This window comes from Micromonospora sp. CA-263727, from assembly GCF_050942455.1.
GTDB lineage: Bacteria > Actinomycetota > Actinomycetes > Mycobacteriales > Micromonosporaceae > Micromonospora.
In genome coordinates, this window is sequence record NZ_CP192031.1 from 3,213,586 (window position 1) to 3,444,271 (window position 230,686).

Here is a 230,686-nt window from a genome sequence, read left to right on the forward strand (position 1 = left end):
CCCGTTGAGAGTGAACGAGGCCGGGCGTCCGCTGTTGCCGGTGTGGTTGGCCTGGAAGCCGATGCTGACCGAGCCGTTGGCGGCGATGGCGCCGTTGTAGGAGACGTTGCGCGCGGTCACCGCGCCGGAGGTCGGGGAGTACGTGGCGTTCCAGCCGTTGGTGATGGTCTGTCCACCGGGCAGGATGAAGGCCAGGCTCCAGCCGTTGACGGCCGTGGCGCTGGTGTTGGTGATGGTCACCTCGGCGGTCAGCCCGGTGTTCCAGGCGTTGACCGCGTACCAGACCCGGCAGCCCGCGCCCGGCGGCACGGTCGGCGTCGGCGTTGGCGTCGGCGGGGGAGTGGTGGGGGTGGCCGTCGGGGTGGGGGTCGGCGGCGGGCTGGTCGGCGAGGTGCTGTCGAGACCGAAGAAGCGCAGCGCCTGGGCGGCGTCGACCGGCAGGTTGTGCGATACGCCCTGCATGCTGATCGCCTCGATCGGCGCCTGGCCGCCGGAGCCACCGTACCGGGTGCGGGTGTAGCCGGACTGCGGGCTGTCGGTGAAGGTCGGCGTCTGGCTCAGGCCGTGCACGTTGGTCCACTGCTTGATCTGCTCGCCGAAGTTCGGGTAGCGCAGGATCTCGTCGTTGGTGCCGTGCCAGGTCTGCATCCGCGGGCGCGGGCCGCTGTAGCCCGGGTACGCGTTGCGCACGAGGTCACCCCACTGCTGAGGGGTCCGGCTGACCTGCCCGTTGGCGCACTCGCTGTTCCACTCCGAACCATTGGTGGTGGCGAAGCAGCCGAACGGCACGCCCGCGAAGGCGGCGCCGGCCGCGAAGACGTCCGGGTAGAGCCCGAGCAGGACGTTGGTCATCATCGCCCCCGAGGAGATGCCGGTGACGAAGATCCGGGCCGGGTCTACGGGGTAGCGCTGCCGGACGTGGTCGACCATGGACATGATGCCCACCGGATCGCTGCCGCCGCCCCGCCGCAGGGCCTGCGGGGAGGAGACGTCGAAACACTGGCTGCTGCGGGTCACCGACGGGTAGACCACGATGTAGCCGTACCGGTCGGCCAGGGCCGCGAACTGGGTGCCGGAGTGCATCGCCGGCCCGGTGCCGGTGCAGTAGTGCACCGCGACCAGCAGGCCCGGCCGGGCCGCGACCCGATCCGGTACGTAGAGGTACATGCGCAGGTTGCTGGGGTTGGTGCCGAAGTTGGTCACCTCGGTCAGCGCCGCCGCCGACGCCGGGGTGGCTACGGAGAGCGCGGCCAGCGCCGTCAGGGCGACGGCCGCCAGGGCGGCGCACCACAGTCTGATCGTTTTTTTCATGGAGACAGGTCCTCCGGACGGAAGTGGACAGGGCGGTGCTCCGATCGAGGGCTGCCCGGTGCCCGATCTCGTCCGGCTCAGGAACATCGATGATTATCAGTTCTGGCGGGTGGGTGTGGCAAGCGTCGGCGGGCCCGCGCCGCGCGGACCCGCCGACGCCGCCGATCATCGTGGACGTACCGCGATCACGGTGTACGGCGTGGTCTCCGTCGGTGGCGTGGTGAACCGGGCGTTGGGCAGGTAGAGCCGGCCGAGCGCCGCGGCGACCGTGGTCGGCACGTCGAAGTTCGGATCGGTGATCAGGCCGGCCAGCCGGCCGGCGGTGCCGGCCCGGTTCAGCTCGACCACGGCGATCTGGTTGAGCCGGTTCTGCACCACGTAGAGCGTGCGCCCGACGAGCAGCAGTCCGTCGCCGTTGGTGAAGGTGTGGCCCGGCACGTCGACCGTGGTGGTGCCACCGGTCGCCGGGTCCACCCGGAACAGGGTGCCGGTGTTGGAACGCACCACGATCAGACCCGCCCGGTCCGGCGTACGGGCGATGCCGTTGAGGTTGATCTCGGTGCCGACCTGCGCGAAGTCGCCGGTCAGCGGGATCGTGGTGAAGCCGGCGGCGGACGGCAGCGCCCCGTGGCGGCCCAGCGGCAGCCGGTAGAGCACCGGCCGGTACGAGTCGGTGAAGTACGCGGCCCGCTCGGTGAGCACGACGTCGTTGACGAAGGTCGGCGCGGCGGCGAACCGGTAGCTCGCCAGCACGGCGCCGGTGCGGGTGTCCACCACCCGGGCGTCCCCGCCGGTGCCGCCAGCGACGAAGAGCCGGCCCCGATGGTCCACCTCAAGGCCCAGCGAGGGCGTCCCGGTGGCCGGGCTGAGCAGCCGCCCGCTGCCGTTGACGAGGTCGGCCCGGTAGATGGCGCCGGTGGCGCGCGAGCCGAAGTAGGCGTACCGGCCGGCGGTGGCGATGCCCTCGGGCTGGAAGCCGTCCGGCAGGGAGATGACGCTCGGCCGGGCGGCGCCGGCCCGCGCCACCGCCGGCACGCCGCCGAGGGCCGGCACGCCGTCGGGGGACGCTGGCGGGCCTGCGGCGTGTGCCACCGGCGCGGCGGCTACGGTCATCGCCAGCGTGACGGCGAGGGTGGTGGTGAGCACGGTTCTGGTGGTCCGGTTCACGATCCTCCTTCGGGTCGGACGCCCGGCCGTCGCCGGGTCCGACCGCGTGGTCGCGCCGCCGGAGCCCGGCACGGCCGGGGTCGGTCCTCATCAATCTACGGCCCTCGCCCCCCGGCCGTTCAATTCGATCCCGGTGCAGAGCAACCTGCGGTTCGGCCAGGCGAGCATCTTCATCGTGCTGATGGCGCTGCTCGACGCCGTGGGCCCGCCGTCACGGGTACGCGGAGTGCTGGTCGGGGTGGCCGCGGCGTGGTCTCCGCCGAGGTGGCTCGCCTGGACTACCACTCCGCTCCCGGCGGACCGCCCCGCACCATCCCGCTGCTGGCCGCCTATCCGGGCGTGCGGACGTTCTCCTTCCGGTCGGCGAGCATGGCCCACGGGCGACTGGCCGCCTATGCCGCCGACGGACGGGAACTCGCCACCTACGACGACGAACTGGCCGCCGCCCTGCGTGCCGGGCAGCGCTTCTGAGGCGCGCCGCTGCGCGAGCCACCCGAGCCCGTCACTGCTCGCCGTCGATCGCGTCGGTCTCACCGTCATGGGAGAACTGCGGTGCCAGGTGCTCGTCCGGTTGCGGCGCCTGCGCCAGGGTGTGGTGCGGGTCGCCGTCGGGGGAGAACAGCACCGGATCGGTCTTCGAGGTCTTCTCGTGCTCTTCCTCCGGCTCGGTCACCGCCCGCTCCTCACGCTCGTGGCCGTTGCTTCTCGACGCTACGCGGGGTGGCCGCCGGGACAACCGGCACGGCGGCGGGCACCACCCGATCGGGGCGCCCGCCGGCCAGTCAGCGCCGGAGCAGGACCGGTCCCGCGTCGATCCGGGTCCGGAACAGCGCGTACGGCCTGCGCCGCAGGTCGCGTCCGCGCTGGAACGGCGGTTGCCGGTGCACCTGGTTGGCGATCACATAGAGATGCCGGTCGGCGGCGACGCAGAGGGTGTCCGGCCAGAGCAGTCGCGGGTCGTGCACGACCGTCTCGTACTCACCGTCCGGGCGTCGGCGCAGCACCGCGTTGTGCTCGTAGTTGGTGAGGTAGAGCCGGCCGGCGTCGTCGGACTCCAGGCCGTCGGCGGCACCGCCCTTGTCCCCCTCGTCGACCACGGTCGCGGCCACCTGGTCCTCGCCGAGCGTGCGGTCGGCCAGGGCGTCGGTGGCGACGCTGTACCAGCGGCGGGTGGCCAGGGCGCAGTAGTACAGCCGGGCACCGTCTGCGGAGATCGCGATGCCGTCGGCGCCGACGCCCACCGGCTGCGGCGGCCCGTCGGGGGGACGGACCAGGAAGGGCCGGCCCTCGACCACCGGGCGGAAGTTCGACAGCGGTTCGGCCTTGGTGGACGGATGGTCGTTCAGGCGACGCCAGGATGCGCCGGTCGCCAGATCGACCACGATGATCGCGTTCGGCGCGCCGTCGGCGGAGTCGGTGATGTACGCCAGCCCGGCCTCACCCCGCCGCAGGTCGAACCGCACGTCGTTGAGGTACGTCGTGGGCAGCGCCACGTCGGGCGGGAAGGTGATCACCTGGGCGACCGTGCCGGTCCGCAGGTCGATCCGGACGAGTTTCGGGCCCCCGGGGGAGGTCGGCCGGAACATCGGGCTGCCCGTGTCGAGCGCCCAGAGCCGGTCGGCCGGATCGACCACGACGCTCTGCACCGACACGAACGCCGACGGGTCGTCGTCGCCGGACGGGGTGTTCCAGCGCAGGTCGGGGTAGGGCACCTCGCGACCGCGGCGCAACTCGACCACGGTCGCGGGGACCTCGTCGCCCCAGCGCGGAAAGTTGACGAAGATCCGGCCGTGGTGCGACACGGTCACCCCGGTCGGCATCGGCCCCCGGAACCGGTGCACCACTTCCAGTGTGCCGACCGGCTCGTCTTCGGGCAGTCTGTTCCGCATCCCTCGACCTCCCGTCGCACGCCGTCATCAATTGATCTCTCTATGTACATTCTCCCAGGTCGAGCGGCGTATGTCACACCCGTGGGTCGGCCATCCGACCCGGCCAGCAGCCGGAAGTCGATTCGTCACCCAACCGTCACGTGTCCGCGCGGTACCCGCCACCTGCTGCCGGCAGGGTGGGGGACCGACCCCTCTGGCGTGGGAAGACGTGGGAAGGAGCACGGTATGGCCGTCGTCCTGGACGACCACCTGGTCACCCTGACCTGTGACAACTGCGGCGACACCGTCGCCGGTCCCCGCGCGCCGTCGGACGGCGAGGTGGTGTGGACCCTGGTGTCCGAGCACGGCTGGAGCGGGTCCCCGCTGGCCGCCGGCCCGCACCGGTGCGCCCACTGCACCCGGCTCGGCCCGGCCGCCGGCGGCGTACCCGGTGGCATCCTCGGCATCGAGCACCTCGGCGGCGTGACCGTGGTGACCGTCGCCGGTGACGTGGACCTCGACACCGGTGACACGCTGCGGATGGCGTTGCGGCACGCGGCCGACATGGGGGGCCACGTGGTGGTGGACCTCGGCCGGACCGACCTGATCGACTCGACCGCGCTCGGGCTGCTCGTCCGGGCCCACCGTGGCGCTGCCGACCGTGGCGCGCTCCTCTGCGTCGCCGCGACCTCGCCGCTGATCCGCCGCGTCCTCCAGGTCACCCGCCTCGACGAGGTGTTCCGCGTCGCCGAGGGCCGTGCCGAGGCGCTCGCGCAGCTCGCCGCCGCCGGCCCCGCCGGTGCGACCACGGCCGGCTCCGGCGCCTGAGCCGGCACCCCGGCCGCCACTCCGCCGGCAGCCTCGATCCGAGCCGGCAGCCTCGATCCGAGCGACCCGCCCGGCGGCATCGACGCGTCCGACCCGCCCGCGCCGCCGGTGCCGGGCTGCGCGGGCGGGCCGGAGATCAGCGGCGGCTGCGCCGGTGGCCGGCGAGCCGCAGGGCGTTGCAGACGTCCGCCACGCCCTCGACATCCCAGGCCAGCTCGCCGGCGGCCCGGCGGTGCTCCGCCCCGGCGACCAGGCCGGTGAGGATCACGACGCGGTTCTGCACCATCACCGTGATCTGCTGGCGGCGGGTCGTCCAGTCGGCGCTCAGCCGCTGGGCGACCAGCGCGGCGAGCCGGACGTCCTCGTCGTGATCCTGCGGCTCGTCCCACAGGGCGCGGAAGGAATGGTCGTCGGGCATGGGCCAGGGCCACGGCATCACCACAGCGGTCTCCTTTGTCGTCGATGCCGGCGACCCGACGCGCCGTCACGATCGACCACAACCTTGCGCAACGACCTTGGAGTCGACCGCACGGTTGGATGACAGTTGCATGACAGATCACACCGGTGAAGCGGCTGGCGGCGCGATGTCGTCGGCGAGGACGAGGTTGGCCATCACCGGCCCCAGCTCGACGTCGAAGCTGCCCTTCGAGGCCCGGTCGATCCGGGTGCCGAGGATGTCCGAGGGCACCAGGTCGGGGGTGAACTGGGATCCGGGCGAAGCTGCCGCCCACCGCCGCGGCCAGGGTCTCCGCAGCGAGGGTCTTGGCGACACCGGGCAGCCTCGCGTGCACCCGGTGATGTACCAGAAGGTGGACGGCGGCTACGCCGTGTTCGGGTCCAAGGGTGGTGCGCCCACCAATCCCGACTGGTACCACAACCTGCTCGCTCATCCGCAGGTCCAGGCGGAGATCGGCACGGACACGGTCGAGTTGGTCGCCAGGGTCGCCGCCGGGGACGAGCGGGAACGGATCTGGAGTGCGCAGAAGGCCGCGTATCCCGGCTTCGCCGACTACGAGCGGAAGACCAGCCGCCAGATCCCAGTCGTCGTGCTGGAACCCGCGCCGTAGGCGGAGACGTCCCAACCCCGGTGTCCGCCGGTGCGGCGTGGCCCTCGTCGCCGCTCCGGCCAGCGGGTCGTGTCCATGGCTGGCTAGCCGATCCCGTCCACCGCGTCGCGGATCGCGGCGGCGACCCGATCCGGCATCCCGGCCACGTCGAGCGGAGCCCGCCCGCCGACCTGACGGGGGATGAAGCGCTGCCATCCGAGGTCGAAGCAGAGCAGCGCGCGCAGGTCGGCTCGCCGGTCCACCCGGACTCCCGCAGCACGCTCGTACCTCACCAGATAGTCACCGGCCGTCCTGCTGTCGAACAACACCGCAAGGTTGAGCCGGCAGTGGCCGACGTCGCTGCCCCGGTTGCCAGCGGCCGCGTTCGGCCAGTCCACGACGCCGCTGAGGCGACCGTCGCACCACAGCACGTTGAAGTGCTGGTAGTCGCCGTGGACCAGGACCTTCTCCGCAGCGAGCGGCCCTGAGGCCGCCTCACGGGCGGCATCACGCAGGCCGCGGTCGCGCAGCCAGTCCAGGGGCGCGCTGTCGTCATACCACCCGTCCCACCGGGTGTGCGGATGCTCGGGTACGGCGTGGATCGCGGCCTGCGTGGTCGCGAGCTGACCCAGCCAGGACCGCATATCGGCCGGGGTCAGCTCCGGCTGCCCGGCGAGCGCGGTCGTGAGGGTGCACCGCACCCCGGTCTCGGTCCCGTCCTCGTCCATCGCGAGGAGTCGGGGCGCGGGTACCGCGCCGCCGTGGACGGCCGCGAGCGCGGCGGCTTCGCGGGTCACCAAGCCCTCCGTCCAGTCCTCGCCCGGCCAGCGGCGCAGCACCACCTCGGTGGGCCCGGCCGGGGAATCGACGGTGACCCGGTCCATGTCGGCGGTGATTCCGCCCGGCAGGGGCGCGACCGACCTCACCCGGCCGCGTCGATGAACGTGGTGTGCCACCCACCGCAGGATCTCCGGCGTCGGAGGCTCGTACTCGCGGGGCATCCGGTCAGTCTGGCAGCCGTCACCCGGACCTCAGAGACGACGCGGCCAAGGCGAGGTGCCGTGGCAGGGCCGGGTGGCCGCAGGCCAGGGATGCCGGCCATCCGTCTTGATGCTGCTGGCGAACGCGTCCCGGGCCGCAGCGTCGAAGCCCGGCGTCCCGGCGGTGGGGGCCCTGGTCAACCTCTCAACTCCGTCCGCGCTGGGTGCGGTAGCGGCGGATCAGGGCGGCGGTGGAGGAGTCGACGCCCGCCAGGTCGGCCTCGCCGCCGGTGAGCAGGGGGGCGAGCTGGTTGGCCATCACCTTGCCGAGTTCGACGCCCCACTGGTCGAACGGGTTGATGTCCCAGATCGCGCCCTCGGTGAGGACGATGTGCTCGTAGAGGGCGACCAGCTGACCGAGGGTGGCCGGGGTGAGCCGGTCGGCCACGATCGACGTGGTCGGGTGGTTGCCGGCCATCACCCGGTGCGGCACGAGTTCGGGCGCGGTCCCCTCCGCGGCGACCTGTTCGGCGGTCCGGCCGAAGGCCAGCGCCGCGGTCTGGGCGAAGAAGTTCGACATGAACAGGTCGTGCATGTCGCCGATCTCGTGGTTGGGCTCGCTGAACCCGATGAAGTCCGCCGGCACCAGCCGGGTGCCCTGGTGCAGCAGCTGGTAGAAGGCGTGTTGACCGTTGGTGCCGGGCTCGCCCCAGAAAATCTCCCCGGTGTCGTACGACACCGGTCGGCCGTCGGTGCGTACCGACTTGCCGTTGCTCTCCATGGTCAGCTGCTGGAGGTACGCCGGGAACCGGTGCAGGTACTGCGAGTAGGGCAGCACCGCGTGGGTCTGCGCGCCGAGGAAGTTGGTGTACCAGACGTTGAGCAGCCCGAGCAGCACCGGCGCGTTGCCGGCCAGCGGCGCGCTGCGGAAGTGCTCGTCGACGGCGTGGTAGCCGGCGAGCAACTCGTCGAAGCGCGCCGGTCCGATGGCGAGCAGCACCGACAGGCCGACCGCCGAGGGCAGCGAGTACCGGCCGCCCACCCAGTCCCAGAAGCCGAACATGTTGGCCGGGTCGATGCCGAAGTCCGCCACCCGCTGGGCGTTGGTGCTGACCGCGACGAAGTGCCGGGCCACCGCCTCCTCGCCGGCGTCGAGCCCGGCCAGCAGCCAGCGGCGGGCCTGGTGGGCGTTGGCCAGGGTCTCCTGGGTGGAGAAGGTCTTCGACACGATCACGAACAGGGTGGTGGCCGGGTCCAGGTCGGCGGTGGTGTCGTGGATGTCGGTGGGGTCGATGTTCGACACGAAGCGGCAGGAGATGCCGGCGTCGCGGTACGCCTTGAGCGCCTCGTACGCCATCACCGGCCCGAGGTCGGAACCGCCGATGCCGATGTTGACCACGGTGCGAATCCGCTCGCCGGTGTGCCCACGCCACTGCCCGGCGCGCACCTTGTCGGCGAACTGGGCCATCCGCTCCCGCACGGCGTGCACGTCGGCGACCACGTCCTGCCCGTCGACGGTGAGCGTGGCGTCGCGGGGCAGCCGCAGCGCGGTGTGCAGCACGGCCCGGTCCTCGGTGCCGTTGATGTGGCTGCCGGCGAACATGGCGGCGATCCGGTCGGCGAGCCCGACCCGCTCGGCCAGCCCGGTCAGCAGGGCGAGGGTCTCGTCGGTGACCAGGTTCTTGCTGTAGTCGACGTAGAGGCCGGCCACCTCGACGGTCAACCGCTCGCCGCGGTCGGGATCGGTGGCGAACAGGTCCCGCAGATGCGTCCCGCGGATCTCGTCGGCGTGCTTGCGCAGGGCCTGCCACTCGTCGGTGGTGGTGACGTCCGCAGCCATCGGATCGATCGTCTCCTCGCAGGTTCGGCACACCGCCGGCCTGGTACGGCCGGCGGGATGAGACCAGACTGCCACACGAAGATCGCCGCGCGAGTCGGACGCGGGGGAATGATCACGATCAGCGTTCGGCCGTTCACGCGGCGACCCGGGGGCCGTGCGCTGCCGGGTCCGGTGCTTGCCGGCTGCGGCGACAGGGCATGGTGGAGCAATGACGACGCCGGTACCGAGCGCCACCGCAGCCGCCCCCGGAAGTTCCGCCACCACCGCTCCCGTACGGCAGACGCTGCTGGTGCTCGGCGCCAGCGGCGACCTGACCGGGCGGTTGCTGCTGCCCGGGCTGGGCCGGCTGGTGGCCAGCGGGGCGGTTCCCGGCCTGACGCTGATCGGCAGCGGCATGGACGCCTGGGACGACGAGCGGTGGCGCCGGCGGGTGGCCGACTCCTTCGCCACCGTCGGCGCCGATGGCCCCCGCGAGTCCGAGGTGCTCCGGGGGACCCGCTACCTGCCCGCGGACGTGACCAGCGAGGAGGACCTGCGGCGGCTGCTGCGGGACTGCCAGGGACCGCTGGTGATCTTCTTCGCGCTGCCGCCGCTGGTGACCGCCCGCTCGGCCGCCGCGTTGGCCCGCGTCGGCCTGCCGCCCGGCACCCGGCTGATGCTGGAGAAGCCGTTCGGCGTCGACCGCCTCTCGGCCCGCTCCCTCAACAACCTGCTGGCCACCCTCGTGCCGGAGGAGCAGGTCCACCGCATCGACCACTTCCTCGGCAAGTCGACGGTGCTGAACCTGCTCGGCCTGCGGTTCGCCAACCGGATCTTCGAGCCGGTGCTCAACTCCGCGCACGTGGCCTGCGTGGACATCGTCTTCGACGAGACCCTGGGCCTGGAGGGCCGGGCCGGTTACTACGACGGTGCCGGCGCGCTGGTGGACATGGTGCAGAGCCACCTGCTCCAGGTGCTCGCCCTGCTCGCCATGGACCCCCCGCCCACCCTGCACGCCCAGGAGCTGCGGGGCCGCAAGGCGCAGGTGCTGCGGGCCGCCCGGCTGTGGCACGACGACCCGGTGGCGGCCAGCCGGCGGGCCCGGTACACGGCGGGCGAGATCGGCGGGCGTCGGCTGCCGAACTACGCCGACGAACCCGGTGTCGACCCGGCCCGCCGTACCGAGACGCTCGCCGAGGTTGTGTTGACGGTGGACACCTGGCGGTGGGCCGGGGTGCCGTTCCGGCTGCGTTCGGGCAAGGCGACGGCCGCCGCCCGCAAGGAGGCGATCATCACCTTCAAGCAGCCGTCCCGGGTGCCCGACGGGCTCACCGGCTACGAGCATCCGGATCGGTTGCGGATCGGATTCGGCCCGGACCGGCTCGGCCTGGATCTCAACATCAACGGCCCCGGCGACCCCTTCGAACTCGAACAGGTACGCCTGTCGGCGGACTTCGGCCCCGGCGACCTGCCTCCGTACGGCGAGGTGCTGCGCGGCGCGTTCGAGGGGGATCCGACCCTGTCGGTACGCGGCGACGTCGCCGAGGAGTGCTGGCGCATCGTCGAGCCGGTGTTGGCCGCCTGGAAGGCCGACACGGTGCCCCTACAGGAATATCCGGCGGGCTCCGCCGGCCCGGGTGACTCGCTGATCGGCGAGGTGACCGGCTGACGGGCACCCGAACCAATTTCACTTACGGTGATTGACTGATCTCTCTCAGCTACTTTACAGCTTGCGTTGCTAGCTTCCGGTCGCGCCGGGATCCACCATGGACGGCGCTGCCCGCTTACCCGCAGCCAAGGGAGAAGCTCGTGGTGTTCAAGAAGATGCTGGGAGCCTTCGGGATCGGCGCACCCAGCGTCGACACGGTCCTGTCCAATCCGAACACCCGGCCCGGGCTGCTCCTCGCCGGCCAGGTGAACCTGACCGGCGGCAGCCACGACGTGGAGATCGACCACGTCGTGGTGGGCCTCGTGACCCGGGTGGAGGTCGACGGTACGCAGGGGGACCGCGACGTCGCCTTCGAGTTCCACCGCGCCCCGGTCGCGAGTGGGCTGCGCCTGGCGCAGGGGCAGCAGCTGGCCCTGCCGTTTCAGCTCCCGATGCCGTTCCAGACCCCGGTGACCACGATCTACGGGCAGGAGCTGCCCGGCATCACCGTGGGCCTGCGCACGGAGGTAGCCGTCCGGGGCGCGGTCGACAAGGGCGACCTCGACGCGGTGCAGGTGCACCCGCTGCCGGTGCAGGAGCGGGTCCTCGAAGCGTTCGGTCAGCTCGGTTTCCGGTTCAAGGGCGCCGACCTGGAGCGTGGGCAGATCGCCGGGGCGCACCAGAGCCTCCCGTTCCACCAGGGGATCGCGTACTTCGCCGCGCCGCAGTACGCCCACGGGGTCCACGAGGTCGAGTTGACCTTCCTGACCGATGAGCAGGGCGTGGACGTGCTCCTGAGGCTCGACCGGCGGGCCGGCCTGAACCCCTTCGGGCACGGCTCCGCCGGCTGTTACCGGGCCGCGCACGCCGACACCAACCGGCTCGACTGGGCCGTCGAAGTCGACCGCTGGCTCCGCGAGGCCCTGGAGCGGCACGCCGCCCAGCACCCTGCGCCGGGATACGGCCAGCCCATCCCCGGTCAGCCCGCCTACGGCGGGCACCAGGAGCAGCACGAGCGGCGCGGGCCCGGAATGGGGGCCGTCGCCGCCGGCGTGGTCGGCGGCGAGGCGCTCGGCCTCGCCGGTGGCATGATCGCCGACGAGGTCTTCGACTCCTTCGGCGGCGACGAGGACGACGACGGCGGCGCCGACGACGAGTGACCCGTCGGTCCGGCTGAACGGTGTGGCGGCGGGGGCCGTCGTGGAACCGTCAGCCGCGTTCCGCTGGCCGGTGGGCCGTGACGAGGGGACGACCTGCGGTGGGGAGCTGGGCGTGCCGGGATTTCCGACCCGGGCCGGCGGCCGGTGAACCAGCAGCCGTCCCGCGCCGTCATGCGGGCGTGCGTCTGCCGCATTCGTCCGTGGACCTTCTGCGTCCGCCCGTCAGGCCAGCTGGAGGGCCATATGACTGTGAGTACTGATTCGTTCCCGACCCGTAGGCCATGGCTGAGTCAGAAGGTCGTCTACCTCGCCATCGTGGTGCTCGCGCTCGGCCTGATCGTGGTCATGTCGAGCAGTTCCGCGGCCGTTGCCGGCGAACGGGTGACGTTCGTCAACGCGACCGGTGAGACGCTCTGGGTCGGTGCGGGCGAGAGCGGGGACGGCTCGCGGAGGATCAGTGGCCTGCCCGTGCTGCGGCCGGGAGAGTCGAAGAGCATTGTCATTCCGGATGCCGAGGCGCCGGGCCACTGGCGGGGCAGGTTCTTCGCCCGGCAGCGGTGCAGCGGAGACCCCGGCAGCACGTTCAAGTGCCTCGTGGGTGACTGTGGCGCCTATGTGGACTACTGCGAGCGGGGCGCGGAGCCGGTGAGTCTGGCCGAGTTCAACTTCGACCAGAACAACCCCGGCGCCCCGTGGTACAACGTCAGCTATGTCGATGCGTTGTCGTTGACCATCACGATCGAGACGCCCGGCGGTTCGCAGACTGCGGTGGCGGGAAGCTGCGTCCGGTGGGACTGCTCCGGTGGCCAGTTGCTCGCCGCCTGCCCGGAGGCGCATGCCGTGATCGATCCGCAGCGGGGCGACCGGATCAACTGCGTCAACCCGGAGCGGGACGCGGAGAGCGCCTACACCGCCGCGCTCCGACCCTTCGGGGCGCGGGCCTATCTCTGGTCCACCCACGACCGGGTCGAGGGCAACGAGACCGTCTTCAGCTGTCCCGGCTGCGCGGACTACGTGGTCACCTTCCGCAACGGGGGAGCCTCGGCGGCTCCGCCCGTGAACCAGCCCGTCACCGCGGAATTGTCCGTCTTCGCGCTGCGCGGCTACGAGGACAAGTGCATCGACGTGCCGGGTGCCGTCTCGGCCGACGGCGCGCAGTTGCAGCTCTGGAAGTGCAACGACACCGCTGCCCAGCAGTTCTCGCGTGGCCCCAACGGGTCTCTGGTGGCGCTCGACAAGTGCATGGATGTGGCGTGGGCGTCGCGTGACGACGGCGCCAAGGTGCAGTTGGCCTACTGCAACGGCGGGCCGGCGCAGGTCTGGGTCGCCGAGGCGGAGATGCTGCGCAATCCGCACTCGGACAAGTGCGTCGACGTGCGCGACTGGAACAGCAGCGACGGCGCCCCGTTGCAGATCTGGACGTGCAACCCCGGGCAGGGCAACCAGACCTGGCGCACGGTCGGCCGTTGAGGAGCCACGACGGAGCGGAACCGGCCGCGCGGACCACCGCGCGGCCGGCCGTGGCGGATCGCCCCGCGCTCCCGAGCTGCGTGGCCCGGTCGTACCTGCGGCACGATGCTTCGCGGACACACCGGGACGGAAGGATGCGAATGGAAACGGATGGCCGGGGTCGGGCGTCGAGGGCGGGCACTCGGCCGGCCCGGTCGCGGCCCCCGGGCGCTCGACGACGGCGAGCGCTCTGGTGGCTGCTGCCGCTGCTGGCGGTGTTCTTCGTGCCGCTCGCCCCGACCGCTCGGGCCACCGCCGCCGCGCCCGCCGAGACCGGCAAATACTACGTCGTCGGGCCGCCGGTCAACGGCCAGCGGGAATACCTCTACAGCATCGCCCTGCTCACCCTCGGCAACGGCAACCGGTTCCGCGAGATCATCGACCTCAACCGGGGCCGGAAACAGCCCGACGGGGCCACCTTCACCGACGGCGTCGAACTCGCGCCCGGCTGGATCCTCGTGTTGCCACGCGACGCCGATGGTCCGGGGGTGCGGACCGGCGCGCTCCCGGCGATCGGGCCGCCGACCCCCCGGCCGTCGCCGAGCACGGCGGCACCCTCGCCGAGCAAGACGGCGGCGTCGCCGAGCACGCCGCCCGCACCGAGCGCCACCACATCCCAGCCGCCGCCGAGCGCAGCCCCGGCGGAGTCGCCGGCCGTGGCCGGCCCCCCGTCGAGGTCCGAGCCGTCCGTACTGGGTCGCCTCAGCGCCGACCAGGTCCGGGTCGGTGCGGCCGTGCTCGCGGTGGCACTCGCGGTCGTCGCGATCCTGGTGCTGCCCCGGCGGGTACGCCAGATGCGCTCGGTGACCCTCGACGACGGGCCGTGGCCGCCGGAACGGCACCACACGCCGACGCCGGCCGAACTCGACGCCGTCGCGGTGGCCACCCGGCCGGACGCTCGGCCCGGCCCGGGGACGTCGGCGGCGGCACCCGGCCTGGCCGAGTCCGAGGCGGAGCAGACGGCGGAGCGGGGGTTGCCGGACCTGCGGACGGCGGAGCATGCGCAGCTGCGATTGGCGAAGCCGGCCCCGGTCTCCGTGCCGTCCGCACCTCCGCCCGAGTGGCCTCCCCTCGTCGGCGTGGTGCCGACGCACGCCTCCACCGGGCGATCGGCCGGGCCGGAGCCGGCCGGTGCGGCGGACGGTGTCGGGCGGGCGGGCGTCGCGGTCCTGCCCCGGCCGGCGTTGCCGGACGACGGCGACGTGCCGTACGTCCGGGCGGACGTCCTCACCGAGGTCGGCCCGATCCTGGTACGCCTGGCCGGCGTCACCACCGGGCCGACGACGCCCGCCTACGCCTGGCTCGCCGACGACGAGCCGGCGCCCGCGGCGGCCGTGCCGCTGGTGCTGGGACGCAAGGGGCCGTGGCGGCTCCAGGTCGACCTCGGCCGGGCACCCGACGTGTTCACCCTGGTCGGCGCGATGGAGGAGTGCCGTCGGCTGGCTGCGGCGTACGCCCGGGAGTTGCACGCGGGCGGGATCGGGGTGGCCGTCGTCGGTGACGCGCTCGGCGCCGAGACCTTCGACGGCTGCCACAGCCTGACCGGTCTCCTGGAGGGGGGCGGTTCGGGTTCGGGCCTGTACGTGGTCATCACCGCCGGCATGCCGGCGGACGCGGCGGCCGGGATACGCGGGCTCGCCAAGGCCACCGGCGCCCGCTGCATACCGGTGGTGATCGGTCCGGTGCCGGATGGCCGCTGGTCGGCTCAGCTCGGCGTCGGGGACTGAAGCCGAGGTAGGACGGTCGGCAGTGCCGCCTTCGGCACCCGCGGTACGCGCTGCCAGACACCGTCGTCGGCGCGGTACGCGCGGCGTACCCGAACCCGCTGGTAGGAGCGGCTGCCGAGGACCAGCTCCACCTGCGCGGCGCGTAGCCGTTCCGCCTGGGTTCGGACCCCGGTGAGCGGGGTGAGCAGGTCGGCCGTTGACGTCACGTCGATCGCGCGGCCCCTCGGCACCCGCAGCTCCAGCATCAGCCGTCCCGCCCGGACCGGCGGCCGGCGCAGGTAGAGCCGCAGCCAGTGGCGCGGCAGCCGGACCCGGTCCGCCGGCAGGAGGGCGTACGCGCGGCGGGTGCCGAAGGTCGGCCAGCGCCGTACGTCGTTGGGCAGCCCGGCGGTCGACCGGGCCGGGGAGGCGCAGCGGATCCGCAGCGACTCGCTTTCGCACTCGCCGGCCGGCGTCAGGTGACCGGCGCGGTCGACGTCGAAGGTGTCCACCGCGATGACCCGGTCCAGGCGCGCCGCCGGCAGGAGGTACGCCTCGCGGAGGCCCCGCAGGTGTTGCAGGCGTGCGGGCAGGTGCGCCCGGATCACCCCCATCGGGATCGCGCCACCCGGTCCCACCCGGACCCGGAGCAGCCGACCGCCCTCCGGCACCGACCGGGGATCCAGGAACGCGAGCAGGAAAAGCTCGGCACTGGGCAGGCCGTCGGCGACCGGCCGGGCGTCGGCCGGCGCGACCACGAAACCCTCGAACTGTTCGGCGTTGACCTGCTGTCCCGGCGACAGCCACGCCGGTCCGTACGCCGCCGCCCGGCGGTTCTCGGCGGTCAGCGCCGGGCGGGGAAGCGGGGTCTCGGGTACGAGCGCCGGTCCACCCGGCGTCCCCGCGACGGCCGGCTTCGGCTCGGCCGGCTGCTCCGCCCCGGCTGGCTGTTCGACCTCGACGGGCTGTGCCTTCGCCGCTGGCGGTGCTGCCCCGGGCCGCGTCGGTAGGGCTGGCTGTGCCGCCTCGACCGGCTGTGCCGCCTCGACCGGCTGTGCCGCCTCGACCGGCTGTGCCGCCTCGACCGGCTGTGCCGCCTCGACCGGCTGTGCCGCCTCGACCGGCTGCGCGGTCTCGGGCGGCGCTGCCTCCGGGGGCGGGGTCGATTCGGCTCGATCGGTGTCGGGCGGGGTCGTGCTGCTCACCGTGATGCTGAGGCGGGCCGACGCCGGCACGAGCAGCCCGGTCGGGGTGGTGCGCAAGGCCGCCGGAGCGGCGGCGAACCGGGGTCGGTGGGCCTGCCACTCGGCGGCCTGCCCGGCGTGGTCGAGTGCGCGCAGGTCCTGCCGGGCGTCGACCAGCTCCGCGCTGCCACCCGCCGGCGGAGTCCAGACGGTGGCGCCGGTCGTCTCGGCCAACTCCTGTGCCTGCGTGCCGAGGCTCTGCTGCTCGTCCGGATCGGACGGCCAGGTCAGCCAGAGCCGCAGGTCCCGGCCGTAGAGCGGAAGGTCGCCCAGGAGGGCGGCGAGCTGGCCGCCGCTGTACACCCGCTGCGTGCCACCGTAGTCGCCGACCAGGAAGCCACCGGCCCGGGCCGTGACCGCCACGGTCACCAGCCCCTCCGAAGCCGTGCCGAGCCGGTGCGCGGTGGCGCGCCGGGTGACGAAGTCGGCCCGGGTGGCGAGGACGAGCCCGCCGTGCAGCGGCAGGCCCACCACGCCCCGGCGCGGGCGGACCAGGCCGTGGTCCACGGTGAACCAGCCGGGCAGCGGAGTGGCCAGCTCGGGCGGCTGGATCACGATCCAGTCCCGGCTCCGGCGGGTCACCCGGTCGAGCGGTACCGCGTGCAGCGGCCCGTTCCCGCCCTGCCGGTCGTGGTGCCGGATCTCCGCGCCCTCGGGACTGACCAGGACGTCGTGGGCGAGCAGGCCGGCGACCTCACTGAACAGCTCGATGTGCCGGGCGCCGTCGTCGGCCAGGATCCGTACGTCGTCCGCGGTCTCGCCGGAGCGCCGGACCAGGTCGGTGATGGCCCGTGCGGTGAGCGGCCGGTCGGGCTTCATCGGCAGGACCAGCCCACCGCGCGCCCCGGGTGCCAGCCAGAGATCGAACAGTCCGCTGATCCGCCGGTGCCGGCGGTGATCGAAGCGAAGCGTGGCCGGTGGCTTGTCGACGTCCGCCTCCGTCGTCGCGGATGTTGCCTGCATGCGCTCTCACCACCGTCCGTTTCCGGCGTGGCGGCCAGCACCCCACCACATCACCTGGTCTCGTGGCCCTTACGTCATCATGACGGAGACCGCCGGACTCTGGTTCAGCTCAGTCCGCACGTTTCTGCCGATCGGATTGAACGTATCCGGCTCTGATCCGCTGTAGAGGGTGTCGGCCCGGCCGATCGGCCGTGGGTTACTGGAGGAGGAACATCAGTGCTGGCAAAGCGCCCGAACCTTGCACGTCTGCTCGCGGGCGTGGCGGTTGCCTGCTGCCTGGTCGTGGCGATGGCCGGGCCGGCGGCGGCCCAGAAGGCCCCACCGGATCCGCAGGCCTACGTCAAGTACTACGTCGTCGCCGCGGCCCACCAGGGGCAGCCGGAGAATCTCTCCGAGATCGCGATCCGGTTCCTCGGCAGCGGCGAGCGATCCGCGGAGATCTACAACCTGAACGCCGGACGGGTACAGCCGGACGGAGCGAGCCTGACCGATCCGGCCCGGCTCAACCCCGGGTGGTACCTGGTGCTGCCGTGGGACGCGGTCGGCGAGGGGGTGAAGTACGGTCAGGTCCCGTCCGGGTCGAAGCCCCCCACCAAGGCTCCCACGCCCACCGGCAGCCCCAAGCCGTCCGGTAGCCCCAGCCCCAGCGCCAGCGCGAGCCCCAGCCCGTCGCCAACCGGCACGAAGGGCACCGCCGGCTGCACCGCCGTCGCCGCGTCGAGCAGCCGTTCGGACTGGGCCCAGCTACGGTTGGCGGCCGACGGCGCGTGGGACCTGAGCCGGGGCAACGGCGTCATGGTGGCCGTGGTCGACTCCGGGGTGGACGGCCGGCTCGAACAGCTCAACGGCCGCATCGCGGTCGGCGCGGACGTCACCGTCGGGAACGGCCGTGGCGACACCGACTGCCTGGGCACCGGCACCGCGATGGCGAGCATCATCGCCGCGAACGCCAGCACCGAGAAGTCCCCGGCCGGTCTCGCGCCCGACGCCACGGTCCTGCCGGTCCGGATGGTCGGCGCCTCGGGAAAGGGACGAGCCACGGACGCGGCGAACGCGATCGAGGTGGCGGTGAGCGCGGGCGCGTCGGTGGTGGCCCTCGGCTCCCACGTGGACCTCTCCGCCCCGGCGGTCGCCGCCTCGCTCACCACCGCGCTCAACCACGACGTGATCGTGGTGGCGGGCGCGCCGACCAAGCCCGTCACGCTGCCCTCGCCCAGCGCCGACGCCACCGGCGCCCTGCTGCTGGCCGGCGGGGTCGGCGCCGACAACAAGCTCGTCGAGGAATACCAGCCGAACACGGTGGAGGTGGTCGCTCCCGGTGCGGACGTGACCAGCATCGGGCCGGGGGACGCCGGCCCGCTGAGCTACACGGGCACCCGCTTCGCCGTCGCCTTCGCGGCCGGACAGGCGGCGCTCGTCCGGGCCGCCTATCCGGAGCTGAGCGCCGTCCAGGTCAAGCAGCGGATCCAGGGCACCGCCGACGCGCTGGGCGACGAGACCCCCGACGGGCGGTACGGCTCCGGCATGATCAATCCAGCCGCCTCGGTCGCCCGGACCATCGAGGGCGAGCAACCGGTCGGGGCGGGAACGGAGAGCGGCGGTGGCGGTGGTGGCATGGGCGCCCTCGTCCTCCTCGGCTTTGCGCTGATCGGCGGTGGCGCGTTCCTGACGCTCCAGCTCCGCCGCCGTCGCGCCTTCGGTTAGTCACCGCCAGAGAAGCGTGGGGGGTACGGGCGGCGCGCGCCGCCCGTACCCCCCACTTGTGCTCGCCGTGGTGGCCGAGCCGCCGCTTACCGCAGTCGCCAGGTCTGCTCGGCGTTGGCCACGTAGATCCAGAGCTCAAGCGGCTTGCCCTTGGCGTTCATGTCGACGTCGACGGACTTGCCGTTGAGTTGGCTGATGATGCCGCCCTTGTCGTTGATCTGCCAACTCTGGGCCGGGTTGCCGCTACAGATGGCCGCCTGGATCGGGGTGGTGTCCTCGGAGGCGCCCCAGGCGATGTCCATACACAGATTCTGGGACCGGATGGTCCCGTCGTCGCGGACAGCCCACCACTGCGCCGGCTCCTCGGCGCAGGTCTTCAGGGTGAGCCGCGTACCGTCGCCGGTGCTGCCGGAGCTGACGCAGAGCCCGGTACGCGGGTGGAAGAGCTGCTTGGCGCCGCTGGGCCGGGTCGGCTTCGGGGCCGCCGGCTTCGGTGCGGCGGTCGTCGGCTTCGCCGCGGCGGAGCGGGTGGGCTTGCTGGCCGGCGGCGACCCGTCGGAGGAGGGCGTGGTCGGGTCCGGCGCCGGAGCATCAGGCGACGGCGTCGAGGGGTCGGGCTCGGCCGGCTTGGGCCGGACGAGCCGGGTGTCGAGCGTGTAGAGGTCGGTGAGGGCCTTCACGGCCCGCAGGAACCTCTCGGTCGACTGGTCGAAGGCGCCGCCGGTCTGCCGCAGGGCCGTCGGCCCGCCGCGGTAGGCGGCGAGCGCCAGCAGGTACGGGTCACCGTCGAGGCTGGACAGCTCCTCGACCAGGCCGCACATCGCACCGCCCACGGCCGGGATCGCCACCGTCGGGTCCCAGGCCGAGCCACCGTCCGGGCCGTACGCCTGCCAGACCTCCGGGACGAACTGCGCGATGCCCCGCTGGCCGGTGGGGCCGAGCAGGTTGGCGTCGAACCCGGAGAGCGCCATCAGCTGGGCGGCGACCATCGGCGGCGTGACCTGGTCGCAGACGGACCCGGCCTCGACCACGAGCGGGACGTACTGGGCGGGTACGCCCTTCGCGTCGGCGGCCGGCGGCGCGGTCGGCTCCGGCGTGCCGGCCCCACCGAACTGCTTCAACTTGCCGTAGTACCCGGCGTAGCCGCTGACCAGGTCGACGTACTCGACGGCGTCGGCGGGCACCCCCTCCGCCTCGGTGACCGCGGGCAGCCCGACGTGGAAGGCGGCCACCGCGAGACGCCACCGGTCACCGGAGTTGCCGGCGATCCGGAGCTGACCGCTGAAGTCGCACAGCTGGTGGGCGAGCGCCAGGATGCTCGCCGAAAGATCCGAGCGCCGGGCGTCCGGCCACGGCTTCCACGCCTTCCAGTCGTCGTCGTCGAGGCCGGCGATGCCCTGACCACCCGAGCGGGTCTTCCGCGCCCGGTTGTCCAGGCCCGATTCGGCCATCAGCTGCCCGGCGATCCGTGCCGGGGTGAGCGCCGGACAGGAGCGGGCGGCGGCGGCGATGGCTGTCATCTGCTTCTCGGTGACGGCGTCACCGACAACCGTGTCGTCGCGGGCCGAGGCGACTCCCCAGTTGATGGTGGCGGTGACGGCGGAGAGGATCGCCAGTCCGGCCAGGACGGCCGCCACGACTCTGCGCGGCGTACGGCCGAATCTGAACTTGTTGGGCACCAGGTCGGTTGTCACGGGGCCATCCCTTTCGGCGTGGCGACACCTGTCGTGACGGATCTCCGCCGTCCGGCGTTCAAGGCCGCTGCGGATTTTTTCGATCCGTGCCGCCTGAGACTGAACCGGCCGGGGTGCGCAGCCGTCAATCGGGCGGCGCTGTTTCCGTCAGGTCGGCGGTTTCGGCCGCCGGCCCGCACCGTCGACAGTAGAGGAGACCAGATTGCTCAGGCACGATCGGCCCGATGTGGCGGCCGTGGGCACGGTGACGGGCGGACGAGCGACCTGCGAAGGGCGGTCCGCCACGAATGCGGCTATGCTCACGGTCAGGGCCGGGAGGACGCCGCTGCGTCACGTCCACCCGGCCGGCAGGGTGCGTTCCGTCCGTCAGGGAGGCGGTCTGTGTCGGCGGTCCCCAACGAGTCGATCGGACCGTGCCTTTCGGAGCGTGCCGCCATCGAGCCGTCCGCCGCCGAGGCACTGCTGAGGCAGATCGTCGACGAGTACCGCCAGCCCCTGCACCGCTTCCTCACCCGCCTGCTGCTCGGGCAGCAGGATCTTGCCGAGGATCTGGTCCAGGAGACGCTTCTGCGCGCCTGGCGTAACGCGGAGCGGCTGGCCGCCGATCCGTCGAAGATCGCGCCATGGCTCTACACGGTCGCCCGGCACGTGGCGATCGACGCGATGCGGGCCCGGCAGGCCCGGCCGCCCGAGGTCAGCCTGCCGGACCTCAACCGGGTCCCCGACAGCGACGACGAGATGGATCGCGTGGTGAGCGTCCACGCGGTGCGCCCCGCGCTGGGGAAGATCAGCCCGGAGCACCGTGAGGTGCTCCTAGAGATGTACTACCGGGGCGCCTCCGTAGCCGAAGCAGCGGTGCGGCTGGGGATACCCGAGGGTACGGTAAAATCCAGAGCCTATTACGCGGTACGCGCACTGCATGCCGCGATCGGCTCGACCGAGTCGTCCTGATCCCAAGGTCGCCCGGACCCAGACAGACACACCGCGTGGTGCCGACCCGTTGAGGAGAGGGCTGGATGCGCGCAGGCGGGGATCACGCCATGGCCGAGCAGGAGAGGCTGGCCCTCTACCTGATGGGTGCCTTGGACGACGCGGAGCGCGAGTCGTTCGAGCAGCACCTCGCCGGCTGCTGGCACTGCCTGGACGAGGCGGCAGAGATCGGCCCCTCGATCAGCGGCCTGGCCGGGCTGGGCGACGTGGACTGGTCGCCACCCGCCGCTGACCCGCCGTCCACGCCGGCACCCGGCACGAATGCCGAGGCGTCCGAATCCGGCGCGTCAGCCACCACGGCTGTCCGCGCGGCGGCAGCCGATACGAGCGGCGGAACGCTACCGGCCAGCGACAGCGACGCGGGGTCCGCGGAGGCGGGCGCGGGACAGACCGCCACCGGCGGCGTACGGTCCGGCACCGACGACGGCGCAGCCCGTTCCCCGGCCGACAACCGCCCGACGGGCAGGCGTCCGTCCAGTACGCGTCCGGGCTCGACGGCCGGCTTCCGGCGGCGGCGCCGGGCCCTCTGGGCGGGTGCGGCGGCGCTGGTTCTGGCGCTGGCCGGCGGGGTGGTGGCGGTCAACGAGTGGACTGCCCGCCCCGACCCGGTGCTGACCGCCTCGGGAGAGGCGCCCGGCTACGGGGCCAGCCTCTCCGTCGTCATCACCGTCGGCCACCAGGGCAGCGCCACGATCCGGATCACCGCGACCGGCCTGCGGCAGGGCCTCCGTTACCGGCTGTTCGCGGTGACCCGCGACGGCGCCACGCATGTCATCCGCGACTGGACCGCCTCGTCCGGGCCACAGGAGGTGGCCGGTGAGACGTCGCTGCCGGTCGACGAGCTGTCGTTCATCACGGTCGGCCTGGTCGACGGCTCCGCGATCGTGACCGCCCCGATCGCCAGGAATCCCGCCTCACCCCGCTGACCGCGATCCGGTCCACCTCGGGCTGGCGATCCCTGCCGCTGCCGAGCATTCTCCCCAAAAAGTTGGCCAGTCTGATGAACCAGGCGGGCCCGGCATACGTCATCGCGGCAGGAGCCGGCACCGGCGGGAGGAATTGCATCGGCCGACCACCGGATTTGTCAAAGAGTGCCGGACCGAGGGTTCCCGGCAGTCCCACTGCGGCCACCCGCATCCGTCAACTGGGCGAGGAATCGTCCTGATCGAGAGGGAAATCAATGACTGACGTCGACGTTGAGCGACAGCAGGCGCCACCGGCCCGGAACCTGTCAAAGTGGCTGAAGGACCAGCTCTCGTCACTCGGAAAGTCCCACCCGGATGCGAACAGCCTGACGTCGGAGCTTGGTGCCATCGTCACCACGACCACCTCCTTCGGCTCGCTGATCAACAACTATGCGTTCCAGGAAGAAAAGGTGCAGCTTGGTCTCGAAATCACCAACGCTGTCACCAGCTTGGGGACCACGGCGGCCGAAGGCATTGACGCCTACGTAAAAGGCGAGGTGAAGAATCCGTATTACATCGCGGCCAACGTCGCAAGTTTCGCGCTCTCGGTCGGCCGCACGGCCGTCGACCTGGCGATGGAGGATGGCAACAACAAGGAGACCGCCAAGTTCGCCATCGACGTGGCTCAGATGGCGACCCAGGTCGCCAAGTGGGGAACCAAGCCTTCGGCCAAGAAGGCCAAGGGCGAGGGGTACGACGAGTTGAAACAAGAGGTCAGGTCGCTTCAACAGGAGGTGGAATCCGCCAGGTCGGCCCTTGCGTCCTCCTCTGGTTCGGTGCACAGTTGGCGGTCCGCCCCCGCCGGAGGAGCGCCGAACACGCCGCCTGCACCGGAGACGAGGCAGCGGCGGCGTGCGAGCCGTTGACCATTCTTCGTGTTCCTCGGACGGTGCGGTGGGACGAAGGTGTCGACGGTTGGCCCGTGACGGCGAGCCATGACATCTGAGTCGGCAGCCGGGTGACGGGCCAGGGATACCCGCCGTGTCTGCGGCCCGGCGTACTCAAAGGTACCCGTGGCGACGTGCCCGGCACCGCAGGTGCCGGGCACGTCCTTGACATCGTCGTGATCGGTGCGGGGTGCCGGGATGGCGGACACACCGCCGCCCGGCACCGACATACCCGCTACCGGTATCCCGGGTGCCGGTGCACCGGCACCCGGGGGCTTCGCTACGCCGGTGGTGCGTGGACCACGAGCCTCAGCGGGACCGCGCCTGCGGTCGGCGACGGGACCCGACGGGCGACGGCAGCGCAGCCGGCTGACTTTTCGCCCCGGTGCCGCGCACGCTGGTGAGGCGTGCTGCCGCGGCCAACGGCGGGCCGTCCTGGGCGGCCAGGGCCAGCCGTCGCCAGCGGGAGTGATCGGCGGTGGTCCAGTTCCGTTCGCGCGACTCCTTCTCGGCCGCCGGGTGACCGGTCGGGGTGGCCCGGTCGTCGAGGTACTCCTTGGCAGCCAGACCACGGGCCTGGTTGGCGCGGCCCCAGGCACGGTTCCGCTCGGCGTTGAGCGCGTCGACGTCCTGGAGTCGCGGCTGGGCTACCGACGGCCTCTCGTCGGCAGGTGCGCGACCGACGCTGGCCAGCGCCGCGGCCTGCGCGACCGCCGCAGGCGGCGAGAGGGAGGTCGGCGACGCACGGCGGTGCGCCAGCCGGCTGCGCGTGGCGGTGTCCTGCTGGGAGCGCGGCGGAAGCATCGGTTTCCTCCCGAGGTCGAGGCTATGCCCGCCTACTACGGCTCCGACGCCGCCGGGTTCGTCCTGCGGTCGAACTAATTCCGTCGCTCGTTGCCGAGGTGGCGTGCCTGGTCGCAGCGGCAGCGGCGGAACCCGTCCGACGCTGCTGCTGGCGGGTGACGGAAAAACTCCGAACTCGCCCTGAACCGAGCGCCCGGTAGCGCCGTTAAGCGGCCGTCACCGGTGCCGGTGGTGCGGCCGGTGACCGCAGAGGCGAGCAGGGAAGGGAGGCGAGGTAGATGAGCAACGGATCCGTGGCGTTACGGCGTCCGGGTTTCCCGGCCGGGGAACCGGTGCTGGACGATCCACTCGCCGTGCGGGCGTACGACGATGGCCCGATCTGGTTGCGCGACAGCCTCTCCGAGGACGGCATCGGGTGGATCGGCGCCCACGGTGGGGCTGGCGCGACCACGCTGACCCGGCTGTTGGGCGGCACCGACATCGGCTGCCGCTGGCCGGACCCGGCCCTCGCCGAACCCGCCCGGGTCATGGTGGCCGGGCGGACGAACCTGGACGGCCTGCGGGCGGTCTCCCGCGCGCTGCACGCGCTACAGGAGGGGCGGCACCCGGCTGGCATGCGGTTGCTGGGCGTCGTGCTGATCGCGGATGCCGCCGGTCGGCTGCCGGCGCCCCTGCTCGGCCGGATCCGGCTACTGCGTTCGATCGCCCCGGTGCACCGGCTGCCGTGGATTCCGTCATACCGGGTGGGCGCGGAGCCGAAGCGGCCACCACGGCAGCTGTCCCGGCTGGCCGCGCTGGTGGACGCGGGGCCCCGGCAGTCCTGGGGGAGACCGTGACCAGGCTGGCCCGGATCGGGACGCTTGCCGCCCTGCTCGTCGTGGGGCTGTCCGGGCTGGGGGCGCTGCCGCCGGCCACCGCGGTCACGGCCGCGGACAGCTACACCGTGAAGATCGACGGCGGCAGCGCCGCGTTCCTCTACACGCTGTGCCTGAAGACCAGCACGACGGTGAACAATTATCCGCCCGGGGGCGGGGACCGGTCCTGTTCGGGGAAGAAGGGCTCGACCGACGGCACCATCAGCCTGACCGCCGAGTACAACCCCGGCGACACCGTGTGGATGGACCTCGAAATGCACACCGGTCTCACCGGTGAGTCGGTGACCAAGGACAACGTCGAGATCACCGGCGCGAGGAACTGCACGTTCAAGGGTGCCGTCCACGCCGGGAAGTTCCAGTGCGACAGCGCGATCAACCCGATCAACTTCGAACCGCCGGAGATCGAGGAGTACACGATCGACGGGACCAACCCCAACGAACCGATCGTGCAGTTGCTGAGCCTGATGGCGTGGTGTGTCAGCGCCGCGGCCGTGTGCGGCCTGCTGATCACCGGCGCGACGCTGGCGTCGCAGCTGCGGCGTGGCGCCCTGGAGGAACGGACCGAGTACACGAAACACATCGCGTTCGTCCTCGCGGCGTGCCTGCTGGCGACCACCGCCGGCCCGATCGTCGAGTGGCTCAACCTCACCGAATGACCGTCCGACGGGCCGGCGCGCGGTCCGTCGGGGAGAACCAGTATCCGATCTCGAAGGAGACGACATGTCCCTCTCCGTCATCCTCTACAGCCTGCGGCGGATTCCGATGGCGGTTCCGCAGCCCAGCACCGACGGGGACCTCCCGTCGAACCTGGCCGAGAAGGTCGAGCAGGCGCTCGGGCTGGTGGCCTGGGCCGGCACCGCAGCCGGTGTCCTCGGGGTCCTGGTGACCGGCGCGGTCATGGCCATCTCCCACAAGCGCGGCGAGAGCTCGGAGCACATGAGCCGACTCGGCATGGTGCTGGGCGGCTGCATCCTGGTCGCCACCGCCGGGCCGATCGTCACCTGGGTATTCGGCACCGGCGGGGGCGAGGGCAACTGACCTTTCACCGAGCGTAGGCCGAAGCGATCGTCCGACCGGACAGGTGGGGTGCCATGAGACTGAGACTTGCCTCCGACGACGGGGCCGAGGAGGAGAAGCCGTACTGGCAGCAACGCCGGTGGCAGATGTCGGCCGCCTTTCTCGCCCTCGCCCTCTGTGTCGGCACGGTCGCGGCCCTCGGCGGCGGACGCGACGCCAACTCCAGCGTCGCGGCCGAGTCCGGCCCGACGATCGGTGGCCTCGCTCCGGACGGCTCCCGGCCGCAGGGCTGCCGCACCGACGATGCCGACCAGCGGATTCCGAGCGTGGCGCCGCGGGACATCAGCTGGCAGCCACTCAACGGCGCCCAGGCCCCCCGCTCCGCCTCGGCGGGGCCGCTGAAGACCACCGGCCCGCTGCTCTGGTGCTTTGCGAACACCCCGATGGGCGCGGTCATGGCGGTGCACACCATCTCCCGCCAGATGAGTGGTCCCGACTGGCGGCTGGTCAGCCAGCAGCAGCTCGTGCCCGGGCTGGCGCGGGACTACTTCGACGCGATGCGGGCGTCGATCGAGGAGACCGGGCCGACGCAGACCACCAATGCACTGGCCGGATTCCTGGTGCTGAAGTACTCGCCCAGGACGGCCACGATCCGGGTGCTCGTCCGGCAGGCCGAGGTGCTGTACGTGTCTCTCGACTACATCGTGGACTGGAACGGCGTGGACTGGCAGCTTCGGCCGCTGAGCTCCGGCGGCCTCTACGCGCGGGTCAACCCCGTCGTCTCCCTCGTCGGCTTCGTGCTGTGGAACGAGGTGTGACACGTGGGCGAGTGCGCCACCGGTGATGCGGTGTACATCGGCACGATCGGGCAGGTCGTCGGCTTCTTCGAGCAGGGGATCGACGGCATTCTCAGCGACATCGCCAGCGCCATCATGGGCGCGGCGGTCGAACTCTTCGCCAACCTCGGCGACGTGCCGGCCCTCGGTGACGAGGAGCTCAACGACAAGATCCACCTCCAGACCGACTGGCTGGTCGTCACGATCGCGGTGGCGTCGCTGCTGGCCGCGGCGTTCCGGATGGCACTGGAACGCAAGGGCCAGTCCCTTGTGGTGGCCCTCATGGGCCTGGTCCGCATGATCCTCGTGGTGGGCGCGGCCTGGACGGTGCTCAACTGGTTGGCCACCGAGGCGGACAACTACAGCAGCCATCTCTACGACCAGGGCATCAAGGCGCAGCTCAAGCTGATCGCCAACTGCGGCACGGATGGGCTCACCGCGTTCCTGCTGATCATCATCGGCCTGTTGCTGCTGATCGCCGGCTGCATCCACGTCATCCTGATGTACATCCGGCTCGGCGTGATGGTGCTGCTCACCGGCACGCTGCCGCTGGCCGCGGCGGCCTCGATGTCCGAGTCGGGCGGGGGGTGGTGGCGCAAGCACATCGCCTGGATGATCGCCTGGCTGGCCTTCAAACCGGTGGTCGGGCTGATCATGTATTCGGGGGCCGCCATGATCGGTGCCACCGGCGGCGATGCCAAACACTACAAACTCGCCGGCGCTGCGGTCCTGTTGATGGCCGCGGTCGCCCTGCCCGCGCTGATGCGGCTGGTCGTGCCGGCGATGGCCAGCCTCGGCTCGGGTGGTGGCGTCGGCGCGGGCGTCGCTGCCGGTGCCGCCGCGGCGGGTGCGGTGGCGAGCGGGGCGAAGAAGATCGCTGGCGCCGGTGGCGGCGGGGCTGCCTCCGCCGGCCGGCCCCGGGGCCGAGCGGAGGTAGCTCGTCGGCGGGCGGTGCCTCGGGCGGCGGCCGCGCTGCCGGCGGTTCCGGTGGCGGGTCTGGTGGCGGGTCTGGCCGTGGTTCCGGTGGTGGGTCCGGTGCTGGATCCGGCGGTGGGTCGGGCGGCGGCGGGTCGAGAGCGGGGCGGGCCGCGCGGGGCGCGGCCGGCGTGGCGGCCGCGACGATCGGTGCGGCGGCCACGGTGGTGCAGGCCGCGGCCACCACCCACACGCACGCCAGCAACATCGCCAGCGGAGCGCTCCCTGATCGTGACCGTGAGTAGCTGATGTCGGGACGAGGAGAAGGACCAGCATGAGTACGACCGCGGAATCCATGAAGACACCGACCTACGGCAACTGGCGTCGCCCTCGCCGGGCCGGGCTGGGCTCGCTGGGCCTGGTCGGGACCGTCGGCCTCTTCGGTGCGCTCGTGATGATCCTGATCTCCTCGATGGTCTCCCTGAGCGCGGCCCTGGTGGTGGGGCTCCCGCTCGGGGTGATGCTGGCGCCGCTGGCGATCCGTACCCAGGACGGCCGCAACGTCTACAACATGGCCGCCGTCCGGATCGGGTGGCTGCGGCGCAAGTCCAAGGGGCAGCACCTGTACGCCTCCGGGCCGCTGTCGACGCGGCCGGGCGGCCGGTTCCGTCCACCCGGGCTGCTCAGCCGGGTGACCATGCTGGAGGGACGCGACCCCTACGACCGTCCCTTCGGCGTGCTCCACCACCGCAACCGCAACCAGTACACCATCGTGCTCAGTTGCGAGCCGGACGGCGGCTCCCTCGTCGACCCCGACCAGGTCGACACCTGGGTGGCGCTCTGGGGCGAGTGGCTGTCCCGGCTGGCGCACGAGCCGGGCCTGCGGGGCGCCGCCGTGGTCATCGAGACCGCCCCCGACCCGGGCACCCGCCTCGCCACCGAGGTGCTGGGTCGCATCTCCCCGGACGCCCCGCCGGCCGCGCGTGCCGTGATGGAGGAGGTGGTGCAGACGTACCCGGACGCGTCGTCGGAGATGAACACCTTCCTCACCCTCACCTACTCGGCACCCGGGGGTGCCCGGCGCGACCACGACACCATGCTCACCGACCTGGCGCTGCGGCTGCCGGGCGTGCTCAGCGGGTTGGTCGCGGCCGGCGGCGGGTCGGCGGAGCCGCTGTCGGCCGAGCGGATCGCCGAGGTGGTCCGGGTCGCGTACGATCCGGCCGTCGCCGCGGAGGTGCTCGACGTCCGGGCCCAGCACGGCAGCACCGGGCTGGAGTGGGCCGACGCCGGGCCGGCCGCCGCCGTCGAGACGGTCACCCACTACCAGCACGACTCCGGGATCTCCCGCAGTTGGTTGTTGACCCTGGCGCCGCGCGGCACGGTGCGCTCCGGTGTGCTGCGCAGCCTGCTCGACCCGGCGATGGGCATCCGCCGCAAACGGGTGGCCCTGGTCTACCGCCCGATCGACCCGGCGACCTCTGCCAAGATCGTGGAGTCGGATCGCCGGTCCGCCCAGTTCATGGCCAACTCGACCCGCGGCCTGGTCCGGGCCCGCGCGATCTCCGAGATCGAGGCCGCCGAGCAGACCGCGACGGAGGAGGCTTCCGGCGCGGGACTGGTCGAGTTCTCGATGCTGGTGACGCTGACCGTCGACTCGGCCGCCGAGGTCCGCGACGCCGACGTGACGATGCGCAACCTGCTCGGTGCCACCCGCATCGCGATGCGTCCGGCCGACCGGATGCAGGCCGCCGCGTTCTCCTGCGCGCTTCCGGTCGGCATCCTGCCGTGGGAGCAGACGATGATCCCGCACGAGCTGAAGGAGGCGCTGTGACGCAGACCCTTGGCGGCCTCGGGACCCGGCTGCTGGATCTCGGCCGGGGCTGGCCACGGCACGCCTCCGGACCGATCACGGCAATGTCCGATCTGGTGGTGCCGGCGGCCGAGGCGCAGGACCGGGAGCCTGACGAGACCGGCAAGCAGACGCCACGCGCGCTGCGCCGCGAACGTCGACGCAGGGCGCAGGAGGAGGCGGCCGAGCAGCGGTACCTGCGACGGCTGGCCCGGGCCAACGCGGACGACAACGTGCCGCACCGCGGCTCGTACACCCTGGGTGGTGGCCGGGTGGCCGCGGTGGATCCGCCGACCATGTGGCGGGCGACCACCGTGCAGGCCTGCGGCCTCTGGCCCTTCGCCTCCGGCTCCGGCGCACCGATGACCGGCATCCCGCTCGGCCAGCACATCCACACCGGGGCCACCGTCTGCGGTGACCCGCTCAACTGGTTCACCCGGGCCCGGTACATCTCCAACCCGTCGCTGTTCATGCTCGGCATGCCCGGCCTCGGCAAGTCGACGCTGATCAACCGGATGCTGATCGGGCTGACCGCGCAGGGCGTGGTGCCGCTGGTGCTCGGTGACCTCAAACCCGACTACGCCGACACCGTCCGCGCCCTCGGCGGGCAGGTCATCTCCATCGGCCGGGGCGTCGGCGGGCTGAACATCCTCGATCCCGGCGCGATGGGCAGGGCCGCCGCGAAGATCGGTGGACAGGCGGGCCAGGCCCTGGCCGCCGAGACCCACGGCCGGGTCCTCAACATGGTCGCGGCGCTGCTCACCATCGTCCGTGGCGTGCCGATCAGCGACCACGAGCAGTCGGTGCTCTCCGCCTGCCTGCGGCACCTGCGCGAACACACCCCGCCGGGGCAGACGTTCCGGCTGCCGCAGCTGCTCAGCGTGCTGGAGGAGGGGCCGCCCCGGGTCCGGCAGATCACCCTCGACCGGGGCCAGGAGTCCCGCTACCGTGATGCCGTCGACCCGCTGCACCGGTCGCTGCTCGGCATCCTCGACGGCCCGCTCGGCGACACCTTCGCCTCGGAGACCTCGACCCGGATCGACCCGGACGCCACCGCCGTCTGCATCGACATCTCCCGCATCGGTGAGGCCGACGGGCAGCTGACCGCCGCGGCGATGCTCGCCGCCTGGTCGGACGGGCTCGGTACGGTGGCCGCCTCGCACGCCCTGGCCGACGCGGGACTGGCACCCCGCCGCTGGTTCTTCACCGTCCTCGACGAGCTGTGGCGTCCGCTGCGGGCCGCCTCCGGCATCGTCGACCGGATCGACGCCCTCACCCGGCTGAACCGCTCCCTCGGCCTCGCCGACGCGAAGATCACCCACACCCTGAAGGACGCCGAGGCGCTGGGTTCGGAGGCCGATAAGGCCAAGGCCCGGGGCTTCGTCGAACGCGCCGGCATGGTGGCCTGCGCCGGCCTGCCCAAAGCGGAGATGGAGGATCTGGGGCGGGTGGTGGGGCTGTCCCGGCGCGAGATCGAGCTGGTGTCGTCCTGGTCGTCGCCGCCGGGCTGGGCCCAGGAAGGCGGCAACGAGGAGCCGCCCGGCCGGGGCCGCTTCCTGATCAAGGTCGGTGGCCGGCCGGGCATCCCGATCCGGGTCGCGATCACCGACGCCGAACGCCACCTGCACGACACGAACACCCGCTGGGTCGCCAACGGCGACGCCGAGCGGCTGAGGGCCGAACGGGCCGCCGTGGTACGGGCCGTGACCGGCGGCGACCTGCCGAGCACCGCCGGGCCGGCGCCGCGCGGGGACCACCAACAGCACCACGAACGGGGCACCGATGAGTAGCCGCCCGGCAGGGATCGGAAGCGAGTACCTGCCCTGGCTCATTCCCGGCTTCGCCCTGCTCAACCTCGTGGTCTTCGTCCTGCTGTGGCTGGGCGGCGCGCTCGCCGCCGCGCTCACCGGGCACGGCTGGCAACCCGCGCCGTTCACCCTGGACACCCACCTCAGCCTGGTCAGCGGGGCCACCGGGAAGGTCTGGCCGGGGGTTCCGCCGTACCTGGTCTACGGCGGGGCGGTCACGCTGGTCCTGCTCGGCAGCACCCCGGCGGTCCTGCTCGCCCGGGGGATCGTCCGCCGGCTCCGGGAGCCCCGCAGTCTCGCCCGACCCGGCGAGCTCAGCGGCATGATGGGCAAGGGAAGCGAGTCCCGCGCCCGCGAACTGCGCCCGTCGCTCAAGGAGGCCGCCCGGCTGCGCCCCGACGAGACCGGCAACCTGCTCGGCGACCTCATGCCCGCCGGGCCCGAGTTGCGCTCCTCCTTCGAGGACGTCGAACTCGACCTGATGGCGCCACGCGCCGGCAAGTCCACCGGGATCGCCATCCCACGGGTGTTGCGGGCACCCGGCGCGGTCCTGCTGACGTCCAACAAGTCCGACGTGTTCACCGTCACCCGGCAGGAGCGTACGAAGGTCGGCCGGGTGTGGACCTTCGACCCGCAGGGCATCGCGTACACCGAGCGCGAGATGTGGTGGGACATGCTCAGCGGCTGCGACACCATCGAGGGCGCACGGCGGTTGGCCGGCCACTTCGTCAGCTCGGTCAACGACGACTCGTCGAAGAAGGACTTCTGGATCGCCGCCGCCCAGAACACGCTGACCGCGCTCTTCCTCGCCGCCTCGCGCAGCGGTTCGTCCGTCGAGGAACTGCTCTCCTGGCTCGCGGACCCGGCCGACCGCACGCCGGTCGACCTGCTCCGCGACGTCGGCATGTCGGCGATGGCCGACCAGTTGCAGGGCACGGTACGCGGCGCCGTGGAGACCCGCGACGGCATCTACGAGACCGCCCGGCAGTGCGTCGCCTGCCTGCTCGACCCGCAGATCCTGGCCTGGGTCAGCCCCGACCCGAACCTTCCGGAGTTCATCCCGGAGGAACACGTCCTCGGCCGGGACACCCTCTACCTGCTCTCCAAGGACGGCGGCGGCTCCGCCGCCGGGGTGATCGCCGGGCTGGCCGACGCCATCATCCGCGCCGGGGTGGTCGCCGCCGAGCGGATGGGCGGCCGGCTGGACCCGCCGATGACCGCCATCCTGGACGAGGCGGCCAACGTGTGCCGCATCTCCGACCTGCCCGACCTCTACAGCCACCTCGGCTCGCGGGGCATCAGCGTGGTGACCCTGTTGCAGAGCTACCGGCAGGGGGTGCGGGTCTGGGGCGAGCCGGGGATGGACGCGCTCTGGAGCGCCGCCACCATCAAGCTGCTCGGCGCCGGGCTGGACGACGCGGACTTCGTCGACAAGGTGGCCCGCCTGGTCGGTCAGCACGACGTGCGTACCCCCTCATACTCCCGCTCCAAGGACGGCTCGTCCCGCTCGGTGTCGTACCGGCAGGAGCAGGTGCTGCCGGCGGACAAGATCCGGGCCCTGCCCAAGGGCACCGCCCTGCTGCTGGCCACCGGTGTGCGGCCCGCGCTGATCCGACTACGCCCGTGGTACAAGGAGCCCGATGCCGCGATGATCTCCGCGGCGGCCAAGGCCGAGGTGCAGGCCATCACCGAACGCGCCGCAGCGAGCTGGCAGCGACGGCAACTCGGCCGGGTGAGCTGAGGGCATGGCGCTGAAGAAGCTCCAGGCGGCCCGGCAGGCCCAGAAGCAGGCCCAGCGGCCGGTCATCGGCTTCGACGCCTCGCAACTGGCCTGGCTGGTGATCTCTATGATCGGGATGCTGCCACTGGCGGCCCTCGCGGTGCTGGCCCTGATCATCCTGGTCGTCATCTTCGCCATGGCCGGCGGCTCGCAGATGACCTCCGCCGCCGCCGACCCGTCCAGCAGCGGCGGCCCGGGCAGCGCCAACGCGCTGATCGAGCTTGCCGGCGGCGACGGTCGGGGCACCTTCTCCGGGGCGAAGGTGCCGGACCAGGAGCTGGTCGCGCCGATAAAGACCGCCGCCAAGGAGTGCGCGCTGCTCACCCCGGTGATCCTTGCGGCGCAGATCGAGTACGCGTCCGGGTTCGACGCGGACAAGGAGGGCCCGCAGGGGCGCAAGGGGCTCTCCCAGCTGACCCCCGAGGTGTTCGACGAGTTCGGTGAGGACGACGACGACAGCGGCGAAGCCTCCGCGCTCGACGCCAAGGACTCGATCCACGCCCACGCGCGGTACTTCTGCCACCTGGCCGCCGAGACCAAGCGGTTGCTGGCGGCGAAGGAGGTGGTCGGCGACCACCTCACGCTGACCCTGATGGCCTGGGACATCGGCCTGGAGGGAGTCAAGGCCCAGGGCGGCATGCCAGTGCTCGCCATGGGCAGCTACCCGTTCCAGGTGCGTGGGCTCTTCGCGACGTACACCAGCGACGGCTCGGAACCGGAGCCCGACCCCGACCCCGACTCCGCCACCGCCCTGCCCGTCCAGGCGGATCCGGACGACGAGTCGGACACCGACGGCACGACGTTGCTCAGCGGGTCGGACTTCGCCGCGATGTTCCCCAGCCGGAACTCCTTCTACAGCTACGCCGGGCTGACCGACGCGATGGCGAAGTTCCCCGCCTTCGCCGGCACCGGCGACCAGCAGACCCGCAAGCGGGAACTGGCCGCCTTCCTGGCCAACATCGACCACGAGTCCGGCGGCCTGGTACACGTCGAGGAGATCAACCAGGCCGCCTGGGGCAACTACTGCGACACCGGCCAGCCCTACGGATGCCCGGCCGGACAGACCGCCTACCACGGGCGCGGTCCGATCCAGCTCAGCTGGAACACCAACTACAAGGCCGCCGGCGACGCGCTCGGCCTGGACCTGCTCAACGACCCCGACCTGGTGAAGAACGACGCCTCGGTGGCCTGGCAGACCGCGCTCTGGTTCTGGATGACCCAGTCCGGCGCGGGCACGATGACCGCGCACGCGGCGATCACCGGCGGCGGGGGCTTCGGCGAGACCATCCGGACCATCAACGGCGCCCTGGAGTGCGGCGGCCGGAACAGCGCCCAGGTGCAGGCCCGGGTCGACGCGTACCAGCGGTTCGCCAGCACCCTGGGCGTCGACCCCGGCGACGAGAGCACCCTGAGGTGTTAGGGCGAAGTGGAGTGACCCCGCGATGACGCAGGCGACACCGCCGGGCTCAGCCGAAGAACCAGAGGACGCCGAGGAAGCCAGGCCCTTCTTCATCCTCTACCTCTACGGCGAGGAGTACGTCGAGGAACTCCGCCGGCTCTCGTCCTGGGTGGAGGACCTGCTGCTGCCGGTGTACGGCGGCGAGGTCAGCTCCTCGTCGCCGTGGTGTCCCCGTTGGCGGGAACACCCGGAGGCGATCGCCTACCTGCACGGGCTCTGGCTGGCCTGGCAGGAGCGGACCGGCCCGAAGGCGCAGGCGTCCGACCCGGCGACATGGCACCAGAGCTACCTCTGGCCAACCATGGAGGCGCTGCGTAGCGCCAACGGTCCCTTCGCCGGCTGCAAACCCGGGTTGCACCGCCCGAAGGACCGTCCCGAGGTCGAGGCGGACGACGTGTACGACTGAGGCGGCACGGGACGACGTACGAACGCGGCCGGGATCTGATCCGGGCGAGCCGTGAACACAGTGCCGGCCGGCTGCGTTGGTGGTGGCATGACGAGTGGGGATCGAGACCGGGCCGGCTGGCTCACCGACACCGGCCGGTTCCGCCGGATCGGCTCCGCCCTGAACTGGGTGGGGGAGCGGGTGGTCGTCGTCGGCGGCGACCCCGCCGGGAGGGTCCCCGCCATGGCGGCCGGCCTCTCGGCAGAACCCGACGTCGTCACCGTCATCGGTCCGCTCGACGCCGACGACGACCGGTCGGTCATCGAGACGGTGCTACCGATCGCGGTACCGCCCGGCAGCCGGGCCCGCGTCGTGGTGCCCGGCGCGGGCGCGACGCTGGCCGGTCGGCTCGCCCGCGAGCTGACCGCCGTCCTCGACGCGCCCCGCACGCAGGTGCTGTTGGTGCCCGGCGGGTCGCTGTTCGCAGTGGACGGCTGGCTGCGGCACACCCCGGACGGCACCGTCACGCCGGCCGGACGCCGCAGCCCCGAACCCCGCTGGGAGCGTGACGTCGACGAGTTCTGCGCGGCCGAGGCCACGGCGGCCGGCGAGTTGACGCTGCTGCCCATTCCGGCGGGGATGTGGCTGTTCCGGCACTCGCCCGACCGGTCCGGGCCGGACCTGGACGACATCGTCTACGGCGTACCGGCGGATCCCACCCGGCCGCTCCTGGTGGTCGGCCGGCCCGGCCAGCCGGACCCGAGCGACGACGAACTCGGCGCACTGCTGCACCGACTCGCGCCCCGGCTGCGCCGGCGCCTGGTCCTGGCACCGTACGGATCGGCCACCCCGGCCGTCGCCGTGGCCGCGAAGCTGGCCCGCGCCGACGCCCACCCGGTCACGGTTCGCACCGGCCTGCCGGTGCTCGCGTCCGACGGCCGGCCGGTCAGCCTGGCGGTCGACGATCGGGGCGCCGGCTGGCAACCGCTCGCCACCACCCTCAGCTGTGCCCCCACCGGCGCGATCCGCCTCAGCGGGCCAGTGCGCGGAGTCGACGGGTACCAGCCTCTCGACGGAAACCCGTTCCGGCTCAACGAAGAGTGGGTCGCCGAGGTGACCCAGTCCGGGCTCTGGGTGCGGCCGGCAGGGCAGGAAACCGGGGCCCAGGCCGTGCGGACACACCCGTGGGACTTCGGGAAGCTGCGGATCTTCGTCGGACTTCCCGGCCAGCCGCCGAGCTTCCAGGTGCTGCCACTGCTCGGGGCGCTGCTGGCCCGGCTGCCCGCCGACGCCCGCCGCCGGGTGGAACTGGCGCCGGCCCGGTTCGTCGACGCCGCCGGTGTCGACATCGCACCGACTCCCACCGAAGACCTCACCACCGGGCCGGTGCCGGCGGTCCAGCGGGCGCTGGTGCTGCGCGAACCGCTGCCCGGTGCCGGCGGGCCAGCCGCGGCCCAACGCTCGGTCTCCTGCCCGGTGCCGCCGGCGACCCGGCCCGTCCGGTCCGCACCGCGCGCCGACGCGCCGGACGGGCCGGGGAAGGCTCCCGCCCCGACAGAACCGCATGGTGCGCCAGAACCAACTCCGGGCGACAGCTCCGGGCAGCCGGCAACTCCCGTCCGGCCGGGCGACCTGACCCTGGCGCTGCCCGCTCTGCCGATGCCGCCGGCCGCGGGGCGGCGGCCACGGTCCGCTCGGCGGGCGATCCCGGTCCTGGCTGCCGTCGCGGCCCTGGCGGGCGCGACGGCCACCGGATACGTGTCGCAGCCGACCTCGGCCCGGTCGGGCCCGGACGAGCAGCGCGCCCAGAGCAGCGAGCCGCCCCCGTCGCCGGGTGATCCCGCGCTGGCGCTGCCGGAGCCGTCGGTCATCTCGACGGCACCCACACCCACCCCGCCGATCGCTGCTCCCTCGGCCGCCGCGGCCTCCCGCGCCGTACCCGGTGTGGCGGCCTCGACGCGGGCACCGGCGGCGCGGGCCAGCCGACCGTCCGCACCCACCCCGTCCCGGTCATCGGCGTCACCGTCCGCCTCGGCCCTTCCCGGCCGGGTCAACAGCTCCGGACGAAACCTGGCGCTCGCCGGCTCCGCCACCGCCTCCAGCGTGGAAGCCGAAGGCCGGCTCGGGGCCGGCCAGGCCGTCGACGGCGATCCGGACACCCGATGGGCCAGCGCCTTCGCCCCGGATCCACAGTGGCTGGCCGTCGACCTCGGGGAGATCTGGCAGGTCGGCCAGGTCAGGCTGCGGTGGGAACGGGCGTACGCGACCGCGTACCGCGTCGAACTGTCCGCCGACGGGCGGACGTGGCGGACCGTTCACCAGACCGGCAGCGGCGCCGGTGGCGTCGTCGACATCGCGTTCGTCCGGACGCCGGCCCGCTACCTGCGGATGGTCGGCACGGCCCGCGACATGCCGGGGTACGGGTACTCGATCTACGAGTTCGAGGTGCGCTGACACCGGCGGCCCGGCCGAGCCGGGTGCCGCCGATGACCGCCGGCGCCCGGGACCACGTCTGGGTCGCCCTGGGCCCTTCGCCTCAGGCGTCCCGGCCCTGCCGGTCGCTAGCCTGCGATGCGCCACATAGATCATCCGGCATGAGGGAGGCGACCGCCGTGGACACCGACGTCTGCCCGACGGGATCGGTCGGGACCGACACCGACGGGGTACGCCGGATGCGGGCCATCTTCGCCGCGAACGCCCAACCGCTGTACTACTTCCTGCTGCGGTTGACCCGTGGGCAGCGCGAACTCGCCGAGGACCTGTTGCAGGAGACCATGTTGCGGGCGTGGCGCCGGCTGGGGGAGCTGCCGGCGGAGGCGGACACGATCCGCCGGTGGCTCTTCATCGTCGCCCGGCATCTGGCGATCGACGCGGCCCGGGCGCGCGCCGCCCGGCCGGCCGAGATCTACGGCGTGGACGTGGGGTGGATGCCGTCACCGGAGAACGTGTTCGAGGAGATCGTGGACCGCTTCACCCTGGCCGACACGCTCTGCCGGCTCACCCCCGAGCACCGTGCCGTGCTGGTCGAGCTCTACTACGGCGGCGCCTCGGTCGCCGAAGCGGCCAGCCGGATCGGGATCCCGGAGGGGACGGTACGGTCGCGATCGTTCTACGCGCTGCGGGCCGCCCGGGGCATCCTGGACAGCGTCGACGAACTGGTGTCATGACCGGTACGCGGGCCCGGGTTGGCCGTTGCGGCCCGCCGCCCGGTTCCGCAGTTCCCAGCTCGCGGCCGCCACCGCCACCGGTGAGAGCCAGCCCAGCCCGGCGGCGACCGCGCGGACCGCGCCGAGCAGGTCGGGGGCCTCGAAGTGGCCGTACACCAGACAGCCGCGCACCGGCGCGCGGAGCAGCGAGGTGATCGTCCGGCGGTCGGTCGCGCCGGTCAGGATGATCACCCGCGACCGGCGGGCCAGGGCGGCGACCAGCTCCTGCTTGTCCGGCCCGGTGACCTGCTCGTCGAGCAGGGTCACGGCGGGGTGCAGCCGGTCGGCCAGGGCCACCGCCTCACCGCGGTCACCGGTGGCGGCGACGACCCGGATCCGCTCGCCGGAGTCGAGCACGGCGTGCAGGGCGGCCCGCTCGACCGCGCAGGGATGGGCGATCAGCGCGGTGACCACCATGGACCGGCCGTCCGTCGCTCCGCCGGGGACGTTGCTCGGCTCTTCGCGGGCGTCGCTCATCGGCCGGCCGCCGATCCGTCGCTCATAGATACCCCATCCGGGCGGTGGTGCCGGGCGGAAGGGCCCGTCGTCAGTACGACGGCGGCTCGGGCCGTGGTGTTCAGCCGATGGCCCGCCGGATGGGAGACGGCCGGCGGCCTACTGCCGTCCGGTCCACCGCACCACCGCTTCGGTGCGGTTACGGGCCTGCAACTTGGTGAAGATGTTCGCGAGGTGGTTCTTGACCGTCTTCTCGGTCAGCAGCAACTGGCGGGCGATCGCCGCGTTGGCATGCCCGGCACAGAGCAGCGCCATCACCTCCTGCTCGCGTGGGGTCAGGCCGAACCCCTCGCGCATCGTCCGGATGGTCTCCGCCCGATCCGTCCCCTCCTGCTCGCGGGCCGCCTGCTCACGCAGCACCGAGATGGTGACCGAGGCGCTGCGCGGCGACAGCCAGCCCTGACCGGCGGCCACGGCCCGGACCGCGCGCAGCAGCTCCGCCGGGTCGAACTCACCGTGGACCAGGTAGCCGCGGGCGCCGCCGCGCAGCATCCCGGCGATCAGCTCGTCGGCGTCGTCACTGGTCAGGACGAGCACGCGAGAGTGCTCCGTGAGCTGGCTGACCACGCTGAGCCCGTCGGCGATCGGCATCCGATGGTCCAGCAGGGTCACGTCCGGGCGCAGCCGCTGTGCCGTGGTCACCGCGGTCCGCCCGTCGGGCGCCTCACCGACCACGGTCACGTCCTCGGCGCTGGCGAGGTAGCCGCGTAACGCCATCCGTACGATCGGATTGTCGTCGACGATCATGACCTTGATCACGGCGACCACCCGCCGCTCCGGATCGTGGCGACGCCGGCCGCAGCCGAGAGCGGTACGTGGGCCACCACCGTGGTGCCGCCCCCCGGGCTGGAGTCGACCCGCAGCGTGCCGCCGATCGCCTGGGAGCGTTCGGTCATCCCGATGATGCCGAAGTTGCCCGCGGTGGAGAGCGTGGTCAGCTCGTCGGGAAGGGCGAAGCCGACGCCGTTGTCGTGGATGGTCATCATCACGTCTCCCGCCCGTTCGTGCAGGCCGACCTCGACCAGCGTCGCGTCCGCGTGCCGGGCCACGTTCTCCAACGCCTCGTTGAGGATCTGGGCCAGTTCGTACCGGGCCGCTGGGGTCGGCTCGACGGCGGTGGCGTCGAGGCGCACCGGTACGCCGGTCCGTTCCGACCAGGCCCGGCAGGCCTGCCGCAGGTACTCGGCCAGCGGCCGGTCCAGCGCGTCCCGGCGTAGCCCGGAAAGCAGCTCGCGAGCCTCCCGGATCGCGGTGTCGGCCCCGGCGGAGACGGTGCTGGCAAGCTCCTCGGCCAGGTCGGGTTGGCGGCGCAGCAGGCTGGGGAGCGCGACGGCGGCGAACGACACCCCGCGCAGCGTTTTCGCGACCGAGTCGTGCAGCTCGCGTGCCAGCCGGGCCCGCTCCGAGGCCGCCGCCGACTGGTGGGCGCTGGTCACCGCCGCCACCGAGGCGTCGATGTACCGGGCCAGGGCCGCGGTCACGACGGCGGCGCCGTACCCGCAGACGATATCGATCATCGGGAACGCGAGCACGAACGGAGCGGCGACGGAGTCTGCCGTCTGCGCTCCCTCGGCCCGCAGCAGTTGCGTCGCCACGGTCAGCCCGAGCCCGGCGTTGACGATCCAGAGTGGTAGCGCGCGGGTGCCCAGCAGGGCCCCGGTGAGCGCGGCGAAGCCGGCGGCGTAGCAGAAGAAGGCGATGCCGCCGCGGCTGAGCACCAGAACGGCGATCATCAGCGCGGTGTCGACGGCCAGGAAGCACAGCCGCCACCGGATGACGGCCGGCCATCGGCTCAGCACGCTGATCTGGAGGATCGTCGCGGCGGTGATGACGACAAGGGTGCCGACGGTCTGCCAGGTGTCGTCCACGAGGCGGATGCCGACACCGACCGCCGCCAACGTCAGCGCCAACCTGCCCAGCAGGATGGCTCGGCACAGGGCGACGTACGCGACGAATCGGCTCATCCGGTCGCGGTCAACCTACGGTGATCTTGTCAATGTCCGGGGGCGGACCGGTGTCGTTGTAGAAGGTGAGGCTGACCCGCCCGGCCGGGACGAGGGCGGTGTACTGGAAGGTGTGGGGGGTGTCCCAGTCGGTCCCGGTGAGACGGTGGGTGGTCGGCGCCTCCCCGTTGACGGAGATCTTGAGAGTGCGCTCGCCCTTGACCTGGTAGGTGACCGTGATGGTGCGAAGACCGGCCGTCGGCGTGGTGAGGTAGGCGGTGAGCCGGCCGAGGTAGCGGACGCGGGCGCCGCCCTCGCAGGTGGCGCAGCTGACGACGCCGGCGCCTTCGCTGAGCAGGTTGCCGGGATCCTCCGCCTGCACACTGATCGGCACGAACGGCGGCGGAGTGGAGCGGCCTGTGGTGACAGACGGCGCTGGCGTCGGGGCCGGCGCTACCGTACCGGCCGGGTTCGGCGCGGGGCCCGAGGTCGGCGTGGCGTTCCGCACGGTCGGGCTCGACGTCGGCTCGGCGTTCGGCGCGGCGGGACCCGCTGCCTCGGTGGCGACGGGGGAGGGCGATGCCGGGTCGGTCGGGGCGGTCGTCGCCGCGGGGGCGACGACCCCGTCCTGGGACCCGTCCGGGCGGCGCTCGTCCGGCGCGAGTAGCGGTGGCACCGCGACCGCGGCCAGCGCGATCGCGCCGGCCAGTGTGCTGATGCCCACCCAGTGCCCGGTGCGGGTCGGGCGATCCGGATCTGGTGCGCTGCCGATGCGTGCGACCGGATCGGCGACATTGGACACTACTTCGTTGGGCACCGTTCAATTCCCCCACGGAGAGCCATGAACCATGCACGTGACGGGCCCACGGTACACACCGGGTATGCAGACAGACAACGCCGGGCCGACCCAATCCGGGACGGAATGGGCGGCTCCACGGGCGGTGGTCCTGTTGATGTGCGGTATCCACCGGAGTCGCTGTAGCAGGTCCGGCCGACGTGTCCGGCAGAAGTCTAACTGGCGGTGATCCATGGGATCGAGGACCGGGGACGAGCGCGAAGGTGCCGAGCATCACAGCGGGTGGGCCGGGGCTGGCGCGCTAACGGCTGAGGAATGCGTCGATGCGTTGGCTTGCCTCCGGGCCGGTGGCGAGGGTGGCGATGGTCTGCGCCTCGTCGTGCGCCACCTCCTCCGGCGAACGCTGCCACGAATCGCGCAACAGGCGTTTCGCCTCGCCGAGAGCCCGCACCGGTCCGGCGCCCAACTCGGCGGCCAGCGCCTCGGCGCGCGCGTTCAGGTCGCCGTCGTCGACCACCTCGGCGACGAGACCCCACTCCAGGGCCTCGGCCGCGGTGAGGGTTCGGCCGGTGAGGGTCAGGTGCAGGGCACGGGGCTGCCCGACCGCCCTCGGCAGCAGCCGGGAGAAGCCACAGTCCGGCGTCAGGCCGACCGCGGTGTACGCGGCGGCGAACCTGGCCGACCGGGCCGCCACCACGACATCCGCCGACAGCACGGCGGCCAGCCCGGCGCCCGCCGCAGCGCCCTGCACCGCCGCCACGACCGGCTTCGGCAGATCGGCGAGTGCCCGCAGTCCACGGTCGAGCGTGCCGGCGAGGCGGTGCACGTAGGCTCCCCGGTCGGCTGCGGCAGCCATGGCCGCGAGATCGCCACCGGCGCAGAACCGTCGGCCCGCGCCGGTGAGCAGCACGGCCCGTGCCGTGGTGTCGGCTCCGGCTCGCCCCACACACGCGGCGAGCGCCTCGGCGGTGGGCAGGTCGATCGCGTTGGATGCGGCCGGCCGGTCCAGGGTGATCCGGGCGAGCGCGCCGTCGAGTTCGTAGCGCACCGGTCCGCTCATCGGGGTGCCATCCGCAGCGCGCCGTCCATCCGGAACACCTCGCCGTTGAGGTAGTCGTGGTCGATGACGCTCAACGCCAGCTGGGCGAACTCGTCGGGCCGGCCGAGGCGTCGGGGAAACGGGATCCCGTCGGCCAGCGCGGCCCGGAACTCCGCGGAGACGGTGGCGAGCAGCGGCGTGTCGATGATGCCCGGCGCGATGGTGCAGACCCGGATGCCGTACTGGGCGAGGTCCCGGGCGGCCGGCAGGGTCAGCCCGACGATCCCGCCCTTGGAGGAGGAGTAGGCGGCCTGGCCCACCTGGCCGTCGAAGGCGGCCACCGAGGCGGTGTTGATCACGACGCCGCGCTGGCCGTGCTCGTCTCCCTCGGTCCGGGCGATCTGCTCGGCGGCCAACGCCAGCACGGTGAAGGTGCCGATCAGGTTGACCTGCACGATCTTCGCGTAAAGGGCAAGGTCGTGTACGCCCCCGCGGCCGAGGATCCGGGCCGAGGGGCCGATCCCGGCGCAGTTGACCACGATCCGCAGCGGGACCCCGGAGCCGGCCGCGGTCTCCACGGCGGAACGCACGCTCTCGGCGTCGGTGACGTCGGCGGCGAGGTAGGTGACCCCCTCGACCTGCGGCGCGTTGGCGATAGCCGGTTCGAGGTCGAGGGCGAAGACGGACGATCCCCGGGCGGCCAGGGCGGCGGCGGTGGCCGCGCCGAGTCCGGAGGCGCCGCCGGTCACGACGGCGGCGGTGTCGGTGATTCGCATGCTGATTACTCCCTTGGTCGGTGCTGCTACACGTTGCGGCGGTACTGTCCGCCGACGGCGAAGAAGGCGTCGGTGATCTGCTGGAGCGAGCAGACCCGGGCGGCGTCCATCAGCACGGCGAAGGCGTTCTCGCCGGCGATGGTCGCCTGCTTGAGCCGGGTCAGCGCGGCGTCGGCCTCGTCGCGGTGCGCCTGGTGGAACCCGTGCAGCCGGCGCAGCTGCGATTCCTTCTCGGCCTCGGTGGCGCGAGCCAGCTGCGGTACCGTGGCGGGCGCTTCCGGGTCGTCGCGCAGGTAGGTGTTGACCCCGATCAGCGGCAGCGTGCCGTCATGTTTGCGCTGTTCGTAGCGCATCGACTCGTCCTGGATGCGACCGCGTTGGTAACCGGTCTCCATCGCGCCGAGCACGCCACCGCGCTCGTTGATCCGGTCGAACTCGGCCAGCACGGCCGCCTCCACCAGGTCGGTGAGTTCGTCGACGATGAACGACCCCTGTAGCGGGTTCTCGTTCATTGCCAGGCCCCACTCCCGGTTGATGATGAGCTGGATGGCCAGGGCCCGGCGTACCGACTCCTCGCTCGGCGTGGTGACCGCCTCGTCGTACGCGTTGGTGTGCAGGGAGTTCGCGTTGTCGTAGATGGCGATCAGCGCCTGCAACGTGGTCCGGATGTCGTTGAAGTCCATCTCCTGCGCGTGCAGCGACCGGCCACTGGTCTGGATGTGGTACTTCAGCTTCTGGGAGCGTTCGTTCGCGCCGTAACGGTCGCGCATGGCGATCGCCCAGATCCGCCGGGCCACCCGGCCGAGCACCGAGTACTCCGGGTCCATCCCGTTGGAGAAGAAGAACGACAGGTTCGGCGCGAAGTCGTCGACGTGCATGCCGCGGGCCAGGTACGTCTCCACATAGGTGAAGCCGTTGGCCAGCGTGAAGGCGAGCTGGCTGATCGGGTTCGCCCCGGCTTCGGCGATGTGGTAGCCCGAGATGGAGACCGAGTAGAAGTTGCGCACCTCGTTGGCGATGAACCACTCCTGGATGTCGGCCATCATCCGCAGCGAGAACTCGGTGGAGAACAGGCAGGTGTTCTGGCCCTGGTCCTCCTTGAGGATGTCGGCCTGCACGGTGCCCCGGACCTGGCGCAGCGCCCCGGCCCTCAGCGCGGCGTGCTCGTCGGCGTCGGGCGCCCGCCCGTGCTCGGCCTCGAACCGATCCACCTGCTGGTCGATGACCGTGTTGAGGAAGAAGGCCAGCACCGTCGGCGCCGGGCCGTTGATGGTCATCGAGACCGAGGTGGTGGGGGAGACCAGGTCGAAGCCGTCGTAGAGGGCCCGCATGTCGTCGAGGGTGGCGACCGAGACGCCGGAGGTGCCGACCTTGCCGTAGATGTCGGGACGGAGGTCCGGGTCCCGGCCGTAGAGCGTCACCGAGTCGAACGCGGTCGACAGCCGGGTGGCGGGGGAGCCGGCCGAGACCAGCTTGAACCGCCGGTTGGTACGGAACGGGTCGCCCTCGCCGGCGAACATCCGGGCCGGGTCCTCGCCGTCGCGTTTGAACGGGAAAACCCCGGCGGTGTACGGGAAGTGGCCGGGCAGGTTCTCCCGCCGGAAGAAGCGCACCAGCTCGCCGTGGTCGGTGAAGCGGGGCAGCGCGACCCGGGGGATGGCGTTGCCGGAGAGCGACTCCCGGGTCAGCGGGGTGCGGACCTCCCGGTCCCGCACCCGGAAGACGTGTTCGGTGCCGCGGTACGCCGACACCACCTCGGGCCATTCGGCGAGTTGCCGGCCGACCTCGGCCGGCAGCTGCGCTCGGGCGGCCGCCAGCAGGTCGTGCACCGGCGCCGCGTCCACCTCGGCGGCGACCAGCTCCAGTCGCTGCACCCGCCGTGCCTGCTCGGCCAGGTCTTCGGTGTCGGCGTGGTACGCGCGCACCCGCTCGGCGATCTCGGCGAGGTACCGGATCCGCGCGCTCGGCAGCAGCTGCCGGATCATCGTCGAGGCCCGGACGTCCACGCGCGGCAGCACCCCGTCGCCGGCCGGCAGCCCCGCGCCGACCAACAGGGTCCGGAGATGCTGGTAGAGCGCGCTCACCCCGTCGTCGTTGAAGGTGGCCGCCGAGGTGCCGAAGACCGGCATGTCCCGGGGGCGCGCACCGAACGCCTCCCGGTTGCGCACCAGCTGGCGGCGTACCTCGCGCAGCGCGTCCTCGGCTCCGCGCCGCTCGAACTTGTTGACCGCCACCGCGTCGGCGTAGCCGAGCATGTCGATCTTTTCGAGCTGGCTGGCGGCGCCGTACTCCGGTGTCATCACGTACAGCGACGCGTCGGCGTACGGCACGATCGCCGCGTCTCCCTGCCCGATGCCGGGTGTCTCCACCACGACCAGGTCGAACCCGGCGGCCTTCAGCAGGTCGATGATGGTGCCGAGCGCCTCGGGCAGCTGGTGGCCGCCCCGGGTGGCCAGCGAGCGGAAGTAGATGCGCCGCCCGTCCAGCGCGTTCATCCGGATGCGGTCGCCGAGCAGGGCACCGCCGGTGGCCCGCCGGGTCGGGTCGACCGCGACGACGGCCACCCGCAGCGCGTCCCGCTGGTCCAACCGCAGGCGGCGGATCAGTTCGTCGGTGAGGCTGGACTTGCCCGAGCCGCCGGTGCCGGTGATGCCGAGCACCGGTGCGCCGCGGCGCTCGGCGGCGGCCCGCAGCTCGTCGCGCATCGGGCCGGGCAGCGCGCCGAGTTCCGCGCCGGTGATCGCCCGGGCCAGCGCACGCCGGTCACCGGAGAGCACCGCGGCGGCGTCGACCGGGTCACGCTGCCACGGATCCACGTCGCACTCGCGGATCATCAGGTTCACCATCCCCGGCAGGCCCATCCGCTGGCCGTCCTCCGGGGCGAAAATGGTGACGCCGTGGCCGCGTAGCCGGGCGATCTCGGCCGGCACGATCACGCCGCCGCCACCGCCGTAGACCCGCACCTGGCCGGCGCCGGCCGCGCGTAGCGAGTCCACCAGGTACTCGAAGTACTCGATGTGTCCACCCTGGTACGAGGAGACGGCGACGCCCTGCGCGTCCTCCTCGACGACGGCGTCGGCGACCTCCTGGACGGAGCGGTTGTGGCCCAGGTGGACCACCTCCGCGCCCTGCTTCTGGAGGATGCGGCGGATGATGTTGATCGAGGCGTCGTGTCCGTCGAAGAGGCTCGACGCGGTGACGAACCGGATCGGGTTGCTGGCGACGTGGAGGGGCATCTCGGCACTCGAACCTTCGGATCGGCGGGGGCGGGCGGGGCGGGCAGGGACTCAGTCGGCCGTGGCCCAGCGGGCGGAGACGTCCTCGACGGTGGCCACCGCCTCGGCGCCGGCCGGCGGGGGCACGGACCGGGACAGCCGCGGCGCGGTGCCCGCGGCGACGTGCCCGTGTACCGACCGCAGGCAGCCCCGCGCCGCGACGTGCGGCTCGGCGACCGCCTCGTCGAAGCTGAGGACCGGGGTCACGCACGCGTCGGTGCCGTCGAAGACCCGGCTCCAGTCGCCACGGGTGCGGCTGCGGAATACCCGCGCGAACTCCGTCGCCAGCGTCGGCCACCCGGTGCGGTCGTACTGGTCGGGCAGGGCGGCCGAGTCGAGTTCCAGGCCCTTGAGCAGCAGCGCGTAGAACCTCCGCTCCAGCGCGCCGACGGCGACGAAGCGGTCGTCGGCGCAGCGGTACGTCCGGTAGAACGGCGCGCCGCCGTCGAGCAGGTTCTGCGCCCGTCCGTAGGCCCAGGCGCCCTGCGCCTTCATCTCCAGCACGTGCTGGGCCAGCACGCTGACCCCGTCGACCATCGCGCCGTCGACCACCTGACCGAGGCCGGAGCGGGCGCGCTCGACCAGGGCGGCGAGGATCCCGACCACGAGGAACAGGGAGCCGCCGCCGAAGTCGCCGGCGAGGTTCAGCGGCGGCACCGGCATCTCGGTCGGCCCGATGGCGTGCAGGACCCCGGTGATCGAGATGTAGTTGAGGTCGTGGCCGGCGGTGTGCGCCCGGGGGCCGGTCTGTCCCCAGCCGGTCATCCGGGCGTAGACCAGCCGGGGGTTGCGGGCGGTGAGCACGTCCGGGCCGAGCCCGAGACGTTCGGCGACGCCGGGGCGGAAGCCCTCGATCAGCACGTCGGCCCGGTCGGCGAGGTCCCGGACGCGGTCCCGCTGGGCCGGGTCCTTGAGGTCGGCCTCGACGGTGCTGCGCCGGCGCAGCACGTGGCTGGGCAGCTGGTCGGGCAGGGCGTGTGGTCGCTGCACCCGTACCACGTCGGCGCCGAGGTCGGCGAGGAGCATCGCCGCGTGCGGGCCGGGGCCGATCCCGGCGAGTTCGAGGACGCGGATCTGGTCGAGGGCCCGGGTCACAGTGGGTTCTCCTTCCGGCGCGATCTAGTTATCGTTCGCTAAGTAGCGGTCGAGGAAAGGACGGCAGTCATGTCGGTGCAGGTGGACCGGGGCGAGGACGGCATCACGACGCTGACGCTGGACCGGCCGCAGTCGCTCAACGCGCTCAACCACCGCCTGGTCGGCGACCTGGCCGCCGCGCTGGAGGCGATCCGCCGTGACCGCGACTGCCGGGTGGTCGTGCTCACCGGCGCGGGACGCGCGTTCTGCGCCGGCCTCGACCTGTCCGGGTACGGCGACGACGACCAGGTGGCCGCCGGTGGCGAGATGCTGCGCACCTTCGACCGGCAGCGCGAGATCGCCGATCTCGCCCACCGCCTGCACGAGCTGCCCCAACCGGTGATCGCCGCGGTGAACGGTGCGGCGGCCGGGGGCGGGCTCGCCCTGGTCTGCGCGAGCGACGTGCGGATCGCGGCGCCGGAGGCGGTCTTCGCCGTCTCCTTCATCCGGGCGGGCTACTCGGCCTGCGACATCGGGGTGTCCTGGCTGCTGCCCCGGATCATGGGGGCCGGGCGGGCCCACGAGCTGATGCTGACCGGCCGACGCTTCGACGCCGCCGAGGCGCTCCACGGGGGACTGCTGGCCCGGGTGGTGCCCGCCGACGAACTGCTGGCCGAGGCGCGCCGCACCGCGACCGAGATCATGGGCAACCCGCCCGCCTCGGTCGAACTGACCAAGGTGGGCATGTGGATCGCGCTGGAGACGCCGAGCTTCCGGGCCGCGGTCGAGTTCGAGAACCGGCAGCAGATGGTGGCGAACATGACCGAGGACCGGGTCGAGGCGACCCGGGCGTTCCTGGAGAAGCGGTCGCCGACGTACCACCGCCGTTGACCTGCGGGGCGCGGCGGGCGGGCGGGTAACCTGGCCGGTCACCGGCGACCGACCAGGTCACGCCCGATGATCTCCTTCATGATCTCGTTCGTGCCGCCGAAGATGCGCTGCACCCGGGCGTCCTGGAAGGCCCGGGCCACCGGGTACTCCAGCATGAAGCCGTACCCGCCGTGCAGTTGCAGGCAGCGGTCGATGACCCGGTTCTGCATCTCCGAGGCGGCGAGCTTCGCCTTCGCCGCGTCGACCACGGTGAGGTCGCCGTCGCCGTGGGCCAGGATCGCCCGGTCCACGAAGGCCCGGGTCACGTCGATCTCGGTGGCCATCGCGGCCAGCTCGAACCGGGTGTTCTGGAAGTCGGCGATCGGTTTGCCGAAGGCCCGCCGCTCGTTGACGTAGTCGAGGGTGCCGGCGAGCACCACGTCGGCCACCGCCACGGCGTGGGCGGCGATGGAGAGCCGCTCCAGGGGCAGCAGGCCGACCAGTTGCCGCAGCCCGCCGCCCAGCTCGCCGAGGACGTTGGCGTCGGGTACGAAGACATCGGCGAAGAAGAGTTCGGCGGTGTCCTGCGCGTGCAGGCCGACCTTGTCGAGCTTGCGGCCCCGGCTGAAGCCGGCCATGTCCCGCTCCACCACGAGCAGGCTGAGGCCGGGGGTGTCCCCGTCGGTATCGGTGCGGGTGACCACGATGACCAGGTCGGCGTTGATGCCGCTGGTGATGAAGGTCTTGGTGCCGTTGACCAGCCAGCCGCCGTCGACCCGCCGCCCCGAGGTGCGTACCCCGCGCAGGTCGCTGCCGGTGCCCGGCTCGGTCATCGCGATCGCCCCGATCAGCTCACCGGCGGCCATCGCCGGCAGCCAGCGGGCCTGCTGCTCGGGCGAGCCGAGCTTGGCGAGGTACGGGATGGCGATGTCGTCCTGGAGCGAGAAGCTGGAGGCCAGCGAGGTGGCGTGCACCCGGGCCAACTCCTCCAGCACGATGTTGCGGTAGCGGTAGTCGTGATGCTGCCCGGCGCCGCCGTACTCGGCCGGCGCGGAGAGCCCGATGACGCCCTGCTTGCCGGCGGCGATCCACACCTCGCGGTCGATCAGCCGGTCGGCCTCCCAGCGGTCGAGGTTGTCCACCACGGAACGGGCGACGAAGGTCCGCACCACGTCGCGGAACTGCTCGTGGTCGTCGGTGTAGAGGTTGCGTCTCATCGCCGTCCTTCCAGGTCGTTCGGGGTCACCGGGTCGTCAGGTCTGCCGTGGCGCAGTCGTCGAGCAACTCGTCGACCATCCGGCCGATCCCGTCGAAGCCGTCGCCGAGGGTCTGCCCCGCGGCGTGCCGGACGTGGATCTGTTCGAGGATCACCGCCAGCTTGAACTTTGCGAAGGCCAGATACCAGGGCAGCGTCGCGGAGACCCGACCGTCGAGGCCACGGCGGGCGCGGTAGCGGGCGACCACCTCGTCCACGTCGAGGAAGCCCTCGAACGCGGTGAGCCCGCCGGTGATCGGGTTGAACGGCCGGCCGATCTCGTCCCAGAACATCACCAGCATGCCGAGGTCGGCGAGCGGGTCACCGAGGGTGGCCATCTCCCAGTCGAGCACCGCCGCGATCCGGCCCGGATCGTCCGGCGCCACGATGAGGTTGTCGATGCGGTAGTCGCCGTGCACGACCGAGGCGTCACCCGGCGGCGGTAGACCTGCCCCGAGCCGGCCGGCCAACTCGTCGACCAGCGCCGTGTGCCGCTGCGAGACGGCGTGGTACTGGCGGTGCCACCGGGCCAGCTGGCGGGCGAGGAAGCCGTCCGGACGACCGAAGTCCGCCAGGCCCACCGCGTCGATCGGTACGTCGTGCAGGTCGGCCAGCGTGTCGACCATCGCGGCGGACAACCGTCGCCGGTCGGCCGGGGCGAGGGCCGCCACCAGCTGCCGGGTCCGCAGGACGGTGCCCGGCACCTCGGCCATCAGGTAGTACGGCACGTCCGCGTCGGTGGCGAGCGCGACCACCGGCGGCACCGGGACCGGGGTGGGCGCGAGGGCGGCCATCACCCGGTACTCCCGCGCCACGTCGTGGGCCCCGCGATGGTACGAGCCGTACGGTGGGCGGCGCAGGATCCAGCGGCCGACCCCGTCGGTGACCCGGAAGGTCAGGTTCGACCTGCCGCCGGCGACCAGTGTCGCGGTGAGCGGCTCCGCGAGGGTGACGCCCTGCTCGGTGAGCACCCGGGCCAGCGCGGTGAGGTCGACCGGCGGCGCGGTCACGAGCCGCTCCACCGCGGCGCCCGCTTCTCGGCGAACGCGGCCGCGCCCTCCCGGACGTCGTCGCTGACCAGCAGGTCCTGGATCGCCCGGTCCTGCTGGTCGTGCAGCTGGGCGTCCCAGGGCGAGCCCGCCCCGGCGGCCCCGCGCACCAGCTCCCGGCTCACCCGCACCGCGAGCGGGGCGTTGGCCGAGATCTCCCCGGCGAGCGCGAGGGCGGCGGCGAGCACCTCGCCGGCCGGCGCCACCCGGTTGGCCAGACCCCAGCGCAGGGCGGTGGCGGCATCCATCGTGGACCCGGTCAGCGCGAGTTCCATCGCCAGCTTCACCGGCAGGTGACGGGGCAGCTCGATCAACCCGCCGGCCGCGGCGAACAGGCCGCGTCGCACCTCCGGCAGGCCCACGGTGGCGTCCTCGCCGAGCACGACCAGGTCGCAGGCGAGCATCAGCTCCGTGCCGCCGCCCCGGGCCAGGCCGTTCACCGCCGCGATCGCCGGCTTCTGCCGGGGCCGGTCGACGAAGCCGGCGAAACCCCACTCCGGATGCCCCGGGTGGTGCAGTGACAGGCCGGCGCCGATCGCCTTGAGGTCGGCGCCGGCGCAGAACGCCCGGCCCGCGCCGGTGAGCACGATGACCTGGACCTGCGGGTCGGCCTCGGCCGCGGTGACGGCGTCGCCGACCGCGCGGGAGAGGTCGGCGTTGACCGCGTTGAGCGCTGCGGGCCGGTTCAGCGTCACCACGGCGACGCCGTCCCGGACCTCGACCTGCGCCGGCTCGGAAGAATCCATCTCCACTCCTGCTTACTTATCGCTCGCTCAGTACCGTGCTCGCCGAGGGGCTGAAGCCCACGGCCGGGGAGGGTCAGGCCGACCGCAGGCCGGCCATCCGGGACAGGATCGCCAGGTATCGCTTCACCAGGTCGTCCAGCGAGAGTTCGCCGTCGGGCCGGTACCAGGTCGCCACCGCCTGGATGGTGCCGAGCATCGCCCGCACCGTGTCCCGGGGGTACGTCAGGTCGAAGGAGCCGTCGGCGATGCCCTCCTCGACCGCGCGCAGCAGCCGGCCCTCGATCGCCGACCGCTTGGCGATGTAGCTGCGCCGGTGCTCCGGGGCGAGCGACCGCAGCTCGCCATCGAGGTAGGCGAGCTTGCCGCTGACCGCCATGTGCCGTACCAGGCACTCGACCAGGTCGTTGAAGCGCTGCACCGGACCGCCACCGCCGGCGTCGACCAGCCGGCAGACGGTGTCCAACCGGCTGATCGAGGTGTCCAGCAGGGCGTAGAGCAGCGCCTCCTTGTTCTCGTGGTGGTAGTAGAGCGCCGGCACCGTCACCCCCACCCGGGCGGCGATGTCCCGCACCGTGGCGCCGTGGTAGCCGTTCTCGTAGAACGCCTCCAGCGCCGCGGTCAGGATCGGGCTGAGCGTGACCGGGCGCGACGCCCGCGTACGCGGGTCGTCCTGCGGGGCGCCGGCCGTCGACCGTCTCATGCCCGCGACCGCCTCATGACGGGCACTCTAGCGACAGGTCGACCAGGGGGCGGCGACGGATCTCCGCGCGGGCCACCGAGCGCAGGTGCACCTCGTCGGGCCCGTCGAAGATCCGCATCGCCCGGTGCCAGCCCCACATCGCGGCCAGCGGCACGTCGTCGCTCACCCCCGCGCCGCCGTGCACCTGGATCGCCCGGTCGATGACCTCGGTGGCGACCCGGGGCACGATCGCCTTGACCATCGCGACCTGCGCCGCCGCGGCGCGGTTGCCGGCCTCGTCGATGGTGCGCGCGGCGGCCTGGCAGAGCAGCCGGGCCTGGTCGATGGCGATCCGGGACTCGGCGATCTCCCGCTGGATCGTCTCGCGTTCCAGCAGTGGCTGGCCGAACGCGACCCGGGCCCGGGCCCGGGCGATCAGCATGGCCAGCGCCCGTTCGGCGGCACCGAGCGCCCGCATGCAGTGGTGGATGCGGCCGGGCCCGAGCCGGGCCTGGGCCATCGCGAAACCATCGCCCGGCGCGCCGAGCAGGTCAGCCGCCGGCACCCGCACGTCGGCGAAGCTCACCTCGCAGTGGCCGTGCTGGTCGTACCGGCCGAAGACCGGCACGTCCCGGTGCACGGTGACGCCCGGGGCGTCCCGTGGCACCAGCACCATCGAGTGCTGCCGGTGCGCCGGCGCGTCGGACCCGGTCCGGCCCAGCACGACGAGGAGGGTGCAGCGGGGATCGGCCAACCCGCTGGTCCACCACTTGCGGCCGGTCACCACGTACCCGTCCCCGTCGGGGCGGATCGTGGTGGCGATGTTGGTCGCGTCGCTGGAGGCGACGTCCGGCTCGGTCATCGCGAACGCCGACCGGATCCGCCCGTCCAGCAGGGGTTCCAGCCACCGCTCGCGCTGCTCCGGCGTGCCGAACAGGTGCAGCAGTTCCATGTTGCCGGTGTCCGGCGCCTGCCCGTTGATCGCCTCGGGAGCGAGTTCCAGGCTCCAGCCGGAGACCTCGGCGATGTTCGCGTAGTCCACCTGGCTCAGCCCGGACTCGGCCGGCAGGAAGAGGTTCCACAGCCCGCGCCGTTTCGCCGACCGCTTGAGTTCCTCGATCACCGGCGGCACGCTGTGGTCGTCCGGTCCACCGGCCGCCCGGTGGCGGTGGTAGGCGGGCTCGGCGGGCAGCACCTCGTCGCGCAGGAACGCGACCATCTCCGCGTACCGCTGCTCGCCCTGCGACGACAGCCGCAGGTCAGGCCCGGACATGACGATCTCCCGCCGGAGGTAGGCCCGGACCGGGCGGTAACGGCGGCAGGTCCCGCGAGACCCGGTCGGTGAAGCGCGCCGCCCGTTTGGCGAGAAACGCGGCGATGCCCTCGGCCGCGTCGGCGCTCATGCCGCGCGTGTTCAGCAACTGCGTCTCCGCCTCGTGCGCCGCCGCCGGGTGCTCGGCGGTCAGCATCCGCCACACCAACTGCCGGGTGAGCGCGGCGGAGACCGGGGCGGCCCGCTCGGCGATCTCGGTGGCCAGCCCGAGCGCGACCGGGAGCACCTCGCCCGCCGGGTGGGTGCTGCGTACCAGCCCGCTGGCGAGCGCCTCGGCGGCGTCGAAGACCCGTCCGGTGAGCAGCCACTCCAACGCCCGTTGCGGTCCGACCACCCGGGCCAGGAACCACGACGAGCACGACTCGGGCACCAGGCCCAGCCGGGCGAAGGGAAAGCCCACCCGGGCGCCGTCGGCGAGGATCCGGATGTCGCAGGGCAGGGTCATGGTGATGCCGACGCCGACCGCGGGGCCGTTGATCGCCGCGATCACCGGCTTGAGTGCGGTGAAGATCCGCAACACCACCCGACCGCCGCCGTCGCGGCGCATCGGCAACTCCTCGCCCGGCACGTCGAACCGGGTCCCGGGCGGCGCCTGCGGGCTGGTCCGCCAGGCCCGGAACGTGTCGGCGCCGTCGGTCAGGTCCATCCCGGCACAGAAGGCCCGGCCGGCGCCGGTGAGCACCACCGCGCGTACCGTGTCGTCGGCGTCGGCCGCGTCCAGGCACTCGATCAGGCCCGACTCCATCTGGTCGGTGAAGGCGTTGAGCGCCTCGGCACGGTCGAGCGTGACGACGGCGACGTGGTCGCGCACCTCGTAGCGGACGTGGTCGTTCATCGGTCGATCCGTTCGATGACGGTGGCGTTGGCCATGCCGCCGCCCTCGCACATCGTCTGTAGGCCGAACCGCCCGCCGGTGTCCTCCAGGTGGTGCAGCAAGGTGGCCAGCAGCCGGGTGCCGGAGCCGCCGAGCGGATGACCGAGCGCGATCGCCCCGCCCCGCGGGTTGAGCCGCGCGGCGTCGACGCCGAACTCCTGCGCCCAGACCAGCGGGACCGGCGCGAACGCCTCGTTGACCTCGAAGGCGTCGATGTCGTCCACGGAGAGGCCGGCCCGGCGCAGCACCCGTTCGGTGGCCGGGATGACCCCGGTGAGCATGAGCAGCGGGTCGCTGCCGGTGACCGCGAAGCCGCGGAAGCGGGCCCGCGGGGTGAGCCCGAGCGCGCGGGCCCGCTCCCCACTCATGATCAGCGCGGCCGAGGCGCCGTCGGTCAGCGGCGACGAGTTGCCCGGGGTGATCTGCCAGGCGAGTTCGGGATGCCGGGCGGCGAGCGCGTCGGTACGGAAGGAGGAGCGCAGCCCGGACAGGGTCTGCGCGGTGGTGCCGGCGCGGACGGTCTCGTCGGCGGAGTGGGAACGCACCGTGCCGGCGGCGTCGGTCACGTCGATCGGGACGATCTCGCGGGCGAAGCCGCCGGTGGCGGTGGCGTGGGCGGCCCGCTCGTGCGACCGGGCCGAGTACTCGTCGAGCTGGTCGCGGCCCAGCTTCCACCGCGCCGCGATCAGCTCGGCCGAGACGCCCTGGCCGACCAGCCCGTCGGGGTATCGGGCGGCGAGCGGTGCCAGTGGCTCCCCGCCGGTGTTGGCTGAACCCATCGGCACCCGGCTCATGCTCTCCACCCCGCAGGCGATGGCGACGTCGTAGGCGCCGGCCATCACCGCCTGCGCCGCGAAGTGGACCGCCTGTTGACTGGAGCCGCACTGGCGGTCGACCGTCGTGGCGGGCACCTGCTCGGGCAACCCGGCGACGAGGGTGGCGGTGCGGGCCACGTTCATGGCCTGGTCGCCGCACTGGCTCACGCAGCCGGCGATCACGTCGTCGATCTCGCTGCCGTCGAGCCCGTTGCGCTCGACCACCGCCCGGATCACCGTGCCCAGCAGCTCCGCGGGGTGCACCCCGGACAGGGCGCCGCCGGCCTTGCCTCGCCCGGACGCGGTCCGCGCCACGTCCACCAGCACTGCGTCGACCACTTCTGGACCTCCCGTCCATGCCCCGTCCGAGCGGCGCGGCTGTCGAACCTCGATGGCGGAGGCCGGTTGTCGCCGTACCGCGGCGGATGGCGCTTACTTAGCGCTCGCTAAGTAAGCGTAGGGCGTGCATCCACTCGAGGTCAACCGCCGGACTGGCGGCCGGGGTGTGTGTGGAGGGTTACGCCTCGCGGTGCGGGTGGGAGTCCGCGTCCGGGACGAGCCGCCGCAGTTCCCGGTCGAGGGTGGCCTCGTCGCTGACCCGGACGCGGAACGGCAGCCGGATGTCGCGGTGCCGGTGCGTGGTCTCGGCCCGCAGGGTCAACCCGTCGGCGTCGACGGCGACCGGTACCAGCCGGACGCCGGCGGCGGTCAGCTCCGGGTCCATCAGCGCGGCGAAGCGGCGCACGATGTGGGGGTGTTGCCGGGACAGGCGGGCCAGGTGCGCCGCCTCGACGGTGGCGACCGGGTCGGGACCGGCCGCACGGTAGGCGGCGATAGGCACCTCGACGACGGCGCCCTGCCGTTGGACCTGCACGCCGTCGGGCTCGACCGTCCAGAGCGCCACCGGCGGCAGGTTGAGCAACGCGGTGACGGCGTCGTCGTCGCACGAGTCGAGGGCGGCCGGATCGAACCGGCGGACCCGGCCGGTCACGGTGACCCGCGCCCGCACCCGGGCGCGCACCGGCACCGGCACCAGGTGCGTGAGATCGAGCCGGACGGCGCCACCCGCTCCACGGGCGGCGACGAGCAGCCCGCCGAGCGGGGTCATCGCGTCGACGGCGACGACGACCGTGCCGTCGGCGAGGGCGGTGTGCGCATCGATCAGGTCCGCGGCGGTGCCGCCGACCTCCAGCCGCAGCGAGGTGCAGGCGGCGAGGGCGGACCGGACCGCGACCGCGTCGGACGGCGACCACTCGCCGACAAGTGCCGACGGCCGTTCGCTCTGGGCTGTCACGCCGGCCTCCTTCCACCGCAGTCGCCTCGGTCAGCCTAATAGGCAAGGCTTACCTTATTCAAGCGGACTGCGCTGGAGGGGGGCCGGTGACCTGCCCCTGCGGCCGGATCAGGCGGGCTGGTAGGTGAGGCAGTCGCTGGCCGTGCTGCCTGCGCCGACCTGGACGGACGGTGCCTTGCAGGCCAGGTTGGTGTTGTAGGTGCAGTCGGTGCGGGCGCACGCGCCGACGCTGCCGGTGATCTCCGCGATGCCGCCACGCACCGAGGACTCGACGTACGTCGCGCAGGAGGCGGCCTCGCCGGCCGCCGCGACGGTTACCGCCGGGGCGTGACAGCCGCCGTCGTTGAAGCTGCACGTGACGGCGGCGCATTCGCGTACTGCGGGCATCTGCAAGAGGGTCTTCATGGTTCCTCCGTTAACTGTTCGCCATCTTGATCGGCCGAGGCTCGATCGCCTCTCAAGAATAGCCAAAAAACCGTCCGTCGGCGCGATTCCGCAAGCAGAGTTCGCCCGCACTCTGCGGTATATCGCCTGTTCAGGTGCGTTGGAGAGCCGCCAAGAAACTATCGAGGATTTCGTCACATCGTGTCGAAGTGAAGGTAAGCCTAACCTTTATTCCGGCTTTGAGAAAAGGTAAGGCTGCCCTTTGTTCGGGGGTATTCGTGGCCGACTGTCGTCGGGTGAATCCGGAGCGGATACGGGTGTGGTGACCGGGTCGCCGCGTGGTCAGAAGATGCGGTAGCCGCCGTCGACCACCAGTTCCGTGCCGGTGGTGTACCGGGAGGCGTCGCCGGCCAGGTAGACGGCGGCTCCGGCGAGGTCGTCCGGGTGGCCCCAGCGGCGTAGCGGCACCCGGCTGATCACGCGCTCGGTGAAGGCGGTCGACTCCTGCATCTGCTGGCTCATGTCGGTGGCGATCCAGCCGGGCAGGATCGTGTTGACCCGTACGCCGTGCCGGGCGAGTTCGACCGCAGCGCCGTTGGCGAGCGCGAGCAGCCCGGCCTTGGCCGCGCCGTAGGGCTGGTTGTGTGCGGCTCCCTCGACCGCGGCGAGGCTTGAGATCGCGATGATCGACCCGCCCCGGCCGGCCGCCACCATCACCCGGGCCGCCTCCCGTACGGTCCAGTAGGCGCCGTCGAGGTTCACCGCCATCACCCGGCGGTAGTCCTCGGTCGTCGACTCGACGAGCCGGCTGCTCGTGCCGCCGATCCCGGCGTTGACCACGACGATCTCCAGGCCGCCGAGGCGGTCGGCCGCGTCGTCCATGCCGGCTGCGACGGCCGCCTCGTCGGCGACGTCCACCACCTGCCCGCTCGGCCGGCCGGGGCGGCCACCGAGGAGCTCCACCGCCGCCCGGACGCGACCCTCGTCGCGGCCCCAGATGCGGACATCGGCCCCGAAATCGGCGAGCGCCCCCGCGATGGCCAGGCCGATGCCGGCGGTGCCGCCGGTCACCACGGCCCGCCGGCCGGTCAGGTCGAACAGCGCAGTACTCATCGATGTCCCTTCGCAGTGCCGAGGTCGACCCGGCCGACGTCTATTGACACGAGTGTCAACTTGGCCCTACGTTCGGGCAAGTGACGCCGTTCACATTCCTGTAATGCCGGAAGGGCGAACGCATGAAGATCACCGAGCTGCGGACCCGGGTCGTCGCGCCACCCGAGTTCGTCTTCCAGTGGCGCGAGGACATCCCTCCGGTGCAGCTCACCATGACGGTCTTCGAGATCGAGACCGACGAGGGCATCACCGGGGTCTCCACCTCGTGGCTGCCGGCCGCCCCGCACGAGATCGCCGAGTCGGCGAACCACTTCTTCAAGCCGATGCTGATCGGCGCCGACCCGTTCCAGCGCGAGAAGATCTGGCACGAGCTGATGGCGTTCAGCCGCTACATGATCTCGCCGAAGGCGGCCAGCAACATCGACATCGCACTCTGGGACATCGCCGGCAAGGCCGCCGGCCGCCCGATCTACGAGCTGCTCGGGGCGTACCGGGACCGGGCGCCGGTCTACGTCACCACGGAGACCCAGCAGCACGCGCAGGACTACGCGGAGATCGCGGTCAAGTGCAAGGAGCAGGGGTTGCACGGCGTCAAGCTGCACGCCGCGGCGACCCCGGACAAGGACATCGAGGCGTGCCGGGCCACCCGGGCGGCGGTCGGCGACGACTTCACCCTGATGCTCGACGCCACCAGCGCGTACGACTGGCACGACGCGGTGCGGGTCGGCCGCGAGATCGAGAAGCTCGGCTTCCACTGGTACGAGGATCCGATGCGCGACGACGACGTCGCCGGTTTCGTGCAGCTCTGCCAGGTGCTCGACGTGCCGGTGCTGATGGGCGAGTCGACGGCGCGCGGGCCGTGGACCTTCGCGCACTACCTCACCCAGGGGGCGTGCGACGGGCTGCGCGCGGTCGGCGACATCATCGGCGGCATCACCGGCCTACGCAAGATCGGCGCGCTGGCCGAGCTGCACAACCGGCGGATGGAGCCGCACTCGTACGGCTCGACGCTGATCCAGGCCGCGCACCTGCACTACATCCTCTCGGTGCGCAACTGCGAGTTCTTCGAGCTGCCCTACCCGCGCGGGCCGCTGGACTTCGGCATGAAGGACGTGATCGAGGTCGGCGACGACGGGTACGTCCGGGCGCCCACCGCCCCCGGGCTGGGCTACGAGCTGGACTGGGATGTCATCGACGATGCCACCACCAGACAGTTCACCTGAGCCCCCGGTCGGAGTCGGGGTGGCCCGGCGGGTGCTGGTCCTCGGCGCGGGCGCGATCGGCGGGCTGCTCGCCGCCCGGCTCGCCGAGTCGCCCGCGCTCGACGTCCTGGTCGCCGCCCGCCGGCCGCTCTCCGAACTCACGCTCAGCCGGCGCGGGCCCACCGGCGACTCGCCGCCGGTCGGCGCGGCGGTGACGCCCGTCGTCGGCCCGGAGCTGCTGCCGCCGGTGGACTGGGTGGTCGTGGCGACCAAGACCTACGACACCGCCCGGCTCGCCGCCTGGCTCGGCACGCCCGCCACCACGACGGCGACGATCCTGGTCGCGCAGAACGGGGTGGAGCACCGGGAACGGATGGCCGCCTTCGCCGACCGCGACCGGGTCGTGCCGGCGATCGTCACCTACGGCGCCGAGCGCCGCGGCCCCGGACGGGTGGTGCAGACGCTGGACGGCCTGGTGCGGGTGCCGGCCGACGACGGCGGCCGGGCCTTCGCCGGCCTCGCCGGGCCGACCTCGCTTCGCGTGGAGGTGGTCGAGGACTTCGCCACCGCACTGTGGACGAAGCTCGCCTACAACGTCGTGGGCAACTCCCTCACCACCATCACCGACCTGCCGGTACGTGAAGTCGGGCGGCGGCCGGAACTGCGCCGGGTGGCCGCCGCGCTGGTCGCGGAGGTACGCGCCGTCGCGGCGACCCAGCGCGCGACCCTGCCGCCGGATCTGGCCGAAGCCATGCTGGACGAGTTCGCGGCGTTTCCCACGAGCGTGCGTTCCTCGATGTGGCAGGATCTGCACGCCGGCCGGCGGTTTGAACACGACGCCATCAGCGGCGCGCTGGTGCGAGTTGCGCGGATCAATGACGTTGACGCACCCTTTTCACAGATGGCGACCGATCTGCTGGAGACGCTGTCTCCGGCCCGAACCCCGGTCCCGTCCTGATGTCGCCCACCTCAGCCCCACCCAGGAGAGCACATGCCCGGCCCGACCGAGGTGCAGCAGGCGCGCCGCGACAACGGCCCCCTCACCGATCGCGGCGCGGCGCGCAAGCGGGAGTTGTTGGACGCGGCACGCCGGGTCTTCGAGCGCAAGGGTTTCATCGAGACCCGGGTACGCGACGTGGTCAAGGAGGCACAGGTCTCCCACGGCACCTTCTATACGTACTTCGACACGAAGGAAGCCATCTTCTCGGCGGTGGCGCACGACGTGGTCGACTCGATGCTTGCCTCGATGGCCACCCCGATCCCGACCAGTGGCTTCGACGAACGGATCCGCGACCTGGTGCGCCGCTTCGTGCACGCCTACCGTCCACACGCGCAGATGATCGGCCTGATCGAGCAGGTGGGCACGTTCTCGCCGGAGATGCGCGAGCTGCGCCTGGACATCCGGGACACCTTCGTGCGGCGTACCCGGCGGGGCATCACCCGGATGGCGTCCAGCGGCATGCTGGCCGACCCCGACCTCGACATCGAGTACACCGCCGAGGTGCTCGGCGCGATGCTGGAGTACAGCTGCTACCTCTGGTTCTGTCTGGACAAGAACTTCGACGAGGACCGGCTGGTGGAGGCGCTGGCCACGGTCTGGCGCAAGACGCTGCGTTCCGGCCAGCGCTGATCTCCGGGCCCGCCCGTGGGCCCGTCCCAGCCCGCTCGCGGGCTCGTTCCGGCCCGCCCGTGGGCCCGTCCCGGCCGGCTCTCGGGCCGGTCCCACCTGCCTGGCGGCCGGAGGTCGCCGACCGGCCGCCGTCCACAGCGGTGACCCGTGACGGCGCGTCATCCGCCCACCTGGCAGATCGGGACTTGACAACCGACCCCTTGACAGCCTCGGTGGCTCTGGTCACACTTGACATGCATGTCAACAACTGACTTCGGCGATGTTTCGGGGAGCCGCTCCGCCGGCTTCCGCTCTACGGATCACCCCGGCCCGCGCTACTGATCTCCCACCGCGCCGGCCACCTCAAGACGCTGCTTTCACCGCGCCGGGCCCGGCCCCGCGCACACCTCTTAGGGAGTAGTGGATGTCGAACCCCACGAGGTCCATGGCCACCGGCCGTGGCACCCGTCCCCGACGTGGGCGACACGCTGGACGCGTTGCCCTGATCGCTGGCGTGCTGACCGCAACCCTCGTCGCCGCGGGTTGCCGCGGCGCCGACACGCCCAACCAGGGCAACGGCGAGATCCCGGCCGTCGCGCAGAACCAGACGCTCACCGTGGGCGTCGCCACCCTGCAACAGCAGTACGCCGACCCGGTGCTCGCCAACGAGGGCGGCAACACCTACCCGATCAAGTGGTCGGTCGGTGAGCCGCTGATCCGGCAGGACCTGGACATGGTGCAGGTGCCGGCGCTGGCCACCGAGTGGTCGGTCAGCGACGACAACCTGACCTGGGACATCAAGCTGCGCGAGGGCGTCAAGATGCACGACGGCTCGGCGTTCACCGCCAAGGACGTCGAGACGTCGATCAACCGGGTGAAGAACCCGGACTTCACCTCGTACCAGGCCTACTTCAACAAGATCGACACGGTCGAGGTGGTCAACGACCACGAGATCAGGATCAAGACCAAGGTCCCGTACGCGAACCTCGTCTTCGACACCCCGGCGCCGGTGGCCACCGACTACTACAACCGGGTCGGCGAGGAGGAGTTCCGCAAGAAGCCGGTCGCGGCCGGCCCGTTCAAGTTCGACTCGCAGGTCTTCAACGAGTCGATGACGCTGACCCGGTTCGACGACTTCTGGGACACCGAGCGCATCCCCAACTTCGCGAACCTGATCCTGAAGATCATCCCGGACGAGAGCAGCCGGCTCTCCGGCATCCAGACCGGTCAGCTGGACATCGCCCAGGGCCTCACCCCCAACAGCGCGGCCCAGTTGCAGGGCAACCCGAGCCTCAAGCTGATCACCTCCAAGCAGGCCAGCGTGGCGAACGTCTTCTTCGTGGACAATTGGTTCCCGGAGGACTCGCCGCTCAAGAACGCCGACGTGCGCAAGGCGCTGATGCTCGCCATCGACCGGCAGAGCATCGCCGACTCGCTCTACCGTGGCTTCGGTTCGGTGACCGTCAACGCGACCCTGCCGGTGACGTTGGGCAACGACACCTCGCTCACCGCCTGGCCGTACGACGCGGCCGAGGCCAAGCGGCTGCTCGCGGCGGCCGGCGCCAGCGACCTGAAGTTCACCCTGCACCTCTACAACCAGACCACCGCCATCGCCGACGTGCAGAAGTTCGCCGAGGCCGTGATCGGTTACTGGAAGGAGGTCGGGGTCGACGTGACCATGGACGCGATGGATCCGGCCACCTATCTTGACAAGGCTGTCAAGCACCAGTTGACCGGTGCCGTCGTCCTCGGCACGCCGGGCCTGCTCATCTCCGACCCGGAGAAGCTCTCCATCTTCTACACCTCCACGGGCGGCTACTCGGCGGTCAAGGACGCCGAACTCGACGAACTCTTCGCCAAGCTCAGCTCCACCGTGAAGCGGGACGACCAGGCCGTCATCGCCGGTGAGATCAGCCGCAAGCTGCACGCCACGCTCTTCGGCCTGCCGGTGGTCTCACTCGACGCGGTGTACGCGGTCGGCCCGAAGGTCGCCGAGTGGAAGGTCATGGACGGCAACCCGTACCCAGGCCCGTTCTGGTACCTGCGGGCGAACTGATGACGCGGGTGCCCGGCGCTGTCCCTGCGCCGGGCGCCCGCACCCCGGCCGGACGCTCCATGGAGGGGCCATGACCAGATACATCCTCAACCGACTGCTCCAGGGCCTGATCGCGATGTGGGTCATCGTGACCATCGTGTTCTTCCTGGCGCGGCTCGGTGGCGACGCGGCCGCGCTGCTCGCGCCGGCCGACGCGACCCCCGAACAGGTCGAGGCGATCCGGATCAGCTACGGCCTGGACCAGCCGATCTACCTGCAGTACCTCGACTACCTGCGGGGCATCGTCACCCTCGACCTCGGGCAGAGCGTCAGCTATCGCCAGCCGGTGACCGACCTGGTGGTGCCGGCGATGCTGAACACCGCCCGGCTCGCCCTGAGCGGTTTCGTCATCGCCCTGGTCGTCGGCGTCGCGCTCGGCGCGGTCGCCGGGATGCGCGCCGGCTCGCGCTACGACCAGGCGGTACGCGCGTTGTCGGTGCTGGGGCAGTCGGTGCCGCCGTTCTGGCTGGGCATGCTGCTGGTCCTGCTCTTCTCCATCACGCTGGGCTGGCTGCCCGCCTTCGGGTCGGAGGGGTTCACCAGCCTCATCCTGCCGGCCTGTGCGCTGGCCGCCTTCCCGCTCGCCTCGATCGCCCGGCTCACCCGCTCCTCGGTGCTGGAGATCGTGGGACGGGACCAGACGCTGTTCGAGCGCGCCAAGGGGGTGGCGCCGGCGGTGCTGGTCACCCACATCCTGCGCAACGCCTCGCTGCCGGTGGTGACCCTGGCGGGCATCCAACTCGGGGCGATGTTCTCCGGGACCATCGTGGTGGAGAACCTCTTCGCCTGGCCGGGGGTGGGGCAACTGGCCATCCAGGCCATCCAGGCCCGCGACTACGCGTTGATCCAGGGCATCGTCGTGATCAACACCCTGGTCTTCGTGGCCCTGCTCTTCCTGGTCGATCTTTCCTACGGCTGGCTCGACCCGCGGGTGCGTACGCACTCGTCCGCCGAGCCGCAGAAGGCGGGTGCTCCGGCATGACCACCGACCTCGCCTCGCCGACCCCGCGCAGCGCCGCGCCCGGCACCCGGTCACGGCGCAGACCGGGCCGCCGCGCCGGCCGCTGGCCCTGGTTCTCCGGCACCGTGATGGCGGTCTTCGCGTTCTGCGGCGCGTTCGGCGGGCTCATCTCACCGCACGACCCCGACAAGGTCGACCTGAGCCAGTCGCTCAAGCCACCGGTCTTCGCCGGCGGCAGCGCCACCTATTTGCTCGGCACCGACCAACTCGGCCGCGACGTGCTCAGCCGGCTGCTCGCCGGGGCGCAGGTGTCGTTCCTCGTCGCGGCGGGCGCGGTGCTCATCGCCGGCGCGCTCGGCCTGGTCGTCGCGCTGGTCGCCGGGTACCTCGGCGGCCGGCTGGACACGGTGCTGACCCGCGTGGCCGACGCCTCGATGGCCTTCCCGGTGGTGCTGCTCGCCATCGTCATCGTGGCCATCTACGGCAAGGGCATCACCGTGGTGATCCTGGTGCTGGTGGTGGCCGGCTGGCCACAGTACGCCCGGGTGCTGCGCAGCGAGGTGATCCAGATCCGCCACCAGGACTTCGTCACCATGGCGAAGATCATGGGCGGCAGCCGGCTCTGGGCGATCACCCGGCACGTGGTGCCGAACCTGATCCCGACCCTGCTGGTGCTGGCGACGCTACAGGTCGGTCTGGCCATCATCGCCGAGGGTTCGCTGAGCTTCCTCGGCATCGGCGTGCCGCCGCCGGCCGCCTCCTGGGGCAACATGCTCGCCGACGGGCGCACCTTCCTCGCCACCGCCTGGTGGCTGCCGGTGGTGCCCGGTGTCGCGTTGAGCATCACCGTGCTGGCGGCGAACCTGCTGGGCGACTGGCTGCGCCACGCCCTCGACCCCGCGACGAGGCGGTAGGAGATGCTGGAGATCACCAACCTCACCACCCACTACTTCTTCGGCGGTCGGGTCGCCCCCGCCGCGCGCGGCGTCACCCTGACCCTGCCGAAGGGCTCGGCCATGGCGATCGTCGGGGAGTCGGGCAGCGGCAAGAGCACGGTGGCGATGAGCGTCATGCGGATGATCCGCCCGCCCGTCGGCGACATCGCCGAGGGCGAGATCCGGGTCGACGGCACGGACGTCACCCGGGCCACGTCCCGGCAGATGCGGGAGATCCTGCGTACCCTGATCGGCTTCGTGCCGCAGGATCCGACCACCGCGCTGGACCCGCTCTACACGATCCGCTCGCAGATCGTCGAGGCGATGCCGCACGTCCCGCGGGCCCGCCGCGACGAGGTGATCGTCGAGTTGCTCACCTCGCTCGGCATCGTCGACGCGGCGGCCCGGCTCAAGGAGCACCCGCACCAGTTCAGCGGTGGCATGCGCCAGCGGGTCGCGATCGCGATCGCGCTGGCCAAGGAGCCCCAGCTGCTCATCGCCGACGAGCCGACCACCGCCCTCGACGTGACCACCCAGATCGGCATCCTGCGGCTGCTGGACCGGCTGCGCCGGGAGCGGCACCTCACCACGATGTTCATCACCCACAACATCCGGGTGGCCCGGCTGGTCTGCCAGGACGTCGCGGTGATGTACGGCGGCGTGGTGGTGGAGTCGGGCCCGCTCGCCGCGGTCACCGACAACCCGTCGCACCCGTACACCCGGGCGCTGCTCGACGCCAGCTCGTTGGAGGTCGGGCCCCGGCAGCGCCTGCGCGCGATCTCCGGCAGCCCACCGTCGCTGACCGCGATGCCGCCCGGTTGTCCCTTCGCCCCCCGCTGCCCCGTCGCGACCGACCTCTGCCACCAGCAGATGCCGGTCACCGCGATGCGGCCGGACGGCGCGTCGTACGCCTGCTGGAACCCGGTGAACTCATGAGCGAGCGTCAGCGAGCGAATCATCAGCCCGGTGTGGTGGTGCCTCATGGCGGCACGGAGCGAAGCGGAGTGCCGACATGAGCGAGCGAATTTTGGAAGCGGTCAATGTTTCCAAGACGTACCGCAGCCGCACCGCCGGCACCACCCACGCCCTGACCGACGTCACCTTCGGGGTGGCCCGGGGGGAGATGGTCGGCCTGGTGGGGGAGTCGGGCAGCGGCAAGACCACGCTGATGCGGATCCTGCTCGGCATCGAGCAGCCGACCAGCGGCACGGTGAGCTTCCGGGGTACGCCCCGCTCGCGGTTCACCACCGAGCACCGGCGCGACTTCTTCAACTCGGTCTCGGCGGTCTTCCAGAACCCGTACAGCTCGCTCAACCCGCGGCGACGGCTCTGGGACATCATCACCGAGCGGCGCTCCATCGAACGCCGGGCCGGCCGGGCCGAACGCCGCGCCCGCGCGGCCGAGCTGCTGTCGGTGGTGTCGCTGCCGCCGGAGTTCGCCGACCGTTTCCCGCACCAGCTCTCCGGCGGGCAGCGGCAGCGGGTGGCCATCGCCCGGAGCCTCTCCGAGGAGCCGGACGTCATCGTGCTCGACGAGCCGATGTCGGCCCTCGACGTCTCGGTGAGCGCCCAGATCGCGAACCTCCTGCTCGACCTTCAGGAGAAGTTCGAGATGAGTTACGTCTTCGTCGCCCACGACATGCACATGGTGCGTCACCTGTGCCACCGGGTCGCCGTGCTGCTGAAGGGCCAGATCGTGGAGCAGGGCACGGTGGCCGAGGTGCTCGGCAACCCCCGACACGAGTACACCCGCAGCCTCATCGCCGCCTCCGAGCTGCGTTCGCTGGAATCCGAGGAAGAGAGGATCCGACCGTGAAGATCACTGAGGTCTCCGCCCAACTGCTCAAGCCGACCGAGTTCGAGTTCCAGTGGAAGGACCAGCTCCCGCCGCGCCGGGTCGGCATGATCCTGCTGCGGATCCGCGACGACGAGGGGCACGAGGGGCAGTGCATCACCTGGCTCGCCGGGCCGGGCCAGTTCGAGGACATGCTGCCCCGGGTGCGCGACACCCTGGTCGGCCGGGACCCGCACGACATCGAGCGGTTCTCCTACGAGCTGACCGACAACCTCACCGCCCCCAACGCGGTCTCCTCGGGCGTGGACATCGCCCTCTGGGATCTGGTCGGCAAGATCCACGAGCAGCCCGTCTACAAGCTGCTCGGCGCGGCCCGCGACCGGGTACGCGCCTACGCCAGCACGGTGCGTTACGACACCGTGCCGGAGTACGTCGACCTGGCGCTGGAGTGCCGCGACGAGGGCTTCACCGCGTACAAGCTGCACGCCTTCGGGGTGCCGGAGAAGGACATCGAGGTCTGCCGGGCGGTACGCGAGGCGGTCGGCGACACCATGGACCTGATGCTCGACCCGGTCAACGCCTACGACCGGCAGGGCGCGTTCAAGGTCGGCAAGGTGCTGGAGGAGCTGGACTTCTACTGGTACGAGGCGCCCATCGAGGATGCCGACATCCAGGGTCTGGCCGACCTGACCCGGTACTTCTCGATCCCGATCACGGCGGTGGAGAGCGTCGGTGGTGGCCTCAAGTTCGTGCCGCCGTACCTGGTGAACCACGCGGTGGACTCGGTGCGCTCGGTCGGGGACTGGACCGGCGGCATCACCGCGATGAAGAAGACCGCCGCGCTCTGCGAGGCGTTCGGCGTGAAGTTCGAGCCGCACAGCTACGGCTCGACCCTGATCCAGGCCGCGCACTTCCACGTCATGCTGGCCATCCACAACTGCGACCTGGTCGAGCTGCCGGTCCCCACCGGCGTGCTGGACCAGGGGATGAAGGACACCCTGCGGGTCAACGCCGACGGATACGTGGACGCGCCGACCAAGCCCGGCCTGGGGTACGAGATCGACGAAGACGAGATCGACAACCTGACCGTACGCCGGCTCACCGTCGGCGACTCCAGTTCGGTCGTCGGGCACTGACCCTTCTCGGACGGGATTGACACCCATGACGATCACCAACGAGCCCGGTTCGGACTTCACCCTCGCCGACCGGTTCACCCGGAGGGAGGGCCGGGTGTACCTGACCGCGATCCAGGCGCTCGTCCGGGTGCTGCTCGACCAGCGCCGCCGGGACACCGCCGCCGGTTTGGACACCGCCGGCCTGGTGTCGGGCTACCCCGGCTCGCCGCTCGGCGGGGTCGACCTTGAGATGAACCGTCAGCAGGCGCTGCTGGCGGAGCATCGGATCCGGCACCAGCCGGGGCTCAACGAGGATCTCGCCGCGACCGCGTTGTGGGGCAGTCAGACCGTCAACGAACTGCCCGGCGCCACCGTCGACGGCGTCTTCGGCATGTGGTTCGGCAAGGCGCCCGGGGTGGACCGGGCCGGCGACGCGCTGCGGACGGCGAACATCAGGGGCACCGCGCCGCACGGCGGTGTGCTCGTCATCGCCGGGGACGACCCGGACGCCGCCTCGACCAACTTCCCGACCGACAGCAACGGCGCGTTCATCGACTGGGGCATGCCGCTGCTCTACCCCGGCACCGTGCAGGAGATCCTCGACCTGGCCGCGCACGGCATCGCCCTGTCCCGGGCGAGTGGGCTCTGGGTCGGATTCAAGATGGTCACCGACCTCGCCGACGCCTCCGGCTCGGCCGACGTCACCCCCGACCGCCTGCGGTTCGTGCGGCCCGAGGCGGGCTACACACCGAAGCTGCGGGTGAACACCCCCGGCCCGCCGATGCGCGAGGCCGAGCGGGACCTGGTCACCCACCGCCGGGCCATCGCGGCCAGCTACATCGAGGCCAACCAGCTCAACCCGGTCACCGTGGCGCCACCGGCGGCCCGCCTCGGCATCGTCGCGCCCGGCACCACCTACTACGACGTACGGCGGGCACTGGACCGGCTCGGTCTGGACGACGACGCCCTGCGCCGCGCCGGCGTACGGGTGAAGAAGGTCCTCGCGCTCTGGCCGGTGTCGACGGGGGAGTGGCGGGCCTTCGCCGAGGGGCTGGAGCAGGTCTTCGTGGTGGAGGAGAAGGGGCCGCTGATCGAGCGGATGCTCAAGGAGGCCCTCTACGGTCGCCCGCAGGCACCGGCGATCCACGGCAAGACCGACGCCGACGGCGAACCCTTCCTGCCCGGGTACGGCGTCTTCGGCATCGACCAGCTCGCCGCCGCGCTCGGCCCACGGCTGCGGGACCTGCTCGGCGACGTCGTCCGGCTGCCGGAGCGGCCCCGCCCCCGGACGCTGCTGCCGCTGGTCACCTCCCGCAAGCCCTTCTTCTGCTCGGGCTGCCCGCACAACAGCTCCCTCCTCGTGCCGGAGGGCGCGGTGGTGGGCGCCGGGATCGGCTGCCACATCCTGGAACTCGTGGTGCCCCGCGAGGAGTACGGCACCATGGCCGGCTACACGCAGATGGGCGGCGAGGGCGCGCAGTGGGTCGGCATGGCCCCCTTCACCAGCACGCCGCACATCTTCCAGAACGTCGGCGACGGCACCTTCCACCACTCCGGCAGCCTCGCCCTGCGCCAGGCCGTCGCGGCCGGCGTGAACATCACCTACAAGTTGCTCTACAACAGCGCGGTCGGGATGACCGGCGGCCAGCACGTCGAGGGCGTGCTGGACGTGCCGCGGCTGGTGCGCATGCTGGCCGCCGAGGGGGTCACCCGTACCATCATCACCACCGACGACACCCGCCGGTACCGGCGGATCCGGCTGCCCCGCGGCGTCCAGGTGTGGAAGCGCGAGCGGCTGGTGGAGGCGCAGGAGGTGCTCGCCGCCACCGCTGGGGTCACCGTGTTGCTGCACGACCAGCACTGCGCGGCCGAGAAGCGCCGGCTGCGCAAGCGCCGGCAGATGACCCAGCCGACCCGGCGGGTCGTCATCAACGACCGGGTCTGCGAGGGCTGCGGGGACTGTAGCGCGAAGTCTCAGTGCCTGAGCGTGCAGCCGGTGGAGACCGAGTTCGGCCGCAAGACCACCATCCACCAGTCCTCCTGCAACTTCGACTACTCCTGCGTACGCGGCGACTGCCCCTCGTTCATGACGGTCGAGACCTCGACGGGCGGCCGTGCCGGCGCCTCCGCCGACGGCACAGGCCCGGCGCTGCCGGAGCTGCCGTCGCCGACGGCGGCCGTGCCGACCGAGGCGTTCAACGTCCACCTGACCGGCATCGGCGGCACCGGTGTGGTGACGGTCAGCCAGGTGCTGGCCACCGCGGCGGTGCTCGACGGCAAACTGGTCCGCAACCTCGACCTGACCGGTTCCAGCCAGAAGGCCGGGACCGTGGTGTCGCAGTTGCAGGTCTACACCGATCCCGCGGCAGAACCGGCCGCCCAGATCGCCGACGGCGAGACCGACCTGATGCTCGCCTTCGACCTGCTCGCCGCGATGAACGCCAAGGCCCTGGCCAAGGCGTCCCCGGTCCGGACGGTGGCGGTCGGGTCGCTGAGTCCGACCCCGACGGCGGACATGGCGGTCGACCCGAGCATCGCCTACCCGTCGATCGAGGCCCAGGCCGCCCAACTCGGCGAGGTGACCCGCCGCGACGCCAACGTCTTCGTCGATCCGGAGGCGATCGCCGACGCGGTCTTCGGCAACCACCTGATGGCCAACACCGTGCTGGTCGGCGCGGCCTACCAGAGCGGGGCGCTGCCGATCTCGGCGGAGTCCATCGAGGAGGCGTACCGGCTCAACGGGACCGCCGTCGCGGCGAACGTGCAGGCGTTCCGGTGGGGTCGCGCCGCGGTGGCGGCCCCGGCCGCCGTGGCGGCGCTGGTGGCCGCCCGGGGGCGGCGGGTCGCCCCGCCCGCGCTGGCGTCCGCGCTGGCCGGGCGGGTCGCCGCCGTCACGGCCGACCCGGCGCTGCGGGACCTGCTGCGCACCCGGGTGGCGGACCTGGTCGACTACCAGAACATCGGGTACGCCGGGCGGTACCTCGACACCGTGCAGCGGGTGGCGGCGGCGGAAACGTCGGTGAGCGGCTCGGCCGGTCCGTTGACCCGGGCGGCGGCGACGCAGCTGCACCGGTTGATGGCGTACAAGGACGAGTACGAGGTGGCCCGGCTGCACCTGCTCGATTCGGCCCGGGACGCGGTGCGCGAGCAGTTCGGTGCCGGGGCGAAGGTCTCCTGGTACCTGCACCCGCCGATCCTGCGGGCGATGGGGATGACCTCCAAGATCCGGCTCGGGCCGTGGTTCCGGCCCGGGTTCCGGGCGCTCGCCGTGCTCAAGCGGGTCCGCCACACGCCGTTCGACCTCTTCGGCTATGCGCACCTGCGTCGGGTCGAGCGGGACCTGGTCGCCCACTACACCGCGCTCGCCGAGCGGGTCGCTGCCGGGGTCTCCGCCGGCAACCTCGACCGATGCGTCGACCTACTGGGCCTGGCCGACACGATCCGCGGCTACGAGCAGGTCAAGCTCCGCAACGTCGCCCGCTATCTGGCGGACTTGACGGCACAGGCCAGCGCCCTGGGCCTCGACCCGGCCATCCCGACGATGCTGCGGTCGTTGCCGACGGGCTGACCGGCCCCGACGCCCGGGCTTCCCGAGCCGGCGGGCCGACGGCCCGGTCCGGGTCCCGCCGGCCGGCAGCGCAGCCGAGGACGAGCCGGCCGCCCCCGATGCCGTCGGGGCGGCCGGTGGGCGCGGAGGGTGAGGTGTCGGGGACCTGCGCGAGGCGGTGCTGTCGCGATGCGACCGGGGTCAGCCGGCGCGGCGGACGGCCTGGTTGAAGGCGGCGGAGCCGACCGTCGCCATGCCCCCGTCGACCACGACCTGTGCCCCGTTGACGTAGGCGGCGAGCGGCGAGAGCAGGACCACGGCCATCTGCGCGATCTCCTCGGGCTCGGCGAACCGGCCCAGCGGCACCATGTCGGCCCACACCTGTTCGGTGACCGACTCGGCCAGCCGCCGCATGCCCTCGGTCCCGTTGACCGGGCCGGGAACGATCGAGTTCGAGCGGATGCCGTGCGGTGCCCACTCCAGCGCCAGCGAGCGCATGAGCTGGTCCACGCCGGCCTTTGCCGCCGCCACGTGCGCCTGCTGGGCGAAGGGCATCTGCGACTGCCCGCCGGAGACGAACAGGAGATTGCCCTGGGTGCGGCGCAACTGCTCGAAGGCGGCGTGGGCACAGTGGAAACTGCCGAGCAGGTCGATGTCCACGACCGCGCGGAAGCCGTTGGAGCTGATCCGCTCGGCGGGTGCGAGGAAGTTGCCGGCGGCACCGCAGACCACCGCGTCGACCGCGCCGAAGTGCTCCGCCGCCACCTCGAAGGCGGCCTGTACGGCGGCGGCGTCGCGTACGTCGGCGACGGCATAGGCCGCTTCGGCGCCGATCGCGGTGAGCTCGGCCGCCGCCTCCTTGAGCTTCGCCTCGGTACGTCCGCAGAGCACGAGGTTGGCGCCGACCCGGGCACAGGCTCTGGCGATCGCCAGGTTGACCCCGCTGCCGCCACCACTCACGAACACGGTTCGCTGACGCAGCAGGTCTTTGGGCAGTAGCGCGCGCATGTGCCAGCTCCCAACCGGGCCGGGGTCGCCGTCGCCGGCGTCTACGCCGAGTCTTCAGGAACTTGACAACAGTGTCAAGTATCGACGAGATTGGTTCGGGCCTGGCGATACCTCTCCTCACGACGGCGCTCCGTGACCCGGTCCGGCCGGCGACCACCGCGCCCTGAGGGCGGGATCAGTCGGCGGCGGGTTGCGGGGTGCCGCAGAGTTTGGTCCCCGGCGGAATGACCTCCTCCGCCTTGTGGATGCGGTACGGCGGCGGCCCCAGCTTGCCGGACGGGTTGATCGGAGTGATGTTCACCAGGCTGAGGAATTTGTTGATCACATTCACCACCGGGGCCAGGATCGTATAGCCGACGCCGTACGACGCCCAGACGCCGATCCCCACCCCGCGACAGACCGCCAGCGGCGACCCCAGCGCCGACCCCATGGTCGTCCCGTAGGCCGTCGACACCTCGAAGAAGAGACCGGCCTTGAGCACGAAGGCGCTGAACCCGAGGTCGAACCGGACCCGGTGCTCGATGAGCAGGCCCATCACGCCGACCGGCACCCCACGCAGGGAGTTGATCAGGCTCTCCTTGCGCTGGAAGTTCTTGCTGACCTGTGGGCCGAACCTGCCGTTGGCGTACCCGTAGCCCAGCGATCCGGCCAGGGAGAACTCACCCTTGCCCTTGATGGTCCCGACCTTCGCCCCGAACGCCGTGGTGACCTTGACGGTCTGGCTGATGGTGAGCGCCAGCGGCACGCCGAGCACGGTCCCCATCGGGATGCTGAACTCCACCGGGATGGGGAGCACCGCCTTGACGTTCTGCCCGTCGGAGATCCCGGCCTCGAACGAGTACCGGACCCCGAAGCCGCCGCTGACCGACAGTTCGGCCCGGGCCACCGAGCCGCCCTTGATGCTCAGGTGGAAGTCCGCCGCCGGCCGCTGGAAGGTGAGCGCGGCCCGCCCGAACAGCTTCGTACCGTTGCGGTCGTAGTTGAAGCTGACCTCGGCCCCGCTGACGAGGCTGACGCCGGTGGAAAAGTTGGCGACGACCGACTTGACCTCGCCGCCGCCGCGGATCGGCGCCGGCTGGGCGGGCCGGGGCGGCAGCGGGGCGAGCCGCAGCGGCACGCTCCGTCCGGCCCGGCCGGACGGGGTGGGCAGCGCGGCGTCGGCCTCCTCCTCGGACATCGCCCAGATCGGCTCCCCGGCCTGGTAGGCGACCGGGTCCTCGATCGCGATGCCCTTCTTCTCCAGGACGCCGTCGCGGATCACGTCGGTGATGGTGACCGGCCCGATCGTGACGAGCAGGTCGTCCCCCTCGCGCTGGATGTCGAGCACCCGGCCGACGCCCCGCCCGGTGACGAACATGACCTTGCCGGGGGCCAGGTCGCCGGCGCGCGGGGCGTTGCCGTCGATCCGCCAGGTGAGCCCGTCGGCGGTGACCGACCGGACCGCGCGGCCACCGCCGCCGACGAGGACCACGTCGGGCTGGTACGTCAGGTCGGGGTGGGGCACGGGCGCCATCCCGTACCGCAGCGCGGCCTCGCTGTACGGGTCCTCGTCGGCCGCGTTGGCGGTGCCGACGGGCGACCGGCCGGTGCAGGCCGTCGCGGTGAGCAGCAGCGTCGCCGTGAGGATGGCCGAGACAACCTTGCGGAGACGGTCGGTGCCCATGCGGCCGACCCTAGGGGGTGGCCGCGGCGAAGGAATCGGGGATTTCCCTACCTGCCGGCCGTCCGGGTCACGTGATCCGGGACGAGCGGCCTCGCCGACCTAATCGGGTGTTTTCGTCCGATATAGCAGGAAAGCGTGCTTGACTGCGGGAGAAGTGGTGCCCGCTGCCCGGGAAGGATCGGCATGCACGGACGTGAACTGCGTGGTCTGCTGCATCCGCTCCTCCTGCTCCTGATCCTCGAACGGCCCGGCCACGGATACGACCTGATCGACCGGCTCCGGGAGATGGGAATGCCCGATGTGGAAGCCGGCCACGTCTACCGGGTGCTGCGCGGCCTGGAACGCGACCAATCGCTGATCTCCGGGTGGGAGACCGCCGGGGCGGGGCCGGCCCGCCGGCGCTACCAGCTCACCGGCAAGGGCCGCGACGACCTTCGAGCCTGGACCGTCCGACTGGCGCAGCTCGACCGGGTCATCGACGCCTGCCTGCGGCGTTCGGCGGGGGCCTTCTCGCAAGCGCGCCCCGGTGGCGTCGACCGCTGCGCCGCGGCCCGACGATGAACGGAGGAGCATGGAGTCGCCCGTGATACCGGCGGTGGACCGCGCCTTCGCCCGCCGGGTCGCCCCGGCGCAGGCGCTCGCCGCCGACGCGACGCGCATCGCGCGGGCCTGCTACGCGATGGCCGTACGGTTCCACCGCGGCGGCAAGCTGATCGTCTTCGGCAACGGCGGGCCGGCGACCGACGCCCAGCACGTCGTGGTGGAGTTCGTCCACCCGGTCATCGTGGGCAAACCGGCCCTGCCGGCGATCTCGCTGACCAACGACGCCGCCACCCTCACCGGCATCGCCCGGGCGGACGGCTTCGACGAGGTCTTCGCGGCCCAACTGCGCCTGCTCGCCGCCCCGACGGACATCGCCCTCGGACTCTCCGTCGACGGCCGGTGCGCCAACGTACGGCGCGGCCTGGTGACGGCCCGCGACCTCGGTCTGCTCACCGTCGGGCTGCTCGGCGGCGACGGCGGCGACATCGCCTCGGAGGCCATCGCCGACCACGTCGTGGTGGCCCGCTCCACGGACCCGTGCATCGTCAAGGAGGTACACGTGACGACCTACCACATCCTGTGGGAGCTGGTGCACGTGCTGTTCGAGCAGCCCGGACTGCTGGAGCCGGAGGCGGTCCGGTGACCGGTCGGCCGCCGCGCCGCGGCCCGCTGGCCACCCCGAGCGTGCCCGCGTGCCACGACGAGGTCTGCATCACCTGCGCCGACGTGGCGGTCGCCGTCCGGGTCCGCGAGGTGCTGGCCGGCGGCCTTGCCGTGGTCGACACCGACGCCGGGCCCGAGGAGATCAGCGTGGCCCTGGTCGAGGCCGGACCGGGCGACGTGGTGCTGGTGCACGCCAAGGAGGCCATCGCCGTGGTCGAGCGGTCCGTGAGCGAGCGTCAGCGAGGGAACCAGCAGCGCAGTGTGGAGCCTCACGACGACGCCGAGCGGAGCGAGGTGGCGGTGTGAGCGCCCGGGTCGAGGGCGCGATCGGGGCGCTCTACCCGTTCCTGGACACCCGGCCGACCGACGTGGAGGCGGTGCTCGCCGAGGTGGCGCGCTCCACCGCGGCGAAGGCGGCGGAGATCGTCGCCCTCCGCGGATCGCTGGTCGCCCAGCACGGGCGACAGTTGGTCGACTGCGCCCGCCGATGCGCCGCGGCCTTCCAGGCCGGCGGCACGCTGTACGCGTTCGGCAACGGCGGCAGCAGCACCGACGCGCAGGACGTCGCGCAGCTGTTCCTGCACCCACCGGCGGCGGCCCGCCCGCTGCCGGCCATCTCGTTGACCCACGACGTCGCGCTGATCACCGCGCTCTCCAACGACGTCGGGTTCGAGGTGGTCTTCGCCCGGCAGGTGGCGGCGTTCGGCCGGGCCGGGGACATCGCGGTGGGCCTCTCCACCAGCGGCGGATCGCCGAACGTCCTGCGGGGGTTCGAGGAGGCGGCCCGGCGCGGCATGCTCACCGTCGGCATCGCCGGCTACGACGGCGGCCGGATGGCCGGATCCGAGTTCGTCGACCACCTCTTCGTGGTGCCGTCGACCTCGGTGCACCGGGTCCAGGAGGCACAGACCACGGTCTACCACGTGCTCTGGGAACTCACCCAGCAGGCGTTGACCGGCGACCTCTGACGGCGGTGGTGGAGCTGGCCGGCGTGCGGCGGGTGCAGGTGCGCGTCGAGGGCATCGTGCAGGGGGTCGGCTTCCGGCCGTTCGTGCACGCGCTCGCCACCGAGTACGACCTGGCCGGCTTCGTCGGCAACGACACCTCGGGCGTCTTCGTCGAGGTCGAAGGGGACGGTGGCCGGCTGGCCGCCTTCGTGGCCGACCTCAGCCGACGGGCGCCGACCCTCGCCCAGGTCGACCGGCTCACCACCGAGCCGGTGCCGCCGACCGGCCAGCCCGGCTTCGCCATCGTCACCAGCGTCACCGGCGTCGGTCGGGACGCCCTGATCTCCCCGGACACCGCCACCTGCCCGGACTGTCTGGCGGAACTCGGCGACCCGGCGGACCGGCGGCACGGCTACCCGTTCACCAACTGCACCAACTGCGGTCCGCGCTTCACCATCGTCGAGGACGTGCCGTACGACCGGCGCAGCACCACCATGGCCGACTTCCCGCTCTGCGCCGCCTGCGCCGCCGAGTACGCGGACCCGGGCGACCGCCGCTTCCACGCCGAACCGGTCTGCTGCCCCGCCTGCGGTCCGGCCCTGCGCTTCGTCACCGCCGACGGCAGCCCGCTGCCCGGCGAGCCGCTGGACACCGCCGTCCGGTGGCTGCGGGCCGGGCGGATCGTCGCGGTCAAGGGGCTCGGCGGCTTCCACCTGGCCGCGAGGGCCGACGACGACCGGGCGGTCGCGGCGCTGCGGGCCCGCAAGCACCGCGAGGAGAAGCCGTTCGCCGTGATGGTCGCCGACCTGCCGGCGGCGCGTACCCTCGTCGACGTGGCGCCGGCGGCCGAGCCGGTGCTCACCGGCGCCCGCCGTCCCGTGGTGCTGCTGCCGCGCCGCGCCGACGCCCCGGTCGCCGGGTCGGTGGCGCCGGGCAACCGTGACCTGGGTGTGCTGCTGCCGTACACGCCACTGCACCGGCTGCTGCTCCGGCGGCTGGCCACCCCGATCGTGCTGACCAGCGGCAACCTCTCCGACGAACCCATCGCGTACCGCGACGACGAGGCCCGTCGGCGGCTCGCGCCGATCGCCGACGGCTTCCTCCTGCACGACCGGCGGATCCACGTCCGCACCGACGACTCGGTGGTACGCGTGTTCCGGGGCCGCGAACTGCCGCTGCGGCGCTCCCGTGGCTACGTGCCCGCGCCGGTCACCGTGCCCTGGCGGTTCGACCGGCCGGTGCTGGCCTGCGGAGCGGAGCTGAAGAACACCTTCTGCGTGGCGAAGGGAGGGCGCGCGTTCGTCTCGCACCACATCGGCGACCTGGAGAACTACGAGACGCTGCGGGCCTTCACCGACGGCATCGCGCACTTCACCCGGCTCTTCGACGTCCGGCCGGAGATCGTCGCCCACGACCTGCATCCGGAGTACCTCTCCACCAAGTACGCCCGGGGGCGCGAGGACGTCGAGCTGATCGGTGTCCAGCACCACCACGCCCACATCGCGTCCTGCCTGGCCGACAACGGTGACCCCGGCCCGGTGATCGGCGTCGCCTTCGACGGTCTCGGGTACGGCCTGGACGGCACCCTCTGGGGCGGGGAGCTGCTCGTCGCCGACCTGGCCGGGTTCGAGCGGGTCGGTCACCTGGGCGCGGTGCCGATGCCGGGCGGGGCCGCGGCGGTACGCGAGCCGTGGCGGATGGCGGCGGCCTACCTCGACGAGATATACGGCGACGCCGTACCGGAGCTGCCGCTGCGGCGGCGGCACGAGCGGCAGTGGCCCGCGGTGGTGGCGCTGGCGCGGACCGGAACGAACTCCCCGCGTACCTCCAGCGCCGGTCGCCTCTTCGACGCCGTCTCGGCGCTCCTCGGCCGGCACGACCGCGTCAGCTTCGAGGGGCAGGCCGCCATCGCCCTGGAGCAGCGGGCCGACCGGGACGAGCGCGGCGGTTACCCGGTCGCGGCGGGCGGCCCCGTGCCACTGCGGGACGCCGGGTGCGCGCTGGTCCGGTGCGTGGTCGAGGACCTGCTCGCCGGCGTGGACCCGGGCCGGATCGCCGCGCGTTTCCACCACGGCCTGGCCGACGCCGTGCTCCGGGCGGCGGAGACCGTCCGGCAGCGCACGGGACTGGCCACCGTCGCGCTCTCCGGCGGGGTCTTCCAGAACATGCTGCTGCTCGAAGCGGTGGTGAGCGGCCTGGAGCGGGACGGCTTCCGGGTGCTGGTGCACTCGCGGGTGCCGCCCAACGACGGCGGCATCTCCCTCGGCCAAGCCGTGATAGCCGCCGCCCGCCCCCGCCCCTGAAATGTTAGGAGGGGGCCCCTCCTATACAAAAAGCGATAAGAAGGGTCCCTTCCTTACAGCTCAGCAGATGCGGGGGAGGGGGTCGCCGACGAGCATGTCGACCACCCGGGTGCCGCCGAACGCGGTCCGGAGCAGCACCATCCCGGGTGGGTCGGCGGCGACGTGGCCGATGACGGCCGCGCCGTCGCCGAGCGGGTGCCCGCGCAGCGCGGCCACCGCGGCCTCCGCCTGCGCGCCGTCCACCACCGCCACCAGGCGTCCCTCGCAGGCCACGTAGAGCGGGTCGATGCCGAGCAGTTCGCAGGCGCCGGTCACGGCCGGACGCACCGGCACCCGGGACTCGTCGACGACGACGGCGACCTGGGCCGCCTGCGCCAGTTCGTTGAGGACGGTCGCCACGCCGCCCCGGGTGGCGTCGCGCAGCAGGCGTACCCCGGGCGCCGCGTCCAGCAGGGCGGCCACCAGGCCGGGTAGCGGCGCGGTGTCCGAGGCGAGGTCGGCGGCGATGTCCAGTTCGCCGCGGGCGAGCATGATGGTGACCCCGTGGTCGCCGATCGGGCCGGAGACGACGACCGCGTCACCGGGCCGGACCTGCGCCGCGCCCAGGCGCACCGGGCGTTCCAGCACGCCGACGCCGGCCGTGTTGAGGTAGCAGCCGTCCGCCTTGCCCCGCTGCACCACCTTCGTGTCGCCGGTGACCACCTGGACCCCGGCCCGCTGTGCCGCGGCGGCCATGGAGGCGGTGATCCGTCGCAGGTCGGCGACGGGGAAGCCCTCCTCCAGGATGAACCCGGCCGACAGGTAGAGCGGCCGGGCGCCGCTGACCGCGAGGTCGTTGACGGTGCCGTTGACCGCGAGGTCGCCGATGTCCCCACCCGGGAAGAACAGCGGTGACACCACGTACGAGTCGGTGGTGAAGGCCAGCCGGCCGGTGCCCACGCTGAGCGTCGCGGCGTCGCCGAGCGCCGCCAGCGTCGGGTTGCGGAACGCCTCGACGAAGAGCCCCTCGACCAGGCTCTGCGTCGCCTTGCCGCCCGCGCCGTGGGCCAGGGTGATCCGGCTCTCCCGGATCCTCGGCGCGCGTCGGCGGGCCCGTTCGATGCGCTTGAGCACCTGCTCCTCCGGCGACAGCCGCCCGGCATCGCGGTCGGTCACCGTCTCCGCCTCGGCCACCGCGCGCTCGACCCATCCGGCGGTACGCTCGGTCGTCATACCCGCGCCGCCTCGGTCAGCCGCTGCCGGGTGAAGCGGCCGAAGTTGTAGTAGGCCGCGCAGGCGCCCTCCGAGGAGACCATGCAGGTGCCGATGGGCGTCTCCGGCGTACAGGCGGTGCCGAACACCTTGCACTCCCAGGGCCTGAGCACCCCTTTGAGCACCTCGCCGCACTGGCATGCCTTCGGGTCCGCCACGCGTACCCCGGGCACCTCGAAGATCTGCTCGGCGTCGTGGGCCGCGTACTCGTCGCGCATCCGCAGCGCGGAGTGCGAGATGAAGCCGAGGCCGCGCCACTCGAAGTACGGCCGCAGCTGCATGACCTGGCCGATCGCCTCCAGCGCCCGCAGGTTGCCGTCCCAGGGCACCACCCGGGTGTACTGGTTCTCCACCTCACAGCGCCCCTCGGCGAGCTGCTGGAGCAGCATGAAGACCGACTGCAACAGGTCCAGCGGCTCGAACCCGGCACACACCAGCGGCCTGCCGTAGTCGCGGGCGATGAACTCGTACGGTCGGCAGCCGATGACGGTGGAGACGTGCCCGGGCCCGAGGAAGCCGTCGAGCCGCAGGTCGGGTGAGTCGAGGATGGCCTTGATCGCCGGCAGGATGGTGACGTGGTTGCAGAACACCGAGAAGTTGTCGATGCCGTCGGCGGCGGCCCGCAGCACGGTCATCGCGGTCGACGGTGAGGTGGTCTCGAACCCGATCGCCATGAAGACCACCCGGCGGTCCGGGTTGGTACGGGCGATCTTCAGTGCGTCCAGCGGCGAGTACACCATCCGGATGTCCGCGCCGGCCGCCTTGGCGTCCAGGAACGAGCCGGTGCCGCCGGGGACCCGCATCATGTCGCCGAAGGCGGTCATGATGACGCCCGGCTCGTGGGCGATGGCGATGGCGTCGTCCACCCGGCCCATCGGGATGACGCAGACCGGGCACCCCGGGCCGTGCACCAGCGAGACGCTCTCCGGCAGGTAGTCCTCGATGCCGTGCTTGTAGATGGTGTGCGTGTGCCCGCCGCAGACCTCCATGAACTTGTACTGCCGTCCCGGCTCGCACAACGCGGCGATCTGGGTGGCCAGCACCTGGGCCCGCTCCGCGTCGCGGTACTCGTCGACGAAACGCATCTGGTGATCCCCTAGCTGATGTCGGATTCGGCGAGCGCCTGCAACTCGTCGGTGTACGCCTGCCCGAGGCCGGTCAGCAGCGCCAACGTGGCGGCCGCCTCGGCCTCGTCGATCTTGGACATGGCGAACCCGACGTGGACCAGCACCCAGTCGCCGACGCCGACCTGGTCCGCCTCCAGCAGGCCGATGTTGACCGCCCGCCGGACGCCCACCACGTCGACGACGGCGAGATCGTCGTGACCGGCCTTGATCTCGACGATCTCGCCCGGGATACCTAGACACATCGGCTCGTCCGGCCTTTCCCGTTCACATTCTTTCGATCTTGATGTAGCGCCGGAGTGCGGGCAGTTCCTTCCAGAACAGCCCCACCACGGCGACGCCGGCCAGCAGCACCACGAGCTTCCGCATAGCTCACCTCCTCCTTCGGACCCGCTCAGCCCGGCGGCAGGTTCGGCATGATCGGCAGGATCGGGCCGTGCGCCTCCGGCCGGATGCCGGTGGAGCGTTCGGGGTCCACCGTCCCGTCGTCGTTGTGGCCGCGCTGCTTGCGCCGCCGCGAGTTGCCCTCCTCGACGCCCTTGGTGTGCGCCGGCGTGTCGAGTTCGACATCGGGATCGCCCACTCGGATCTCGCCCATCTCCGCCCCCTCCATCAGTCGTTGCCGGACGGCTGGGCATGCCGTCGGCCCAGGTCGTCGAAGAAGCCGGCGATCTCCCGCCACACCGCGCTTCCCCCCGACATGCCCGTCCAGTGCCGCCGGACGAGCGTCACCAGCCGGAAGCAGTCGTCGACCGGCACCACCCACTGCTGGCCACCGCCGCGCGGCATGCCGGTCCAGACCAGGAACGCCTCGACCCGCGGCTCCAGCTCGGCCAGCTCGGACGATCGCGCCGCGACGGCCCGCCAGGCAGCGGCATCGATCTCCGACTCGGTGGTGCCGAGCGGGCTCGGGTAGTGCCCGAGCATCCGGCCGTCCTCCTGCTTGACGAAGAAGACCAGGCCGACCGGCACGTTGAGCTCCTCGGCGGGCAGGCCGGTCAACCGCCGGCCCCGGGCCGGGACGAGCTGGTACCGGCCGGCGCCGGCCGCCTCGCGCTCGAAGAGCAGCGAGCAGGGCGTGCAGGTGCAGAGCAGCTCCCCGTCCTGCCGGTCCCACACGTGCCGGTGCTCGGGGCGGACCGGCCCGGCGCACATGCCACAGCGCTCGGCCGTGGCCGTGCGCTGCCCCGCCCGGCGGATGGCCCGCCGCAACGCGCCGGCCGTCATGCCGGGCCGCCCGACGCCAGCGGCCCCGCCGCTCGCGCCACCGCGCCCGTGGCCGGCACCCCGCCGGTAACCGCCACCTTGCTCGTGGCCGTCACGCCGGGTTCAACGGCCACCGTGGCCGGCGCGTCGGGTGTGACCGCCGCCGTGGCCGGCGCGTCGGGTGGCTCCGGTCGCTGCCAGAGGGTGGTGACCGGGATCAGCGCCGGCACCGGGGCGGGCGCCACCACGTCGACGGCGGATAGCTCCGGCGCGAAGGTCAGCACCTGTTGCCGTACCAGGTCCCGCAGGGCCGCGCCGCCACCGCCGCACGACCTCGCGGCGAGGCTGATCCGCGCCACCTCGTTCTCGACGCCGAGCAGCGCGATCTCGGCGCCCTGCGCGCGCAGCTGCGGCCGGAGGTCGTCGACCGCCCGGGCCACCCGCCGGTCCAGCGGATCCGGGTGGATGCGGTGCAACAGCAGCAGGTGCCGCAGCAACTCGTCGCCGGTGAGCGGGTCGAGCGCGCCGGGGTTGCCGGCGGCGAGGTCGGTGACCCGGGCCAGCGCCTCGCCGTACACCTCGGTCAGCAGCTCGACGGCTTCCAGCGCCAGCTCGGCGGTGCGGCCGGGGGTCTGTTCGAGCTGGCTGAGCAGGGCGTCGAGGCGGGCCAGCCGCGGTTCGACGGCCGGGTCGTCGAGCCGGGAGACGACCGGTGGTGGCTCAGCCATGCGACGCGCCGAACATCGGCGAGTGGATCTTCTTGAGGGTCTGGCCGCCGCCGACGTACATGTGCACCCCGCAGGGCAGGCAGGGATCGAAGCTGCGTACCGCCCGCATGATGTCGACGCCCTTGAAGTTGTCCGGGCCGTTCTCCTCGAAGATCGGGGTGTTCTGGATCGCGTCCTCGTAGGGCCCGGGGGTGCCGTAGCTGTCCCGGGGACTGCCGTTCCAGGGGGTCGGCGGGTACGGGTGGTAGTTGGCGATCTTGCGGTCCCGGATCACGATGTGGTGCGACAGGATGCCCCGGACGGCCTCGTGGAAGCCGCAGCCGATGGCCTCGTCCGGCACCTCGAAGTCGGCGAAGACCCGCATGTCGCCGCCGCGCACCCGCTCCATCGCCCGATCCAGGAAGTAGAGCGCCATCGCCGCGGCGTACGCGATGAAGTAGGCCCGCGAGCGGTCCCGTTCCAGCGCGTTCGACCAGCGGGGGATCTTCCACTCCAGGGTCATCTCGGGCAGCGTCGCGCTCTTCGGCAGCAGGATCTGCACGCTGTGCCCGGTCGACTTGACGTACGGCGTGTCGACCATCTTGGCCAGCGCGGTGGTGTAGAGCCGGGCGAAGCAGCCGCCGCCGGTGTCCAGCGCGAGATGTTGCCCGCTGCTCTTGTCGAACCAGCGGGGGCTCATCACCCAGCTGTACTTGTCGTTGAAGTCGCGCTTGCCGGGATCCGGAAGGGTGGTCTGGTTCCAGGGGTGGCGGATGTCGACCGGGTTGCCGAGCGGGTCGTACTTGACGAACGGCTCCTCCTGGCCGGCCCAGTCCTTGTAGTAGGAGCTGCCGAGCAGGATCCGGATGCCGAGGTTGATGTCGACCAGGTCGGTGGTGAGCAGCTTGCCGTCGACCACGATGCCGGGCGTGACGTGCATCGCCCGTCCCCACTGCGTCATGGTCTCGTACCGGTAGTCGACCACGTCGGGGTTCTGGAAGGAGCCCCAGCAGCCGAGCAGCACCCGGCGGCGGCCGACCTCCTCGTAGCCGGGCAGCGCCTCGTACCAGAAGTCGAAGATGTCGTCGTTCATGGCGACGGCCTTCTTGACGAAGTCCAGGATGCTGACCAGCCGGCTCAGGTAGTCGGTGAACAGCGACGGCTGCGGCATGGTGCCGACGCCGCCGGGATAGACCGTCGACGGGTGTACGTGCCGCCCCTCCATCAGGCAGAACATCTCCCGGGTGGTCCGGCTGACCTTCAGCGCCTCCTTGTAGACCTCGCCCTCGAAGGGGTTGTAGGCCCGCATGATGTCGGCGATCGTCCGGTAGCCGTGGATGTCCCGACCCGGGGCCAGGGTGGACTCCGCACGGGCCAGGACGCTCGGGTTGGTCTGCTTGACCATCGCCTCGCAGAAGTCGACGAAGACGAGATTGTCCTGGAACAGGGTGTGGTCGAACATGTACTCGGCGGCCTCGCCGAGGTTGATGATCCACTCGGCCAGCGGCGGGGTCTTGATCCCGTACGCCATGTTCTGCGCGTAGACCGAGCAGGTGGTGTGGTTGTCGCCGCAGATGCCGCAGATCCGGCTGGTGATGAAGCCGGCGTCCCGCGGGTCCTTGCCCTTCATGAACACCGAGTAGCCGCGGAACAGCGACGACGTGGTGTGGCACTCGGCGACGATGCGGTTCGCAAAATCGATCTTCGTGTAGACGCCGAGGTTGCCGATGATCCGGGTGATCGGATCCCACGCCATCTCCACCAGCTCGCCGGGCTTCTGGCCGGCGGCCGGCTTCGGTTTCGTCGCGGTCAAGGCTCGTTCCTCTCCATCGCTGCCGGTGGTCGGGGATCCGTCGGCGCGGAGGGACGCCATCGGGGGTTGTAGCCGCTGGTGAGTTCGGGACCGTTGTGGTGCCACTTCGGTTCCCGGTTGGCGGTGACGTTGGTGATGCCGCGCAGGCGGCGGATCAACGCGCCGTACGGCTTGATGAGCAACGTGGAGAGGCTGCCACCGGGTGGCATGTCCATGAACGGCATGAACTTGTCGGGGAAGCCCGGCATGGTGCAGCCGATGCAGATGCCGCCGACGTTGGGGCAGCCACCCACCCCGCCCATCCAGCCGCGTTTCGGGACGTTGCAGTTGATCACCGGCCCCCAGCAGCCGATCTTCACCTGGCACTTGGGCGAGTTGTAGTCCTTGGCGAAGTCGGCCTGCTCGTAGTAGGCGGCCCGGTCGCAGCCCTCGTGCACGGTCTTGCCGAAGAGCCACTGCGGCCGCAGCATCTGGTCCAGCGGTGGCGGCGGGGCCGAGCCGGCGGCGTGGTAGAGCACCCAGGTCAGGGTCTCCATGAAGTTCTCCGGCTGGATCGGGCAGCCGGGCACGTTGACGATGGGCAGGCCGGCCCGGGAGCGGAAGTCCCACCCGAGGTAGTCGGCCAGGCCCATGCAGCCGGTCGGGTTGCCGGCCATGGCGTGGATCCCGCCGTACGTCGCGCAGGTGCCGGCCGCGACCACCGCCCACGCCTTCGGCGCCAGCTGGTCGATCCACCAGTTCACGGTCAGCGGCTCGCCGGTCCGCTCGTCGTTGCCGAAGGACGTCCAGTACCCGTCGCCGTTGATGTTCTCGTTCGGGATCGAGCCCTCGATGACCAGGATGAACGGCTCGGTCATCTCCCCGCGGGCCGCTCTGCGGTACGGCGCGAGGAACTCTTCGCCGCCGGCCGTCGGCGACAGCACCTTGTTGTGCAGGTTGACCTTGGGCAGGCCGGGAATGAGCCCCAGCACGATGTCCTCGATGGCCGGCTGGTCCGAGGCCGTCATCGACACGGAGTCGCCGTCGCAACTCATCCCCTCGGAGATCCAGAGGATGGTGACCTCGTCGACCCCGTTCCCCGCCGGCCGCACCGCGGCGGGCTCCCGCGTGCCCTGGCTCATGCCGCCACCTCGCTCCGCTCGGCGTCGACCTGAGCCTTTGCCGCGCCGGACTGTGGATTCACTCGCTGCCGCTCGCTCATGCCGCCTCGCTCCCCGGGTCGTGGCCGGCCGTCGCCGGCGCCAGCGCGGGGGAGGCCAGCACGTCCACGGTGATCGACTCCAGCACGACGTCGTCGGTGCCGGTGACGTCGATGTCGACGCCACCGCACTGCGGGCAGGCCACCATCGCCAGGTGGTCGTCGATCGGCCCGCCGCGACCGCAGTCGTGGCAGGCCACCGTCATCGGTTCGAGCACCAGGTCGACGGCGGTGTCCGCGGCCACCGTGCCGGCCGCGGCCAGCTGGATGCCCTGCGTGACGACGTCCGGGTCGACCGGGTGGCCACCGATGCGCACCCGCAGCGCGGTGACCCGACGCCCGGCCGCCCGGCGTACCGCCGCCTCCACGATCGCCTCGGACAGACCAGTCTCATGCATGCGTGCTCACCCCCCGTTCGCTGCCCTCTACGGGCGTACCTCGTGTCGTCCCCGCACCGCGGGCCAACCGCGCGGCTTCCTCCCGGACGATCCCGGCCACCGTGCGGACCGCCTCGTCGACCGCGGCGGCCACCGGAGCCGACAGCTCCATCCGCTCGTCGAGGGCGGCGGGCTGGCAACCCACGACGAGGACCCGGTCGACGCTCCCGCCGAGGCCGCGCAGCAGGCGCAGCACCGATTCGGGATCCATGCCGTGCGCGTCGGCGGCCGGCGCGTCCAGCACGTCGGCCGGCCGCAGCGTCCAGCCCGGGTCGTCGAGATCCACCCGGAGTACGGCCAACGTCCCGGGCGGCTCGTCCAGCGGCAACGCGTCCACCAGGACCAACACGTCATGCCGGCCGTCCAGCAGATCGTAAGCCAGATGCATCCCCCGGATGCCGTAATCGGACACGTCCACCCCCGGTGGGAGGAGGACGTCCCGGAGCCGCCGGACGACCTCGACGCCGAACGCGTCGTCACCGAGGAAGATGTTGCCGATGCCCGCGACCAGGATCCGGCCGCTGCCGGGACAGTTCGCCGGGCCGGGGCCGTCCACACCACCGTTCGCGGTGCCGGAGCCGGCCACGCTGCCGTTCGTGGCGCCGGTGCCGTTCGCGGTGCCGGGCGGGTTCACCGGGCCGTCCTCATCTCGCCGGGCAACGGTTCGACCTCCTCGGGCCGGAAGTGACGCAGCCGCCCGTACCACTGGTGCAGCTCCGCGCCCGGGTCGTCGTCCACCGTCACGGCCAGGAACCGGGTGCCGTCCACGTCGAGGAGCACCTGCTCCACCCGGGCGGTGCGGCCGTCCAGGAACATGTCGTGGGCGTCCGTGCCGCGCCGCCGGGGCCGTAGCCGCACCCGGCTGCCGCGTGCCAGCCGGGCGCCGGCGACCAGCACGGTCTCGGCCTCCGGCGGGATCTGAGCATCGGCACCCGGCTCCCACCAGGGCCGTTGCGGGCCGGTGCCGGTGTCGGTCTCGCCGCTCCGGCGTACCGGGGCCAGCGACCGGATCGCGCCGTGCAGCCGTTCGAGCATCTCGGGCGGCATGGTGTCGACCCGGTCCACGATCGCGGCCGCACGGGGATCGGTGGCCCGCGCCTCCCGCTTCTCCGCGTCGGAGAGGGTCAGCGTACGCAGCGAGAGAATCTCGTCGATCTCGGTCGCGTCGTGCAGGTCGCCGGGGCTCTCCGGGGCGATCTGCGGATGGTCGTAGAGAATGATGGGTGACGAGAGCAGCACGTCGACGGTGCCGGGCTCGCCGGCCAGCACCGGGAAGGTGTGCACGTTGCGACACCCCCGTGCCGCGCCCGCCGCCCACTGCGGCGGGTCGAGCAGGGACAGGAACCGTCCCCGGCTGACGCCGGCCAGCGTGTGGGCCGCCAGCAGGCAGCACCGCAGCGCCTCGTCCCGCGGGCTGTCCGGCGGGACGGTCTCGTCCGTGTTCTCCACCCGGATCCGGAGCCGCAGCAGGCGGAACGGCGCCTCGGCCGGGGCGGCCGAGACGGTGACCGACGCGGACAACGGCCACCGGCGGCGCACCACCCGCCCGACCGGCACGCCCCGGTCGTCGACGAGCGGCTCGACGTCCTCCCCGCCGGGCACCCGGATCTCCAGGTGGCGGCCCGTCCGCAGGTCGCCGATCGGGGCCTCGACGTCGTACTCCCGCGGCACCGCCTCGTCGAAGCTGAACTCGGTGCGGTCACTGACCTCGATCCGGTCCACCGGCCGGTACCCGCCGCCGGCCGTCCGGGCCTCGGCCACCTTGCGTTGCAGGTGCAGGAACCGCAACCGGACGTGGACCGTCGCGCTGTCCGCTGCCTCCAGCAGGCATTCGGTCTGCTGCCACGGGGACTCCGCCGAGCCGGCCACGCCGGTGTCGACCAGCCCCTGCGCCTGCGCCCAGGCCGGCGGTACCAGGACACCGAACTGCCAGCGGACCCGGTTCTTGCCCGAGGAGCGCCGATAGGGATAGAGCAGGTAACCCTCGTACAGGATGGCGTCCGCGACCGCCTCGGCGCTCTCGATCCGAGAACCGGGTCGATCGGTCGGCATGATGTTCGACCCCCTTCCGGGCCGGCGCGCGACCCCACTCGGGTGAGCGGTCACCCTGGTCTAACGCGTGGCGCCGGACGGCGGTAAGTGCGCGCCGCCGGTACGTGCCGGCCGCACTCACCCGACCCGGCGACCCGGGGACCGGACTGCGCCGGTCAGGTATGCCCGGCGTCGCGGTGGGGCGAACTTCTCGATCGCGTACCGCAGCATCACCCGTGGCATGACCCGGTAGTGCCGGGCCAGGAACTCCTCCTCGGCCGCACGGTCACGGTTGCCCACCTCGCGCAGCATCCAGCCCACCGCCTTGTGCACGAGGTCGTGCGGGTCGTGCAGCAGCCGCTCGCCGAGGCGGAAGGTCCACTCGAAGTCGCCGACCTTGATGAAGGCGAGCGTTGCCATGACGGCGATCCGCCGGTCCCAGAGCAGGCTCGACCCGGCCAACCGATCCAGTACGCTCCGGTCCCGGTCCATCAGCCAGGGGCCGACGATGTACGGCGCGGACGAGTCCACCAGGTCCCAGTTGTTGATGCTTGCGGTGTTGGCCAGGACGATGTCGAAGATCCGGCCCCGCTCGGCCTCGTCGCCCTTGGTGAACTTCCGCACCAGGATGAACAGTGCCGTCAGTCGCTCCTCGTGCACGTCGCCGGTCAGCAGCGTCGCCGTCTCGGCCAGGGAGAGGTCGCGCCAGTGCCGGCCGGCCACCCGGCGCTGGTCCGGCACGGAGACGCCGATGGCCCGGTCGCCCTCGCCGTACCCGCCCGGCACCATCTGTAGAAACCGGCTCATATCCGCCGCCCGGCGCGGGTCGGCGAGGCCGGCGAGTTCCTGACGTACGTCTGCGGTCGCGGCCATGGTGTCAGCCCGCCGCGCCCCATCGCAGGGACAGCCCGGTGACCGCCCGTTCCGTGCGGATCTCCATCATGCTGCCGAGGATGGTGGCCCGGTCGGCGACGATGGCGGTGGCGTCCAGCGTGTAGGTGATCCGGTCGCTGACGAAGACCGCGTTCCCGGCGGGCTCCTTCAGGTGCTGCGCCTCGGGCGGAGCGAGCCGGCCGGGGCGGATCGTCTCGGCCGCGCGGGCGACCGCGACGCCGGTGTCGGCGAGCGCGGCGTAGAGCGAGACGCCGGTGAAGTCCCGATCCTGGATGTCTTCGGCGTGTGGTCTGCGGACCCAGGACACCTGGTGGATCGCCGGGCGTCCGGCGAACTCGCGCAGCCGCTCCAGCCGCAGGGCGGTCTCCCCGGGCGGGATGCGGAGCTGGGCGGCGATGCGCGCCGACGCGCGGCGGATCGAGCGGGCCAGGACGATGGTGCGTACCTCGTGGCCCTGCTTCGCCAGGTCGTCGGCGAAGCTCTGGAGTGAGCCGAGCTGGTACGCCAGGTGGGGTGGGGCGACGAAGGTGCCCCGGCCCGGCCGCTGGACGATGAGGCCGTCGTCGCTGAGTTGCCGGAGCGCCTGGCGGAGGGTCATCAGGGTGACCCCGTACGCGGCGCTCAGCTCACGTTGGGCCGGTAGCGCCTCGCCCGGGGCGTAGTGCCCGGCCCGGATCTTCGCCGCGAGGTCCAGGGCGATGGCCCGGTATCTCGCTCCGTGTCCGGAGCTGCTGGTCAAGGTTGGTCACGCTCCTGGTCGAGTGCTCGGCGCATTTTAGCGAGGTCGGCACCGACATCGTGCGGGGTGACGCCGTCCAGTACCCGGCGCATGATGGCCGCGCCGACGATGACCCCGTCGGCACTTCGGGCGGCTTCGACCGCGTGCTCCGGTGTGGAGATGCCGAACCCGACCAGGACCGGGCGGTCCGTGTTGCGCTTGATCCTGGTGGCGAGGGTCGCGGCGGACGCGGCGACGGTGGCCCGCTCGCCGGTCGTACCCATCAGGGAGACGGCATAGACGAAGCCCCGGCTGCGACGGGCGATCTCGTCCAGCCGGGGTTGGGGTGTTGCCGGCGAGGCGAGCAGGACCAGTTCGACGCCGGCGGCGGAGGCGGCGTCCGCCAGCTCGCCCGCCTCGTCCAGCGGGAGGTCCGGCACGATCAGGCCGCTGACCCCGGCGTCGTGCAGGGCCGCGCAGAACCGCTCCGGGCCGTCGCGCACCACCAGGTTGAAGTACGTGCTGGCGACCAGCGGGACATCGTCGGTGAGACCGGTGAGGTCGCCGAGTATGCCGCGTACCGTCGTGCCCCGGGCCAACGCCACCTCGGTCGCCTGCTGGATGGTGACGCCGTCCAGGGTGGGATCGGAGAACGGCAGGCCGACCTCGATCGCGTCGGCACCCGCGTCGGCCAACGCGCGCAGGTGGTCCACCCAGGCCGCGGTGACGCCGCCGGTGAGGTACGGCATCAGCAGCTTGTGGCCGGCGTCCCGACGGCTCCGCAGGCGCGTTTCGAGCGTCACACCAGCTCCTTGAGGGTCGAGACGTCCTTGTCGCCCCGCCCGGAGAGGGTGAGCAGGACGCTCGCGCCGGGTGCCAGCTCGCCCGCGCCCGCCGCACGGATCACCCAGGCGACGGCGTGTGCCGATTCGAGGGCCGCGACGATCCCCTCGGTACGGGCCAGCCGTACCACGGCGGAGATCGCCTCGTCGTCGGTCACCGTCACGTAGCGCGCCCGGCCCAGGTCGCGCAGGTGCGCGTGCTCGGGCCCGACGCCCGGGTAGTCCAGTCCGGCGGCGACGGAGTGCGCCTCGACGATCTGACCCTCGCCGTCCTGGAGGAAGAGCGAGCGGGCACCGTGCAGCACGCCCACCTCACCGAGGGCGGCACCCGCGCCGCCCTCGGCCTCGACGCCCACCAACCGGGCGGAGGTGTCGGCGAAACCGGCGAAGGTTCCCGCCGCGTTGGAGCCGCCACCCACGCACGCCACCACGTGCTCCGGCACTCCGGTGCTCAGCTCGGTGGCGCACTGAACGCGCGCCTCGTCCCCGATGACCCGCTGGAACGTCCGCACCATCCAGGGATAGGGGTGTGGGCCGATGACCGAGCCGACGCAGTAGTACGAGTGCTCCGTCGCGCCGACCCAGTGGCGCATCGCCTGGCTGGTGGCGTCCTTGAGGGTACGGCTGCCGGTCGTGACCGGCACCACCTCGGCACCGAGCAGGCGCATCCGGAACACGTTGAGCGCCTGCCGTTCGATGTCACGCTGCCCCATGAAGACGGTCGCCTCCAGCCCGAGCAGCGCGGCTGCGGTCGCGGTGGCCACTCCGTGCTGCCCCGCGCCCGTCTCGGCGATCAGGCGGGTCCGGCCCATCCGGCGCGCCAGCAGTGCCTGCCCCAGCACGTTGTTGATCTTGTGGGATCCGGTGTGGGTCAGGTCCTCGCGTTTGAGCAGCAGGTTGATTCCCAATTCGGCGGAGAGGCGTCGGGCCAGAGTCAGCGGCGTCGGGCGGCCGGCGTGCGCCGCCAGCAGCCGGGCCAGAGTGCCCCGGAAGCCCGGATCCGGCCGGGCCTCCCGGAACGCCTCCTCCACCTCCCGGACCGCGGCCACCAGCGATTCCGGCACATATCCGCCCCCGTACCCGCCGAACCTTCCCGGCCGGCCGGGGTCGCCCATCACCCCGGACCGTGGCCGCAGCAGCACGTCCGCCATGAAATCCACCTCACCTCGCGACACCGCAACCGGCGCGACCCAACCGAGAACGACTATAGATCTATAACTCGCCGTAGAGTTCTATAACTCTATGAGGAGTGTGGCATAACGACGGGTCGGCGCGCCACCGGGTACACATCGGATGTATGTCGGTCCCGAATCCGGTGCGACCTCTCGACGGGATACACGTTTGTCTCTACCCTGACTTGTGGCCGTAACCTCCGATGTCTGCCGGAGACGCCGAGATGCCTACGCCGCAGAAGCCGCCAACACGCTGTCTCGGGCGCGTGGTCATCCGATCTCTGGTCCGCAGGTCATGGTTGCGGCCAGCGTCAGGCCCATCCGTCGCACCGATCGTCCCCACCCACAGTTGATCGGAGTCATCCGATGAGACGTCCACTCGCCGCCGTGCTAGTGCCCGTGGTCGCCGCGGGCATCCTCGCCGTCGCCAGCGCCGGGCCCCCGGGTCCGGCGCTGGCGGCGTCCGATCCCGCCCTCGCGTTGTGGTACGACGAGCCCGCCACCGACTGGGAGACCCGGTCGCTGCCGATCGGCAACGGCGCGATGGGCGCCAGCGCCTTCGGCGGGATCCAGTCCGAACGCCTGCAGTACAACGAGAAGACGCTCTGGACCGGTGGTCCGGGCGACGGCAACTACAACAACGGCAACTGGACGTCACCCCGGCCCACCGCGATCGACGACGTGCAGGCGTTGATCGACAGCCAGCAGCGGGTGTCGCCGAACACGGTGGCGAGCCGGTTGGGCGGCCCCCGCGCCGGATTCGGCGGCTACCAGAACTTCGGCGACATCTACCTCGACATGACCGGCACGCCCGCCTCGGTCGCCAACTACCGCCGCGAGCTGGACATCGCCGAGGCGACCGCCCGGGTCAGCTACGACACCGGGGGAGTCACCTACCGCCGGGAGTTCATCGCCAGCCATCCACGCAACGTGATCGTGACCCGGCTGACCGCGAGCCAGGCCGGGCGGGTCTCGTTCGTGTTGAGACACGTCGCGCCCCGCACCGGGGCCACCACGACCGTCAGCGGTGACCGGATCACCGTACGCGGCACCCTCTCCAACAACGGCCTGCTCTACGAGTCGCAGATCCGGGTGATCCTCGACGGTGGCAGCCGCACCAACTCCGCCGACCGGATGACGGTCAGCGGCGCCACCAGCGCCACGATCATCCTGTCGGCCGGCACGAACTACGCGTCGACGTACCCGGCCTATCGTGGCGCCGACCCGAAGCCGAGGGTGACCGCGGCGGTCGACGGCGCGGCCGGCCAGTCGTGGGGCGCCCTCTGGAGCCAGCACGTCACCGACTACCAGGCGCTGTTCAACCGGGTGTCGCTCAACGTCGGCGGGCAGATGCCGAACCTCCCCACCGACGATCTCCGCTCGGCCTACACGGGCGGCGCCAGCACCGCCGACCGGGCCCTGGAGACGCTGTTCTTCCAGTACGGCCGCTACCTGCTGATCTCCTCCTCGCGGGCCGGCTCGCTGCCGGCGAACCTGCAGGGGGTCTGGAACAACTCCAACAGCCCGCCCTGGTCGGCCGACTATCACGTCAACATCAACCTGCAGATGAACTACTGGCCGGCGGAGATCACCAACCTCGCCGAGACCACGGCGCCGCTGTTCGACTACATCGACGCGCTGCGTCCACCGGGCCGGGTGAGCGCGCAGAACATCTACAACTCACCCGGGTGGGTGGTGCACAACGAGACGACGCCGTGGGGTTACACGGGGGTGCACGACTGGCCGACCTCGTTCTGGTTCCCGGAGGCCGGCGCGTGGCTGGCCCAGCACCTCTACGACCACTACCTGTTCACCCGGGACGTGGCCTTCCTGCGCGACCGGGCATACCCGGTGATGAGGGAACTGGTCCAGTTCTGGGTCGCCAACCTGCACACCGACCCGCGCGACAACCGGCTGGTCGTGTCGCCCAGCTACTCGCCGGAGAACGGCGACTTCACCGCCGGCGCCGCCATGTCCCAGCAGATCGTCTGGGAGTTGTTGAGCAACACGATCCAGGCCAGCAGCACCCTCGGCCTCGACGCCGGCGCCCGGCCCCAGTGGCAGTCCACGCTGGACCGCCTCGACCCCGGGCTGCGGATCGGGTCGTGGGGGCAACTCCAGGAGTGGAAGGGGGACTGGGACAGCCCGACGGACACCCACCGGCACGTCTCGCACCTGTTCGGCCTGCACCCCGGGCGGCAGATATCGGCGCTGACCAACGCGAACTACGCCAACGCCGCCCGGGTCTCGCTGAACGCGCGGGGTGACGGTGGCACCGGCTGGAGCAAGGCATGGAAGATCAACTTCTGGGCCCGGCTGCGCGACGGCGACCGCGCCCACAAGCTGCTCCGTGAGCAGTTGACCGGCAGCACCCTGGCCAACCTCTGGGACACGCACCCGCCGTTCCAGATCGACGGCAACTTCGGCGCGACCTCCGGCATCACCGAGATGCTGCTACAGAGCCAGGTCGGCGTCGTGGACGTGCTCCCGGCGCTCCCCTCCGCCTGGTCCAACGGCGCGGTCCGCGGCCTGCGCGCCCGCGGCAACGTGACCGTCGACGTCGAGTGGGCCAACCGGAGCGCCACCCGCATCACCCTGGCCACCGGCACCAGCGGAAACCTGACCGTCCGTAACCCGATCCTCGCCACGGCCGACGTCGTCGACCTGACCACCGGCCAACCCGTGGCGGTGACCCGCAACGGCCCGCAGGTGACCTTCGCGGCCGTCGCCGGGCGTAGCTACCGCGCCACGGCGGCGTCGACGCCGACGACGAACCTCGCCCTGAACCGGCCGGCCACGGCCGACAGTTCGTGCGCCACGACCGAGGGCCCGGAGAAGGCCGTCAACGGCAGCGTCTCGGGCGGCTGGAGCGACAAGTGGTGTTCGTCGGGTCCGTCGAAGTGGTGGCGGGTCGACCTCGGCACGGCGACGACCGTCGGTCGCTTCGTCGTCCGGCACGCGGGCGCGGGCGGGGAGAGCGCGGCCTTCAACACCCGCGACTTCGACATCCAGGTCTCCACCAACGGCTCCACCTGGACGACCGTCGCGTCGCCGCGCGGCAACACCGCCAACGTCAGCACCCACCCGGTGGGCCCGGTCAGCGCCCGCTACGTCCGGATGAACGTGCTGACACCGACGACCAACGCCGGTGAACTGGCGCGCGTCTACGAGTTCGAGGTCTATCCGAGCTGACCTCTCCCGGTCACCGAAGCGCCCCGGGCATCGCCGGCGATGCCCGGGGCGGCGGGAGCACGCCCGATGACATTACGGCGGGTCGTCTCTATGCTACTAAGTGGAGTGAGCTCCGTGCTCCGTCGTCGCCGCCCGATCCGTTGGCAGGTACCGGCACCGAGGGGGAAACGCCGTGAACCATGCACCCGTCGAGGCTCAGCAGACGTCCAGCAATCTCACCGTGCTTCTGCGTACGCCGCTGCGCCAGCTCACCGCCGACCAGGTCCGCCCGCTGGTCCGGCGGGTCGTCGAGGACCGCGACCGCGCGGAGGCGGTGGACGTGGCGGCGTTCAATTCGGCGATCTGATCGCTGGTGACCACCGGGCCAGGCGCATCTGACGCACGGCCACTGACCCAGTACGTGCTCAAGGTGCACAGCCGGTGCGACCTGGCCTGCGACCACTGCTACGTCTACGAACACGCGGACCAGAGCTGGCGCGGCCGGCCACGGGAGATCGCCCCGGAGACGGTGGACGCCGCCGCCACCCGGATCGCCGAGCACGCCCGGCACCACCGGCTGCGCCGGGTCCACCTGGTGCTGCACGGCGGCGAACCGCTGCTGCTGGGGACGGCCGGGCTGGCGATGGTGCTGACCCGCCTGCGCGCCGCCATCGAGCCGGTCGCCGCACTCGACCTGCGCATGCAGTCCAACGGGGTGCTGCTCACCCCGCAACTCTGCGACCTGCTGGTGGCGCACGGCGTACGGGTCGGCATCTCGCTGGACGGCGACGCCGCCGCCAACGACCGGCACCGCCGCTTCGCCAGCGGGGCGAGCAGTCACGCCCAGGCACGCCGGGCGCTGGCCCTGCTGCGCCGCCCGGAGTACCGCGACAGCTACGCGGGCATCCTCTGCACGGTCGACGTGCGTAACGACCCGATCCGGGTCTACGAGGCGCTGCTGGCCGAGGCGCCGCCCCGGATCGACCTCCTGCTCCCGCACGCCACCTGGAACACTCCACCCCCGCGACCCGACGGCGCGGCCACCCCGTACGCCGACTGGCTGCTGCGCATCTACCGCCGCTGGATCCGGGACGGCAGGCCGGTCGACATCCGGCTCTTCGACTCGCTGCTGGCCGCCGGGGCCGGCGGGCGCAGCGGCACCGAGTCCGTCGGGCTCGATCCGGCGGGCCTCGCCGTGATCGAGACGGACGGGGCCTGGGAGCTGGCCGACTCGATGAAGACCGCCTTCGACGGCGCGGCCGGGACCGGGCTGGACGTCTTCCGCCACCCGGCGGATGCCCTGGCCGCCCATCCGGAGTTCGCCCGCAGCCAGCGGGGGCTGGCCCGGCTCTGCCGGACCTGCCGGGACTGCCCGGTCGTCGGCCAGTGCGGCGGCGGGCTGCGGGCGCACCGCTACTCCGACGCGGGCGGGTTCGACAACCCCTCCGTCTACTGCGCCGACCTGAAGCAGCTGATCACCGCGATGAACCGCGAACCCGGGACGGGCGCGGCGCCCACCGTCGGGGCGGCCGGCCCGGGTGGATCCGGCGGCGGCCTGCTGCTCGACGGACTACCGGCCGGTGACCTGCTCGACGACCTCGGGGCCGGCCACGGCTCGGCGGCCAACCTGCGGCGGCTGGCCGCCGGACAGCTCGGCTATCTCCGGGGAATGCTGGTCCAGCTCGCCGACCGGGTCGCCGGCTCGCCGACCGCCCCGGCCTGGGACCTGATCGCCCGGCTCGACGAGGAGGCGGCCGACGCGGTGTCGGCCGCCTTCGCCCACCCCTACCTGCGGCGGTGGGCGCGCCGCTGCCTCGCCCCGTCCGCCGGTGACTCCCCGGACCGGGCCCACCTCGGCGCGCTGGCCGCGGCCGTGGCGATCCGGGCCGGCGTCGACGCCGACCTCGAGGTGCCGCTCCGGTCCGGTCTGGTCCAGCTGCCGGGCCTCGGCGCGCTCCGGCTCGACGAGCCGGGGAGCGCAGCGCGCGGCTGACGATCGCGGGCGGCGGGTTCACGGCCCGCGCCGGGCACTCGGCCGTGCTGGTGCCGCCGGCCGGAACGGCCCCGCCGCCGGCCAGCTGGCTGCCGCTGCGGCGGGTCGAGCTGGACGGCGGGCAGCTCCTCGTCGAGGATCTCGACCCGTACCGCGACTGCCACGAGTGGCCGGTGGCGGGCCGGCTCGACCCGGCGCGGCTGGCGTCCTGGCAGCGGTCGCTGGTCGCCGCCTGGGCCCGGATCCGGCGGGACGCGCCGGGCCAGGTCGCGGGCCTGCGGGTCGGGCTGCGGGCCGTCACGCCGCTGCGGAGCGATCCCACCGGCCGGCTGCGCAGCGCCGCCTCCCGGGACGCCTTCGGGGCGGTCGGCACCGTCCTGGCCGACCCTGACCCGCTCGCCGAGCTGCTGGTGCACGAGTTCCAGCACGTGAAGCTCGGCGCCGTCCTGGATCTGAGCCTGCTCTACGACCCGGCGTACCGGCGGCGGCTCGCCGTGCCGTGGCGGGACGAGCCGCGACCGCTGGAGGGGGCGCTCCAGGGCACGTACGCGCATCTGGCCGTCGCCGAACTCTGGCGGGCCCGGGCCGGCGTCCGGGCCGGGCAGCACTATCGGCGGTATCGCGAGTGGACGGCGCGCACGATCGACGAACTGGCCGCGACCGGGGCGCTCACCGGTCACGGGGATCGGTTCGTCGGCCGGATGCGCGAGACCGTGGACTCCTGGTCCGATGACCCGCGCTGACCCGCCGGCCCGGGTCGGTCCCGCCGACCCCCGCGACGTCGACCGGCTCGCCGCCGATCTGACCGCCGTGGGGATGGCGGCCGGTCGGGATCTGTTGGTGCACTGCTCGATGCGGCGGATCGGGCCGGTGGCGGGGGGACCGGCGACGCTGCTGGCGGCGCTGCGCCGGGTGGCCGGTCCGGACGCGACCATGGTCGTGCCGGCGCAGACGGTCGGCAACTCGACCACGGGTCCGGTGTTCCGCGCCGCCACCGACGGGCTGGACGCGGCGGGCCGGGCCGCGTACGAGGCCCGGCTGCCCGGGTTCGATCCGGCGACCACGCCGTCGGAGGGGATGGGGATCCTCGCCGAACATCTCCGTCAGGAGTCCGGTGCGGCCCGCAGCGGCCACCCGCTCACCTCCTTCGCCGCCCTCGGCCGGCGCGCGGTCGAGATCACCGAGCGCCACGACCTCGACTGCCACCTCGGGGAACGCTCCCCGCTCGGCCGGCTCTACGCCGCCGACGCCGCGATCCTGCTGCTCGGCGTCGGCTACGACAGATGCACCGCGCTGCACCTGGCGGAGTACCGGCCCGAGGCGCGCCGGCCGGTGGGCCCGCCACCGGAGCAGGCGTACCGCTGCTATGTGCTGGTGGGCGGCCGGCGACAGCGCCGGGACTTCCACGCGCCGGTGCTCGACGCGAGCGACTTTGTCCAGCTCGGCGCGGCGATCGAGGCTCACCTGCCGGTCCGTCGTGGCCTCGTGGGCGCCGCGCCGACGAGGCTTCTCGATCTTCGTGCTGCGGTCGATTTCGCGACGACCTGGATGGCCGGGCACCGCCGACCGTAAGAGACCGCCGGGAGGCCCCGCACGGTTTTCCGACAGTCTCCACAGCGGTATAGACCGACCGGTGCCGGTGTGCTTACCTTGGGCGACGGGAGCGGGAAACAATCCACGGTCGACGGTGGGAGAACGGCAGTTGGACGAGGGCCGGGTGGCGGACGACCCGTTTGCCCCGCTGTTCTTCGTCAGCTATGCCGTGATCAAGCAGCCCAGGCGGGCGCCGGGTGGCTGGCCGGAGGCCAACGCGAACGCCCTGCGGCTCTTCACCGAGCTGTCGATCCACGTGAACGCCCTGACGAGTCGACCGGCCGGCGCGGACCCGGGTTTCATCAACCGGAACATGCGCGGTGGCGAGCGGTGGACCCCGGAGATGCTGGAGGCCGTCGGCACCTGCCAGGTCTTCGTCGCGCTGCTCTCGCCGGCCTATCTGGACAGTGAGTGGTGCGCGATGGAGTGGAACCTCTTCGCCAGCCGTACGATCGCCCGCCGCGACGGCCGGACCAACCACGAGACCTGCATCCTGCCGGTGAGTTGGGCCCCCGCGGACTCCTGCGAGCCGCCGGACCGCCTCCAGTGGTTCTCTCCCGACGGCACCCCCGACGAGGGCGTGGTCCCCATCTACCACCAGGAGGGCCTGTACGGGCTGCTCTCCATGAAAAACGACGCCAGCCATGTGGTGATCTGGAAACTCGCCCAGCGCATCGTCGAGCTGTCCCGATCACACTGGGTCGAGCCGCGGGTCCTGACCGCAGCCAACGGGCTCGACCGGAAGTTTTCCAGGAGGGGCAGATGACCGGGATCGGGGCAGCGGCGGCACCGGTGGCGATCGACCACGGCACCTACTTCTTCCTCAGCTACGCCCACTCCGCGCCGATGCTGGAGGATCCCCGGCTGGATCCCGACCACTGGGTCAAGATCTTTTTCGGTGACCTGTCGACGGCGATCCGGGGACGGATCTCCGCACCGGCCGACCGGCAGGTCGGCTTCTTCGACGCGCAGCTGAGCTCCGGCGCCGACTGGGAGGAGACGCTGACCGCGGCGCTCGGCAACACCCAGGTCTTCGTGCCGCTCTACTCGCCCGGCTATCTCAGCAACTCCTGGCCGCTCGGCGAGCTGGAGGCGTTCCGCCGCCGGTTGAAGGCCGCCCCGATCGTCGAGAAGTTCCGCCACATCGTGCCGGTGCTGTGGATCCCGCTGCCCTCCTGGGACCAGACCGCCGAGACCCGCGAGGCGCTCGAACTCGCCGGGGACGTCGCCGGGTATGCGGAGAACGGGCTGCGGGCGCTCTGCATGCTCGCCAGCTACCGGGCCGCGTACGAGGAGGTCCTGGGCCGGATCGCGACCGAGGTCATCCAGATCGCGCAGCGGTATCCGTTGCCGCCCTCCGTCGTGCCGAAGGTGGCCGAGGCACGCCACACCTCGCGGGCGGACGCCGAGTTCGTGGTCGTGGTCGCCGCCCCCACCGCTGCCGAGGCGCCGGCGGAGCGGGGGCCCGGGGTCTATGCCGAGCGCAGCGAGCAGTGGCGTCCGTTCGGGCAGGAGCAGGCGCTGCCCGCCGCCAAGTACGTGGCCAGCACGGCCGAGCGGCTGGGTCTGGCCACCCACGTCACCAGCTTCGCCGACGCCGGTGACGTGATGGCCCGCTGCCCCTCCGTGCTGCTCATCGACCCGTGGATCGTCAGCGACAGCGCTGGCGAGCACGACCTGGCGCTCGTGTTGAATCGCCTGCCCCGCTGGGTCATCCCGCTGGTGGTGCTCAACAAGGACGATCCGCTGAGCGCGGCCGACGGCAACGACTTCGCCGAGCGGGTCGCACAGATGCTCCGCCGGGCGAACCGCCCGCCGGCGAAGCGGGTCACCGAGCTGCCGGAGTTCGTCCGGATCATGCCCGAGCTGGTGACCGAGGCCCGCCGCCAGTATCTCAAGAACGCTCCCGTCGTGCCGTCGGACCGGCCGCGGGTCCGGCGGCCGCAACTCGGCCGGCCCGAACCGTCGGGCAGCACGCCCACCGGCACAGAAGAGGCACGATGACTGACGAACGCAACGGCCAGGTGGTCACGTTCTACTCGTTCAAGGGTGGCACCGGCCGGACGATGGCGCTGGCCAACGTGGCCTGGATCCTGGCGGCGAACGGCAAGAAGGTGCTGGTCGCCGACTGGGACCTGGAATCGCCCGGTCTGCACCGCTTCTATCACCCGTTCATCGACCTGAGCGTCCTGCGCGGCACCGGTGGCGTCATCGACATGATCCGTCGCTTCGAGACCAAGGCCTCGGCGAAGGACGCCGACGGGCGGTCGACGAGCCGCACCCTGCCCGACGGCTGGCAGGCGGAGTTCGCGCAGGTGCAGCACTTCGCCTTCTCGCTCAACTACACCTTTCCGGGCGGGGGCAGCCTCGACTTCCTCACCGCCGGCCGGCAGAACCGGGACTACGTCGCCGGGATCAGCGGGCTGGACTGGGACGTCTTCTACGACGGGCTGGGCGGCGGGGCGTTCATCGAGGCGTTGCGCGCGGACATGCGCCGCAACTACGACTACACGCTGATCGACAGCCGGACCGGGCTGAGCGACGTGGCCAGCATCTGCACCATCCATCTGCCGGACGTGCTGGTCGACTGTTTCACCTTCAGCGACCAGGGCATCGAAGGCGCGGCGCAGGTGGCCCGCGAGGTGAGCGGCCGGTACGAGAGCCGGCGGATCCGGGTGCTGCCGGCCCCGATGCGGGTCGACCCGGCCGAACAGGACAAGGCCAACGCCGGGCGGGCGCTGGCCATGCACCGCTTCGCCGGCCTGCCCGCCGGGCTCAGCGACGGGGATCGGCGCGACTACTGGGCCGAGGTCGAGGTGCCCTACGTGGCCTACTACGCGTACGAGGAGACGCTGGCCACCTTCGGCACCGACCGGGCGATGCTCTCCGCGTACGAGCGGCTCACCTCGGCCATCACCGAGGGCGAGGTCCGGTCGCTGCCGCGGCTGGACGACGCCGTGCGGAACCAGATGCGGTCCCAGTTCGAGCGCAAGAAGTTCCTGCCGCAGGGGGAGATCCTGCTGCGGTACGCCCCGAAGGACCAGGCCTGGGCGGAGTGGATCGAGCGGGTCCTCGGCCTGGCCGGGATCAGGGTCAGCGATGCGAAGCCGGCGGGCACGGGCCGGGATCTCATCCCGACCCGGACGCTGACCGTGGTCTCGACGGCCTACGCCGAGACCACACCGGACTCGCTGCCCCCGGCGGAGACCCCGGGTTCGGGCACCCCGCTCGCGGTGTACGTCGACGACGTCAAGCCGCTGCCCGAGTTCGTGCCGGAGGCGTCGATCTTCCTCAACGGGTTGACCAGGGTGAGCGATGCGGCGGCGAGCCTGCTGCGGCTGGTCGGCCGGGTCGAGTTGTCCAACGACGACGTGACCGCGGCGACCGGGGCCCGCTATCCGGGCAGCGGCCCGGAGTTGCAGAAGACGCCGGTGGCGAACGTCCAGTTCACCGGGCGCGACGAGGACCTACGCCGGCTGCGACGCCTGCTCCAGTCCGGCGCCAGCCGCGGCTACTCGCTGGTCGCGCTCCGCGGAATGGGCGGGGTGGGCAAGACCCAGATCGCCCTGGAGTACGTCCACCGGTTCCGGACCGCCTACGACCTGGTCTTCTGGATCGAGGCCGACCCGCAGATCTTCGTCGACTCGACGCTTGTCGACCTCGGCGAGCGGATGGGCCTGCCCGAGCCGGCGAACATCCCGGCCGCCATCCGCCAGGTGCACGACACGCTGGTCCGCGGCGACCGCTACCCGCGATGGCTGCTGGTCTTCGACAACGTGGCGGACTACCGGAAGGTCGAGGACTTCCTGCCCCGAGGCGGTCGGGGCCACATCATCATCACCGCCCGGGAGCAGACCTGGGGGGAGAGCGCGGAGACGATCGAGATCAACCCGTTCAGTCGGGCCGAGAGCATCGAGCACCTCCAGCGACACGTCGACGGCATTTCCCGGCGGGACGCCGAGCGGGTCGCGGAGGCGCTCGGTGACCTACCGATCGCACTCGCCCTCGGCGGCGCCCTGATCGCCGACAGCGGCATCACGGTGGACGACTACCTGGCCCAGCTGGCCGAGCACGGTGCCGCGCTGAACACCTGGGGGCCGTCGCTGGACCGGCTCAAGCAGGACTCGCCGGGGGCGTACCGCCTGCTGGAGATCTGTTCGGTGCTGTCGGTGAAGGTCTCCATCGAGCTGCTGAACAGCCGGGGCATCGGCGAGTTGCTGCGGCAGGCCGACCCGTCGGTGCCGAGCCGGTCGGGTGCGGCGCGGCTGATCCAGCGGATCAACCGGCTGGCGCTGCTCCGGCTCGACAACCGGGCGCAGCAGATCGAGATCCACCGGCTGCTGCGCGATGCCGTGCAGCGGCGGATGACCGAGGACGAGCAGCAGCGCATCCGCCGGCAGGTGATCAGCGCGGTGGCCGCGGCCCGGCCGGACAGCGACGTGGACGTGGCGGAGAGCTGGGACCGGTTCCGGATGCTCTGGCCCCACCTGGAGGAGTCCGAGGTGGCCATGCAGGCCGCGCTCGAATCCGACGACCCGGCCGTGCTGGAACTGCTGGTCGAGCGGGTCCGCTACATCTGGCTGCGGGGCGTGCTCAGCCAGGCCCGGGACCTGGCCGAGCGGATTCTGACGGCCTGGACCGACCGGCTCGGGGCGAGCACCGACCCGGACGAGCGGGAGATGCTGCACCCCCCACTGCTGCGCCTGCGCTTCAATTTCGGCAACATCCTGCGTTCCCAGGGCCACTTCGAGCAGGCCCTCGCCTACGACGAGGAGACCCTCGCCGAACAGCAGGAGCTGCTCGGCGAGACGAGCGCGGACGCGCTGATGACCGCCGGCGGGCTGGCCGGCGACCTGCGCGGCCTGGGCCGCTACGGCGAGGCCCTGGCCCGGGACCAGCAGACCCACCGGATGTGGTCGCGGGACTTCGGCGAGGACTTCCCGCGTACCCTCACCGCGTTGAACAACCTGGCCGCCTCGATGCGGCTGGCCGGCAACGTGACCGAGGCGCAGCGGCTCGACGAGCAGGTGTACGACCGGCGCCGGGTGGTGCTCGGCCGCAACAACCAATGGACCCTTGCGTCGGCCGTGAACCTGGCCCGGGACCTGCGGGAGTCCGGTGAGTACGAGCGTTCGCGGGTCTTCTCGCAGGAGGCCCTGACCGACTATCAGCAGCTGTCCGGGCCGAACGCGCTGGCCACGCTCGGTGCCCAGACGAATCTGGGGGTGGCGCTACGCACCGTCGGCCGGCCGGTCGAGGCGGCTCGGCTGCTCGATGCCGCGTACGACGCGTTGCGGGCGACGTTCGGCGAGAACAGCCCGGACACGCTGGCGGCCCGGCTGAGCCGGGCGACGAACCTCCTGGCGCTGGGCGATGCCGCCGGAGCCAAGGAGGAGTTGCGGGCCGTGCAGGCGCTCTACCGGGCGTCGCTCGGCTCCCACCACCCGCACACCCAGATCTGTGAGAACAACCTGGCGGCGGTGGCCCGGGCGCAGGGCAACCGGGAGGCCGCCCGGATGTCGGCCCAGGCGGCCGTCAACGGGCTGGGCGAGATGCTGGGCCCGGAGCACCCGTTCGTGCTCGCCGCCCAGATGAACCTGGCGGTCTGCAGGGCGGAGAGCGGAGATCTCGCCGGAGCCGTCGAGCTGGTGGAGAGCCTGCACGAGGTGATGGGGAGGGTTTTGGGCTCCCGGCACCCGGACACCCTGCGGGCCGCGGCCAACCTGGCACTGATCCGGAGCCGGCGCGAGCCGGCCTCCGGGCCGGAGGAACTGGAGCAGGTGGTGGCGGAGCTGATCAAGCGACTCGGCGGCGACCATCCGGACGTGCATGCGCTGGGCCACCGTAAGCTGCTCGACCGGGTGCTGGACCCGCACCCGTTCTGACCCGATGCCGGCGGCACGTCGGAGCACCGGGTGGTCGGGTCAGACCCGGCCGCCCGGGCGGACGTCGACCAGCTCCGGCAGGGGGGTGGCGAGCCAGGCGAGGATGTCCGGCAGGATCTGCATGGCGGCGAAATGCCCCACCCCGGGCTGCTCCTCGAACTCGGCGTGCGGGATCTGCGACTTGAGCCAGCGGGTGTGGGCAACCGGCGAGAAGGCGTCCTCCGCGCCGTGCCAGAGCCGGACCGGCACCTTGATCGACGACGGGTCGAAGCCCCAGTCCTGGCTGAGCGCCAGCGCGTCGTCGATCCACCCGTCAGCGCCGAACCGCACCGCCTCGGCGTAGCTCTCGGTCAGCAGGCGGCGCAGTGCGACGTCCTCGACCACGTTGCGGTCGGCGGGGCTCAACTCGCCGTCGATGAAGCTGACCACGCTCGCCGGGTCCTGCCGGGTGCGGTCGGCCCGGAGGGTCAGCGATTCGATCAGCCGGCGCCGGTCGGAGGTCGCCTCCCGGTAGGCCTCGATGTTGGAGGGAGCCATGCCGGCGTACCAGTCCAGCCCGGGTGCGTCGATGGGGGCCGGGGAGACCAGGACCGCGACCCGGGTCAGCCGGTCGGTGAAGAGGTCACTGGCGGCGCAGGCGAGGGCGTGCGGCCCGCCACCGGAGCGGCCGACGACAGCGAACTTCTCCAGCTCAAGGCGGTCGGCGATGGCCTGTACGTCCAGCGCGGCATCGACCACGCGGCGGCCCTGACGGCGGGTGGACCTGCCGTAGCCGGGCCGGTCGTAGCAGATCAGCCGGATGCCGAGCAGATGCAGGATCATGCTCCGGGGCTTCGGGCCGCTGCGGCTGCCGGGCATCCCGTGCATCAGGAAGACGGGAAAACCGTCCGCTTTACCCGATGTCTCGACGGCGAGGGTCCGGTCGTCCAGTGGGACGTCCCACTCAGTCGGCCGTTCCTGTGACACCCTGTGCCCTCCCGTCGAACCTCCTGGAAGGCGGCGTCGGTGGGCGCACCAGCACACACCGCCTCGGCTGAGGCTCCCCCGTCGATTGCGATGGGGCTGATCCCTGAAGAACTCAGCGTATCGCCTATCCAGGCAGGGACACCAGCAAGTCGGCGATACCTGACGGAGCCCGTCGGGCGGGCACGATGATGACCTTTGTTGCTGTTTGAGCAGCAACTCCATCCCTCGCCGGGTGGATCACCGGAGCATGCTCCGCGCTCTGCCCGCATGGCGGCGATGCGCCGAGCCAGGCCCGTGACCGGCGGATTCTCGCCCCGACGGCAGGTGCCGGGGTCATCTTCTGATACGCCTTTTGGACAATCGGGCATAACGTATCTTGCCGCGCCGTCCTGGCAAATCGGGTGTCGTTGGTTGCGGGCCGCGTTCCGTCGCCGTCAGCCGGTGATGTTCGAGCTTCAACGCGTCAAACGAGCGCCGAACGTAGTCGACGTACGGCGCGCCGGGGTGCCCGATCAGGGCCGGCCCCCCGTCACCGGCGTCCGCTCCCCGGCTGGAGAGCAGCACCTCGTAGGCGGCGACGTGGGCGCAGAAGGCGCGTAGCGGTTCCGGCATGCCGGCCTCGATCACCAGGTCGGCGTGGTCGAGGATGAGATCGCGCATCTTGACGTTTGCCGGCATCAGGCCGTGCTGGAGCCAACGCGTCCACTGTTCCTGCTGCGCCTGCGTGAGGCCACCATCGGATCTGCGCTCCGCGTCGCCGGGGAGGCCGGTGTCCCGGAGGGCCTGCCAGAGGCGTTCGTTGACATCGACAAGGGCGTGCAGCGGGCCGTAGAGGTCACGCAGCTGGCTGGCGACCCGGTCCAGCCGGACGCGCCGGCGCTCGGCCCGCACCTGGGCACGCTGGTTGAGCACGAAGACCAGCACGGCGACCACGATGCTTGCGCTGGCTGTGATCACGGCCGCCGTCACGTCACGCTCCCATCGAAGCCGGCCCGGGTGGCCAGTCTGCCATGCGGGCATCCGTCGGGACCGGCCGGAACACGGCGGCCCGGCGGGTCCGGCGGGGGAGTGGCGCCAGTGACGAGGAACACGTGACCGGACCGTCTGCCGATCGCTAATCCGGGGGCGGATTGTCGGGCACGGGAGCTAATCTGCGCTGCGGGCCTCGCCCTCCTCCCTGTCACAGCGCCCCGGCGGGCAGGATGCCGCCACCGCTCACCGGGCCAATTTCCAGTTCAGGAGTCTTCGTGACACAGCAACCTGTCGCGACACCACAGCCGGTCGCGACATCGGACAAGCTCGACGCCGCGGTTCTCAAGGTGGCGGGCGTCGTCGTGCTCGGCGCGATCATGTCGATTCTCGACGTGACGGTCGTCAGCGTCGCGCTGCCGACCTTCCAGAACGAGTTCGGCGTCTCCTACGCCCGCGTCGCGTGGACGATGACCGCCTACACGCTCGCGCTGGCCACGGTCATCCCGCTCAGCGGCTGGGCCGCCGACCGGTTCGGCACCAAGCGCCTCTACATGGTCGCCCTCGCGCTCTTCACGATCGGGTCCGGCCTCTGCGCCAGCGCCGACACCATCGGGCAGCTGATCGCGTACCGCGTGTTGCAGGGCCTCGGCGGCGGCATGCTCATGCCGCTCGGCATGACGATCATGACGCGGGCCGCCGGGCCGCACCGGATCGGCCGGTTGATGGCCGTCCTCGGCATCCCGATGCTGCTCGGCCCGATCGGCGGCCCGATCCTCGGCGGCTGGCTGATCGACGTGGCGAGCTGGCACTGGATCTTCCTGATCAACCTGCCGATCGGCGTCATCGCGCTGGTCTACGCGCAGCTGGCGCTGCCGAAGGACAGCCCCGAGCCGTCGGAGTCGTTCGACTTCTTCGGCATGCTGATGCTCTCGCCGGGGCTCGCCCTGTTCCTGTACGGCGTCTCCTCGCTGCCCGAGGCCGGCACCTTCGCCGACTCCGGGGTCTGGGTGCCCATGCTGATCGGCGCCGCGCTGGTGGTGTCGTTCGTGCTCTACTCCTTCCGGCCCCGGCACCCGCTGCTGGACCTGCGGCTGTTCCGCAATCGCCGGCTGACCATCGCGGCGGTGACGATGTTCGTCTTCATCATCGCGTTCATGGGGGCCGGCCTGCTCTTCCCGAGCTACTTCCTCCAGGTGCGCGGCGAGTCGACGCTCGCCGCCGGCCTGCTGATCGCGCCGCAGGGCATCGGCGCGATGCTCACCATGCCGATCGCCGGCGTGCTGGCCGACAAGGTGCCGGTCGGCCGAACGGTGCCGTTCGCGCTGCTGCTGATCATCGGCGGGTTCTTCACCTTCACCCAGGTCGACGCGGACACCTCGTACCTGGTGCTCTGCGGCGCGCTGTTCGTGATGGGCCTGGGCATGGGCGGCACCATGATGCCGATCATGACCTCGGCGCTGAAGACCCTGACCGGCCACGAGGTGGCCCGCGGCTCCACGCTGGTGAACATCCTCCAGCAGATCGGCGGCTCCGTCGGTGCGGCGATGATGTCGGTGATCCTCACCAACGAGCTGAACGCGTCCCAGCCGATCCCCGGCGCGACCGACCCGAGTGGCCGGCCGCTCAGCGAGGCCGGGCTGGCCATCGCCGCGCAGCAGCGGCCGGAGCTGCTCCAACAGTTCCCGGTCGAGCCGTCGCTGATCGAGCGCGGGCTCGACTTCGCCGCCAACGCCTTCGCCACCACCTTCTGGGTGGCGTTCGCGCTGGCCCTGCTGACGCTCATCCCGGCCGCGTTCCTGCCCCGCCGACGGGAGCGCTCGCACCTGCTCGACGACCAGCCGGGGGAGCAGCCCGGAGACCAGCCGAGGACGCCGGTCGTCGTTCACTGAGACGCCACCCGTCGGGGCCGCCGGACACCTCCGGGCGGCCCCGACGGCAAGGCGGGTGGTCAACCGGTGAGCCGTGCGGGGAGCGAGCACACCCCCCCGCACGGCCCGCCGTGGTCAGCCGTTGTCGATCAGGCTGGCGATCTCGTTGTAGATGAGGTGTGCCTTCGCGCCCTGGTTGGACGGGCAGCCGCCGAGGTGGTGCAGGGCGATCACCCGATGGCTGCTGTTCAGCACCGGTGAGCCCGAGTTGCCACCGGAGGTGTCACAGCTGTAGCTGATGTTCCAGGTGTTGTAGTTCGCGTTCCGTACGGTGCATCTCGCGCCGTTCTGGGTGTCCTCGAAGATCGACAGGCGCTTCGGGCTGCCGTCGCCGTGCCCGGGGATGTACATCTGAGTGCCGGTGGTGGTGGCGGTCGTCGCCAGGTAGAGCGTGCCGAAGCCCTGGATGGCGGCGAAGTTGTTCACCGAGTACAGGGTGTAGTCCAACTGGTTGGAGCCGCCACTGCTCACCCGGTAGAGCGTGGCGCCGCTGACCTTGGTGCCGGCGCCGGGGTTCGCGCCGCCACAGCTGGCGCACTGGTAGTTGAACTGCATCTCGCTGCCGCTGACCGCGGCCTGCGTCGAGAAGCAGTGCTTGTTGGTCAGCATGCGGTTGGTGTTGCCGACCCGCCAGGTGGTGCACATGCCGCCGCCGCTGATCAGTAGCCGCGCCACCGCGTTGCTGCGGGCAAACTCGGTGGGGTGGCTGCTCTGGTAGCAGACCACGTCGCGGCGGGCGTCGGTGCTACATACGGACTGGATGGAGAAGTTGTACTCGTTGATCTCCGTGCGGTCGTAGCCGCGCCAGAAGCGGTCGATGGTCGCGACGCCGCCACCGGAGGAGCGGCTGCTGTGCAGCGTCACCACTGCCGTGTCACCCTCCACCGACATCGCCCAGAAGCCCGCCTGCCCGTCGGTGGTGTAGTCCGAGCCGGTCGCGCGGTTCAGGTGGCGGTCGTACCGGTAGCTCTCCCGGCCGTCCGGGCTGGACACGGTGACGTACTCGCCGGGGGCCAGTCGCAGCTCGCCGAAGTGCACCTTGACGTACGTCGCGCCGGGATGCCGGATGACCTGGGTCCGGCCGTTGCGGGCGTACGACAACGCGCCGTCGACGGTGCGCAGCTCACCGACGGTCGTCACGCCCTCGGCCACGAACTGGTCCGACTCGGGCGCCCGCTCCGAGTGCGGCGTGAGAGGCTGAACCGAGTACGCCTCGGCGGGCGCTGACAGCAGGCTCAGCCCAAGTGTGCAGGCGCCGAGCGTGACCGCCACCGTGCGCAAACGTCGCAGGGCATGTTTCATCGTCGCTCCTCCCCAGGAACCAGAACCTTAACGAGTCCTAAGTCTTCATACACGAGCCCGAGCAACACATGCAAGACAATCAATGTCCGCTGTCGTTGCGCGAGCGCGAGATGTCCTGGGCGACGTACCGCGACCGGGCCAGCCGACCCGACCGGCTCGCCGCGAGTTCACCGCTGCGCCGCTGTCGCTACGCGCTCCCCACATCGGTCTTGCGGACCAGCATGTATCCGTACGGGGGCGTCGCCCCTTCGGATGGGACGTTGCCCTGGAAGACCAGGGCGAGACCGGCGGCGGCGAAGCGTTCCGCCATCTCCGCGGCGGAGAGCCAGTACCGGTCGAAGTCGACACCGAGAGTCGTGCTGGGGCCGTTCCGACGCAGGGTGCCGTCGCCGTGCTTGAAGGCCGTCACCAGGTAGCCACCCGGCTTGACGACCCGAGCGAGTTCGGCGAAGGCGCGCTCCCTGGCGTCCGGCGCGAGGAAGATCAACGAGAACCAGCACACCACCCCGGCCAGCGAACCGTCCTCGAACGGCAGCTCGCGCAGGTCGGCGACCTCGTACGCGAAGCCCGGGTGCTCTCGCCGCGCCACGTCGACCATCCCGGGCGAGAGATCCACCCCGCGTGGCGACAGACCCCGGCCCGCGAGGTACGGGAGAAGCCGCCCGGTGCCGCAGCCCACGTCGGCGACCTCCGTGCCCACGGCCAAGGTCATCTCGGCGAAGAGGTCGAGCATCGCCCGCTCGACCGGCATGCTCTCCAGGGCCCCGACCAGGTTCTTCGCGTACCACTCCGAGAGCACGTCGTGCGCGTCCCGCAACTCCTCGGTCCTGGCATCCATTCCCCGTCAACCCTCTCGTCGAGACCTCTGTGGCGGCGAATCTACCGCGCGGAACCCGACCCACCTTCCGGCCATCCGTCGACCTGCGGGCTCGGCGAGGAGTTGGATCGCGCCGTGGTACCGGACGCCCCCGGTAGCGCTCGGTCTGGGGCATGAGCGGGCGGTGGTGATGTGGTGTGTCCGCTGTCCGACGGCCGTGATTTCACACCGAAATGTTTATGTCTCAGTGAAATCGTGGCTGTGGGCAGAAGTCACCTCGGTGGAGGTGGTTGGCGAACCTGACACCGTGGGCGGTCGATCGCACTGGATCCAGGATCGACTGGTCATCTCGGGGCTTCGATGCCACTCGATCACGGATCGAGCGTGACCTTGCACGGACTGAAGCACACGCGCGTACAACCGGTAGGCCGTGGTTGGCCTGGACGTGGGCGGCGGTGGCGGCGCGTCTGCCGGTGCGGAGCCGATCTGCCGTGCCGTGCCCGGCACCGGATACCGATCAATCGCGGGCACTGGCCGCAGGCGGTTGAGCAGTGAGCGGCGGATCGGAGCGGGTGATCCTCGCGGTGCACGTTCGAGGGCTGGACGGCTTGTGTGTCGGTTGTCGGGCGTGGTGGTCCGTACCCGTGTTGGCAGGTGGAGTGGGCGACCAGCCGGCAGGCTCGCGCGAGCGTCGTCCGGTTTCTGGGCGGTGTGCGGTGACTACCCACGGCCCGGTCCTGCCGATCTGGAGCTGTGGCGGCTGCGACCTGCCGGCCGAGGTACAGGTCTGCCGGCACAGACGGGTGCACTGATGACCTCTGTCGATATATAACATGTGCAATGACACTGTGGACTCCCGGTGGGTGCGGGCGTAACGCCACGAGCAGAAGGAGGGGAGTATGCGACGCACACAACTGCGCATCGCGCTTCTCGTAGTGCCCGCCCTGGTGGGGAGCACCCTCATGGCGCCGGCCGGCGCGGAGCCCACGGGGTCGACCGCCCCGCCGGGTCCGGTGCGCGCGCATTCCGATGACCCGGAGCTGGTACGCATCCAGCTGACCGGGGCCGACATGCTGGACGCGGTCGTCGCCGCCGGCTTCGACATCGAGCACGGTCTCACCCGGGTGCCGGACGGGATCGAGGGCGAGGCGGTGGTGACCGCCGAGCAGATCGCCGAACTTGAGGCGATGGGCGTCGAGATCCTCGACGACGACGAGGGCTTCGCCTGGAGCGAGGAGGCCGACGGTGGCATCCGGGCGCTCGACGGGCGGGCCGTCCAGACGTTCAGCCACGAGAAGACGGTACGGATCGCCCGCGCCGACTGGTTCACCACGAAGGGCCAGGGCTTCCTCTACGTCGAGGCGCGGACCACCGAGGGGCAGCAGACGAACCCGATCGTCACGATGCAGCTCGAAAACGACCTGGGCGCGGGCACCCCGTTCGGTTTTGCCCGGACGATGAGCCGGTTCGTCGACTCTGGTCAGTACATGTTCCACCGGAACCTCTTCAAGCTGGACGCACGCCCGAACCAGATCCAGGTCACCAGCTCGACCGGCGGTGTCGCCACGGGCTTCGTCTCCAACTGGCTGGAGGAGGGTGCGCCGCCGCTGACGGCGGACCCGGCCTACAAGTGGGACTTCGTCGACGGCTACAAGCATCCGCAGCAGCTCTACCGCCGGGCCGAGGAGATCGCCCGCCAGTACCCGGACATCGCCCAGATCGTCTACCTGCCGCACCGGACGAACGGCTACCAGCGCAAGGCGCAGGCCACGATCGGCGGTACCGGGCAGGCCGCGGTCGTGGTCAGCTCGGCGGCGTGGGGCCACGAGGGCGGCAACGACCTCACCGTCGAGTTCGTGAACCGGCCGGGGGCGGATCTCCCACTCGCGGTCGAGGTCGACGGCACGGCGGTGCGCGTCCTGCTCGCGAAGAACGCCTCCGGAGCGCTCGCCAGCACCGCGGCACAGGTGGCGGAGGCACTCAGGACGCAGTCCGGCGGCCTGATCGACCGGGCGCACCCGTACCGGACCAACGCGGGCACCGGCATCGTCCAGGCGTCGACGCCCGTTGCGCTCACCGACTTCCTCGACCAGAAGCGGGTGGGTGCGCCGGAGGGTGAGGTGCCGCGTGGCCCGGCCACCATCCCGGTCCTGCGGATCGGCAAGCACCGCGACGGCAAGAAGCCCGGTGTGCTGATCCAGGCCCAGGACCATGCCCGCGAGTGGGTGCCGGCGACGACCACGCTGGAGACGGCCGAGCGTCTGGTCCGCAACTACAAGTCGGACAAGGAGACGAAGAAGATCGTCAACGACACCGACATCTTCCTCATCCTGTCCAACAACCCCGACGGCGCGAACTACAGCTTCTACAACTTCGCCTCGCAGCGCCGGAACCTGACGAACCACTGCCCGGACGAGAACGCCGATCCGGACCGGCGCAACTCGTGGGGCGTCGACCTGAACCGCAACTACCGGGTCGGGTCGGCGCACGACGGCTACGCGGGCGGGTCGAACAGCTGCGTCAGCGACACGTACCAGGGGCCGGAGAAGCTCTCCGAGCCGGAGTCGAAAAACATCATCTGGCTGGTCGAGAGGTACCGGAACATCAAGTTCATGATGTCGGTGCACTCCAACGGCGGCCAGCTGTTCTGGCAGCCCGGCGCGTACATCGCGGACGGGCGGATCACCACGCCCCGCCCGCCGCTGCGCGACGAGTTGTTCTACTGGCAGTCGGCCGCCCGGATCCTGTCGCAGGTCAAGGCGCACCGGGAGACCGTCGTCACGCCGGAGAACGTGGGCGGCTCGTCGGACGTGCTCTACTCCTCCGCGGGCAACGTGCGCGAGGACATGTACCACACCTACGGGATCTACGCCTTCGGCTGGGAGGTCGGCGGGTCGGTCTACAACCCGGCCACCGGCAACTGGCAGGGCGGGTCGTTCCAGCCGGCGTGGGTGGGCAACCCCGACCTGGTCAGCGGCCACGCCGAGACGATGGAGTACGCCAACGGCATCATGGAGATGTTCCGGATCGCGGCGGAGTGGGGCAAGGACAAGAAGAAGCCGACGTCCTGGCTGGTGCCCGGCGGCGGAAAGTACTCCGGGCCGGTCGACGTGCGTTTCGAGTCGAGCGAGCCGGCCACCATCTACTACACGACGGACGGCAGCCGGCCCACCTTCGACTCGCCACGCTACGCGGCGACCGAGTTCCGGGAGCCGGGCCAGGTGTTCCACGTGACCGAGACGACGACGTTCCACTGGTTCTCGGTCGACACGGCGGGCAACATCGAGCAGAACTACGACCCGTCGAAGAAGGACCGGCGCAACAACTACCGAAAGGCGACGATCAAGGTCACCCGGTAGCCGGCACCAGCACCCGCCCGCTGGTCATTGCCTCGTCAGTGCGAGCGGCGCGTGCCTTCGTACCGGATGTCCGGGATCGTGGCCGGGAGCCTCGCATCGTTCCGCTGCCTGGCGCGGGACGTTCATCCTGCGTTGTTCTCGCCAGCGATTTCCTTTCCCTGCGGCCGGCATCATGGTGCCGGTTCCGGTCGGGCAGCCGCCGGACCGCCACATCTGCGTTCCGGCCCGTCGCGGGCCGGTGAGAAGGAGGAAGCGTGCGCATCTCGGTTGCCCGCAGCGGCGCTGCCCTGGCGGCAGCGTCCACCCTGCTACTGGTGGTCGCCGCCTGTGCCCCGCCGGAGGACACCGGCGCGCGGGCCGGCGAGGCGGCCACGGCCACCGGTGCCGCCGACTTCGGCGGGATGGACGGGCTCATCGCCGCGGCCAAGAAGGAGGGGCAGCTCAACGTCATCGCGCTGCCGCCGGACTGGGCCAACTACGGCGAGATCATCAAGACCTTCTCCGACAAGTACGGCATCAAGGTCAACTCGGCTCAGCCGGACGCCTCCAGCCAGGAGGAGATCAACGCGGCCGATCAGCTCAAGGGCCAGGCCAACGCGCCGGACGTCTTCGACCTCGGCGCCGCCGTCGCGCTCGCCAACGTGGCGAAGTTCGCCCCGTACAAGGTCGCGACCTGGGACGACGTGCCCGACGCGCTCAAGGAGGCGAACGGCGCCTGGATCAACGACTACGGCGGCTACATGTCGATCGGGTACGACGCGGCGAAGGTCCCCGCCCCGCAGAGCATCACCGACCTGCTCAAGCCGGAGTACAAGGGCAAGGTCGCGCTCAACGGCGACCCGACGCAGGCCGGCGCGGCGTTCAACGGCGTGGTCATGGCGGCGCTGGGCAACGGCGGCTCCGCCGACGACATCGCCAAGGGCGTCGACTTCTTCGGGCAGTTGAAGAAGGCCGGCAACTTCCTGCCGGTGGACCCGACGCCGGCCACCATCGAGTCCGGCCAGACCCCGGTGGTCATCGACTGGGACTACCTCAACGTCGCGCAGGGCAAGAAGCTGGCGGGCAAGCTCGACTGGAAGACGGTCGTGCCGGCCAACGCGGTGCTCGGCTCGTACTACGTCCAGGCGATCAACATCGACGCGCCGCACCCCGCCGCAGCCCGGCTCTGGCAGGAGTTCCTCTACTCCGACGAGGGCCAGAACCTCTGGCTCGCCGGCGGCGCGCGGCCGGTGCGGGCCGAGGCCATGCAGAAGGCCGGGACCATCGACCAGACCGCGTACGGCGAGCTGCCGGCCGCCACCGGCACCCCGGTGTTCCTGACCGAGGCGCAGACCACCCAGGCCAAGGAACACCTCGCGGCGAACTGGGCGAAGGTCATCGGCTGATCACCCGATGAGCACCCTGACCCACCCGGCGGACCCCGCGGCCGACGCGCCCGGGGTCCGCCCCCGCCGTGGGCGAGGCCCACTGTCGCGTCGCGGTCGCAGCCTGCTCGGCGTCGTCCCGTTCTTCGCCTTCATCGCGGTCTTCCTCGCCATCCCGACCCTCGTGGTGGTGGCCGGCGCGGTCACCAGCGACGACGGCGGCCTCACGCTCGACAACCTGACGGCGCTGAGCGACGGCTACGTCGTCAACGCCTTCATGCGCAGCATCGTGCTCTCCGCCGGCACCGCCGTGATCGGCGCGGTCCTCGGTGGCCTGCTCGCGTACGCCCTGGTCACGGTCCCCGAGGGCGGCCTGCTGCGGCGGCTGGTCAGCGCGGCGTGCGGAGTGCTCGCCCAGTTCGGCGGGGTGACCCTCGCCTTCGCGTTCATCGCCACCCTCGGGCTCAGCGGTTTCGTCACGGTCTTCCTGCGGGACCGGATCGGCGTCGACATCTACTCCGGCGGTGTGTGGCTGTTCGACCTGCCCGGTCTCGCGCTGGTCTACACCTACTTCCAGGTGCCGTTGATGGTCATCGTCTTCCTGCCCGCGTTGGACGGCATCCGTCCGCAGTGGCGGGAGGCGACCGACAGCCTCGGCGGCTCGACCTGGCAGTACTGGCGGATGGTCGGCGGACCGCTGCTCGCCCCGGCGTTCCTGGGCGCGACGCTGCTGCTGTTCGCCAACGCGTTCTCGGCGTACGCGACCGCCGCCGCCCTGGTCAGCCAGGGCAGCCCGATCGCGCCGTTGCAGATCCGCAGCGCGCTGACCAGCGAGGTCGTACTGGGGCAGCAGAACCTCGGCAAGGCGATGGCGCTGGGCATGGTGCTGGTCGTCGCCGTGGTCATGGGGCTCTACGCCCTGCTGCAACGCAGGACCGCGCGATGGCTGGGGTGATCCGCCGGCGGGTCCGCCGCCAACGCGTGCTGCGCTGGACGATCCTGACCGGGCTCGGCGTCTTCTTCCTCCTGCCGCTGCTGGCCATGGTGGAGTTCACCACCCGGGGCGCCGGCGGCACGCTGACGCTGGACACCTGGCGGCTGCTGATCGACCTGCCCCGGCTCGGCGAGACCTACCCCGACCTGTGGGCCGGCATCGCCGCCTCGTTCGGGCTGGTCGTGCTCACCGTGCTGCTCATGCTGGTGCTGCTGGTGCCCACCGTGATCTGGGTGCGGCTGCGCCTGCCGCGACTGCACCGGCTGGTGGAGTTCGTCTGTTTGCTCCCGCTGACGATCCCGGCGATCGTGCTGGTGGTCGGCCTCGCCCCGGTGTACGCCTGGGTCACCTACTTCCTCGGCGGCTCCCCGCTCACCCTCACCTTCGCCTACACCGTCCTCGTGCTGCCCTACGCCTACCGGGCGCTCGACGCCGGGCTCTCCGCGATCGACGTACGCACGTTGTCCGAGGCGGCGCGGAGCCTCGGGGCGGGCTGGGCGACGGTGATGTGGCGGGTGGTGCTGCCCAACATCCACTCGGCGGTGCTCTCCGCCGCGTTCCTCACCGTCGCGCTCGTGCTCGGCGAGTTCACCATCGCCTCCCTGCTCAGCCGGGTCAATTTGCAGGTCGCCATCAACCTGCTCGGCAAGAGCAGCGCCACGATGTCGGTGGCGGTGTCGCTGGCGGCGCTGCTGCTCGCCTTCGTGCTGCTGTTGCTGCTCTCCCTCGTCGGGCGCGGTCGGCGGGCCGCCACCAAGGAGCTCACATGACCGGAACCACTGATGTCCGCACCACCCGCGCGGACCGGGGCGACCGGCACGGCGCAGCGGTACGGCTGCACGGGCTGCACCGTCGGTTCGGTTCGGTCCCGGCGCTCGACGGGCTCGACCTCGACCTCGCCCCGGGCGAACTGGTCGCCCTGCTCGGCCCCTCCGGATGCGGTAAGACGACGGCGCTGCGGGTGCTCGCCGGGCTGGAGGACGCCGACCGCGGCCAGGTGCTGGTCGACGGCGTCGACGTCACGACGGTGCCGGCGAACCGCCGGGACATGGGCATGGTGTTCCAGGCGTACAGCCTCTTCCCGCACCTGACCGCGCGGGAGAACGTCGAGTTCGGGTTGCGGCTGCGCGGGCGGCCGGCGGCCGAGCGCCGCCAGCGCGCCGGCGAGATGCTCGACCTGGTGGGGATCGGATCGCACGCCGACCGGTACCCGCACCAGCTCTCCGGCGGCCAGCAGCAGCGGGTGGCGCTGGCCCGGGCGCTCGCCATCCGGCCCCGGGTGCTGCTGCTCGACGAGCCGCTCTCCGCGCTGGACGCCAAGGTGCGCGTGCAGCTGCGCGACGAGATCCGCCGGATCCAGATCGAGGTCGGCACCACCACCCTCTTCGTCACCCACGACCAGGAGGAGGCGCTCGCGGTGGCCGACCGGGTCGGGGTGATGCGCGCCGGGCAGCTGGCGCAGCTGGGTCCCCCCGCCGAGGTCTACCTGCGACCGGCCAGCGCCTTCGTCGCGGACTTCGTGGGGCTGAGCAACCGGCTGCCGGGCCGGGTCGCGAGCAACGAGGTGGAGGTGCTCGGTTTCCGGCTGCCGCTGGTCGACCCGGCGGCTGCCCCGGCGGAGGCTACCTCGGTGACCGCCCTGGTCCGGCCGGAGTCGGTCGAGGTGGTGGCCGAAGAGTCCGGTTCGGGCCGGGTGCTCGCGGCGAGCTTCCTCGGTGCCACCAGCCGGGTCACCGTCGCCCTGCCCGACGACCAGTTGGTGGTCGCGCAGGTCGACAGTGGCCGGCTGGCGGAGCTTGCGCCGGGCACCGCCGTCTGGGTCCGGCTGCGGCCGGCGCCGGTGGCGCTCGGGGCCGGATGACGGCGACGCCTACCTGGGGCCGCAGATCACGTCGTCCATCAGCCGGAAGGTGCGTGCGTACACGGCGAGCGCCGCCTGCTCGTCGGCGAGCTGCGTGGTGAGGGAGAGCACCGCCACGCGCCCGCCGTCCCGGCTGACCCCGTTGGCGGTGCTCATGCCCGGCACGTCTCCGCCGTGCGACCAGTAACCGCCGCACCGGTTCGGGATGTACATGATGCCCAGCCCGTAGCGCGTTCCGGGGAGGAAGTCCTGGAACGTGTCGGCGAGCACCGTGTCGTGCAGCTGCGCCATCTGACGGGGCTTGAGTAGCTGACCGCGTTGCAGTGCCTGCCAGAAGCGGGCCAGGTCGGTCGGCGTGGTGATCATGTCGCCGGCCGCGCCGGCGACGGTCGGGTTGAACAGGGTGGTGTCGGTCAGCGCGCCACCCGGCTCCCACTGCTGGTAGCCCTTGGCGTGCGGTGTTGGCAGGAACGGCCGGTCGCCCGGCGTGGACGTGTGTCGCAGCCCGAGAGGTCGAAGGATCCGGCTACCCACCTCGGCGGCCCACGGCCGGCCGGTCACCCGCTCGATGAGCATGCCGGCGAGGATGTAGTTGGTGTTGGAGTAGTCCCACCGCGTGCCGGGCGCGAAACCAGGCTCGTGCTTCATGGCCAGGGCGACGAGATCGGCGGCGTCGTAGTGGTCGAACCGGTGCGCCAGATATCCGTCGTGGGAGCCCAGCGCGGGGATGTCGTTGGTGTAGTTGTAGATGCCGCTGGTGTGCTGGAGCAGGTGACGGACGGTGATCCGACGGCCGTCGTTGCCGTTGCCGGTGACCACGCCCGGCAGCCACCGCTCGACGGTGTCGTCCAGCGCCAGCTTCCGTTCGCCGACCAGTTGCAGCACCACGACGGAGACGAACGTCTTGGTGTTGCTGCCCATCCGGAAGTGCCCGTCGAGCGGCACGGGCGTGCCCCGGTCGAGGTCGCCGACGCCGGCTCGGGCGCGGGTGGTCGTGCCGCCGACCCGGGTGAGCCCCTGGACGCCGGTGATGCCGAGGCCGCGCAGGTCGTCGACCGCGACCTGGAGTCGTCGGTGGTCGTCGGAAGGCCCGGCGGTCGCCGGCACCGCGCCAGCGGCGACCAGAGTCCCCGCCAGCGCGACGGTCAGGCCCCATCGGCCGAGGTGTCCTCGCATGTCATGCCCCTCCAAACGGGTACGGGTGATGACCAGGAACCCGACCGTACGAAATCCCTCGATGCGTTTTCATCCGGCGAACCCCCCGGATCGGCTCCGGGTGACCCCCGAGAACATGTCGGGTTCCGGGCCGGCCGCGTCAGATGGTGATGACCACCTTCGCCCGGGCGTGTTCACCTTCGAGGTACCGGATGGCCTGGGGCACCTCGGGCAGGGGATAGGTCCGGTCGATGACCGGGGTGAGCCGGCCGGCCTCGGCGTGGGCGCGGAGCGTGTCGAGGTGTTGCCGGCTGGGCGCGGCGGCGAGGGTGAGGATGCGCTGTCGTACGAAGGGTGCCAGCAGCCGCCCGCGCGCGAGCAGCCAGACCGGTCCGATGAGACTGCCGCCCCGGTACACCCCGCCGCCGGAGAGCACCAGCGTCCCGGTCGGGGTCAGCGCCCGCCGGAGGGCGGTGAGGGAGCGGTTGCCGACCAGGTCGAACACGAGGTCGTGGCGGCGGTCGTCGCGGGTGAAGTCGTCGCGGGTGTAGTCCACGACGTGGTCGGCGCCGAGGGAACGGACCAGGTCGACGTTGCGGGTGCTGCACACCCCGGTCACGGTCGCGCCGAGCACCTTGGCCAGCTGGACGGCGAGGGTGCCCACGCCGCCGGAGGCGCCGTTGACGAGGACGCGGTGCCCCGGCTCGACCTGGCCGACGTCGCGTAGCCCCATGAGCGCGGTGATGCCGGCCAGCGGCAGGGCCGCCGCCTGTTGCGGCGTCAGGTTCGCCGGCTTCGGCGCGACCTGCGTCGCGGGTACGCACACGTACTCGGCGAATGCGCCGTTGGCGTCGCCGAGGTCACCGAAGACGGCGTCGCCGGGGCGTAGCTGTTCGACGTGGCTGCCGACGGCCTCGACCCGGCCGGCGAAGTCGCGGCCACGGATGCGCGCGCGGGGCCCCGAGCGGCCCATGCTCAACCGCGCCATCCGGGGATCGCCCCGCATGATGTGCCAGTCGTACGCGTTGAGCGCGGCGGCCTCGACCCGCACGAGCACCTCGTCGTCGGCCGGCACCGGCACGTCGACGTCGGCGAGCGTGAGCGTCTCCGGTGGGCCGTATCGGTCCTGCACGATCGCTTTCACGTTTCCTCCCCTCGGGGTGTACGGCGTACACCTTATGGAAAGAACGGTAGGTGTACGCCGTACACCTGTCAAGGCGGTTATCGTTTCAACCGCCACCGGAAGACGAGGACGACATGGCTGAGCAGGCTGAAGTGCTGCGCCGGGCGCCACTGAGCAGGGACCGCATCCTGCGTGCCGCCGTCGCGCTCGCCGACGTGGCCGGGATCGAGTCGCTCAGCATGCGCAACCTCGCCCAGGATCTTGGCGTCGTGCCGATGGCCCTCTACAAGCACGTGGCCAACAAGGACGAACTGCTCGACGGCATGATCGACGTGGTCGTCGGCGAGATCGACCCGCTGCTGCCCGGGGCCGGCTGGAAGCATGCGGTGCGCGAACGCATCCTCTCCGCGCGGCAGGTGCTGCTGCGCCACCCCTGGGCGCCGCTGGCGATCGAATCGCGGAACATGGCGACGCCGGCCCTCCTCGCCTACCTCGACTCGATGGTCGGGACGATCCGGGCCGGCGGGTTATCCGCCAACCTCGCCCACCACGTGATGCACGCGATGGGCAGCCGGATCCTCGGCTTCAGCCAGGAGTTGTTCGACGCCGCCCGGGACGCCGGCCGGTCCGGCATGACCACCCCGGAACCGCCGGCGCCCCTGCCGCCGGAGGTCGCCGCCCGCTTCCCGCACCTTGCGGAGATCGCCACGGCGGCGTCCCACGACGACGCGTCGGTGGTCGGGTCGGGCTGCGACGACCAGTTCGAGTTCGAGTTCGCGCTGGACCTGCTCCTGGACGGCATCGAACGGCTACACCGGCAGGACTGGACGTCGTCGCGCCGGCCCCGGTGAGACCGCGCATGATCGCCGTCAGGACCACGTCCGCTGGGCGCGGCGCCATCGCTGTGGGGTGGTGCCGTAACGGTCGCGGAAACGGCGGACGAGATAGGTCGCGTCGCGCAGACCGGTTCGGGCGGCCACGGCGTCGAGCGGCAGGTCGGTCTCGCGCAGCATCCGCCGGACCTCGGTCATGCGCCGTTCGGTGATCCATTCGAGCAGGGGGCGTCCGGTGCGCCGGCGGAGCACGGTCGTGAGGTGCCCCGGGGTGTAGCCGAGCGTGCGGGCGACATCCGCGGCGGAGACCGGTTCGCGAAACGTCGTCTCGATCTCGGCGAAGACCCGCTCGACGAGTGGATCCAGCGTGGCCGGCGCGCCGGGTGCCAGCCGCGCGGCGGCGACCAGAACCCGGGTGAGCAGTGCGGCGACGGCCTCCCGGGCGCCGAGGCGGCCGGGGTCGGCGAGTTCCTCGGCCAGGTCCGCCAGCCACGCCGACCAGTCCGACCGGTCGGGCTCCGCGATCCGACCGGGCCCCGCGCCGGCGGCGAAGAGGGCGAGCAGGGGATGGTGTGTCCAGGTCAGTGGGGAGACCGAGGTCAGGGCGGGTACGGCGTCCGGGGTGAACGCGACCGACCACGCGCGGCCGCGGGCGAGCTCAGTCGCGGTGGCGACGCCGATGACCTGCCCGGGTGACACGGCGTGGACCTCGCCAGCGCGTAGCGGCCGTTCGACGCCGTCGACGGTGACCGAGCCCATGCCCTCCTCGACATAGACCAGGACGAGGAAGTCGTGGGCGTGCCGGTGGTCCGGCGGGAGGCTGGGGTGGGCGGCTTCGGCGTCGAAACGGGTCACCGAGACCGGGGGCTGGCCGGGGCGGTGCCGGTAGCGGTAGACCGGCGTCCCGTCGGGCCGCACCGTGCGCAGGCTCGACGGGGCGCCCGGTGAGTCGATGGCCAAAGAATGTCCCATGGCGTCCACGTTAAGTCCTGCTCGATAACCGCAGAATATCCAAGACTTGGCGAGGACGACAGCGGGTCTGCCAGGGGCCACCGACGCAGACCGCCACCGCGTGCACAGGAGGCATCCATGGCAGCTTCGGCCCACGTACGCATCCTCGACCAGCGCACCCCGCAGGAACGGGACCGCCCGTTCCTGCCGGGCGCGGGAAAGACCTGGCTTCTCCCGTTCTACGACCTCTTCACCCGGATTGCCGGCGTCGGTGCCCTGCACGAACGCGTGGTCAAGATCGCCGGCATCGAGCCCGCCCAGGCGGTGGCCGACGTCGGCTGTGGCACGGGCAACCTGTTCTTCGCCGTGCTCGCGGCCCAGCCGAGCGCGCGGGTGACCGGCCTGGACCCCGACGGAGACGCCCTGCGCAGGGCGGCGCGCAAGGCGCGCCGCCGCGGCGTCGCTCCCACCCTCGTTCAGGGATTTGCCGACCGGATCCCCGCCGAGGATGCCTCGCTCGACCATGTGGTCTCGTCGTTGGCCCTGCATCACGTCGATGACGACGGTCGGATCGCGTTCGCGCGCGACGCGCTACGGGCGCTTCGGCCGGGAGGAAGGGTCACGGTCGTCGACTTCGGTGGCCCGGCATCCCGCGTCGAGCACGCCGGGCACCCGACACACCGCCATGGCCACCGCCCCGGCCACGCCCTCCGGCAGCTGACCCGCCTGATGCGTACCCGGGTGGGGGAGAGCCCGGTCGTGGCCCGCAACCACGGCGACGGCATCGTGACGCTCCTGGCCGACGCCGGGTTCGATGACGCCCGCGAGGTCGCGCACGCCGATCACCGGCTCGGTCGGCTCACCTTCGTGCAGGCGAGCCGACCCTGAGCTGCACCCGACGGGGTCAGAGCCAGGTGGTGGTCAGCCAGGCGGCCACGGCGGCGGCGACGAGGAGGGCGATGTTGAGTCCGATCTGCCGGGCCTCGTTGCGGGACAGGTGGACCGTGATGCCACCGACCTGGATCAGGACGAGGCCGATCGCCGCGACGACGGCGAGCCAGGGCGTGATGCCGGTCAGCGGTGGCAGGATCAGGCCGGCCGCTCCGAGAATTTCCAGAATCCCGATGGTCCTGACCAACGGCATGGGGGTGCGGTCGACCCAACCCATCATGGGCTGGAGTTGCTCCCGGCTCTGCACGGCCTTCTTGCCTCCGGCGTACAGGTAGAAGACGGCCAGCAGCACAGCGATGATCCAGTAGGCGAGTTCCACGAGGGGCTCCTCGGTGACGGGCGCGTGGCGACGGCCACGATGGTTGGTTACGTGAAGTAAGTAGCCACATCATGCGTCAGTATTGGGCGGCTTACAAAAGGCACACGCATGTGCGTAGGACGCGGGGGTTCTCATGCTGACACTGACCCTCCGGAACCTTGAGCGCGACGGCCTGGTGGACCGGACGGTGTACGCGCAGGTGCCCCCACGGGTGGAGTACGCGCTGACCCCCACCGGCAAGAGCCTCATCCCGCCGGCGCTGGCCCTCGCCAGCTGGGCCATCGAGCACGTGCCGCACATCGAGGCCAGCCGGGCGGCCTACCCGGTGCCGGGTGGCGCGGAGACCGGCACCTCTTCACGACGCCAAGCCACGGACCAGGTGTGACTCGATGGCCTCGATGACGCGCGGCCGGAGTTCGGCCGCGCGGATGACGGCGTCGACGGAGCCGACCTCGACCGCGCGTTGGATGTTGTGCACGCGGTCGAACTCCGTGGCCACCTCGCCGAGCTTCTCCGCGCGTACCGACGAGCGGAGTTCGTCGAGTTCCGCGGTCAACGCGGCACGGTCGGCGCCGGCGGCGGCGACGACGCGGGCCTCCAGGTCCCGTACCCGCGGGTCGGCCGCGGTGCGGGCGTTGACGTCGCCGGAGAACACCACCGCGGCGGCCGGAGCGCCGCCGAGCACCGAGGCGAAGGAGCCTTCCAGTGCCAGCACGGTCATGTTGGGGTTCAGCGCCTTCGAGAAGACCACGAACGCGCCACCGTGGTACCGCGAGATCACGCAGAACACGATGGGACCGCGGAAGTTCACGATCGCCCGGCCGATCTCCGCGCCGTACTCCAGTTGCAGCTTGCGCATCGACTCGGGCGAGCCGTCGAAGCCCGACAGGTTCGCCAACACCACCAGCGGTCGGTTGCCGCTGGCCGCGTTGATCGCCCGGGCGGCCTTCTTCGACGACCGCGGGAAGAGCGTGCCCGCGGTGTAGGTGTCCGGGCCGTCGGTGGGCGGGAAGCCGCGCCGGGCCACCGTCCGTGACTCGATGCCGAGCAGACACACCGGCATGCCGCCGAGGTGTACGTCCTGTACCACCGCGGTCTCCGCGTCGGCCATGCCCGCCCAGCGTTCCAGCACCGGGTGGTCCTGGTCGGAGAGCGCCCGCATCACCGTACGGATGTCGAACGGCTTCTTGCGGTCCGGGTTGGCCCCGGCGGAGAAGATCTCGCCGACGGTGGTGAAGTCGCTGCCGGCCACGGCGTGCGGGAAGGCGGAGATGTCGCGGTCGGTGGGGTCGGTGGTGGTCGCGCGCCGCGGTGCCGCCTCGCCGGGTGCGACGTACGTGTGGTCGTAGTGCGACATCAGCACGTCCCGCGCGGCGGCCAGGTTCGGCGCCCAGTACTGCGCCTGTCCGTTCGGGCCCATCACCCGGTCGTAGCCGCCGATGCCGAAGTTGTCCTCGGCGGAGACGCCACCGGAGAAGTCGAGCGACTGCTTGCCGGTGAGCACCATCGCCGAGTCCGGCGTCATCACCAGGACGCCCTTGGTGTGCATGAGCATCGTCGCCTCGGCGTTCCAGTACGGCTGCGCGCCGACGTTGATGCCCGCGACCACGATGTTGATCTCACCGCCGTCCTGGGTGAACTCGACGATCCGCTTGAGCGCGGCCGCCACCCAGTCCATGTTCTCCGTGCCCGACTTCATGGAGATCCGGGCGCCGGCGGAGAGCGCATACCACTCCAGCGGCACCCGCATCCGCTCGGCCAGGTCCAGCGCGGCGATCACCCGCCGGCACTCCGGCTCCGACAGGGCGCCGAGCGACTTGGTGGGGTCGCCGAGCAGCACGACCCGGGTGACGCCCTGCGGGTGCCGCGAGGTGGGCGTGGTGACCACGCCGGCGACGAGCGCCGCGCTGTTCTGCCCCTTCGGCCGCTCGACCGGCACCAGCACGTGATCGTCGTCGAGGTCGTGCTCGACGAAGTCGCCGAGCAGGCCGGTCAGCTCGTACGGGTACACCGTGTTGCGGCTGCTGGCGCGGAGCACCTTCAGGCGGTAGTCGTCGAGCGGCTCGACCGGCTCGACCGGGGGCTCGCCGACGGTCAGCTGCGCGCCGCCGGTGGCGTCGAAGGAGATCCGTACGGCGATCTTGATCAGTTCGCCGGTCCGGTGGTCGCGCTGCCGCGCGATGAAGAGGATCTCCTCCAGCCCGGCGCCCGCGGTCGTCGGCCGGACCCGGGCGGCGAGATTCTCCATCTCCTCGTGGGTCAGGTGGCTCGGCGGCCAGACGTAGATCACGATCCGGTTGGTGTTGAAGCGCGTCTTCGACGGTCGCCGCGACTGTGCCCGGCGGATCGAGTCGAGGCAGGCGGCGACGGTGTCCTCGGTGGTCGGCAACGCGACCAGCCGGCCGTCGTGCTCGCGCAACTCGGCCAGGTCGCGCACCTGCGCGAACGCGACGAGGCGCTGGTCGGAGGGGTTCTCCCGGGCCACGCACTGGAAGAGGTAGACCTCCTCGTCGGCCGACGGCAGCCGGGTCAGGTCGAATCCGCTCAGCCGTTCCAGCTGCATCCGCTGCGCGATGTACGGGTGCAGGCCGCGGATCAGCCGCTCCTCGCTCATCCCGGTGCTGGCCGGGCGGAACGTGAAGTGGTGGTGCATCACCGCGCCGCCGCGACCGGCGACGGTGGTGGTGACCCGCTGCACCTGCGGCGGCAGCGGGTGCGCGTTGATGACCTCGCGCAGCGCGGCGGCCATCGCGTCGAAGTCCTCCGGCTGGTTCTCCCAGGCGAGGTAGATGTCGGCGTCGACGGTCTCCTCGCCGTTCGCCAACTCGGCGAGCCCGCGCAACGCGCCGCCCAGCGCGTCGAAGCTCACCGCGGCGGAGACCAGGCTGGAGTCCGCCCGTTCGGCGACCACGAACGTGCAGCCCGCCACCGCGCGGGTGCGGACCCCGGCGATCGCCTTGTTGCCGTAGTAACGGCGGGTCAGCACCTCCAGCATGACCGCGTTGTCGAGGTGGTCGCGGACGAGCCGCTGGCCGAGCAGCCGGACCAGTGGCTCGGTGCTGCGCACCATGGCGGCGATCCGCTCGGCCCGGTCCGGCGTGTCCGGCTGCGCGTCCAGGTGACGCAGGTGGTTGCGGACCTCGGCGTAGACGCGGGCGCGGTTGCGGCGCAGCAGCGGCTGGGCGAACCAGGCGAACACCACGCCGCGCGCGAGGTCGGCGACCACCGGGAAGCGGACCTGGGTGGCGGCGACCAGCCGCTCCAGGGCGAGCCCGGCCGGCTCGCGCAGCGTGTCGTCCGGCGGCGGCTCCCGCAGCCAGGCGCGCAGCAGCGTCGCGACGACCGTGGCGTCGGCGGCGGCGCGTTGCTGGGCGAGGAAGACCCGGAAGACGGCGGCTTCCAGTTCGGGGGAGCGCTCCAGCTCGGCTACCCCGTAGTGCCCGAGCGCCCGGGCGAGCCGGGCCTGGAACCCGCTGGGCAGTCCGGCCCGTTCGACGTCGAGGCTCTGCAGGTAGGTGTGGAAGTACTCGCGGGCGCTGTGCACGTGGGCGCCGCCGTCCTCGCCGGTGGGCCGGTTGCGGCTCAGCTCGGCGAGGTCGGCGAAGACGTTGACGAGGTCGAGCTCCTCGGCCAGCGGCCGGTGGCCCTCCTCGGTGGCCGCCTGCCGGGCGAGCAGGTAGTCGTCGAGCACCCGGCGGTCGTCGTGCGGGTCGACGTCGAAGCCGAGCAGGAGACCACGCAGGTCCTCCTGGCCGCGTCGGGTGCGCTGGCGGGCCGGGATCCGCTCGGGTGCGGTGGGCAGGTCCAGCTCGACGGCCGGGGCGGCCGGTCCGTCCGCCGCCTCGTCGGCCTTGTCGGCGAGCGGCTCCAGCCGCAGCAGTGGGGCGCCGGCCTGCACCTGGTTGCCCACCGAGACGGCACATTCCTTCAGCCGTGCCTTGAACGGCGCCCGCAGCACCGTCTCCATTTTCATGGCTTCCAGCACCAGCACCGGCGCGCCCGCCTCGACCTCGGCGCCGACCTCCAGCGGGGTGGCGACGACCAGCGCGGGCATCGGCGAGCGCAGCACGCCGCCCTCGTCCCGGCTGACCCGGTGCGTCACGCCGTCCACCTCGACCAGGTGGATCGGCCCGTGCGTGCCGGTGAGCAGGCGGTACCGGACGCCGTTCACGACGATCTGCCCGGTGTGCCGGTCGAAGCGGTCGAGTTCGACGTCGACGGTGTGCAGTTCGCCGCCGGCCTCGATGCCGACCCGGAACCGGTGCGCGCCGATCCGTGCGACCCGCATCCGGTAGCCGATGCCGCGCAGCTTGAGGTCCAACGGGCGACCGCTGGCGTGCTGCACCTGCGGGCGTCCACCGGAGGCCGTCGCCAGCAGCCGCTCCCGCTCGACGCGCTCGTCCTCCTCGTACGCCTCGATGGCGGCAGCCGCCAGGGCGACGCCGGAGTGCCGGTGCCCGACGAGCCGGCCCGCGCCGCGGACCCGGTCGATCCAGCCGGTGTCCGCGCTGGCGTCGATCACCTCGGGCTGGTCGAGCAGGTCGAGCACGAAGCTCTTGTTCGTCGCGCCGCCCTCGATGATCACCGTGGTGTCGGCCATCGCGCGACGCAGCCGGCCGAGCGCCTCGTCGCGGTCGTGACCGTACGCGATGATCTTGGCGATCATCGAGTCGAAGTCGGCGGGGATGGTGTCGCCCTCGCTGACGCCGGTGTCCACCCGGATGCCCGGCCCGGCGGGCAGGTCCAGCCGGGTGATCCGGCCCGGGGCCGGCGCGAAGTCGCGGTCGGGGTCCTCGGCGTTGAGCCGGGCCTCGATGGCGTGCCCGCGCTCCACCGGCGGCTCGCCCGTGAGCCGGCCGCCCGCGGCCACCCGCAGCTGCGCCTTGACCAGGTCGAACCCGGTGGTCGACTCGGTGATCGGATGCTCGACCTGGAGCCGGGTGTTGACCTCAAGGAACGCGAACAGGCGGTCGCCCGGGTGGTAGAGGAACTCGACGGTCGCCGCGCCCCGGTAGCCGACCGCGACGGCCAGCCGCTCGGCCGACGTCTTGAGCTCGGCGGCCTGCTCCGCGCTGAGCACCGGCGACGCCGACTCCTCGATGACCTTCTGGTTGCGCCGCTGCACCGAACAGTCCCGGACACCGAGCGCCCAGGCGGTGCCCTGACCGTCGGCGATCACCTGCACCTCGACGTGCCGGGCGCCGGTGACCAGGCGCTCCAGGAACACCACGCCGCTGCCGAAGGCCCGCGCCGCCTCCTGGCTGGTGCGCTCGTACGCGTCGGCGAGCTCGGCGCCGTTGGTGACCACGCGGATGCCGCGCCCGCCGCCGCCCGCGGTCGCCTTCAGCATCAGCGGGTAGCCGATCTCGGTCGCCGCCGCCAGGGCCGCGTCCAGGGTCTCGACCGCGCCGCGGCTCCACGGCGCGACCGGCACGCCGACCTGCTCGGCGATCAGCTTCGCGCCGATCTTGTCGCCGAGCTGGCGCATGGCCTCCGGGCTCGGCCCGACGAAGGTGACTCCGATCTTGTCGCACAGCTCCGCGAACGCCGGGTCCTCGGCGACGAAGCCCCAACCGACCCACGCGGCGTCGGCCCCGGTCTCCACCAGGGCCTGTTCCAGCGCCGTCAGGTTGAGGTACGGGCGCGTGGAGGCGGGACCGAGGTCGTAGGCGATGTCCGCCTCGCGCACGAAGGTGGCGGTGCGGTCGACGTCGGTGTAAAGGGCGACGGTCTCGATCCGCGTACCGGTCTCCGCAGCCAGCTCTCGGACCGCGTGGATGAGCCGCATCGCGGCCTCACCACGGTTGACGATGGCGATACGGCTGAACACCCGACCGACCCCTCTGGTAGACGAACGACGAACGCGCCGGGGGACGGTGGCCCCTCGGCACAGATCACCTTTCTGCCTGGAAGCTGGCAGCGCCATGTCGTAACCACCGAACCCGGCACAGCCCGGGTTGTAGGAACCATACAAAACCTTTTGGCTGTCGCCGCTGATCGGTGGCGGTCAGGTTCGGCCGCTGATCAGGAACTGCATCTGGTGCTCGTGACTAGGGGCCACGCCGAACTGCCGGTCCAGCTCGAAGATCGACGTCAGCGGCGTGACCGTGACCGCCGTCAGGCCCGCCTGCTCCAGGACCGCCACCGTCTGGTCGATGGAGGTCGCGGCGGCCAGCGGCAGCACGGCCCGCACCTGGCTGTCGTAGTGGTCGGCGAAGTTCTCCGAGGCGTCGTCCAGGCCGCTGGGGAACCAGGTGCTGTCGACCACCGCGACCGTGCCGCCCGGCCGCAGCAGCCGGACCCAGTTCGCCACGGCGGTCTCCGGTTCGCGCAGGGTCCACATCAGGTAGCGGCTGGTCACCGCGTCGAAGCTGGCGGCCGGGAAGTCCGGATGGACGGCGTCGCCGGACGTGATGACCGGGCCGCCGGCCATCGCGGCGGCGTGCCGGCGGGCCTGGGCCAGCATGCCCTCCGAGAGGTCGATGCCGGTGACCCGGTGCCCGAGGCCGGCCAGGACCATGGCGACCTGGCCGGTGCCGGTGCCGACGTCGAGCACGTCCAGCGGCGCCGCCGGCAGGGCCCGTGCCCAGATGTCGGACCAGGCCCGCTGGTCGGCGGCGAGGCGGTCGGGCCGCTGCTGGTACTCGTCGTAGCTGGGCGCGCGGCCGGTCCAGTAGGCGTTGATCCGGTCCTGTGCCGTCATGCGGCTGTCCTCTCCTGGGCGGTCTGGTCGGTCGGGTGGAACAGGAGGTGGATGGCGCCGTCGAGGTCCAGGCGCTGGATGCCGATGCCGTAGACGGGTTCCAGGACCGAGGGGACGAGCACCTCGTCGGTGGTGCCGGCCGCGGCGACCCCGCCCCGGCCGAGCAGCACCAGGTCGTCGCAGTAGCGGGCGGCGAGGTTGAGGTCGTGCAGCACCACGACGGCGCAGGTGTCCAGATCGCGTACCAGCCGGAGCACCTCGTGCTGGTAGCGGATGTCCAGGTGGTTGGTGGGCTCGTCGAGCAACAGGTGGGTGGCCTGCTGGGCGAGGGCGCGGGCGATCAGCACCCGCTGGCGCTCGCCGCCGGAGAGCTGGGCGAACGCCCGCGGGCCGAGGTGCGCGGCGCCGACCCGGGCCAGGCAGCGGGCGGCGATCTCGTGGTCGATCCGACCCGTCCGCTGGAACGTCGACAGGTGCGGTCCACGGCCCAGGAGCACCAGCTCCGCCACGGTCAGCGCCGTCTCGCCGCCGGTCTCCTGCACGACCACGGCCAGCCGCCGCGCGGCCTCCCGCGACGGCAGCGCGGACAGCTCGTCGCCGTCGACCAGCACCCCTCCGGTGCCGCTGCGCAGGGCGCCGTAGAGCAGCCGCAGCAGGGTGGTCTTGCCGCTGCCGTTCGGGCCGATCAGCCCGAGCACCCGACCCGGTCGTGCGGTCACGCTGACTCCGTCGATCACGGGGTTCGTGCCGTAGCGCCAGCAGACCCCGGTCGCCTCGATCACGCGCCGGCCCGGAACCGCTGCACGATCCGCTCCAGGCCGTCGATCGACAGCGGGGTCGGCGGCTCGGTGAAGTTGAACAGCTGGGTCATGATGTCACCGTTGCGGACGGCGTTGAGCTTCTCCGCCCCGGGCAGCCCGGTGAGCCCCTGCTCGACGGCCCGGGGGTCGCCGTCGCCGTAGAGCAGGATCAGCACGTCGGGATTGCGGCCGAGCAGCTCCTCCACGCTGACCTCGAAGACCCGCTCCGGCACGTCGCCGAAGACGTTGCGGAATCCGGCGGCGGCCAGCTGCGGGTGGGCCATGCTGGCGGTGCCATAGGCGTAGGTGGTGCCGCCGCCGACCGTCGGGTAGAGCACCGCCGCGGTGCGCTCGGCGGCCGGGGCCGCCTCGGCCTGGATCTTCGTCATCCGTTCCCGGAGCGCGGTCGCCGCGGTCGCGGCCTGCTCCTCGCGGCCGAACACCCGGCCATAGGTCTCCAGTTGGGCGTAGATGTCGTCGAAGGTCGGCACGGCCGTGCTGTCGGGGCACATGGCGGGCTCCTCGAGCAGGGGGATGCCCACCGCCGAGAGCGTGTCCCGGGAGAGGTTGTCCACCTCGCCGAGCACCAGGTCGGGCTGCTGGCTGATCACCACCTCCTTGGAGATCTGGAGGTGGCCGCTGGTGTCGGTCTGGTCGGTCAGCAGCGGAATCCGGTCCAGTTCGGCGAGGGTCGCGGCGTCGTAGTACTCCTTCGGGTACTGCCCGGCGCGGGCGGTGACCCGGTCCATCACCCCGAGCGCGTGCAGGTACGGCACGGCCGCGCTCTTGAGCAGGACGACCCGCTGCGGCGCGGCGTCGAAGCTCACCTCCACCCCGCAGTTGCTGACGGTGACGGGGTATCCCGGGCCCGCGGCGGCCGGCGTGTCACCGGTGCCGCCGCCACAGGCGGCGGCGAGCAGCATGGTGGCGGAGACGGCCGCGGTGGCGGCGAGCCGCGTTGCCTTCATGGTTCTCCCTCGACGGATCAGGCGCTCATGCGCCGGTGGCGTGCAGACGGCGGATCAGGACCAGCAGGAAGGGCGCGCCGAGCAGGGCGGTGATGATGCCGATCGGGATCTCCTGCGGGGCCAGCAGCACCCGGGCCAGCACGTCGGCCCAGACCAGGAGGATCGCGCCGAGGAGGGCGGCGACCGGCACCACGCGGACGTGTGGCGCCCCGACGATGCGTCGGGCCAGGTGCGGGACGACGAGCCCGACGAACCCGATGCTGCCGGCCGCGGAGACCAGCACGCCGACGCTGAGCGAGACCAGCACGAGCAGGCGTAGCCGGAACCGGTCCGGCGACACGCCCAGGGCCTGTGCGGTCTCGTCACCGATGGCCAGCACGTCGAGCCGCCGCCCGGCGACGGTCAGGTAGAGGATCATTGCGCCCAGGACGAGCGCGGCCACCGCCAGCAGCACGTTCCACCGGGCCAGCCCGAGCGATCCGAGGAGCCAGAACATCACCGATCGGGCCCCCTCGGCGGATCCCGAGGCGAAGATCAGGAAGCTGGTGGTGGCGTACAGCGCGTAACCGACGGCGACTCCGGACAGGAGCAGCCGGATCGAGGTCACCCGACCCCCGCTGCGCGCGATCAGGAAGACCAGCACGGACGCCGCGAGCGCGCCGAGGAAGGCGCTGGTGGAGAGGGCGTACTGGCCGAAGCCGGCGCCCGCGCCGAAGAGGATGGCGGCGGCAGCGCCGCTGGACGCGCCGGAGTTGATGCCCAGCAGGTACGGGTCGGCCAACACGTTGCGCACCATGGCCTGCAACGCCACCCCACAGGCGGCCAGGCCGGCGCCGACCAGCATGCCGAGCAGGACCCGGGGCAGTCGGACCTGCCAGACGATGGCCTCCTGCGGTGGCGTCCAGCTCACCTCGGCGGGCAGGCCGACGAGCTGGTGCCCGATGATCCGGGCCACGGTCATCGGGGGAATCCCGACCGCTCCGGACCCGACCGCGGCCACCCCGGTCAGGATGAGCCCGACCGTCAGCGCGAGCAGCCACGCCCCGGTCCGGCGTCGTTGGGCCGCGACGCCGAGCAGGTCCGGCTGCTCCTTCGGCAGGGCGGTGACCGCCACCGTACCCCCATGTGCACTCTCTTGGCTCTTGCAAAGACTTGGCAAAAGCTAACAGCAAGATCAAGGAAGTGGAAGGCGGCTGAGGCGTTGTTCACCTGCCCGACCGCGTTGATCAACCGGCCGCCCGGCCCGCTGGCGCTGTTGTCGGACGGGTCCGCCGCGCTGGCGTGGGCCGCGCCATCCGTTCTGGTCGCCCGGCGGTGGGATCAGCTGCCGAGGTGTCGTCGCTGGTGGGACAGGCCGGGATGGTGCTGTCGGCCGGGGTGGCTGTGCGGGTCGGTGTGCACGGTCGCGCTGGTCAGGCGGGGGACACGGTGGGTGAGTTGGTGCTCGGCGTCGGCGGCGATCGTGTGGGCGGCGACGAGGCTGAGGCCGGCGTCGACGACGAGGTCGGCCTCGGCGTGCAGACGGTGACCGATCCACCGTAGCCGTACCGCGGTCACGTCGCGCACGCCGTCGATGTCGCGCAGGGTGGTCTCGGCCTGGTCGACGAGGGCGGGATCGACGGCGTCCATGAGTCGCCGGTAGATCTCCCGGGCGGCGTCGGCGAGTACGAGGGTGATGGCGACGGCGATGGCCAGGCCGACGACCGGGTCGGCCCAGTGCCAGCCGAGGGCGGCGCCGCCGGCCGCGCCGAGGACGGCCAGGGAGGTGTAGCCGTCGGTGCGCGCGTGCAGACCGTCCGCGATGAGAGCGGCGGAGCCGATCCGGCGGCCGACGCGGATCCGGTACCGGGCGACCAGTTCGTTGCCGGCGAATCCGACCAGGCCGGCGCCGGCCACCCATGGGATGTGGGTCATCTCGCTGGGATGCAGCAGCCGGTCGACGGCGGTCCAGCCGGCGGCGACGGCGGAGGCGGCGATGGCCACGACGATGATGATGCCGGCGATGTCCTCGGCTCTGCCGAAGCCGTAGGTGTAGGCGCGGGTGGCCGCCCTGCGGCCCAGCAGGAAGGCGATGGCGAGCGGCACCGCGGTCAGCGCGTCGGTGACGTTGTGCAGGGTGTCGCCGAGCAGGGCGACCGAGCCGGAGAACGCCACGATGACGCCCTGGGCGGCGGCGGTGACGCCGAGACCGACCAGCGAGATCCACAGCGCGCGTAGACCTTCGCGGGAGGTCTCCAGAGCCGGGTCGACCTTCGCCCGGGTGTCGTGGGAGTGCGGCACGGCCAGGTGGGCCAGTCGATGCCACCGCACGGCAGGTCGGCGACGCTCCCCGTGGTCGTGGTCGTGGTCGTGGTCGTGGTCGTGGTCGTGGTCGGGCATGGGCGGTGTCACGGTCCCCCCAGGGTGGTGGGCACGCGCACGCTGCGCGGTGCGGCGGCGACCGCGATAATATGTGCTCATGTACGCACGCGACAACGTTGCAGGTGCCAGTGACCTGCAACAACAGCTGCCCGGCGGGGGTGAGGTCGAGGCGGCGGTCGACATGCTGCGGATGCTCGCCGACGGCACGCGGCTGCGGCTGATGTGGCTGCTCAGCGAGGGCGAACACGACGTGAGCGCCCTCGTCGCAGCGATCGGGGCGGCCCGCCCCGCCGTGTCGCAGCACCTGGCCAAGCTGCGGCTGGCCGGGCTGGTGAGCGTACGGCGGGAGGGCCGCCGGGCGCTCTACCGGGCCCGGGGCGGGCACGTGCGCCGGTTGGTGGCAGAGGTGCTGCACGCTGCGGCGCACCGGGTGACCGGTGCGCCGGAGCACGATTGACAGCCGGGCGGGAAGCGCGACCCGGACCGGCCGTCAGAGATAGTCGAACAGCGGTGGGAAGACCAGGACGACGATCCAGGCCCATCCGGCGTACACCGGGAGGTAGCTGGTCTGCCAGCGTTCGAGCGTGGCGAACGGTCTGCGTCGGCGGACGAAGTGCAGCATCAGCCACGCCGACCAGGCGAGATTGGCCAGCAGGATGAGGTTCTCGCCGAGCGTGGCGGCCTTGTTGGGGGTCGTGCCGTACTCGCTGATCCGATGGGTGATCTCCCGGAGCACCAGCACGTCGATGACGAGCGCGCTGATCACGAGGGCGAGTTGCAGTTTGTCGAAGAGGCCCGGCGGGGCCAGCGGATCGCGGGCCGAGATCGAGTAGAGCAGCAACCCGAGCACCACGACCAGCAGCAGGTTGAACAGGATCAGCGCCTCCCGCTCGACGTCGATGCCGGCGCTGGTCCAGACGAGGGCCACGAGGAAGGCCAGCAGCACGGCGGTGAACAGCGGCGTGAAGAGCCGGGTGAGCACCGGCGCGATGTTCTCGACCACGCTCTGCTTGGCCTCGACCAGCCACCCGGCCACCACCACCGCGGCGACCACGCCGCAGGGCAGGACCCACTGCTGGATGAAATTCTCCGGGACGATTCCGATGGCCGTGAAGGTGCCGACCATGAACGCGATCAACACACCGCCGCCCAGGGCGATGAGTACGAAGTAGACGAACCACTCGCCGGTGAAGCGGATGAAGTCCATGCGTCGACGGGACGAGCGCAGGTCGTCGGCCACGTAGGCGAGGCCGACCACGAACCACAGGGCGATCGGGAGATGGATGGCGGTGAGCACCAGCGACTGGGAGTCGTCCGCGAGCGGATAGGCGTTGGCCGCGACGCCGCCGAGCGCGAAGAGCGCCAGCAGCACCCCGACCAGCGCTGGTCGGGCCTGCCGCCGCCAGGCGAGGAAGGCCGCCAGCCAGGGGAGCGCGAAGAGGGCGAAGTTGGGCGCGTAGAACGCGCCGTCCTGCTCGAATCTCATCCCGAACAACTCCGGCAGCTTGACCGACAGGGCCGCGCCCGCCGCGCAGGCGACCATCACGAGCAGGTCACGCCGGGACCGGAGGTTCGCCACCGGGCCGTCGGCCCCACCGGTCAGCACCAGTTGCTTCCAGAGCCGTTCCGAGTGCTCCCGGGCGAACTCGCGAGCCAGGTCGTCCAGGCGGCCCATGCGTTTGACCGCGATGAGGAACGCCTCGTCCGGCCGAAGCCCGACGGCGACGAGTTCGTCGACGGAATCCCGGAGATGGTCCTCAAGCTCCTCCGAGTCGGACTGTCGCAGCTCTGGGCGGCGCTGCACGTATTGACGCCACTGAGCGAACTGGTCCGCCAGCTCGTCATGGCCCTCCGCCGCTGTCATGCCGGACCGCCCAGGGGAATCGCGGCCGACCGCCGGACGTCACCGGGGCCGGGCCAGATCTCCTTGAGCGCGCCCACGACCGTGTCCCACTGGCGGCGTTGCTCGGCCAGCTCCGCCTGGCCGCTGCTGGTGATGCGGTAGTACTTGCGTCGTCGCTCCCCGGCGACCGACTGCCAGCTCGCCTCCACGTAGCCGAGGCGCTCAAGCCGGTGCAGCAACGGGTAGAGCAGACCCTCGGTCCAGTCCAGCTCGCCATCGGAGAGCTCGTTGATCCGTCTGAGAATGGCGTAGCCGTAACTCTCGCCGTCGGCCAGGATGCCCAGCACCATCGGTGTGGCCGAGGCGGCCACGAGATCCTTGGTGAGCTTCATGAGACCTTCCCGTGATTTATACCTAGAACCTTGATGCATAGTAGTTCTAGGTATATCCCGGCGCAAGGAACCGTGGCCTGTCCGTGCCGGCGCAGGTCGGGCAGGATCGATACGTGGACATCGAGCCGGTTGACTGCGCGCCCGAGCAGGCGTTCAGGCGGGTGAGGCTCCGGCAGAGCTGGGAGGATCTCCTCTTCCTGCACTGGCCGGTCGCGCCGGAGGTGGTTGCGCCCCTGCTGCCGGCCGGGACCCGGCCGGACACCGTCGACGGGCTCAGCTACGTCGGGCTGATCGGCTTCCGGATGGTCGGGCTGGGGCTGGGCTGCGGCCCGGGAGTGCCCTACTTCGGCAGCTTCTGGGAGACCAACGTCCGGCTCTACTCGGTCGACGGCGCCGGCCGGCGGGCCGTGGTGTTCCGTTCGCTCGACGCGTCCCGGCTGGTCCCGGTGCTGGTCGCCCGGGCGACCCTGCGGCTTCCGTACATGTGGTCGGCGATGCGGCTGGAGCGCGACGGTGACCGGCTCAGCTACCGGTGCCGGCGGCGCTGGCCGGGGCCGGCTGGTGCGACGAGCCGAATGGAGGTCCGGGTGGGTGAACCGGTCGCCGAGCCGAGCCCGCTGGAGCACTTCGTCACCGCCCGGTGGGGCCTGCACACCCGGGCCTACGGGCATACGCGGCACCTGCCGAACTGGCATCCCCGTTGGCCGTTGCACCGGGCCGAGTTGCTGCGTCTGGACGACGAGCTGATCGCCGCCGCCGGGCTGCCGTCGCCGCTGGGCCCGCCGGCCAGCGTCCTCTACTCTCCCGGCGTCCCGGTCCGCTTCGGTTCACCGGTTACCCTCCGGGGCTGCTGACGGCGGCGGAGCGGCTCGGCGCATCGTCCCGCCGCCGTCGCCGGTCGGCGGGGAAGCGTCACCGGTCGGCAATAGCCGCGCAATACGGTCGGCCACGCTGTTCCGCTGAGAGAAACAGCAGGTCAAGGCTTTGTCTCGAAATAAGTTACCTGCGGGTAGCTTATTGACGGCCGATCTCCGCCTGACTTAGCGTTCCCCCCAATCGAACGGCGTACGGCTCAACCGAACGAAGTTGGTTCGACGGGCCGGACGCCGTCCAGACGGGAGGCCGCGGGCATGGCCAACGACGGACACCTTCGATCACTACTCACCCCGGTGCGCCTGGGACCGGTGCAACTGCGCAACCGGGTCTTCGTCCCCGGCCACACCACCAACTTCGGACACCGGAACGAACCGACCGCGCGCCTGGCCGCCTACCACGCCGAACGGGCCCGCGGCGGCGTCGGTCTGATCATCACCGAGGCGATCCGGGTCCACCCGACCAGCGCCGGACGCAGCATCAGCCTGGGTAGCTTCAGCGACGCGGTCATCCCCGCCTACCGCGCGGTGACCGACGCGGTCCACGAGCACGGAGCCCGGATCTTCGCCCAGATCATGCACGCCGGACGGCAGGCCAACGGCGACGCCACCCGTACCGCCGCCTGGTCGTCCTCACCGGTGCCGTGGGCGGCCGGCGCGCACGTGCCGCACGCCATGGGCCGGCAGGACATCGCCACCGTCGTGGCCGCGTTCGCCGCCGCGGCACGCCGGATGCACCGCGCCGGCTTCGACGGGCTGGAGGTCCACGCCGGACACGGCCACCTGCTCCAGCAGTTCCTGTCGCCCCACACCAACCAGCGCGTCGACGCGTACGGCGGCAGCCTGGACAACCGGCTGCGGCTCACCCGCGAGGTGCTCGCCGCCGTGCAGTCGGCCGCGGAGCTGCCCGTCGGGCTGCGGGTCAGCGCCGACGAGTTCCTGCCCGGCGGACTGGACCCGGACGCGGTGGTGGAGATCGTGGCCCGGCTGCGCGAGGACTTTCCCCTCGCCTACGTCCACGTCAGCCACTCCGCCTACCACGGCAGTTACTCGCTGGCCACCCAGATGGCGGACATGAGCTTCGGCCACGCCCCGTTCCGGCACCACGCGGCACGGTTCAAGCGCGAGTTCCCCGACCTGCCGGTGCTGGCCGTGTGCCGGTTGGACAGCCTGCCCGAGGCGGCCGAACTGGTCGCCGCCGGCGAGGCCGACCTGGTCGGCCTCGCCCGCCCGCACATCGCCGACCCGCACCTGGTGCGCAAGGCCACCGAGGGCCGCCCGCACGAGGCCCGGTCCTGCCTGGCCTGCAACCAGGGGTGCATCGGCCGGTTGGAGCTGAGCCTGCCGATCTCCTGCGTGGTCAATCCGGAGGTCGGCGCCGAGGGGGAGTGGCGTACCGCCTGGCGGGAGCTGGCCGCTGCCGGCGGACAGCGGCGGGTGCTGGTGGTCGGCGGCGGGCCGGCCGGCCTCGCGGCGGCTGCCGCCGCCCGCCGCGCCGGGCACCGGGTCGACCTGGCCGAAGCCGGCGCCGACCTCGGTGGACAGGTCGCCCTCGCCGCCCGGGTGCCCGGCCGGGAACGCCTCGGCCTGCTCACCCGCGACCTCGCCGCGGAGATCCGCGCGGCCGGTGTCGAGGTACGGCTCGGCTGGCGGCCCGACGTCGAGGAGGTGCTCGCCGGCGGCTACCAGGACGTGGTGGTGGCGACCGGGTCCCGCCCGGCCCGCCGGCCGCTGCCCGGCGGGCCCCCGGTGCTCGACCTGTGGCAGGCGGTCGCGGACCTGGTCGCGCCGACCGGTGACGTCCGGCTGACCGGGACGTACGTGGTGATCGACGACGAGGGCACCTGGGCGGCCGCGTCCGTCGCGGAGGGGATCGCCCGCCGGGGCGGTCAGGTGCACCTGGTCTCGCCCACCGCCGCGGTCGCCGCCCGGATCACCACCTACTCCCGGCTGGCGCTGCTCAAACGCCTCGCCGACCTGCGGGTGGTGGCGCATCCGCTGCGTACCGTCCGGGCGGTCGGCGCCACGACGGTGGCGCTCACCGGGCCGCTCGCCGGGGCCGACGTGACCCTCACCGAGGTCGCCGCGGTGATCGACGCCGGCTCGGCGGTCGCCGTCGACGACCTGTTCCGCGCCCTGGACGCCCGGCCCGACGGACCCACCCTCCACCTGGCCGGTGACGCCAACGCCCCCCGCACCGCGCTGGAGGCGGTCTACGAGGGCCGCCTGGCCGGCGCCTTCCTCGGCCGTCACGACACCCCGGCCGCCGAACTGGTGAGCCATGCCCACTGACCCGTGCCGCACGCCCCGGCGTGCCGGCCATCCCGCTTGACCCGCACCGGCAGCCGACCACGGTCGGACCGACCCCAAGGAGTTGAGTTGTTGGACATCGAGAACCGCCTCACACTGGACGAACGATCGGCCGTCGACTTCGTCCTCGGCCTGCGCAAGCGCTGGGCGGACACCGTCTACCCGGCGCTGACCCGGGAGTACGCCGCCACCGGCGGGCAGGCCGCGGACATCGAGCAGGCCGGCCGGGCGCTGCGCGGGCTGCCGTTGTACCCGTGGTTCAGCCACCTGGAGCGGGTGCAGCAGAAGATGCTCTGGAAGACCGCCGGTGACGCGGTGCTCAGCCGCCGCGAGGAGCTGGCCGATCAGCTCGCCGCGATCCCCGCCCAGCCGGTCGGCTCGCTGCGACTGGACCCCGACCTGGCGCTGCCCGACTGGTACACCGACTACGACATCCACATCCAGCCGGGCGGCTTCTTCTCCGACGACATGTCCGCATACGTCTACGAGTTCGGCGCCCGCATCGTCATGCTGCGGGACAACGACGGCTACAAGTTCCACAAGCTGTTCACCGAGACCGCGCTGCCCGACCTGCCGGCGGCGACCCGGGTGGTCGACATCGGCTGCGGGTTCGGCAAGAGCACCCGCCCGCTGGTCGGCCGGTACCCGAGCGCCCAGGTCATCGGCTTCGACCTGGCCGCGCCCGGCCTGCGGCTGGCCCACGCCGAGGCGGAGGCGGCCGGGCTGCCCATCGACTACCGCCAGGGCGACGGGCGGGCTACCGGCCTGCCGGCCGGCTCCTGCGACGTGGTCACCGGGACCATGGTGCTGCACGAGATGCCGGCCGAGGCCATCCGGGAGACCATCGCGGAGGCGGCCCGGCTGCTCAAGCCCGGCGGCGCGCTGCGGTTCCTGGAGTTCCAGCTCACCGGCGACCCGCTGCGCGACGCCACCGTCTACGAGCACGCCGAGCGCAACAACGAGCCGTTCTTCCACGCGCTGTTCGGCTCCGACCTGGTCGCGGTCTGCACCGAGCTGGGCCTGACCGACGCCGGCTGGACGCCCTTCGACGAGCGCCGCAACGGCATGCAGCCGGAGGGCTGGGGCGACCGCGCCGAGTGGCACTTCCCCTGGGCCGTGCTGTCCGCGACCAAGCCGGAGGCGTGATGAGCAGCGAGTTCGACTACTTCGACGACCCCCGGTTCGGCAAGCTGTTCGACCTGGTCCTCCAGCTCTCCACCGAGTTGCACGTGACCCGGCAACGGCTGCTGGCCGTGGAGGCGCTGCTGGTGCGCCGCGACGTGCTCGGCGCGGGCGACGTGGACGGCTTCGAGCCGAGCCACGACGAGCAGCAGCTGCTCGGCGCCGAGCGGGACGCGCTGCTGGCCCGGCTGATGCGGATCCTCACCGAGGACGGCCCGGCCGAACACCCGCTGCGGGACCAGTGGGAGGCGGCACTGAACGGCAAGAGCGGCTGATGGAGCCGACGCCGCCGGCCAGCCTGGTCGACCACTACCTCCAGCTGTGCGAGGACCGGCAGCTCGACCAGGCCGGCCGGCTGCTCGCCCCGGGCGCCCGGCTGGTGTTCCCCGGGGGGCGTCGCTTCGGCTCCCTCGACGAGATGGTCGCGGCGTCGACCGGGACCTACCGGTGGGTGCGCAAGCACCGTGACCGGTACCTGGTCGGCGCCGGCGGCGACGACATCACGGTGACCTCGCTGGGCCGGCTCTACGGGCAGTGGCCGGACGGCACCGCGTTCGACGGGATCCGGTACGCCGACGTGTTCCTCGTCCGCGACGGGTTGATCGTCGAACAGCACGTCTTCAACGACCTGGCGGTGGCGGTGGCGCAGCGGGAAGCCGCTTCCCGCTGACCGGCCACCCCCGCACCGCCACCACCGACCCCGGCCGACAGGCCGGCTGAAGATTCCTTTTCTCCCAACGTTGACGAGGTGTTCGAGATGAAGCAGAAGTGGGGTTTGTTGCCGGCGGCGCTGGTCGCCGCGGTGGCGCTGGCCGGATGCGGGGGATCCGGCGGGGATTCGAGCGGCGAGGAGGGCACGCCGGCGAACCTGACCTTCGCCATCGCCTCCGCGGTGATCGGCCCGAAGGAAGAGGTGGCCATGTTCGCGGTGGCCAAGGAACTGGGGTACTTCGCCGAGGAGAAGCTGACCGTCGAGACGATCAACACCGATGGTTCGGTGGCCGCCCTCCAGGCGGTCGCCACCGGCAGCGCCGACGTGACCGCCGCGGACACCGGCTCCATCCTCGGTGCGGTCGAGAAGAACGTGCCGGTCAAGGCGATCGGCGGCCTGGTGCAGAACTGGCCGTGGGTGATGGCCGTGAAGCCGGACAGCACGCTCACCGGCGGCACCGACCTCAAGGGCAAGAAGATCGGTGTGATCAGCCTCGCGTCGGGCTCCGCGCCGTACGCCCGGGCCTACGTCGCGGCGGCCGGTCTCGACCCGGCCAAGGACGTGGAGCTGCTGCCGGTCGGGGTCGGCGCGCAGGCCGCCGCCGCGCTCAACGACGGCACGGTCGACCTCCTGGCGCTCTACACCCAGGCGTACGCGGTGATCGAGAACGCCGGTACCACGTTGAAGTACCTGAACAACCCGGACGCCTTCGTCGGCATCCGCTCGCTGAGCTTCGCCGTCGGGGCACGTGGCCTCGACGACAAGAAGGACGTGTACACCCGGTTCCTGCGGGCCGCGTACAAGGCGATGTTGTTCTCCGCGAACAACCCGGAGGCGGCGATGCGGATCGGCTACCAGGTCTTCCCGCAGATCCTCGCCGGCAAGTCGGTCGACGAGCAGCTGCCCAACGACGTGCGCAGCCTCCAGGCGTGGCTCAAGACGGCCACCCCCGCCACCGGCGAGCCCAAGGACTTCGCCGACTGGGGCGCCATCAGCGAGCAGGAGTGGACCAAGACCCAGGCGTACACCAAGGAGGCCGGGCAGATCACCGGCGACGTGGCGCTGGCCGACGTGTGGGAGCCGGGCCTGCTGGCCGGGGCCAACCAGTTCGACAAGGCCGCGGTGCTCGACAAGGCCGCCAACTACACCAAGTAGCAGCAGCGGACGCGGAAGGGATGACGATGGCCATCAAGGCGGTGGGTCGCCGGATGCAGCAGCCGGCAGCGGTGTCGGAGGGTTCCTGGATCGAGGTCGTCGGTCTGGACAAGCGGTACCAGCCGCGCAGGTCGGCCCCGACCCAGGCACTCACGGACATCAACCTGACCGTCCGGCGCGGGGAGTTCGTCTCCGTCGTCGGACCGTCGGGATGCGGCAAGACCACCCTGCTGAAGATCCTCGCCGGCCTCAGCCCGAAGACCGGCGGTGCCGTGCGCATCGCCGGCCGGGAGGTGAGCAAGCCCCTTCCCGAGGTCGGGATGGTGTTCCAGGCCCCCACGCTGCTGCCCTGGCGCACCATCTTCGACAACATCATGGTGCCGGTGGAGATCCAGAAGCTGGATCGCGTCAAGCACCGGGAACGCGCCCAGCAACTGCTGGACATGGTGGGTCTCTCCGGCTTCGAGCGGAAGTACCCGCACGAGCTCTCCGGCGGGATGCAGCAGCGGGCCGGCATCTGCCGGGCCCTGGTGCACGACCCGGCGGTGCTGCTGATGGACGAGCCGTTCGGCGCGCTGGACGCGATGACCCGCGAGTACATGAACGTGGAGCTGCTGCGGATCTGGCGGGAGAGCGGCCAGACCGTGGTGCTGGTGACCCACTCGATCCCGGAGGCGGTGTTCCTCTCCGACCGGGTGGTGGTGCTCAGCCCGCGCCCCGGACGCATCGCCGAGATCGTCCAGATCGAGCTGGAACGCCCGCGTGACCTGAGCGTCATGTCCTCCGACCGGGCCGGGGTGTACGTCGACCGAATCCGCAGCCACTTCAACGCCGCCGGCGTTATCGACTGACGAGGGGACGCCATGGCAACAACCGATGTGGCCGACAAGACCTCCCGCCCCGGCGCCCCGGCACCGGACCGCCCGGCCCGACGCCGGTTCGACCTGCGGGAACGACCCCAGCTCTGGCTGGTCCCGGCCGTCTTCGTGGTGGTCGTGCTGGGCTGGGAGTACGGCACCCAGCTGATCGGCGTCGACGAGTTCGTGCTGCCGCGGCCGTCGCAGATCGCCGAGGCCCTGCACCGGCAGCTCACCGACGCCCAGTTCTGGAGCCACCTCTGGGTGACCACCCAGGAGGCGCTGCTCGGCTTCGTCATCGGGGTGGGCGCGGCGGTCCTGCTCGGCACCTTCATCTCCCAGATCAAGGTGGTCGAGGCGACGCTGATGCCGTACATCGTGGCCTTCCAGACCGTGCCCAAGGTGGCCCTGGCCCCGCTCTTCGTGCTCTGGTTCGGCTTCGGCCTGACCAGCAAGGTGGTGATGGCCGCGGTCATCTCGTTCTTCCCGATGCTGGTCAACGTCATCGAGGGGCTGCGCGCCGCGGACGCCGACCGGATCCAGATGCTCACCGTCTTCGGCGCCAGCAAGGCCCAGATCTTCCGGATGGTGCGGCTGCCCAGCGCGCTGCCGTTCATCTTCGCCGGGCTGGACATCGGCATCGTCTTCGCCATCCTCGGCGCGGTCGTCGGCGAGTTCATCGGCGCCAAGGAGGGCCTGGGCTACCTGCTGCTCCAGACCAACTACAACTTCGACATCGCCGGCATGTTCGCGGTGCTGGTGGTGCTCTCGGTGATGGGGCTGCTCGCCCACTTCGTCATCCGCCTGCTACAACGCCGCCTGGCCTTCTGGGCCGAAGACACAAAGGTCATCGGCGCATGAGGGGTAAGGAAGGGCCCCCTGTTAACGCCTCCGGTAGAGAAGGGAACCCTTCTCACCCCGGCGACCCGAACCGGTTCGACGGGCGGGTGGCGGTGGTGACCGGCGCGGCCCGGGGCATCGGCGCCCGGATCGCCGCCACCCTCGCCGCGCGGGGAGCCACCGTCGCCGGGGCCGACATCGCCGGGGACTGGGCCGCCGGAGCCGCGGCCGACGTCGCCGGGGACTGGGCCGACGCCGCCGAGGACGGGGTCGCCGCCGGGGACGGGGCTGCCGCCAGGGATGGGGTCACCGCCGGGGACGGGGTCGCCGGCAGGGACGGGGCTGCCGGCAGGGACGGGGTTGTCGCCGGGGAACGGGCGGACGGACCGGCCGGGGCGGCGCACAGCCGGCACCGGGTCGACATCCGCTCGGCCCGCTCCTGCCGGGACCTGGTCGCCGAGGTGCTGGACCGGCACGGCCGGCTGGACCTGCTGGTCAACAACGCCGGCATCGTGCGGCGGGGACCGGCGGCGACCATGTCCGAGGAGGACTTCACCACGGTCCTGGACGTCAACCTGACCGGCACCTTCCGGATGTGCCAGGCCGCCTACCCGGCGCTGCGCGCCGCCCGGGGCGCGGTGGTCAACCTCGGCTCCACCAACGGGCACATCGCGGTGTTGAACACCGCCGGCTACTGCGTCAGCAAGGCCGGGGTGCTGCACCTGACCCGGGTGCTGGCCCTGGAATGGGCCGCCGACCAGGTCCGCGTCAACGCGGTCGGTCCGACCATCGTGCCCACCGACATGACCACCGACGTACGCGGCGACGCCGCGTACCTCGCCGACAAGATGGCCACCATCCCGCTGGGCCGGATGGCCGAGCCCACCGACGTCGCCAACGCGGTCGCGTACCTGCTCAGCGACGCCGCCGCCATGGTCACCGGTCAGACGATCTTCGTAGACGGCGGCGTGACCATCCACTGACCCGCCACCGCCCCCGACCAACGGGAGGAAGCCCATGACCCACCCCGACACCGCCGCCGCGCTCGCCGCGGTCGACGCCCACCTCGACGAGTTCGTCGAGGAACTGCAACAGCTCTGCCGGATCCGCAGCCGCCGCCAGGAGCCCGAGGAGATGGTCCGCACCGCGGAGTTCATCGCCGCCTCGGTACGCCGGTGGGGCGGGCAGGCCGACGTCATCGAGTGGGAGCACTCCTACCCGTACGTGCTGGCCGAGGCGCCCGGCGCCACCGACCGGTCGCTGCTGCACTTCACCCACTACGACGTGGAGGTGGAGCCGGCCGGCGACGACGCCGACTGGATCAGCCCGCCGTACGCCGCCGAGATCCACGACGCCCGGCTGTACGCCCGGGGGGTGGCCGACGACAAGGGCGCGCTGATGTCCCGCATCCACGCGGTGGCCGCCTGGCGGCTGGCCGGGCTGACCCCGCCGGTCACCAGCCGGTTCATCTTCGAGGGCAAGAAGTGGCTGCACAGCCCCGGGCTGGGCTCCTTCGTCACGGCCCACGCCGACCGGCTGACCAGCGACGGGACGCTCTGGGAGAACTCCTGGGTGGACGGGCAGGACCGGTTGCTGCTCAAGCTCGCCGAGAAGGGCGTGCTCTACCTGCGGCTCACCGCGCGTACCCTGCCCCGGGACCTGACCAGCCAGAACACCGCGCTGTTGCCGGCGGCGACGGCCCGGCTGGCCGCCGCGCTGACCCGCCTCCAGGAGCCCGACGGCACGGTCACCGTGCCCGGCTTCGCCGACGGCGTACGCCCGCTGACCGATGCGGAGCGGGACCTGCTGGCGGAGGTGGACTTCGACGGCGCGTTCCTGCGCGGCCGGGCCGGGGTGGACGGTTTCACCGGTGGCCTGGACGACCGGCAGGCGGCCGAGGCGATCCGTACCGTGCCGACGCTGACCGTCACCGGTTTCGCCGGCGGCGACATGCGCGACGACGTCACCCTCGGCATCCCGGCGACCGCCTCGGCGAAGCTGGAGATCCGGCTGGTGCCCGGCCAGGACCCGGACCAGGTGCTCACCGCCATCCGCAAGCACCTGGCCGCGACCGGCTTCGGTGACCTCGACGTCGAGGTGATGGCCACCAGCCGGCCCAACGTGACCGACCACCGCGACCCGTTCGTGGCGCTGGTCGCCGACGCGGCCCGCCGGGTGTACGGCACCGAGCCGGTGATCGAGCCGTACACCCAGTGGATCGGCAACCAGGGGGTGCTGGCCGGCCGGCCGATCGTCGGCGTGGGGGTGTCCCGCGCCGACTCCGGGGTGGACGGCCCCAACGAGAACATCCGCCTGGACGACTACCGGGCGGGCATCAAACATGTGGTGGAGGTGATGGCGGCGATGGCGGCGACGGCGAATCAGCAGCGCGGTCCGGAGACCGGCCAGGCCGGCGCGGAGCGTGACGGGGTGCCGGCATGACCCGGGCGCGCGGCGCCGGCCGGCGCGGTTACGCCGACGTGCCGTGGGGGCAGGTGCACTACCGCACGGCCGGCGACCAGGACGCCCCGGTGCTGCTGATCGTGCACCAGTCCCCGCTCTCCTCGGCCACCTACGACAGCGTGCTGACCCCGCTGGCCGACCGGGGACTGCGGGTCGTCGCGCTGGACACGCCCGGGTTCGGCCTCTCCGACCCGCCGCCGCGCCCCTGGTCCATCCCCGAGTACGCGGCCGGGCTGTGGCAGGCCGCCGACGCCCTCGGCCTGGGCCGGGTGCACCTGCTCGGGCAGCACACCGGCGCGGTGGTCGCCGCCGAGGCCACCCTGCGGGATCCGGACCGGGTGCACCGGCTCGTCCTGCAGGGCCTGCCGCTCTACGACGCGGCGGAACGGCAGGAGAAGAAGACGTCGTACGCCCCGGGCTACCGCCCCGACCGCGACGGCAGCCACCTGCGGGTGATCTGGGAGCGGGTGTACGGCCTCTACCCCCGGCTCACCCCGCCGGAGGCCGACCGGCAGGTCGCCGAGTACCTGCTGACCGGCCCGGACTACGCCACCGCCTACCGGGCGGTCTTCGACCACGCGCTCGACACCGACGCGCTGACCGCGACCGGGGTGCCCACCGTGCTGCTGCACGGCGACGCGGACCTGGTGCACCGGTTCACCCCGGTGGTGCGGGCCGCGCTGCCGAACGCGCCGCTGGTCACCATCCCCGACGGCACCGACTTCGTCGCCGACGAGCAGCCCGAGGCGTTCGCCGACGCCCTCGCCGCCCAACTGCACGCCGGCCCGGCGGGAGTGGCGCGATGAGTGGCGCGACCGTGCCGGCGCGGGTCACCTACACGGCGAAGGTGCGGGTCAGCGGCGGGCGGGGCGGCATGGCCCGGTCGTTGACCGGCACCCTGCGGGTCGACCTGACCCGCCCCGCGCAGCGCGGCCCGGACGCCCCGGGCACCGACCCGGAGGAGCTCTTCGCCGCCGGCTACGCGGCCTGCTTCGACAGCGCCCTGGCGGTGGCCGCCCGGCAGGAGGGGGTGCGGACCGGCCCGACCAGCGTGACCGCCGCGGTGTCGCTGGGCCCCACCGACGACGGCCGGTACGCCATCGCCGTGGCGCTGACGGTGGCCGCCCCCGACTGCCCGCAGGCCGACCTGGACCGGGCCGTCGCGGCGGCCGACCGGCTCTGCCCCTACTCCAACGCCCTGCGGGGCAACACCGCCGTGACGATCCGGGCCGATGGACAGCAGTGACCCGCGTGGCACCGCGCTGGTGACGCCGCCGCCGGCGTCACCGGGCACCGCCACGTCCACCACCCCGGCGGCGCTGGCGGTCGGCCTGGTGCTGCTCTACCTGGTCTGGGGCTCCACCTACCTCGGCAACCGGGTCGCGTTGGAGAGCCTGCCGCCGTTGGTGTCCACCTCGGCCCGGTTCCTGGCCGCCGCGGCGGTGCTCTTCGCGGTGGTGGCGGTGCGGCACGGGGTGTCCGGGCTGCGGCTGCCCCGGGCCGGCTGGACCGCGGTGGTGGTGACCGGGACGCTGATGGTCGGTGCGGGCAGCGCCCTGCTCGCCGTCGGCCAGCAGTACGTCCCCTCCGGACTGGCGTCGCTGCTGGTCGCGGCGATGCCGGTGTGGGTGCTGGTGATCCGCCTCGGCGCCGGGCAACGGCCGGCGCCGCTGGCCGTCGCCGGGGTGCTCGGCGGGCTGGCCGGGCTGGCGCTGCTGCTGGCCGCCCCGACGCAGCGGTGGCACCTGGCCGGCATGGTGACCATCGTGGCGTCCACGGTGGTCTGGGCGCTCGGCTCGGCACTGGCCCAGCGGCTGACCATGCCGGCCGACCACCTGGTCGGCACCGGCTGGCAGATGCTGGTCGGCGGGGTGGCGGTGGGGGCCGCCGGGCTGGTCGTCGGTGAGTGGCGGGAGCTGCGGCTCGGCGCGGTGACCGGCCGATCCTGGCTGGCCTGGAGCTACCTGATGCTGGTCTGCACGGTCGTCGGGTTCAGCGTCTACACCTGGCTGCTGCGCCGCGCGCCGCTGCAACTCGCGGCCACCTACGCCTACGTCAACCCGGTGGTGGCGGTGCTGCTCGGCATGGCGGTGCTGGGTGAACGGCTCACCGGCCGGCAGGTGCTCGCCGGTGTCGTGGTGCTCGCCGCCGTGGCGCTGGTGGTGGCCCGGGAACGCCCGCGACGATGGGCGGGATTGCCGCCGGGCGCGCCCGCGCCACCGTGAGCGCCGGCCGACTCCGCATCCCGGGCACGTCGACAGTGAGGACAGACATGACCACCACGACTCTCGTCGAGCGCGACGACATCCGCGTCCGCTCCGGTCTCGGCCGGGCCCTCGACGTCATCAACATCATCGCCGAGCGGGCGCCGGAGACCCTCGGCGTGTCGACGATCGCGCGGGAACTGGGCCTGCCCAAGGCGGTGGCGTACCGGATCCTCAAGGAGTTGGTGGCCGACGACTTCCTCAGCTTCAACGAGGACACCAAGCGGTACCGGCTCGGCGCCGGCGCGCTGGCGATCGGGCTGGCCGCGCTGCGCGCCCTGGACGTGCCGGACACCGCCCGCCGCTACCTGGTCCGCCTGGTGCGCGACAGCGCGGAGACGGCGACGCTCTCGGTGCGGCAGGGCTGGCTGCGGGTCTACATCGACCAGGTGCTCTCGCCGCACGAGGTACGCATGTCGGTCTCCCTGGGCACCAGCCACCCGCTGCACTCGGGCTCGTCGTCGAAGGCGATCCTGGCGGCGCTGCCCGACGCCGAGGTCGACGAGTACCTCGCCCAGCCGATGCGGCAGGTCACCCCCTCCACCATCACCGAGCCGGGGGTGCTCCGCGCCGAACTGCACCGGATCCGGCAGCAGGGCTACGCGGTGAGCATGGGGGAGCGGCAGAACGGGGCGGGCAGCGTCGCCGCCGCGGTGCGGTACGGCACCGGTCAGGTCTTCGGCTCGATCTCGCTCTGCGGTCCGCAGGACCGGTTCACCCCGCAGGTCTGCGCGGCGCACGGTGACCTGGTCGCGGCGGCGGCGGCCGAGATCTCCGCCGAACTCGGCTACCGGATCCCGGGGTCGCGTACGCCCGCCGACCCGGACTAGGCCGGCTGCCCCGGGCCACGGGGAGGACACGAAACCGCTGGGTGGGCCACCCCGTCCCGCCCAGCCGACACCGATTCGGGGATGGGGAGGTGGACCAGGTGATGAGCGACGGACCGCTCGCCGGAGTGCGGGTGCTGGACGTCTCGACGATCCTGGCCGGGCCGCTGTGCTGCCAGATTCTCGGCGACTTCGGCGCCGACGTGATCAAGATCGAGCACCCGACCGCCGGCGACAGCATGCGCGGGCACGGCAAGTCCAAGGACGGGCAGCCGCTGTGGTGGAAGGAGATCTCCCGCAACAAGCGCACGGTCGGGTTGAGCCTCTCCGCGCCGGAGGGCGCGGCGCTGCTGCTGCGCCTGGCCGAGCAGGCGGACGTGCTGGTGGAGAACTTCCGGCCGGGCACGCTGGAACGCTGGGGGGTCGGGCCGGCGGAGCTGCACCGGGTCAACCCCGGGCTGATCATCGCCCGGATCACCGGCTTCGGCCAGACCGGCCCGTACGCCGGCCGGGCCGGCTTCGGCACGCTCGCCGAGGCGATGAGCGGCTTCGCCCACCTCACCGGCGCGGCGGACGGCCCGCCCACCCTGCCGGCGTTCGGCCTGGCCGACAGCATCTGCGGCATCGCCGCCTCGTCGGCCGTGGTGATGGCGCTCTGGCACCGGGACCGCACCGGCGGCACCGGCCAGGTCATCGACCTCAGCCTGCTGGAGCCGATCATGACGGCGGTCGGCCCCGGCCCCACCGTCTACGACCAGCTCGGCATCGTCGAACACCGGCACGGCAACCGGTCGACCAACAACGCGCCGCGCAACACGTACCGCACCAGCGACGGCGCGTGGGTGGCGGTGTCGACCAGCGCCCAGGCGATCGCCGAGCGGGTGCTGCGGCTGGTCGGGCACCCGGAGGTGATCGACGAGCCGTGGTTCCGCACCGGCGCCGGTCGCGCCGCGCACGCCGACGAGCTCGACGCCTACGTCGGCGACTGGATCGGCGCGCGCACCCGCGAGGAGGTGAGCCGCGCCTTCACCGAGGCGGGCGCGGCCGTCGCCCCGGTCTACGACGCCCGGGACATCGTCTCCGACCCGCACGTACGGGAGACCGGCATGGTCACCGTGGTCGACGACCCCGACCTCGGGCCGATGCGGATGCACAACGTGATGTGGCGGATGTCGGCCACCCCCGGCCGGATCCGCTTCACCGGGCGTGCCCCCGGCGCCGACACCGACACCCTGCTGATCGACGAACTCGGCTGCGACCCGGCCGAGATCGCCGACCTCCGAGCCCGCGACATCGTCTCCTGACGTCGCCGACCCTGCTGAAACGCGAGGAACCGTGACCATCACCGCAAGGCCCGCCGATCGCCTGCTCGACGCCGTACGCGGCGGAGCGCAGATCTACGACCTCGGCCGGCTGCTCACGATCGGCATGCCGCAGTCGCCGAACCATCCGCCGTTCTGGCTCAGCATGCCCCGCCGGCACGGCGACATGGTCCGCGCCGACGGCGGCTCGGCCGCGAACGACCTGCTGGTCATGGGCACGCACGTCGGCACCCACGTGGACGCCCTGGCCCACGTCTCGCACGAGGGCCGCCTGCACGGCGGGGCCGACGCGGCGCAGGCCCAGGCCGGTGGCCGGTTCACCGAGCTGGGCGTGCACACGATCGAGCCGATGCTGCGGCGCGGGGTGCTGCTCGACATCCCGGCGGTGCTCGGTGAGCCCTGCCCGGCGGGTTACGAGATCACCCCCGCCGACCTGGACACCGCCGTAACCCGGCAGGACACCCCGGTGGAGCCCGGCGACGTGGTGCTGATCCGCAGCGGCTGGGGCCGCCACTTCGACCACGAGGACCGCAGCGTCTACGTCGGACGCGACTCCGGCGTCCCCGGGATCAGCACCGCCGGGGCCGAGTGGCTGGCGCAGCGGCGGGTGCACGCCGCCGGGGCCGACACCATCGCCTTCGAGTGCCTGCGCCCCGGGCAGGGGCACGCGAGCCTCCCCGCGCACCGGGTCCTGCTGGTCGAGCACGGCATCTACCTGATCGAGGCGATGGCGCTGGAGGAACTCGCCCGCGACGCGGTGCACGAGTTCACCTTCGTGATGATCCCGTTGCCGCTGTTCGGCGCCACCGGCTCGCCGGTGCGACCGCTGGCGGTGGTCGGCCGTGGCTGAGCAGACCCTCGGGCAGCGCCTCGCCGCCTTCGCCGTGGACACCCCCGCCGCCGGACTGCCCGCCGAGGTGGTCGACAGCGTGCGCCGTCGGGTGCTGGACGTGGTCGGGCTCTGCGTGGCCGCGTACCCGCTGCCCACCAGCCAGGCCGCCCTGGCCTACGTACGCGAGCAGGGCGGCCGGGGCCAGGCCCGGGCGATCGGCCTGGACGAGCCGGTCCCGGCGGCGCTCGCCGCCTTCGCCAACGGGGTGCTGGCCCACTCGCTGGACTACGACGACACCCACCTGCCCTCGGTGCTGCACCCGAGCGCCTCGGTGGTGCCGGCCGCGCTGGCCGCCGCCGAACTCACCGGCGCCACCGGCCGGGAGACGGTCGCCGCGATCGCCGTGGGCCTGGAGGTCTGCGTCCGGCTCGGCATGGCCGGCTACGACCGGGCCGCCGGCAACTCGGTCTTCTTCGAGCACGGCCAGCACGCCACCTCCATCTGCGGCACGCTCGGCGGGGCGGTCGCCGCCGCCCGGCTGTTCGGGCTGGACGCCGGGCAGACCCTGGACAGCCTCGGCGTGGCCGCGTCGATGGCGGCCGGCCTGATCGAGGCCAACCGCACCGGCGGCACGGTGAAACGGATCCACTGCGGCTGGGCGGCGCACGCCGCGGTCAGCGCCGCCTCGCTGGCCCGGCACGGCATCAGCGGCCCGCCCACCGTGCTGGAGGGGCGTTTCGGCTTCTACCAGGCGTTCCTGCGCGGCGAGTTCGACCCGGCGGAGATCGTCGACGGGCTCGGCAGCCGCTGGGCGGTGCCGGGCATCTTCTTCAAGCCCTACCCGGCCAACCACTTCACCCACGCGGCGATCGACGCGGCGCTCGCCCTGCGGCGGCGGGGGCTGGCCATCGAGGAGATCGAGACCATCACGCTCGGCGTGCCGACCCCGGTGATCCGCACCATCGGCGCGCCGATCGAGCGCAAGCGCGCCCCCCGCACCGGCTACGAGGCGCAGTTCAGCGGCCCGTACGCGGTGGCCGCGGGGCTCTGCGGCGGCGGTGTCCTCGGCGTCGGCCCGGACGACTTCACCGACGCCCTCGCCGCCGACCCGGTCCGCCGGGCGCTGATGGCGCGGGTGGAGGTGGTGCCCGACGACCGGTGCGACGCGATCTTCCCGTACCAGTTCCCGGCGGTGCTGCGGGTGACCACCCGCGACGGTCGGGTCTGGGCGGAGGAGGTGCTGGCCAACCGAGGCGGCCCGCAGCGCCCGCTCTCCACCGCCGAGTTGGCCCGCAAGTTCCACCACAACGTCGCCGGCCGGCTCGCGCCCGAGGCCGCCGACCAGGTCGAGCAGGAGATCGGCCGGCTGGACCAGGCCGCCGACGTACGCCGGCTGACCGGCCTGCTCGCCGCGGTGCAGACCGCCCCCACCGCCTCCGGCACGCCGGCACCGGCCCGCGCCTGACCTCTTCGAGGAGTGAGACCATGACAACCTTCGACCTGCTGCTGCGTAACGTCCAGGTGGTCCGGCACGACCGGCCGGACGTCGAGTCGGCGGACATCGCCGTAACCGACGGGCGGATCGCCCGCATCGCGCCCGGCATCGACCCGGCGGGGGCCGGCACCGTGGTCGACGGCGGTGGCCGCCTCGCCTTCCCCGGCGTGGTCGACGCCCACCAGCACTGGGGCATCTACAACCCGTTGAGCGAGGACACCGCCTCGGAGAGCCGCGCCTCGGCCCAGGGCGGGGTGACCACCGCGCTGACCTACATGCGGACCGGGCAGTACTACCTCAACCGGGGCGGGCGCTACGACGACTTCTTCCCCGACGTGCTGGCCGCCAGCGCCGGCCGCTCCTACATCGACTACGGCTTCCACCTCGCCCCGATGATGAGCGAGCACATCGACGAGATCCCCGCCCTGGTGGAGAAGTTCGGCGTCACCTCTTTCAAGATCTTCATGTTCTACGGCAGCCACGGCCTGCACGGCCGCTCCGCCGACCAGAACTCCTTCCTGATGATCCCGGAGGGGGAGCGGTACGACTACGCCCACTTCGAGTTCGTCATGCGCGGGGTGCAGGCGGCCCGCGAGCGCTTCCCGGAGCTGGCCTCGAAGATCTCGCTCTCCCTGCACTGCGAGACCGCCGAGATCATGAGCGCGTACACCCGGCGGGTGGAGCAGGAGGGGACGCTGAGCGGGCTGGCCGCGTACCACGCCTCCCGGCCGCCGCACTCCGAGGGGCTCGCCGTCTCGATCGCCTCGTACCTGGCCCACGAGACCGGCCTGCCCACCATCAACCTGCTGCACCTCTCGTCGGCCAAGGCGCTCGACGCGGCGCTGCGGATGGCCGAGGCGTTCCCGCACATCGACTTCCGCCGCGAGGTGACCATCGGCCACCTGCTGGCCGACATCACCACCGCGCACGGGCTCGGCGGCAAGGTCAACCCGCCGCTGCGGCCCCGGGAGGACGTCGAGGCGCTCTGGGGGCACCTGCTCGACGGCCGGATCGACTGGGTGGTCAGCGACCACGCCTGCTGCCGGGACGAGCTGAAGTTCGGCAACCCCCGCGACGACGTGTTCCTCGCCAAGTCCGGCTTCGGCGGCGCCGAGTACCTGCTGCCCGGCCTGGTCACCGAGGGACGCCGCCGGGGCCTGCCGCTGGCCGCAGTGGCCGCGCTCACCTCCTGGAACCCGGCCCGCCGGTTCGGCCTCGCCGCCAAGGGCGCCCTCGCCGAGGGGTACGACGCCGACATCTGCCTGGTCGACCCCGACGCGACCTGGACGGTGCGGGCCGAGGACTCCGAGTCGACCCAGGAGTACACCCCGTTCGAGGGCTTCGAGTTGACCGCTCGGGTGACCGACACCTTCGTCCGCGGCGAGCACGTGCTCGTCGACGGCAAGGTCTCCGGCGCCCCGCAGGGGCGGTACGTGCCCCGGGCCGGGCAGTAGGCCAGCGTCGTGACCGGCATCGCCCGCAGCTATCTCTACGTGCCCGGGGACCGGGCGGACCTGCTGCACAAGGCCCTCGGGCGGGGCGCCGACGCCCTCGTGGTCGACCTGGAGGACGCGGTCGCCCTGGCCCGCAAGGAGCAGGCCCGCGAGACGGTGACCGCCCACCTGCGGGCCACGCCGGCGGCGGTGGCCCACTGGGTACGGATCAACAGCGACCAGGTCGAGGCGGACCTCGCGGTGCTCGGCGCCGCGGTGGCCGGAGTCTGGGTGCCGAAGGCGGAGCCGGAGCTGCTGCACGAGGTCGATCGGGCGTTGCTGGCCGCCGAGCGGCGGCTCGACCTGCCGGAGCGGACGTTCCGGGTGGTGGCGCTGATCGAGACGGCCCGGGGTGTGCTGACCTGCGCGCAGGTCGCCGCCGCACCCCGGGTGCTGCGGCTGGGCATCGGCGAGGCGGATCTCGCCGGGGAACTCGGTCTGCAACCCGACGCCGATCGCACCGAGTTCACCGCGATCCGTTCCCAGGTGGTGGTCGCCTCGGCGGCGGCCCGGATCGCCCCGCCGGTCGGCCCGGTCGAGACCGCCCTGCGTGACCCCGAACGGCTGGAGCGGACCACCCGTGCCCTGCTGCGTCAGGGCTTCCGGGCGCGCAGCGCGGTGCATCCCGGCCAGCTCGCCACCATCAACGGCGTCTTCACCCCCACCGTCGAGGAGGTGGCCACCGCCCGGCGGGTCCTCGACGCCCTGCACCGGGCCGAGCGGGACGGCTCCGGGGTGGCCGTCGGCGACGACGGGCGGCTGGTGGACCGGGCCGTGGTCCGCGGCGCGGCGGAGGTGCTGAGCCGCGCTGGCGGAGCCGACCGGGACTGTCCGAACAGCCGGTAGGAGGCGCGCCCCCGAGCGCACCGAGCGGGCCGTCTCCGGCGGGAAGTGGTCGCGCGGCGGCGCGGACCGGACCGCCACGGATCCCAGAGCGTTCCGCAACGGATGCAACAGAACCGGTCCTCTGCCGTGTAATCAGGTTGTGAACGTTCCACGGTTTCCGTCCCGCGGCTCGGGGTTCGAGCCGTTCGTCCGGGAGTCCGGCGCCGGGCTGCTGCGCTTCGCGCACGTCTTGACGCTCGATCGGGCCGCGGCGGAGGACCTCACTCAGGAAACGCTCATCCGGGTGGGCCTGGCCTGGTCGCGGCTCCGCAAGGACGGCAATCCCGTCGGGTACGCCCAACGCACCATGGTCAACGTCTTCCTGAACGAACGCCGGCGCCGGCGGGCCATACCCGTCGAACGGGTGCCCGAGAGCGCGTGGGAGGACGCCGGGCTCGCGGCCGTCGACTCCACCGCGGTGATCCGGCAGATCCTCGGGTCCCTGCCACCCAAGCAGCGGGCCGCGATCGCGATGCGCTACCTCGCCGACCTGCCCGACCAGCAGATCGGCGAGCTGCTCGGCTGCACCGCGGCGACCGTCCGCTCCCAGATGTCGCGCGGCCTCTCGACGCTGCGCGCTCGCCTGTCCGCAGAGAGGTGAATCCCGTGTCCGACAACCGCCCGGACGAGTTGGCCGCGCTGGCCGACGCCGACTTCGACCTTCCGCTGACCGAGGACCTCGTCTCCCGGGTGCGGCGCGGGGTCCGCCGCCGCCGGGCGGCCCGAGCGGCCGCCGTGACCACCGGGGCCTTCGCCGCCGTCGGCGCCGTCGTCCTGGCCGTCAACCTGGTCACCGGCCCCGGCCCGTCCGCGACACTGCCGCCCGCCGCGTCGGCGTCCGCCTCGGAGAGGGTGGCCGGCCTACCGCTCGACGGCTTCCGGTTCGGTTTCCTGCCGGAGGGCCTGCGAGCCGACCCCCGCGACAGCGTCGCCAGCGTTGCCGTCGCCGAGAACCGCCTCCGCGACGACATCGCGGCACCCGGTCCCAGTGACCCGACCGCCGGTGTGACCACCCGGCGGTACGAGCGAGCCGACGGCGGCTCCGCGCTGTGGCTCACCGTGCTCAGGCCCCAGAGAGCCACACCGACGGCCGGCGCGCAGCTGATCACCGAGTGGCTCGCCGGCTCGCGCACGGCCGGCCGTAAGCCGATCGAGACGTTCGACGTGCCGGTCGGTCGGGCCGAGCTGGTGGCCCACGTGGGGACCGAGACCACCAACCACGACGTGGTCATCACGACCGACGACGGAGCCGTCATCTCGGTCATGGGCGACGAACGGGTGCCGGTCGAGACGCTCAAGCAGGTCGCGTTGGGCATCGCCCGGGGCTGAGGATGGCCGGCTCGCCGGCTGAACTCCGCCTCGACCGCCCCGGGGCTCTCCGACAGCCTCGCAGGCGTCACACCGGCTGACGCCTGCGGGCCCGCAGGCTCCGGTCGGCGATGGCCACCGCTGCGAAGAGCAGGACGCCACCGGCGATGGTGACCGCCTCCGCGGCCCTTGTCGGTGAGCCGGCGAAGGCGACGAACAAACCAGACAGCAGTACGACGACGGCCCGCCCCCAGGTGCGCGGCGACACGTGGTCGGCGGACCGTGCACCGAAGCAGAGGCAGGACACGCGCTGGCCGGTGGCCAGCAGATAGGTCTGCGCCGCGGTGAAGAACAGCCCCAGGACGGCGCAGAGCATTCCGGCGACCACGTCGCTCGTCGCCGCGAAGGACACGGCCGAGGCGGCCACCTCCACGACGATGATCATGGCGGCGGCGGCCGTTGCTGGCGGTCCGCCCAGGCCATAGCTGCGCAGGCTGCCGATGAACGGCCCGAGATCCCTCGCCTTCGCACCCGCGGCCACCAGCAGAGTGACGGCGAGGGCGTACCGTACCCACCCGGCCGCGTCGTCTACCACAGCAGCACCAGCAGCACGATCAAGGGCGCCAGCAGCGTCGCGAAGACGGGCCGCAGCCGTGGTATCCCCTTCTCGAACGCCGCGTCGGCGCCCTCCTTGTTCCGAGCCGCGAGGAAGATCAGCAGCATCAGCGCGCGTCCGAGCGCGAATCCCGTGCCCGCTGCGATCGCCTCACCCCACGACGCCCAGAGCATGATGGCGGCGACCATGATGTGCGGCAACCCCGTTGGCGAGTACGTCCGCATCCCGGTGCCCATCTCCGCACCGAACTGCATCGCGCCCCAGAAGGGGATGCGGGTGACGAACTGCGGCACCAGCCGGGCGTTCTGCGGGATCGGGAACGTGAACACGCCGAACTCCCGGACGACGAGCACGGCCGCCACGGTCAGCACCGCATACTGCCGTCCGGCCTCGGGTATCGGCGCGCGCAGCACCGACCCCACGACCACCAGGGCAAGGGCGGTGGCGATGCCGCCCAGGAAAAGACCCAGCACGAACCCGAATCCGTCTCTCCCTCGCCGGACCGACGAGGACAGCGCCCAGGCGCTGTTCAGGCTTCAAACGGATCCGGACAGCGAGAAGGCGGCCACCAACGCGGCCACCAGCCACGTGAAGCCGGCGACGTCGTAGCCCTTGACGGACAGCGCCAGGCTGGCGGTCTCGAAGACCCCCAGAACCGCCAGACCTGGCACCAGAGCCCCGAATCGGGAGCTGGTCTTCTCCATCGACGCGTCGGCTCAGATGGCCGTACGGCAGATGGAGAAGCGTGACACCCGGCCACCACCACAGTCGGCGTACTCGTACCAGCCGTCGGAGCACTTCCGTCGGGTGCCGGACGTCCAGCGCCAGGCGTTGTGGCCGTCACAGCTGGACGGGTCGTGCGTGTACCGGAAGTTGTAGCAGGTGCCGGAGGATCCGTCGTTGCGGTGCCACGACCCCGAGCAGTTGCCGGTGTAGAGGGCGGTCGACGGAACGCAGATCGACGTCGAGTTGAAGTAACCGCGGCAGTCGCTGTGCTCGGTGTAGGCGGCGGCGAAGGCGCCCCTCGGCCGTGACCACGGGAAGAGGTCGAGCACGCCGAGACCGGATGCGACCGCGGCGCCGGAGACGATGCCGAGCACCCGTCGCCGGCTCATCGCCGACCGCTTGTCTATCATCCTCGTCGGCTCGGGCGAAGCGGGGGCTTCCACGGCGCTGGGTACCAGATCCACCACCCGGCTCCGGTTGACGTCCGTCATCGTACGGTCTCCTTTCCGATGGTTGCGGCGCGTGCCACGGTGGCCTCCAAGGATTCGACGGAACCACCCGGCTCGGTGTGGAGCACCACGCCATCCGCGCTGACCACGACCACCGCGGGCACGTACGGCACGGTCAGCGCCCGCCAGGCGTCGGCGTCCTTGACAACGCGTACGTTCTCGGGCAGCGGCTTGTCGAACTGAGCGTCATCCGAGAGCACGGTCAGCTGGATGTCGTTTCCAAGGCCAGGAGCTATACGCGCGACGCCGCCGAGAAGGTCGTCGCACACCGGACAACGACGGTTGACTTTCACAATCACCGTCGTCCTGCCCGTGGTCGCCAGTGGTTGCAGCGCATTTGCTGTATTCGTGCCAACCAGGTTTTGCCCGACACCGTGATAGACGGCCAGTTCGAGCTCGCGCACCCGGCGGTAGAGCCCCGCCCCGGCCGCGAAGAGCAGCAGGACGAGCACGGCGAGCAGGATGACGGCTCCGACTAACGGGTCCATTCGATCATGCCGTCCAGTCGATGCGCTTGATCGATTTTAGGAAGTCGAAGGCGGTGTCGAGGGACTGCGCCGAGGCCGGCCCGCTCCACGGTGACAGCGTCGCCACCGCGCTCTCGGTGACGTAGAGCAGCGGCTCCAGTTCACCGCTCGGAGGCTTGGCGAGCCGCCACATCTCTCCCGCCTCGGCGCGGTAACCCTTCCACTGCGGCACCTGCCGGCTCGCGGTCTTCTTGTTCTCGACGAACAGCGTCCCGACGCCGGGAACCTCGTTGAGGTAGACCGAGCGTTCGAGGGTATGAGCCCTGCCTGGCTGCGCCGTCATGCCCTCCGGCGTGTCGGTCCACTGCAGCCTGCCGAACGTCTCGACGATGTCCGCGGTACGCCACTGTGGTTCGTAGAAGAGCGCGTGCGCGAAGTGCCACGGCCCGAGCAGCGCCGCCCAACGGGCGTCCGACGGTTCGGTGCAGTCGAAGATCACGAGCTCGCCCGCCGCGATGGCGAAGCGTTCGCGCTCGCGCCCGCCGACCGACTCCACGCCGGCGTTGAGCGAGGACAGGGACGCGAGTTCGAGTCCCCACATCTCCTTGGTCGAACTCGAACGGCCGTACTTGGGTGAGTACCGGATATGCGCGGTCCACGGCGTCCCGAACAGGGTCGTCGTCGGCCCGTCGGCCTCGACACTCAACAGGGATCTGTCAATTGTGCGAATGGCGGACGACAGGGTCAATTTCCCCTCCCTCATTGAGCCAAGTCACTGAGTTGCGGGTGATGCTGTCAGATGCGAGTGATCGCCGCCACCCCGTGCCGGCTGTATGCGCATTTTCGCTGGTAAATGTCCAGTCCGACCCTGCGGCTTGGGCGGGACCATCCTTCTGCTCCGAATCGGTCCGGATCAGGCTGGCCGGGCGCTCCCGCGTCGCGGAACGGCGGTGGTGGTCAGGGCGTCGATCAGGCCGGGAAAGCGGGTGTCGAGTTCGGCGCGGCGCAGCTCGATGGTGTGGGTGCGGCCGGCCACGACGGTGCGGGTCAGGCCCGCCTGCCGCAGTATGCGGAAGTGGTGCGTCATGGTTGATTTGTGTACGCCGAAGTCCCAGTGGGTGCCGCATTTGCCGTGCGGCAGGCCGTCGGCAAGCGTCTGCACGATACGCAGGCGGATCGGGTCGGCGACCGCCCGTAGCACGTCGACCATCGTCACGTCGGCGATGTCCGGCATCACGTCGTCGTCCCGGGCCATGCCCCCACCCTACCGTTGGACATCCGTCATACTGTCGCCTACGTTGACTGTATGACGGATGTCCAACAATGCGGTGCGGTGCGCTGGTCCTGGGACGCCGACGGGGTTGTCACCGTGACCCTCGACGACCCCGGCCGCACCGCGAACATGCTCAACCGGCGTCACTACGACGGGCTCGGCGCCTGTCTCGACGACCTCACCCGCCAGCACGACCGGCTGCGCGGCGTGGTGCTCACCTCGGCCAAACGCTCCTTCGTCTCCGGCCCGGACTTCGTGCCGAGCGAGATCACCCCGGACGAGGCGGCCGGCGCCTACGACCTGATGGCGCCGCTGCGCGACCAGGCGCGCCGGCTGGAGACCCTGGGCCGACCGGTCGCCGCCGCGCTCAACGGCTCCGCACTCGGCGGCGGCTTCGAGCTGGCGCTGGCCTGCCACTACCGGGTCGGCCCGAACGATCCGTCGGTGGTGTGGGCGCTCGCCGAGATCGGGATGGGCATCATTCCCGGAAGCGGCGGGACGGTCCGGGTGACCCGGATGTTCGGGATGACCGCGACGGTTCTGGAGATCATCGGGCCGGGCACGGCATACCACCCGGCGCAGGCGCTGGCCGCCGGGCTGGTGGACGAGCTGGCCGACGACGTGGTCGCCGCGGCGCGGGCCTGGGTGCTGGCGCAGCCGGCCGGGCATTTCGTACAGCGGTGGGAACGGCCCGGTTACGAGATTCCCGGGGGGACCGCAGAGCCGCCAGGTCTCGCCGAGGAGGTGAGGCGTCGCTCGGCGCGGTCGCCGGTGCGTGCGCTCGCCGCCGTGCTGGAGGTGGCGGCGCGTAGCGCGGCGGCGCCGCTGGACGAGGCTTTCGAGATCGAGACGGCGGCCTGCCGGGCGTTGCTGAGCGCGCCCGAGTTCCCGGATCTGGCGCATCTCTTCTACGCGATGCGCGCGGTCGCCACGGCGCCCCCCGAGCCTCCAGTGACGAACGTGCAGGCCGGGATGCGCGAGTTTCCGCAGATCGTCGCCAATCCCCTGGCAGCGGTGTTCTTCGCCCCCGACGCCCGGATCGTCGAGATCACCGACGCGGGCCTCATCCCCGAGGTTCGCGCGAGGGGCGGCATCCCGGTGCTGGTCCAAGGCGGCCAGGTCTCTTTCGTGCAGACCCTCCTGGACGCCGCCCCCGACCCCGCCGCGATGGTCGCCGCCGTCCGCCGCGCCCTCGACGGCGGCCTGCGGGTCGACCCGGCCGGCGCCGACGTCGCCTCGGTGCTCGCGGCCGGCTTTCCCGCCTGGACCGGCGGCGTCCTGCGCGCCGGAGGCGCCCGGTGAGATATTCGCTCGTCGAACTGGCCCCGGTCGCGCCCGGCGGCAACAAGCGGGAAGCCCTCGACCGAGCCCTCGCCGCCGCCCAAGAGGCCGAAGACCTCGGCTTCCACCGCTTCTGGTTCGCCGAGCACCATCACGTGACGGGATACGCCGCCCAGGACCCGGCCCTGCTGATCGCGGCGGCCGCCCAGCGGACCTCCCGGATCCGCCTCGGCTCGGGCGCCGTCCTCCTCAACCACTACAGCGCCTTCAGCGTCGCCGAGCGCTTCCTGATGCTCGAATCGCTCGCGCCCGGCCGGATCGACCTGGGGCTCGGTCGATCCACGGCCACGCCACTCATCGACCACGCGCTGCGCCGCGACCGGCACAGCCAACCGACCGACGATTTCCCCGACCAGGTACAGGAGATCGTCGGTTACCTCCACAAGGCATTCGACCGCGCCCACCCCTTCGCGGCGATCGACCTCACGGCCGGAATCGACGGCATTCCCGAGGTCTGGGTGCTCGGCTCCTCCGGCGCAAGCGCCGGCCTCGCCGCCCGGCTCGGCATCGGCTACACCTTCGGCGGCCACATCAACCCGGGCCTGACTGCCCGTGCGCTCCGCCGCTACCGGGGAGTCTTCACGAAGACGCCCTTCGGAACCGGCGCCCCACAGGCGATGCTCGCGCTCAACATGGTCGCTGCCGACGACGAGGAGTCGGCACACCGGCTGACCTGGCCCGCGCGAGCCCTGCGGGCCGGTGGGCGGGACCGGCCCATCCCCACCCTGGAGCAGGCCCGGGCAGAGCTGAGCGCCTCGTCGAGAGCACAACCGAGCACGATCGTCGATGGCGTCATCCCGCCGCAGGTCTCCGGAACTCCGGCGACCCTGCGGGCCCAGCTCGAACCGGTGATCCGGGAATCGGGCGCGACCGAAGTCATGGTCCAGGACATGTTGACCGATCCCGCAGCGCGAACCCGGTCCCGCCAGATCATCGCGGAGGCCCTTCAAGCCATCACGATCTGAACCGGCCGCCGCCCGGCGATTCTTCTGTCGAGGGCGGCGGCCGTCCCCGATGCGGATCGGTGTCGCCTTGCTGGCGGGCTGAGCCCTGGCGCGTCGCCGGAGGTTGATCGCCTCGTTACAGCTGGAGCAACTCGGCAACAGAAGCCTAAAGCAACGGCAACCATCAATAGACTGCTCTTTCCTAGCCTTGTGGTGCACCGAACCCGGTGCACCACAAGGGTTCCCGCGTCTCATTCTCCATAGTGGAGTGAGGTGCGGCACCCGTCGGCCGCTGCCACGGCCGGCTCAGGAAGGAGCAGCCAAGTGAGGCTCACACACCACGTCACTCGTCGCCGGCTCGGTACTCTGGGCGCCGCCGCGCTCGCCGGTGCGCTACTCGTCACCGCCGGGGTCAACCCGGCCGCGGCGACGCCGGCGACCGGCGCCGTCCTCGGCGCCGACCTGCCGACCGCCGTTGCGGGCAGCTACATCGTCGTGCTCAAGGACGGGCAGCAGCTCACCCGGGCCCGCGCGGAGGGTTTCACCACCCGGTACGGCGGTGTCCGCGTCGACCGCCTCTACGGGCGGACGGTCAACGGCTACTCCGCCACTCTCACCGAGCGGGCCGCCCGCCGGCTGGCCGCCGATCCGGCCGTCGCCTACGTCGAGCAGGACCAGCGGGTGCAGGCGCTGGCCACCCAGACGAACCCGCCGTCCTGGGGTCTCGACCGGATCGACCAGCGGAACCTGCCGCTGAACAACTCGTTCACCTACGGTCCGAGCAACGGTGTGCGGATCTACGTGGTCGACACCGGGGTGCGGATCACCCATCAGGACTTCGGCGGCCGGGCGGTGCACGGCTACGACGCGGTCGACAACGACTACAACACCGACGACGGCAATGGGCACGGCACCTTCGTGGCCTCGGTCGCCGCCGGAAGCGCCTACGGGGTGGCCAAGAACGCCACCGTCGTCGGGGTACGCGTGCTCAACAACAGCGGCTCCGGCACCACGGCCGGAGTCATCGCCGGCGTCGACTGGGTGACCGCGAACGCCACCCGGCCGGCGGTGGCCAACCTGAGCCTCGGCGGCGGCGCCAGCACCACCCTCGACGCCGCGGTCCGCCGCTCGATCAACGCGGGCATCACGTACACCATCGCCGCGGGCAACTCCGGCGTCCCGGCCACGGGCACCTCACCGGCCCGGGTCACCGAGGCGCTGACCGTCGGCGCGACCGACCGCACCGACACCCGTCCCACCTGGTCCAACTACGGCACCGTCCTGGATCTGTTCGCCCCGGGTGTGTCGATCACCGCAGCCTGGCGGACCAGCGACACCGCCACGTACACCGGCAGTGGCACCTCGTTCGCCGCCCCGCACGTGGCCGGCGCCGCCGCGATCTACCTGCGGAACAACCCCTCGGCGTCGCCAGCGACCGTGAACGCGGCGATCGTCGCCGCGGCGACCCCGAACGTGGTCGTCAACCCCGGAACCGGATCACCGAACCGCCTGCTCTACGTCGGCACCTTCGGGAGCTGATCGCAGGGCGACCGGCAACACGACCGTCCGCGCCGGCATCCGGCGCGGACGGCTCGCCCGTTCGTCGGACCGCGCACCGCCGGGGCGAGCGGCGAGCCCGTCGGGTGGCCGGGTGCGTTCTTCCTGGGAGCGCTGGGACCAGGCTGCTGGCGGACGGAATCCCTACCGTGGTCGACATGGTGAATCTCGGGACCCTGTTCGGCGGGGCGTGCGTCGTCTTGCTGCTTGCTGGCTGTTCCGCTGGAGCGGGCACCGGCAGTGGTGCCGCTTCCGACGACCCAGCACCGAACGGCCGGAAGGAGTCCGCGGCCTCGGCGGCGGCCGCACAGACTCCGGCGTCACCCGCTGGGGCCGGTGAGGTGTCGGCCCGCCCGTACGTCGGGATGTGGGTGACGGCCGACGGCCACATTCGGCAGCAGCTGCTGCCGGACGGCCGTTACGACGAGGCCCGTGGCGAGCGGGAGAGCGCCTACACGGGCTCCTACCAGGTCGTCGGGACCCGGATCGAGTACGTCGACGACACCGGTTTCAGCGCGGACGGCACCTTCGACGGGGACGTACTGCACCACGCGGGATACGTCTTCTATCGCGAGGGCAGCGACGCGCACCGGCAAGCGAGGGAGGAACGATGACGAAGGACAGCGCCACGCGGCACCACCGTCGCCTGCTCCTGACCGCGGGGATCGCCGGTGGACTGACGGCCCTCGCCGGGGCCGGCGTCGCCTCGGCGGGACCCCGCGAGCACATCGACAGGCAAGGATTTGGAAAGCCGGGCGAGGAACGCCGCAACAGGGCGGCGGTGTTGCGCGCCTTCGCGCGGCAGAACGCGGGCGGCGACATCTACGAGATCCTCCACGACGAGGTCGAGTGGACGATCGTCAACGGTCGTACCTACACCTCCAAGGCCGAGTTCCTCACGCAGGGGTCGGCGCCGATCCTGGACCGGCTGGCGTCGGCCCTCGTGATGACGATCCAGGACATGTGGATCGACGGCGACATCGTGATCATCCGTTTCGAGGGCGACGCGACGGCGATCGACGGCGTCGACTACCACAACGAGTACTGCTGGATCTGGCAGATGCGAGGCGGCCGAGTGGTGCGCTGCCACGCCTTCCTGGACATGATCGCCGTGCGGGAACTCGTCGACCGCATCGAACTGACCTGACCCGTCGACACGAGCGGACGTACCGGGGACTTGCTGCTCGGCCGGCTCTCACCGGAGCCATCTGCTGACGGCCAGAGTGCCCAGCAGCCGCAGCGCCTCGGCGCTGCGGCTGTGCGGCTGTGCGCGGTAGACGACCAACTGTTGGCCGGGCGCGTCCCGGATGTCGAACGCGTGGTACGACAACGTCAGTTCGCCTACCGCGCCGTGCCGGAACGTCTTCGCCTCGTGCGTCTTGCCCTGCACGTCGTGACGCCCCCACAGCCGGCGGAACTCCGGGCTCGCCGTACTCATCTCCTCGACCAGTTCCCGCGCCCGCCGGTCGTGCGGGTCGTGGCCGAGGGACAGGCGCAGGTTCGCCACACACGCCTCGGCGGCGCGACCCCAGTCGGCGAAGAACGCCGGGCCGACCGGGTCCAGGAAGGTCATCCGGACGAGGTTGTCCGCCTCGGCGAAGTCCGCGTAGAACGCGTCGGCCAGCGCGTTGCCGGCCAGCAGGTCGAGCCGCCGGTCGATGACCACGGCCGGGGTGTCCGGCCAGGCGTCGAGCAGTTCCCGCAGGCTCTGCCCGACCTGCGGTCGAGGAGGCGTCGGCGCGCTGCCGGGCGAGAGCCCGGCAAGCCGGAAGAGGTGGTCGTGGGCGTCCGGCCCGAGGTCGAGCGCCCGGGCCACGGCGGCCAGCACCGACGACGACGGGTTGCGCTCCCGGCCCTGCTCCAGCCGGGTGTAGTAGTCGACGCTCACCCCGGCCAGCACCGCGACCTCTTCGCGGCGCAACCCGGCGACGCGCCGCGTTCCGCTGGAGACGAGGCCGACGTCGCCCGGCGTCAACCGGGCGCGTCGAGCGGTGAGGAACGCCCCGAGCGCGGTCGTCGGCATGCCACCAACGGTAACCGTGCGGGCTCGGGCCAGGCAGGGTGCGGCACACCCTGGTGTTGTCCGGCCTGGCTGCCGACTCCGCCGCCGGTGACGGTGGGAGCACGAACCCCAAATCCAGGAGGTACGCCATGAGTAGCCCGATGCTCGACGAGGCGGTACTGGCGGAGATCGCCGGGAACACCGGCGGCCGGCGCCGTCCACTGATGTTCGTCAACGCCGCCATCCACACGCTCGACCCGGTGATCGGTGACTTCCCCGCCGCCGACCTGCTGGTCGGTACGAACGAGATCGTCGCGGTCGGCACCGGCCTGCACACCGCGGCCGAGGACGACGGCGCGATCGTCGTCGACTGCACCGGCCTGGCCATCGTGCCCGCGGTCGTCGACGGGGTCGCCGTCGCCGGCCTGCGTGTTCGTCCCGCCGAGAGGGTCGGCGTGCTCACTCCCGGAAACCCGGCCACCTTCGCCCTGGTCGCCGGCCCGACCTCCGGCCGATCCGCCCTGGAGATGATCGTCTGGCGTCCGGAGCAGGCCGCCGCGATCGTCGTCGACGGCGAGATCGCGCTGGCCAACGGCCGCCGGCTCACGCCCGCCCCGATCGAGCCCGACCTGCGCCCGCGCTCGGTCCAGAGCCCCCACCTCGGCATGTGGATCGACGAGACCGGCTTCCTGCACCAGGAACTCACCGCCGACGGCCGGTACGACGAGACGCGGGGCGGCCGGCCGCACGCGTACCAGGGGGCGTTCTGGATCGACGGCGACCGGATCGTCTACCGCGACGACCTGGGCTTCTGGGCGTACGGCCGGTTCACCGACGGGGTGCTGCACCACGCCGGATACGTTCTTCACCGCCGCTGACCGCAGAAAAAGACAAGGAAGCCCGACGGCACGAGCGTGCATCGGATCTGCGCGTGGCGGGCGGTGGTTCAGGCTACGAGCAGCCGGAGGCCGAGTTCCGCGGTGTCGAGGGCGACGAGGTCGCGGTTGCGTTCGGCCCAGCGGCCTGAGGAGAGGTCTTCGCGGAGGGTGCTCACGGCCCGTCGCTCGGCCTGTGGTCCGACTCTGGTCCAGACCGACACCGCGCGGCGGACGTGTTCGTCCAGATACGCCGCAGGTCGGCGCCAGTGTGCCTCGAAGAAGCCGTCGGCGCAGTCCCACGGGACGAGCACCGGCTCCGCGCGTCCCCCGATCGCGCCGGTCAGGTCGGCCAGTGAGGGCCATCCGACGAGGAGTTCCGCGAATTCAGGCAGGTAGTCGCGGGTGAGCCAGAATCGCTGACGCCAGCCGGTGTCATCGGCGTCGTAGGTGAACACCACCACGCGGCGGGCCACCCGGCGCATTTCCCGCAGCCCGGCGACCGGGTCCGGCCAGTGGTGGACGGTGCTGACGGCCATCGCGGCGTCGAAGGACTGGTCCGCGAACGGCAGGCTTTCCGCGGCGGCGGCCACGCACGGCGCGGCACCGGCCGGACGCTGGGCCCGCATCACGGTCGAGGGTTCCACCGCCGTGACGTCGCGGCCGGGTGGTTCGTAGGAGCCGGTGCCGGCCCCGACGTTCAACACCGTGCGGGCGTCCCCCAGTGCATCCCAGATGCGCGCGGCGATCCGCGGCTCGGTGCGCCGCGTCGCGGGGTACGCGGATCCGATGGTGTCGTACAACTGCGCGCCGAACATTCTCAGCTGCTCCTCGGGCATCGTCCTGACTCCCATCGCTCGTGCCTCCAGTTCCCGGTCGATGGCCGCCACCATGGCGGCAGCGCGGTCGCGCTGGTCCGTCAGCAGGCCGCGCAGCCGGCACAGGTGCGCGACGGCGTCGGTGGCCGGATCGTCGACCAGATCCGCGATCTCCCGCAGTCCGAAACCGAGCCGCCGGTACGCGAGCACCTCCCGGAGCCGTTCCACGTCGCCTGCGGAGTAGGCCCGGTGCCCCGCCGAAGTCCGCGCCGACGGCTCCAGGAGGCCGATCTCGTCGTAGTGATGCAGCGTGCGGACGCTGACACCAGCCAACTCCGCCACCCGCCCCACCGTCAGGTACTCCTCCACACCACCGACTATGTGACATGACGCCACGTGAGGAGCAAGCGCTCCGCGTCAGCATGATCGAAGTTCCGCTCACCGATACGGCCGGATGACGGTGACAGTGTCGACGTCACCGACGGTGACCATCGATCAGCGGCATGAGCGTGCAGTGGATCATCGTGGCGGACCGCGACGCCTTGGCCTTTTCATCGCTGTCTGCGGGTGCTTGGCATCGCAGACCAGCGAGAGGCACGATGCAGTTATGCCAGGTCAGGTCGAGACGGCTATTCGAGCTGGGGTTCGGGCGGGTACGCGCCTCCCAACGCCGACTGGTCGCGCCACCTTCGGGGTCGACGAGGTTTCCCCAGCCGGGTTGGTCTTGCTCTTCGGGACCAGGCAGACTCGAACGGTCTTTAGCTGGTCCTGCCTTGAGGGCATCCCGGGGTACCTGCACGGACGCGGCTGGGTTCGGGTTGGGGCAAACCGTGATGTTCGCGGCAACCGAGACACATTGGACGGGTATCTCAAGACCTTCGTCAAGCGGCAGACAGCAGACTACGTGGCGGTCGTCCTGGAGCGCGCTGGACTCGTCGATCTGGATCGAGAACGCCCCGCACGGGTGCGGCTGCGGAGGACGTGACTACCGGTGGGCGGTGGTCGCCGCTCAGGGCATTCCGCACAGATGGTGACGAGTGCTCGGGTAAACGCCCCGCGTTGTCAGCGGCATGAGCGAGCAGTAGAGCTTTCCGGGTAAGGGTGTGCGGCGCTGCGTAGTTGCCTGGCCTGGTGGAGGCAGTGGCAGTGGCAGTGGCAGGCGGTGGTGATGTGGCGTCCGCTGTCCGTACGGCCGTGATTTCATACCGAAATATTTATTTCTCGGTGAAATCGTGGTTGTGGGCAGAAGCAACCTCGGTGGAGGTGGTTGGCGGACCGTGGACGGTCGATCGCACTGGATCCAGGGTCGAGTGGTTATCTTGGGGCTTCGATGCCACTCGATCATGGATCGAGCGTGATCTTGCGCGCGCTGAGGCATGCGCTCTCATCGGCAGGAGCGCGCGCCGAGCCTTCGGCACGTTCGTTACGCAACGCGACGCCCGATCGGCGGCAGATCCGGACGCCGCCGAGGTACCGGCGGCGGCCTGCCACACGGCCCGCGCGTGTTCCGGAACGGGGAACACGCGCGGGCCGCGGCGGGTGCTGCGGTCAGCCCCGCGCCACGTCGGCGGCGAAGGCGCTGACCCAGGCCAGGGCCGAGTTCCAGTTGATGGTGATCTCGTTGACCGACCAGGCCTCCAGGTTGTCGACGTAGCACAACTGCGGCGCGCAGCCGTGCAGCCAGGAGGCGGCCAACGGATCATCCAGGCCCGAGTTCGGCCCGCCCGCGACCGACCCGACCGGCGGGTGCGGCAGCCGCGCGTCGAGGGACTTGGCGTACCAGCGGCTGTGCTGGTTCTTCGCGTCGTTGGTCCCGTACCCGGTGACGTAGGACTGCCCGAGGGCGTTGCGGCCGAGCAGGTAGTCGAAACCCTCCAGGACCGCGTCGGCGTAGACCCGACTCTTCGTCAGGTCGTACGCGGTGGCGAGAACCACCTGGTTGTTGAGGATCGAGGCGTTCGATCCCCAGGCGTACCGGCCGGAGGCCGGCGTGTAGGTCTGGCCGAACCGCTCCGCCCGCTGGAACGAGATCAGCCGGTCGGCGGCGGTGGTGACCCAGGACCGGATCTGGCTCCGCTCGGACAGGTCGGTGCCGAAGCGGGCCAGGTCGAGCTGGGCGAGCGCGGCCACCGAACCCCAGTAGAACCCGTTCTGGCTGAACGCCACCCCGGCGGCGTGGTGCCGGCTCAACCGCAGGTCGTCGAGGTAGGTGCTGGTCTTCGTGGTGAGGTAGAGCTGCGCCGCCGCCCAGTAGAACTCGTCGGTGACGTCGTCGTCGTTGTAGGGGCCGCCACCGACACGGTCCGCGTGCGGGGCGTACAGCGTGGGATTGTTCCGCGCCGCGGTGTAGGCGCGTCCGGCGGCCACCCGGAGCCGGTTCGCGAAGGCGGCGTCGAACTGCTGGTAGACCCGTGCGCCCTGGGCGGCGACGGCGGCGAGGTTGAGCGTCGCCGCCGTGGAGGGGCGGTGCAGCTCCCGCTTCTTGCTGGCCTGGTGCGGCAGCATCGGCGGGCCGCTCCACGACTCGTCGTGCACCTTGTGGTGCACCATGCCGGCCAGTGGCTCGCCGGCCGGGACCTGCATCTTGAGCATGAACTCCAGGTTCCAGCGGGCCTCGTCGAGGATGTCCGGCACGCCGTTGCCCCGCTCGGGGACCGCCAGGGTCGAGTCACCGAGCTGGGCCTGGGTGCCCGCCGCGACGGCACGCTCCCACGCCGACAGCAGTTGGTAGGTGGCGATGCCGCCGTTGACCACGTACTTTCCGTGGTCGCCCGCGTCGTACCAGCCACCGGTCACGTCGAGGCGGTAGTCGCAGGTCCAGTTGTCGACGTAGGACTTCGGCGTCTGGCACGCCACGTTGGTGTCCCCGCCGTTGGGTGACGCCGCCACGTGCCCGGCCGGGCGGGCGTACTCGGCTCCGGCGATGCCGCCGTCGATGGCGATGCCGCTGCGGTTGGAGTAGAAGAACCGCATCGAGTCCGTCCGCAGCGACGCGTACAGGTCGGACCGGATGTCGAAGGGGTGGCTCACCTCGTTGCCGATCGCCAGTTCGAAGCGGCCGGTGGCGGTGACCTGGCTGAAGTCGATCGTGTGCACGCCGGTGCCGGCGGAGCCGTCGAAGCCCGCCGGCCTCGTCGTACCGGTGGCCACCGTGCCACCGCCGACGCGGCGCAGCGTCCAGCCGAGCGCCGAGGTCGCGTTGGTCAGCACCGTCGCCCGCTTGGGTCCGGTCGGGGCGTACCCGTGCTGGTTGACCTTCAGCAGGGGCCCCCGGTTCGCGGTGTAGACGTACTCCCGCCCGGCCAGCGACACGTCGTCCATGCAGAACTCGTACGACCCGCTGGCCCCGCCGAGCCGGAACTGGAGCTGCGCGAGGACGTACGGCTGGGCGAAGGTGGTGTCGAAGGTGTACTCGAAGGTCTTCCACCCGTCACCCAAAGTGGGGTACTTGGTCAGGTACGTGACGTTGGTGGGGTTGTCGAACGGCGCCAGCTGCACGACGACCTGCCGGCTGACGCTCGCGCGGGCCCGGAACCGCAGCGTGTACGAGTTGCCGCCGGGCAGGTAGATGCTGTTGTGCCCGACGATCACGTCCCACGGGTTGGTCCTCGCGGGAGCGGTGACGCAGAAGGCGCCGCCGCTGAGCCGCTCGGTCATCCCGGCGTTGACCCACCACGGCTTGGTGGTGTCGGCGAAGTCGGTGTTCTCCAGCAGCTCGCCGTCGAGCTGGGGCCGGGGCGTGCCGCCCCGGTACGGCGGCAGGGTGCCCGGCTCGAGTTCACCCGGACCGTTTCCGCCCTCCGGGTTACGCGCGATGATCTCGTCGATTAGGCCGCCACCCGGGAAGTCCATCATCAACACGCCGGTGCGGTCCATGGTCTGCCGGCCGCCGAAGTTGTCGCCCCGGTCCGGGTAGAACTCCGGGCACCGGCTGTTGCGCTCACGCAGGCACTGGAGCAGGAAGTTGTTGACCCCGGTCACCCCGGGCTGCCCGCCGGCCACCATCAGGGGGTGAACGGTGTCCCCGGTGCCGCTGGCGAAGTTGACGTAGATCGCGTCGGGCCGGTGCGGGTGCGCGGTCTGCTCCCCCCGGTTGGCGTCCCACACCCCGTTGGTCTTCCGCAGGTGGGTACGAACCTTCTCCCACTTCGGCGCGATGTCCCAGAGGTTGGGTACCTCGAAGCTGTCCTGCACGTACTCGGTGTAGGACGTATCCGACTCGAAGGTGGGCAACACCCCGTACCCGTTGTAGACACCGCCCCGGGGTCCACGGAAGCCGAGCAGTACGATCTTTCCCCGGACCTGGTCCAGGGTGGGGACCGCCGCCTTCGCGTCGCCCGTCACCGAGTCCGCCCAGAACAGCTCCCGCCACGCGGTCGCCGGCTCGTACTCGTCACCGTCGCCGGTGTAGGCACGGCCCTCCAGATAGGACCGGAAGACCTTGAGCCGCCAGTCGGTGGTGTCGTATCCGTCGGCGTCGTAGCAGGTGAACGCCCCGGAGCCCGAGCACTCGGCCTTGAGGCTCAGCAGCACCGTCTCCGACGGGTTGGCGCGCAGGAAGTCCCGGGTCCTGGTCAGCACGTCGGTGAAGTTGGCGTGCTGGTAGTACACGCCGTGGTGGATGGTGAAGCTCATCCCGGCGTCGCCCTTGTCCACCCGGACCCGGATGTCGATCGCCCGGATACCGGCCTCGTACTGCGTGGTCAGGGTCCGGCCGGAGTAGCCGTGGTCCTCCTGGGTCTTGGTGACCGAGGTGCTGAAGCTCTCACAGCCACCACCGCCGGAGAACCCGCACAGCGACAGGCTGTCGTGGGTGCCCGGCACCGACAGGGCGGAGAGCTTGGTGTCGTCCGGGACCCGGCTCATCCAGTTCCGGTTCTCGGACGAGGCTTCGGTGATGCTGTTGTAGTAGTCGTCGGCCTGTGCTGGTGAGGCCGTCGAGGCCACCACCACGGTCGCCGCCGACAGGGGCAGCAGAACGGCCAGCACGGCGCGGAGAACCGTCCGCCGCACCGGCGACCGGCCACTCGGCCCTGATCGCCGGATCGGGATCTTCATCGATATGCTCCTAACGAGCGCAGCACGAGGGCTGCATGGTCACGTGGCGTACCGGTCCGGGCCAGAGCCACGGAGGTTCGGGGCGGTCGGATGACACTACGGGCGGACGCGCCACGGGTTCAGCCACGGCGTGATCTATCTTGCCCGGCGGGAAAATCCGCTCCCCGTCCAGACTGGAGTCCGCCGCGCGACCTGCAACCCATCTGGCGAGACATGCCCAGCCCGCTCCGCAAGCGTCCACCCGAGGGCTTCGGGGGCAGCTGGACCGCGGGTCATGTGTGGTGGATCGGGGCGTCCAGATCGGTCAGTGGACGACCCGAGCCGCCCCAGGACTGCGCGATGATCTCGGCGGCGATCGCGACCGCCGTCTCCTCCGGCGTACGCGCGCCGAGGTCCAGCCCGATCGGGGAGGAGAGCCGGGCCAGGGCCGCCTCGTCCACGCCCGCCTCGCGTAGCCGGCGCAGCCGGTCGGCGTGGGTGCGGCGGCTGCCCATCGCGCCGATGTAGTGCGCGGGGGTGCGCAGGGCGACCTCCAGCAGCGGCACGTCGAACTTCGGATCGTGGGTCAGCACGCAGAGCACCGTGCGCTCGTCGATGGTCGTCGACTCGAGGTACCGGTGGGGCCACTGGACGACGAGGTCGTCCGCGTCCGGAAAACGCTTGCGGGTGGCGAAGACCGCGCGGGCGTCGCAGACCGTGACGTGGTAGCCGAGGAAGCGGCCGATCCGGGCCACCGCGGCGGCGTAGTCGATCGCCCCGAAGACGATCATGCGGGGCGGTGGCACGTACGACTGGACGAAGACGGAGACGTCGTCGCGTCGCTGCTCGCCGTGCGTACCGAGGTGGATCGCGCCGGTGGCGCCGAGGGCGAGCATCCCGGCCGCCTGCTGCGCGACCGCGCGGTCCAGGTCGGGATCGCCGAGGCTACCGGCGACCCGATCGGGCCAGACCACCAACTGGGCGTCTCCGGCCGAGGCCGTGGCGACCGGCCGGCCGTCGGTGATCGCGGCGAGCACCTCGTCGGTCCCGGTCAGCGTGACCTCCGGCTGGACCATGACCTCGATCGTGCCGCCGCAGGTCAGGCCCACACCGAACGCGTCGTCGTCGCTGACGCCGTAGATCTCGGTCCGGGCCTTTCCGGTCTCGATCGCCTCCCGGCAGAGTTCGTAGACCGCGCCCTCGACGCAGCCGCCCGAGACGCTGCCCAGGACCTCGCCGTCGGCGGAGACGGCCATGGTCGCGCCGGGCTGCCGTGGGGCGGACCGCCAGGTCCGTATGACGGTCGCCACGGCGAATGCGACGCCGGCGGCGCGCCAGGCCGCCAGCCCGTCGGCGATCTCCCTCATGGTCGCACGATCCTCGGGCCGCGGTGGAACCGTCAACGTCGACCTAAGCAATTGCTTAACTCGGCGTTGACTTCGGTAACCGTCGGGGCGAGGGTCTGCCGGGACTGCGGAGGTGCGAGATGCAGGTTCCGGCACCGTTCGAGTACGAGCGAGCCACCACTGTGGATGAGGCGATCGGCCTGTTGGAGCGGCTGGGCAGCACGGCGCGACTGGTCGCGGGCGGGCACAGCCTGCTGCCGATGATGAAGTTGCGGCTGGCCAACTTCGACTACCTCATCGACATCAACGATCTGCACGGGGAGTTGGGCTACATCCGGCCGGGCCGGGACGAGCTGCGCATCGGCGCGCTGACCCGGCACCGCGAACTACTCGAATCCGCCGAGCTGGCCGCGTCGTTCCCGATCTTCGCGGACGCGGAGCGGGTGATCGCCGACCCGGTGGTGCGCAACCGGGGCACGTTGGGCGGTTCGCTCTGCCAGGCGGATCCGTCCGAGGATCTGTCCGCGGTCTGCACCACCCTCGACGCGAGCTGCGTGGTCCGCGGGCCGGGCGGCGCCGAGCGGGTCGTCTCGATGGAGGAGTTCCACGTCGGGCCCTACGAGACGGCGGTCGGCGACGCGGAGATGCTCGTCGAGATCCGGCTGCCGGTGCGGCCGGGCGGCGGCAGCGCGTACGAGAAGGTCGAGCGCCGGGCCGGCGACTGGGCCGTGGTGTCGGCGGGCGCGGCGATCTGGCTCGACGGCGGCGTGATCTCCGACGCCCGGGTGGGGCTGGCCGCGGTCGGCCCGAACACCACGGGCATCCCGGAGGTCTCGGCGGCGCTGCGCGGCCAGGAACCCACCGAGGAGATCTTCGATCGGGCCGGGGCGATCGCGGCGCGTAGCTGCGACCCGGCCACCGACCAGCGCGGCAGTGCCGACTACAAGCGGCATCTGGCCGCCGAGCTGACCAAGCGGGCCCTGCGCCGGGCCGCCGAGCGGGCGAGGAGCTGAGCATGCAGGTCACCATGACCGTCAACGACGTCGAGGTCACCCGCGAGATCGAGGGCCGGCTGCTGCTGGTGCACTTCCTGCGGGACGTGCTCGGCCTGACCGGCACGCACTGGGGCTGCGACACCAGCAACTGCGGCACCTGCGTGGTCTGGCTGGACGGCGAGCCGGTGAAGTCGTGCACGGTACTGGCCGCGATGGCCGGCGGCCACCAGGTGCGTACCGTCGAGGGCCTGGCCTCCGGGGCCGAGCTCGACCCGATCCAGCAGGGCTTCATGCAGTGCCACGGCCTCCAGTGCGGCTTCTGCACGCCCGGGATGATGATGACCGCCCGCGCTCTGCTGGACCGGAATCCGGACCCGACCGAGGCGGAGATCCGCGAGGCGATCTCCGGGCAGATCTGCCGCTGCACCGGCTATGCCACCATCGTGCGCTCGGTCCGCTGGGCCGCCGTGCAGGAGGCCGCCGCCGCGGCCCGGGTCCCCGAGCAGGGCCAGCCGAGCGCCGCCGGCGAGGTCTCCGCGCCGGCCGAGCCAACCGGTGCCGGCCAGGCGGTTGGGAGCGTCTCATGACCACCGTGCACGAGCGCGTGGACACCTTCCACGACAACGACCAGAAGCCCGTCGGATACGGCCGGATGCTGCGCAAGGAGGATCCGCGCTTCGTCCGGGGCCGCGGCCGGTACGTCGACGACGTCCAACTGCCCGGCATGTTGCACCTCGCGATCCTGCGGGCGCCGGTGGCGCACGCCCGGATCGTCCACATCGACACCAGCGCCGCCGAGGCGTCGCCGGGGGTCAAGGCGGTGGTGACCGGGGCGATGCTGGCGGAGCAGAACCTGGCCTGGATGCCGACCCTCTCCAACGACGTGCAGGCCGTGCTCGCCACCGACAAGGTCCGCTTCCAGGGCCAGGAAGTGGCGTTCGTGGTCGCGGAGGACCGGTACGCCGCCCGCGACGCGCTGGAACTCATCGACGTCGAGTACGACGTCCTCGACCCGGTCGTCGACGTGCGCCGCGCCTTGGCGCCGGATGCCCCGCTGATCCGCGACGACCTGGAGGGCAAGACGAACAACCACTGCTTCGACTGGGAGACCGGCGACGAGGCGGCCACCGCGGCCGTGTTCGCCCGCGCCGACGTGGTGGTCACCGAGGACATCGTTTACCCCCGGGTGCACCCCGCGCCGATGGAGACCTGCGGCGCGGTCGCCGACTTCGACGCGGTCGACGGCAAACTGCGACTCTGGTCCACCACCCAGGCGCCGCACGCGCACCGCACCCTCTACGCCATCGTGGCCGGGATCCCCGAACACAAGATCCAGGTGATCTCGCCGGACATCGGCGGCGGCTTCGGCAACAAGGTGCCGATCTACCCCGGGTACGTCTGCGCCATCGTCGCCTCGATCGTCACCGGCAAGCCGGTGAAGTGGATGGAGGACCGGTCGGAGAACCTGATCAGCACCGGTTTCGCCCGCGACTACATCATGCGTGGTGAGATCGCGGCGACCCGGGACGGCCGGATCCTGGCCATCCGCACCAACGTGCTCGCCGACCACGGGGCATTCAACGGCACCGCCGCGCCGGTGAAGTATCCGGCCGGCTTCTTCGGTGTCTTCACCGGCAGCTACGACATCGAGGCCGCCTACTGCAAGATGACCGCGGTCTACACCAACAAGGCCCCCGGCGGTGTCGCGTACGCCTGCTCTTTCCGCATCACCGAGGCCGTCTACCTGGTCGAGCGGATCGTCGACTGCCTCGCCGACGAGCTGGGCATGGACCCGGCCGAGCTGCGACTGAAGAACTTCATCCGACCCGAGCAGTTCCCGTACACCACCAAGACCGGCTGGGTGTACGACTCCGGCGACTACGAGCCCACCATGCGGCTGGCGATGGAGCTGGCCGGCTACCCCGAGTTGCGCCGGGAACAGGCGGAGAAGCGGGCCCGGGGCGAGCTGATGGGCATCGGCATCGCGTTCTTCACCGAGGCCGTCGGCGCCGGACCCCGCAAGAACATGGACATCCTCGGGCTGGGCATGGCCGACGGCTGCGAGTTGCGGGTGCACCCGACCGGCAAGGCCGTGGTGCGGCTGAGCGTGCAGTCCCAGGGGCAGGGGCACGAGACCACGTTCGCGCAGATCGTCGCCGAGGAGATCGGCATCCCGCCGGCCGACATCGACGTGGTGCACGGCGACACCGACAACACCCCGTTCGGCCTCGGCACCTACGGCAGCCGCTCCACGCCGGTCTCGGGCGCCGCCGCCGCGCTGGTCGCCCGCAAGGTCCGCGACAAGGCCCGGATCATCGCCTCCGGCATGCTGGAGGTCTCAATGGCCGACCTGGACTGGGAGAAGGGCGCGTTCCACGTCAAGGGCGACCCGGGCAGGTCCGTCACGATCCAGGACATCGCCCTGCGCGCGCACGGCGCCGGCGACCTCCCCGACGGCGTCGAGGGTGGGCTGGAGGCGCAGATCTGCTACAACCCGTCGAACCTGACCTACCCGCACGGCGCGTACATCTGCGTGGTGGACATCGATCCCGGCACCGCTCAGGTGACGGTGCGGCGCTTCATCGCGGTCGACGACTGCGGCACCCGGATCAACCCGATGATCATCGAGGGGCAGGTGCACGGCGGGCTGACCGACGGGGTCGGCATGGCGTTGATGGAGATGATCGCGTTCGACGAGGACGGCAACTGCCTCGGCGCGTCGTTGATGGACTACCTCATCCCGACCGCGCTGGAGGTGCCGGACTGGGAGACCGGCCACACCGTCACGCCCTCGCCGCACCACCCGATCGGTGCGAAGGGCGTGGGGGAGTCGGCCACCGTCGGCTCGCCGCCGGCCATCGTCAACGCGGTCGTGGACGCCCTGAAACCCTTCGGCGTACGGCATGCCGACATGCCGTTGACGCCGTCGCGGGTCTGGGACGCGATGCGCGGCAGCGCCCAACCGCCGATCTGAGGGGACATGATGTCGACGACGATCACCGACCGCGCCCGCGAGTTGACCGCCTCCCGCGAGCCGTTCGTGTACGCCACCGTGGTGCGCGCCCAGGAGCCGACCTCGGCGCTGCCCGGTGACGCGGCGGTGATCCGGTCGGACGGGTCGATCGAGGGCTTCGTCGGCGGGGCGTGCGCCGAGAGTTCGGTACGCGCCGCCGCCCTCGACACCCTGCGGGACGGCAACACGCTGCTGCTGCGGGTGCTGCCCGACGGCACGGCCACGTTTCCCGACACCCCGGGCGCGCGGGTGGTGGTGAACCCGTGCCACTCGGGCGGCGCGATCGAGATCTTCCTGCGGCCGATGCTGCCCGCGCCGGTGCTGGGGCTGGCGGGCAGCACGCCGATCAGCGCCGCGGTGGCGACCCTGGCGGCTGTCCTCGATTTCGAGGTCTCGACGTCCGGCGACTACGCGGGGGCGACCGCGGTCGTGGTGGCCGGGCTCGGCAAGGGGGAGCAGGACGCGATCCGGGCCGCGCTCGACGCCGGGGTGGGCTTCGTCGCGCTGGTCGCCAGCCACAAGCGCGCCGCGGCCCTGCTCGACGAGATGCAGCTGACCGACGCCGAGCGGGCCCGCATCCACTCGCCGGCCGGGCTGGACATCGGGGCGCGTACCCCGGCGGAGATCGCCCTGTCGGTGCTGGCCGAGGTGGTCCGCGCGATCAGGGTGGACGGCCTGGCCCCGACCGCGGGCCGGCCGGCGACCCGGGCTCGGCAGGCCGTCGACCCGGTGTGCGGCATGACGGTGATGGTCGGACCGGAGACGCCACATGCCCGCGTCGACGGGCAGGACCACTGGTTCTGCTGCCCGGGCTGCCTCGCGAGCTTCACGGCGGCATAGCCGTGAAGGTGACCGGCCTGGTGCTCGCCGCGGGCGCGTCCGTGCGCCTCGGCGAGGCCAAACAGCTGCTGCCGTACCGTGGGCGGACCCTGCTCGACGCGACCCTGGACCTGGCCCGCTCGTGTGGATTCGACCAGCTGCTGGTGACGCTGGGCGGCGCGGCGGACCGGGTCCGCGAGCGGGTGGACCTCACCGGGGTCCAGGTCGTCGAGAACGCCGACTTCAGCAGCGGCTGCGGCTCCTCGATCAGCACCGCGGTGCGGCTGGTCGACCCGCGCGCCGACGCGCTCGTGCTGCTCCTCGGCGACCAGCCCGGCGTACGCGCCGCCGACGTCCGGCGGGTCGCCGCGGCGCGAACCGCGCTGGCCGTGTGCCGGTACGCCGACGGGCTGGGACATCCGTTCCGGTTCGGCCGCGAGGTCCTTCCCGAACTGCGCGACCTGCATGGCGACAAGGCCGTGTGGAAGCTGCTGCACTCCGGCCGCCACCCGGTGACCGAGGTGTCCGCCGCCGGCCCGGTGCCGATCGACGTGGACACCCGGGCGGACTACGCGCGGCTGCTGGCGGGCGAGGCGCGATGAAGGATCCGCTGGCCGTCGCGCGCCGCCTCGACGCCGTCGACTACCTGGCCGACGACGGCATGGCGATGGCCCTCTTCCTGGCCCTGAGGCTCGGCAGGCCGCTGCTGCTGGAGGGCGAGCCCGGCGTCGGCAAGACCGCCGCCGCGAAGGCACTGGCCCGGGCGCTGGACACCACCCTGATCCGGTTGCAGTGCTACGAGGGCCTGACCGCCAGCGAGGCGCTCTACGAGTGGAACTACCAGCGGCAGCTGCTCGCGATCCGGCTCGCCGAGGCGCAGCAGGCGCAACTGACCGACGCCGACCTGTTCAGCGCCGAGTTCCTCCAGGAACGGCCGATCCTGCGGGCCGTACGCCACCGGGGGCCGGTGCCGCCGGTGCTGCTGATCGACGAGATCGACCGCGCCGACGACGAGTTCGAGGCGCTGCTCTTCGAGTTCCTCGGCGAGGCCGGCATCACCATCCCCGAACTCGGCACCTACACCGCGAGCACACCGCCGATCGTGGTGCTCACCTCCAACCGCAGCCGGGAACTGCACGACGCGCTACGCCGCCGCTGCCTGTACCACTGGATCGAGTTCCCGGAGCCGGCCCGCGCCGTGGAGATCGTCCGCCGGGCCGTGCCGGGCGCGGCCGAGCCACTCATCCGCACGGCGACCGAGTTCATCGGCGGCGTGCGTGGCCTGGAGCTGGAGAAGGCGCCCGGCATGGCCGAGGTCATCGACTGGGTCGCCGCGCTCTCCGTACTGGGCGCCACCGACCTCGCCGCCGCCGACGTCCTGCGGACCATCGGCACCATCGCCAAGACCCCCGACGACCGCGTCGCCGTCGCCGCCGCGCTCGGCACCCATCAGGAGAGTCAACCTTGAAGATCACTAACGAGTTCTCGGTCAGCATCCCGATCGAGCGGGCCTGGACGGTCCTCACCGACCTCGAAGGCATCGCGCCCTGCCTGCCGGGCGCCCAACTCACCGGCGTCGACGGCGACGTCTACAAGGGCAAGGTGAAGGTCAAGGTCGGACCCGTCATCTCCGACTTCGCCGGCACCGCCCAGTTCGCCGAGAAGGACGACACGCAGTACCGGGCGGTGATCGACGCCAAGGGCCGGGACGCCCGCTCGGCGGCCAACGCCGCCGCGGCGATCACCGCGCAGCTGCGCCCGGACGGCGACCGGACCCTGGTGAGCGTGGACACCGACCTGCGGATCTCGGGCAAGCTGGCCCAGTTCGGCAGCGGCATGATCAAGGAGGTGTCGGGCAAGCTGCTCGGCCAGTTCGTCGCCAACCTCGAAACGAAGCTGGCGGCCGAGCAGCCCGCCACCCCGGCCTCCGCCACCCCGGCCTCCGCGACCGTGCCGGCGGACCCGGCGGCTGCGGCTCCCGCGCCGGCGGGCCCGGCGTCGGCGGACTCTCCGGCCGGCTCCGCCACCGGGCCGGAGTCCACCCCCGCCGCGACGGCGACCACCGGTCCCGCCGCGAGCACGCCCGTCGCCACCGCCCAACCCGCGCCCGCCGCACCGGCCACCCCCAACCGTGACGACGACGCCTTGGACCTGCTCAGCATCGCCGGCGGATCGATCACCAAGCGGATCGTGCCGGTGCTGGTCGGCCTCGTCGTGGTCGGCGCGGTGATCGCCTGGCTGGTCGCCCGGCGGTGACCTCCGCCCCGCTGGGCGGGATCGACCGGGCCGCGTTCGCGGTGGCGTTCGCCGACCGGCTGCGGCACGCCGGCGTCCCGACCGGGCTCACCCAGGTCGACGACTTCGTCCGGGCGCTCGCCGTCAACCCGCCCGTCCAGCTGTCCACCCTCTACTGGGCCGCCCGGATCAGCCTGGTCCGGCGGCACGTCGACCTCGCCACCTTCGACCGGGTCTTCACCGCGGTCTTCGCCGACGCGCCGCCGCTGCCCCTGACCCGCTCCGCCGCCCCGCCCGGCCGCCGCGACGACGTGCACGTCCCGGTGCCCGCGCAGACCGCCGACGCGGGAGCCGGCGGCGGGCTGCCGTGGGCGACGCTGCCACCGGCCGTCGCCGAGGCGGCGGAGTCCGACACCGCGCTGCGGCTGCCCGAGCGGCGTCCCGCCGCGGTCGCCGGGCTCGCCGACCGGCCGTTCGAGGCGCTCGACGAGGCGCAGACCGCGCTGCTCGGCGAGGCCCTGCGCGCGGCCGTCGCCGGCTGGCCCAGCCGGCGCACCCGGCGGCACGCCGTGAGCCCGGCCGGACGGCGGGTCGCGCTGCGACCGACCGTCGCCCGGGCCCGCCGCACCGCATGGGAACCCGTCGAGGTGGTACGCGAGCGGCCGGTGCGGCGACCGCGCCGGGTCGTGCTGCTCTGCGACGTCAGCGAGTCGATGCGGACGCAGGCGACGGCCTACCTGCACCTGATGCGGGCGTTCGTGACGGTCACCGACGCGGAGGTGTTCGCGTTCGCCACCACGCTGACCCGGCTCACGGTCGCGCTGCGACACACCTCGCCGGCCGCCGCGATTGCCCAGGCCAGCGCGGCCGTGACCGACCGGTTCGGCGGTACCCGGATCGCCACGAACCTGCGTGCCCTCCTCGCGTCCCATCACGGCGACGCGCTACGCGGAGCGGTGGTGGTGATCGGCTCGGACGGCTGGGACAGCGACCCGCCCGGTGAACTCGCCGCCGCGATGGCGCGGCTGCGCCGCCGCGCGTACCGGATCTTCTGGTTGAATCCGCGGGCCGGCGTGCCCGGCTTCGCTCCCCGGGTGGCGGGCATGGCCGCCGCGTTGCCCTACTGCGACCGGCTGTTGCCGGCCGGGACGTTCCAGGACCTGCTGGACGCCGCCGGTCAGCTCCACAGTGTCACGTGGACCGCCGGCCTGAAGTGACCCACGCTGACGCCCGCGCCGCGCATCATCGCCTGGATCGCCCGCGAGGTCGACGCGAACCGGGACAGCTCGGCCGCGGCCGACGGCGCGCCCGGCCCGGTGAGCACCTGCGAATGCCACACCGCCTCGCACGTCGTGTGTGGCCCGGCCAGCAGCAGGAGATCGCCGTTGCGGACCTCCGGCGCGACGGTGAACGACAACGCCGGCGCGATGCCCTTGCCCCGTTTCGCCTCGCCCAGCGCGGCCGCATGACTCTGGAAGATCTGCTGCCGGTCGTCCGGCACGGCGAGCCGGCGCAGCATCGCCTGGACCGCGCCCAGGTCGGTGGCGGCCGACGGCCCGAGCAACCAGGTCTGCTCGCGCAGTTGGGCCGCTGACGCCCGTACGCCGGCCAGTGCATGCTCCGGCCCGACGACGATCACCAGCCGGTAGTTCATCACCGGCCGGGAGGCGATCGCGCGGTCCATGACTGGCGGCTGCGGGCCGATGGCGATGTCCGCGGCACGGGTCAGCAGCAGCGTCTCGAAGGACATCGGGTTACGTACGCTCAGCTCGACGTCGAGGTCGGCGGCGCGCTTGGTGAACAGCTCGATCAGCCCCGGCGCGGCGAGCTCGGCGAAGAGGCTGGAGGCGGCGACCCGCAGCAGCCGGCGACCACGCGCCGCGGCGTTCACCTCCACCACCGTACGGTCCTGCAAGCCCAGCAGTTCGGCCGCCCGGCTGGCCAGCCGCAGCCCGCCCGGGGTGAACGCGAGCCCCACCGAGGTCCGGGAGAAGAGCCGGTCGCCGAACTCCTTGCGCAACTGCGCGATGTGCAGCGAGACGGCCGACTCGGAGACATCGAGCTGCGCGGCGGCCTGCTTGACGGAGCCCGTCCGGACCACCGCGACGTATGCGCGCAGCTGTGCCGGGGTCATCGGCGTCGAACCTCTTCCCACCCCCGATCGCACGATCCGGAGTTTCCCTCGCGAGAAAGCTCGATCATGCCCGCTGTGCCGGGCCGCCGCCAACCCACCTGGCCTCAGGAAAAGTGCGTTTTTGGCCGATCCAGTCGCACACCGTCGACGATCAGGTCGACCTTCTCATTGTAGAAGGCGATCAGCCCGGCGATCGGCAGCAGCGCTCCGGTGGGGAAGGCGTACGACCAGGCGAGGTCCGCGTGCGCCGCGCCGTTGCCGCGGACCGACCAGTAGTCGCTGGTCCGGCCCTTGTACGGGCAGGAGGTCCTGGTCGTCGACGGGACGAGGTGACGGAAGTCCACGTCGGTCCGGTTCAGGTAGTAGCGGGTCGGCAGACCGGTCTCGAAGAGCAGCACCGGCGCGGCCGAGTCGGCCAGCACCACTCCGTCGAGTTCCACCCGTACCCGGCGGGTCGAGCGCAGCGCGTCGACCCGGGCGTACGGGTTACGCGCGTGCACGAAGACCTGCTCGTCCTCCTCGAACCAGGCGTCCATCGCGGCCCAGTCGAACCGGATCTGTCGGCCAGCCCGGCGACCGCGTCGTCCCCGTACCAGCGGGCGCAGGCGCTCCGGGAGGTCTCGCCCACCCGCAGCCCGTGCAACCGGGCGGTGCCGCGCCGGGACGGCTCCGACTGCCGCTCGTCGACCAGGAAGTCGCGGTGCACGTCGTCGGCCGGGACGTAGTACTGGGGGTAGAGCGGCCACTCCCAGACGTACCGCGCCCGGGTGGTGTCCAGCACCCGCTCCCCGGCGAGGAAGGCGCGGATCCGGCGCGGCACCGGCTCGATGTGGTCAACCTGGGTGATCGCCTTCGGGTAGTCCGCCACCGGTCCTCCTGCGCTGATTTCAGGGTGGGTACCGGTTCAACGATCGAGGCGACCCTTTCACGCGCCGGCCCGCCGCGCCGGCCGCTTCGCCCGCTGAACCGCTCCGGTCAGCGGTGCCAGGCGGACCAGAGTTCGGCGTACCTGCCGCCGGCGGCGATGAGTTCGTCCGGGCGGCCCAGCTCGACGATCCGGCCGTGCGCCATCACGGCGATCCGGTCGCACGTCTGGGCCTGGGTGAGCCGGTGGGCGACGACGATCGCGGTACGGCCGCGGATGAGGGCGGCGCTGGCCAGTTCGAGTTGTCGCGCGCCGGCGCTGCCGGCCTCGGCACTCGCCTCGTCGAGGACGACGATCGGTGGGTCGAGCAGGGCGATCCGGGCCAACGCCAGCTGTTGTGCCTGCCCGGGGGTGATCGGATGCTCGCCCTCACCGACCGTGGTGTTCAGCCCGTCGGGCAGCGCGGTGACCCACTCGTCGGCGCCGACCAGGGCCAACGCGGCGTGCAGGTCGTCGTCGGAGGCCCGGGGGGCGGCCAGCCGGAGGTCGTCGGCGAGGGTGCCGGCGAAGACGTGGACCTCCTGGGTGACGACGCCGACCGTGCGGCGCAGCTCCGCCGGATCCAGATCGCCGATCGGCCGGCCACCCAGCAGCACCTCGCCCTCGGCGGCGGGGAACACCCCGCCGAGGATGGCCGCGAGGGTCGTCTTGCCGGCCCCGCTCTCGCCCACGACGGCGAGCGACTCGCCCTCGGCGATCTCGATCGAGACGTCGTGCACGACGATCGGCCCGCCGGGGTAGCGATGCCAGATCGACTTGGCGGCGATGCCACCGGCCGGCCGTGCGGAGCCTCGGCCGGCCCCCCGCGTCGGCGGCACGTCGAGCCCGGCGATGCCGACGAGCCGGGCCAGCGCCGCGCCGGCCGACTGGATGTCGTTGAACGAGATCAGCAGCATGCTGAGCGGGCCGAAGAGCCGGTGGAAGAGCAGGGCTGCGGCCGTGACGTCACCGACGCTGCTCTCGCCGGCGCGGACCAGCAGGAAGCCGGTGAGGAGCACGGCGGTGAGGCCGACCGCCTCCGCGTAGTTCATCATGTTCGCGAACCACAGGAACCCCCGGACGGCCCGTAGCCGCGCGACGACCGCATTCCGCGACGCCCCGTCCACCCGCAGGTTCTGCCGCTCCTGCATGCCGTACGCGTGGACCGTCCGGGCGCCGGTGAAGGTGGTCAGCAGGCTCTGGGTCCGGACCGCCGCGGCCTCCCGCTCGGCGGCGTAGAGCCGCTTGGCCCGGGGCACGAACCGGCGCAGGCTCAGCGCGTGCATCGGGAAGACGACCAGGAACGCGGCGGCGATCCGCCAGTCGAGCGTCGCGAAGCCGGCGAACGTGATGACGACGGTGACCAGCGCGGTGAAGATTCCCGCGGCCAGCCGGATCGAGCCGGTGACCTGCTCCACGTCCTCGGTGACCCGGGAGGCGACGTCGCCGGCTCCGGCGCTCTCCAGTCGGACCGCGTCCATCCGCAGCGCGTGGTCGAGCACCTCTTCCCTGAGGTCGGCGCAGGCGCGCATGCCCCATTCGGTGACCAGCCACCGGGAGACGCCGGTCAGCACCGCGGCGGCGAGACCGGCGGCGAGGATCCAGGCCGAGGTCTGAAGCAGGGATCCGATGGCGCCGCCGGCAACGACCAGGTCGACCAGCCGGCCGAGCAGGATCGGCACGACGACCGCGGCGGCGCTCGCCGCGACGGATGCCACGACCGACATCCAGGCGAGCGCCGGATAGCGTCGCAGGGCCCGCCAGAAGGCGGCGAGGGTGGCCCGACCGCTGGCGACGGGAAGGATCGTGGAGGCCGCGCCGCTCACCGGAGCACCACCTCGGCGTACGCGGACCGACCGAGCAGCTCACGGTGGCGTCCGACGGCCGCCACCCGGCCGGCGTGGAGGAAGACGACGCGGTCGCACCGGTCGAGCAGGGGCGCGCTGGTGGTGACCAGGACCGTCGCGTGCGCGTTCCCGGCCCGGCACGCGCGTATCCCGTCGGCGATGGCGTGCTCGGTGACCGCGTCGACCGCCGTCGTCGGGTCGCGGAAGACGGTGACCGGCCGGTCGGCGAGCAGCGCCCGCGCGAGGGCGAGTCGCTGCCGTTGCCCGCCGGAGAGGTTCGACCCGTGGTCGAGCAGTTCGCGGTCCAGCCCCGCGTCGCCGTCGGTGAGCAGGTCACCGACGGAGGCCGCGGTCATGCTCCGGTGCAGCGCCGCGTCGTCCCGGTCGTCGCCGCTTTGCAGCACCTCGCGCAGCGTGCCCCCGAACAGGTCGACCGCGTGCGGCTCGACGAGCACGACCCGGCGCAACGAGGCGACGTCGAGGTCCTGGAGCGGCGTGCCGGCGAGCGTCACCTCGCCCTGCGCGGGCCGCCGGACGCCGGCGAGGAGGTCGGTGACGTGGTCCGCGGTCGTGGTCTCCGCGGTGACGATCCCGAGGATCTCACCGGGCTCCACGGCGAGAGTGACGCCGTCCAGGCCCGGTGCGTGCACCTCGTCGAGGACCAGCGTGCCCGACTGTGCCGCCTGTACGCCGCCGGAGGCGCGCTCGGGTGCGGCGAGCACCTCGGCGACGCGGGCCGCGCTGGCCCGTGCGGTGGCGAGCCGGAAGACACAGTCGGCGAGGTTGAGCACCGGATCGGTGATGAACGCCGCCAGCCCGACGATCGTGATGAGCTGCCCGATCGTGATCCGCCCCTCCAGGGCGAACCAGCCCGCCAACGCGGCCACGATCGTGATCAGCAGGCCGGTGGTGAACGTCGACGCGCCGACGAACGCGGCGCCGGCCTTGACCGCGCCGATGTTGGCGCGCAGTGACGAGTGGCTGGCGGTACGGTAGCGCCGCGCGGCCTCGCCGACGCCGCCGAAACCGCGAAGTGGCCGGAGCCCGCGCAGGAGATCCGACGCTGTCGCGGCGGCCCGGCCGATGGCCTGCTGCTGTGCCGAGGTGCGGCGCCCCACGACCGGCCCGAGCGCGTTGAGGCCGAGCACGAGCACCGGGATGCCGACCACCAGCCCGAGGCCGAGTGACCAGTCGATGCGCAGCAGGACGACGGTCGAGACGGCGAGCCCCACCAGCGCGGAGACGACCCGGCTGCCCAGCTCAAGCGAATCGGCGGCGGCCTGGGTGTCGGAGGTCGCGATCGACAGCAGCTCACCGCTCTGGCGGCCGGTGCGGATGCCCTGCCCGGCGAGGAGCCGGCGGACCACCCGCATGCGCAGTTCGTGGGACTCTTCCGTCACCGCCTTGGAGAGGAACCAGAATCCCGACCGCCAGCCCATGGTGAGAGCGGTGAAGAGCGCGAAGATCCCCAGGACCGACCAGGCCATCGCCGCGGTCGAACCGGTGCCGACGGCCTGGTCGATGACGAGGCCGATGGCCACCGGGACGAGTGCCTCGCATATCTGGTGCAGTGACCAGAAGGTGGCGCACAGCGCGGCGTCACGTCGCTGACGCCAGAACATCTCGCCGATCAGCCGATCGGCCGGGGAGGCGGCGCGCACGGTTATGCCACCCACCGCGACCGGCATCGGCCGGTACGCTTGCGGAGCCGCGCCGTCGTCTCTGCCATCCCCGCCCCACTCTCGACAAGTTAGGTTAGGCTAACCTACTGTCCTGGCCCGGCGCTATCCGTAGGCGCACCCGGTCGACGCCGTCCCGGGGCGCCGCCCGAACAATCCCGCCCGCCCGGTCAGCTCACCAGGTACCCCACCACGACCGCCGCGACCAGCGCCAGCACGGCCAGCACCGCCGCCGTGATCTTGGCGACACTGTACGGGCGTTCGCCGATGACCTCACCGGTCCGGGCATTGACCAGGATCTGGTACGACCGGCCGGCGTGCAGGTAGGCGGCGATCCACACCGGCAGCAGGAGCAGCTTGTACGTCACCTCCGAGTAGGTGGTGTCCACGGAGCTGACCTGCTGCTCGTCACCGCCGATGTCCGACCGGCAGTCCCGCTCGATGACCGGCGCCATCCGGGCCTTCGCCCCGGTCAGCCCCGTCTCGGGCTCGGTGTCGTACCGCAGCGCGTGATAGCCGGCCAGGTAGTCCCCGTGGTACGCGACCGCCTCGGCCAGCGGCCACGGGGTCAGCTGGTCCAGCTGTCGCTCCGGCAGATGCGTCGTGGCGGGCACCAGCACGTCGTCGAAGTCGCGGCGGACGGTGCCGTGCGCCGGGCGCCACCGGGTGTGCCGCACCTGCCGGGTGCGCGTCTCCGGCTTGCCGTCCACCGTCACCGTGTACGTCTCGGTGACGTAGTAGTGCTCACCGCGCTGGCCCCGGTAGTCCGAGACGGTCCGCGCGTCGAACGTCCAGTGCGGCAGGTAGGTGCCCTTGAGCGTCTCCGCCTCGCTGACCTTCTTCAGGCTGTTCGGCGCGAACCAGCGGCTGCGACACCACCGGCCCAGGGCGCTGCGCACCCCCGACCGGTCCACCGCGAACGGCAGCACCGCCTCCGGGGCGATCAGCCCGCCCGCCGCCGGCTCCGCCACCAGCGGCGTGGCACAGAACTGGCAGCGCTGGGCGAGCGCGTTGCTCTCGGTGTGGGCGCCGCAGCCCGGGCAGACGAACGCGTGCGCGCCGATGCTGGCCGCCGGCTTGCGCGCCAGCCCGGCCAGCTCGGCGTACGCGTGCTCGCGGACCTGGCGGCCGGCCCCCTCGATCTGCTGCCGGTACCCGCAGTACGGGCAGCTCAGCTCCGTCGTGCCCGGCGCGTGCTCCACCCGGGCGCCGCAGCCCCCGCACTGGTACGACGACGGAGGGAGGGCGGCCGGCCCTCCGCTGCGCTGCGGGTCGGTGCCGTGTGCCGTGCTCACTGCGGCGGCAGCGGCGGCGGGACGCTGGCCAGCACCGAGGCGATCTCCGGCAGTTGCCCGGCCGGTTGCCACTGCGCCATGCCGGCCCGCCAGACGAGCGTCTCCGGGCCCAGCGTGCCCGCACCCGCCCGCTCGGCCAGCCCACCGAGGTCGAACGGACCCTGCCGCTGCCCGTCGACGCCGATGAACCACTGCGCCTGGTTCGGCAGGGGCGGCGGCTCGGCGGCGGCCGGCGGTACGGGGACCGGTGCCGACGGCGTCGCCGCCTCGCCCGACATGGTCCGGGCCATCTGCTGGCCCATGGCCATGCCCATGCCCAACCCGACACCGGCGCCCGCCTCGCCGCCCGGGTTCTTCGCCGCCTCCTCCAGCGCGGTGGCCGCCTGGAACCGGGTGAACCTCTCCAGGTCGCCGACCGCGCCCATGCTGGTCCGCTTGTCCAGCGCCCGCTCGACCTCCGGCGGCACCGAGATGTTCTCGATGACGAACTTGGGGACCGCGATGCCGACGTCCGCGAGTTCCTCGGTCAGCACGCCGGCCAGCCGCCGGCCGATCGCGTCCTGGTGCGCGGCCAGGTCCAGCAACGGCACGCCGGCGGTGGCCAGCGCGTTGCCGAGCCGTCCCACGATGAGCTGACGCAGGTATTCCTGCACCTCCTCGGTGCGGAACTGCGGATCGGTGCCGACCAGCTCCCGCAGCAGCCGCTGCGCGTCCACCACCCGCGCCGAGTAGGCGCCGAACGCCCGCAGCCGGACCACGCCGAACTCGGCGTCGCGCAGGATCACCGGGTTCTGGGTGCCCCACTTCATCTCGGTGAACTGCCGGGTGTTGACGAAGTACACCTCGGCCTTGAACGGCGAGTTGAAGCCGTGCTTCCAGCCCTTGAGGGTGGACAGGATGGGCAGGTTCCGGGTCTCCAGCGAATACGTGCCGGGCGGGAAGGCGTCGGCGATCTGCCCCTCGTTGACGAACACCGCCGTCTGGGACTCGCGGACGACCAGCTGCGCGCCCATCTTGATCTCGTTCTGGTACCGGGGGAAGCGCCAGACGATGGTGTCCCGGCTGTCGTCCAGCCACTCCACGATGTCGACGAACTCGCCCCGGAGCTTGTCCATCAGCCCCATGGCCTCCCCCTTCTCCGCCCCGCTGCCGAGATCATCGGCGTAGCGGCGACGATAGCAAGCGCCCACCAGCCACGATCCCCGCGACGGCGCACCCGCCCGGCCCGGCCGCTGCCCCGGTCGACGGCAACTCGACCGGCCCGGCGCCGGCGTCCCGCTCAGGTGAGGTCGAACCGGTCCAGGTTCATGACCTTGACCCATGCCGCGACGAAGTCACGGACGAACTTTTCCTGCGCGTCGTGGCTGGCGTAGACCTCTGCGATGGCCCGGAGCTGGGAGTTCGAGCCGAAGACGAGGTCGACGGCGGTGGCGGTCCACCTGACCTCGCCGGTGCCGCGATCCCGACCCTCGTACACGTTCTCGGTCGAGGTGGAGGTCCTCCACTCGGTGTCGACGTCGAGCAGGTTCACGAAGAAGTCGGTGGTCAAGGTGCTGGGCCGGGCGGTGAGGACGCCGTGTCGTGCCTGCCCCGCGTTGGCGTCCAGCACCCGCATGCCGCCGAGCAGGACCGTCATCTCGGGGGCGGTCAGCGTCAACAGGTTGGCCCGGTCCAGCAGCAGGGTCTCCGGCGAGAGCTTCTGTCCGGCGCGCAGGTAGTTGCGGAACCCGTCCGCCCTCGGTTCGAGCGGAGCGAACGACGCCACGTCGGTCTCTGCCTGCGCGGCGTCCGTACGTCCCGGTGCGAACGGGACCGTCACGTCGTGCCCGGCGTGGCGGGCCGCCTGCTCGACGGCGGCGCAGCCGCCCAGGACGATCAGGTCGGCGAGCGAGACCCGCTTCCCACCCGACTGCGAGTTGTTGAACTCGTGCTGGATCCGCTCCAGCGCCGGGAGCACCGTGGCGAGTTCGCCCGCGTCGTTGACCTCCCAGCTCCGCTGTGGATCGAGGCGGATCCGGGCCCCGTTGGCCCCGCCCCGCATGTCGGTGCCGCGGAAGCTCGCCGCCGACGCCCACGCGGTCCGGACCAGCTGGGAGATGGAGAGGCCCGCGGCGAGGAGCTGGCCCTTGAGGGCGGCGACGTCCCCCTCCGTGATCAGCTCGTGATCGACGGCCGGGACCGGGTCCTGCCACAGTTGCGGCTGCGCCACCCATGGGCCGAGGTAACGCGAAACGGGCCCCATGTCGCGGTGCAGCAGCTTGTACCAGGCCCTGGCGAACGCCTCCGCGAGCTGGTCCGGGTTCGCCAGGAACCGCCGGGAAATCTGCTCGTACGTCGGGTCGGCGCGCAGCGCGAGGTCCGTCGTCGCCATCATCGGGGCATGCCGGCGGGTCCGGTCGTGGGCGTCGGGCACGGTGTCCGCCCCGGCCCCGTCCCTCGGCTTCCACTGCTTCGCGCCGGCCGGGCTCTCGGCGAGTTCCCACTCGTAGCCGAAGAGGGTCTCGAAGAAGCTGTTGTCCCAGGTGATCGGGGTGGGCGTCCACGCGCCCTCAAGCCCGCTGGTGATCGTGTCCCGGCCCTTGCCGGTGCCGAAGGTGTTGTGCCAGCCGAGGCCGCCGGCTTCGACCGGGCAGCCCTCCGGCTCGGGGCCGACGTACTCGGCCGAGGCGGCGCCGTGGGTCTTGCCGAAGGTGTGACCGCCGGCGATGAGCGCGACCGTCTCCTCGTCGTTCATCGCCATCCGGCGGAAGGTCTCCCGGATGTCCCGGGCGGAGGCGAGCGGGTCCGGGGTGCCGTTGGGCCCCTCCGGGTTCACGTAGATCAGCCCCATCTGCACGGCGCCGAGCGGGCCGGCGAGCTGCCGGTCGCCGCTGTAACGCTCGTCGCCGAGCCAGGTGTCCTCGGGTCCCCAGAAGATCTCCTCGGGCTCCCAGACGTCCTCGCGCCCGAAACCGAAGCCGAACGTGGTGAATCCCATCGACTCCAGGGCGCAGTTGCCGGCGAAGACCAGGAGGTCTGCCCAGGAGACCTGCCGCCCGTACTTCTGCTTGACCGGCCAGAGCAGTCGGCGGGCCTTGTCGAGGTTCGCGTTGTCGGGCCAGCTGTTGAGCGGGGCGAAGCGTTGCGCGCCGTCGCCGCCACCGCCGCGACCGTCCTCGATGCGGTACGTGCCGGCGGCGTGCCAGCTCATCCGGATGAAGAGCGGCCCGTAGTGGCCGTAGTCGGCCGGCCACCAGTCCTGCGAGGTGGTCATGACCTCGAAGATGTCCCGCTTCAACGCCTCGACGTCGAGGCTCTTGAATTCCTCCCGGTAGTCGAAGGCGTCGCCCATCGGGTTGGCCCGGGGAGAGTGCTGGTGGAGTACCTGCAGGTTCAGCTGACCCGGCCACCAGTCCTGGTTCGTCCTCGGCCGGCTCGGCTTCGGAGTGGGGGAGGGGATTACCGGGTTCTCGCTCTCGCTGCCGCGCTCAGACACGTCGCTTCTTCTCCTGTCGATCTCTCGTCCCGGCCGACTGGTTACCGAACGGTGCGCAGTATGCCCCAATTTCCGGTTGTATGTGGGAAGAGTCCGAACGGCACGCCGTGTGGGTCGGGCGGCCTGGAGGTGCCCGTTGCCGGCGGGAGTGTCTGTCCCGCGACCGGGAGCGTCCCTCGGTCGTCAGCGCGTGTGCGTCCTGCGGCCGGGAGTAGGGATCCGCCACCAACCCAACCCCCCCCGCCGCAACCGAAACATCGACCCCTGACTTCGGAACTACTCGTCTAGGCTTGCGCCGGTAGATCGGTGCTGTTCGAAGTGGACGGGGGTCGTGGTTGTGAGGGACAGTCCGCCGGTGGCCAGCGGTGGGCGGCAGAAACCCGTGGTGGACACCGGGGTGCCGCAGACCGCCCGGATCTGGAACTACCTGCTCGGCGGCAAGGACAACTTCGCCGCCGACCGTGCGGTCGGCGATCAGATCATCTCGACGCTGCCGCAGCTCGCGGAGAACGCCCGGCTCTCCCGGGCGTACCTCGTCCGGGCGGTGCGTCACCTCGCCGGTGAGGCGGGCGTGCGGCAGTTCCTCGACATCGGGACCGGCCTGCCCACCGCCGACAACACCCACGAGGTGGCCCAGGCGGTGGCCCCGGAGGCGCGCATCGTCTACGTCGACAACGATCCCCTGGTGCTGACGCACGCCCGGGCTCTGCTCGTCGGCACCCCCGAGGGTGCCACCGACTACATCGACGCGGACCTTCGTGACCCGGCCACGGTTCTCCGCGAGGCGTCGCGGACGTTGGACCTGGGCGAGCCGGTCGCACTCATCCTGATGGGCGTCCTCGGTCACATCGAGTCGGACGAGGAAGCGAAGTCGATCATCGACAGCATCATGGACCGGCTGCCGTCCGGGAGCTACCTGGCGATGTACGACGGCAGCGACACGAGCGAGGCGGTCACCGAGGCCGTGCGGATCTGGAACATCTCCGCCAACCCCAGATACCATCTGCGCAGTCCCGAGCGGATCGCCGGTCTGTTCCAGGGCCTGGAGCTGGTCGAACCGGGGGTCGTGTCGGTGACCCGTTGGCGACCGGAGGGCGGCTCGACCGCCCGGCCCGAGGAGATCGACCAGTACTGCGCCGTCGGGCGCAAGCCGTAACCGACGGGGTGTGCCGAACGGCGAGCGCCGCTCGCGTTCCGGCTGTCCGGTTGACAGGTACCGAGCCGAGCCAAACCGGCCACTGCCGCTTTCGGTGATCGGCGTCCTCACCCGGACCCTTTTTGGGATTGTCGGTGGTGCTGACATCGTGGGCGACGCGGAGGCACCGTGGGCAGGTCTGAGCACGAGCCGGAACCGGAGAAGGGAGGGCCGTCGACCTTCAGCCCGTCCGCCGAGTTGCCGCCGCTGTCCGCGCACGACCTCGGCGACCTGCGCCGGCTCGGGGAGCAGTGGCAGGTCAGTGCTGCCGTACGGGCGCTGCCGGTGGATCCCCAGGCGGACGGGTTCCGCTCGTCGGGTGGCGCGACCGGGGCCGCCGTGCTGTTCCGGCCGGACGGGGCCGGCCAGCTCACCGCCACCGCCGCCGCGGAACGGCGGGACACCCCCGAGGGGCGAGCCGCCGGCCGGCTGCGCCGGCTACTGCTCGGGCGGCCCCTGGCGAGCGCGTCGACGCTGCGCGAACGGATGCCGAAGCTCATCGCGTTGCCGGTGCTCGCCTCCGACCTGCTCTCCTCGGTGGCGTACGGGCCGGAAGCCATGCTGGCCGTGCTGGTCCTCGCCGGCAGCGGGGCACTGGGGCTGTCGCTGCCGATCGCGGCGGCCCTGGTCCTGCTGATGCTGGCCGTCGGCATCTCCTACCGGCAGACGGTCCACGCCTACCCGCACGGGGCGGGATCGTACCTGGTGGCCAGCGACAGCCTCGGCCCCCGCGCGGGGCTGACCGCCGCGGCCGGCCTCGTCCTCGACTACGTGCTCACGGTGGCGGTGTCGGTGAGTGCCGGCGTGGCCGCGATCACCTCGGCGCTGCCCTCCCTGGCCCCGTTCAGCGTGCCGATGGCGCTCGGCGTCATCGGCCTGCTGCTGACGGGCAACCTGCGGGGCATCCGGGTCGCCGGCAACCTCTTCGCCGCGCCGACCTACCTCTTCCTGGCCGCCATTGTCGGACTCATCGCCGTCGGGCTCGCGCACGCCGCGGCCCGTGGGTTCAGCGTGGTCGCGCCCCCGCCGACGGCCGCCGCCGAGGGGCTGGGCCTCCTGGTCGTCATGCGGGCCTTCGCCTCGGGCGCGACCTCGATGACCGGGATCGAGGCGGTCTCCAACGCCGTGCCGGTCTTCCGCCCGGTGGAGTGGCGCAACGCCCGGACGGTGCTCACCTGGATGGTCGGCATCCTGATCTTCCTCTTCACCGGCCTGACCCTGCTGTTCCATTTCAACGGCCTGGTGCCCCGGTCGGACGAGACGCTGCTGTCCCAGCTCGCCCACGTCACCTTCCCCCACGGTCCCTGGTACGCGATCATCCAGGCCACCACCGCCCTGGTGCTGCTCCTCGCGGCGAACACCGCCTTCAACGACCTGCCCCGCCTGCTGTACTTCATGGCCCGGGACAGCTACGTCCCCCGACGCTTCCTGCACATCGGCGACCGGTTGGCCCTGAGCAACGGGCTGATCCTGCTCGCGGTCGCCGCCGCGGTGATCCTCGTCGCGTTCGGCGGTCGCACCCACTCGTTGATTCCGCTGTACGCGGTCGGTGTCTTCCTCGCCTTCACGCTCTCCCAGACCGGCATGATCAATCACTGGCGGCGGCAACGGGGTCCCGGCTGGCGGCGACGCGCCGTCACGAACGGGGTCGGTGCCGCCCTGTCGGCCGTGGTGCTGCTGACCGCGGCGGTCACGAAGTTCGTCGAAGGCGCGTGGGTGGTCGTGCTCGCCGTGCCGGTGCTGATCTACCTCTGCCTCCGCGTGCGTCGGCACTACGACCGGGTGCGTCACGCCCTCAGCCTGCACCCCACGACCACCGGCGAGCCGGCCGGGGCGGGCACGATCGGGGAACGGACCCCCGCCGTCGTCCCGCAGCAGGTCCGGCACCTCTTCGTCGTCCCGGTGGCCCGACTCAACCAGGCGACGATGCGGACCCTCGCCTACGTCGGGTCACTCGGCCAACCGGCGCTGGCCCTCCACATCAGCCCCGAGGAGGGGGAGGCGGACCGGTTCCGCGCCCAGTGGGCCACCTGGGGCGATCACATCCCGCTCGAGACGATCCAGTCACCGCACCGCGTGATCATCCAGCCGCTGGCGGAGTATGTCAGCGCACTGCGGCTCAGCCGGCCCGACCTCACCTTCACCGTGGTCGTACCCGACGTGGTGGTCGACCATCCCTGGCAGCGGTTGCTGCACTACCGCACCGAACAGCGTCTGCGCCGGACCCTGCGCCGGCATCCCGGCATCATCGTCGCCAACGTGCCCACCCACCTGTGCCTCTGACCACGCCGGCGCCGGCCGGCATCCAGGTCGTACGCGCGGGCCGGGATCAGCCCGGCTCGGCCGCCTCGATCTGGATGCCGAGCGCCCCGGCCAGGGTGTACGACAGGGCGGCGAGGTCCTGCGGGGCGATGATCGCTCCCGCCATGCTGGTCACCCCGCCCACCCCGGCCAGGCCGCAGTTGGCGAACCGGGTGCCGGCCATCGTCGCCTGGGAGAACTGGGCTCCGGTCAGGTCGCAGTTGGTGAACCGGACGCCGGTCAGGTCCGCGTTCTGAAAGTCCGCCCGGGTCAGGTTGCAGCCGTCGAACAGCACGTTGGCGAAGTCGGTGAAGCGGAACGACGACAGGTCGAGCCGGCACTGCGACACCGTCACGTCCCGCAGCGCGCCGTTGATCCAGTGCACCCCGGTCATCCGCAGCGTCGCCAGCCGGACCCGGATCATGGACGACTTCTCCGCCCGCAGGTTCGCCAGGTTCGTACGCTCGACGAGGCAGTCGGCGAGGCTGGCCCCGTCGAGCTGCACGCCGCTGAGGTCCGAGCCCCGGAACCGGCACTGCGCGAACTCCACCCCGTCGGCCACCTGCCCGGCGAGATCAAGATCGTAGAAGCCCAGCCGCCGGAAGCTCGCCTCATCGGCGAGGCCGTGGTCCTCGCGGGTGGCCAGGTCCAGCGCGACCGGCGGCCGGGGCTTCACCGGCGCCCGCCACCGAGCGGCACCCGAACCACCACGGGACGATCGCGTAGCCATGTCCGCACGTTAGCGCGTGACGCGCAACGGTTGCCGGGTGCGCGCGGCGGTCGTGGGCGGGTCCTGCCCGCCGGATCGGGCTCGTCGGGGTGATGATGGCCGCATGGGGAAACCGAGTTACACGGTCGGGTTGGTGGTCCACCCGGTCAAGCCGGTTCTCGACTCGGTGCGGATCATCAGTCGGTTCGTCCACCGGCACGGTGGCACGCTGCTGGTGCGGGAGGCCGACGCGGCGCGGGTCGGGCCGGACATCGAGGCGGTGGCGGCCGACGCGTTCGTGGACCGGCTCGACGCCGTGGTGAGCCTGGGCGGCGACGGGACGATGCTCGGTGCCATGCGCCTGGTCGTCGGGCGGTCGACGCCGGTCCTCGGGGTCAACCACGGCAACGTCGGCTTCCTCGTCGAGGTCCCGCCGGAGGGGCTGGCGACGGCGTTGGACCGGCTGGTGGCCGGCGACTACACGCTGGAACCGCACAGCTGCTTCCAGGTCCGGCTGGACGGCGAGACGGTGACCGCCTTCAACGACGTGGTGATCGCGGCGGCCGAGGCGTTGCAGAGCGCCACGGTCGACCTGCTGGTCAACGGCGCCCGACACGGCTACTACCGCGGCGACGCCGTCATCGCCTGCACACCGACCGGCTCGACGGCCTACAACTACGCGGCCGGTGGGCCGGTGGTCTCACCGTCGGTGCCGTCGATCACCCTGACCCCGGTCGCGCCCATGTCCGGCATCAACCGCTCGGTGGTGCTCGGTGGCGGCGACGCCGTGGAGTTCCACAATCCGTCGGACCGGGTGTCGCTGCGGTTCATGGCCGACGGGACGCCGGTCGGCCTGATCGGGCCGGGCGACGGGCTGACCTTGCGGCTCATCGAGGACGCGGTCAACGTCGTACGGTTCGAGCCGACACTCCACGAGCAGCGTCAACGGGTCAAGCTGAGCCTGCTCGACCTGCCCCTGCGCCCCGACCAACTGCTTGAGCTGATACCGCCGCAACTGCGGGAGCGGGCCGAGCAGCTGCGGGCCGAGCGGCTCATGGCCGAGCGGCTCGTGGTCCCGCCGGGAGGTGCCAACCCACCGACGACCGCCTCCTGACGCTCGACGTCGCGTCGGTCCCGCAGGCATCCACGGCTATCCGCCGGAAGATGTTGCTCTGCGCCGACCTGCTGACCACGGCCCGGGAGCACGCGGCCCGTCCGGCGCTCGGTCGCTTCGGATTGGACGAAGCGGAGCCCGGCCGAACGGCCGCCGTGCCGCACCTGAAAGGGCCGAAGAGTAACAACAACCTCGTGACAAAGTCGTGTGGAGGGTTGTGGGGCTGGGCGTATGCCGCCATATTGCTCTGATCAACTTCCCACTGATGCCGATTCCACCCGCCCGGCGGCGGCCCCATCGGTGATTGGAGACCGCGTGTCCAGACGGATTTCCAGCGGCCCGACCGCGCCGGCATCTGGCCGCTGCCCGGCGCGGGCGACAAAGCGCGGGTGGTGAGGGTGGTGAGGACGGACGGGAGCCGGGGCGGCACCATTCGAGGCCGGCTCGTCGGCATCATCGCCCTACCCGTGCTGGCCGTCCTGCTGCTGCTCGGCTATGTGACGGTCATCGAGGTCTCCGGCTACCGGGCCGCCAGGACCGCCAGCGAGGCGGTGTCGGTCGCCCTGGCGGTGCGGGATCTGACCCAGGAGTTGCAGACCGAGCGTGGTCTCACCGCCGGTCTGCTCGGCGGTAACGTCGGGTTCCGCGCCGAGATGGGCCCGGCCCGCGAGCGGGTGGACCAGCGGCGGCAGGCGGTGGAGGCGGCGATCGCCGGCGGCGGGCCGGTGTCCACCCGGATCGACGCGGCCCTGCGGGAACTCGACGGGCTCGCCGTGGTGCGCTCCGCCGCCGACAGTGGCAGTGCGGGGCGGGCCGCGGCCTTCGAGTTCTTCACCGAGCGCATCGCCGCGTTGAACCGCGTCGACTTCGGCCTCGACCAGGTCGCCGATCCGGAGCTGCGCCGGCATGTGGCCACTCTCGACGCGCTGAGCCGGATCGAGGAGAGCACCGCCCAGCAGCGGGCCTTCCTCAACGGGGTGTTCTCCGCCGGTGGCTTCGCCCAGGGCGAGTTCCTCCAGTTCGCCGCGATGCGCGCGGCCCGCGAGGCGGCCCTGGCCGACTTCGCCGAGCAGGCCACCGCCAGCCAGAAGGCCGCCAACGACTGGGTGCTGGACACCGGGGCCGCCCGGGTGGCCGCCTACTTCGAACAGGTCGCCCTGGCCTCCGCCGACGGCCGGCGGGTCCAGGTCAACCCGCAGTCCTGGTGGTCGGCCCTGACCACCGTGCTGGACGGCATGCGCCAGATGCAGCAGCACGTCGGCGCGGAGATCGAGGCGCGGGCCGCGGAGCGCCAGTCCGACTCCACCCGGCGCATCCTCCTCGTCGCCGTACTGGTGGGACTCTTCCTCTCCGGTGCGGTGGGGCTGCTGGTGATCGCCTCCCGGTCGATCACCCGCCCGCTGGCGATGCTCGCCGCCGAGGCCCACGAACTCGCGACCAACCGGCTTCCCGCCGCCGTGCGCCGGCTTCAGGACGGGGCAGAGGGGAGCAGCCCCGAGGCGCCCGCCCCGGTTCAGGTCCCGGACCGCTCCAGCGTGGAGGTCCGGTCGGTGGCCGGCGCGCTCGACCAGGTGCAGGCGGTGGCCTTCCGCCTCGCCACCGAGCAGGCCCTGCTGCGCCGCAGCACCACGGAGTCCCTGGCCAACCTCGGGCGGCGCAACCAGAACCTGCTGCGGCGTCAACTCGGGTTCATCACCAGACTCGAACGGGAGGAGACCGACCCGACCGGGCTGGCCAACCTCTTCGAGCTGGACCACCTCGCCACCCGCATGCGCCGCAACGCGGAGAGCCTGCTGGTGCTGGTGGGCGCCGGCGGACCCCGGCAGTGGACGAACCCGCTGGCTCTCGCCGACGTGATCCGGGCGGCCATCTCCGAGGTCGAGGAGTACCGCCGGGTGCACCTGCGTCGCATCGACGAGGCCTGGGTGGTCGGCGCCAACGTGAGCGCCGTGGCCCACATGCTCGCCGAGCTGGTCGAGAACGGGTTGACGTTCTCGCCACCCGACTCCGACGTGGAGATCCAGGGCCGACGTACCACCGACGGGTACCTCATCGCCATCACCGACCAGGGCATCGGCATGTCCCCCGAGGAGCTGGCGCAGGCCAACGCGCGACTGCGCGGCGAGGTCGACTTCGTCTCGGCGCCGACCCGCTACCTCGGACACCACGTGGTGGGTCAGCTCGCCCGGGAACTGGGCATCGACGTCCAACTGGCGCCCTCCCCGGTCACCGGGATCACCGCCCGGGTGGTCCTGCCCTCCACCGTGCTCACCAGCGCGAACGCGACCGCGTCGGACGAGGGCCCGGCGATCGGCGCGGCCCCGCCGATCGCCATCGGCGCGGCTCCCACCCGGGGCGCGGCGGAGGCCGTGGAGGCGACCCCGGCCGGCCTGCCGCGGGAGATCGGCGCCCGTCCGGCGCCGGTCATCGGGCGAGCCAGCGCCGGCCCGCTCGGCGACGCCGGCGTACCCGCGGTCACCCGGCCGTTGGGGGCCGGCGGTTTCCCGACGGCCGGCGTCTCGGGCGCCGTCCCGGCCCCGCCGGTCGCCGGCCGGCCCACCACCATCCCCGGCGAGCTGGCCGGCACCGCTGCGGTGGAGGACCGGACCACCAACGGGCTGCGCAAGCGCCTGCCCCGGGACCGCCGGCCGGCCCCGGCCCCGCCGGTAGCGGCCTCGCCCGTACCTGACCAGCGCCCGGCGGCGCTCGACGACTCGCCCGCGGACATCCGGAACCGGTTGACCGCGCTGCGCGCCGGGACGCTGCGCGGCCAGGTCGAACAGTCGACACCGGTGACCGCGTCGGGTGACGATGCCGGGACCGAGCCTTGGAGGACACGTGACGGTTGATACCCATACCGATCCACACCAGTTGAACTGGCTGCTGGCGAACTTCGTCCGGCAGACCGACGGGGTACGGGACTCCGTCGCCGTCTCCTCCGACGGCCTGCTGATAGCGGTCTCGGCGGGCCTGGACCGGGGAGCCGGGGACCAACTGGCCGCGATCGTGTCCAGCATGGCCAGTCTGGCCCGTACCGCCTCCCGGAAGTACGACTTCGACGGGCTGAAGCTCATCATGATCGAGATGAAGCGGGGCTTCCTGCTGGTGTCGGCGATCAGTGACGGCAGCTGCCTGGGGGTGCTCGCCGAGGGCGACTGTGACCTGGGCCTGGTCGGGTACGAGATCTCCCTGCTCGCCGAGCGGTTCGGCACGATGCTGACCCCGGCGCTGATCTCCGAGTCGAGACGGGTGCTGCCGCGGTGAGCGACAGTGGACCCCGGCTTCCCGACCCGCGGATGATCCCGTACTGGACGCCGGCTCCGCCGCCGTCCGGCGCCGCACCGGAGCCACCGCCGGGGCCCGCAGAGGAGCCCGCGGACGAGGCCGCGGTACGTCCGTTCCTGCTCACCGGCGGGCGTACCCGGCCGGTGCAGGACGGGCTGCGGGTGGAGACCCTGCTCTCCGCCCAACCGGCGGCGCTCTCCGCGCCGCTACGCTTCGAGGCCCGCAGGATCGTCGAGCTGTGTCAGCGACCCACCACCGTGGCGGACCTCGCGGTGGCGTTGCGGGTGCCGCTCGGTGTCACCCGGGTACTCGTCGCCGACCTGCTCAGTGAGGGTTATCTGCGCCGCCAGGAACAGGGTGAGCTCTCCATCGCCATGATCGAGAGGATCAGGGACCGTGTCCGCGCTCTCTAGCCAGTCGCCCACGCCCACCGCGGTGAAGATCGTGGTCAGCGGAGGGTTCGGGGTCGGCAAGACCACCTTCGTCGGGGCCGTGTCGGAGATCGAACCCCTGGTCACCGAGGCCGACCTGACCGAGGTCTCGGTGGGCGTCGACGACACCACCGGCATCGCCGGGAAGACCACCACCACGGTCGCCCTGGACTTCGGCCGGATCAGCCTCGACGAGTCGCTGCTGATGTACCTGTTCGGCACGCCCGGGCAGGACCGCTTCGCCTTCCTCTGGGACGACCTCGTGGACGGCGCCCTGGGCGCGGTCATCCTGGTCGACACCCGGCGCATCGAGGACTGCTTCCCGGCCATCGACTACTTCGAGGACCACCACATCCCGTTCCTGCTGGCCATCAACAACTTCGACGCGACCCGCCGGTTCGAGCTCGCCGAGGTGCGCGAGGCCCTCGGGGTCGACGACAAGGTGGTGCTGGTGGAGTGCGACGCGCGCCAGCGGCAGTCGGTCAAGCAGGTGCTGGTCGCGCTCACCGAGGTGGTCCTGGCGCAACACCTCGCCCGGACCTCCGTCCGCCGGTGACGCGCCACCCGCGGCGCAACGACAGCAAGGAGACAGCAGCGATGCAGATATCAGGCTGGATCAGGGCGGCGGCCGTCGCCGGCTCGGCCGTACTGGCGCTGGCCGGCTGCGCGGCCGACTTCCAGCCCCGGGTCCCGGCGCCGGGCCCGCCGGAGAGGACGGCGTGCGGCACGCTGACGATCGCCGTCCTGCCCTGGGTCGGCTACGAGGCGAACGTCGCCGTGGTGAGCTACCTGGCCAAGAACCGGCTCAACTGCACGGTGGTGGAGAAGGACCTCACGGCGGAGGGAGCCTGGGAGGAGCTCGCCGCCGGCGATGTCGACGTCATCCTGGAAAACTGGGGCCGCGAGAGCCTCAAGAAGCGGTACATCGACGAGGAGCGGGCCGCCGTCGAGCACGGCATGACCGGCAACCGGGGAGTCGTCGGCTGGTACGTCGCACCGTGGATGGTCGAGCAGTACCCCGGGATCACCAACTGGAAGAACCTCAACGACTACGCGCACCTGTTCCGTACCCCCACCTCGGGCGGCAAGGGTGTGCTGCTCGGTGGCGACCCCTCCTACGAGACCAACGACCGGGCGTTGATCCGTAACCTGAAGCTGGACTTCACCGTCAGCATGACGGGCAGCGAGGAGAAGCTGATCGAGGCGTTCCGGGAGGCGGAGCGGAATCGCCAACCCGCGATCGGCTACTTCTACGCGCCACAGTGGTTCCTGGCCGAGGTCGACCTGGTCCACATCAAGCTGCCCGCGTACACCCCCGGGTGTGACGCCGACCCGGCGAAGGTGGCCTGCGACTACCAGCCGTACGACCTCGACAAGATCGCCAACCGGGAGTTCGCCGAGTCGGGCAACCCGGCCGCCGAGATGATCAAGAATTTCCAGTGGACCAACGCCGACCAGAACGAGGTGGCCCGCTACCTCACGGTGGACAAGCTCTCCCGGGACCAGGCGGCCAAGAAGTGGCTGGACGCCCACCCGGAGGTCTGGCAGGCCTGGCTGCCCGCCGACTGAGCCGGAATCCGCCACCGCCAGCATCTGGCCGATCTGCAGATCGGCCAGATGGCGCTATCTCGGCAGGCTGGCTCGCGCCTGGGCGACGAGGCGATCGCTGAGCACGGTGACCCGGGGCAGATGGCTGCTGGCTTACCAATCGGCCTTGTGCTTGCGGAGCAGTTGTTCAGAGTCTGCGTGCCAGGTGAGGGCGGGCTTGCCGGTGGCCGCGCGGAGGACGCGATCGCGTCGTCGATCCAGTCCAGGTCGTCTGCGGGGCGGCGTCGGCTTCGCCGGTGTGGACGTCCCAGTACCCGCGCATGGCTTTCTCTACCTCGTCCACGCCGAGGTTGACCTCGCCTCGGCCAGGTCCGCCCGCCCCGCAGCAGCGCCCTGCTCAACACCCTCGCCCAGGAGCTACGCCGCCGCCAACGCCACCACGCTGTCGCCGAACTCCTGCCCGACCTGGAGAACGCCCTCGTGCGCCAGCCAACCTGACACTACGGTCGAGCAATGAGCCGCCGCGGCATCGACGCCCTCGTCATCGGCGCGGGCGTATCCGGTCTCACCACCGCCATCTGTCTCGCCGAAGCCGGCCTCCGCGTCACCATCTGGACCGCCGAGCCACCACAGCAGACGACCTCGTACGCTGCCGGCGCGATGTGGGGGCCGTACCTCGTCGAACCCATCGACCGGGTACGTCTCTGGAGCGTCCAGACCCTGGATGTGCTGCGGCAACTCGCTGCCGACCCGCAGACCGGCGTGCGGCTCGTCTCCGGCATCGAAGCCTCCCGCGAGCCCGTCGAACCGCCCGAGTGGGGCAGCCAGCTCGACGGATTCCGCCTGTGCGAGGCGGATGAGCTACCGAATGGTTTCGTCACCGGGTGGCGCTACACCGCGCCGATCGTCGACATGCCTACCTACCTCGGCTACCTCGACCAACGGTTCGCTGCCGGCGGTGGCCGGATCGAGATCCGACGCGTCGGCTCGCTCGATCAGGCTGCCGGCGTCGCACCGGTTGTCGTCAACTGCGCTGGCCTCGGGGCCCGGGAACTCGTGCCGGATCCCATGCTGACCCCGATCCGTGGGCAACTCGTCGTTGTCGAGAACCCCGGCATCACCGAGTTCTTCTCCGAAGACACCGGCCTGTCTCCAGACCTGCTGCACTTCTATCCGCAAGGCAAGACCGTCATCCTCGGCGGCACCGCTGAGCCTGGCAACTGGAGGCAAGAGCCGGATCCGCACATTGCTGCCGCAATCATCGACCGCTGTGCCGAGTTGGAGCCGCTCTTTCGAGACGCCCGAGTCATCGAGCACCGCGTCGGCCTCCGCCCTGCACGGCCGTGCGTTCGCATGGAAAAAGAGCAGCTCGACGGCGTTACGCTGATCCACAACTACGGCCATGGCGGTGCCGGAGTCACCCTTTCCTGGGGCTGCGGAAAGCACGTGACGGGACTCGCTTGTTGACGGACGCTCGGCTTCGAGCGGATCGCTCGTCAGTGCCGGCAAACGGCGCGAACCGGTGCCGGTTCGGCAGCCCTACCAGTAGCCTAGGATGCTTTAGGGGAGGTGTGCCTGCTCACTTCGGCCGAGCCACCGGCGGGGTGGCGATCTGAGTAGCCGGAGGAGCGCCGCGCCAACCAGATAGGCGGCCAGCGCGCCGGGCGGGAGGCCCAGTGGCTCCGGCGCGGACATCCGTACCATGCTGTTGATCAGGAGGCCGGCCACCAGACCCGCGTACCCGGCGATGGTCAGGGCCGTGCGCAGTGCCGGCGCGGGCCACGCGGCGGCCTGGTCGCGTTGCCGGCCGGTACTCGGATGGCCGCTGCGGGCCTCGATCCGCCCGAAGATCGCGACCAGGACGGTCAGGATCACCGCCAGCGCGACCAGCCAGGGCACCCGCCACGCCCACCACGTGCCGGTGCCGACCGACGCGGGCGGCAGCCAGTGCACGGTGTTCAGGACGCCGACGAGCACCACCACCGCGCTGAGGTGCCAGAGGAAGACGGTGAGGACGACGGCGTTCACCGCGATCACCGCGTGCCAGGGGCGGGGGCGGCGGAGCAGCCGCTCGGCGGGCCCACGGAACAGCAGGATGAGCCCGAGCTGCGTGGCGGCCAGGGCGAGCAGCGCCAGGCTCGGCGGCGACGAGTTGTCCAGCCGCTCGCCCGGAACGGTGATCATGCTGATCGGGTAGGGGCCGGCGACGGTGAGCAGCAGCAGTGCGCCGAGGCCCACCAGGAGCAGGAGCAGCGCGGTCGGCCGTCCGGTCGGCAACCGGTGGGCGAGCAGCGAGCGCCGCTGTTCCGGCCCGCCGGCCGAGCTGCCGTTCTTGCCGGCCGCGTACGAGTCGTACCAGGCGAAACCGAGCTGGTGGATGGCGAGCCAGCCGAAGAGGAAGTTTCCTCCGGAGAGCGGGCCGTGGCCGAGCAGCCGACCGACGTCGCCGACGGCCACGAGCAGCAGCAGGGTCAGGGGCACGACGAAGCCGAGGCGTCGGTGGAGCCGATACATGACGGGGGTGAGCGCCACCACGGCGATGTAGGCGCTGAGGAACCAGAGCGGGATGGTGGCGAACCCCACCACGGTCCGGATCTCGGCCGAGTTCCCGCCGAGCAGCCGTCCCAGCAGGCTGCCTGCGGCGAGGATGAGCAGCAGGACGGTGGTGGGGCGGACCAACCGTCCACTGCGATCCAGCAGCCACTGCGTGGCGGTGACCCCACGCGCCCGGCTGCTGGCCAGCGAGGCGGCGTTGGCGAAGCCGCCGACCAGGAAGAACACCGGGATCACCTGGAACAGCCAGGTGACGGGACGCGCCCACACCAGGTCGGACAGGGCCGAGAAGCCGGTCAGGCCACCGGCCGGGTCGCGGGTGACGACGGTGACCGTCCAGTGGCCGAGCACCACGAGACTGATGGCCAACGCCCGCAGGAAGTCGACGTACCGCTCCCGCTCGGCCGGGGTCCGGCTGGCCAACATCCGTACCCGGCGCATGCGGTCAGACTATTTTCCGGCGAGGTGGGGTGACGGCGTCACCGAAGAATCCGAACCGGCCGGGACCGGGCCCGGTCCCGGGGTCACCCGTACAGCTGAATTCCCGCCGGTGCGCTGGTGCGGCGGGGCGACTCCGCCGGGCCGGGCGACGATGAACCGATGTGGCAGGCACCGCGCGGCCGGGTGGCCTTCGCGGTGCGTCCACCTCGGCGGGCCCGGCTGCGGAGCGGCCCGGCATGACCCGGGAGCCGTCATCGCGATCCGGGGCCGACAGCGGCGAAACGGGCCAGGGCGCGGGCTCGCGGCGGTTCCGACTCCGGTCGTGGGGGCCGGGCCTGGTGTCCGGAGCGGCGGACACCGACCCGACGACGGTCGCGACGCTGGTCGTGGTCGGTGCGGGCACCATGTTCGGTCTGGCCTGGCTGACGCTGCTCATGATGCCGGCGCTGGTGGTGGTGCAGATCCTCGCCACCCGGCTCGGGGTGCTGTCGGGGCGTGATCTTCAGCAGGCGGTCCTGGACGGCTACGGTCGGCTGGCCAGCGGCCTGTTGTTGATCTCCATCCTCGGGGTCAACGTGGTGACCATCGCGGCCGACGTCGCCGCCGGCGCGGCGGCGATCGGCCTGCTGGTCGGGGTCGACTCGCGCTGGCTGGTGCCCGCCTTCGCCGCCGGCGCGCTGGCCCTGCTGCTGATCGGCAAGTACGACGAGGTCGAACGGGTCCTCAAGGTGGTGATGCTGGGCCTGCTCGCCTACGGTGCGGCGGCGATCCTGGCCCGCCCCGACTGGCTCGCGGTCGCCCGGGGCAGCCTGGTCCCGTCCGTACCGTTCACCCAGACCCACCTCGCCGGGACGCTGGCCATCCTCGGCACCACCCTGACCAGCTACATGTACGTGTGGCAGACGGTGGAACAGGTCGAGCAGCCGTGCTCCCGTCGACAACTCAAGATCCGTGAACTCGACGCGGTGACCGGCGCCGGCCTCGCCGCGGTCATCTTCTGGTGCATCCTGGTCGCCAGCGCCGCCACCCTCGGCACCCATCACGAGCAGGTCACCACCGCGGAGCAGGCGGCCCAGGCGCTGCGCCCGCTGGCCGGCCCGTACGCCAGCGTGTTGTTCTCGGTCGGGCTGCTCGCGTCGGCGATCATCGCCGTTCCGGTGATCATGAGTACCGGGGGATACGTGGCCGCCAGCGCCTTCGGCTGGCCGCGCGGGCTGAGCCGCACGCCCCGCCAGGCCCCGCGCTTCTACGCCGTCGTCGTGGCGCAGACCCTGGCCGGCGTCGCCCTCGCCCTCAGCGGCATCGGCCCGATCCAACTGCTCTTCGTGGCCAGCCTGATCGGTGGTATCGCCACCCCGCTGGGACTGGTCATGCTCGCCCTCGCCGCGGGGAACCCGGCCCTGGTCGGGCCGGGTCGCATCCACTGGTCCCTGCGGGCCGCCGGCTGGCTCATCGCCGTCGTGGTCAGCGTCGTCAGCCTGCTCTACCTCGCCCAGCAGCTGCACCTGCTCGGCTCCACGGGCTGAATCGGCTGCTGCTGCATGGGTTGAAGCAGAGCAAAGGATGGCCGAGGGCAACCATGCCGTCGACCGGTAGCGGTGACGCGGCGCCTCCGGGCCACCGCGGTCCCGGACGCTCACCCGGCGGGGATGTCGCGGGAACCTCACGCCGCCGGGGTGTGTCCGGGCGCGACCGACGCCTGCACGACGAGGGCGGCCGCGCCGATGCCGGCGGCGTCGCGGGGCTGGGCGGAGAGCTCGACGACGATGCCGTGGCGCTGCCGGGCGTGCGCGGTCCGTTCCAGGTGGGCGCGCAGGCGGCGGGCGTAGATGGAGCCGGCCAGCGCCATCCCGGGGCCGGTGAGCACCAGGCGGCCGAGGTCCAGCAGGTTGACCACCGAGGTGACGGCCACGCTCAGGTGGGCGGCGGCCCGGTCGAGGAGGGCGAACGCGGCGGGGTCGCCGTTGACGGCGGCGCGGGCCACCATGTCGTACGCGCCGGCGGTCGCCGTCGCGTCGAGGGGCAGCCGCTCGCTCAGGTCCGGGTCGGCGCGGGCGGCCTCGACCACGGCGGTCATCGACGCGTACCGCTCGACGCAGCCACGATTGCCGCACGGGCACTCCCGGCCGGCGTAGTCGATGGAGACGTGGCCGAGTTCGCCGGCGTCGAAGCTGGCACCCCGGAACAGCGCGCCGTTGAAGACGAACCCGGCGCCGATCCCGGCCGAGAGGTAGACGCAGCCGAACGACTGCTCCCGGGACACCCGGCGGCTCCAGAACTCGCCGAGCGCGGCGGCAGCGGCGTCGTTCTCGGCGATGACCGGTAGGCCGATCCGCTCGGCGATGTCGGCGCGCACACCGTCCGTGCCGGCCGGGCCGCCGGGACGGCCGGGAAACGGCGTCGGCGCCACGATCGCCAGGCCCTCGATGCGCTCCTTGGGCAGTGCGAGGCCGGTCGTGAAGGCGTCGAAGCGGTCGGCCAGCCCCTCGGCGAGCGCGCCGGTCCCGGCGATTCGCGGCACCACCTCGCGGCCGACCACACCGCCGGTGAGGTCGATCGCGATGCACGTCATGATGTCGGGCCCGAGGTGGAAACCGATGCCGAACCGGCTGGCCGGATTGATCGATATCAGTTTTCGGGGTTTGCCGCGGATCGAGCCGATCGAACCGGTTTCGTGGATGATGCCCTCGGCGATGAGGTCGCGCACGATGTTCGAGATCGACGGCTGGGTGAGGCCGGTGACGTCGGCGAGTTCGACCCGGCTGATCGCCACCGCCGAGCGGATCACGTCGACGATCAGGGCACGGCTGCCCGGCCCGGCGGCGGGCGCTTCACGACGTGCCATGCGGCGGCGAGCTCCGGTCTCGGGCCGACGACGGGCGGTCATCGGCGGTCAGGCGATACCGTACCTGTCGGTGTGCGGCGGGCGAGGGCGGTGGGTTCGGTGACGGAAACGCTACGGCGGGTCGGGCTGGTGCTGGCCCGGGCCTCCCAGGTGCTCGGCGAGGAGCCCTACTATCACGAGTTCCTCGAAGGGCTGGAGCGGGTCCTCACCCCGTCGGGCGTGTCGGTCCTGGTCAGCGTGGTCAGCGACCGGGCCGCCGAGACCGCCGTCTACGAGCGCTGGTCGGAGCAGCGTCGGGTGGACGGGGTGATCCTGGTCGACCTCAGCCCCGGCGACGAACGGGTGGGGCTGGTCGCCGAGGTGGGCCTGCCGGCCGTGGTGCTCGGCGACCCGTCGACCGCCAACGGCCTGCCGACCGTCTGGACCGACGACGCCGGTTTCGCCCGCGAGGCCGTGCGTTTCCTGGCCGACCTGGGGCACCGGGTGATCGCGCAGGTGAGCGGGCCGCTGGCGTTCGCGCACTCGCAGCTGCGCCGTGGCGGCTTCGAGGCGGGGGCCGCGGCGCGCGGGCTGACCCTGCTCACGTCCGAGGGCGACTACTCGTACGAGACCGGCCGCGCCGCCGCTGCCGCCCTGCTCGCCGCGGGGCCGGCGCGGCCGAGCGCCATCGTCTTCGACAACGATCTGATGGCGCTCGGCGGCCTGCGGGCCGCCGCCGATCATGGCCTGGACGTGCCGGGCGACGTGTCGATGGTGGCGTGGGACGACTCCGCCCTGTGCCAACTCGCGGTCCCCGCGCTGTCGGCGATGAGCCACGACGTCGGCCGGATCGGCGAACTGGCGGCGAAGGCCATCACCGACGCCATGTCGGGTCGTCCCGCCGAGGTCTACGAGGCCCCGCGGGCCCACATAGTCGTCCGGCAGAGCACCGCCGCGCGCTGACCGGTCCGGTCGGGCGTGTCCGTCACGTCGTGCACCGACTACTTAAATTATTAATCTAACCTTGACAGGGCTGAAACCCCCGACCATGCTTTGGCCTCATCACCCGCGGTACCTCATCCGCGTGGATCTATGCCAAGGCAGGACGGACACCAGCATGGCGAATAGCCGACAGCTCATCGGAATCGGCGTGGTCGCGGTCCTCGCGCTCGCCACGGGATGCACCGGCGGGGCCGGCGAGGACGACGGCGGGCGCGGGGACTTCTCCGGCGACGTCACGGGTTCGATCACGGTCCTCACCAACCGCACCGACCTGGCGACCACAACCCTGCCCGGGTACGCGCAGCGATTCGAGGAGAGGTACCCGGGCACCAAGGTCAGCTTCGAGCCGGTGACCAACTACGAGGGTGACGTCACCACCCAGTTGAGTTCGGGGGAGTACGGCGACGTGCTGCTGATCCCGAACACGGTGCCGGTCGACCAGCTACCCCAGTTCTTCGAGCCGCTCGGCAGCGCCGACGAGCTGTCGCAGAAGTTCCGGTTCACCGACGAGAAGGCGTTCGGCGGCCAGGTGTACGGCCTCTCCCTGGGCGGGGTGGCGCAGGGCATGGTGGTGAACCGGCGGATCTGGGCGCAGGCCGGAGTCACCGCGCCGCCCAAGACGCCGGAGGAGTTCCTGGCCGGGCTGAGGGCGATCAAGCAGCAGACCGCGGCGGTGCCGTTCTAGACCAACTACAAGGACGGTTGGCCGCTGAGCTTCTTCAACAGCCAGCGCGCGATCCTGGCCGACCCGCAGGTCAACGAGAGGTTCCCGACCGATCCGGCGCCCTGGCAGCCGGGCAAGATCGCGTACGTCACGGACGGTCTGCTCTTCGACATCGTGCACCAGGGGCTCAGCGAGAAGGATCCGCTGACGACCAACTGGGAGGCCTCCAAGCCGATGATCGCCACTGGGCAGGTGGCCACGATGGTCCTCGGGTCGTGGGCGGTGCCGCAGATGAAGGACGCCGCGACGGCGGCCGGCGCGAACCCGGAGGACATCGGCTTCTGGCCCTTCCCCTACCAGAGCGACGCGACGTTCCACGCCCGCGTCGAGGGCGACTACAAGGCCGGGGTCAGCCGGAACTCGAAGAACAAGGCGACCGCGTGGGCCTGGCTGAACTGGTTCGTCACCGAGTCCGGCTTCGCCCAGGACCAGCAGGCCATCCCGACGCCGGTCGACCAGCCGCTGCCGACGGCGCTTCAGGACTTCGAGAAGACCGGCGTCAGGCTGATCGAACTGCCGGCGGCCACCACGAACGCCGGTAAGGAAGACCAGATCATCAAGGACTCCGAGATCGACCTGGCCGGAAACATCTATCGGCAGAAGCTGGTGGACATCGCCCGGGGCGCGGCCAAGGGCGACAAGGAGTCGTACTTCGCCGAACTCAACAAGCGTTGGGGCGAGGCGCAGCGGCGGGTCATGCAGTGACCAGCGTGCAGCTCCGGACCGGGGCGAGGGTGTCCGCGCCGTCGGCCCCCGGCCCGGCGGCCCGCGCGGTGCGTTCGGCGTGGTGGCGCGGGCGGACCCACTGGCTCTACCTGGCGCCGGCGCTGGCCCTGCTCGTCACCTTCACCTACGTGCCGGTCGGCAACATGTTCTGGTACAGCTTCCACCGGTGGGACGGCCTGAGCCCGGCGATGACCCCGGTCGGCTGGGACAACTACGTACGGGTGTTCACCGACGACGGGTACTGGCGGGTCTTCCTGGTCAGCCTCTACTACTTCGTCGCCTCGTTCGCCCAGATCGCGATCGCGCTCTACTTCGCGGTGGTGCTCAGCTTCCAGACCCGGCTGCGCAACCTGTTCCGGGGCATCCTGTTCTTCCCGTACCTGCTCAACGGGGTGGCGGTCGGGTTCGTGTTCCTCTACCTCTTCCAGCCCGGCGGCACCCTCGACACGGTGCTGCGGATGGTCGGGTTGGGCGAACAGACCCGGTACTGGCTGGGCGACCCCGACATCGCCAACGTGTCACTGGCCGGCACGTCGGTGTGGCGGTTCACCGGCCTGAGCTTCGTGCTCTTCCTCGGGGCGATCCAGTCGATCCCGCGTGAGTTGTACGAGGCGGCGGAGATCGACGGCGCGAACCGGTGGCACCAGTTCCGGTTCGTCATCGCGCCCGGCATCCGCCGGATCATCAGCCTGTCGTTCATCCTGGCGATCTCCGGCAGCCTCTCGGTCTTCGAGATCCCGTTCATCATGACCGGCGGCGCGAACGACACCCGTACCTTCGTCATCCGCGCGTACGAGACGGCCTTCCAGTTCCGCCAGATCGGCCTGGCCTCGGCGATGGCCGTGGTGCTGCTCCTGCTGGTGCTCCTGATCACCTGGGTCCAGCGCCGGCTCGTCCCGGACGAGGAGGTGACGCTGTCGTGAGCGGGCTCGCCCGGACGGCCAAGTGGGCCTCCCTCGTGCTGGCCGCGCTGGTGGTGCTGATCCCCCTGGTGGTGGTGCTGTTCGCCGCGTTCAAGACGCGCGCCGAGTACAGCACGACCGGACCGTTGACCCCGCCGCGCGACTGGCTCAACCTCACGAACTTCCGCACCGCGTGGACCGACGGCGCGATGCTGCGCGGCTTCTGGAACACCACCGTCATCCTGGTGATCTCGCTGACCGGCACGGTGGTGGTCGGCACGCTCGCCGCGTACGCGGTCAACCGGTTCGCCTTCCGCCTCAAGCGGTTGGTGCTGGGCCTGTTCCTGCTGGCCGCGCTGGTGCCGGGGGTGACCACGCAGGTGGCGACGTACCAGATCGTCAAGTCGATGGGCCTGGTCAACTCGCTGGGGGCGGCGATCGTGCTGTTCCTCGGCACGGACATCGTCTCGATCTACATCTTCGTCCAGTTCATGCAGTCGATCCCGCGCAGCCTCGACGAGGCCGCGATGATCGACGGCGCGTCCCGGTTCACCGTCTACCGGCGGGTCATCCTGCCGCTGATGAGGCCGGCGATCGCCACCGTGGTGATCATCAAGGGGATCGCCGTCTACAACGAGTTCTACATACCGTTCCTCTATCTCCGGTCGCCGGAGCTCAACGTGATCTCGACGGCGCTGTTCCGGTTCAAGGGCCCCTACGGCGCGCAGTGGGAGACGATCGCGGCCTGCACGATGATCGTCATCCTGCCCACCGTCGTGATCTTTCTGCTGCTCCAGCGGTTCATCTACAACGGCATCACCGCCGGAGCCACCAAGTGAGCGCCACCGCGTGGAAGGACGATCGATGATCTCGGTGCAGGATCTGGGCGGGGCGTGGACGCTGCGGGTCGCCGGCGACCCCGCCACCCCCGAGGCGGCCACGCTGGCCGGCCGGGCGGTGCCGGCGACGGTGCCGGGCTGCGTGCACGTGGACCTGCTCGACGCGGGGCTGCTGCCCGACCCGTTCCAGGACGACAACGAACTGGCGGTGGCCTGGGTCGGGCACACCGACTGGGCCTACGGCCGCGACGTCGCCTGGCACGGGCCCGCCCACGAGCGGCTCGACCTGGTCTTCGACGGCCTGGACACGGTGGCGACGGTGGAGTTGGACGGCACAGCGCTGGGCCGCACCCGCAACATGCACCGGTCCTACCGGTTCGACGTGACGTCCCTGCGCGACGGCGGCGACCGGGCACTGCTGGTGCGGTTCACCTCTGCCTACGCCGAGGCCGAGGCGGTGCGGAACACGCTCGGGCCCCGACCCAACGCCTACCCGGAACCGTTCAACTTCGTCCGCAAGATGGCCTGCGGTTTCGGCTGGGACTGGGGCCCGACGCTGGTCACCGCCGGCATCTGGCGGCCGGTACGCATCGAGGGCTGGAGCATCGCCCGGCTGGCGGCGGTCCGCCCGCTGGCCACCTGGCACGACGGGCAGGGCTGGCTCGACCTGACGGTGGAGGCGGAGCGCACCCGCGACGAGCCACCGCTGCGCCTGCGGGTGCTGCTCGACGGGCGCGAGGTGGCCAGCCGTGAACTTCCGCCCGGCGACCGCGGCGACCGGATCGAGCTGCCCGTTCCCGGGGTGCGCCCGTGGGCGCCGATCGGCTACGGCGACCAGCCGCTGCACGACCTGACCGTGGAGCTGAGCGCCGCCGGCACGGTCCTGGACCGCTGGCAGCGGCGCATCGGCTTCCGCACTTCGCGGATCGACCGTACGGCCGACGCGGTCGGCCACCGGTTCGTCATCCACGTCAACGGTGAGCCCGTGCTGGCCAAGGGCGTGAACTGGATCCCCGACGACGTGTTCCCGGCGCGGATGACCCGGGAGCGCTACGCCCGTCGGCTGCGCGAGGCGGCGGCCGTCGGCGTCAACCTGGTCCGGGTGTGGGGCGGCGGCATCTACGAGAGCCGCGACTTCTACGAGGTCTGCGACGAACTTGGCCTGCTGGTGTGGCAGGACTTCCTGTTCGCCTGCGCCTGCTACCCCGAGGAGGAGCCGCTGCGCTCGGAGGTGGTGGTCGAGGCACGGGAGAACGTGACCCGGCTGGCCGCGCACCCGAGCCTGATCACCTGGAACGGCAACAACGAGAACCTGTGGCTGCGCGGGGCCAGCGGCTGGAGCAGCCAACCGGGTGGCCAGCTCAGCTGGGGCGAGCACTACTACCTGCGTACGCTGCCGGCGATCGTCGCGGAACTCGACCCCAGCCGCCCGTACCAGGCCGGCAGCCCATGGTCCGGCTCCTGGGAGCACCCGCCGAACGACCCCGACCACCAGACGTTCCACTCCTGGGAGGTCTGGAACCGGCAGGGCTACCAGCACTACCGGGACACGACGCCCCGCTTCGTCGCCGAGTTCGGCTGGCAGGCGCCGCCGGCCTGGCGCACGTTGCGCGACGCGATCTCCGACGAGCCGCTGCTGCCCGACTCCCCGGGCCTGCTGCACCACCAGAAGGCCGAGGACGGCAACGGCAAGCTCGCCCGTGGCCTCGCCCCGCACTTCCCCGAGCCGGCCGGTGTCGAGGCGTGGCACTACCTCACCCAACTCAACCAGGTCCGGGCGATCCGCACCGGCGTCGAACACTGGCGCTCGCACTGGCCACACACCGGCGGCGCCATCCTCTGGCAGCTCAACGACCTGTGGCCGGTCACCTCGTGGGCGGCCATCGACGGCGCCGGCCGGTACAAGCCGCTGTACCACGCCCTCGGCGAGCTGTACGCGCCGCGCGCGTTGACGGTGCAGCCACGCGACGCGGGACTGGTCGTGGCGGTGCTCAACGACAGCCCGCAGCCGTGGCGTGGGCGACTGCGCGTCGAACGACAGGACACCACCGGCACCGTGCGCGCCGACCACGACGAGCAGGTCTCGGTCGCGGCCCGGTCGGTGACGCTGGTGCCGGTGCCGCGGCACGTCGCCACCCTCACCGCCGCCGACTCCGAGTTCCTGGTGGCACGGCTCGACGGCGTACGAGCGCTCTGGTTCGGCGTACCGGACAAGGCGTTCGCCCATCCCGACGCCGGCCTGACGGTGACCGCCGAGCCGGTCCCCGGCGGCCTCGATGTGCGGGTCTCGGCCGCCGGCCTGGCCCGTGACGTGCTGCTCCAGGCCGACCGGATCGACCCGGCCGCGGTCGCCGACCGCGGCTTCTGCACCCTGCTGCCGGGCGAGTCCACGACGATCCACGTCCGTGGACCGGCCGAGCTGGACCCGGCCCTGGTCAAGGCGCCCTGGACGCTGACCGACCTGGCCACCGTGCTCCGCCGGGCGTAGATCGCGCCCGGTACCCCCACCCTCGAAGGAGGAGCGCATGAAAGTCCCGCGGATTCCCCTGGCCGCACTGACGACAGCGCTCGTCGTCGCCACGATGGTCCCCACCCCCGCCGAGGCGTTCCCGGCGACGTCGAAGTCCACCGTGCTGAACTACCTGCGGTCGATCACCGGAGTGAACATCGTCAGCGGCCAGCACAACAAGGAGCCGGCCAGCGCTCCCGGCCAGTACAGCCGGCAGGTGTACGACATCACCGGGCAGTGGCCGGGCCTCTGGGGCGGTGACATGATGTTCCGCGCCGACGACATCAACAACCGGCAGCGCGTCGTCGATCAGGCGAAGACCGAGTGGGCGAACGGCTCCCTCGTGACGTTGACCTGGCACGCATGCTCGCCGACGGTCGGTCGGACCTGCGAGTTCGAGGGTGGTGTCAAGACGCAGATCTCCGCCGGCCAGTTCCAGGAGATCGCCACCGGTGGCACCAACCTGAACAACGTCTGGCGGAGCCGGATGGCCGAGGTCGTGCCCTTCCTGCGGCAGCTGCGCGACGCCGGGGTGCCGGTGTTGTGGCGACCGTTCCACGAGATGAACGAGAGCTGGAACTGGTGGGGCAACCGGCCCGGCGCCAACGGCGGCGCGAAGCTCTTCCAGCAGATGCGCGACTACTTCGACAGTCAGGGCCTGGACAACCTGATCTGGGTGTGGAACGTGCAGGACAATCCGGCCGGCGGGTGGGCCAACTACTACCCCGGCAGCAGCTACGTGGACGTGGTGTCGCTCGACGTCTGGTACAAGAACCACCCGTCGGCGGGCGACTACCAGCAGATCCAGTCGATCGCGGGCGGGAAGCCGATCGCGCTCGCCGAGATGGGCAAGATCCCGAACGCGTCGCTGTTGACCAGCCAACCACGGTGGACCTACTTCATGGTCTGGTCGGAGCAGCTGCGCGGGAGCAACACCAACGCGGAGATCCAGGCCGCCTACTTCCACCCCCGGGTGTTCAACCAGGGCGAGATCAACCTCGGTGGCGGTGGCGGTGGTACGCCGCCGCCGGCCAGTGGTGGGGTGGGCAAGATCCGCGGCGTGGCCAGCGGAAAGTGTGCTGATGTCAACGGCGCCAGCACCGCGAACGGGGCTCAGGTCCAGCTCTTCACCTGTGACGCGAACGGGGCGGCCCAGGCGTGGACGATCGGCTCGGACGGCACGGTGCGCGCGCTCGGCAAGTGTCTCGACGTCGCCGGTGGCGTCAATGCCGACGGCACCCGGGTCCAGACCTGGGACTGCGTCGCCGGCAGCCCCAACCAGCAGTGGCGATACAACGGCACGGCGCAGTCGCTGGTGAACCCGGCGACCGGAAGGTGCCTGGACGCCACCGGCCAGAGCACGGCGGACCGTACCCCGCTGCAAATCTGGTCCTGCACCGGCAACTCCAACCAGCGCTGGACCATTCCGGCCTGACCTGAGGGCCGGGTCGCCGGGCCGGCGCGCCCGGCGACCCGGTCCGGCCGTGACCGCCAGAGAGGATCGGAATGGCCGAGCACCACCGTCCGCTGTCCGGGCCCGCCGCAACGTTCCCCGACGGGTTCCGGTGGGGAGTCGCGACATCGGCGTACCAGATCGAGGGCGCGACGGACGCCGACGGCCGGACCGCGTCGATCTGGGACACCTTCTGCCAGGTGCCGGGGGCGGTCGCGGGCGGCGAGTCCGGTGCGGTGGCCTGCGACCACTACCACCGGATGCCGCAGGATGTCGCGCTGATGGCCGGGTTGGGGGTCGACACCTACCGTTTCTCGGTGTCCTGGCCTCGGGTACAGCCCGGTGGCCGCGGCCCGGCCAACGGGCCGGGACTGGACTTCTACGACCGGCTCGTGGACCGGCTGCTGGCGGCCGGCATCGACCCGTGGGTCACCCTCTACCACTGGGACCTGCCCCAGGAGTTGGAGGAGGCGGGCGGCTGGCCCGAGCGCGACACGGTCTGGCGGTTCGCCGACTACGCCGACCTGGTCTTCGACCGGCTACAGGACCGGGTCAGCTGCTGGACGACGTTGAACGAGCCGTGGTGCGTGGCCGTGTACGGGTACGCCGACGGGATACACGCACCCGGACGTCGCGACCGCGCGGCGGCGATGCACGCCGTCCACCACCTGCTGCTGGCGCACGGCGAGGCGGTGAATCGGATGCGGGCCCGCTCGACCCGCGACGACCACCAGTTCGGGATCACGCTGAACCTGACCCCGACCGTCCCGTACCGTCACACCCCCGCCGACCTCGACGCCGCCCGCCGCGCCGACGGCCTGGGGATCCGTATCTACCTCGACCCGCTGCTGCGCGGCCACTACCCGGACGACACGGTTGCCGACCTGGCCGCCGACGGCATCAGCCTGCCGGTCCGCCCCGGCGACCTCCAGACGATCGCCACCCCGCTGGACGTGCTGGGCGTGAACTACTACTTCACCGACACCGTCCGCGCCGACGGCGTCGTCGTCCGCAACGCCGCGACCACCGCCCTGGGCTGGCCGATCACCCCCCATGGGCTGACCGATCTGCTGCTTCGCCTGCTCCGCGACTATCCGGCGGTGCCGGTGGTCATCACCGAGAACGGTGGTGCGTTTCCCGACCGTCGTCCGCCCGCAGTCGCAGGGCCGGTCGAGGACCGCGACCGGATCGCGTTCCTGCGTGCCCACATCCGAGCCGTGGCCGACGCCATCGAGCGGGGCGCCGACATCCGCGGCTACTTCGTGTGGACGCTGCTCGACAACTTCGAATGGGCGCACGGCTACGGCCCGACCTTCGGCCTGGTCTCCGTCGACCGCGACACCCTGCACCGCACGCCCAAACACAGCGCCCGGTGGTACCGCGACCTGATCTCCGCGCAGCGATCCGGTGGGCCGATGCCGTGACGCGCCGCCGGCCCGCCGCCGACCAGGTGACCGGTCGGCGGCGGGCCGGTGCCGGCTGCCGGGAGGAACGGCGCGGGTACGACTACCGCGTCCCGAGCCCGAGGCTGATCGTCCTGGTCAGCGTGGCATTGTCGTCGTCGCCGTCCAGCGACCAGACCATCGCCCCGGCCAGGCCGGTCCGCCGGATGTACAGCGTCTTCTGGAGCACGACCGCCGGGTCGTCGTACGTCCAGAAGGTCGTGCCGTCGAAGAGCCAGGCGTGCCCGGCGCGAAGGTCGCGGTGGACGGTGAAGCCCCTGCCGGTCAGGGTCTTGAGCTGCTTGTAGTCCTCGTACCCGGGCGCGTGGATGGCCGGGGCGGGTCCGGTCGCCGGCCGGAACAGGCCGTTGCCGCCGCCGGTGACGCCGGTCCAGCCCTGCCCGTAGTACGGGATGCCGAGGACCAGCTTGCCGCGCGGCGCGCCCCGGGCGATCCAGCCGTCGATCGCCACCTGGACGGAGAAGTCGGGGCTGTCCGGGGCCTTCGCCGGCACGCGCAGCGCCGACTGCTGGTTGGTCACCCGTTCCCAGGTGCCGTGGAAGTCGTACCCCTGCACAGTGGCGAAGTCGAGGTACTGGAAGATCTTGCGGCCCTCGTAACCGGCGTCCATGGCCGCCGGGTTGGCCGGCAGGAAGGCGGTCAGCGGGTAGTGCTTGCGGGTGGCACGCCCGTACGCGTCGAGTTGTCGGCGGAACTCGGCGAGCAGCCTGGTGAAGTTCTGCTTGTCCTCCGGGCGGATGACGTTGCCTTCGTCGCCCGGCCAGTTCGGCCACTCCCAGTCGAGATCGATGCCGTCGAAGACGCCGGCCGCGGCGCCCGGTCCGCCGCTGCCGCCGTCCAGGTTCGGCAGGTTTCCCTTGAGGTAGAGGTCGATGCAGGAGGCGACGAACGCCTTGCGGGCGGCGTCGGTGCGGGCGGCGTTCGAGAAGTACGTCGACCAGCTCCACCCGCCCAGCGAGATCATCACCTTGAGGTTGGGGTGCTTGGCCTTGAGCTTAGCCAGCTGGCCGAAGTTGCCGTTGAGCGGCTCGCCCCAGGCGTCGGCCACGCCGTCGACGCTCTCCTCGGCCGGGACGGGACGCTGGTAGTCGGCCCAGGGGTCGCCCTCGCCCGGCCCGCCGTCGACATAGCAGCGGCCGTCCTCGCTGACGTTGCCGAAGGCGTAGTTGATGTGGGTGAGGCGGCTCGCCGCCCCGGAGGTGTCGAGCTTCTTGACCGGGAAGGCCCGGCCGTAGATGCCCCACTGGGTGAAGTAGCCGACCTTGTGATAGCCGGCGCCGCGATTCGTGCCGCCGGCGTTCACGGCGGTCGGCGGGGCGGCGGTGACCAGCAGGGTTGTCAGGGCGACGAGGGCGGTGAGGCGGCGGTGGCGGAACGGTCGCATCGGCACACTCCCACGAGGGATGAGGCGAAATTAGTTAAGACACCTTTCTGATCGATGAAGCTAAGCCGCTCACCTGCCACGGTCAAGAGCCGACGTGGCCGGCTCGTCGCGGGTGAACCGTGGATGGTAGAGAGATCTGGTGAGCGAGCAGCAGTTCGACAAGACGACCTCGTCCGAGGCGCCCGCGTCGCCGGTGCGGCAGCTGCGGCTGGTGGTGGCGGTCGACGACTACGAGGCGGCGGTCCGGTTCTACCGCGACGTGCTCGGCCTGCCGGAGCAGGCGGCGTTCTCCAGCGGCGACGACGCCCGGGTGGTGATCCTGGACGCCGGGCGCGCCACGCTGGAGATCGCCAACCCGGCGCAGAAGCGGATGATCGACGAGGTCGAGGTGGGCCGGCAGGTCGCGCCGCGCATCCGGGTGGCGTTCGAGGTGGACGACGCCACCGCCACCACCGACCGGCTGGTCGACGCGGGCGCTACCCAGGTGGCGCCGCCGACCACCACACCCTGGCACTCGGTCAACGCCCGTCTCGACGCGCCGGCCGACCTGCACATCACCGTCTTCCAGGAACTGCGCACCCTCGACGAACGCGCCACACTGGACGGCTTCGGCACCGACACGCCCTGAGAACCACCGTCTCCTGCCACCCGGTCAACCGAAGTCCACCCCACCCCACGCCCCCCGATCGCCGACGCCCTGTCGATCATGCAGTTGTGGTGCCTCACAGATGCCCTGTGTCGGGCAATCCGCCCACCACAACTGCATGATCGACGGGCTTGTGACCGGGGGTAGGGGGTAGTTTTTCCTGCGGGTGGACGACTTCGAGGTGGCGTACCAGCGGATGACCGCAGCAGGGGTCACGTTCCTGACCGCGCCGCGCGCCGAGTCGTACGGCCGGGTGGCGGTGTTCCTCGACATCGCCGGCAACAGGTGGGACCTGCTCGGCCCGGCCTGACCGCCCGGCCCGCATCGGTTCGCGTACACTGCCGGGCAGTTGGTCGCGCTCGGCGCGCGACCCCTGCGCATGAGGCGGTGGAGATGGACCTGGTGCCCGGCACCGTCCGCCGCTCGCGCCTGCGACGACGATAGTCGTCCGCACCCTCGCGCGTTCCTCCCGTCGTGCCCGCACCCGTCGTGCGGCCGGCAAGCCTCGTGACGATCCTGTTCATCCCATCCCGGGGAGTACCCGTGCCCGTGCCCTCGCTGGCCTCGTCGTTGTCCGACTCCGTCTGCGCCGCCGCAACCCGCCTCGGGCTGGCGGACTTCGCACCGCAGGTCCGCCGATCGGAGCACGCCGACTTCCAGGCCGACGGGGTGCTGGCGGCGGCGCGGGCCCTGGGCCGACGCCCCCGCGACATCGCGGCGGAGCTGCCGGCCGGGCTGCCGGCCGGAGATCTCGTGGCCGCAGCGACGGTGGCCGGACCCGGGTTCGTCAACCTCGAACTGACCGACCGGGCCCTGCTGGCGCAGCTCGCCGACCGGCTCGGCGGCGGGTGGTGGCGTTGCAGGGCGGCGACCTGGCCACCTCGAACTGCTCGGCATCGACGCCCCCGCCAAACTGTAGAGATGTAAGCAGGGGCCCCTTGTTAGCGCCTCACGAGGTAAAGGGGCCCCTGCTTAACAAACTGGACCGGGTCAGGCTGCGGGGCGCTGGCCGAACTGCATGCGGGCGAGCATGACCAGCATGACCGTGACACCACCGAGCAGCGCGAGCCAGGACCAGGCCCAGCCGATGGTGAAGCCGAGCACCACGAAGGCCGCGATCGCGAGCAACCAGGTGGTCGCGGTGTAGAGCCCGAACCGGGCGGCGGCGGCCGGGTCCTCGGTGAACCGGTCGGAGACGTCGTGGGTGGCCGTCAGGCGCAGCACCCACGGCTTGTGCCGGTTGGTCTGGGTGCCGCCGAGGTAGGTGAAGAGCACCACCGCGGCGACGACCGCCAGCGCGCCGCCGAGCAGCCAGGGCAGGTCGGTGCTGGTCAGGTAGTGCCAACCCGCGCCGAGCCCGGCCAGGCTGAGCGTGACGGCGAGCCCGTAGCCGGCGGCGCGGGCCGCGGGCACGGGATAGCTGGCCGAGGTCTCCTGGCGTAGCGCGTCGGCGGTGCCGGCCCCGGCGGCCAGCGCGGCGGCGGCGACCGCGACGAGCAGCCAACCGGATGGTACGGCCGTGCCGGCCGTGGCGAGCACCAGGAGGGCGAGCCCAGCGGTGCCGAGCGCGGCGAGGACCGCCGTGCGGACCAGGAACCCGGGGGCGGGGCGGACCCGGTGGCGGGCCCACTCGGCGCTGGCGGAGCCGGTGTCGCCGGCCGGGGTGGCGTCGAGCAGCGGGCCCAGGTCCCCGAGTTCCGTCATGGCCTGGCGGGCGCCGGCTGCGGGGGAGAGGCCGGTGTCGACCAGCTCGCCGACGCGGGCGACCAGGTTGGCCCGGATCTCCTCCTTGAGGTCCTGCCGCTCGGGGCTCATCTCGACGCCGGCGAACGCCTCGTCGAGGAGGCGGTGGACGTCGAGTGTGGTGCTGTCGGTCGAGTGTCGGGTGGTCATGCGGGCTGCCCTCCAGCTGAGGTGTCGGCGTGGCCGGAGCGGTCGGCCAGGTCGAGCAGGGTGTCGATGAGGTCGCGGGTCACCGACCAGGCCGCCACGTTGCGGTGGTAGACGGCCCGGCCGGCGTCGGTGATCCGGTAGTACTTGCGCCGGCCGCCCTGGGTCTCGTCGCCCCAGTACGACTCGATGAGCCCGTCCCGGGCGAGCCGGCGGTAGCTGGCGTAGAGGGTGGCCTCTTTGATCTCGTGCCGGCCGCCGGTGCCGTCCCGGATCCACTTGAAGATCTCGAAGCCATAGCTGTCGGTGCGACGCAGGATGCCGAGCACGATCGTGTCGGTGTGACCGCGCAGCAGGTCGGCGGCGAGCACGTCGTCGTCGGAGAGGACGACGGTCTCAGATTTATCAACCACGACAGGTACTGTATCAGATCAAGTACCTGACCGGCGTGGGCCGATCGGCCGGGCGAGCCCGTTCGACCCGGGGAGGTCAGGTGGCGTCGGGCAGCCAGGCGCCGAGGAGGCTGGGGTCGGCGACGGCCTGGCGTACCTGATCGCGCTCGGGCCCGGTCAGCGGAAGGGCCCGGAGCCGGCCACCCCAGTCGGGGACCCGCTCCGGCTCGTCCAGCGCGAGCGACAACTCGATCAACCCGGCGAGCGCCAGTGCCTGTTCGACGGGGGGTGCGGCGTCACCGTGCCGGCGCAGCCCGGAGTTGAGCGCCCGGAAGGCCGCCCGGTCGTCGTTCTTGAACTCGCGCAGGATCCGCGCGTTGTCGAGGACCCGGGCCAGCCCGCTCAGCCGCGTCGAGCCGCCGTACTCCAGCTCCGCCGGCTCGTCGCGGGTGATGAAGATGATGGTGTTGCCCGACGGGTCGACGACGCTGAACCGCGACGCGCCGGGCCGGTAGCGGGTGATCCGCGGCAGCCCACGGGCGAGCACCTTGCCGTACGCGCGGCGCATCGCCGCGGTGAATGCCGCATGGTAGGGCGCGACCGCGTCGACCATCACCAGGCAGCCGCCGCTGCTCTCGGCCGCCGGGTCGAGGTCGCGCGGCGCCGGGCCGTAGTGCAACTCGAACCCGCTCCAGCGGAAGGCGAGGTAGACGTACGGCCTTCGCTGCTCGTACGTCACCGCGAAGCCGAGTGCGCGCCAGAAGGCGATCGTCTCCTCCACGGCCGCGCAGGGCAGCAGTGGCACGGTGGTCTCGTTCGGCTGGACGTGCTCGACGGTCGTCATCGACGGCCTCCCCGGGTCCGGATCGACATCCCGGCCAGTCTGTCAGCGTCCACGCCGCGGTACCGGCATGCCCGGCGCCGCGGGACCGGGCGGAGATGTGATCTGGCCGGGACGGTCCGCCGGTCACCGCTTGACAGTCGGGGTTCGGGGGCCAACACTGCGAAACAAGCCCGAAACAGCGAACCTCATCGATCAACACGATGGCAGTTGTTAACGTTCACACAAGCTGGTAGGGAGAGCCGACCATGTCGAGAGTCCTGGCCCGGGTGAGCGCGTTGCTCGCCGCCGTACTCCTGCTGTCGCTGCCCCCGGCGCAGCTCCCCAGAGCCGAGGCCGCCGCGCTCGACCCGTTCACCGGATACCTGATGGCGCACTTCACCGGGGAGTCCGCGAACGGCGAGCAGATCTATCTCGCGCACAGCCGGGACGGGCTGACCTGGCGCGACCTGAACAACGGCGGGCCCGTCCTGCTCTCCACCCTCGGCACGCGGGGCGTCCGCGACCCGTCCCTCGTCCGCTCGCCCGCCGGTGACCGTTACTGGATCGTCGCGACCGACCTGCGGATCGCCAGCGGCACGTCGTGGAGCGACGCGGCCAACCGGGGCAGCACGTCGCTGGTCGTCTGGGAGTCCCGCGACCTGGTGAACTGGTCCGCCCCCTGGCTGATCAACGTCGCGGGGGCGATCCCCGGCGCCGGCAACGCCTGGGCGCCGGAGGCCATCTACAACCAGGCGACCGGCGACTACGTCGTCTACTGGGCGACGAACTCCGCGCGCAACGGGGTCACCAAGCACCGCATCTGGTACGTCCGGACCACCGACTTCCGCACCTTCACCACGCCGCAGCTCTACATCGAACGCCCCGGCGGCCAGGGGATCATCGACACCCAGATCGTCGAGGTGGCGAACAGCGTGGGCGGCTACCGCTACTACCGGGCCTCCGCCGACGGCCACATCACCATCGAGGCGAGCAACTCGGTCCTCGGCTCGTGGACGACCCTCGGCAACCTGTCGCACCTGGGCATCTCCAACGGGACCGGCGGCGGCAACGTCGTCGAGGGGCCGATGTGGGCCCAGTTCAACGGCCGTGACGAGTGGGCACTCTGGCTGGACCAGTACGCCACCGGCCGTGGTTACCTGCCGATCACCTCGACGAACCTGGGCAGCGTCAACAACTTCCGGACCCGCGCCGACTACAACATGGGCGCCAGCCGCAAGCGGCACGGCTCGATCCTGAACCTGACCGCCGCCGAGGAGAGCGCGGTGCTCGGCCGCTGGGGCGCCAGCACCCCGGTCAACCGGATCCAGTCCTACACCCACCAGGACCGCTACGTCCGGCACGCCAACTTCGACGTACGCATCGACCCGAACGTCAGTCCCGCCCAGGACGCCCAGTTCCGGGTGGTGCCCGGCCTGGCCGGCGGCGCCGGCTACGTGTCGTTCGAGTCGGTCAACTACCCGGGGTACTACCTGCGGCACTACGCCTTCGACTTCGTGCTGGCGGCCAACGACGGCAGCCCGGTGTTCGCCGCGGACGCCACCTTCCGGCAGGTCGCCGGGCTGGGCAACGCGGCCTGGTCGTCGTTCCAGTCCTACAACTACCCCGACCGGTACATCCGGCACTACAACTACCTGCTGCGGCTCGACCCGATCAGCGACGCGCAGGGACGCAACGACGCCACGTACCGCCTGACCTCGTGACCGCCACCTCCGGTTTCGGTCGGCAGGCTCGTACCATTGCGCAGAGATCGCGACCGCGCTGCGGGGAGGGGCCATGGGCAAGGGGATATATGTGCAGGAACTGCCGGGGATCGGCAAGCGGTACGACGTCGACCTGGGCAGCAACACCCAGCGGATATCGATCGTGGTGCGCCGGGACGGTGCCCGTGACCTGTACGTCTTCGCGGCCGGCGCGGACGACCCGGTGGCGGTGATCGAGATGTCGGAGGAGCAGGCTCGCAAGGTGGGCGCGCTGCTGGCCGGCACGTACTTCTCCGAGTAGCCGGTCCCGCAGTCGAACGTCCCGTCCAGCCCACTAGGAGTCTTCACCGTGCACGCTGACCTCGTGGGCTTCGGCGCACTTGTGCTGATCGCGGGCCTGCTGGCCCGCTTCGGCCGCCGGATCAACCTGCCGACCGTGCCGTTCTTCATGCTCGCCGGCATCCTGCTCGGGCCGGGCACCCCCGGCCCCGTGCTGGTCGCCCATCCCGAGGACCTGAGCCTGCTGGCCTCCCTCGGCCTGGTGCTGCTCCTGTTCCACCTGGGCGTCGAGTTCCCGGTCGAGCAGGTACTCGGCAGCGGCAAACGGCTCTTCGTCGCGGCCGGCTCCTACATCCTGCTCAATGTCGGCGCGGGGCTGCTCTTCGGATACGCGCTCGGCTGGGGCGGCTACGAGGCGTTCGTGGTCGCCGGGGCGCTGGGCATCTCCTCGTCGGCCATCGTCACCAAGCTGCTCATCGAATTACGCCGGCTGGCCAACGCGGAAACCCCGGTGATCCTCGGCATCATCGTCATCGAGGACATCTTCCTCGCGCTCTATCTGGCGCTGCTGTCGCCGATCCTCTCCGGCGCCGGCTCGGCGGGGGAACTCGCGCTGCGCATCGGGCTCAGCTTCGCGTACCTGGTCGTGCTCTTCGCCGTCGCCCGCTTCGGCGCCCGCCTGGTCGGCAAGATCATCGACAGCCACGAGGACGAGCTGCTGGCCATCCTGATGGTCGGGCTGGTGGTGCTGGTCGCCGGCGTCTCGGCCGAGATCGGCGTCTCCGACGCGATCGGCGCCCTGATGATCGGCCTGGTGATCGCCCGGACCCCCGTCCGGGAGCGGGTCGAACGCCTGGTCCTGCCGCTGCGGGACGTCTTCGCGGCGGTCTTCTTCGTGGCGTTCGGGCTGAGCATCAACGTCAGCGAGGTCGGCTCGGTGGCGGTGCCGGTGCTGCTGGCGGTGCTGCTGACCGTGGTGACCAACGTGCTGGCCGGTCTGATCGCCGGCCGGCTGTTCGGGCTCAACCAGCGGGGCGCGGCCAACGTCGGCCTGACCGTCCTCGGGCGGGGCGAGTTCTCGCTGATCCTGGCCACGCTCGCGCTCGCCGCCGGCCTGGACGCCCGACTCGGCCCGTTCATCGCCCTGTACGTGCTGGTGCTGGCCGTGCTCAGCCCGCTGCTCGCGGCGAACTCGCGCTACCTCGCCCGGGTGATCCCGGACCGTCTGCTGCACTCCAGTTGGCGCTACGTCCGGGAGGAGACGATGAGCACCGCCTGCACGCACCTGGACCGGATCCAGATCACCGAGTCCGACGCCGAGGCGTGCCCGCAGTGCCTGGAGAGCGGCGACGACTGGGTGCAGCTGCGGATGTGCCTCACCTGCGGCGCGGTGGGCTGCTGTAGCGACTCGGTCAACAACCACGCCGAGGAGCACTACCGGCAGACCGGCCACCCGTTGATCCGCTCGCTGGAACCGGGCGAGGAGTGGCGGTACTGCTACATCGACGGTGCCCTGGTGCGCGAGCCGATGGGCTCCGACCGGTAGATCGGCGTCAGCGCCCGGCCCGCCGGGGCGCACCGGCCCCGGCGGGAGCACCGGGCGCCGCGCGCTCGATCAGTGGCGCCACCAGCGCGGCGAGCGCCCCGCCCAGCAGCGGGAAGACGATGAACAGCCAGAGCTGCCGGAGCGCGGAGCCGCCCTCGAAGATCGCCGGCCCGAAGGCGCGGGCGGGGTTCACCGCCGCCCCGGTCAGCGCCACACCCACCAGGTTCGCCACGCCGAGGGCCAGCCCGATCGACAGGCCGGCGAAACCGGACAGGTCGGTGCAGCGCTTGCTCACCACCAGCACGACCAGGACGAAGAGGAACGTCAGGACGGTCTCCAGCAGCATCGCGCCGCCGACGTTGATGTGCGTGCCGTAGCCGTTGGAGCCCAGCACACCGGTCTGGTCCGTCACGCCGCCCCAGCGGACCAGGATCCAGAGCAGGAAGGACGCCACCCCGGCGCCGACGAACTGGGCGATCCAGTACGCCACCGCACCGGCCGGTGAGATCTTGCCGGAGAGCAGCACACCGAGGGTGACCGCCGGGTTCACGTGGCTGCCGGAGAGTTGACCGATGGTGTAGACCAGCGCCAGCATGACGAACCCGAACGCCAGCGCGACCACCACCACCCCGCCCTCGACCCGGGCGGCGATGGCGCTGCCCACGCCGAAGAACACCAGCAGGAATGTGCCGAGGAACTCGGCTGCGTACCGCCTGATGTCGACCATGGCGTCAGTCTTGCCCACGCCGCCACCCGGCGGCGGCGTTTCCGCTGCTCAGGGTTGGTGTGAGCCGAACGGCGCGGGTCAGGAGGGGCGGTTGAGTCGCCGGTACACCGGAGCGAGCCGGTGGTGCAGCTCCCGGTAGGCGGCGAAGACCTCGTCGTAGGTGGCGCGGTACGCCGGATTCGGGGTGAAGACCCGGTCGGTGCGGATCAGGTCGGGGATGTCGGCGAAGGTGAGCAGCCCGGTGCCGACCGCGCCGATCCAGCCCGCGCCCCGGGCGTTGACCGCGAGTGGCTGGGCGTCCCGCCGGATCTCGACACCGAGCACGTCGGCGAAGATCTGGCACCACGCCGCCGACAAGGCTCCGCCGCCGGTGATCGCCATCGAGGTGACCGGGGCGCCGAGGAAGCGGTCGACCGCGCGGGCCAGCCAGCGGGTGTTGAACGCGACCCCCTCGAAAACCGCCCGCAGCAGATCCGACCGGTTGGTGTCGAGCGAGATGTTGAGGAAGCCGGCGCGTAGGTTCGGGTCGTCCACGGGCGCACGCTCGCCGTAGAGCCAGGGGGTGTAGAGCACGCCGTTGGCGCCCGGCGGCACGGTAGGAATGATCCTGTCGAACGCGTCGAAGATGGTGCCCTCGTCCCGGCTGACGTGGCCGGCACCGAGCAGCGGATCGTCGTACTCCACGATCTTGTCGCGGAGCCAGGTCAGGTTGGCGCCGGCGGTGGCCTGGAGGGCGGTCATCAGGTAGCGGTCGCCGATGGCGCAGGGCACCGAGGCGATGCCGGCGGCGACGTCGGTCTTCTTCCGGGGCACGTGGGCGGCGATCCACGACGAGGTGCCGACGTAGAGGTGCGGTTGGTGGTCGCCGGTGGTGCCGGCGCCGATCGCCGCCGCGGTGTTGTCGATGGCGCCGGCCACCACCCGCACCGACTCGGGCAGGCCCAGGTGCGCGGCGGCGGCCGGGGTCAGCGTGCCGATCACGTCGGTGCAGGCCACGATCGGCGGCAGCTTGTCGCCGTCGATGCCGCAGCCGGCGACCAGGGCGGGGGAGTAGCGGATGTCGCCGGGCCGCCGGTTGTCGGTCACCCACGAGGTCAGGATCGAGTCGACGGTGGCCACCGTCCGCCCGGTGAGCCTCAGGTTGATCCAGTCGAGCACGTTGAGGAACGACGCGGTCCGCGCGTACACCTGCGGCATGGTGTCGCGGATCAGCAGCATGTGGGCGGCCGGGTCCTTGCCGGTGGGCGAGGGCATCCCGCCGGTGAGCCGCAGCCAGCGCGCGATCCGGCGCACCGACATCCCCTGGTACGCGGGAAAGCCGCCGAACTGCCGCCGCAGATGGGGTGCGCCGCGCATGTCGAGCCAGCTGATGCACGGGGTCAGTGGCTCCCCGGCGGCGTCCACGGCGATGGTCCCCTCGCCCTGGGTCGACGCGCACACCGCGGCCACCGCCCGCAGTTGCTCGGGGTGGTCGCGGCCCAGCTCGGTGGTGACCTGCCCGAGCGCCGCCCACCAGGCGAGCGGGTCCTGTTCCGCGCCGCCGCCGGGCAGCACCCGCAGCGGAACCGGCCGTTCGGCCCAGCCGGTGACCGTGCCGTCGGCGGCGACCAGGGCCGCCTTCATCCCCGAGGTGCCGAGGTCGATCGCGAGGATCTGCGGTGGTGTGGCGGCCACCGGCTCAGACCCCCTCGACCAGCGCGAAGACCTGGTCGAACCGGGCGAGCGCGTCGTCGATGACCTCGTCGGTGTCGGCCATCGAGGTGTACATCCGGGAGCCGGCCAGGGTGATGATGCCGTGCGCGGTGTAGGCCGCGCCCATCTGCTCCATCAGCCGCTTGCGGGCCTTGTTCTCCCGCAGCAGCTTCAGCGGGTTGCGCATGTCGAGCAGCATGACG

204 protein-coding genes and 4 pseudogenes (2 of these 208 running past the window's edge) are annotated in these 230,686 nt (G+C 71.8%); 115 read left to right on the plus strand and 93 right to left on the minus strand.

Going from position 1 to position 230,686, the window contains the following annotated elements; all coding sequences use genetic code 11:
- On the minus strand, positions 1-1,311 hold the 5' portion of the coding sequence (locus tag ACQPYA_RS14125; protein WP_433533037.1) for an extracellular catalytic domain type 1 short-chain-length polyhydroxyalkanoate depolymerase. 21 nt of this gene lie to the left of the window's left edge; the window shows 1,311 of its 1,332 coding nt (coding positions 1-1,311); it begins with the start codon at positions 1,309-1,311; its stop codon lies beyond the left edge, outside the window.
- A 165-nt stretch (positions 1,312-1,476) separates the two neighbouring features.
- A complete protein-coding gene (locus ACQPYA_RS14130) occupies positions 1,477-2,478 on the minus strand; it encodes a superoxide dismutase (protein ID WP_433533038.1) in 1,002 nt (333 codons plus the stop codon).
- A 249-nt stretch (positions 2,479-2,727) separates the two neighbouring features.
- Here ACQPYA_RS14130 and ACQPYA_RS14135 point away from each other — a divergent pair, with 249 nt between their 5' ends.
- Positions 2,728-2,949 carry a hypothetical protein gene (locus ACQPYA_RS14135; protein WP_433533039.1) on the plus strand — a complete coding sequence of 74 codons (222 nt, stop codon included), beginning with the start codon at positions 2,728-2,730 and terminating at the stop codon, positions 2,947-2,949.
- A gap of 31 nt (positions 2,950-2,980) precedes the next feature.
- Here ACQPYA_RS14135 and ACQPYA_RS14140 read toward each other — a convergent pair whose 3' ends face one another.
- Both ACQPYA_RS14140 and ACQPYA_RS14145 read right to left on the minus strand, forming a co-directional pair.
- Positions 2,981-3,151 (minus strand): hypothetical protein, encoded by a 171-nt coding sequence (locus ACQPYA_RS14140; RefSeq protein ID WP_433533040.1) that lies wholly within the window; start codon positions 3,149-3,151, stop codon positions 2,981-2,983.
- A gap of 109 nt (positions 3,152-3,260) precedes the next feature.
- Positions 3,261-4,367, minus strand: coding sequence for an L-dopachrome tautomerase-related protein (locus ACQPYA_RS14145; protein WP_433533041.1), 1,107 nt, complete (start codon positions 4,365-4,367; stop codon positions 3,261-3,263).
- A 225-nt stretch (positions 4,368-4,592) separates the two neighbouring features.
- On the opposite strand from ACQPYA_RS14145, the gene ACQPYA_RS14150 reads away from it, so the two are divergent.
- On the plus strand, positions 4,593-5,174 hold the full coding sequence (locus tag ACQPYA_RS14150; protein ID WP_433533042.1) for an STAS domain-containing protein: 582 nt from the start codon (positions 4,593-4,595) through the stop codon (positions 5,172-5,174).
- 136 nt (positions 5,175-5,310) lie between these two features.
- Here ACQPYA_RS14150 and ACQPYA_RS14155 read toward each other — a convergent pair whose 3' ends face one another.
- The gene (locus tag ACQPYA_RS14155; protein ID WP_433533502.1) at positions 5,311-5,610 is read right to left on the minus strand and encodes a BON domain-containing protein; all 300 of its coding nucleotides are present in this window, start codon (positions 5,608-5,610) and stop codon (positions 5,311-5,313) included.
- A gap of 120 nt (positions 5,611-5,730) precedes the next feature.
- A complete protein-coding gene (locus tag ACQPYA_RS14160) occupies positions 5,731-5,862 on the minus strand; it encodes an AAA family ATPase (RefSeq protein WP_433533043.1) in 132 nt (43 codons plus the stop codon).
- Between ACQPYA_RS14160 and ACQPYA_RS14165 the strand changes: the two genes are divergently transcribed.
- Entirely contained in the window at positions 5,849-6,241 is a 393-nt protein-coding gene (locus tag ACQPYA_RS14165) for a nitroreductase/quinone reductase family protein (RefSeq protein WP_433533044.1), read from the plus strand. The genes ACQPYA_RS14160 and ACQPYA_RS14165 overlap by 14 nt on opposite strands.
- Positions 6,242-6,324: 83 nt before the next feature.
- Here ACQPYA_RS14165 and ACQPYA_RS14170 read toward each other — a convergent pair whose 3' ends face one another.
- Entirely contained in the window at positions 6,325-7,221 is an 897-nt protein-coding gene (locus ACQPYA_RS14170) for a phosphotransferase family protein (protein ID WP_433533045.1), read from the minus strand.
- A 184-nt stretch (positions 7,222-7,405) separates the two neighbouring features.
- Positions 7,406-9,040 carry a glucose-6-phosphate isomerase gene (pgi, locus tag ACQPYA_RS14175; RefSeq protein WP_433533046.1) on the minus strand — a complete coding sequence of 545 codons (1,635 nt, stop codon included), beginning with the start codon at positions 9,038-9,040 and terminating at the stop codon, positions 7,406-7,408.
- A gap of 208 nt (positions 9,041-9,248) precedes the next feature.
- Between pgi and ACQPYA_RS14180 the strand changes: the two genes are divergently transcribed.
- The 4 genes from ACQPYA_RS14180 to ACQPYA_RS14195 all read left to right on the plus strand — a co-directional run bounded on the left by ACQPYA_RS14180 (position 9,249) and on the right by ACQPYA_RS14195 (position 15,063).
- Positions 9,249-10,688, plus strand: a complete 1,440-nt coding sequence (locus ACQPYA_RS14180) for a glucose-6-phosphate dehydrogenase (RefSeq protein ID WP_433533047.1) — start codon at positions 9,249-9,251, stop codon at positions 10,686-10,688.
- Positions 10,689-10,828: 140 nt separating this feature from the next.
- Positions 10,829-11,827 carry a sporulation protein gene (locus tag ACQPYA_RS14185; RefSeq protein ID WP_433533048.1) on the plus strand — a complete coding sequence of 333 codons (999 nt, stop codon included), beginning with the start codon at positions 10,829-10,831 and terminating at the stop codon, positions 11,825-11,827.
- 243 nt (positions 11,828-12,070) lie between these two features.
- Complete coding sequence (locus ACQPYA_RS14190) at positions 12,071-13,297, plus strand: ricin-type beta-trefoil lectin domain protein (protein WP_433533049.1); 1,227 nt, start codon at positions 12,071-12,073, stop codon at positions 13,295-13,297.
- Between the two features lie 140 nt (positions 13,298-13,437).
- Complete coding sequence (locus ACQPYA_RS14195; RefSeq protein WP_433533050.1) at positions 13,438-15,063, plus strand: hypothetical protein; 1,626 nt, start codon at positions 13,438-13,440, stop codon at positions 15,061-15,063.
- Here ACQPYA_RS14195 and ACQPYA_RS14200 read toward each other — a convergent pair.
- Entirely contained in the window at positions 15,042-17,249 is a 2,208-nt protein-coding gene (locus tag ACQPYA_RS14200) for a hypothetical protein (protein ID WP_433533051.1), read from the minus strand. The two genes, ACQPYA_RS14195 and ACQPYA_RS14200, sit on opposite strands and share 22 nt — an antisense overlap.
- 216 nt (positions 17,250-17,465) lie before the next feature.
- On the opposite strand from ACQPYA_RS14200, the gene ACQPYA_RS14205 reads away from it, so the two are divergent.
- Positions 17,466-18,953: a S8 family serine peptidase gene (locus ACQPYA_RS14205; protein ID WP_433533052.1), complete on the plus strand. Its 1,488-nt coding sequence runs from the start codon at positions 17,466-17,468 to the stop codon at positions 18,951-18,953.
- 86 nt (positions 18,954-19,039) lie between these two features.
- Here ACQPYA_RS14205 and ACQPYA_RS14210 read toward each other — a convergent pair whose 3' ends face one another.
- Complete coding sequence (locus ACQPYA_RS14210; RefSeq protein ID WP_433533053.1) at positions 19,040-20,647, minus strand: ricin-type beta-trefoil lectin domain protein; 1,608 nt, start codon at positions 20,645-20,647, stop codon at positions 19,040-19,042.
- Positions 20,648-21,028: 381 nt separating this feature from the next.
- Between ACQPYA_RS14210 and ACQPYA_RS14215 the strand changes: the two genes are divergently transcribed.
- The 3 genes from ACQPYA_RS14215 to ACQPYA_RS14225 all read left to right on the plus strand — a co-directional run bounded on the left by ACQPYA_RS14215 (position 21,029) and on the right by ACQPYA_RS14225 (position 23,468).
- Positions 21,029-21,598: a sigma-70 family RNA polymerase sigma factor gene (locus ACQPYA_RS14215; protein WP_433533054.1), complete on the plus strand. Its 570-nt coding sequence runs from the start codon at positions 21,029-21,031 to the stop codon at positions 21,596-21,598.
- A 65-nt stretch (positions 21,599-21,663) separates the two neighbouring features.
- Entirely contained in the window at positions 21,664-22,563 is a 900-nt protein-coding gene (locus ACQPYA_RS14220; RefSeq protein WP_433533055.1) for a zf-HC2 domain-containing protein, read from the plus strand.
- Between the two features lie 254 nt (positions 22,564-22,817).
- Positions 22,818-23,468 (plus strand): hypothetical protein, encoded by a 651-nt coding sequence (locus tag ACQPYA_RS14225; protein ID WP_433533056.1) that lies wholly within the window; start codon positions 22,818-22,820, stop codon positions 23,466-23,468.
- 330 nt (positions 23,469-23,798) lie between these two features.
- On the opposite strand, the gene ACQPYA_RS14230 is transcribed toward ACQPYA_RS14225, so the two are convergent.
- The gene (locus ACQPYA_RS14230) at positions 23,799-24,293 is read right to left on the minus strand and encodes a hypothetical protein (protein ID WP_433533057.1); all 495 of its coding nucleotides are present in this window, start codon (positions 24,291-24,293) and stop codon (positions 23,799-23,801) included.
- 278 nt (positions 24,294-24,571) lie between these two features.
- On the opposite strand from ACQPYA_RS14230, the gene ACQPYA_RS14235 reads away from it, so the two are divergent.
- The 12 genes from ACQPYA_RS14235 to ACQPYA_RS14290 all read left to right on the plus strand — a co-directional run bounded on the left by ACQPYA_RS14235 (position 24,572) and on the right by ACQPYA_RS14290 (position 38,387).
- On the plus strand, positions 24,572-25,129 hold the full coding sequence (locus tag ACQPYA_RS14235; RefSeq protein WP_433533058.1) for a hypothetical protein: 558 nt from the start codon (positions 24,572-24,574) through the stop codon (positions 25,127-25,129).
- Positions 25,126-25,824, plus strand: coding sequence for a hypothetical protein (locus tag ACQPYA_RS14240; protein ID WP_433533059.1), 699 nt, complete (start codon positions 25,126-25,128; stop codon positions 25,822-25,824). The genes ACQPYA_RS14235 and ACQPYA_RS14240 overlap by 4 nt, the downstream gene beginning before the upstream one ends.
- 64 nt (positions 25,825-25,888) lie before the next feature.
- The gene (locus ACQPYA_RS14245; protein WP_433533060.1) at positions 25,889-26,206 is read left to right on the plus strand and encodes a hypothetical protein; all 318 of its coding nucleotides are present in this window, start codon (positions 25,889-25,891) and stop codon (positions 26,204-26,206) included.
- A 53-nt stretch (positions 26,207-26,259) separates the two neighbouring features.
- Complete coding sequence (locus tag ACQPYA_RS14250; RefSeq protein ID WP_433533061.1) at positions 26,260-27,003, plus strand: hypothetical protein; 744 nt, start codon at positions 26,260-26,262, stop codon at positions 27,001-27,003.
- Between the two features lie 3 nt (positions 27,004-27,006).
- Entirely contained in the window at positions 27,007-28,245 is a 1,239-nt protein-coding gene (locus ACQPYA_RS14255) for a hypothetical protein (protein ID WP_433533062.1), read from the plus strand.
- 25 nt (positions 28,246-28,270) lie between these two features.
- Positions 28,271-29,770: an SCO6880 family protein gene (locus ACQPYA_RS14260; RefSeq protein WP_433533063.1), complete on the plus strand. Its 1,500-nt coding sequence runs from the start codon at positions 28,271-28,273 to the stop codon at positions 29,768-29,770.
- Positions 29,767-31,578 carry an ATP/GTP-binding protein gene (locus tag ACQPYA_RS14265; RefSeq protein ID WP_433533064.1) on the plus strand — a complete coding sequence of 604 codons (1,812 nt, stop codon included), beginning with the start codon at positions 29,767-29,769 and terminating at the stop codon, positions 31,576-31,578. Before ACQPYA_RS14260 ends, ACQPYA_RS14265 begins: the two co-directional genes overlap by 4 nt.
- A complete protein-coding gene (locus ACQPYA_RS14270) occupies positions 31,571-33,337 on the plus strand; it encodes a type IV secretory system conjugative DNA transfer family protein (RefSeq protein ID WP_433533065.1) in 1,767 nt (588 codons plus the stop codon). The genes ACQPYA_RS14265 and ACQPYA_RS14270 overlap by 8 nt, the downstream gene beginning before the upstream one ends.
- 4 nt (positions 33,338-33,341) lie before the next feature.
- Complete coding sequence (locus ACQPYA_RS14275; RefSeq protein ID WP_433533066.1) at positions 33,342-34,796, plus strand: glycoside hydrolase family 19 protein; 1,455 nt, start codon at positions 33,342-33,344, stop codon at positions 34,794-34,796.
- Positions 34,797-34,818: 22 nt separating this feature from the next.
- Positions 34,819-35,241, plus strand: coding sequence for a DUF4913 domain-containing protein (locus tag ACQPYA_RS14280; RefSeq protein ID WP_433533067.1), 423 nt, complete (start codon positions 34,819-34,821; stop codon positions 35,239-35,241).
- Between the two features lie 87 nt (positions 35,242-35,328).
- Positions 35,329-37,674 carry a discoidin domain-containing protein gene (locus tag ACQPYA_RS14285; RefSeq protein ID WP_433533068.1) on the plus strand — a complete coding sequence of 782 codons (2,346 nt, stop codon included), beginning with the start codon at positions 35,329-35,331 and terminating at the stop codon, positions 37,672-37,674.
- Between the two features lie 140 nt (positions 37,675-37,814).
- Complete coding sequence (locus ACQPYA_RS14290; RefSeq protein ID WP_433533069.1) at positions 37,815-38,387, plus strand: sigma-70 family RNA polymerase sigma factor; 573 nt, start codon at positions 37,815-37,817, stop codon at positions 38,385-38,387.
- Here the strand turns inward: ACQPYA_RS14290 and ACQPYA_RS14295 are convergent.
- The 8 genes from ACQPYA_RS14295 to ACQPYA_RS14330 form a co-directional block, all read right to left on the minus strand.
- The gene (locus ACQPYA_RS14295; protein ID WP_433533070.1) at positions 38,382-38,903 is read right to left on the minus strand and encodes a hypothetical protein; all 522 of its coding nucleotides are present in this window, start codon (positions 38,901-38,903) and stop codon (positions 38,382-38,384) included. The genes ACQPYA_RS14290 and ACQPYA_RS14295 overlap by 6 nt on opposite strands.
- Positions 38,904-39,041: 138 nt before the next feature.
- Positions 39,042-39,710, minus strand: a complete 669-nt coding sequence (locus tag ACQPYA_RS14300) for a response regulator (protein WP_433533071.1) — start codon at positions 39,708-39,710, stop codon at positions 39,042-39,044.
- Positions 39,698-40,906 (minus strand): sensor histidine kinase, encoded by a 1,209-nt coding sequence (locus tag ACQPYA_RS14305; protein ID WP_433533072.1) that lies wholly within the window; start codon positions 40,904-40,906, stop codon positions 39,698-39,700. The genes ACQPYA_RS14300 and ACQPYA_RS14305 overlap by 13 nt, the downstream gene beginning before the upstream one ends.
- A gap of 10 nt (positions 40,907-40,916) precedes the next feature.
- Positions 40,917-41,702, minus strand: a complete 786-nt coding sequence (locus ACQPYA_RS14310) for a hypothetical protein (RefSeq protein WP_433533073.1) — start codon at positions 41,700-41,702, stop codon at positions 40,917-40,919.
- Positions 41,703-41,982: 280 nt separating this feature from the next.
- Positions 41,983-42,741 carry an enoyl-CoA hydratase/isomerase family protein gene (locus ACQPYA_RS14315; protein ID WP_433533074.1) on the minus strand — a complete coding sequence of 253 codons (759 nt, stop codon included), beginning with the start codon at positions 42,739-42,741 and terminating at the stop codon, positions 41,983-41,985.
- Positions 42,738-43,496: an SDR family NAD(P)-dependent oxidoreductase gene (locus ACQPYA_RS14320; RefSeq protein WP_433533075.1), complete on the minus strand. Its 759-nt coding sequence runs from the start codon at positions 43,494-43,496 to the stop codon at positions 42,738-42,740. Before ACQPYA_RS14320 ends, ACQPYA_RS14315 begins: the two co-directional genes overlap by 4 nt.
- Positions 43,497-43,522: 26 nt before the next feature.
- Complete coding sequence (icmF, locus tag ACQPYA_RS14325) at positions 43,523-46,732, minus strand: fused isobutyryl-CoA mutase/GTPase IcmF (protein ID WP_433533076.1); 3,210 nt, start codon at positions 46,730-46,732, stop codon at positions 43,523-43,525.
- A gap of 51 nt (positions 46,733-46,783) precedes the next feature.
- A complete protein-coding gene (locus ACQPYA_RS14330) occupies positions 46,784-47,866 on the minus strand; it encodes a CaiB/BaiF CoA transferase family protein (protein WP_433533077.1) in 1,083 nt (360 codons plus the stop codon).
- Between the two features lie 69 nt (positions 47,867-47,935).
- Here ACQPYA_RS14330 and ACQPYA_RS14335 point away from each other — a divergent pair, with 69 nt between their 5' ends.
- Complete coding sequence (locus ACQPYA_RS14335; RefSeq protein WP_433533078.1) at positions 47,936-48,736, plus strand: enoyl-CoA hydratase/isomerase family protein; 801 nt, start codon at positions 47,936-47,938, stop codon at positions 48,734-48,736.
- A 38-nt stretch (positions 48,737-48,774) separates the two neighbouring features.
- Here ACQPYA_RS14335 and ACQPYA_RS14340 read toward each other — a convergent pair whose 3' ends face one another.
- The 10 genes from ACQPYA_RS14340 to ACQPYA_RS14385 form a co-directional block, all read right to left on the minus strand.
- On the minus strand, positions 48,775-49,932 hold the full coding sequence (locus ACQPYA_RS14340; RefSeq protein WP_433533079.1) for an acyl-CoA dehydrogenase family protein: 1,158 nt from the start codon (positions 49,930-49,932) through the stop codon (positions 48,775-48,777).
- A 25-nt stretch (positions 49,933-49,957) separates the two neighbouring features.
- Complete coding sequence (locus ACQPYA_RS14345) at positions 49,958-50,980, minus strand: phosphotransferase family protein (RefSeq protein WP_433533080.1); 1,023 nt, start codon at positions 50,978-50,980, stop codon at positions 49,958-49,960.
- Positions 50,977-51,765 (minus strand): crotonase/enoyl-CoA hydratase family protein, encoded by a 789-nt coding sequence (locus ACQPYA_RS14350; RefSeq protein ID WP_433533081.1) that lies wholly within the window; start codon positions 51,763-51,765, stop codon positions 50,977-50,979. The genes ACQPYA_RS14345 and ACQPYA_RS14350 overlap by 4 nt, the downstream gene beginning before the upstream one ends.
- A gap of 73 nt (positions 51,766-51,838) precedes the next feature.
- Positions 51,839-52,465, minus strand: coding sequence for a TetR family transcriptional regulator (locus tag ACQPYA_RS14355; protein WP_433533082.1), 627 nt, complete (start codon positions 52,463-52,465; stop codon positions 51,839-51,841).
- Between the two features lie 13 nt (positions 52,466-52,478).
- Positions 52,479-53,717: an acyl-CoA dehydrogenase family protein gene (locus tag ACQPYA_RS14360; protein ID WP_433533083.1), complete on the minus strand. Its 1,239-nt coding sequence runs from the start codon at positions 53,715-53,717 to the stop codon at positions 52,479-52,481.
- Positions 53,704-54,612, minus strand: a complete 909-nt coding sequence (locus tag ACQPYA_RS14365) for an enoyl-CoA hydratase-related protein (RefSeq protein ID WP_433533084.1) — start codon at positions 54,610-54,612, stop codon at positions 53,704-53,706. Before ACQPYA_RS14365 ends, ACQPYA_RS14360 begins: the two co-directional genes overlap by 14 nt.
- On the minus strand, positions 54,609-55,805 hold the full coding sequence (locus ACQPYA_RS14370; RefSeq protein ID WP_433533085.1) for a thiolase family protein: 1,197 nt from the start codon (positions 55,803-55,805) through the stop codon (positions 54,609-54,611). Before ACQPYA_RS14370 ends, ACQPYA_RS14365 begins: the two co-directional genes overlap by 4 nt.
- A 178-nt stretch (positions 55,806-55,983) precedes the next feature.
- Entirely contained in the window at positions 55,984-56,760 is a 777-nt protein-coding gene (locus ACQPYA_RS14375; protein ID WP_433533086.1) for a DUF2470 domain-containing protein, read from the minus strand.
- A gap of 108 nt (positions 56,761-56,868) precedes the next feature.
- Positions 56,869-57,165 (minus strand): DUF1540 domain-containing protein, encoded by a 297-nt coding sequence (locus ACQPYA_RS14380; protein WP_433533087.1) that lies wholly within the window; start codon positions 57,163-57,165, stop codon positions 56,869-56,871.
- 321 nt (positions 57,166-57,486) lie between these two features.
- Positions 57,487-58,257 (minus strand): SDR family NAD(P)-dependent oxidoreductase, encoded by a 771-nt coding sequence (locus tag ACQPYA_RS14385; protein WP_433533088.1) that lies wholly within the window; start codon positions 58,255-58,257, stop codon positions 57,487-57,489.
- A 122-nt stretch (positions 58,258-58,379) separates the two neighbouring features.
- Between ACQPYA_RS14385 and ACQPYA_RS14390 the strand changes: the two genes are divergently transcribed.
- The 10 genes from ACQPYA_RS14390 (at position 58,380) to ACQPYA_RS14435 (ending at position 71,537) form a co-directional block, all read left to right on the plus strand.
- Positions 58,380-59,480 carry an enolase C-terminal domain-like protein gene (locus ACQPYA_RS14390; protein ID WP_433533089.1) on the plus strand — a complete coding sequence of 367 codons (1,101 nt, stop codon included), beginning with the start codon at positions 58,380-58,382 and terminating at the stop codon, positions 59,478-59,480.
- A 19-nt stretch (positions 59,481-59,499) separates the two neighbouring features.
- Entirely contained in the window at positions 59,500-60,417 is a 918-nt protein-coding gene (locus ACQPYA_RS14395) for a ketopantoate reductase family protein (protein WP_433533090.1), read from the plus strand.
- Positions 60,418-60,450: 33 nt separating this feature from the next.
- Entirely contained in the window at positions 60,451-61,089 is a 639-nt protein-coding gene (locus tag ACQPYA_RS14400) for a TetR/AcrR family transcriptional regulator (protein ID WP_433533091.1), read from the plus strand.
- A 493-nt stretch (positions 61,090-61,582) separates the two neighbouring features.
- Positions 61,583-63,124 carry an ABC transporter substrate-binding protein gene (locus ACQPYA_RS14405; RefSeq protein ID WP_433533092.1) on the plus strand — a complete coding sequence of 514 codons (1,542 nt, stop codon included), beginning with the start codon at positions 61,583-61,585 and terminating at the stop codon, positions 63,122-63,124.
- Positions 63,125-63,194: 70 nt separating this feature from the next.
- Complete coding sequence (locus ACQPYA_RS14410) at positions 63,195-64,145, plus strand: ABC transporter permease (RefSeq protein ID WP_433533093.1); 951 nt, start codon at positions 63,195-63,197, stop codon at positions 64,143-64,145.
- Positions 64,142-65,038, plus strand: coding sequence for an ABC transporter permease (locus tag ACQPYA_RS14415; protein ID WP_433533094.1), 897 nt, complete (start codon positions 64,142-64,144; stop codon positions 65,036-65,038). The genes ACQPYA_RS14410 and ACQPYA_RS14415 overlap by 4 nt, the downstream gene beginning before the upstream one ends.
- A gap of 3 nt (positions 65,039-65,041) precedes the next feature.
- Positions 65,042-65,995 carry an ABC transporter ATP-binding protein gene (locus ACQPYA_RS14420; RefSeq protein WP_433533095.1) on the plus strand — a complete coding sequence of 318 codons (954 nt, stop codon included), beginning with the start codon at positions 65,042-65,044 and terminating at the stop codon, positions 65,993-65,995.
- Positions 65,996-66,071: 76 nt separating this feature from the next.
- Positions 66,072-66,875, plus strand: a complete 804-nt coding sequence (locus tag ACQPYA_RS14425) for an ABC transporter ATP-binding protein (protein ID WP_433533096.1) — start codon at positions 66,072-66,074, stop codon at positions 66,873-66,875.
- Positions 66,872-67,990: a mandelate racemase/muconate lactonizing enzyme family protein gene (locus tag ACQPYA_RS14430; protein WP_433533097.1), complete on the plus strand. Its 1,119-nt coding sequence runs from the start codon at positions 66,872-66,874 to the stop codon at positions 67,988-67,990. The genes ACQPYA_RS14425 and ACQPYA_RS14430 overlap by 4 nt, the downstream gene beginning before the upstream one ends.
- A gap of 25 nt (positions 67,991-68,015) precedes the next feature.
- Complete coding sequence (locus tag ACQPYA_RS14435; protein WP_433533098.1) at positions 68,016-71,537, plus strand: indolepyruvate ferredoxin oxidoreductase family protein; 3,522 nt, start codon at positions 68,016-68,018, stop codon at positions 71,535-71,537.
- A 180-nt stretch (positions 71,538-71,717) separates the two neighbouring features.
- On the opposite strand, the gene ACQPYA_RS14440 is transcribed toward ACQPYA_RS14435, so the two are convergent.
- Together ACQPYA_RS14440 and ACQPYA_RS14445 are read right to left on the minus strand one after the other, a co-directional pair.
- Positions 71,718-72,524: an SDR family oxidoreductase gene (locus tag ACQPYA_RS14440; RefSeq protein ID WP_433533099.1), complete on the minus strand. Its 807-nt coding sequence runs from the start codon at positions 72,522-72,524 to the stop codon at positions 71,718-71,720.
- 175 nt (positions 72,525-72,699) lie between these two features.
- Positions 72,700-74,187 carry a hypothetical protein gene (locus tag ACQPYA_RS14445; protein WP_433533100.1) on the minus strand — a complete coding sequence of 496 codons (1,488 nt, stop codon included), beginning with the start codon at positions 74,185-74,187 and terminating at the stop codon, positions 72,700-72,702.
- Positions 74,188-74,370: 183 nt separating this feature from the next.
- Between ACQPYA_RS14445 and ACQPYA_RS14450 the strand changes: the two genes are divergently transcribed.
- The 5 genes from ACQPYA_RS14450 to hypF are packed head-to-tail and all read left to right on the plus strand — an operon-like array spanning position 74,371 to position 78,643.
- Positions 74,371-74,748 carry a helix-turn-helix transcriptional regulator gene (locus ACQPYA_RS14450; protein ID WP_433533101.1) on the plus strand — a complete coding sequence of 126 codons (378 nt, stop codon included), beginning with the start codon at positions 74,371-74,373 and terminating at the stop codon, positions 74,746-74,748.
- 10 nt (positions 74,749-74,758) lie between these two features.
- Complete coding sequence (locus ACQPYA_RS14455; RefSeq protein ID WP_433533102.1) at positions 74,759-75,373, plus strand: D-sedoheptulose-7-phosphate isomerase; 615 nt, start codon at positions 74,759-74,761, stop codon at positions 75,371-75,373.
- A complete protein-coding gene (locus ACQPYA_RS14460) occupies positions 75,370-75,699 on the plus strand; it encodes a HypC/HybG/HupF family hydrogenase formation chaperone (protein WP_433533103.1) in 330 nt (109 codons plus the stop codon). Before ACQPYA_RS14455 ends, ACQPYA_RS14460 begins: the two co-directional genes overlap by 4 nt.
- Positions 75,696-76,361 carry a D-sedoheptulose-7-phosphate isomerase gene (locus tag ACQPYA_RS14465; RefSeq protein ID WP_433533104.1) on the plus strand — a complete coding sequence of 222 codons (666 nt, stop codon included), beginning with the start codon at positions 75,696-75,698 and terminating at the stop codon, positions 76,359-76,361. The genes ACQPYA_RS14460 and ACQPYA_RS14465 overlap by 4 nt, the downstream gene beginning before the upstream one ends.
- A 5-nt stretch (positions 76,362-76,366) precedes the next feature.
- Positions 76,367-78,643: a carbamoyltransferase HypF gene (hypF, locus tag ACQPYA_RS14470; protein ID WP_433533105.1), complete on the plus strand. Its 2,277-nt coding sequence runs from the start codon at positions 76,367-76,369 to the stop codon at positions 78,641-78,643.
- A gap of 60 nt (positions 78,644-78,703) precedes the next feature.
- Here the strand turns inward: hypF and hypE are convergent, their stop codons facing one another.
- From hypE to trpB, 16 genes are all read right to left on the minus strand, one after another.
- Positions 78,704-79,855 carry a hydrogenase expression/formation protein HypE gene (gene hypE / locus ACQPYA_RS14475; protein WP_433533106.1) on the minus strand — a complete coding sequence of 384 codons (1,152 nt, stop codon included), beginning with the start codon at positions 79,853-79,855 and terminating at the stop codon, positions 78,704-78,706.
- Positions 79,852-80,979 carry a hydrogenase formation protein HypD gene (gene hypD / locus ACQPYA_RS14480; protein WP_433533107.1) on the minus strand — a complete coding sequence of 376 codons (1,128 nt, stop codon included), beginning with the start codon at positions 80,977-80,979 and terminating at the stop codon, positions 79,852-79,854. The genes hypE and hypD overlap by 4 nt, the downstream gene beginning before the upstream one ends.
- Positions 80,980-80,990: 11 nt before the next feature.
- Entirely contained in the window at positions 80,991-81,263 is a 273-nt protein-coding gene (locus ACQPYA_RS14485; RefSeq protein ID WP_073835171.1) for a HypC/HybG/HupF family hydrogenase formation chaperone, read from the minus strand.
- Positions 81,264-81,285: 22 nt separating this feature from the next.
- Entirely contained in the window at positions 81,286-81,387 is a 102-nt protein-coding gene (locus ACQPYA_RS14490) for a DUF6893 family small protein (RefSeq protein WP_433533108.1), read from the minus strand.
- Positions 81,388-81,412: 25 nt separating this feature from the next.
- The gene (locus ACQPYA_RS14495; RefSeq protein WP_433533109.1) at positions 81,413-81,616 is read right to left on the minus strand and encodes a hypothetical protein; all 204 of its coding nucleotides are present in this window, start codon (positions 81,614-81,616) and stop codon (positions 81,413-81,415) included.
- 14 nt (positions 81,617-81,630) lie between these two features.
- Entirely contained in the window at positions 81,631-82,245 is a 615-nt protein-coding gene (locus ACQPYA_RS14500) for a DUF5947 family protein (protein WP_433533110.1), read from the minus strand.
- The gene (locus ACQPYA_RS14505) at positions 82,242-82,952 is read right to left on the minus strand and encodes a hypothetical protein (protein ID WP_433533111.1); all 711 of its coding nucleotides are present in this window, start codon (positions 82,950-82,952) and stop codon (positions 82,242-82,244) included. Before ACQPYA_RS14505 ends, ACQPYA_RS14500 begins: the two co-directional genes overlap by 4 nt.
- Positions 82,945-84,744 carry a nickel-dependent hydrogenase large subunit gene (locus tag ACQPYA_RS14510; protein WP_433533112.1) on the minus strand — a complete coding sequence of 600 codons (1,800 nt, stop codon included), beginning with the start codon at positions 84,742-84,744 and terminating at the stop codon, positions 82,945-82,947. The genes ACQPYA_RS14505 and ACQPYA_RS14510 overlap by 8 nt, the downstream gene beginning before the upstream one ends.
- Positions 84,741-85,865, minus strand: a complete 1,125-nt coding sequence (locus tag ACQPYA_RS14515; RefSeq protein ID WP_433533113.1) for a hydrogenase expression protein HypE — start codon at positions 85,863-85,865, stop codon at positions 84,741-84,743. Before ACQPYA_RS14515 ends, ACQPYA_RS14510 begins: the two co-directional genes overlap by 4 nt.
- A 76-nt stretch (positions 85,866-85,941) precedes the next feature.
- Entirely contained in the window at positions 85,942-86,340 is a 399-nt protein-coding gene (locus tag ACQPYA_RS14520) for a hydrogenase maturation nickel metallochaperone HypA (RefSeq protein WP_433533114.1), read from the minus strand.
- On the minus strand, positions 86,333-87,013 hold the full coding sequence (locus ACQPYA_RS14525) for a hydrogenase maturation protease (RefSeq protein ID WP_433533115.1): 681 nt from the start codon (positions 87,011-87,013) through the stop codon (positions 86,333-86,335). The genes ACQPYA_RS14520 and ACQPYA_RS14525 overlap by 8 nt, the downstream gene beginning before the upstream one ends.
- On the minus strand, positions 87,010-88,431 hold the full coding sequence (locus ACQPYA_RS14530; protein ID WP_433533116.1) for a hypothetical protein: 1,422 nt from the start codon (positions 88,429-88,431) through the stop codon (positions 87,010-87,012). The genes ACQPYA_RS14525 and ACQPYA_RS14530 overlap by 4 nt, the downstream gene beginning before the upstream one ends.
- 117 nt (positions 88,432-88,548) lie before the next feature.
- The gene (locus tag ACQPYA_RS14535) at positions 88,549-89,283 is read right to left on the minus strand and encodes a DNA alkylation repair protein (RefSeq protein ID WP_433533117.1); all 735 of its coding nucleotides are present in this window, start codon (positions 89,281-89,283) and stop codon (positions 88,549-88,551) included.
- A 4-nt stretch (positions 89,284-89,287) separates the two neighbouring features.
- Positions 89,288-90,043, minus strand: a complete 756-nt coding sequence (locus tag ACQPYA_RS14540) for a GntR family transcriptional regulator (protein WP_433533118.1) — start codon at positions 90,041-90,043, stop codon at positions 89,288-89,290.
- Positions 90,040-90,825 carry a tryptophan synthase subunit alpha gene (trpA, locus tag ACQPYA_RS14545; protein ID WP_433533119.1) on the minus strand — a complete coding sequence of 262 codons (786 nt, stop codon included), beginning with the start codon at positions 90,823-90,825 and terminating at the stop codon, positions 90,040-90,042. Before trpA ends, ACQPYA_RS14540 begins: the two co-directional genes overlap by 4 nt.
- On the minus strand, positions 90,822-92,015 hold the full coding sequence (trpB, locus tag ACQPYA_RS14550) for a tryptophan synthase subunit beta (protein ID WP_433533120.1): 1,194 nt from the start codon (positions 92,013-92,015) through the stop codon (positions 90,822-90,824). Before trpB ends, trpA begins: the two co-directional genes overlap by 4 nt.
- A gap of 387 nt (positions 92,016-92,402) precedes the next feature.
- Here trpB and ACQPYA_RS14555 point away from each other — a divergent pair, with 387 nt between their 5' ends.
- The 8 genes from ACQPYA_RS14555 (at position 92,403) to fxsT (ending at position 104,678) form a co-directional block, all read left to right on the plus strand.
- Positions 92,403-95,228 (plus strand): glycosyl hydrolase family 95 catalytic domain-containing protein, encoded by a 2,826-nt coding sequence (locus ACQPYA_RS14555; protein ID WP_433533121.1) that lies wholly within the window; start codon positions 92,403-92,405, stop codon positions 95,226-95,228.
- 172 nt (positions 95,229-95,400) lie between these two features.
- A complete protein-coding gene (locus ACQPYA_RS14560; protein ID WP_433533122.1) occupies positions 95,401-95,574 on the plus strand; it encodes a hypothetical protein in 174 nt (57 codons plus the stop codon).
- 6 nt (positions 95,575-95,580) lie between these two features.
- Positions 95,581-97,200 carry an FxsB family cyclophane-forming radical SAM/SPASM peptide maturase gene (locus tag ACQPYA_RS14565; protein WP_433533123.1) on the plus strand — a complete coding sequence of 540 codons (1,620 nt, stop codon included), beginning with the start codon at positions 95,581-95,583 and terminating at the stop codon, positions 97,198-97,200.
- Positions 97,201-97,244: 44 nt separating this feature from the next.
- Positions 97,245-97,943, plus strand: coding sequence for an aKG-HExxH-type peptide beta-hydroxylase (locus ACQPYA_RS14570; RefSeq protein ID WP_433533124.1), 699 nt, complete (start codon positions 97,245-97,247; stop codon positions 97,941-97,943).
- Positions 97,930-98,772, plus strand: a complete 843-nt coding sequence (locus tag ACQPYA_RS14575) for an aminoglycoside N(3)-acetyltransferase (protein WP_433533125.1) — start codon at positions 97,930-97,932, stop codon at positions 98,770-98,772. The genes ACQPYA_RS14570 and ACQPYA_RS14575 overlap by 14 nt, the downstream gene beginning before the upstream one ends.
- A gap of 115 nt (positions 98,773-98,887) precedes the next feature.
- Positions 98,888-99,559 carry a TIR-like protein FxsC gene (locus tag ACQPYA_RS14580; RefSeq protein ID WP_433533126.1) on the plus strand — a complete coding sequence of 224 codons (672 nt, stop codon included), beginning with the start codon at positions 98,888-98,890 and terminating at the stop codon, positions 99,557-99,559.
- Positions 99,556-100,797, plus strand: a complete 1,242-nt coding sequence (locus tag ACQPYA_RS14585) for a TIR-like protein FxsC (protein WP_433533127.1) — start codon at positions 99,556-99,558, stop codon at positions 100,795-100,797. Before ACQPYA_RS14580 ends, ACQPYA_RS14585 begins: the two co-directional genes overlap by 4 nt.
- Positions 100,794-104,678 carry an FxSxx-COOH system tetratricopeptide repeat protein gene (gene fxsT / locus ACQPYA_RS14590; protein WP_433533128.1) on the plus strand — a complete coding sequence of 1,295 codons (3,885 nt, stop codon included), beginning with the start codon at positions 100,794-100,796 and terminating at the stop codon, positions 104,676-104,678. The genes ACQPYA_RS14585 and fxsT overlap by 4 nt, the downstream gene beginning before the upstream one ends.
- A gap of 39 nt (positions 104,679-104,717) precedes the next feature.
- Here fxsT and ACQPYA_RS14595 read toward each other — a convergent pair whose 3' ends face one another.
- Together ACQPYA_RS14595 and ACQPYA_RS14600 are read right to left on the minus strand one after the other, a co-directional pair.
- On the minus strand, positions 104,718-105,644 hold the full coding sequence (locus ACQPYA_RS14595) for an alpha/beta fold hydrolase (RefSeq protein WP_433533129.1): 927 nt from the start codon (positions 105,642-105,644) through the stop codon (positions 104,718-104,720).
- Between the two features lie 333 nt (positions 105,645-105,977).
- Entirely contained in the window at positions 105,978-106,613 is a 636-nt protein-coding gene (locus ACQPYA_RS14600) for a hypothetical protein (protein ID WP_433533130.1), read from the minus strand.
- 278 nt (positions 106,614-106,891) lie between these two features.
- Between ACQPYA_RS14600 and ACQPYA_RS14605 the strand changes: the two genes are divergently transcribed.
- Positions 106,892-108,505, plus strand: a complete 1,614-nt coding sequence (locus tag ACQPYA_RS14605; protein WP_433533131.1) for a DHA2 family efflux MFS transporter permease subunit — start codon at positions 106,892-106,894, stop codon at positions 108,503-108,505.
- 114 nt (positions 108,506-108,619) lie between these two features.
- Here ACQPYA_RS14605 and ACQPYA_RS14610 read toward each other — a convergent pair whose 3' ends face one another.
- The 3 genes and pseudogenes from ACQPYA_RS14610 to ACQPYA_RS14620 form a co-directional block, all read right to left on the minus strand.
- Positions 108,620-109,846: a trypsin-like serine peptidase gene (locus tag ACQPYA_RS14610; protein ID WP_433533132.1), complete on the minus strand. Its 1,227-nt coding sequence runs from the start codon at positions 109,844-109,846 to the stop codon at positions 108,620-108,622.
- A gap of 187 nt (positions 109,847-110,033) precedes the next feature.
- Positions 110,034-110,684, minus strand: coding sequence for a class I SAM-dependent methyltransferase (locus ACQPYA_RS14615; RefSeq protein ID WP_433533133.1), 651 nt, complete (start codon positions 110,682-110,684; stop codon positions 110,034-110,036).
- Between the two features lie 39 nt (positions 110,685-110,723).
- Positions 110,724-110,813: pseudogene (locus ACQPYA_RS14620) on the minus strand (XRE family transcriptional regulator); the annotation flags it as partial.
- Between the two features lie 749 nt (positions 110,814-111,562).
- On the opposite strand from ACQPYA_RS14620, the gene ACQPYA_RS14625 reads away from it, so the two are divergent.
- The 5 genes from ACQPYA_RS14625 (at position 111,563) to ACQPYA_RS14645 (ending at position 118,241) form a co-directional block, all read left to right on the plus strand.
- Positions 111,563-114,022, plus strand: coding sequence for a M14 family zinc carboxypeptidase (locus ACQPYA_RS14625; protein WP_433533134.1), 2,460 nt, complete (start codon positions 111,563-111,565; stop codon positions 114,020-114,022).
- Between the two features lie 254 nt (positions 114,023-114,276).
- Positions 114,277-115,407 (plus strand): ABC transporter substrate-binding protein, encoded by a 1,131-nt coding sequence (locus ACQPYA_RS14630; RefSeq protein ID WP_433533135.1) that lies wholly within the window; start codon positions 114,277-114,279, stop codon positions 115,405-115,407.
- 7 nt (positions 115,408-115,414) lie between these two features.
- On the plus strand, positions 115,415-116,341 hold the full coding sequence (locus ACQPYA_RS14635) for an ABC transporter permease (RefSeq protein ID WP_433533136.1): 927 nt from the start codon (positions 115,415-115,417) through the stop codon (positions 116,339-116,341).
- Complete coding sequence (locus ACQPYA_RS14640; RefSeq protein ID WP_433533137.1) at positions 116,329-117,150, plus strand: ABC transporter permease; 822 nt, start codon at positions 116,329-116,331, stop codon at positions 117,148-117,150. Before ACQPYA_RS14635 ends, ACQPYA_RS14640 begins: the two co-directional genes overlap by 13 nt.
- Complete coding sequence (locus ACQPYA_RS14645) at positions 117,147-118,241, plus strand: ABC transporter ATP-binding protein (protein WP_433533138.1); 1,095 nt, start codon at positions 117,147-117,149, stop codon at positions 118,239-118,241. The genes ACQPYA_RS14640 and ACQPYA_RS14645 overlap by 4 nt, the downstream gene beginning before the upstream one ends.
- Before the next feature lie 9 nt (positions 118,242-118,250).
- Here the strand turns inward: ACQPYA_RS14645 and ACQPYA_RS14650 are convergent, their stop codons facing one another.
- On the minus strand, positions 118,251-119,417 hold the full coding sequence (locus ACQPYA_RS14650; protein WP_433533139.1) for a serine hydrolase domain-containing protein: 1,167 nt from the start codon (positions 119,415-119,417) through the stop codon (positions 118,251-118,253).
- A 139-nt stretch (positions 119,418-119,556) separates the two neighbouring features.
- Complete coding sequence (locus tag ACQPYA_RS14655; protein ID WP_433533140.1) at positions 119,557-120,540, minus strand: NAD(P)-dependent alcohol dehydrogenase; 984 nt, start codon at positions 120,538-120,540, stop codon at positions 119,557-119,559.
- Positions 120,541-120,653: 113 nt separating this feature from the next.
- Here ACQPYA_RS14655 and ACQPYA_RS14660 point away from each other — a divergent pair, with 113 nt between their 5' ends.
- Positions 120,654-121,370 carry a TetR/AcrR family transcriptional regulator gene (locus ACQPYA_RS14660; RefSeq protein WP_433533141.1) on the plus strand — a complete coding sequence of 239 codons (717 nt, stop codon included), beginning with the start codon at positions 120,654-120,656 and terminating at the stop codon, positions 121,368-121,370.
- Positions 121,371-121,388: 18 nt separating this feature from the next.
- Here the strand turns inward: ACQPYA_RS14660 and ACQPYA_RS14665 are convergent, their stop codons facing one another.
- Entirely contained in the window at positions 121,389-122,324 is a 936-nt protein-coding gene (locus ACQPYA_RS14665; RefSeq protein ID WP_433533142.1) for an AraC family transcriptional regulator, read from the minus strand.
- A 117-nt stretch (positions 122,325-122,441) separates the two neighbouring features.
- Here ACQPYA_RS14665 and ACQPYA_RS14670 point away from each other — a divergent pair, with 117 nt between their 5' ends.
- Positions 122,442-123,191, plus strand: a complete 750-nt coding sequence (locus ACQPYA_RS14670; protein WP_433533143.1) for a methyltransferase domain-containing protein — start codon at positions 122,442-122,444, stop codon at positions 123,189-123,191.
- Between the two features lie 16 nt (positions 123,192-123,207).
- Here the strand turns inward: ACQPYA_RS14670 and ACQPYA_RS14675 are convergent, their stop codons facing one another.
- Positions 123,208-123,573: a DoxX family protein gene (locus ACQPYA_RS14675; RefSeq protein ID WP_433533144.1), complete on the minus strand. Its 366-nt coding sequence runs from the start codon at positions 123,571-123,573 to the stop codon at positions 123,208-123,210.
- Positions 123,574-123,706: 133 nt separating this feature from the next.
- Here ACQPYA_RS14675 and ACQPYA_RS14680 point away from each other — a divergent pair, with 133 nt between their 5' ends.
- Positions 123,707-123,958, plus strand: a complete 252-nt coding sequence (locus tag ACQPYA_RS14680; RefSeq protein WP_433533145.1) for a winged helix-turn-helix transcriptional regulator — start codon at positions 123,707-123,709, stop codon at positions 123,956-123,958.
- Here ACQPYA_RS14680 and ACQPYA_RS14685 read toward each other — a convergent pair.
- The 6 genes from ACQPYA_RS14685 to ACQPYA_RS14710 form a co-directional block, all read right to left on the minus strand.
- Complete coding sequence (locus ACQPYA_RS14685; protein WP_433533146.1) at positions 123,929-129,403, minus strand: carboxyl transferase domain-containing protein; 5,475 nt, start codon at positions 129,401-129,403, stop codon at positions 123,929-123,931. The genes ACQPYA_RS14680 and ACQPYA_RS14685 overlap by 30 nt on opposite strands.
- A gap of 177 nt (positions 129,404-129,580) precedes the next feature.
- Complete coding sequence (locus ACQPYA_RS14690) at positions 129,581-130,276, minus strand: class I SAM-dependent methyltransferase (RefSeq protein WP_433533147.1); 696 nt, start codon at positions 130,274-130,276, stop codon at positions 129,581-129,583.
- Complete coding sequence (locus ACQPYA_RS14695) at positions 130,273-130,995, minus strand: ABC transporter ATP-binding protein (RefSeq protein WP_433533148.1); 723 nt, start codon at positions 130,993-130,995, stop codon at positions 130,273-130,275. Before ACQPYA_RS14695 ends, ACQPYA_RS14690 begins: the two co-directional genes overlap by 4 nt.
- A gap of 59 nt (positions 130,996-131,054) precedes the next feature.
- Positions 131,055-132,044: an ABC transporter substrate-binding protein gene (locus ACQPYA_RS14700; protein ID WP_433533149.1), complete on the minus strand. Its 990-nt coding sequence runs from the start codon at positions 132,042-132,044 to the stop codon at positions 131,055-131,057.
- A gap of 25 nt (positions 132,045-132,069) precedes the next feature.
- The gene (locus ACQPYA_RS14705; RefSeq protein WP_433533150.1) at positions 132,070-133,158 is read right to left on the minus strand and encodes a FecCD family ABC transporter permease; all 1,089 of its coding nucleotides are present in this window, start codon (positions 133,156-133,158) and stop codon (positions 132,070-132,072) included.
- Positions 133,159-133,364: 206 nt separating this feature from the next.
- Positions 133,365-134,435 carry a cation diffusion facilitator family transporter gene (locus ACQPYA_RS14710; RefSeq protein WP_433533151.1) on the minus strand — a complete coding sequence of 357 codons (1,071 nt, stop codon included), beginning with the start codon at positions 134,433-134,435 and terminating at the stop codon, positions 133,365-133,367.
- A 67-nt stretch (positions 134,436-134,502) separates the two neighbouring features.
- Here ACQPYA_RS14710 and ACQPYA_RS14715 point away from each other — a divergent pair, with 67 nt between their 5' ends.
- On the plus strand, positions 134,503-134,862 hold the full coding sequence (locus ACQPYA_RS14715) for an ArsR/SmtB family transcription factor (RefSeq protein WP_433533152.1): 360 nt from the start codon (positions 134,503-134,505) through the stop codon (positions 134,860-134,862).
- A gap of 33 nt (positions 134,863-134,895) precedes the next feature.
- Here ACQPYA_RS14715 and ACQPYA_RS14720 read toward each other — a convergent pair whose 3' ends face one another.
- Together ACQPYA_RS14720 and ACQPYA_RS14725 are read right to left on the minus strand one after the other, a co-directional pair.
- A complete protein-coding gene (locus ACQPYA_RS14720) occupies positions 134,896-136,269 on the minus strand; it encodes a permease prefix domain 1-containing protein (RefSeq protein WP_433533153.1) in 1,374 nt (457 codons plus the stop codon).
- Entirely contained in the window at positions 136,266-136,640 is a 375-nt protein-coding gene (locus tag ACQPYA_RS14725; protein ID WP_433533154.1) for a PadR family transcriptional regulator, read from the minus strand. Before ACQPYA_RS14725 ends, ACQPYA_RS14720 begins: the two co-directional genes overlap by 4 nt.
- A gap of 113 nt (positions 136,641-136,753) precedes the next feature.
- Between ACQPYA_RS14725 and ACQPYA_RS14730 the strand changes: the two genes are divergently transcribed.
- The 21 genes from ACQPYA_RS14730 to ACQPYA_RS14830 all read left to right on the plus strand — a co-directional run bounded on the left by ACQPYA_RS14730 (position 136,754) and on the right by ACQPYA_RS14830 (position 157,478).
- Positions 136,754-137,494: a YqjF family protein gene (locus ACQPYA_RS14730; protein WP_433533155.1), complete on the plus strand. Its 741-nt coding sequence runs from the start codon at positions 136,754-136,756 to the stop codon at positions 137,492-137,494.
- Positions 137,495-137,770: 276 nt separating this feature from the next.
- A complete protein-coding gene (locus tag ACQPYA_RS14735) occupies positions 137,771-139,804 on the plus strand; it encodes an FAD-dependent oxidoreductase (protein ID WP_433533156.1) in 2,034 nt (677 codons plus the stop codon).
- Between the two features lie 87 nt (positions 139,805-139,891).
- A complete protein-coding gene (locus ACQPYA_RS14740; protein WP_433533157.1) occupies positions 139,892-140,968 on the plus strand; it encodes a class I SAM-dependent methyltransferase in 1,077 nt (358 codons plus the stop codon).
- Positions 140,968-141,279 carry a hypothetical protein gene (locus tag ACQPYA_RS14745; protein WP_433533158.1) on the plus strand — a complete coding sequence of 104 codons (312 nt, stop codon included), beginning with the start codon at positions 140,968-140,970 and terminating at the stop codon, positions 141,277-141,279. The genes ACQPYA_RS14740 and ACQPYA_RS14745 overlap by 1 nt, the downstream gene beginning before the upstream one ends.
- Complete coding sequence (locus tag ACQPYA_RS14750) at positions 141,279-141,674, plus strand: nuclear transport factor 2 family protein (RefSeq protein WP_433533159.1); 396 nt, start codon at positions 141,279-141,281, stop codon at positions 141,672-141,674. Before ACQPYA_RS14745 ends, ACQPYA_RS14750 begins: the two co-directional genes overlap by 1 nt.
- 87 nt (positions 141,675-141,761) lie before the next feature.
- Complete coding sequence (locus tag ACQPYA_RS14755; RefSeq protein ID WP_433533160.1) at positions 141,762-142,871, plus strand: ABC transporter substrate-binding protein; 1,110 nt, start codon at positions 141,762-141,764, stop codon at positions 142,869-142,871.
- Positions 142,872-142,897: 26 nt separating this feature from the next.
- Positions 142,898-143,722 carry an ABC transporter ATP-binding protein gene (locus tag ACQPYA_RS14760; RefSeq protein ID WP_433533161.1) on the plus strand — a complete coding sequence of 275 codons (825 nt, stop codon included), beginning with the start codon at positions 142,898-142,900 and terminating at the stop codon, positions 143,720-143,722.
- Positions 143,723-143,734: 12 nt separating this feature from the next.
- Entirely contained in the window at positions 143,735-144,589 is an 855-nt protein-coding gene (locus tag ACQPYA_RS14765) for an ABC transporter permease (RefSeq protein ID WP_433533162.1), read from the plus strand.
- Positions 144,590-144,684: 95 nt separating this feature from the next.
- Complete coding sequence (locus tag ACQPYA_RS14770) at positions 144,685-145,551, plus strand: SDR family NAD(P)-dependent oxidoreductase (protein WP_433533163.1); 867 nt, start codon at positions 144,685-144,687, stop codon at positions 145,549-145,551.
- Positions 145,552-145,585: 34 nt separating this feature from the next.
- Positions 145,586-147,010, plus strand: coding sequence for a M20/M25/M40 family metallo-hydrolase (locus tag ACQPYA_RS14775; protein WP_433533164.1), 1,425 nt, complete (start codon positions 145,586-145,588; stop codon positions 147,008-147,010).
- Positions 147,007-147,837: an alpha/beta fold hydrolase gene (locus ACQPYA_RS14780; protein WP_433533165.1), complete on the plus strand. Its 831-nt coding sequence runs from the start codon at positions 147,007-147,009 to the stop codon at positions 147,835-147,837. Before ACQPYA_RS14775 ends, ACQPYA_RS14780 begins: the two co-directional genes overlap by 4 nt.
- Positions 147,834-148,277, plus strand: a complete 444-nt coding sequence (locus ACQPYA_RS14785) for an Ohr family peroxiredoxin (RefSeq protein ID WP_433533166.1) — start codon at positions 147,834-147,836, stop codon at positions 148,275-148,277. Before ACQPYA_RS14780 ends, ACQPYA_RS14785 begins: the two co-directional genes overlap by 4 nt.
- Entirely contained in the window at positions 148,264-149,256 is a 993-nt protein-coding gene (locus tag ACQPYA_RS14790; RefSeq protein ID WP_433533167.1) for an EamA family transporter, read from the plus strand. The genes ACQPYA_RS14785 and ACQPYA_RS14790 overlap by 14 nt, the downstream gene beginning before the upstream one ends.
- A gap of 47 nt (positions 149,257-149,303) precedes the next feature.
- Positions 149,304-150,125, plus strand: coding sequence for an IclR family transcriptional regulator (locus ACQPYA_RS14795; protein ID WP_433533168.1), 822 nt, complete (start codon positions 149,304-149,306; stop codon positions 150,123-150,125).
- 101 nt (positions 150,126-150,226) lie between these two features.
- Positions 150,227-151,426, plus strand: a complete 1,200-nt coding sequence (locus ACQPYA_RS14800; RefSeq protein WP_433533169.1) for a CaiB/BaiF CoA transferase family protein — start codon at positions 150,227-150,229, stop codon at positions 151,424-151,426.
- A gap of 31 nt (positions 151,427-151,457) precedes the next feature.
- The gene (locus tag ACQPYA_RS14805) at positions 151,458-152,294 is read left to right on the plus strand and encodes a cyclase family protein (protein WP_433533170.1); all 837 of its coding nucleotides are present in this window, start codon (positions 151,458-151,460) and stop codon (positions 152,292-152,294) included.
- Positions 152,287-153,741, plus strand: a complete 1,455-nt coding sequence (locus ACQPYA_RS14810) for an MmgE/PrpD family protein (RefSeq protein ID WP_433533171.1) — start codon at positions 152,287-152,289, stop codon at positions 153,739-153,741. The genes ACQPYA_RS14805 and ACQPYA_RS14810 overlap by 8 nt, the downstream gene beginning before the upstream one ends.
- A gap of 20 nt (positions 153,742-153,761) precedes the next feature.
- Entirely contained in the window at positions 153,762-155,225 is a 1,464-nt protein-coding gene (locus ACQPYA_RS14815; RefSeq protein ID WP_433533172.1) for a dihydroorotase, read from the plus strand.
- Between the two features lie 9 nt (positions 155,226-155,234).
- A complete protein-coding gene (locus ACQPYA_RS14820) occupies positions 155,235-156,110 on the plus strand; it encodes an HpcH/HpaI aldolase/citrate lyase family protein (protein WP_433533173.1) in 876 nt (291 codons plus the stop codon).
- Positions 156,111-156,249: 139 nt separating this feature from the next.
- Positions 156,250-156,750: a SigE family RNA polymerase sigma factor gene (locus ACQPYA_RS14825; RefSeq protein WP_433533174.1), complete on the plus strand. Its 501-nt coding sequence runs from the start codon at positions 156,250-156,252 to the stop codon at positions 156,748-156,750.
- A gap of 5 nt (positions 156,751-156,755) precedes the next feature.
- Positions 156,756-157,478, plus strand: coding sequence for a hypothetical protein (locus ACQPYA_RS14830; RefSeq protein ID WP_433533175.1), 723 nt, complete (start codon positions 156,756-156,758; stop codon positions 157,476-157,478).
- A 67-nt stretch (positions 157,479-157,545) separates the two neighbouring features.
- Here the strand turns inward: ACQPYA_RS14830 and ACQPYA_RS14835 are convergent, their stop codons facing one another.
- The 7 genes from ACQPYA_RS14835 to ACQPYA_RS14865 form a co-directional block, all read right to left on the minus strand.
- Positions 157,546-158,052 carry a MauE/DoxX family redox-associated membrane protein gene (locus tag ACQPYA_RS14835; RefSeq protein WP_433533176.1) on the minus strand — a complete coding sequence of 169 codons (507 nt, stop codon included), beginning with the start codon at positions 158,050-158,052 and terminating at the stop codon, positions 157,546-157,548.
- A complete protein-coding gene (locus tag ACQPYA_RS14840; RefSeq protein WP_433533177.1) occupies positions 158,046-158,546 on the minus strand; it encodes a hypothetical protein in 501 nt (166 codons plus the stop codon). The genes ACQPYA_RS14835 and ACQPYA_RS14840 overlap by 7 nt, the downstream gene beginning before the upstream one ends.
- 63 nt (positions 158,547-158,609) lie before the next feature.
- Positions 158,610-158,777, minus strand: a complete 168-nt coding sequence (locus ACQPYA_RS14845) for a hypothetical protein (protein WP_433533178.1) — start codon at positions 158,775-158,777, stop codon at positions 158,610-158,612.
- Positions 158,778-158,789: 12 nt separating this feature from the next.
- Entirely contained in the window at positions 158,790-159,290 is a 501-nt protein-coding gene (locus ACQPYA_RS14850) for a hypothetical protein (RefSeq protein WP_433533179.1), read from the minus strand.
- Positions 159,287-159,760, minus strand: coding sequence for a hypothetical protein (locus ACQPYA_RS14855; RefSeq protein WP_433533180.1), 474 nt, complete (start codon positions 159,758-159,760; stop codon positions 159,287-159,289). The genes ACQPYA_RS14850 and ACQPYA_RS14855 overlap by 4 nt, the downstream gene beginning before the upstream one ends.
- 40 nt (positions 159,761-159,800) lie before the next feature.
- On the minus strand, positions 159,801-160,523 hold the full coding sequence (locus ACQPYA_RS14860; RefSeq protein ID WP_433533181.1) for a hypothetical protein: 723 nt from the start codon (positions 160,521-160,523) through the stop codon (positions 159,801-159,803).
- 165 nt (positions 160,524-160,688) lie between these two features.
- Positions 160,689-161,030, minus strand: a complete 342-nt coding sequence (locus tag ACQPYA_RS14865; protein WP_433533182.1) for an ArsR/SmtB family transcription factor — start codon at positions 161,028-161,030, stop codon at positions 160,689-160,691.
- Positions 161,031-161,081: 51 nt separating this feature from the next.
- Between ACQPYA_RS14865 and ACQPYA_RS14870 the strand changes: the two genes are divergently transcribed.
- The 5 genes from ACQPYA_RS14870 to ACQPYA_RS14890 all read left to right on the plus strand — a co-directional run bounded on the left by ACQPYA_RS14870 (position 161,082) and on the right by ACQPYA_RS14890 (position 166,037).
- Complete coding sequence (locus ACQPYA_RS14870; RefSeq protein WP_433533183.1) at positions 161,082-162,350, plus strand: enoyl-CoA hydratase/isomerase family protein; 1,269 nt, start codon at positions 161,082-161,084, stop codon at positions 162,348-162,350.
- The gene (locus ACQPYA_RS14875) at positions 162,347-163,354 is read left to right on the plus strand and encodes an MsnO8 family LLM class oxidoreductase (protein ID WP_433533184.1); all 1,008 of its coding nucleotides are present in this window, start codon (positions 162,347-162,349) and stop codon (positions 163,352-163,354) included. The genes ACQPYA_RS14870 and ACQPYA_RS14875 overlap by 4 nt, the downstream gene beginning before the upstream one ends.
- A 303-nt stretch (positions 163,355-163,657) precedes the next feature.
- Complete coding sequence (locus ACQPYA_RS14880; protein ID WP_433533185.1) at positions 163,658-164,872, plus strand: S8 family peptidase; 1,215 nt, start codon at positions 163,658-163,660, stop codon at positions 164,870-164,872.
- Positions 164,873-165,048: 176 nt separating this feature from the next.
- Positions 165,049-165,504 (plus strand): Atu4866 domain-containing protein, encoded by a 456-nt coding sequence (locus ACQPYA_RS14885; RefSeq protein WP_433533186.1) that lies wholly within the window; start codon positions 165,049-165,051, stop codon positions 165,502-165,504.
- Positions 165,501-166,037, plus strand: coding sequence for a nuclear transport factor 2 family protein (locus tag ACQPYA_RS14890; protein WP_433533187.1), 537 nt, complete (start codon positions 165,501-165,503; stop codon positions 166,035-166,037). Before ACQPYA_RS14885 ends, ACQPYA_RS14890 begins: the two co-directional genes overlap by 4 nt.
- A gap of 48 nt (positions 166,038-166,085) precedes the next feature.
- Here ACQPYA_RS14890 and ACQPYA_RS14895 read toward each other — a convergent pair whose 3' ends face one another.
- On the minus strand, positions 166,086-166,913 hold the full coding sequence (locus tag ACQPYA_RS14895) for a helix-turn-helix domain-containing protein (RefSeq protein WP_433533188.1): 828 nt from the start codon (positions 166,911-166,913) through the stop codon (positions 166,086-166,088).
- 128 nt (positions 166,914-167,041) lie between these two features.
- Between ACQPYA_RS14895 and ACQPYA_RS14900 the strand changes: the two genes are divergently transcribed.
- Complete coding sequence (locus ACQPYA_RS14900; RefSeq protein WP_433533189.1) at positions 167,042-167,770, plus strand: Atu4866 domain-containing protein; 729 nt, start codon at positions 167,042-167,044, stop codon at positions 167,768-167,770.
- A gap of 68 nt (positions 167,771-167,838) precedes the next feature.
- On the opposite strand, the gene ACQPYA_RS14905 is transcribed toward ACQPYA_RS14900, so the two are convergent.
- The 3 genes from ACQPYA_RS14905 to ACQPYA_RS14915 all read right to left on the minus strand — a co-directional run bounded on the left by ACQPYA_RS14905 (position 167,839) and on the right by ACQPYA_RS14915 (position 174,989).
- Entirely contained in the window at positions 167,839-168,954 is a 1,116-nt protein-coding gene (locus ACQPYA_RS14905) for a MerR family transcriptional regulator (protein ID WP_433533190.1), read from the minus strand.
- 1,179 nt (positions 168,955-170,133) lie between these two features.
- Positions 170,134-173,643, minus strand: a complete 3,510-nt coding sequence (locus tag ACQPYA_RS14910) for a phosphatidylinositol-specific phospholipase C domain-containing protein (protein WP_433533191.1) — start codon at positions 173,641-173,643, stop codon at positions 170,134-170,136.
- A 272-nt stretch (positions 173,644-173,915) separates the two neighbouring features.
- Positions 173,916-174,989, minus strand: a complete 1,074-nt coding sequence (locus ACQPYA_RS14915; protein ID WP_433533192.1) for an XdhC family protein — start codon at positions 174,987-174,989, stop codon at positions 173,916-173,918.
- A gap of 119 nt (positions 174,990-175,108) precedes the next feature.
- Here ACQPYA_RS14915 and ACQPYA_RS14920 point away from each other — a divergent pair, with 119 nt between their 5' ends.
- From ACQPYA_RS14920 to ACQPYA_RS14955, 8 genes are read left to right on the plus strand one after another with little or no spacing between them, the layout of a single operon-like run.
- Positions 175,109-175,981: an FAD binding domain-containing protein gene (locus ACQPYA_RS14920; RefSeq protein WP_433533193.1), complete on the plus strand. Its 873-nt coding sequence runs from the start codon at positions 175,109-175,111 to the stop codon at positions 175,979-175,981.
- Positions 175,982-175,983: 2 nt separating this feature from the next.
- Positions 175,984-176,550 carry a (2Fe-2S)-binding protein gene (locus ACQPYA_RS14925; RefSeq protein ID WP_433533194.1) on the plus strand — a complete coding sequence of 189 codons (567 nt, stop codon included), beginning with the start codon at positions 175,984-175,986 and terminating at the stop codon, positions 176,548-176,550.
- A complete protein-coding gene (locus ACQPYA_RS14930) occupies positions 176,547-178,937 on the plus strand; it encodes an aerobic carbon-monoxide dehydrogenase large subunit (protein ID WP_433533195.1) in 2,391 nt (796 codons plus the stop codon). The genes ACQPYA_RS14925 and ACQPYA_RS14930 overlap by 4 nt, the downstream gene beginning before the upstream one ends.
- A gap of 6 nt (positions 178,938-178,943) precedes the next feature.
- Positions 178,944-179,816 (plus strand): XdhC family protein, encoded by an 873-nt coding sequence (locus tag ACQPYA_RS14935; RefSeq protein WP_433533196.1) that lies wholly within the window; start codon positions 178,944-178,946, stop codon positions 179,814-179,816.
- 8 nt (positions 179,817-179,824) lie between these two features.
- A complete protein-coding gene (locus ACQPYA_RS14940) occupies positions 179,825-180,397 on the plus strand; it encodes a nucleotidyltransferase family protein (protein ID WP_433533197.1) in 573 nt (190 codons plus the stop codon).
- Complete coding sequence (locus tag ACQPYA_RS14945; RefSeq protein ID WP_433533198.1) at positions 180,394-181,263, plus strand: AAA family ATPase; 870 nt, start codon at positions 180,394-180,396, stop codon at positions 181,261-181,263. Before ACQPYA_RS14940 ends, ACQPYA_RS14945 begins: the two co-directional genes overlap by 4 nt.
- Complete coding sequence (locus tag ACQPYA_RS14950; protein ID WP_433533199.1) at positions 181,260-182,051, plus strand: SRPBCC family protein; 792 nt, start codon at positions 181,260-181,262, stop codon at positions 182,049-182,051. Before ACQPYA_RS14945 ends, ACQPYA_RS14950 begins: the two co-directional genes overlap by 4 nt.
- Positions 182,048-183,247 (plus strand): vWA domain-containing protein, encoded by a 1,200-nt coding sequence (locus tag ACQPYA_RS14955; protein WP_433533200.1) that lies wholly within the window; start codon positions 182,048-182,050, stop codon positions 183,245-183,247. The genes ACQPYA_RS14950 and ACQPYA_RS14955 overlap by 4 nt, the downstream gene beginning before the upstream one ends.
- Here the strand turns inward: ACQPYA_RS14955 and ACQPYA_RS14960 are convergent.
- The 8 genes and pseudogenes from ACQPYA_RS14960 to katG all read right to left on the minus strand — a co-directional run bounded on the left by ACQPYA_RS14960 (position 183,208) and on the right by katG (position 193,364).
- On the minus strand, positions 183,208-184,164 hold the full coding sequence (locus ACQPYA_RS14960; RefSeq protein WP_433533201.1) for a LysR family transcriptional regulator: 957 nt from the start codon (positions 184,162-184,164) through the stop codon (positions 183,208-183,210). The two genes, ACQPYA_RS14955 and ACQPYA_RS14960, sit on opposite strands and share 40 nt — an antisense overlap.
- A 104-nt stretch (positions 184,165-184,268) precedes the next feature.
- Positions 184,269-184,700, minus strand: coding sequence for a DUF427 domain-containing protein (locus ACQPYA_RS14965; RefSeq protein ID WP_433533202.1), 432 nt, complete (start codon positions 184,698-184,700; stop codon positions 184,269-184,271).
- Between the two features lie 107 nt (positions 184,701-184,807).
- Positions 184,808-185,032, minus strand: a pseudogene (locus ACQPYA_RS14970) (DUF427 domain-containing protein); the annotation flags it as partial.
- 107 nt (positions 185,033-185,139) lie between these two features.
- Positions 185,140-186,894 carry an ABC transporter ATP-binding protein gene (locus ACQPYA_RS14975; protein ID WP_433533203.1) on the minus strand — a complete coding sequence of 585 codons (1,755 nt, stop codon included), beginning with the start codon at positions 186,892-186,894 and terminating at the stop codon, positions 185,140-185,142.
- Positions 186,891-188,603 carry an ABC transporter transmembrane domain-containing protein gene (locus ACQPYA_RS14980; RefSeq protein WP_433533204.1) on the minus strand — a complete coding sequence of 571 codons (1,713 nt, stop codon included), beginning with the start codon at positions 188,601-188,603 and terminating at the stop codon, positions 186,891-186,893. Before ACQPYA_RS14980 ends, ACQPYA_RS14975 begins: the two co-directional genes overlap by 4 nt.
- A 161-nt stretch (positions 188,604-188,764) precedes the next feature.
- Positions 188,765-189,889, minus strand: a complete 1,125-nt coding sequence (locus ACQPYA_RS14985) for a hypothetical protein (protein WP_433533205.1) — start codon at positions 189,887-189,889, stop codon at positions 188,765-188,767.
- The gene (locus ACQPYA_RS14990; RefSeq protein WP_433533206.1) at positions 189,886-191,079 is read right to left on the minus strand and encodes an SPFH domain-containing protein; all 1,194 of its coding nucleotides are present in this window, start codon (positions 191,077-191,079) and stop codon (positions 189,886-189,888) included. The genes ACQPYA_RS14985 and ACQPYA_RS14990 overlap by 4 nt, the downstream gene beginning before the upstream one ends.
- Before the next feature lie 89 nt (positions 191,080-191,168).
- Positions 191,169-193,364: a catalase/peroxidase HPI gene (katG, locus tag ACQPYA_RS14995; protein WP_433533207.1), complete on the minus strand. Its 2,196-nt coding sequence runs from the start codon at positions 193,362-193,364 to the stop codon at positions 191,169-191,171.
- A 337-nt stretch (positions 193,365-193,701) separates the two neighbouring features.
- On the opposite strand from katG, the gene ACQPYA_RS15000 reads away from it, so the two are divergent.
- Together ACQPYA_RS15000 and ACQPYA_RS15005 are read left to right on the plus strand one after the other, a co-directional pair.
- Complete coding sequence (locus ACQPYA_RS15000; protein ID WP_433533208.1) at positions 193,702-194,520, plus strand: SAM-dependent methyltransferase; 819 nt, start codon at positions 193,702-193,704, stop codon at positions 194,518-194,520.
- A gap of 168 nt (positions 194,521-194,688) precedes the next feature.
- Complete coding sequence (locus tag ACQPYA_RS15005) at positions 194,689-196,842, plus strand: APC family permease (RefSeq protein ID WP_433533209.1); 2,154 nt, start codon at positions 194,689-194,691, stop codon at positions 196,840-196,842.
- Between the two features lie 46 nt (positions 196,843-196,888).
- On the opposite strand, the gene ACQPYA_RS15010 is transcribed toward ACQPYA_RS15005, so the two are convergent.
- Entirely contained in the window at positions 196,889-197,590 is a 702-nt protein-coding gene (locus ACQPYA_RS15010; protein ID WP_433533210.1) for a pentapeptide repeat-containing protein, read from the minus strand.
- Between the two features lie 103 nt (positions 197,591-197,693).
- Between ACQPYA_RS15010 and ACQPYA_RS15015 the strand changes: the two genes are divergently transcribed.
- The 7 genes from ACQPYA_RS15015 (at position 197,694) to ACQPYA_RS15045 (ending at position 205,414) form a co-directional block, all read left to right on the plus strand.
- Positions 197,694-198,683, plus strand: a complete 990-nt coding sequence (locus tag ACQPYA_RS15015; RefSeq protein WP_433533211.1) for an NAD(+)/NADH kinase — start codon at positions 197,694-197,696, stop codon at positions 198,681-198,683.
- A gap of 401 nt (positions 198,684-199,084) precedes the next feature.
- A complete protein-coding gene (locus tag ACQPYA_RS15020; protein WP_433533212.1) occupies positions 199,085-201,532 on the plus strand; it encodes a sensor histidine kinase in 2,448 nt (815 codons plus the stop codon).
- A complete protein-coding gene (locus ACQPYA_RS15025; protein WP_433533213.1) occupies positions 201,522-201,947 on the plus strand; it encodes a roadblock/LC7 domain-containing protein in 426 nt (141 codons plus the stop codon). The genes ACQPYA_RS15020 and ACQPYA_RS15025 overlap by 11 nt, the downstream gene beginning before the upstream one ends.
- Positions 201,944-202,381 carry a DUF742 domain-containing protein gene (locus ACQPYA_RS15030; protein ID WP_433533214.1) on the plus strand — a complete coding sequence of 146 codons (438 nt, stop codon included), beginning with the start codon at positions 201,944-201,946 and terminating at the stop codon, positions 202,379-202,381. Before ACQPYA_RS15025 ends, ACQPYA_RS15030 begins: the two co-directional genes overlap by 4 nt.
- A complete protein-coding gene (locus ACQPYA_RS15035; RefSeq protein ID WP_433533215.1) occupies positions 202,365-202,955 on the plus strand; it encodes a GTP-binding protein in 591 nt (196 codons plus the stop codon). Before ACQPYA_RS15030 ends, ACQPYA_RS15035 begins: the two co-directional genes overlap by 17 nt.
- A gap of 41 nt (positions 202,956-202,996) precedes the next feature.
- Complete coding sequence (locus ACQPYA_RS15040; protein WP_433533216.1) at positions 202,997-203,968, plus strand: ABC transporter substrate-binding protein; 972 nt, start codon at positions 202,997-202,999, stop codon at positions 203,966-203,968.
- A gap of 492 nt (positions 203,969-204,460) precedes the next feature.
- The gene (locus ACQPYA_RS15045; protein WP_433533217.1) at positions 204,461-205,414 is read left to right on the plus strand and encodes an FAD-dependent oxidoreductase; all 954 of its coding nucleotides are present in this window, start codon (positions 204,461-204,463) and stop codon (positions 205,412-205,414) included.
- Between the two features lie 93 nt (positions 205,415-205,507).
- On the opposite strand, the gene ACQPYA_RS15050 is transcribed toward ACQPYA_RS15045, so the two are convergent.
- Positions 205,508-206,941, minus strand: coding sequence for an acyltransferase family protein (locus ACQPYA_RS15050; protein ID WP_433533218.1), 1,434 nt, complete (start codon positions 206,939-206,941; stop codon positions 205,508-205,510).
- Positions 206,942-207,279: 338 nt separating this feature from the next.
- Here ACQPYA_RS15050 and ACQPYA_RS15055 point away from each other — a divergent pair, with 338 nt between their 5' ends.
- Complete coding sequence (locus tag ACQPYA_RS15055) at positions 207,280-208,467, plus strand: NRAMP family divalent metal transporter (protein ID WP_433533219.1); 1,188 nt, start codon at positions 207,280-207,282, stop codon at positions 208,465-208,467.
- Positions 208,468-208,604: 137 nt separating this feature from the next.
- Here the strand turns inward: ACQPYA_RS15055 and ACQPYA_RS15060 are convergent, their stop codons facing one another.
- Complete coding sequence (locus ACQPYA_RS15060) at positions 208,605-209,786, minus strand: ROK family transcriptional regulator (protein WP_433533220.1); 1,182 nt, start codon at positions 209,784-209,786, stop codon at positions 208,605-208,607.
- Between the two features lie 99 nt (positions 209,787-209,885).
- On the opposite strand from ACQPYA_RS15060, the gene ACQPYA_RS15065 reads away from it, so the two are divergent.
- The 7 genes and pseudogenes from ACQPYA_RS15065 to ACQPYA_RS15095 all read left to right on the plus strand — a co-directional run bounded on the left by ACQPYA_RS15065 (position 209,886) and on the right by ACQPYA_RS15095 (position 219,344).
- Complete coding sequence (locus ACQPYA_RS15065; protein WP_433533221.1) at positions 209,886-210,728, plus strand: LacI family DNA-binding transcriptional regulator; 843 nt, start codon at positions 209,886-209,888, stop codon at positions 210,726-210,728.
- 154 nt (positions 210,729-210,882) lie between these two features.
- Positions 210,883-212,196: pseudogene (locus ACQPYA_RS15070) on the plus strand (ABC transporter substrate-binding protein).
- 5 nt (positions 212,197-212,201) lie between these two features.
- Positions 212,202-213,140 carry a carbohydrate ABC transporter permease gene (locus tag ACQPYA_RS15075; RefSeq protein ID WP_433533222.1) on the plus strand — a complete coding sequence of 313 codons (939 nt, stop codon included), beginning with the start codon at positions 212,202-212,204 and terminating at the stop codon, positions 213,138-213,140.
- Complete coding sequence (locus tag ACQPYA_RS15080) at positions 213,137-213,958, plus strand: carbohydrate ABC transporter permease (protein ID WP_433533223.1); 822 nt, start codon at positions 213,137-213,139, stop codon at positions 213,956-213,958. The genes ACQPYA_RS15075 and ACQPYA_RS15080 overlap by 4 nt, the downstream gene beginning before the upstream one ends.
- 25 nt (positions 213,959-213,983) lie before the next feature.
- Complete coding sequence (locus ACQPYA_RS15085; protein WP_433533224.1) at positions 213,984-216,446, plus strand: glycosyl hydrolase 2 galactose-binding domain-containing protein; 2,463 nt, start codon at positions 213,984-213,986, stop codon at positions 216,444-216,446.
- 37 nt (positions 216,447-216,483) lie between these two features.
- Positions 216,484-217,902, plus strand: a complete 1,419-nt coding sequence (locus tag ACQPYA_RS15090) for a glycosyl hydrolase (protein WP_433533225.1) — start codon at positions 216,484-216,486, stop codon at positions 217,900-217,902.
- A gap of 71 nt (positions 217,903-217,973) precedes the next feature.
- The gene (locus tag ACQPYA_RS15095; RefSeq protein WP_433533226.1) at positions 217,974-219,344 is read left to right on the plus strand and encodes a GH1 family beta-glucosidase; all 1,371 of its coding nucleotides are present in this window, start codon (positions 217,974-217,976) and stop codon (positions 219,342-219,344) included.
- Positions 219,345-219,426: 82 nt separating this feature from the next.
- On the opposite strand, the gene ACQPYA_RS15100 is transcribed toward ACQPYA_RS15095, so the two are convergent.
- Complete coding sequence (locus ACQPYA_RS15100) at positions 219,427-220,767, minus strand: glycoside hydrolase family 18 protein (protein WP_433533227.1); 1,341 nt, start codon at positions 220,765-220,767, stop codon at positions 219,427-219,429.
- A gap of 139 nt (positions 220,768-220,906) precedes the next feature.
- Here ACQPYA_RS15100 and ACQPYA_RS15105 point away from each other — a divergent pair, with 139 nt between their 5' ends.
- The 3 genes and pseudogenes from ACQPYA_RS15105 (at position 220,907) to ACQPYA_RS15115 (ending at position 222,340) form a co-directional block, all read left to right on the plus strand.
- The gene (locus ACQPYA_RS15105) at positions 220,907-221,395 is read left to right on the plus strand and encodes a VOC family protein (RefSeq protein WP_433533228.1); all 489 of its coding nucleotides are present in this window, start codon (positions 220,907-220,909) and stop codon (positions 221,393-221,395) included.
- Between the two features lie 172 nt (positions 221,396-221,567).
- A pseudogene (locus ACQPYA_RS15110) lies at positions 221,568-221,723 on the plus strand (VOC family protein); the annotation flags it as partial.
- Between the two features lie 233 nt (positions 221,724-221,956).
- Entirely contained in the window at positions 221,957-222,340 is a 384-nt protein-coding gene (locus ACQPYA_RS15115) for a hypothetical protein (RefSeq protein WP_433533229.1), read from the plus strand.
- Between the two features lie 63 nt (positions 222,341-222,403).
- Here the strand turns inward: ACQPYA_RS15115 and ACQPYA_RS15120 are convergent, their stop codons facing one another.
- The 3 genes from ACQPYA_RS15120 to ACQPYA_RS15130 all read right to left on the minus strand — a co-directional run bounded on the left by ACQPYA_RS15120 (position 222,404) and on the right by ACQPYA_RS15130 (position 224,539).
- Entirely contained in the window at positions 222,404-223,306 is a 903-nt protein-coding gene (locus tag ACQPYA_RS15120; protein WP_433533230.1) for a permease prefix domain 1-containing protein, read from the minus strand.
- Entirely contained in the window at positions 223,303-223,716 is a 414-nt protein-coding gene (locus ACQPYA_RS15125) for a PadR family transcriptional regulator (protein ID WP_433533231.1), read from the minus strand. Before ACQPYA_RS15125 ends, ACQPYA_RS15120 begins: the two co-directional genes overlap by 4 nt.
- Positions 223,717-223,792: 76 nt before the next feature.
- On the minus strand, positions 223,793-224,539 hold the full coding sequence (locus ACQPYA_RS15130; protein ID WP_433533232.1) for a glyoxalase: 747 nt from the start codon (positions 224,537-224,539) through the stop codon (positions 223,793-223,795).
- Positions 224,540-224,784: 245 nt separating this feature from the next.
- Here ACQPYA_RS15130 and ACQPYA_RS15135 point away from each other — a divergent pair, with 245 nt between their 5' ends.
- The 3 genes from ACQPYA_RS15135 (at position 224,785) to ACQPYA_RS15145 (ending at position 228,064) form a co-directional block, all read left to right on the plus strand.
- A complete protein-coding gene (locus ACQPYA_RS15135) occupies positions 224,785-226,239 on the plus strand; it encodes a glycoside hydrolase family 43 protein (RefSeq protein ID WP_433533233.1) in 1,455 nt (484 codons plus the stop codon).
- A gap of 73 nt (positions 226,240-226,312) precedes the next feature.
- A complete protein-coding gene (locus ACQPYA_RS15140) occupies positions 226,313-226,540 on the plus strand; it encodes a potassium transporter TrkA (protein WP_119579566.1) in 228 nt (75 codons plus the stop codon).
- A 48-nt stretch (positions 226,541-226,588) separates the two neighbouring features.
- A complete protein-coding gene (locus ACQPYA_RS15145; RefSeq protein WP_433533234.1) occupies positions 226,589-228,064 on the plus strand; it encodes a cation:proton antiporter domain-containing protein in 1,476 nt (491 codons plus the stop codon).
- A gap of 7 nt (positions 228,065-228,071) precedes the next feature.
- Here the strand turns inward: ACQPYA_RS15145 and ACQPYA_RS15150 are convergent, their stop codons facing one another.
- The 3 genes in view from ACQPYA_RS15150 to ACQPYA_RS15160 are tightly spaced (at most 60 nt apart) and all read right to left on the minus strand, a layout consistent with a single transcriptional unit that may run on beyond the window.
- Positions 228,072-228,809 (minus strand): MIP/aquaporin family protein, encoded by a 738-nt coding sequence (locus ACQPYA_RS15150; protein WP_433533235.1) that lies wholly within the window; start codon positions 228,807-228,809, stop codon positions 228,072-228,074.
- Positions 228,810-228,869: 60 nt separating this feature from the next.
- Entirely contained in the window at positions 228,870-230,465 is a 1,596-nt protein-coding gene (locus ACQPYA_RS15155; protein WP_433533236.1) for a xylulokinase, read from the minus strand.
- Between the two features lie 4 nt (positions 230,466-230,469).
- Positions 230,470-230,686, minus strand: partial view of an aminotransferase class III-fold pyridoxal phosphate-dependent enzyme gene (locus tag ACQPYA_RS15160; RefSeq protein ID WP_433533237.1) — the final stretch only. 2,066 nt of this gene lie beyond the right edge of the window; only the last 217 of its 2,283 coding nucleotides appear in the window; its start codon lies beyond the right edge, outside the window; the stop codon is at positions 230,470-230,472.

Bases quoted from the DNA above. Each gene is read 5' to 3' on its own strand.
- ACQPYA_RS14145 (WP_433533041.1), bottom strand. From the start codon at position 4,367: ATGCGGAACAGACTGCCCGAAGACGAGCCGGTCGGCACACTGGAAGTG.
- ACQPYA_RS14150 (WP_433533042.1), top strand. From the start codon at position 4,593: ATGGCCGTCGTCCTGGACGACCACCTGGTCACCCTGACCTGTGACAAC.
- ACQPYA_RS14155 (WP_433533502.1), bottom strand. From the start codon at position 5,610: ATGCCGTGGCCCTGGCCCATGCCCGACGACCATTCCTTCCGCGCCCTG.
- ACQPYA_RS14165 (WP_433533044.1), top strand. From the start codon at position 5,849: ATGTCCGAGGGCACCAGGTCGGGGGTGAACTGGGATCCGGGCGAAGCT.
- ACQPYA_RS14170 (WP_433533045.1), bottom strand. From the start codon at position 7,221: ATGCCCCGCGAGTACGAGCCTCCGACGCCGGAGATCCTGCGGTGGGTG.
- pgi (WP_433533046.1), bottom strand. From the start codon at position 9,040: ATGGCTGCGGACGTCACCACCACCGACGAGTGGCAGGCCCTGCGCAAG.
- ACQPYA_RS14180 (WP_433533047.1), top strand. From the start codon at position 9,249: ATGACGACGCCGGTACCGAGCGCCACCGCAGCCGCCCCCGGAAGTTCC.
- ACQPYA_RS14190 (WP_433533049.1), top strand. From the start codon at position 12,071: ATGACTGTGAGTACTGATTCGTTCCCGACCCGTAGGCCATGGCTGAGT.
- ACQPYA_RS14195 (WP_433533050.1), top strand. From the start codon at position 13,438: ATGGAAACGGATGGCCGGGGTCGGGCGTCGAGGGCGGGCACTCGGCCG.
- ACQPYA_RS14200 (WP_433533051.1), bottom strand. From the start codon at position 17,249: ATGCAGGCAACATCCGCGACGACGGAGGCGGACGTCGACAAGCCACCG.
- ACQPYA_RS14220 (WP_433533055.1), top strand. From the start codon at position 21,664: ATGCGCGCAGGCGGGGATCACGCCATGGCCGAGCAGGAGAGGCTGGCC.
- ACQPYA_RS14225 (WP_433533056.1), top strand. From the start codon at position 22,818: ATGACTGACGTCGACGTTGAGCGACAGCAGGCGCCACCGGCCCGGAAC.
- ACQPYA_RS14230 (WP_433533057.1), bottom strand. From the start codon at position 24,293: ATGCTTCCGCCGCGCTCCCAGCAGGACACCGCCACGCGCAGCCGGCTG.
- ACQPYA_RS14235 (WP_433533058.1), top strand. From the start codon at position 24,572: ATGAGCAACGGATCCGTGGCGTTACGGCGTCCGGGTTTCCCGGCCGGG.
- ACQPYA_RS14245 (WP_433533060.1), top strand. From the start codon at position 25,889: ATGTCCCTCTCCGTCATCCTCTACAGCCTGCGGCGGATTCCGATGGCG.
- ACQPYA_RS14250 (WP_433533061.1), top strand. From the start codon at position 26,260: ATGAGACTGAGACTTGCCTCCGACGACGGGGCCGAGGAGGAGAAGCCG.
- ACQPYA_RS14260 (WP_433533063.1), top strand. From the start codon at position 28,271: ATGAGTACGACCGCGGAATCCATGAAGACACCGACCTACGGCAACTGG.
- ACQPYA_RS14270 (WP_433533065.1), top strand. From the start codon at position 31,571: ATGAGTAGCCGCCCGGCAGGGATCGGAAGCGAGTACCTGCCCTGGCTC.
- ACQPYA_RS14275 (WP_433533066.1), top strand. From the start codon at position 33,342: ATGGCGCTGAAGAAGCTCCAGGCGGCCCGGCAGGCCCAGAAGCAGGCC.
- ACQPYA_RS14280 (WP_433533067.1), top strand. From the start codon at position 34,819: ATGACGCAGGCGACACCGCCGGGCTCAGCCGAAGAACCAGAGGACGCC.
- ACQPYA_RS14285 (WP_433533068.1), top strand. From the start codon at position 35,329: ATGACGAGTGGGGATCGAGACCGGGCCGGCTGGCTCACCGACACCGGC.
- ACQPYA_RS14290 (WP_433533069.1), top strand. From the start codon at position 37,815: ATGAGGGAGGCGACCGCCGTGGACACCGACGTCTGCCCGACGGGATCG.
- ACQPYA_RS14295 (WP_433533070.1), bottom strand. From the start codon at position 38,903: ATGAGCGACGCCCGCGAAGAGCCGAGCAACGTCCCCGGCGGAGCGACG.
- ACQPYA_RS14305 (WP_433533072.1), bottom strand. From the start codon at position 40,906: ATGAGCCGATTCGTCGCGTACGTCGCCCTGTGCCGAGCCATCCTGCTG.
- ACQPYA_RS14315 (WP_433533074.1), bottom strand. From the start codon at position 42,741: ATGAGCGGACCGGTGCGCTACGAACTCGACGGCGCGCTCGCCCGGATC.
- ACQPYA_RS14320 (WP_433533075.1), bottom strand. From the start codon at position 43,496: ATGCGAATCACCGACACCGCCGCCGTCGTGACCGGCGGCGCCTCCGGA.
- icmF (WP_433533076.1), bottom strand. From the start codon at position 46,732: ATGCCCCTCCACGTCGCCAGCAACCCGATCCGGTTCGTCACCGCGTCG.
- ACQPYA_RS14335 (WP_433533078.1), top strand. From the start codon at position 47,936: ATGTCGGTGCAGGTGGACCGGGGCGAGGACGGCATCACGACGCTGACG.
- ACQPYA_RS14340 (WP_433533079.1), bottom strand. From the start codon at position 49,932: ATGAGACGCAACCTCTACACCGACGACCACGAGCAGTTCCGCGACGTG.
- ACQPYA_RS14350 (WP_433533081.1), bottom strand. From the start codon at position 51,765: ATGGATTCTTCCGAGCCGGCGCAGGTCGAGGTCCGGGACGGCGTCGCC.
- ACQPYA_RS14355 (WP_433533082.1), bottom strand. From the start codon at position 52,465: ATGAGACGGTCGACGGCCGGCGCCCCGCAGGACGACCCGCGTACGCGG.
- ACQPYA_RS14360 (WP_433533083.1), bottom strand. From the start codon at position 53,717: ATGTCCGGGCCTGACCTGCGGCTGTCGTCGCAGGGCGAGCAGCGGTAC.
- ACQPYA_RS14365 (WP_433533084.1), bottom strand. From the start codon at position 54,612: ATGAACGACCACGTCCGCTACGAGGTGCGCGACCACGTCGCCGTCGTC.
- ACQPYA_RS14380 (WP_433533087.1), bottom strand. From the start codon at position 57,165: ATGAAGACCCTCTTGCAGATGCCCGCAGTACGCGAATGCGCCGCCGTC.
- ACQPYA_RS14385 (WP_433533088.1), bottom strand. From the start codon at position 58,257: ATGAGTACTGCGCTGTTCGACCTGACCGGCCGGCGGGCCGTGGTGACC.
- ACQPYA_RS14390 (WP_433533089.1), top strand. From the start codon at position 58,380: ATGAAGATCACCGAGCTGCGGACCCGGGTCGTCGCGCCACCCGAGTTC.
- ACQPYA_RS14400 (WP_433533091.1), top strand. From the start codon at position 60,451: ATGCCCGGCCCGACCGAGGTGCAGCAGGCGCGCCGCGACAACGGCCCC.
- ACQPYA_RS14410 (WP_433533093.1), top strand. From the start codon at position 63,195: ATGACCAGATACATCCTCAACCGACTGCTCCAGGGCCTGATCGCGATG.
- ACQPYA_RS14415 (WP_433533094.1), top strand. From the start codon at position 64,142: ATGACCACCGACCTCGCCTCGCCGACCCCGCGCAGCGCCGCGCCCGGC.
- ACQPYA_RS14420 (WP_433533095.1), top strand. From the start codon at position 65,042: ATGCTGGAGATCACCAACCTCACCACCCACTACTTCTTCGGCGGTCGG.
- ACQPYA_RS14425 (WP_433533096.1), top strand. From the start codon at position 66,072: ATGAGCGAGCGAATTTTGGAAGCGGTCAATGTTTCCAAGACGTACCGC.
- ACQPYA_RS14435 (WP_433533098.1), top strand. From the start codon at position 68,016: ATGACGATCACCAACGAGCCCGGTTCGGACTTCACCCTCGCCGACCGG.
- ACQPYA_RS14440 (WP_433533099.1), bottom strand. From the start codon at position 72,524: ATGCGCGCGCTACTGCCCAAAGACCTGCTGCGTCAGCGAACCGTGTTC.
- ACQPYA_RS14445 (WP_433533100.1), bottom strand. From the start codon at position 74,187: ATGGGCACCGACCGTCTCCGCAAGGTTGTCTCGGCCATCCTCACGGCG.
- ACQPYA_RS14450 (WP_433533101.1), top strand. From the start codon at position 74,371: ATGCACGGACGTGAACTGCGTGGTCTGCTGCATCCGCTCCTCCTGCTC.
- ACQPYA_RS14455 (WP_433533102.1), top strand. From the start codon at position 74,759: ATGGAGTCGCCCGTGATACCGGCGGTGGACCGCGCCTTCGCCCGCCGG.
- hypE (WP_433533106.1), bottom strand. From the start codon at position 79,855: ATGACGACCGAGCGTACCGCCGGATGGGTCGAGCGCGCGGTGGCCGAG.
- hypD (WP_433533107.1), bottom strand. From the start codon at position 80,979: ATGCGTTTCGTCGACGAGTACCGCGACGCGGAGCGGGCCCAGGTGCTG.
- ACQPYA_RS14485 (WP_073835171.1), bottom strand. From the start codon at position 81,263: ATGTGTCTAGGTATCCCGGGCGAGATCGTCGAGATCAAGGCCGGTCAC.
- ACQPYA_RS14490 (WP_433533108.1), bottom strand. From the start codon at position 81,387: ATGCGGAAGCTCGTGGTGCTGCTGGCCGGCGTCGCCGTGGTGGGGCTG.
- ACQPYA_RS14495 (WP_433533109.1), bottom strand. From the start codon at position 81,616: ATGGGCGAGATCCGAGTGGGCGATCCCGATGTCGAACTCGACACGCCG.
- ACQPYA_RS14500 (WP_433533110.1), bottom strand. From the start codon at position 82,245: ATGACGGCCGGCGCGTTGCGGCGGGCCATCCGCCGGGCGGGGCAGCGC.
- ACQPYA_RS14505 (WP_433533111.1), bottom strand. From the start codon at position 82,952: ATGGCTGAGCCACCACCGGTCGTCTCCCGGCTCGACGACCCGGCCGTC.
- ACQPYA_RS14515 (WP_433533113.1), bottom strand. From the start codon at position 85,865: ATGAGCCAGGGCACGCGGGAGCCCGCCGCGGTGCGGCCGGCGGGGAAC.
- ACQPYA_RS14520 (WP_433533114.1), bottom strand. From the start codon at position 86,340: ATGCATGAGACTGGTCTGTCCGAGGCGATCGTGGAGGCGGCGGTACGC.
- ACQPYA_RS14530 (WP_433533116.1), bottom strand. From the start codon at position 88,431: ATGCCGACCGATCGACCCGGTTCTCGGATCGAGAGCGCCGAGGCGGTC.
- ACQPYA_RS14535 (WP_433533117.1), bottom strand. From the start codon at position 89,283: ATGGCCGCGACCGCAGACGTACGTCAGGAACTCGCCGGCCTCGCCGAC.
- trpB (WP_433533120.1), bottom strand. From the start codon at position 92,015: ATGGCGGACGTGCTGCTGCGGCCACGGTCCGGGGTGATGGGCGACCCC.
- ACQPYA_RS14555 (WP_433533121.1), top strand. From the start codon at position 92,403: ATGAGACGTCCACTCGCCGCCGTGCTAGTGCCCGTGGTCGCCGCGGGC.
- ACQPYA_RS14575 (WP_433533125.1), top strand. From the start codon at position 97,930: ATGACCCGCGCTGACCCGCCGGCCCGGGTCGGTCCCGCCGACCCCCGC.
- ACQPYA_RS14585 (WP_433533127.1), top strand. From the start codon at position 99,556: ATGACCGGGATCGGGGCAGCGGCGGCACCGGTGGCGATCGACCACGGC.
- fxsT (WP_433533128.1), top strand. From the start codon at position 100,794: ATGACTGACGAACGCAACGGCCAGGTGGTCACGTTCTACTCGTTCAAG.
- ACQPYA_RS14610 (WP_433533132.1), bottom strand. From the start codon at position 109,846: ATGAAACATGCCCTGCGACGTTTGCGCACGGTGGCGGTCACGCTCGGC.
- ACQPYA_RS14615 (WP_433533133.1), bottom strand. From the start codon at position 110,684: ATGGATGCCAGGACCGAGGAGTTGCGGGACGCGCACGACGTGCTCTCG.
- ACQPYA_RS14625 (WP_433533134.1), top strand. From the start codon at position 111,563: ATGCGACGCACACAACTGCGCATCGCGCTTCTCGTAGTGCCCGCCCTG.
- ACQPYA_RS14635 (WP_433533136.1), top strand. From the start codon at position 115,415: ATGAGCACCCTGACCCACCCGGCGGACCCCGCGGCCGACGCGCCCGGG.
- ACQPYA_RS14640 (WP_433533137.1), top strand. From the start codon at position 116,329: ATGGCTGGGGTGATCCGCCGGCGGGTCCGCCGCCAACGCGTGCTGCGC.
- ACQPYA_RS14645 (WP_433533138.1), top strand. From the start codon at position 117,147: ATGACCGGAACCACTGATGTCCGCACCACCCGCGCGGACCGGGGCGAC.
- ACQPYA_RS14650 (WP_433533139.1), bottom strand. From the start codon at position 119,417: ATGCGAGGACACCTCGGCCGATGGGGCCTGACCGTCGCGCTGGCGGGG.
- ACQPYA_RS14660 (WP_433533141.1), top strand. From the start codon at position 120,654: ATGGCTGAGCAGGCTGAAGTGCTGCGCCGGGCGCCACTGAGCAGGGAC.
- ACQPYA_RS14665 (WP_433533142.1), bottom strand. From the start codon at position 122,324: ATGGGACATTCTTTGGCCATCGACTCACCGGGCGCCCCGTCGAGCCTG.
- ACQPYA_RS14670 (WP_433533143.1), top strand. From the start codon at position 122,442: ATGGCAGCTTCGGCCCACGTACGCATCCTCGACCAGCGCACCCCGCAG.
- ACQPYA_RS14680 (WP_433533145.1), top strand. From the start codon at position 123,707: ATGCTGACACTGACCCTCCGGAACCTTGAGCGCGACGGCCTGGTGGAC.
- ACQPYA_RS14690 (WP_433533147.1), bottom strand. From the start codon at position 130,276: ATGACGGCACAGGACCGGATCAACGCCTACTGGACCGGCCGCGCGCCC.
- ACQPYA_RS14700 (WP_433533149.1), bottom strand. From the start codon at position 132,044: ATGAAGGCAACGCGGCTCGCCGCCACCGCGGCCGTCTCCGCCACCATG.
- ACQPYA_RS14715 (WP_433533152.1), top strand. From the start codon at position 134,503: ATGTACGCACGCGACAACGTTGCAGGTGCCAGTGACCTGCAACAACAG.
- ACQPYA_RS14720 (WP_433533153.1), bottom strand. From the start codon at position 136,269: ATGACAGCGGCGGAGGGCCATGACGAGCTGGCGGACCAGTTCGCTCAG.
- ACQPYA_RS14725 (WP_433533154.1), bottom strand. From the start codon at position 136,640: ATGAAGCTCACCAAGGATCTCGTGGCCGCCTCGGCCACACCGATGGTG.
- ACQPYA_RS14735 (WP_433533156.1), top strand. From the start codon at position 137,771: ATGGCCAACGACGGACACCTTCGATCACTACTCACCCCGGTGCGCCTG.
- ACQPYA_RS14745 (WP_433533158.1), top strand. From the start codon at position 140,968: ATGAGCAGCGAGTTCGACTACTTCGACGACCCCCGGTTCGGCAAGCTG.
- ACQPYA_RS14750 (WP_433533159.1), top strand. From the start codon at position 141,279: ATGGAGCCGACGCCGCCGGCCAGCCTGGTCGACCACTACCTCCAGCTG.
- ACQPYA_RS14755 (WP_433533160.1), top strand. From the start codon at position 141,762: ATGAAGCAGAAGTGGGGTTTGTTGCCGGCGGCGCTGGTCGCCGCGGTG.
- ACQPYA_RS14760 (WP_433533161.1), top strand. From the start codon at position 142,898: ATGGCCATCAAGGCGGTGGGTCGCCGGATGCAGCAGCCGGCAGCGGTG.
- ACQPYA_RS14765 (WP_433533162.1), top strand. From the start codon at position 143,735: ATGGCAACAACCGATGTGGCCGACAAGACCTCCCGCCCCGGCGCCCCG.
- ACQPYA_RS14775 (WP_433533164.1), top strand. From the start codon at position 145,586: ATGACCCACCCCGACACCGCCGCCGCGCTCGCCGCGGTCGACGCCCAC.
- ACQPYA_RS14780 (WP_433533165.1), top strand. From the start codon at position 147,007: ATGACCCGGGCGCGCGGCGCCGGCCGGCGCGGTTACGCCGACGTGCCG.
- ACQPYA_RS14785 (WP_433533166.1), top strand. From the start codon at position 147,834: ATGAGTGGCGCGACCGTGCCGGCGCGGGTCACCTACACGGCGAAGGTG.
- ACQPYA_RS14790 (WP_433533167.1), top strand. From the start codon at position 148,264: ATGGACAGCAGTGACCCGCGTGGCACCGCGCTGGTGACGCCGCCGCCG.
- ACQPYA_RS14795 (WP_433533168.1), top strand. From the start codon at position 149,304: ATGACCACCACGACTCTCGTCGAGCGCGACGACATCCGCGTCCGCTCC.
- ACQPYA_RS14800 (WP_433533169.1), top strand. From the start codon at position 150,227: ATGAGCGACGGACCGCTCGCCGGAGTGCGGGTGCTGGACGTCTCGACG.
- ACQPYA_RS14815 (WP_433533172.1), top strand. From the start codon at position 153,762: ATGACAACCTTCGACCTGCTGCTGCGTAACGTCCAGGTGGTCCGGCAC.
- ACQPYA_RS14845 (WP_433533178.1), bottom strand. From the start codon at position 158,777: ATGGAGAAGACCAGCTCCCGATTCGGGGCTCTGGTGCCAGGTCTGGCG.
- ACQPYA_RS14850 (WP_433533179.1), bottom strand. From the start codon at position 159,290: ATGACGGACGTCAACCGGAGCCGGGTGGTGGATCTGGTACCCAGCGCC.
- ACQPYA_RS14865 (WP_433533182.1), bottom strand. From the start codon at position 161,030: ATGGCCCGGGACGACGACGTGATGCCGGACATCGCCGACGTGACGATG.
- ACQPYA_RS14870 (WP_433533183.1), top strand. From the start codon at position 161,082: ATGACGGATGTCCAACAATGCGGTGCGGTGCGCTGGTCCTGGGACGCC.
- ACQPYA_RS14885 (WP_433533186.1), top strand. From the start codon at position 165,049: ATGGTGAATCTCGGGACCCTGTTCGGCGGGGCGTGCGTCGTCTTGCTG.
- ACQPYA_RS14890 (WP_433533187.1), top strand. From the start codon at position 165,501: ATGACGAAGGACAGCGCCACGCGGCACCACCGTCGCCTGCTCCTGACC.
- ACQPYA_RS14895 (WP_433533188.1), bottom strand. From the start codon at position 166,913: ATGCCGACGACCGCGCTCGGGGCGTTCCTCACCGCTCGACGCGCCCGG.
- ACQPYA_RS14900 (WP_433533189.1), top strand. From the start codon at position 167,042: ATGAGTAGCCCGATGCTCGACGAGGCGGTACTGGCGGAGATCGCCGGG.
- ACQPYA_RS14910 (WP_433533191.1), bottom strand. From the start codon at position 173,643: ATGAAGATCCCGATCCGGCGATCAGGGCCGAGTGGCCGGTCGCCGGTG.
- ACQPYA_RS14915 (WP_433533192.1), bottom strand. From the start codon at position 174,989: ATGAGGGAGATCGCCGACGGGCTGGCGGCCTGGCGCGCCGCCGGCGTC.
- ACQPYA_RS14920 (WP_433533193.1), top strand. From the start codon at position 175,109: ATGCAGGTTCCGGCACCGTTCGAGTACGAGCGAGCCACCACTGTGGAT.
- ACQPYA_RS14925 (WP_433533194.1), top strand. From the start codon at position 175,984: ATGCAGGTCACCATGACCGTCAACGACGTCGAGGTCACCCGCGAGATC.
- ACQPYA_RS14930 (WP_433533195.1), top strand. From the start codon at position 176,547: ATGACCACCGTGCACGAGCGCGTGGACACCTTCCACGACAACGACCAG.
- ACQPYA_RS14935 (WP_433533196.1), top strand. From the start codon at position 178,944: ATGATGTCGACGACGATCACCGACCGCGCCCGCGAGTTGACCGCCTCC.
- ACQPYA_RS14945 (WP_433533198.1), top strand. From the start codon at position 180,394: ATGAAGGATCCGCTGGCCGTCGCGCGCCGCCTCGACGCCGTCGACTAC.
- ACQPYA_RS14960 (WP_433533201.1), bottom strand. From the start codon at position 184,164: ATGACCCCGGCACAGCTGCGCGCATACGTCGCGGTGGTCCGGACGGGC.
- ACQPYA_RS14965 (WP_433533202.1), bottom strand. From the start codon at position 184,700: ATGGACGCCTGGTTCGAGGAGGACGAGCAGGTCTTCGTGCACGCGCGT.
- ACQPYA_RS14980 (WP_433533204.1), bottom strand. From the start codon at position 188,603: ATGCCGGTCGCGGTGGGTGGCATAACCGTGCGCGCCGCCTCCCCGGCC.
- ACQPYA_RS15010 (WP_433533210.1), bottom strand. From the start codon at position 197,590: ATGGCTACGCGATCGTCCCGTGGTGGTTCGGGTGCCGCTCGGTGGCGG.
- ACQPYA_RS15015 (WP_433533211.1), top strand. From the start codon at position 197,694: ATGGGGAAACCGAGTTACACGGTCGGGTTGGTGGTCCACCCGGTCAAG.
- ACQPYA_RS15040 (WP_433533216.1), top strand. From the start codon at position 202,997: ATGCAGATATCAGGCTGGATCAGGGCGGCGGCCGTCGCCGGCTCGGCC.
- ACQPYA_RS15045 (WP_433533217.1), top strand. From the start codon at position 204,461: ATGAGCCGCCGCGGCATCGACGCCCTCGTCATCGGCGCGGGCGTATCC.
- ACQPYA_RS15050 (WP_433533218.1), bottom strand. From the start codon at position 206,941: ATGCGCCGGGTACGGATGTTGGCCAGCCGGACCCCGGCCGAGCGGGAG.
- ACQPYA_RS15060 (WP_433533220.1), bottom strand. From the start codon at position 209,786: ATGGCACGTCGTGAAGCGCCCGCCGCCGGGCCGGGCAGCCGTGCCCTG.
- ACQPYA_RS15085 (WP_433533224.1), top strand. From the start codon at position 213,984: ATGATCTCGGTGCAGGATCTGGGCGGGGCGTGGACGCTGCGGGTCGCC.
- ACQPYA_RS15090 (WP_433533225.1), top strand. From the start codon at position 216,484: ATGAAAGTCCCGCGGATTCCCCTGGCCGCACTGACGACAGCGCTCGTC.
- ACQPYA_RS15095 (WP_433533226.1), top strand. From the start codon at position 217,974: ATGGCCGAGCACCACCGTCCGCTGTCCGGGCCCGCCGCAACGTTCCCC.
- ACQPYA_RS15100 (WP_433533227.1), bottom strand. From the start codon at position 220,767: ATGCGACCGTTCCGCCACCGCCGCCTCACCGCCCTCGTCGCCCTGACA.
- ACQPYA_RS15120 (WP_433533230.1), bottom strand. From the start codon at position 223,306: ATGACCACCCGACACTCGACCGACAGCACCACACTCGACGTCCACCGC.
- ACQPYA_RS15130 (WP_433533232.1), bottom strand. From the start codon at position 224,539: ATGACGACCGTCGAGCACGTCCAGCCGAACGAGACCACCGTGCCACTG.
- ACQPYA_RS15135 (WP_433533233.1), top strand. From the start codon at position 224,785: ATGTCGAGAGTCCTGGCCCGGGTGAGCGCGTTGCTCGCCGCCGTACTC.
- ACQPYA_RS15140 (WP_119579566.1), top strand. From the start codon at position 226,313: ATGGGCAAGGGGATATATGTGCAGGAACTGCCGGGGATCGGCAAGCGG.